This window comes from Streptococcus varani (assembly GCF_001375655.1).
GTDB classification, from domain to species: domain Bacteria; phylum Bacillota; class Bacilli; order Lactobacillales; family Streptococcaceae; genus Streptococcus; species Streptococcus varani.
This window is the reverse complement of record NZ_CTEN01000004.1, coordinates 1-230,686: the sequence shown is the minus strand read 5'-3', so window position 1 is coordinate 230,686 and position 230,686 is coordinate 1. Positions and strand designations below refer to the sequence as shown.

216 protein-coding genes, 1 tRNA gene, 1 other RNA gene, 5 pseudogenes and 2 riboswitches (1 of these 225 cut by a window edge) are annotated in these 230,686 nt (G+C 39.7%); of the genes and pseudogenes, 182 read left to right on the top strand and 41 right to left on the bottom strand.

Annotation, left to right across the window (positions count from 1 at the left end; translation table 11 throughout):
* A protein-coding gene (locus BN1356_RS09745) for a B3/B4 domain-containing protein (RefSeq protein WP_093651201.1) crosses the window boundary here: on the top strand, positions 1-587 show its 3' portion. 121 nt of this gene lie to the left of the window's left edge; the window shows 587 of its 708 coding nt (coding positions 122-708); its start codon lies off the left edge, out of view; the stop codon is at positions 585-587.
* A 244-nt stretch (positions 588-831) separates the two neighbouring features.
* A riboswitch (PreQ1 riboswitch) is annotated at positions 832-926 on the top strand.
* The gene (locus BN1356_RS09740; protein WP_093651200.1) at positions 924-1,439 is read left to right on the top strand and encodes a QueT transporter family protein; all 516 of its coding nucleotides are present in this window, start codon (positions 924-926) and stop codon (positions 1,437-1,439) included. Its footprint overlaps the riboswitch before it by 3 nt.
* A gap of 250 nt (positions 1,440-1,689) precedes the next feature.
* Here the strand turns inward: BN1356_RS09740 and BN1356_RS09735 are convergent, their stop codons facing one another.
* Both BN1356_RS09735 and BN1356_RS09730 read right to left on the bottom strand, forming a co-directional pair.
* Positions 1,690-4,404 (bottom strand): alpha-mannosidase, encoded by a 2,715-nt coding sequence (locus BN1356_RS09735; protein ID WP_093651199.1) that lies wholly within the window; start codon positions 4,402-4,404, stop codon positions 1,690-1,692.
* Between the two features lie 12 nt (positions 4,405-4,416).
* On the bottom strand, positions 4,417-5,703 hold the full coding sequence (locus tag BN1356_RS09730) for a glycoside hydrolase family 125 protein (RefSeq protein ID WP_093651198.1): 1,287 nt from the start codon (positions 5,701-5,703) through the stop codon (positions 4,417-4,419).
* A gap of 167 nt (positions 5,704-5,870) precedes the next feature.
* Here BN1356_RS09730 and BN1356_RS09725 point away from each other — a divergent pair, with 167 nt between their 5' ends.
* Both BN1356_RS09725 and BN1356_RS09720 read left to right on the top strand, forming a co-directional pair.
* Entirely contained in the window at positions 5,871-6,914 is a 1,044-nt protein-coding gene (locus BN1356_RS09725) for a GntR family transcriptional regulator (RefSeq protein ID WP_093651197.1), read from the top strand.
* Positions 6,915-6,941: 27 nt separating this feature from the next.
* Positions 6,942-8,636 (top strand): protein O-GlcNAcase, encoded by a 1,695-nt coding sequence (locus BN1356_RS09720; RefSeq protein ID WP_093651196.1) that lies wholly within the window; start codon positions 6,942-6,944, stop codon positions 8,634-8,636.
* A gap of 270 nt (positions 8,637-8,906) precedes the next feature.
* On the opposite strand, the gene BN1356_RS09715 is transcribed toward BN1356_RS09720, so the two are convergent.
* Together BN1356_RS09715 and BN1356_RS09710 are read right to left on the bottom strand one after the other, a co-directional pair.
* Entirely contained in the window at positions 8,907-11,081 is a 2,175-nt protein-coding gene (locus BN1356_RS09715) for a GH92 family glycosyl hydrolase (protein ID WP_093651195.1), read from the bottom strand.
* Positions 11,074-11,961, bottom strand: a complete 888-nt coding sequence (locus tag BN1356_RS09710) for an ROK family protein (RefSeq protein ID WP_093651194.1) — start codon at positions 11,959-11,961, stop codon at positions 11,074-11,076. Before BN1356_RS09710 ends, BN1356_RS09715 begins: the two co-directional genes overlap by 8 nt.
* A gap of 215 nt (positions 11,962-12,176) precedes the next feature.
* Between BN1356_RS09710 and BN1356_RS09700 the strand changes: the two genes are divergently transcribed.
* The 7 genes from BN1356_RS09700 (at position 12,177) to BN1356_RS09670 (ending at position 22,986) form a co-directional block, all read left to right on the top strand.
* A complete protein-coding gene (locus tag BN1356_RS09700; protein WP_093651192.1) occupies positions 12,177-13,127 on the top strand; it encodes an ABC transporter permease in 951 nt (316 codons plus the stop codon).
* Between the two features lie 9 nt (positions 13,128-13,136).
* Complete coding sequence (locus tag BN1356_RS09695; protein WP_093651191.1) at positions 13,137-14,060, top strand: carbohydrate ABC transporter permease; 924 nt, start codon at positions 13,137-13,139, stop codon at positions 14,058-14,060.
* 84 nt (positions 14,061-14,144) lie between these two features.
* Positions 14,145-15,590, top strand: coding sequence for an ABC transporter substrate-binding protein (locus tag BN1356_RS09690; protein WP_093651190.1), 1,446 nt, complete (start codon positions 14,145-14,147; stop codon positions 15,588-15,590).
* A 235-nt stretch (positions 15,591-15,825) separates the two neighbouring features.
* Positions 15,826-16,428 (top strand): YesL family protein, encoded by a 603-nt coding sequence (locus tag BN1356_RS09685; protein WP_093651189.1) that lies wholly within the window; start codon positions 15,826-15,828, stop codon positions 16,426-16,428.
* The gene (locus tag BN1356_RS09680) at positions 16,421-18,148 is read left to right on the top strand and encodes a sensor histidine kinase (protein ID WP_093651188.1); all 1,728 of its coding nucleotides are present in this window, start codon (positions 16,421-16,423) and stop codon (positions 18,146-18,148) included. The genes BN1356_RS09685 and BN1356_RS09680 overlap by 8 nt, the downstream gene beginning before the upstream one ends.
* Positions 18,148-19,635, top strand: coding sequence for a response regulator transcription factor (locus BN1356_RS09675; protein WP_093651187.1), 1,488 nt, complete (start codon positions 18,148-18,150; stop codon positions 19,633-19,635). The genes BN1356_RS09680 and BN1356_RS09675 overlap by 1 nt, the downstream gene beginning before the upstream one ends.
* 12 nt (positions 19,636-19,647) lie before the next feature.
* The gene (locus BN1356_RS09670; RefSeq protein ID WP_093651186.1) at positions 19,648-22,986 is read left to right on the top strand and encodes a glycoside hydrolase family 2 TIM barrel-domain containing protein; all 3,339 of its coding nucleotides are present in this window, start codon (positions 19,648-19,650) and stop codon (positions 22,984-22,986) included.
* 52 nt (positions 22,987-23,038) lie between these two features.
* On the opposite strand, the gene BN1356_RS09665 is transcribed toward BN1356_RS09670, so the two are convergent.
* The gene (locus BN1356_RS09665; protein WP_093651185.1) at positions 23,039-23,413 is read right to left on the bottom strand and encodes a hypothetical protein; all 375 of its coding nucleotides are present in this window, start codon (positions 23,411-23,413) and stop codon (positions 23,039-23,041) included.
* A gap of 85 nt (positions 23,414-23,498) precedes the next feature.
* Here BN1356_RS09665 and BN1356_RS09660 point away from each other — a divergent pair, with 85 nt between their 5' ends.
* The 8 genes from BN1356_RS09660 to BN1356_RS09625 all read left to right on the top strand — a co-directional run bounded on the left by BN1356_RS09660 (position 23,499) and on the right by BN1356_RS09625 (position 29,805).
* Positions 23,499-25,628 carry a Tex family protein gene (locus tag BN1356_RS09660; RefSeq protein ID WP_093651184.1) on the top strand — a complete coding sequence of 710 codons (2,130 nt, stop codon included), beginning with the start codon at positions 23,499-23,501 and terminating at the stop codon, positions 25,626-25,628.
* Positions 25,615-26,049: a SprT family protein gene (locus BN1356_RS09655; RefSeq protein ID WP_093651183.1), complete on the top strand. Its 435-nt coding sequence runs from the start codon at positions 25,615-25,617 to the stop codon at positions 26,047-26,049. The genes BN1356_RS09660 and BN1356_RS09655 overlap by 14 nt, the downstream gene beginning before the upstream one ends.
* Positions 26,050-26,119: 70 nt before the next feature.
* Positions 26,120-26,887: a hypothetical protein gene (locus BN1356_RS09650; RefSeq protein ID WP_093651182.1), complete on the top strand. Its 768-nt coding sequence runs from the start codon at positions 26,120-26,122 to the stop codon at positions 26,885-26,887.
* Positions 26,871-27,140: a PspC domain-containing protein gene (locus BN1356_RS09645; protein WP_093651181.1), complete on the top strand. Its 270-nt coding sequence runs from the start codon at positions 26,871-26,873 to the stop codon at positions 27,138-27,140. The genes BN1356_RS09650 and BN1356_RS09645 overlap by 17 nt, the downstream gene beginning before the upstream one ends.
* A gap of 114 nt (positions 27,141-27,254) precedes the next feature.
* Entirely contained in the window at positions 27,255-28,196 is a 942-nt protein-coding gene (gene hprK / locus BN1356_RS09640; protein ID WP_093651180.1) for an HPr(Ser) kinase/phosphatase, read from the top strand.
* A complete protein-coding gene (lgt, locus tag BN1356_RS09635; RefSeq protein WP_093651179.1) occupies positions 28,193-28,975 on the top strand; it encodes a prolipoprotein diacylglyceryl transferase in 783 nt (260 codons plus the stop codon). Before hprK ends, lgt begins: the two co-directional genes overlap by 4 nt.
* Positions 28,976-28,991: 16 nt before the next feature.
* Positions 28,992-29,393 carry a DUF948 domain-containing protein gene (locus BN1356_RS09630; protein ID WP_093651178.1) on the top strand — a complete coding sequence of 134 codons (402 nt, stop codon included), beginning with the start codon at positions 28,992-28,994 and terminating at the stop codon, positions 29,391-29,393.
* Position 29,394: 1 nt separating this feature from the next.
* Positions 29,395-29,805: a YtxH domain-containing protein gene (locus tag BN1356_RS09625; protein ID WP_093651177.1), complete on the top strand. Its 411-nt coding sequence runs from the start codon at positions 29,395-29,397 to the stop codon at positions 29,803-29,805.
* A 173-nt stretch (positions 29,806-29,978) separates the two neighbouring features.
* Here the strand turns inward: BN1356_RS09625 and BN1356_RS09620 are convergent, their stop codons facing one another.
* On the bottom strand, positions 29,979-30,293 hold the full coding sequence (locus BN1356_RS09620; RefSeq protein ID WP_093651176.1) for a DUF3270 family protein: 315 nt from the start codon (positions 30,291-30,293) through the stop codon (positions 29,979-29,981).
* A gap of 157 nt (positions 30,294-30,450) precedes the next feature.
* Here BN1356_RS09620 and BN1356_RS09615 point away from each other — a divergent pair, with 157 nt between their 5' ends.
* The 57 genes from BN1356_RS09615 (at position 30,451) to BN1356_RS09335 (ending at position 81,941) form a co-directional block, all read left to right on the top strand.
* Positions 30,451-31,380, top strand: coding sequence for a peptidase U32 family protein (locus BN1356_RS09615; protein ID WP_093651175.1), 930 nt, complete (start codon positions 30,451-30,453; stop codon positions 31,378-31,380).
* A gap of 325 nt (positions 31,381-31,705) precedes the next feature.
* Positions 31,706-32,992 (top strand): peptidase U32 family protein, encoded by a 1,287-nt coding sequence (locus BN1356_RS09610; protein ID WP_093651174.1) that lies wholly within the window; start codon positions 31,706-31,708, stop codon positions 32,990-32,992.
* Between the two features lie 273 nt (positions 32,993-33,265).
* On the top strand, positions 33,266-34,129 hold the full coding sequence (locus BN1356_RS09605) for an IS982 family transposase (RefSeq protein WP_093651173.1): 864 nt from the start codon (positions 33,266-33,268) through the stop codon (positions 34,127-34,129).
* 698 nt (positions 34,130-34,827) lie between these two features.
* The gene (locus tag BN1356_RS09600; RefSeq protein WP_093651172.1) at positions 34,828-35,295 is read left to right on the top strand and encodes a EutP/PduV family microcompartment system protein; all 468 of its coding nucleotides are present in this window, start codon (positions 34,828-34,830) and stop codon (positions 35,293-35,295) included.
* Complete coding sequence (gene cobD, locus BN1356_RS09595; RefSeq protein ID WP_093651171.1) at positions 35,285-36,361, top strand: threonine-phosphate decarboxylase CobD; 1,077 nt, start codon at positions 35,285-35,287, stop codon at positions 36,359-36,361. Before BN1356_RS09600 ends, cobD begins: the two co-directional genes overlap by 11 nt.
* Before the next feature lie 800 nt (positions 36,362-37,161).
* Complete coding sequence (locus BN1356_RS09590; protein WP_245620331.1) at positions 37,162-37,893, top strand: kinase; 732 nt, start codon at positions 37,162-37,164, stop codon at positions 37,891-37,893.
* Positions 37,886-38,947: a nicotinate-nucleotide--dimethylbenzimidazole phosphoribosyltransferase gene (gene cobT, locus BN1356_RS09585; RefSeq protein ID WP_093651170.1), complete on the top strand. Its 1,062-nt coding sequence runs from the start codon at positions 37,886-37,888 to the stop codon at positions 38,945-38,947. The genes BN1356_RS09590 and cobT overlap by 8 nt, the downstream gene beginning before the upstream one ends.
* Positions 38,948-38,968: 21 nt before the next feature.
* Positions 38,969-39,607, top strand: coding sequence for a cob(I)yrinic acid a,c-diamide adenosyltransferase (locus BN1356_RS09580; RefSeq protein WP_093651169.1), 639 nt, complete (start codon positions 38,969-38,971; stop codon positions 39,605-39,607).
* Between the two features lie 149 nt (positions 39,608-39,756).
* Positions 39,757-41,112: a cobyrinic acid a,c-diamide synthase CobB gene (locus tag BN1356_RS09575; protein WP_093651168.1), complete on the top strand. Its 1,356-nt coding sequence runs from the start codon at positions 39,757-39,759 to the stop codon at positions 41,110-41,112.
* A gap of 1 nt (position 41,113) precedes the next feature.
* Positions 41,114-42,061 carry an adenosylcobinamide-phosphate synthase CbiB gene (cbiB, locus tag BN1356_RS09570; RefSeq protein WP_093651167.1) on the top strand — a complete coding sequence of 316 codons (948 nt, stop codon included), beginning with the start codon at positions 41,114-41,116 and terminating at the stop codon, positions 42,059-42,061.
* Positions 42,062-42,070: 9 nt separating this feature from the next.
* Positions 42,071-42,766 (top strand): precorrin-8X methylmutase, encoded by a 696-nt coding sequence (locus BN1356_RS09565; protein WP_093651166.1) that lies wholly within the window; start codon positions 42,071-42,073, stop codon positions 42,764-42,766.
* Positions 42,763-43,431: a cobalt-precorrin-8 methylmutase gene (locus BN1356_RS09560; protein WP_093651165.1), complete on the top strand. Its 669-nt coding sequence runs from the start codon at positions 42,763-42,765 to the stop codon at positions 43,429-43,431. The genes BN1356_RS09565 and BN1356_RS09560 overlap by 4 nt, the downstream gene beginning before the upstream one ends.
* Positions 43,432-43,444: 13 nt before the next feature.
* Entirely contained in the window at positions 43,445-44,569 is a 1,125-nt protein-coding gene (cbiD, locus tag BN1356_RS09555) for a cobalt-precorrin-5B (C(1))-methyltransferase CbiD (RefSeq protein WP_093651164.1), read from the top strand.
* On the top strand, positions 44,560-45,174 hold the full coding sequence (locus BN1356_RS09550) for a cobalt-precorrin-7 (C(5))-methyltransferase (protein WP_093651163.1): 615 nt from the start codon (positions 44,560-44,562) through the stop codon (positions 45,172-45,174). Before cbiD ends, BN1356_RS09550 begins: the two co-directional genes overlap by 10 nt.
* Entirely contained in the window at positions 45,164-45,727 is a 564-nt protein-coding gene (locus BN1356_RS09545; RefSeq protein WP_093651162.1) for a decarboxylating cobalt-precorrin-6B (C(15))-methyltransferase, read from the top strand. The genes BN1356_RS09550 and BN1356_RS09545 overlap by 11 nt, the downstream gene beginning before the upstream one ends.
* A gap of 4 nt (positions 45,728-45,731) precedes the next feature.
* Positions 45,732-46,505 carry a cobalt-precorrin-4 methyltransferase gene (locus BN1356_RS09540; RefSeq protein ID WP_093651161.1) on the top strand — a complete coding sequence of 258 codons (774 nt, stop codon included), beginning with the start codon at positions 45,732-45,734 and terminating at the stop codon, positions 46,503-46,505.
* Positions 46,468-47,550: a cobalt-precorrin 5A hydrolase gene (locus tag BN1356_RS09535; protein ID WP_093651160.1), complete on the top strand. Its 1,083-nt coding sequence runs from the start codon at positions 46,468-46,470 to the stop codon at positions 47,548-47,550. Before BN1356_RS09540 ends, BN1356_RS09535 begins: the two co-directional genes overlap by 38 nt.
* Before the next feature lie 23 nt (positions 47,551-47,573).
* Positions 47,574-48,299 (top strand): precorrin-3B C(17)-methyltransferase, encoded by a 726-nt coding sequence (cobJ, locus tag BN1356_RS09530; RefSeq protein ID WP_093651159.1) that lies wholly within the window; start codon positions 47,574-47,576, stop codon positions 48,297-48,299.
* Complete coding sequence (cobK, locus tag BN1356_RS09525; RefSeq protein ID WP_093651158.1) at positions 48,296-49,045, top strand: precorrin-6A reductase; 750 nt, start codon at positions 48,296-48,298, stop codon at positions 49,043-49,045. The genes cobJ and cobK overlap by 4 nt, the downstream gene beginning before the upstream one ends.
* Before the next feature lie 11 nt (positions 49,046-49,056).
* Positions 49,057-50,499, top strand: a complete 1,443-nt coding sequence (gene cobA, locus BN1356_RS09520; RefSeq protein WP_093651401.1) for a uroporphyrinogen-III C-methyltransferase — start codon at positions 49,057-49,059, stop codon at positions 50,497-50,499.
* 3 nt (positions 50,500-50,502) lie between these two features.
* Positions 50,503-51,270 carry a sirohydrochlorin cobaltochelatase gene (locus BN1356_RS09515; RefSeq protein WP_093651157.1) on the top strand — a complete coding sequence of 256 codons (768 nt, stop codon included), beginning with the start codon at positions 50,503-50,505 and terminating at the stop codon, positions 51,268-51,270.
* 9 nt (positions 51,271-51,279) lie between these two features.
* Complete coding sequence (locus BN1356_RS09510; protein ID WP_093651156.1) at positions 51,280-51,972, top strand: cobalt-factor II C(20)-methyltransferase; 693 nt, start codon at positions 51,280-51,282, stop codon at positions 51,970-51,972.
* Positions 51,973-52,168: 196 nt separating this feature from the next.
* The gene (locus tag BN1356_RS09505; RefSeq protein WP_093651155.1) at positions 52,169-52,894 is read left to right on the top strand and encodes an energy-coupling factor ABC transporter permease; all 726 of its coding nucleotides are present in this window, start codon (positions 52,169-52,171) and stop codon (positions 52,892-52,894) included.
* Entirely contained in the window at positions 52,891-53,181 is a 291-nt protein-coding gene (locus tag BN1356_RS09500; RefSeq protein ID WP_093651154.1) for an energy-coupling factor ABC transporter substrate-binding protein, read from the top strand. Before BN1356_RS09505 ends, BN1356_RS09500 begins: the two co-directional genes overlap by 4 nt.
* Positions 53,168-53,833, top strand: coding sequence for a cobalt ECF transporter T component CbiQ (cbiQ, locus tag BN1356_RS09495; protein ID WP_093651153.1), 666 nt, complete (start codon positions 53,168-53,170; stop codon positions 53,831-53,833). Before BN1356_RS09500 ends, cbiQ begins: the two co-directional genes overlap by 14 nt.
* Before the next feature lie 122 nt (positions 53,834-53,955).
* Entirely contained in the window at positions 53,956-54,795 is an 840-nt protein-coding gene (locus BN1356_RS09490) for an energy-coupling factor ABC transporter ATP-binding protein (RefSeq protein WP_093651152.1), read from the top strand.
* On the top strand, positions 54,758-56,260 hold the full coding sequence (locus BN1356_RS09485) for a cobyric acid synthase (RefSeq protein ID WP_093651151.1): 1,503 nt from the start codon (positions 54,758-54,760) through the stop codon (positions 56,258-56,260). The genes BN1356_RS09490 and BN1356_RS09485 overlap by 38 nt, the downstream gene beginning before the upstream one ends.
* Positions 56,261-56,263: 3 nt before the next feature.
* The gene (locus BN1356_RS09480) at positions 56,264-56,839 is read left to right on the top strand and encodes a cob(I)yrinic acid a,c-diamide adenosyltransferase (RefSeq protein WP_093651150.1); all 576 of its coding nucleotides are present in this window, start codon (positions 56,264-56,266) and stop codon (positions 56,837-56,839) included.
* Between the two features lie 10 nt (positions 56,840-56,849).
* A complete protein-coding gene (locus BN1356_RS09475) occupies positions 56,850-57,281 on the top strand; it encodes a precorrin-2 dehydrogenase/sirohydrochlorin ferrochelatase family protein (protein WP_093651149.1) in 432 nt (143 codons plus the stop codon).
* Between the two features lie 12 nt (positions 57,282-57,293).
* Positions 57,294-58,541, top strand: coding sequence for a glutamyl-tRNA reductase (hemA, locus tag BN1356_RS09470; RefSeq protein WP_093651148.1), 1,248 nt, complete (start codon positions 57,294-57,296; stop codon positions 58,539-58,541).
* Between the two features lie 33 nt (positions 58,542-58,574).
* On the top strand, positions 58,575-59,483 hold the full coding sequence (gene hemC / locus BN1356_RS09465) for a hydroxymethylbilane synthase (RefSeq protein ID WP_093651147.1): 909 nt from the start codon (positions 58,575-58,577) through the stop codon (positions 59,481-59,483).
* Positions 59,480-60,205, top strand: coding sequence for a uroporphyrinogen-III synthase (locus BN1356_RS09460; protein ID WP_093651146.1), 726 nt, complete (start codon positions 59,480-59,482; stop codon positions 60,203-60,205). The genes hemC and BN1356_RS09460 overlap by 4 nt, the downstream gene beginning before the upstream one ends.
* Entirely contained in the window at positions 60,195-61,169 is a 975-nt protein-coding gene (hemB, locus tag BN1356_RS09455) for a porphobilinogen synthase (protein ID WP_093651145.1), read from the top strand. The genes BN1356_RS09460 and hemB overlap by 11 nt, the downstream gene beginning before the upstream one ends.
* Positions 61,170-61,176: 7 nt before the next feature.
* A complete protein-coding gene (gene hemL, locus BN1356_RS09450; protein ID WP_093651400.1) occupies positions 61,177-62,463 on the top strand; it encodes a glutamate-1-semialdehyde 2,1-aminomutase in 1,287 nt (428 codons plus the stop codon).
* Positions 62,456-63,040, top strand: a complete 585-nt coding sequence (gene cobU, locus BN1356_RS09445; protein WP_093651144.1) for a bifunctional adenosylcobinamide kinase/adenosylcobinamide-phosphate guanylyltransferase — start codon at positions 62,456-62,458, stop codon at positions 63,038-63,040. Before hemL ends, cobU begins: the two co-directional genes overlap by 8 nt.
* Positions 63,037-63,759, top strand: a complete 723-nt coding sequence (gene cobS, locus BN1356_RS09440) for an adenosylcobinamide-GDP ribazoletransferase (RefSeq protein ID WP_093651143.1) — start codon at positions 63,037-63,039, stop codon at positions 63,757-63,759. The genes cobU and cobS overlap by 4 nt, the downstream gene beginning before the upstream one ends.
* Positions 63,756-64,331, top strand: a complete 576-nt coding sequence (locus BN1356_RS09435; RefSeq protein WP_093651142.1) for a histidine phosphatase family protein — start codon at positions 63,756-63,758, stop codon at positions 64,329-64,331. The genes cobS and BN1356_RS09435 overlap by 4 nt, the downstream gene beginning before the upstream one ends.
* 42 nt (positions 64,332-64,373) lie before the next feature.
* Positions 64,374-65,477: an oxidoreductase gene (locus BN1356_RS09430; RefSeq protein ID WP_093651399.1), complete on the top strand. Its 1,104-nt coding sequence runs from the start codon at positions 64,374-64,376 to the stop codon at positions 65,475-65,477.
* Positions 65,478-65,533: 56 nt separating this feature from the next.
* Positions 65,534-66,103, top strand: a complete 570-nt coding sequence (locus tag BN1356_RS09425; RefSeq protein WP_093651141.1) for a flavin reductase family protein — start codon at positions 65,534-65,536, stop codon at positions 66,101-66,103.
* 464 nt (positions 66,104-66,567) lie between these two features.
* A riboswitch (adenosylcobalamin (AdoCbl) riboswitch) is annotated at positions 66,568-66,715 on the bottom strand.
* Positions 66,716-67,098: 383 nt separating this feature from the next.
* Positions 67,099-68,235 (top strand): 1-propanol dehydrogenase PduQ, encoded by a 1,137-nt coding sequence (locus tag BN1356_RS09420; RefSeq protein WP_093651140.1) that lies wholly within the window; start codon positions 67,099-67,101, stop codon positions 68,233-68,235.
* 66 nt (positions 68,236-68,301) lie between these two features.
* Positions 68,302-68,646, top strand: a complete 345-nt coding sequence (locus BN1356_RS09415) for a BMC domain-containing protein (RefSeq protein WP_176694264.1) — start codon at positions 68,302-68,304, stop codon at positions 68,644-68,646.
* 27 nt (positions 68,647-68,673) lie between these two features.
* Complete coding sequence (locus BN1356_RS09410) at positions 68,674-69,249, top strand: ANTAR domain-containing response regulator (RefSeq protein WP_093651139.1); 576 nt, start codon at positions 68,674-68,676, stop codon at positions 69,247-69,249.
* Entirely contained in the window at positions 69,236-70,675 is a 1,440-nt protein-coding gene (locus BN1356_RS09405; protein ID WP_245620330.1) for a sensor histidine kinase, read from the top strand. The genes BN1356_RS09410 and BN1356_RS09405 overlap by 14 nt, the downstream gene beginning before the upstream one ends.
* Before the next feature lie 113 nt (positions 70,676-70,788).
* On the top strand, positions 70,789-72,222 hold the full coding sequence (eutA, locus tag BN1356_RS09400) for an ethanolamine ammonia-lyase reactivating factor EutA (RefSeq protein ID WP_093651138.1): 1,434 nt from the start codon (positions 70,789-70,791) through the stop codon (positions 72,220-72,222).
* Positions 72,223-72,250: 28 nt separating this feature from the next.
* Positions 72,251-73,621: an ethanolamine ammonia-lyase subunit EutB gene (locus tag BN1356_RS09395; protein WP_093651137.1), complete on the top strand. Its 1,371-nt coding sequence runs from the start codon at positions 72,251-72,253 to the stop codon at positions 73,619-73,621.
* 18 nt (positions 73,622-73,639) lie between these two features.
* Entirely contained in the window at positions 73,640-74,584 is a 945-nt protein-coding gene (gene eutC, locus BN1356_RS09390; RefSeq protein ID WP_093651136.1) for an ethanolamine ammonia-lyase subunit EutC, read from the top strand.
* 18 nt (positions 74,585-74,602) lie between these two features.
* A complete protein-coding gene (gene eutL / locus BN1356_RS09385) occupies positions 74,603-75,256 on the top strand; it encodes an ethanolamine utilization microcompartment protein EutL (protein WP_218054299.1) in 654 nt (217 codons plus the stop codon).
* Positions 75,257-75,269: 13 nt separating this feature from the next.
* Positions 75,270-75,932 (top strand): BMC domain-containing protein, encoded by a 663-nt coding sequence (locus tag BN1356_RS12990; RefSeq protein ID WP_093651134.1) that lies wholly within the window; start codon positions 75,270-75,272, stop codon positions 75,930-75,932.
* A 3-nt stretch (positions 75,933-75,935) separates the two neighbouring features.
* Positions 75,936-77,417 (top strand): acetaldehyde dehydrogenase (acetylating), encoded by a 1,482-nt coding sequence (locus BN1356_RS09375; RefSeq protein WP_093651133.1) that lies wholly within the window; start codon positions 75,936-75,938, stop codon positions 77,415-77,417.
* Between the two features lie 32 nt (positions 77,418-77,449).
* Entirely contained in the window at positions 77,450-77,737 is a 288-nt protein-coding gene (locus BN1356_RS09370; protein ID WP_093651132.1) for a BMC domain-containing protein, read from the top strand.
* Between the two features lie 44 nt (positions 77,738-77,781).
* Positions 77,782-78,057, top strand: coding sequence for a BMC domain-containing protein (locus BN1356_RS09365; protein WP_093651131.1), 276 nt, complete (start codon positions 77,782-77,784; stop codon positions 78,055-78,057).
* A gap of 84 nt (positions 78,058-78,141) precedes the next feature.
* Entirely contained in the window at positions 78,142-78,789 is a 648-nt protein-coding gene (locus BN1356_RS09360) for a hypothetical protein (protein ID WP_093651130.1), read from the top strand.
* 9 nt (positions 78,790-78,798) lie between these two features.
* Positions 78,799-79,425, top strand: coding sequence for an ethanolamine utilization phosphate acetyltransferase EutD (gene eutD, locus BN1356_RS09355; RefSeq protein ID WP_093651129.1), 627 nt, complete (start codon positions 78,799-78,801; stop codon positions 79,423-79,425).
* Between the two features lie 23 nt (positions 79,426-79,448).
* Complete coding sequence (locus tag BN1356_RS09350; RefSeq protein WP_093651128.1) at positions 79,449-80,075, top strand: hypothetical protein; 627 nt, start codon at positions 79,449-79,451, stop codon at positions 80,073-80,075.
* Positions 80,076-80,086: 11 nt separating this feature from the next.
* Positions 80,087-80,359: a EutN/CcmL family microcompartment protein gene (locus tag BN1356_RS09345; RefSeq protein WP_093651127.1), complete on the top strand. Its 273-nt coding sequence runs from the start codon at positions 80,087-80,089 to the stop codon at positions 80,357-80,359.
* A 26-nt stretch (positions 80,360-80,385) separates the two neighbouring features.
* Positions 80,386-81,489, top strand: coding sequence for an ethanolamine utilization protein EutH (locus tag BN1356_RS09340; protein ID WP_093651126.1), 1,104 nt, complete (start codon positions 80,386-80,388; stop codon positions 81,487-81,489).
* Positions 81,489-81,941: a cupin domain-containing protein gene (locus tag BN1356_RS09335; RefSeq protein WP_093651125.1), complete on the top strand. Its 453-nt coding sequence runs from the start codon at positions 81,489-81,491 to the stop codon at positions 81,939-81,941. The genes BN1356_RS09340 and BN1356_RS09335 overlap by 1 nt, the downstream gene beginning before the upstream one ends.
* 697 nt (positions 81,942-82,638) lie before the next feature.
* On the opposite strand, the gene BN1356_RS09330 is transcribed toward BN1356_RS09335, so the two are convergent.
* Positions 82,639-82,983, bottom strand: coding sequence for a hypothetical protein (locus BN1356_RS09330; protein WP_093651124.1), 345 nt, complete (start codon positions 82,981-82,983; stop codon positions 82,639-82,641).
* An 88-nt stretch (positions 82,984-83,071) separates the two neighbouring features.
* Here BN1356_RS09330 and BN1356_RS09325 point away from each other — a divergent pair, with 88 nt between their 5' ends.
* On the top strand, positions 83,072-83,287 hold the full coding sequence (locus tag BN1356_RS09325) for a YdbC family protein (RefSeq protein WP_093651123.1): 216 nt from the start codon (positions 83,072-83,074) through the stop codon (positions 83,285-83,287).
* Positions 83,288-83,293: 6 nt separating this feature from the next.
* On the opposite strand, the gene BN1356_RS09320 is transcribed toward BN1356_RS09325, so the two are convergent.
* Complete coding sequence (locus tag BN1356_RS09320; RefSeq protein ID WP_093651122.1) at positions 83,294-83,833, bottom strand: biotin transporter BioY; 540 nt, start codon at positions 83,831-83,833, stop codon at positions 83,294-83,296.
* A 146-nt stretch (positions 83,834-83,979) separates the two neighbouring features.
* Here BN1356_RS09320 and BN1356_RS09315 point away from each other — a divergent pair, with 146 nt between their 5' ends.
* Positions 83,980-84,552, top strand: coding sequence for a GDSL-type esterase/lipase family protein (locus tag BN1356_RS09315; protein WP_093651121.1), 573 nt, complete (start codon positions 83,980-83,982; stop codon positions 84,550-84,552).
* A gap of 145 nt (positions 84,553-84,697) precedes the next feature.
* On the opposite strand, the gene gorA is transcribed toward BN1356_RS09315, so the two are convergent.
* Positions 84,698-86,047: a glutathione-disulfide reductase gene (gene gorA, locus BN1356_RS09310; protein ID WP_093651120.1), complete on the bottom strand. Its 1,350-nt coding sequence runs from the start codon at positions 86,045-86,047 to the stop codon at positions 84,698-84,700.
* A 244-nt stretch (positions 86,048-86,291) separates the two neighbouring features.
* On the opposite strand from gorA, the gene BN1356_RS09305 reads away from it, so the two are divergent.
* The 4 genes from BN1356_RS09305 (at position 86,292) to BN1356_RS09290 (ending at position 89,820) form a co-directional block, all read left to right on the top strand.
* Entirely contained in the window at positions 86,292-87,464 is a 1,173-nt protein-coding gene (locus BN1356_RS09305) for an efflux RND transporter periplasmic adaptor subunit (RefSeq protein ID WP_093651119.1), read from the top strand.
* Positions 87,436-88,131: an ABC transporter ATP-binding protein gene (locus BN1356_RS09300; RefSeq protein ID WP_093651118.1), complete on the top strand. Its 696-nt coding sequence runs from the start codon at positions 87,436-87,438 to the stop codon at positions 88,129-88,131. The genes BN1356_RS09305 and BN1356_RS09300 overlap by 29 nt, the downstream gene beginning before the upstream one ends.
* Positions 88,131-89,378 carry an ABC transporter permease gene (locus BN1356_RS09295; protein WP_093651117.1) on the top strand — a complete coding sequence of 416 codons (1,248 nt, stop codon included), beginning with the start codon at positions 88,131-88,133 and terminating at the stop codon, positions 89,376-89,378. The genes BN1356_RS09300 and BN1356_RS09295 overlap by 1 nt, the downstream gene beginning before the upstream one ends.
* Before the next feature lie 166 nt (positions 89,379-89,544).
* Complete coding sequence (locus BN1356_RS09290; RefSeq protein WP_093651116.1) at positions 89,545-89,820, top strand: hypothetical protein; 276 nt, start codon at positions 89,545-89,547, stop codon at positions 89,818-89,820.
* Between the two features lie 94 nt (positions 89,821-89,914).
* Here BN1356_RS09290 and BN1356_RS09285 read toward each other — a convergent pair whose 3' ends face one another.
* A complete protein-coding gene (locus BN1356_RS09285; protein ID WP_093651115.1) occupies positions 89,915-91,402 on the bottom strand; it encodes an ISL3 family transposase in 1,488 nt (495 codons plus the stop codon).
* Positions 91,403-91,525: 123 nt separating this feature from the next.
* The gene (locus tag BN1356_RS09280; RefSeq protein WP_093651114.1) at positions 91,526-91,981 is read right to left on the bottom strand and encodes a YueI family protein; all 456 of its coding nucleotides are present in this window, start codon (positions 91,979-91,981) and stop codon (positions 91,526-91,528) included.
* Between the two features lie 142 nt (positions 91,982-92,123).
* On the opposite strand from BN1356_RS09280, the gene eno reads away from it, so the two are divergent.
* Complete coding sequence (gene eno, locus BN1356_RS09275) at positions 92,124-93,431, top strand: surface-displayed alpha-enolase (protein WP_093651113.1); 1,308 nt, start codon at positions 92,124-92,126, stop codon at positions 93,429-93,431.
* Positions 93,432-93,596: 165 nt separating this feature from the next.
* Here the strand turns inward: eno and BN1356_RS09270 are convergent, their stop codons facing one another.
* The 3 genes from BN1356_RS09270 to BN1356_RS09260 are packed head-to-tail and all read right to left on the bottom strand — an operon-like array spanning position 93,597 to position 95,733.
* The gene (locus BN1356_RS09270) at positions 93,597-94,439 is read right to left on the bottom strand and encodes an amino acid ABC transporter substrate-binding protein (RefSeq protein WP_093651112.1); all 843 of its coding nucleotides are present in this window, start codon (positions 94,437-94,439) and stop codon (positions 93,597-93,599) included.
* 13 nt (positions 94,440-94,452) lie between these two features.
* Positions 94,453-95,082, bottom strand: coding sequence for an amino acid ABC transporter ATP-binding protein (locus BN1356_RS09265; RefSeq protein ID WP_093651111.1), 630 nt, complete (start codon positions 95,080-95,082; stop codon positions 94,453-94,455).
* A gap of 9 nt (positions 95,083-95,091) precedes the next feature.
* Positions 95,092-95,733 carry an amino acid ABC transporter permease gene (locus BN1356_RS09260; RefSeq protein ID WP_093651110.1) on the bottom strand — a complete coding sequence of 214 codons (642 nt, stop codon included), beginning with the start codon at positions 95,731-95,733 and terminating at the stop codon, positions 95,092-95,094.
* Positions 95,734-95,918: 185 nt separating this feature from the next.
* Here BN1356_RS09260 and mgtE point away from each other — a divergent pair, with 185 nt between their 5' ends.
* Positions 95,919-97,253 (top strand): magnesium transporter, encoded by a 1,335-nt coding sequence (gene mgtE / locus BN1356_RS09255; protein WP_093651109.1) that lies wholly within the window; start codon positions 95,919-95,921, stop codon positions 97,251-97,253.
* Positions 97,254-97,404: 151 nt separating this feature from the next.
* Here the strand turns inward: mgtE and BN1356_RS09250 are convergent, their stop codons facing one another.
* Complete coding sequence (locus tag BN1356_RS09250; protein WP_093651108.1) at positions 97,405-97,599, bottom strand: hypothetical protein; 195 nt, start codon at positions 97,597-97,599, stop codon at positions 97,405-97,407.
* A 70-nt stretch (positions 97,600-97,669) separates the two neighbouring features.
* The gene (locus tag BN1356_RS09245) at positions 97,670-98,671 is read right to left on the bottom strand and encodes a lactonase family protein (protein WP_093651107.1); all 1,002 of its coding nucleotides are present in this window, start codon (positions 98,669-98,671) and stop codon (positions 97,670-97,672) included.
* Positions 98,672-98,815: 144 nt separating this feature from the next.
* Here BN1356_RS09245 and BN1356_RS09240 point away from each other — a divergent pair, with 144 nt between their 5' ends.
* The 4 genes and pseudogenes from BN1356_RS09240 (at position 98,816) to BN1356_RS09225 (ending at position 102,275) form a co-directional block, all read left to right on the top strand.
* On the top strand, positions 98,816-99,997 hold the full coding sequence (locus tag BN1356_RS09240) for an AI-2E family transporter (protein ID WP_093651106.1): 1,182 nt from the start codon (positions 98,816-98,818) through the stop codon (positions 99,995-99,997).
* Positions 99,990-101,222 (top strand): tetratricopeptide repeat protein, encoded by a 1,233-nt coding sequence (locus BN1356_RS09235; protein ID WP_093651105.1) that lies wholly within the window; start codon positions 99,990-99,992, stop codon positions 101,220-101,222. Before BN1356_RS09240 ends, BN1356_RS09235 begins: the two co-directional genes overlap by 8 nt.
* Positions 101,223-101,226: 4 nt before the next feature.
* A pseudogene (budA, locus tag BN1356_RS09230) lies at positions 101,227-101,944 on the top strand (acetolactate decarboxylase).
* A 1-nt stretch (position 101,945) separates the two neighbouring features.
* A complete protein-coding gene (locus BN1356_RS09225) occupies positions 101,946-102,275 on the top strand; it encodes a hypothetical protein (RefSeq protein WP_093651104.1) in 330 nt (109 codons plus the stop codon).
* A 65-nt stretch (positions 102,276-102,340) separates the two neighbouring features.
* Here BN1356_RS09225 and BN1356_RS09220 read toward each other — a convergent pair whose 3' ends face one another.
* On the bottom strand, positions 102,341-103,990 hold the full coding sequence (locus tag BN1356_RS09220; RefSeq protein WP_093651103.1) for an Rqc2 family fibronectin-binding protein: 1,650 nt from the start codon (positions 103,988-103,990) through the stop codon (positions 102,341-102,343).
* 171 nt (positions 103,991-104,161) lie between these two features.
* Between BN1356_RS09220 and BN1356_RS09215 the strand changes: the two genes are divergently transcribed.
* The 9 genes from BN1356_RS09215 to BN1356_RS09175 all read left to right on the top strand — a co-directional run bounded on the left by BN1356_RS09215 (position 104,162) and on the right by BN1356_RS09175 (position 115,797).
* Positions 104,162-104,584, top strand: coding sequence for a cupin domain-containing protein (locus BN1356_RS09215; protein WP_093651102.1), 423 nt, complete (start codon positions 104,162-104,164; stop codon positions 104,582-104,584).
* A 483-nt stretch (positions 104,585-105,067) separates the two neighbouring features.
* Positions 105,068-106,891 carry a heavy metal translocating P-type ATPase gene (locus BN1356_RS09210; protein ID WP_093651101.1) on the top strand — a complete coding sequence of 608 codons (1,824 nt, stop codon included), beginning with the start codon at positions 105,068-105,070 and terminating at the stop codon, positions 106,889-106,891.
* Positions 106,892-107,263: 372 nt separating this feature from the next.
* Positions 107,264-108,268, top strand: a complete 1,005-nt coding sequence (gene trpX / locus BN1356_RS09205; protein WP_093651100.1) for a tryptophan ABC transporter substrate-binding protein — start codon at positions 107,264-107,266, stop codon at positions 108,266-108,268.
* Between the two features lie 14 nt (positions 108,269-108,282).
* Positions 108,283-109,152, top strand: a complete 870-nt coding sequence (locus tag BN1356_RS09200; RefSeq protein WP_093651099.1) for an ABC transporter permease — start codon at positions 108,283-108,285, stop codon at positions 109,150-109,152.
* Positions 109,149-109,907, top strand: a complete 759-nt coding sequence (locus BN1356_RS09195) for an ABC transporter ATP-binding protein (protein WP_093651098.1) — start codon at positions 109,149-109,151, stop codon at positions 109,905-109,907. Before BN1356_RS09200 ends, BN1356_RS09195 begins: the two co-directional genes overlap by 4 nt.
* A 578-nt stretch (positions 109,908-110,485) precedes the next feature.
* Positions 110,486-112,147, top strand: coding sequence for a ribonuclease J (locus BN1356_RS09190; RefSeq protein WP_093651097.1), 1,662 nt, complete (start codon positions 110,486-110,488; stop codon positions 112,145-112,147).
* Positions 112,148-112,209: 62 nt separating this feature from the next.
* Positions 112,210-113,001 (top strand): alpha/beta hydrolase, encoded by a 792-nt coding sequence (locus tag BN1356_RS09185; RefSeq protein ID WP_093651096.1) that lies wholly within the window; start codon positions 112,210-112,212, stop codon positions 112,999-113,001.
* A 57-nt stretch (positions 113,002-113,058) separates the two neighbouring features.
* Positions 113,059-114,972 (top strand): ABC transporter ATP-binding protein, encoded by a 1,914-nt coding sequence (locus BN1356_RS09180; RefSeq protein WP_093651095.1) that lies wholly within the window; start codon positions 113,059-113,061, stop codon positions 114,970-114,972.
* A 72-nt stretch (positions 114,973-115,044) separates the two neighbouring features.
* Positions 115,045-115,797, top strand: a complete 753-nt coding sequence (locus BN1356_RS09175; protein ID WP_093651094.1) for a PASTA domain-containing protein — start codon at positions 115,045-115,047, stop codon at positions 115,795-115,797.
* Positions 115,798-115,812: 15 nt separating this feature from the next.
* On the opposite strand, the gene gatD is transcribed toward BN1356_RS09175, so the two are convergent.
* Positions 115,813-116,601, bottom strand: coding sequence for a lipid II isoglutaminyl synthase subunit GatD (gatD, locus tag BN1356_RS09170; RefSeq protein ID WP_093651093.1), 789 nt, complete (start codon positions 116,599-116,601; stop codon positions 115,813-115,815).
* Positions 116,601-117,944, bottom strand: coding sequence for a lipid II isoglutaminyl synthase subunit MurT (gene murT, locus BN1356_RS09165; protein WP_093651092.1), 1,344 nt, complete (start codon positions 117,942-117,944; stop codon positions 116,601-116,603). The genes gatD and murT overlap by 1 nt, the downstream gene beginning before the upstream one ends.
* A 126-nt stretch (positions 117,945-118,070) precedes the next feature.
* Between murT and cdaA the strand changes: the two genes are divergently transcribed.
* From cdaA to BN1356_RS09135, 6 genes are all read left to right on the top strand, one after another.
* Positions 118,071-118,916 carry a diadenylate cyclase CdaA gene (gene cdaA, locus BN1356_RS09160; RefSeq protein WP_093651091.1) on the top strand — a complete coding sequence of 282 codons (846 nt, stop codon included), beginning with the start codon at positions 118,071-118,073 and terminating at the stop codon, positions 118,914-118,916.
* The gene (locus BN1356_RS09155; protein ID WP_093651090.1) at positions 118,916-119,623 is read left to right on the top strand and encodes a CdaR family protein; all 708 of its coding nucleotides are present in this window, start codon (positions 118,916-118,918) and stop codon (positions 119,621-119,623) included. The genes cdaA and BN1356_RS09155 overlap by 1 nt, the downstream gene beginning before the upstream one ends.
* A gap of 13 nt (positions 119,624-119,636) precedes the next feature.
* Positions 119,637-120,989 (top strand): phosphoglucosamine mutase, encoded by a 1,353-nt coding sequence (gene glmM / locus BN1356_RS09150; RefSeq protein WP_093651089.1) that lies wholly within the window; start codon positions 119,637-119,639, stop codon positions 120,987-120,989.
* Between the two features lie 199 nt (positions 120,990-121,188).
* Positions 121,189-122,730, top strand: coding sequence for an ABC-F family ATP-binding cassette domain-containing protein (locus BN1356_RS09145; RefSeq protein WP_093651088.1), 1,542 nt, complete (start codon positions 121,189-121,191; stop codon positions 122,728-122,730).
* Between the two features lie 327 nt (positions 122,731-123,057).
* A complete protein-coding gene (locus BN1356_RS09140) occupies positions 123,058-123,435 on the top strand; it encodes a DUF4825 domain-containing protein (RefSeq protein ID WP_093651087.1) in 378 nt (125 codons plus the stop codon).
* A gap of 218 nt (positions 123,436-123,653) precedes the next feature.
* A complete protein-coding gene (locus BN1356_RS09135; RefSeq protein ID WP_093651086.1) occupies positions 123,654-124,274 on the top strand; it encodes a hypothetical protein in 621 nt (206 codons plus the stop codon).
* A gap of 339 nt (positions 124,275-124,613) precedes the next feature.
* On the opposite strand, the gene BN1356_RS09130 is transcribed toward BN1356_RS09135, so the two are convergent.
* Positions 124,614-125,771, bottom strand: a complete 1,158-nt coding sequence (locus tag BN1356_RS09130; protein ID WP_093649626.1) for an IS110 family RNA-guided transposase — start codon at positions 125,769-125,771, stop codon at positions 124,614-124,616.
* Positions 125,772-126,036: 265 nt separating this feature from the next.
* Here BN1356_RS09130 and BN1356_RS09125 point away from each other — a divergent pair, with 265 nt between their 5' ends.
* The 4 genes from BN1356_RS09125 to BN1356_RS09110 all read left to right on the top strand — a co-directional run bounded on the left by BN1356_RS09125 (position 126,037) and on the right by BN1356_RS09110 (position 130,266).
* Positions 126,037-126,810: a class I SAM-dependent methyltransferase gene (locus BN1356_RS09125; protein ID WP_093651396.1), complete on the top strand. Its 774-nt coding sequence runs from the start codon at positions 126,037-126,039 to the stop codon at positions 126,808-126,810.
* Positions 126,811-126,912: 102 nt separating this feature from the next.
* Positions 126,913-128,319, top strand: a complete 1,407-nt coding sequence (gene pepV, locus BN1356_RS09120) for a dipeptidase PepV (RefSeq protein WP_093651085.1) — start codon at positions 126,913-126,915, stop codon at positions 128,317-128,319.
* 22 nt (positions 128,320-128,341) lie between these two features.
* Positions 128,342-128,830 carry a prolyl-tRNA synthetase associated domain-containing protein gene (locus tag BN1356_RS09115; protein WP_093651084.1) on the top strand — a complete coding sequence of 163 codons (489 nt, stop codon included), beginning with the start codon at positions 128,342-128,344 and terminating at the stop codon, positions 128,828-128,830.
* Positions 128,831-128,949: 119 nt separating this feature from the next.
* Complete coding sequence (locus BN1356_RS09110) at positions 128,950-130,266, top strand: FAD-containing oxidoreductase (RefSeq protein WP_093651083.1); 1,317 nt, start codon at positions 128,950-128,952, stop codon at positions 130,264-130,266.
* A 57-nt stretch (positions 130,267-130,323) separates the two neighbouring features.
* Here the strand turns inward: BN1356_RS09110 and mnmE are convergent, their stop codons facing one another.
* Positions 130,324-131,697: a tRNA uridine-5-carboxymethylaminomethyl(34) synthesis GTPase MnmE gene (gene mnmE / locus BN1356_RS09105; protein ID WP_093651082.1), complete on the bottom strand. Its 1,374-nt coding sequence runs from the start codon at positions 131,695-131,697 to the stop codon at positions 130,324-130,326.
* 193 nt (positions 131,698-131,890) lie between these two features.
* Here mnmE and rnc point away from each other — a divergent pair, with 193 nt between their 5' ends.
* From rnc to ftsY, 6 genes are all read left to right on the top strand, one after another.
* Positions 131,891-132,577: a ribonuclease III gene (rnc, locus tag BN1356_RS09100; protein ID WP_093651081.1), complete on the top strand. Its 687-nt coding sequence runs from the start codon at positions 131,891-131,893 to the stop codon at positions 132,575-132,577.
* A gap of 2 nt (positions 132,578-132,579) precedes the next feature.
* Positions 132,580-136,113, top strand: a complete 3,534-nt coding sequence (gene smc, locus BN1356_RS09095; RefSeq protein ID WP_093651080.1) for a chromosome segregation protein SMC — start codon at positions 132,580-132,582, stop codon at positions 136,111-136,113.
* A gap of 1 nt (position 136,114) precedes the next feature.
* Positions 136,115-136,924, top strand: a complete 810-nt coding sequence (locus BN1356_RS09090) for a Cof-type HAD-IIB family hydrolase (RefSeq protein WP_093651079.1) — start codon at positions 136,115-136,117, stop codon at positions 136,922-136,924.
* A 167-nt stretch (positions 136,925-137,091) separates the two neighbouring features.
* A complete protein-coding gene (locus BN1356_RS09085) occupies positions 137,092-137,901 on the top strand; it encodes an HAD family hydrolase (protein ID WP_093651078.1) in 810 nt (269 codons plus the stop codon).
* Complete coding sequence (locus BN1356_RS09080) at positions 137,886-138,698, top strand: Cof-type HAD-IIB family hydrolase (RefSeq protein WP_093651077.1); 813 nt, start codon at positions 137,886-137,888, stop codon at positions 138,696-138,698. Before BN1356_RS09085 ends, BN1356_RS09080 begins: the two co-directional genes overlap by 16 nt.
* 1 nt (position 138,699) lies before the next feature.
* A complete protein-coding gene (gene ftsY / locus BN1356_RS09075) occupies positions 138,700-139,983 on the top strand; it encodes a signal recognition particle-docking protein FtsY (RefSeq protein ID WP_093651076.1) in 1,284 nt (427 codons plus the stop codon).
* Positions 139,984-140,425: 442 nt separating this feature from the next.
* Here the strand turns inward: ftsY and zwf are convergent, their stop codons facing one another.
* From zwf to BN1356_RS12985, 4 genes are all read right to left on the bottom strand, one after another.
* Entirely contained in the window at positions 140,426-141,910 is a 1,485-nt protein-coding gene (gene zwf / locus BN1356_RS09070; RefSeq protein WP_093651075.1) for a glucose-6-phosphate dehydrogenase, read from the bottom strand.
* Positions 141,911-141,987: 77 nt separating this feature from the next.
* Entirely contained in the window at positions 141,988-142,803 is an 816-nt protein-coding gene (locus BN1356_RS09065; protein ID WP_093651074.1) for a TIGR03943 family putative permease subunit, read from the bottom strand.
* Positions 142,800-143,714, bottom strand: a complete 915-nt coding sequence (locus BN1356_RS09060) for a permease (protein ID WP_093651073.1) — start codon at positions 143,712-143,714, stop codon at positions 142,800-142,802. Before BN1356_RS09060 ends, BN1356_RS09065 begins: the two co-directional genes overlap by 4 nt.
* Before the next feature lie 2 nt (positions 143,715-143,716).
* Complete coding sequence (locus tag BN1356_RS12985) at positions 143,717-143,845, bottom strand: SPJ_0845 family protein (protein WP_281175841.1); 129 nt, start codon at positions 143,843-143,845, stop codon at positions 143,717-143,719.
* 132 nt (positions 143,846-143,977) lie between these two features.
* Between BN1356_RS12985 and ligA the strand changes: the two genes are divergently transcribed.
* The 15 genes from ligA (at position 143,978) to BN1356_RS08985 (ending at position 159,602) form a co-directional block, all read left to right on the top strand.
* Positions 143,978-145,936: an NAD-dependent DNA ligase LigA gene (gene ligA, locus BN1356_RS09055; RefSeq protein ID WP_093651072.1), complete on the top strand. Its 1,959-nt coding sequence runs from the start codon at positions 143,978-143,980 to the stop codon at positions 145,934-145,936.
* Between the two features lie 8 nt (positions 145,937-145,944).
* The gene (locus BN1356_RS09050; protein ID WP_093651071.1) at positions 145,945-146,988 is read left to right on the top strand and encodes a diacylglycerol kinase family lipid kinase; all 1,044 of its coding nucleotides are present in this window, start codon (positions 145,945-145,947) and stop codon (positions 146,986-146,988) included.
* A 140-nt stretch (positions 146,989-147,128) separates the two neighbouring features.
* A complete protein-coding gene (locus BN1356_RS09045; protein ID WP_093651070.1) occupies positions 147,129-147,332 on the top strand; it encodes a F0F1 ATP synthase subunit C in 204 nt (67 codons plus the stop codon).
* A 36-nt stretch (positions 147,333-147,368) separates the two neighbouring features.
* Positions 147,369-148,082 carry a F0F1 ATP synthase subunit A gene (gene atpB, locus BN1356_RS09040; RefSeq protein WP_093651069.1) on the top strand — a complete coding sequence of 238 codons (714 nt, stop codon included), beginning with the start codon at positions 147,369-147,371 and terminating at the stop codon, positions 148,080-148,082.
* 21 nt (positions 148,083-148,103) lie between these two features.
* Complete coding sequence (atpF, locus tag BN1356_RS09035) at positions 148,104-148,607, top strand: F0F1 ATP synthase subunit B (RefSeq protein ID WP_093651068.1); 504 nt, start codon at positions 148,104-148,106, stop codon at positions 148,605-148,607.
* A complete protein-coding gene (locus BN1356_RS09030; protein WP_245620329.1) occupies positions 148,604-149,140 on the top strand; it encodes a F0F1 ATP synthase subunit delta in 537 nt (178 codons plus the stop codon). Before atpF ends, BN1356_RS09030 begins: the two co-directional genes overlap by 4 nt.
* Positions 149,141-149,159: 19 nt before the next feature.
* Complete coding sequence (atpA, locus tag BN1356_RS09025) at positions 149,160-150,665, top strand: F0F1 ATP synthase subunit alpha (RefSeq protein WP_093651066.1); 1,506 nt, start codon at positions 149,160-149,162, stop codon at positions 150,663-150,665.
* Between the two features lie 15 nt (positions 150,666-150,680).
* Positions 150,681-151,559 carry a F0F1 ATP synthase subunit gamma gene (locus tag BN1356_RS09020; protein ID WP_093651065.1) on the top strand — a complete coding sequence of 293 codons (879 nt, stop codon included), beginning with the start codon at positions 150,681-150,683 and terminating at the stop codon, positions 151,557-151,559.
* Positions 151,560-151,632: 73 nt separating this feature from the next.
* Positions 151,633-153,039 (top strand): F0F1 ATP synthase subunit beta, encoded by a 1,407-nt coding sequence (gene atpD / locus BN1356_RS09015; RefSeq protein WP_093651064.1) that lies wholly within the window; start codon positions 151,633-151,635, stop codon positions 153,037-153,039.
* 9 nt (positions 153,040-153,048) lie between these two features.
* Positions 153,049-153,465, top strand: a complete 417-nt coding sequence (locus BN1356_RS09010) for a F0F1 ATP synthase subunit epsilon (RefSeq protein WP_093651063.1) — start codon at positions 153,049-153,051, stop codon at positions 153,463-153,465.
* Positions 153,466-153,605: 140 nt separating this feature from the next.
* On the top strand, positions 153,606-154,817 hold the full coding sequence (locus BN1356_RS09005; RefSeq protein WP_093651062.1) for a phosphopentomutase: 1,212 nt from the start codon (positions 153,606-153,608) through the stop codon (positions 154,815-154,817).
* Positions 154,818-154,820: 3 nt separating this feature from the next.
* Positions 154,821-155,177 (top strand): arsenate reductase family protein, encoded by a 357-nt coding sequence (locus BN1356_RS09000; protein WP_093651061.1) that lies wholly within the window; start codon positions 154,821-154,823, stop codon positions 155,175-155,177.
* A 12-nt stretch (positions 155,178-155,189) separates the two neighbouring features.
* Entirely contained in the window at positions 155,190-155,999 is an 810-nt protein-coding gene (locus tag BN1356_RS08995) for a purine-nucleoside phosphorylase (RefSeq protein ID WP_093651060.1), read from the top strand.
* 464 nt (positions 156,000-156,463) lie between these two features.
* Positions 156,464-157,177, top strand: a complete 714-nt coding sequence (gene deoD / locus BN1356_RS08990) for a purine-nucleoside phosphorylase (RefSeq protein ID WP_093651395.1) — start codon at positions 156,464-156,466, stop codon at positions 157,175-157,177.
* A 157-nt stretch (positions 157,178-157,334) separates the two neighbouring features.
* A complete protein-coding gene (locus BN1356_RS08985) occupies positions 157,335-159,602 on the top strand; it encodes a glycogen/starch/alpha-glucan phosphorylase (RefSeq protein WP_093651059.1) in 2,268 nt (755 codons plus the stop codon).
* A gap of 73 nt (positions 159,603-159,675) precedes the next feature.
* Here the strand turns inward: BN1356_RS08985 and BN1356_RS08980 are convergent, their stop codons facing one another.
* A complete protein-coding gene (locus BN1356_RS08980; RefSeq protein ID WP_176694213.1) occupies positions 159,676-160,932 on the bottom strand; it encodes an ISL3 family transposase in 1,257 nt (418 codons plus the stop codon).
* A 175-nt stretch (positions 160,933-161,107) separates the two neighbouring features.
* On the opposite strand from BN1356_RS08980, the gene hemW reads away from it, so the two are divergent.
* The 7 genes from hemW (at position 161,108) to galE (ending at position 166,436) form a co-directional block, all read left to right on the top strand.
* Positions 161,108-162,247 (top strand): radical SAM family heme chaperone HemW, encoded by a 1,140-nt coding sequence (gene hemW / locus BN1356_RS08975; RefSeq protein WP_093651058.1) that lies wholly within the window; start codon positions 161,108-161,110, stop codon positions 162,245-162,247.
* 1 nt (position 162,248) lies between these two features.
* Complete coding sequence (locus BN1356_RS08970) at positions 162,249-162,986, top strand: acyl-ACP thioesterase domain-containing protein (protein ID WP_093651057.1); 738 nt, start codon at positions 162,249-162,251, stop codon at positions 162,984-162,986.
* Entirely contained in the window at positions 162,976-163,596 is a 621-nt protein-coding gene (locus tag BN1356_RS08965; RefSeq protein WP_093651056.1) for an NUDIX hydrolase N-terminal domain-containing protein, read from the top strand. The genes BN1356_RS08970 and BN1356_RS08965 overlap by 11 nt, the downstream gene beginning before the upstream one ends.
* A gap of 101 nt (positions 163,597-163,697) precedes the next feature.
* Positions 163,698-164,468: a TIGR01457 family HAD-type hydrolase gene (locus tag BN1356_RS08960; protein WP_093651055.1), complete on the top strand. Its 771-nt coding sequence runs from the start codon at positions 163,698-163,700 to the stop codon at positions 164,466-164,468.
* Positions 164,458-165,102 (top strand): TIGR01906 family membrane protein, encoded by a 645-nt coding sequence (locus BN1356_RS08955; RefSeq protein WP_093651054.1) that lies wholly within the window; start codon positions 164,458-164,460, stop codon positions 165,100-165,102. Before BN1356_RS08960 ends, BN1356_RS08955 begins: the two co-directional genes overlap by 11 nt.
* A 70-nt stretch (positions 165,103-165,172) precedes the next feature.
* Positions 165,173-165,349: a 30S ribosomal protein S21 gene (gene rpsU, locus BN1356_RS08950; protein WP_000048054.1), complete on the top strand. Its 177-nt coding sequence runs from the start codon at positions 165,173-165,175 to the stop codon at positions 165,347-165,349.
* A 67-nt stretch (positions 165,350-165,416) separates the two neighbouring features.
* Positions 165,417-166,436, top strand: coding sequence for a UDP-glucose 4-epimerase GalE (gene galE, locus BN1356_RS08945; protein WP_093651053.1), 1,020 nt, complete (start codon positions 165,417-165,419; stop codon positions 166,434-166,436).
* Between the two features lie 489 nt (positions 166,437-166,925).
* Here the strand turns inward: galE and mscL are convergent, their stop codons facing one another.
* Positions 166,926-167,294, bottom strand: coding sequence for a large conductance mechanosensitive channel protein MscL (mscL, locus tag BN1356_RS08940; protein ID WP_093651052.1), 369 nt, complete (start codon positions 167,292-167,294; stop codon positions 166,926-166,928).
* A gap of 203 nt (positions 167,295-167,497) precedes the next feature.
* Between mscL and dnaG the strand changes: the two genes are divergently transcribed.
* The 4 genes from dnaG (at position 167,498) to BN1356_RS08920 (ending at position 171,735) form a co-directional block, all read left to right on the top strand.
* Positions 167,498-169,297 (top strand): DNA primase, encoded by a 1,800-nt coding sequence (gene dnaG, locus BN1356_RS08935; protein WP_093651051.1) that lies wholly within the window; start codon positions 167,498-167,500, stop codon positions 169,295-169,297.
* Between the two features lie 2 nt (positions 169,298-169,299).
* Complete coding sequence (gene rpoD, locus BN1356_RS08930) at positions 169,300-170,421, top strand: RNA polymerase sigma factor RpoD (RefSeq protein WP_093651050.1); 1,122 nt, start codon at positions 169,300-169,302, stop codon at positions 170,419-170,421.
* Between the two features lie 401 nt (positions 170,422-170,822).
* A complete protein-coding gene (locus tag BN1356_RS08925) occupies positions 170,823-171,143 on the top strand; it encodes a metal-sulfur cluster assembly factor (RefSeq protein WP_093651049.1) in 321 nt (106 codons plus the stop codon).
* Between the two features lie 82 nt (positions 171,144-171,225).
* A complete protein-coding gene (locus BN1356_RS08920) occupies positions 171,226-171,735 on the top strand; it encodes an NUDIX hydrolase (protein ID WP_093651048.1) in 510 nt (169 codons plus the stop codon).
* Positions 171,736-171,775: 40 nt separating this feature from the next.
* Here BN1356_RS08920 and BN1356_RS08915 read toward each other — a convergent pair whose 3' ends face one another.
* Positions 171,776-172,372 (bottom strand): TVP38/TMEM64 family protein, encoded by a 597-nt coding sequence (locus BN1356_RS08915; protein WP_093651047.1) that lies wholly within the window; start codon positions 172,370-172,372, stop codon positions 171,776-171,778.
* A 108-nt stretch (positions 172,373-172,480) separates the two neighbouring features.
* Here BN1356_RS08915 and ssrA point away from each other — a divergent pair.
* Positions 172,481-172,828: a transfer-messenger RNA gene (gene ssrA / locus BN1356_RS08910) on the top strand.
* 8 nt (positions 172,829-172,836) lie between these two features.
* Positions 172,837-172,924, top strand: a tRNA-Ser gene (locus tag BN1356_RS08905).
* Positions 172,925-172,998: 74 nt separating this feature from the next.
* On the opposite strand, the gene BN1356_RS08900 is transcribed toward BN1356_RS08905, so the two are convergent.
* Genes BN1356_RS08900 through BN1356_RS08890 form a run of 3 tightly spaced genes read right to left on the bottom strand, consistent with a single transcriptional unit; the run spans position 172,999 to position 174,909 of the window.
* The gene (locus BN1356_RS08900; RefSeq protein WP_093651046.1) at positions 172,999-173,814 is read right to left on the bottom strand and encodes a hypothetical protein; all 816 of its coding nucleotides are present in this window, start codon (positions 173,812-173,814) and stop codon (positions 172,999-173,001) included.
* Positions 173,815-173,834: 20 nt separating this feature from the next.
* Complete coding sequence (locus BN1356_RS08895; RefSeq protein WP_093651045.1) at positions 173,835-174,542, bottom strand: ABC transporter ATP-binding protein; 708 nt, start codon at positions 174,540-174,542, stop codon at positions 173,835-173,837.
* Entirely contained in the window at positions 174,526-174,909 is a 384-nt protein-coding gene (locus BN1356_RS08890) for a GntR family transcriptional regulator (protein ID WP_093651044.1), read from the bottom strand. The genes BN1356_RS08895 and BN1356_RS08890 overlap by 17 nt, the downstream gene beginning before the upstream one ends.
* A gap of 182 nt (positions 174,910-175,091) precedes the next feature.
* Between BN1356_RS08890 and BN1356_RS08885 the strand changes: the two genes are divergently transcribed.
* The 3 genes from BN1356_RS08885 to pyk all read left to right on the top strand — a co-directional run bounded on the left by BN1356_RS08885 (position 175,092) and on the right by pyk (position 180,829).
* Positions 175,092-178,196, top strand: a complete 3,105-nt coding sequence (locus BN1356_RS08885) for a DNA polymerase III subunit alpha (RefSeq protein ID WP_093651043.1) — start codon at positions 175,092-175,094, stop codon at positions 178,194-178,196.
* Positions 178,197-178,279: 83 nt separating this feature from the next.
* Positions 178,280-179,293: a 6-phosphofructokinase gene (gene pfkA, locus BN1356_RS08880; protein WP_093651042.1), complete on the top strand. Its 1,014-nt coding sequence runs from the start codon at positions 178,280-178,282 to the stop codon at positions 179,291-179,293.
* A gap of 30 nt (positions 179,294-179,323) precedes the next feature.
* The gene (pyk, locus tag BN1356_RS08875) at positions 179,324-180,829 is read left to right on the top strand and encodes a pyruvate kinase (protein WP_093651041.1); all 1,506 of its coding nucleotides are present in this window, start codon (positions 179,324-179,326) and stop codon (positions 180,827-180,829) included.
* A 16-nt stretch (positions 180,830-180,845) separates the two neighbouring features.
* Here pyk and BN1356_RS08870 read toward each other — a convergent pair whose 3' ends face one another.
* The gene (locus BN1356_RS08870; RefSeq protein WP_093651040.1) at positions 180,846-181,970 is read right to left on the bottom strand and encodes an NAD(P)/FAD-dependent oxidoreductase; all 1,125 of its coding nucleotides are present in this window, start codon (positions 181,968-181,970) and stop codon (positions 180,846-180,848) included.
* A gap of 85 nt (positions 181,971-182,055) precedes the next feature.
* Here BN1356_RS08870 and BN1356_RS08865 point away from each other — a divergent pair, with 85 nt between their 5' ends.
* From BN1356_RS08865 to BN1356_RS08820, 9 genes and pseudogenes are all read left to right on the top strand, one after another.
* Positions 182,056-182,673 carry a GDSL-type esterase/lipase family protein gene (locus tag BN1356_RS08865; RefSeq protein WP_093651039.1) on the top strand — a complete coding sequence of 206 codons (618 nt, stop codon included), beginning with the start codon at positions 182,056-182,058 and terminating at the stop codon, positions 182,671-182,673.
* A 58-nt stretch (positions 182,674-182,731) separates the two neighbouring features.
* Positions 182,732-183,274: a signal peptidase I gene (lepB, locus tag BN1356_RS08860; protein ID WP_093651038.1), complete on the top strand. Its 543-nt coding sequence runs from the start codon at positions 182,732-182,734 to the stop codon at positions 183,272-183,274.
* Between the two features lie 161 nt (positions 183,275-183,435).
* The gene (gene glmS / locus BN1356_RS08855; RefSeq protein ID WP_093651037.1) at positions 183,436-185,250 is read left to right on the top strand and encodes a glutamine--fructose-6-phosphate transaminase (isomerizing); all 1,815 of its coding nucleotides are present in this window, start codon (positions 183,436-183,438) and stop codon (positions 185,248-185,250) included.
* An 852-nt stretch (positions 185,251-186,102) separates the two neighbouring features.
* Positions 186,103-187,373 (top strand): annotated as a pseudogene (gene ltrA / locus BN1356_RS08845) (group II intron reverse transcriptase/maturase).
* A gap of 116 nt (positions 187,374-187,489) precedes the next feature.
* Positions 187,490-187,746: pseudogene (locus tag BN1356_RS08840) on the top strand (group II intron reverse transcriptase/maturase); the annotation flags it as partial.
* A gap of 465 nt (positions 187,747-188,211) precedes the next feature.
* A complete protein-coding gene (locus tag BN1356_RS08835; RefSeq protein WP_093651034.1) occupies positions 188,212-189,990 on the top strand; it encodes a PTS mannitol transporter subunit IIBC in 1,779 nt (592 codons plus the stop codon).
* A 23-nt stretch (positions 189,991-190,013) separates the two neighbouring features.
* Positions 190,014-191,966 carry a BglG family transcription antiterminator gene (locus BN1356_RS08830; protein ID WP_093651033.1) on the top strand — a complete coding sequence of 651 codons (1,953 nt, stop codon included), beginning with the start codon at positions 190,014-190,016 and terminating at the stop codon, positions 191,964-191,966.
* Position 191,967: 1 nt separating this feature from the next.
* Complete coding sequence (locus tag BN1356_RS08825; protein WP_093651032.1) at positions 191,968-192,405, top strand: PTS mannitol transporter subunit IIA; 438 nt, start codon at positions 191,968-191,970, stop codon at positions 192,403-192,405.
* A 20-nt stretch (positions 192,406-192,425) separates the two neighbouring features.
* Entirely contained in the window at positions 192,426-193,571 is a 1,146-nt protein-coding gene (locus BN1356_RS08820; RefSeq protein WP_093651031.1) for a mannitol-1-phosphate 5-dehydrogenase, read from the top strand.
* Between the two features lie 141 nt (positions 193,572-193,712).
* Here the strand turns inward: BN1356_RS08820 and BN1356_RS08815 are convergent, their stop codons facing one another.
* From BN1356_RS08815 to BN1356_RS08805, 3 genes are all read right to left on the bottom strand, one after another.
* A complete protein-coding gene (locus tag BN1356_RS08815) occupies positions 193,713-194,918 on the bottom strand; it encodes a cation diffusion facilitator family transporter (RefSeq protein WP_093651030.1) in 1,206 nt (401 codons plus the stop codon).
* A gap of 102 nt (positions 194,919-195,020) precedes the next feature.
* Entirely contained in the window at positions 195,021-196,196 is a 1,176-nt protein-coding gene (locus BN1356_RS08810; RefSeq protein WP_093651029.1) for a DUF4097 family beta strand repeat-containing protein, read from the bottom strand.
* On the bottom strand, positions 196,193-196,510 hold the full coding sequence (locus tag BN1356_RS08805) for a PadR family transcriptional regulator (protein WP_093651028.1): 318 nt from the start codon (positions 196,508-196,510) through the stop codon (positions 196,193-196,195). Before BN1356_RS08805 ends, BN1356_RS08810 begins: the two co-directional genes overlap by 4 nt.
* A 150-nt stretch (positions 196,511-196,660) precedes the next feature.
* Between BN1356_RS08805 and BN1356_RS08800 the strand changes: the two genes are divergently transcribed.
* Positions 196,661-197,578 carry an AEC family transporter gene (locus tag BN1356_RS08800; protein WP_245620328.1) on the top strand — a complete coding sequence of 306 codons (918 nt, stop codon included), beginning with the start codon at positions 196,661-196,663 and terminating at the stop codon, positions 197,576-197,578.
* Positions 197,579-197,623: 45 nt separating this feature from the next.
* Positions 197,624-200,188, top strand: a complete 2,565-nt coding sequence (locus BN1356_RS08795; protein WP_093651027.1) for a GBS Bsp-like repeat-containing protein — start codon at positions 197,624-197,626, stop codon at positions 200,186-200,188.
* Positions 200,189-200,444: 256 nt separating this feature from the next.
* On the opposite strand, the gene pepT is transcribed toward BN1356_RS08795, so the two are convergent.
* Both pepT and BN1356_RS08785 read right to left on the bottom strand, forming a co-directional pair.
* Positions 200,445-201,665 carry a peptidase T gene (gene pepT / locus BN1356_RS08790; RefSeq protein WP_093651026.1) on the bottom strand — a complete coding sequence of 407 codons (1,221 nt, stop codon included), beginning with the start codon at positions 201,663-201,665 and terminating at the stop codon, positions 200,445-200,447.
* 11 nt (positions 201,666-201,676) lie between these two features.
* Positions 201,677-202,495: a Cof-type HAD-IIB family hydrolase gene (locus BN1356_RS08785; protein WP_093651025.1), complete on the bottom strand. Its 819-nt coding sequence runs from the start codon at positions 202,493-202,495 to the stop codon at positions 201,677-201,679.
* Positions 202,496-202,630: 135 nt separating this feature from the next.
* On the opposite strand from BN1356_RS08785, the gene BN1356_RS08780 reads away from it, so the two are divergent.
* The 18 genes from BN1356_RS08780 to BN1356_RS08695 all read left to right on the top strand — a co-directional run bounded on the left by BN1356_RS08780 (position 202,631) and on the right by BN1356_RS08695 (position 218,208).
* Entirely contained in the window at positions 202,631-203,113 is a 483-nt protein-coding gene (locus tag BN1356_RS08780; protein ID WP_093651024.1) for a hypothetical protein, read from the top strand.
* A gap of 12 nt (positions 203,114-203,125) precedes the next feature.
* The gene (locus tag BN1356_RS08775) at positions 203,126-204,400 is read left to right on the top strand and encodes a DUF2130 domain-containing protein (protein ID WP_093651023.1); all 1,275 of its coding nucleotides are present in this window, start codon (positions 203,126-203,128) and stop codon (positions 204,398-204,400) included.
* 14 nt (positions 204,401-204,414) lie between these two features.
* Positions 204,415-204,864, top strand: a complete 450-nt coding sequence (locus BN1356_RS08770; protein WP_093651022.1) for a GNAT family N-acetyltransferase — start codon at positions 204,415-204,417, stop codon at positions 204,862-204,864.
* Between the two features lie 23 nt (positions 204,865-204,887).
* Positions 204,888-205,769: a tRNA pseudouridine(55) synthase TruB gene (gene truB, locus BN1356_RS08765; protein ID WP_093651021.1), complete on the top strand. Its 882-nt coding sequence runs from the start codon at positions 204,888-204,890 to the stop codon at positions 205,767-205,769.
* Positions 205,770-205,842: 73 nt separating this feature from the next.
* Entirely contained in the window at positions 205,843-206,763 is a 921-nt protein-coding gene (locus tag BN1356_RS08760; protein WP_093651020.1) for a bifunctional riboflavin kinase/FAD synthetase, read from the top strand.
* An 83-nt stretch (positions 206,764-206,846) separates the two neighbouring features.
* Positions 206,847-208,109: a bifunctional folylpolyglutamate synthase/dihydrofolate synthase gene (locus BN1356_RS08755; RefSeq protein ID WP_093651393.1), complete on the top strand. Its 1,263-nt coding sequence runs from the start codon at positions 206,847-206,849 to the stop codon at positions 208,107-208,109.
* Between the two features lie 90 nt (positions 208,110-208,199).
* Entirely contained in the window at positions 208,200-208,601 is a 402-nt protein-coding gene (locus tag BN1356_RS08750) for a Spx/MgsR family RNA polymerase-binding regulatory protein (protein WP_093651019.1), read from the top strand.
* Between the two features lie 7 nt (positions 208,602-208,608).
* On the top strand, positions 208,609-208,887 hold the full coding sequence (locus BN1356_RS08745; protein WP_093651018.1) for a UPF0223 family protein: 279 nt from the start codon (positions 208,609-208,611) through the stop codon (positions 208,885-208,887).
* Positions 208,877-209,635, top strand: coding sequence for an inositol monophosphatase family protein (locus BN1356_RS08740; RefSeq protein WP_093651392.1), 759 nt, complete (start codon positions 208,877-208,879; stop codon positions 209,633-209,635). Before BN1356_RS08745 ends, BN1356_RS08740 begins: the two co-directional genes overlap by 11 nt.
* Positions 209,632-210,939, top strand: coding sequence for an RsmF rRNA methyltransferase first C-terminal domain-containing protein (locus BN1356_RS08735; protein ID WP_093651017.1), 1,308 nt, complete (start codon positions 209,632-209,634; stop codon positions 210,937-210,939). Before BN1356_RS08740 ends, BN1356_RS08735 begins: the two co-directional genes overlap by 4 nt.
* Positions 210,940-211,075: 136 nt before the next feature.
* Positions 211,076-211,948: a phosphate ABC transporter substrate-binding protein PstS family protein gene (locus tag BN1356_RS08730; protein ID WP_093651016.1), complete on the top strand. Its 873-nt coding sequence runs from the start codon at positions 211,076-211,078 to the stop codon at positions 211,946-211,948.
* A gap of 2 nt (positions 211,949-211,950) precedes the next feature.
* Entirely contained in the window at positions 211,951-212,868 is a 918-nt protein-coding gene (pstC, locus tag BN1356_RS08725; RefSeq protein ID WP_093651015.1) for a phosphate ABC transporter permease subunit PstC, read from the top strand.
* On the top strand, positions 212,858-213,745 hold the full coding sequence (gene pstA / locus BN1356_RS08720; protein WP_093651014.1) for a phosphate ABC transporter permease PstA: 888 nt from the start codon (positions 212,858-212,860) through the stop codon (positions 213,743-213,745). Before pstC ends, pstA begins: the two co-directional genes overlap by 11 nt.
* A 57-nt stretch (positions 213,746-213,802) precedes the next feature.
* Complete coding sequence (gene pstB, locus BN1356_RS08715) at positions 213,803-214,606, top strand: phosphate ABC transporter ATP-binding protein PstB (RefSeq protein ID WP_093651013.1); 804 nt, start codon at positions 213,803-213,805, stop codon at positions 214,604-214,606.
* A gap of 11 nt (positions 214,607-214,617) precedes the next feature.
* Positions 214,618-215,376, top strand: a complete 759-nt coding sequence (pstB, locus tag BN1356_RS08710) for a phosphate ABC transporter ATP-binding protein PstB (protein WP_093651012.1) — start codon at positions 214,618-214,620, stop codon at positions 215,374-215,376.
* Between the two features lie 34 nt (positions 215,377-215,410).
* A complete protein-coding gene (gene phoU, locus BN1356_RS08705) occupies positions 215,411-216,067 on the top strand; it encodes a phosphate signaling complex protein PhoU (protein WP_093651011.1) in 657 nt (218 codons plus the stop codon).
* Positions 216,068-216,176: 109 nt separating this feature from the next.
* The gene (locus BN1356_RS08700) at positions 216,177-216,851 is read left to right on the top strand and encodes a response regulator transcription factor (RefSeq protein WP_093651010.1); all 675 of its coding nucleotides are present in this window, start codon (positions 216,177-216,179) and stop codon (positions 216,849-216,851) included.
* Positions 216,841-218,208 (top strand): sensor histidine kinase, encoded by a 1,368-nt coding sequence (locus BN1356_RS08695; protein WP_093651009.1) that lies wholly within the window; start codon positions 216,841-216,843, stop codon positions 218,206-218,208. The genes BN1356_RS08700 and BN1356_RS08695 overlap by 11 nt, the downstream gene beginning before the upstream one ends.
* A 283-nt stretch (positions 218,209-218,491) precedes the next feature.
* Here BN1356_RS08695 and BN1356_RS08690 read toward each other — a convergent pair whose 3' ends face one another.
* From BN1356_RS08690 to coaA, 3 genes are all read right to left on the bottom strand, one after another.
* Positions 218,492-219,037 (bottom strand): P-loop NTPase family protein, encoded by a 546-nt coding sequence (locus BN1356_RS08690; RefSeq protein ID WP_093651008.1) that lies wholly within the window; start codon positions 219,035-219,037, stop codon positions 218,492-218,494.
* A 68-nt stretch (positions 219,038-219,105) separates the two neighbouring features.
* Complete coding sequence (gene rpsT / locus BN1356_RS08685; RefSeq protein WP_176694269.1) at positions 219,106-219,354, bottom strand: 30S ribosomal protein S20; 249 nt, start codon at positions 219,352-219,354, stop codon at positions 219,106-219,108.
* A 57-nt stretch (positions 219,355-219,411) separates the two neighbouring features.
* Positions 219,412-220,332, bottom strand: a complete 921-nt coding sequence (gene coaA / locus BN1356_RS08680; protein WP_093651006.1) for a type I pantothenate kinase — start codon at positions 220,330-220,332, stop codon at positions 219,412-219,414.
* Between the two features lie 180 nt (positions 220,333-220,512).
* On the opposite strand from coaA, the gene BN1356_RS08675 reads away from it, so the two are divergent.
* The 8 genes from BN1356_RS08675 to BN1356_RS08640 all read left to right on the top strand — a co-directional run bounded on the left by BN1356_RS08675 (position 220,513) and on the right by BN1356_RS08640 (position 228,259).
* A complete protein-coding gene (locus BN1356_RS08675; protein ID WP_093651005.1) occupies positions 220,513-221,103 on the top strand; it encodes a class I SAM-dependent methyltransferase in 591 nt (196 codons plus the stop codon).
* Positions 221,100-222,377, top strand: a complete 1,278-nt coding sequence (locus BN1356_RS08670; protein ID WP_093651004.1) for a pyrimidine-nucleoside phosphorylase — start codon at positions 221,100-221,102, stop codon at positions 222,375-222,377. Before BN1356_RS08675 ends, BN1356_RS08670 begins: the two co-directional genes overlap by 4 nt.
* Positions 222,378-222,394: 17 nt before the next feature.
* The gene (gene deoC, locus BN1356_RS08665; RefSeq protein WP_093651003.1) at positions 222,395-223,057 is read left to right on the top strand and encodes a deoxyribose-phosphate aldolase; all 663 of its coding nucleotides are present in this window, start codon (positions 222,395-222,397) and stop codon (positions 223,055-223,057) included.
* Complete coding sequence (locus BN1356_RS08660) at positions 223,044-223,433, top strand: cytidine deaminase (RefSeq protein ID WP_176694263.1); 390 nt, start codon at positions 223,044-223,046, stop codon at positions 223,431-223,433. Before deoC ends, BN1356_RS08660 begins: the two co-directional genes overlap by 14 nt.
* 77 nt (positions 223,434-223,510) lie before the next feature.
* Entirely contained in the window at positions 223,511-224,572 is a 1,062-nt protein-coding gene (locus BN1356_RS08655) for a BMP family lipoprotein (protein ID WP_093651001.1), read from the top strand.
* Positions 224,573-224,707: 135 nt separating this feature from the next.
* Entirely contained in the window at positions 224,708-226,228 is a 1,521-nt protein-coding gene (locus tag BN1356_RS08650) for an ABC transporter ATP-binding protein (RefSeq protein ID WP_093651000.1), read from the top strand.
* Between the two features lie 14 nt (positions 226,229-226,242).
* Positions 226,243-227,304: an ABC transporter permease gene (locus BN1356_RS08645; RefSeq protein WP_093650999.1), complete on the top strand. Its 1,062-nt coding sequence runs from the start codon at positions 226,243-226,245 to the stop codon at positions 227,302-227,304.
* A gap of 1 nt (position 227,305) precedes the next feature.
* A complete protein-coding gene (locus BN1356_RS08640; protein WP_093650998.1) occupies positions 227,306-228,259 on the top strand; it encodes an ABC transporter permease in 954 nt (317 codons plus the stop codon).
* A 226-nt stretch (positions 228,260-228,485) separates the two neighbouring features.
* On the opposite strand, the pseudogene BN1356_RS08635 reads toward BN1356_RS08640, so the two are convergent.
* Positions 228,486-229,151, bottom strand: a pseudogene (locus BN1356_RS08635) (IS30 family transposase); the annotation flags it as partial.
* A gap of 211 nt (positions 229,152-229,362) precedes the next feature.
* Between BN1356_RS08635 and ltrA (BN1356_RS12645) the strand changes: the two are divergent.
* A pseudogene (ltrA, locus tag BN1356_RS12645) lies at positions 229,363-230,631 on the top strand (group II intron reverse transcriptase/maturase).
* Positions 230,632-230,686: the final 55 nt, after the last annotated feature.

Here is a 230,686-nt window from a genome sequence, read left to right as displayed (position 1 = left end):
TATTAAATCAGGCCAGCAAAAAAGCTTTAGATTATTTACCGGATGATTCTTTTACACAAAATGAGGTCATTCAGGAATGGCGTCAGGCTTTTACCAAATTTAAAACTAAAAAAGGAGCTCGTTCGTCTATTGAAGCTATGCTCAAGCGAGTTAGCCAAGGTCGTGAATTCAGACCAATTAATCCGCTAGTTGACCTCTACAACAGTATTTCTCTCTCCTATGCCTTACCTTGTGGTGGTGAAGATTTGAATACGATTCAGGGAGACTTGCATCTTGGTAAGGCCAAGGGTGGAGAAGCCTTTTTCCCACTGGGAGCAGAAGAGGACTCACCAGCTTTACCTGAGGAAATCATTTATTATGATCAAGCAGGAGTAGTTTACCGAAACCTGAACTGGAGAGAAGCGCAGCGGACCATGTTGACAGAAGAAACCAAAGATGCTATTTTGGTCATTGAAGCTATCAATTCCGCTCAGAAAGAACGAGCTCTTCAGGCGGCACAAGCCTTGCAAGAGCTTATTCAAGACTATTTTGGAGTGACAGGGCAGGTGACTCACTTATCTGTTAATCAGCCCACTCTTACAGTATAAAAAAGAGCCTGAGAACCAACTCAAATGGTTAGGTGAAATACCTAACTCTTGGAGAGCGCGTTCAAATCAGGCTTTTTTATTTTTTTTGAAAATGGAGTCAGAACTACCCATTTTCCTGACTTTATGCTATACTAGTCAACGTTGTGAAAACTTATACTCTTTGAAAATCAACATTAGATGAGTTAAACCTCCTTGCCTACCACTAGGTATATCTGCGTCGCCTTGCCTCATCTATTTTTAATCTTCTTTGAGTATTAAAAAGTAGGAACAACCCTTGGCGCTTCTTCCCTTTAGCCAAGCATATTACAAGCGGTTTATCCGCCAAAGGAGAATTATATGAATACAAAAAAATGGACAGTCTTGGATCTGGTCCAAATTGCTTTGGTTGCGGCCATTTATGTAGTCCTAACCATTACCCCACCTCTTAACGCTATTTCCTATGGAGCTTATCAATTCCGAATCGCTGAGATGATGAATTTTCTAGCTTTTTATAATCGTAAGTATATCATCGGTGTGACGATTGGTTGTATGATTGCTAATTTGATTGGATTTGGTTGGATTGATGTTTTTGTTGGTGGTAGCTCGACCTTAATTTTTGTTAGTTTAGGTGTTTATTTCTTTGATAAATACAAGGAAGAACGGATTTTAGGTGGTCTTTTCAATAAGGCATTTTTCTACTTTTCAGTTTTCTTTTCACTGAGTATGTTTACCATTGCCTTAGAATTGCATCTTCTCTACCAATTGCCATTTTTCTTGACATGGTTTACAACGGGTATAGGCGAATTCGCCTCACTTCTAGTTGGAGCCGTCTTAATCGAACGGATTGCTAAACAGATTGATTTTACCAAATAGTTTGATTGTAGTGTGCCATAGAAGATTAGTATATAACCATATTGCATCAATAATTTTATTGAATGAGAGAAAACTTGAGCCTTTGCTCAGGTTCTTTTTTGTTGTCGAGTATGAAATTGAGGCTGGTTAAAAAGTCCAGAAAGCAAAAAGAGATAGAATCACTTTGTCAAATATGTTGGTTCTATCTCTTTTTAGAGTATTCAATTGTAAAAGGGGGCTGGGATTTGAGTTTTTCTCAGCCTCATTTTTTTTATGATTCAGTCTTCCAAGCTACACTGAGAATCTGTGCTTTTCTTAGCTCTAGAGGTGTGATTTCTGGGGAATCTTCCTCTAGGAGGTTGATGACCTGAGCTTGGTGGTTTGGAATGGTGACTCTACAGTCACAAGCTTCTTCGTTAGAGAAGTTGTAAAAGCGTGTCACGAGGGCGTTATCTTTAGTCCGGCGTTTGCAGGCTGTCAAAGCTACTTGGTCAGCTAGTTTATTGAGGAAGATATGGCTAGGCTTGACTTGCCCAGAATGAACTGTGGTCTGCTGATAAAGAAGAGGAACTTGCCCTTCTTGTGCTTGCCAGTAGCTAGCAAAGCGTGTCTCTTTGCTCATGCTTTCAAAGCTGAAGTGGACGGTCTGTTGTCCAAGACACTGGGCCTCTGGTGTTGGGAAGTAACCCCAGTCTCCGAGTTCGCCGATACTGCGCAAGAGTGTAATAGCGATGGTGTTGGTCTCTGGAAGAATTTCGTACTCATTGAGGCCGTAATTACCAATAGTGACTCCGTCTTGACCATCAAAGAGACTGACAAAGCATTCCTGGTGTTGCGGATTGCTTGGATTTTTCCAGAACTGTTTATTGACCTGATTTGGTCGTTTGACCGTTTCAAAAATGCTATCGGCATAATGATGATCAGTGGTGAGTGGAGTTGGGAATAGGACACGGAGTCGGTGGTTTTTCATCTGGTTGTCAAAGCTGGTGGTGAATTGAAGACGTGGGTTATTCTTCTCCATTCGAATCCGGGTTTTGATGGTGAAGGGAGCTTTTTTATCAGAACGTCCAGCTTGTCGTTCGGTGATATCGATGACCGTTTCCATCTCGGTTTGAAGGAGGGCATCTGCAGATGTCGGAATCTCAAATGTATGAATGAGATCAATTTCTGCCAATTGAGCAGTATTGGTCACCACTTCTTGTTTGAACTGGCCGTGATGAGCAAAATATGGGATGTCCCCTTGCGGTTGGCGGAAGATATATTCATTGCCAATATCTCCGCAATCTTCGTATTGTAAGCAATTGAAGAAATCCTGATGGCTACTCTTATCATGAATGTTCAAGAGCCCCTCAGATGTGATACAAACCCTTATGAAATCATTTTCTAAGTAGTTATTATCTGGATTAAAAAGCAAATTTTCTTCGTTTGTGAGGCCTTCTATGCCTGTTCCTTCTTGGAGTGCCAAGATTTTCCAGGAGAGGCCTTCTAAGTCGATAGGGAGACGGACCTGAACCTTGATAGCGAAATAGGCTTCGCGGAAGGTTCTTTCTGGCAAGTCATAATCAAAGCTGATATCTGTGCCTAAGATTTGAATATCTGGAAGGATGTGACCAGCATCATCAATCACCTGAAAGTTCGGTTTATAGGTTTCTAGATAGTCTTTAGCCTCTTGATAAACTTCTTTTGGGAAACGTTGGCCAAAGGGGAATTTTTTCCAAATCAGTTCAATATCAGTGACAGTTTTTTTTTCGTGCCCACTGGTATTGAGTAGGAAGAAGGGGCAAGTGTTTTCTGGAAATCTAGAAGTGTCAAGGGAATCAGCGATTTGTTTGAGGGCGCGCTCGGCTACAAATTGTCCCACCTCGTAGGCCTTCTCGAAACGTGGCATCATTTCTTGGTGGACGCTGTCCACACTGCAACCACAGATGGAATCATGGGGATGATTTTGTAGCAAGGTTTTCCAAGCATAGCGGAGTTCTTCGTGAGGGTATTTCCCTGTCAGGTCATAGGCTATACTGGCGAGGGGTTCTGCAATATTTTCCAATTGGCGAGAAACTCGGGTGTTGGCTTGTTTGAGATAAATTCTTGAGGATGCGGTGTTGGCTAAGGTATACCAGCCATCTGTTTCTTGACTAGTGATTTCACCATGAACAGTTGATAATTCCTCTGGTAAGTCTAATTTTAGATCCTCTAGGTAGTCTTCGAAGCAAGAGTGAATAAATTCATAATCTGGATAGAGTTGATTGGCTAATGCAATAGCCTTTGCAACATCCAGTTGAACGGGCTGATGGTCTACTCCGTTCATTATTAGGAGGTGTCTCGTTGATGCAAAGCGTTCGGCATCCGCTAGTTTCTTGTCCCAGAAGGTACGCGCTTCGCTTTCTTCTGTTGGAATTTCATTGCCATTGCTGTACCAGTTGGCAAAGAGAAGGCCGAGGATTTGGCTATCATCTGGCCCTTTCCAGGCCATTTCAGAGAATTGCGAACTGTATTTTTCGCTGCTATCAACTTGGTTGTTAAAGCCAGTTGGACGAATGCCACGTCCAAAGGCGGCGGCTTCAAGTCCAGCACCTTTCATTAGTTGAGGGGTTTGCCCCATATTACCAAAGGTATCTGGGAAGTAGCCTAGGGGAACAGATGCTCCCCAACGATCACAGTCTTCTTTACCAATCAACATATTGCGGACATTGGATTCACTGCTGATGAGGAAATCATCCTGTAGGATATAGAAGGGACCGATTCGGAGCTTACCATCTTTGATGGCTTGGCGGACTTCAGGTTCGCGCTCAGGTTTGACTTGAAGGTAATCGTCAAGGATGATCGTCTGTCCATCTAGGTGAAAACTATGAAATTCTGGATCTTTTTTAAAGAGATCAAGGAGGTCATCCATGAGTTGGATGAGGCGCATGTGGAGTTGCTCATAGGCCATGTACCATTCTCGGTCCCAGTGACTATGGGAGATAATGTGGACTTTCTTTTTTGTCATGTTCTGTTCTTTCTATGCTTGAATCTGGTAGCCGAGGTAATCGAGAAGGAGTTCGCAAAACATCATGTTGGCCCAAGAGAACCATTCACGAGTATATTGGCTTGGATCATCTACATCAAAGCCTTCGTGCATGAGATGGGTACCAGCATCTGTTGCAACGAGTAGATTGAGCATATCTTCCTTGTCTTTCTTTTCAAGCGCGGTCAGTCCTTGAAGAGCCAGGGCTATATGCCAGATGTAATTTTCAGGAGTATGTGAAGAACCGATTCCAGAGGCAGCCTTTCCTTGGTAATAGTAAGGATTTTCAGAGCTTAAAATAGTCTGGCGGGTAGCGAGGTAGATAGGGTCATCTTTTTGGCAAAAACCAAGATAAGGAGCCGCTAAGAGACTAGGGATATTGGCATCATCCATGATGGATGAATTTCCAAAACCATCTACTTCATAGGCATAGATGGTTTTCCCTTTGCCATTTGTAACAAGAGCGTGGTTGGCAATCCCTCTTTTAATATCTGCTTTCAGGCGAGCAGCTTTATTGGCAGTAGTGCTATCTTTGAAGAGCTCTGTATAGAGGGTTTCCACGTAAGAAAGAGCGACTACGGCAAACATATTTGAAGGGATGAGATAACCATATTGGCAGGCATCATCACTTGGTCTGAACCCTGACCAAGTCATGCCTGTAACAGCAACAGGAGTCCCTTTTCCGTTGTGCGTTAGGGTATCTTCTTTGCGCCAGGTATCGCGTTCAAAGGTATAAGGAGACTGATTGTGGTCTTGCTCTGTGGTCCAGAGGTCCAAAATCAGTTGAACACCCTTGTGGAAGTCGTCATTGAAATGGTCAGTACTGCCTGTTTCTTGATAGAGGAGATAGGCCAGTTGTACCGGATAACAAAGTGAATCAATCTCATATTTTCTCTCCCAAATCCAAGGGTTCATTTGAGTGTGGTCTGTCTGGTGTCCCTTGCCGTTTTCTTCTTCATTGAAGGCATTGGCATAGGGATCAATGCAGATATAGCGAAATTGTCGCTTGATGAGACCGCTGATAATCTGGTTAATCTCTGGATCTTCTTTGGCTAAAAAGAGATAGGGTTTCATCTGAGCGGTGGAATCGCGTAACCACATGGCAGGGATATCTCCTGTCAGAAGAAAGCTAGTACCATCCTCATAGGTTTTGAGGGTAGTTTCTAGGGTATTAGCAAAACTAGTTCTAAAGTTCAAGGCCCAATCAGAGTGTTGGTCACCACAGGCTTTTTCAATCTTGTCCATAAATTGTAGAACGCTAGCTGGGATAGGTCTCTTCATAAAAATCCTCCAAATGATATATCTTTTTATTTCTTGAGTTCATTATAAGAGATTAAAAAGAATTTGTCTAGCACTTTTGTAAGGGTTTACAACTCTTTTTTAAGATGGTATACTGGAAACAGGAGAAACAGGAGAAACAGGAGAAACAGGAGAAACAGGAGAAACAGATGGGACCATTACTATATAAAAAGATATATCATTTTATCAAAGAACAAATTGATTCAGGTCAATTAAAGCTAGGAGACCGCTTGCCAACAGAAAAAGAGCTGTCAGAAGAATTTGGGGTTAGCCGCATTACCTCTAAGAGAGCTCTGGCAGAACTTGAGCAAGAGGGATTGGTAGTTAGAACTCGCGGCAAGGGAAGCTTTGTAGCAGAAAAATCTGTGACCGTGAGTAGCAACAAGCGAGATATCCTCTTGATTTTGCCCTTTGATTCGGACTACGAATTGGGGGATTATGCCAGGGGAATCATGACAGTTCTGGCAGAAAAGGGTTACCGCTTGATGGTGCAGTTAGCCAGTGCAGTTGTAGCTACGGACTTGTCCCAATATGCTGGTGTCATCTATTATCCAGAGGATGTCAACCACAGCATTGATTTTCTCTTCTACTGTGATTATCACCAGATTCCTTTGGTACTTCTAGACAAGCAAGTGGACCTCTTTTCTTTCCCTACTGTGGTCGCAGACAATAAGGGTGGAGCTTATGAACTAACCCAGCACTTGATGCAGCAAGCTTGTCAGGAGATTTTATTTATCGCGACAGAGAGTTTTGGAGAGGTTTCTTCTGTACGGGATCGTTACCTGGGTTATTTGGCAGCTATGGCAGAGATGCAGCGTTCAGGGAGCTATTTTTCAAAAGAAAACTCAGAAGATTCGATTGCTTACCTGGATAGATTAGTGGAGCACCTATTAGCCAATGGAGAGCAGAAAACAGGTCTGGTGGTTGAAAATGACTGGTTGGCCATTCAATTACTACAAAGGGTTCTTCAAGCAGGCTTATCAGTGCCAGACCAGGTCGCTATTGTGGGCTTTGATAATAGTCAGGCTTCGCGTTTGATTACTCCTAATCTGACAACAGCCGCCCAAGGATTTTATATGATGGGACAAGAAGCAGCAACATTATTAGTAGTTCAAATGGAAGAGCCTGATAAGCCGGTGCATTCGCAGCAAATACCTGTTCAAATCTTCATCAGAGAAAGTAGTCAATTATAGAAAGATCAATTAGAAATGGAGAATATCATGGATATTTACCAAGCATTGAGAGACTATCAAGAAGTTATCACTAGAGGAGACTATCTGGTCTTAAAAGCACCTGTAAGAACTCGTTTTGTAGGTCGATTCTTTCGCTTTGAGAATCAAGAGGCTATGAAAGCTAATTTGGCTAAAGCTCCCCAGTTCCAGTGGTCAGAAGAGGAAGACGTATCCTTAATCATCAAACATCACTTTAATAGAAAACTGGGGCAGGATGCCTTTACATTGGAGGTGACGAGTCAAGGAGAGATCATCATCGAGAGTCAGAATTTACGAGGTTTTGGCTATGCCCAAGAAGCTCTTGAAAAAATCATGACTGTCCAGAGAGATCGTCTGTATCTTCCGATTGTTTCTGTTAAACATTGCCCTTCTTTTGAGATGCGGGGAATTATCGAAGGTTTTTATGGAAAGCCATGGACCAGAGAAGAACGGATGGATTGTCTACATTTTATTGCTGACAAGGGAATGAATACCTACATGTATGCTCCTAAGGATGACGATTATCAGCGTAGGAATTGGCGGGAATTGTATCCAGAGGATTGGATGGACTATTTTAAGGAATTGGCCCAGGTTTCGCGAGAGCGTCACTTGGATTTTTGGTACATGATTAGTCCTGGTTTGGATTTTGATTATACCAAGGAAGAGGATTACGAGCTTCTTTACCGTAAGTTGCAGCAGTTGCTGGACTTGGGCATCTGTCATTTCGGCCTCCTCTTAGACGATATCGATTACCACATTATGGGGGCTGTGGAGAGACGCTTTGGAAAGACTGCCTATGCTCAAGCCCATTTGGCGACGGCTATTTATGATTTTCTTGGTCAGCAGCATGCCAATCCTGAACTGGTAGTTTGTCCAACGGAGTATGATAACCATCATGATTCCCTTTATTTGGCTGAATTATCTGAAGCTATTCCTAAGGAAGTGGCCTTCTTTTGGACAGGACCTAGCACCCTTGCTAGTCAAATTGCCCAGTCAGATATCGAGACCATGGCAGCTATTTACAAACGGCCGATGATTATTTGGGACAATATTCCGGTCAATGATTACCAGAAGGATCCAGAACGACTCTTTTTGACACCTTTTGCCAACCGTTCCCCTTTTCTTAGCCAGCCAGACTATCAGGTCAAAGGAATTGTTTCCAATCCGATGATTAGCTGGGAATTGTCCAAGTTGACCCTGACAGACATGAGTCGCTATCTCTGGGATGCCAAGCGCTATCAACCAAGCATGTCTTGGAAAGAAACCTTGAAGGATTATGCAGGCAGTGAAGAAATGGCCGAACTTCTCGGTCGTTTTGCCTGGTATAATGGCAACCGTCATCTGCACCGAGATATTCCTTTTGAGGTAGAAGAGGCCTTGGTCAATAAAGATACTGAAAAACTATCTACTTGGATGGCCGATTTGGCTGAGTTGATTGATTGTTTGCAAGGATTTGACAATCCACGCTTCCAAGAAGCTATGGCTCCTTGGTTTGAGCGGGCGAAAGCTGATCAGGCGCTCTGGCAAGCTATTCTAGACGGAAATCCAAAAGCGGTGGAACTCTATCAAAATCTTCAAGAGGGTCAGCCGAGAATTGGCACCAATATCCCTAGTCATTACTACCGTCTTCATTGCAGCCAAGAAGTGACGGATTTATCTGGTTTCGGTCAGGTATCGGAAGCTAGAGCTGAGGATTACGCTTGAAGGACTATCCAAATAAGAAATAAAGAGTGATTGGATACGTAGAGGTATTTCAGGGATTTTCTTTCGATCCCTGAAGTCTGAATTGAGAAACATATAGTCGAATGAATTAACTTTTGGATTAGGAATTAAGACGCAGGTTGTACTAGAGTAGGGCAAGTAGAAAATGACGACGTATCAAACATACATTCAAATGACTATAATTTTTATAAAAACATACCCCAGTTAGTTTTATGGCTAACTGGGGTTTTATAGGTAATAAGAGAAATAGCCTCAGCTGGTCAGAGAATAAGGCAGGTCTTTTTGAGAATAAGTTTTCAGAGGAGGGACTAGTCCTAGCTGAAAATCTAGTTGGCATCCTTTGATTAGATCTTCATGATGAAGGTATAGCTTACTGTAAGGCTTTTTATTGAAGTGAACTTCTTTGACAAACTGGTATTGGGGAAGATTTCCTTTACAGTTTATCTGTATAGACTTTCCTTCGGGAAGTTGAATCTGTGCCCGATCTAAATTTGGAATGCCAATCAGGTATTGGCCACTTCCTGGGGTAACGGGATAAATGCCTAGGCTGTTGAGAATGAACCAGGAGCTCATGCTACCATTATCCTCATCTCCTGGGTAAGCCTGATTGGTAAAGGCATGACTGATAAGGTTTTTGAGAATCAACTGGCTCCAATGTGGTTGTCCTATATAGTGATAGAGATAAGGTAAGTGGAAACTAGGTTGATTTGAGATGGCAATTTGGCCAAAGTCTAGAGCGGCCATTTCACTCATTTCATGGATCTCAAAACCGTAGCCTCCAACAGTGAAGCGAGGTTCTTGATTGCAAAGCTCTTCCAAGTGTTGGGCAAATACTTCCCTGCCACCAATCAAGCGGACGTAACCGAGAATATCGTGATAGAAGGCCAAGCTATTCTGGTAAGCGGAGCCTTCTGTATAGTCTTGCCCCCAGCTCATTGGATCAAAGTCAGCTCGAAACTGCCCCATTTCATCCTTGCTTCTCAAGAAAGCAGAATTGGTGTCAACGAGATTACGGTAGTTGAGGGAACGATGTTGATAGCATGATGCAGTGTCTTCTAGCCCAAGAGTTGTAGCTACCTGACTGATACAGAAATCGCTGTAGGCATAATCTTGGGTTTGGTTGACACTCTCGTGGAAATGGTTGGGAATGTAGCCTAATTTTTGGTAGACCTGACTGCCTTGACGGCCGTACTTGTTATCTGAACTTTCTGTATCAGCAGTTTTTATCATGGCCTCTAGAAAGGCAGGCATCAAATCAGGTCGGATTTTCTTGACAGCAGCGTCTGCAATGATGGCATCTACTAGTGTTCCGGGCATCATCCCTCTTTCATCAGGAGATAACCACTTGGGAAGAAATCCCGTATCCTGATAGGCCGACAAGAGTCCTTCTAGAATATCTCCATAAACTTCTGGAGCTATCAGGGAGAGAAGGGGATAGACTGATTTGTAGGTATCCCAGAAACCGTTGTTGGTATAGTATTTTCCTGAGACAACTTGACGACTCCTCGTATTGTAATGAATGGGCTCTTGATTCTCATCTAGTTCATACCATCTTTGTGGGAAAAGAAGGGCCCGATAAAAGTGTTGGTAGAAGTTTTTGCTCTTTTGAAAATCCTTGTCTTCAACTTGGATACGGTTGAGATAAGTATTCCAGGACTGACGACTCTTGGCTAAGCTTTCTTCAAAAGTTTTTGGAAATTCCCTTTGCCAGTTGAGCAAAGCCTGCTGGGAGCTTATAAAGGAAGTGGAAGCCATGATTTCTAAGTCCTTAACGTCATCGCCAAACTGAAAATAGGTAAAAGAAGTCTTGGTTTGATCATCTAGAGACTTGTTTTCTAAAGCTTCTCCCATCAATTTTTGCTGGACAGGTTGGCTAAATTCTAGATGGACAAAGAGCGTGAGATCTTTATCCTGACACTCTGAAACATTCTGAACTTGACCCACAGCAGTCTTGCCATCAGCTGAAAATTGCCAGACTGCCTGACCGGGATTATGAATAATGAGCCCAGCGCTACCATTTTCAAAGCATATATGACAGGAAAAAGTGTAGATGGAAGCCGTGACCTTGGTCAAAATTCGGTGTCGCTGGCTAAAGACTTCTATGAGGTGAGGTTGAAAGCGGGCCTCACTTGGTCGGTAAGAACTGGTGTTATGGAAAACATCCCCCTTGGTAACCGGTCCTGAGACTGGCAAAAGGCTAAAGGTGGAAAAATCTCCCACCCATGGGCTAGGTTGGTGGGTTAGGCGAATTCCTGCAAAGGTAGGGTCATCGGGATGAAACCACCAGGAACCTCTGCTCTGACTGGTCTCGACACTGAGATAGTTCATCCCAAAGGGGACCCCTGTTAGAGGGAGACAGTTGCCTTGAGAGAAGTGGTATTGGTTAGCTGTTCCAAATCGAGTATCGATAAAGTCCAATCTATCCATGATCTTCTCCTGATGACCCTTGTAAGAAGTCAATGTAAGCACCTAATAGATTGGCCTCGTTTTTAAATTGACAAATAGCTAATTTAGGTCTAAGATTAGAAATTTGAACCGCTTCATAAAGTTTATCCAACTCAGCTTCAACGGCTGTCAAGAGAAAATCGGCCTGGGAGACTCCTCCGCCAATCAAGATCATTTCAGGGTCAAAGGCATGCTGGATATTAAAGATCCCAATGGCCAGATTTTGGAGGAAGACTTGTTTTTCCTCCTGAGCTAGAGAGTCTCCTTGATCAGCTAAATCTAAGACTTCTTTGCCAGAATATTTTTTGCCAGTTGGCTGTTTATGGTTATAGCGACTGGCCATATTGACTACAGTGCCTAATTGACTAAAAATTTGATAATCACTATTCATAATCATAAAGCCAAATTCACCACCAAAAAGATGAGCGCCATGGTAAATTTTCCCGTCAATAACGAGGCTGCCACCGACTCCTGTTCCCAAGGCCAGAAGGACGAGACTGCTGGCTTTTTTTCCGGCTCCCAAAGCTGACTCGGCCAAAGCAGCACAGTTCGCATCGTTTTCTATAGAGATAGGATATCCCAGTTTTTTTTCGAGCTCGGCTTGAATGGGAAAGTTGTGGATATAAGGTAGGGCGCTAGCACCTTCAATGATGCCGGTTTGTTTATTAACAGCACCAGGTGAGCTGATGCCAATACCTTTGAAATGAGCAGGTTCATAGTAAGCAACTTGTTCTTCTAAAATTCTATAGAAGTCATCCAAGTTATCAGGGGTAGGCAGATTGGATTGTTGACTGAGTTGACCATCTTTACAAATGGCAAACTTGATGGAACTACCACCAATATCAATACATAAAAGTTTCATAGAAAAACTCCTTTGTCATTTATTTGTAAATTTCTTAACCATAGTATGCCAAAAAAACCAAGATATGAAAAGGCTTTCTTTCTCATTTCTATACTTTGTACAACGATACCTATAATTTGTTTTATTAGACCTATAATTTGTTGATTGTTCCCTATCCCTAAGACTGATATACTAAAACCATCAAACACTGATAAAACAAGAGGAGGTTTTGGGAAATGTCTTATAAGACCAAGAAAAAGAATTCCTTTTGGAGAAACCTAGTGAAATATAGGGCTTTGCTACTGATGGTATTGCCAGGGTTTGTCTGGTTTATCTTTTTCTTCTATATTCCAGTATTAGCCAATGTAGTTGCCTTCAAAGACTTTCATTATTCCGCCGGTGGATTTTTAGAAAGTTTGAAAGAGAGTGCCTGGGTTGGTCTCGATAACTTTAAATATCTCTTTGCCTCCAAGGATGCCTGGTTAATCACACGAAATACCATTGCTTATAATTTGATTTTCCTACTTTTTAATGTTTTCTTTGCTATTGCTTTTGCTATCATCATGAGTGAGCTTCGTAACAAGAAAACTGTTAAGGTCTACCATACCATGTCCCTCTTACCCTACTTCCTGTCATGGGTAGTAATTGAATACTTTTTGTCGGCCTTTTTAAATACTGATAAAGGTGTTATTAATCAGCTTTTGATTGGAAATGGTGCAGAGCCTATCAAATGGTATTCAAACCCTACTTGGTGGCCATTGATATTACTTTTTATGAGTATTTGGAAGGGATTAGGCTACAATAGTATTATTTACTATGCTTCTGTCAAAGGGATCTCAGATACTTACTATGAGGCAGCAATGGTGGATGGGGCTAGCAAGTGGCAGCAGATAAAAAATATTACCATTCCACAGCTCTTACCCATGATGTCTATTTTATTGATTATCAACATAGGAAATATCTTCAAATCAGACTTTGGACTCTTTTATGTCCTTCCTAAAAACTCTGGTTCTCTCTATGAGGTAACCAGTGTATTGGATACCTATGTCTATAATTCTTTGACAGCTACAGGCGATATTGGGATGGCATCAGCAGCCAGTCTTTATCAATCTGTGGTAGGAACCTGTATCCTCTTACTGACAAATGCAATTGTACGTCGGATGGATCCAGATGCAGCACTTTTTTAGGAGGGGAAGATGAAAAAGAAAAAAGTTGGAAAAATAAACGTCAGAACCTTTGACAAAAAGACCAATGCTATCTTTAATATTCTGATTGCTCTCTTTTCTATATCTTGTGTCATTCCTTTCATATTTGTTATTATCATTTCTCTTACAGACGAAAACTATCTCGTCAATCATGGATACAGTTTTTTCCCGAAATTATGGTCTAATCAAGCTTATGAGTATATATTTCAAGGTGTGATGGCTCAAAAGATTTTTCGTTCTTTTGGAGTATCTGTCTTTATCACTTTATTGGGAACCTTTATTAACACCACCATGACCTCGACATATGCTTATGCAATCTCTAGACCGTATTTTCCCTATAGACGTTTCTTTACGGTCTATGCTCTCATTACTATGTTGTTTGCACCAGGTATGGTAGCTAATTACCTAGTAGTCAGCAATTTACTGCAATTAAAGGACACGGTTTGGGCCTTGATTTTGCCCATGGCTTTGGGACCATTTGGGATTTTAGTAATGCGGACTTTCTTTAAGAAGACGGTTCCAGATAGTATTATTGAGTCAGCTCGAATGGATGGGGCAAGTGAGTTTATGATTTTTATGAAAATCGTGCTTCCCTTGGCTGTTCCAGGTATTGCAACAATCAGTCTCTTTTCAGCCCTTACCTATTGGAATGATTGGTTCAATGCTTTACTCTACGTACAGAGTGAGAATCTCTATCCTATGCAATACTTGCTGATGAAGATTCAGAGCAATATTCAGGCCTTAGCCCAAAATGCGGGTATGAGCGCTCAAATGTCAGATAGTTTGGCTTCTCTACCAAGAGAATCTGTTCGCATGGCCATTGTCGTTATTGCGACACTACCAATTGCCTTAACCTATCCATTTTTCCAAAAATATTTCGTTGGCGGATTAACGATTGGTGGGGTCAAGGAATAAATTTTCGTCTCGTATAAACTAAGTAGACGATGCTTCATTAATATGTCTTTAATTAAAAAGAAAAAAATATAGGAGGCTACACTTATGAAAAAGTGGCAAAAATACTTATGCTTCGCCGGAGCTAGCTTAGCGCTTGTTAGCTTGGCAGCATGTGGAAGCAAGTCATCTTCTGAAGGAGAAGATGTCAAGTTGTTGATGTACCAAGTTGGGGAAAAACCAGATAACTTTGATAAGTTGATGGAGATTGCCAATGCTCGCATCAAAGAAAAAACGGGAGCAACCCTTGATCTTCAATACATTGGTTGGGGAGATTGGGATGATAAGATGAGTACCATTATCGCATCTGGTGAAAATTATGATATTGCCTTTGCCAATAATTATGTTGTCAATTCACAAAAAGGTGCTTTTGCAGATTTAACAGAATTGATGCCGAAATATGCTAAAGAAACCTATGATAACTTGAACCCAGCCTACATCAAGGGGAATACCATCAATGGAAAACTTTATGCTTTCCCGGTAGATGCGAATGTTTATGCCCAACAGATGCTCTCCTTCAATATGGACTTGGTTAAAAAGTATGGATTGGATATTTCAGGGATTAGTTCTTATGCCGATGCTGAAAAAGTTTTGACAGAATTTCACGAGAAAGAACCAAATACAGCAGCCTTTGGCATTGGCCAAGTATTTAGCATGTCTGGTGATTACGATTATCCATTGACAAAGAATCAACCTTTTGCAGTGAAAATTGAGGAAGGAAAACCAACTATTATTAACCAGTACGAAGATGAAACCTTCAAAGAAAATCTTCGTCTGATGCACAAATGGTATCAAAAAGGGCTGATTCCATCAGATGCAGCAACCAATACTGAAGGCTACCCATTAGATGGGAATACTTGGTTCATGCGTGAAGAAACCCAAGGTCCTATGGACTACGGCGATACCATTTTGACAAATGCAGCTGGCAAAGAAATTGTTTCTCGTCCATTGACAAAACCTCTAAAAACAACTTCACAAGTGCAAATGGCAAACTTTGTAGTATCCAATAGCTCAAAAAACAAAGAAAAAGCTGTTGAAGTTCTTGCGCTCTTGAATACAGATCCAGAGCTTCTGAATGGTCTTGTTTATGGTGTTGAAGGCGAAGCATGGGAAAAAGTTGGCGATACCAAAATCAAATTTTTAGATGGTTACCAACCTAAGATGCATATGAGTGCTTGGAACACTGGGAATAATAAAATTCTTTACACCCAAGAATCCATCACAGATGAGATGATTGCAGCGCGTGATAAATCTATTGAAGAATCAAAAGAATCTCCAATCCTCGGTTTCACTGTAGAAACGAAAGAAATTAAAACAGAATTGTCAAACATTGCAAATGTCATGAACCGTTATAAAGCAAGTATTAATACAGGTACTGTAGATCCTGATGAAGCTCTTCCGAAATTAATTTCAGATTTGAAAGATGCTGGCTGGGATAAAGTTCAAAAAGAAGTTCAAATGCAATTGGATGAATTTGTTGCTAATAAAAAATAGCAAAATGCTATCTGTCTCAGATTTGGAGTCGCCAAAGATAAATCTGATTCTTAAAATCAATTGATAGATACAGGTAGAAAGTAGTCTGAGGCAGTTGGCTGCCTCAGACTTTTTTAATCTAAAATAGCGATTTCATAAATGATTTTAATTGTGGTATAGTAGTATTTTAAAGGGTAAAAATCAATCTATGGATGAAGTTAGAAGTCCAAAAATAAGATAAGAGGGAATAGTTTTAATGTCAGGAGTTGAAAAAACTTGTTTTGCCATGTGGAAGATGATTCAGTTGACCTTGATTTTTCATTTATTCACTATCTGTGGTGCACTACTATTAGGTTTTGGACCCGCCTGGCAAACCATTGTTGCACTTAGTTTGGAAACCAATCAAGAAGAAAAGCACTATTCTCTAGCGCGTGCTTTTGAACTTTGGAAAAGCAACTTCATGGACGCAAATATCCGTTTTCTTTCTTGTGCTCTGGTCTTTGGGGCCTTGGGAATCAATTTGCATTTGGCCTTGCAATTTCAGTCTATTTTATGGCTTGTTCTTTCCTTTGTCATTATGCTCGTCATGCTTTGGATTATTTTTCTTTGGTTTTACATGAGTTTTTATGCGGCGACTTATGACATTACTCTGATAGATAATGCTAAATTGGCTTTTATGAGTATTTTTTTAAGTTTCAAACAATTTTTATTAACGGTTAGCGTTTTATTAGGTGTCTTTTTTGTGACTTGGCAATATAAGGGCTTATATTTGTTCTTAAGTTTTGGAGCCTTGGTATTTTTATTGGATAGAGTAACCAAACCCAACCGAGACCTAGTAGATGGAGCAATCAATGACTAGAGATTTCCTAAAGCGTATGTTTGTTGAACAGTTTAAGCGAGGCTTTTTGATTAACCGACTGATGAAGATTTACAGTATCTTCATTATTGCCTTGTTTAGTCTGAGTGCAGCGGGATTGAGTGCCTATTCGATTTACAACACGCAACAAGCCATTGAGCAACAGACTCAGATGAGATTAGAAGATACTCTGGCCAAATTGCAATCTCAAAATTATATTGCCCTACGAATATCGGATCAACTGGTGGGGAGAAGAGAGGACTACACGAATCTATACCAGTATATGATGTCAACTCCCAATCAGTATTTTTCTAGTATTATAGATGATTGGAGTCAGGGGAAGGATACATTTCTCTTTTCAGAACAAGTTAGAAGACTATTTGATCTGTATCCAGGCTTAAGTGGGGTTACCATTGTCTTGAATGATAGTCCCTCCTATTTACATGCCGATGAAAACATCAAGACAGGTCGTTTTTTCACAGGGAAACCAGAGAATTTAAAGGGAAATTATTTAGTTAGATTAATTCGACATCCTGAGTCTGGAGATATTACAGGAATCTTGTATCTGCATTTTGGCTACTCTAGTCCATCGCAGGGTGAGAAAGAAAATCGCTTAAATGTTTTTGCTTTTGACTATTACGGACGAGAACTTTTCCACCAAAGTGATAGGGCCGATACTAATTTAGAGAAGACCTTGAAAGAATCAATCCGATCCGACAAGGCCTCCCTCTTAGAAGACCTCAAAAAAAACTATAAGATTCAGTCAAGTCAGACAGGTGATTTAATCGCCTATGTAGCAGTAAAAAAATCCTACTTGATGGAGCAAGCGATTTATACCATCTTAATTTACTGGCTCATTTCCTTGCTATTGTCTCTTTTATTGCTCAAGTCTCTCTTTCGGATTTTTCGCAATTACATCCAACAAGTTTCTGAGATTACGACTAGTATTGAGGCTGTATCAGATGGAGATTTATCTCTGACCATTGATAATCAGCATATGGAATTAGAACTATACAATATATCTGAAGCCATCAACCAGATGATTGGCAATATCAATGCCTATATTCATGAAATATATGTATTAGAAGTGGAACAAAGAGATGCCCAAATGAGAGCTTTGCAATCTCAGATTAATCCACATTTCTTATACAATACTCTGGAATATATCCGAATGTATGCTATCAGTTGTCAGCAGGAAGAATTGGCCGATGTGATTTATGCCTTTGCATCACTGCTTCGTAACAATATCAGTCAGGATAAGGTGACGACTCTTAAAGAAGAATTAGCTTTCTGTGAAAAATATATTTACCTCTACCAGATGCGTTATCCAGATAGTTTTGCTTATCATATTCATGTTGATCCGCAAGTAAATGATATTGAGATTCCCAAATTTATTATCCAACCTTTAGTGGAAAACTACTTCATACACGGTATTGATTACACACGCTATGACAATGCACTTAGTATCAAAGTATTGGATGAAAAAGAGAGTATTCTGCTCCAAATATTGGATAACGGGAAAGGGATTAGTCTAGAGCGTATCGCGACTGTTCAAGAAGGCTTCCAATCGTCTCCATCTACAGATGAAATGGGAAATTCAATTGGTTTGCGAAATGTCTATTTGCGTCTTTTTCATCAGTTTCAGGATAGGGTTTCTTGGACCCTGAGTCAGTCGCCAAATGGTGGCTTCATGATTCAGATTAGAATTAGGAAGGAGTCTTAATGTACAAGGTGTTATTAGTTGATGATGAGTACATGATATTGCAGGGCTTAAAAATGATCATCGATTGGGAAAATTTGGGATTTGAAGTAGCAGCAACTGCTAAAACAGGTCAAGAGGCTCTTGAGTGTCTGTCCAAGCAAAAAATTGATGTGATGATTTCAGATGTCAATATGCCTGGTATGACAGGATTAGAGTTGATTGAGACTGCTAAAAAAGACTATCCTAATTTGCAAACTTTAATTTTATCGGGCTTTCAAGAGTTTTCTTATGTTAAAAAAGCTATAGAGTTAGAAGCTAAAGCCTATCTTTTAAAGCCAGTGGATAAGACAGAATTACAGGCTAAAATGAGGAATCATAAACAATCCTTGGACGCACAAAAAGCAGAATCTGTACGACAATCTTCATACCGAGAAAGTTTGGTTAGCTTATGGCTAGCCGATGAACTAAATGAGAAGGACTATCTTCAGTTGGTGGATGAAGCGGCCAAGAAAGATATTTCGGACTATACTGTTCTCTATCTGGAATGTAAAAACTGGTGCCAAGATTTAGAAGATTTTTTTGTAGCTTCCCAGCAACCATTTTGTATCCGGAGAGATGCAGAAAAAAAGAGTTACATAGCCATCTTATTGGGAGAAAGAAATCATATAAAAACTTTTGTATCTCATTTGCAAGAAGAGTTTGCAGAAGAAGTCAAGCAGACTATCTTGGGTGAGACCGTTACTGAGTGGGAGAATGTCTATGAAAGTTATCACCAGGTTCGAAGGAGTCTCTTCTACAATAGTGAAATTTCCTCAGCCACTATCAAATCGAATTCTAAAATTGAAATGCCTGAATCCCGCCTACAGTTTTTCTCCTTTAATAAAGCCTTGATGATCGGAGATGAGCCTACTATTATTTCCAAACTGGAAGAAATTTTTGAGGAAATGAAAGCCTTGAAATTTTCACCAGAAGATGTGAAACATGTTTCCTTTTTGCTCTTTTCTGACATATACCGTCAATTTCCTATTTTAGACCAACTGACCTACCAGGCCATGTTACATGCTATCCATGAAAGTCAATTTATTGATGAAATTTTATCTGAATTAAAGAAGGTTCTTCAGTTAACAAGTCGTAATCAGCATCCGCAAAAACGGTATTCAGATTTAGTTAGTCAGACCGTTCAGTGCATTCAAAAGCAATACAAGGAAGAATTAACTTTGAAAGTTGTTGCGGACCGCTTACATGTGAATGGAGTCTACCTAGGTCAGTGTTTCAAGCATGAGACTGAGAGGAGTTTTGCTCAATACCTAAACCAGGTTAGGATTCAGAAAGCGCAACAGCTATTGTTGTACAGCAGTTTAACCATCAATGAAATTGCTTATGATACAGGCTACAATACTAATCATTACTTTATCAAGATGTTTAAGAAGCTAAATGGACTTTCTCCTAAAGAATTTAGAGACCAATATAAGGACAAGTATCAAGCTATTGAGGTTGGCCAAGAATAGAGAGGTTACATCATGTCTTCAGACAAACTTAAATCTGATTCCAAATCCTTGGCATATCAAGTGCAATGGATAGATCAGGCTAAGCGTCAGCAAGATTTTTCAAAGGGCTGGCGCTTCTTGCTAGCCAATTTGGAACTGGCTCAGAAGCCAAGTTTTGACGATTCTGATTGGGAACAAATTTCTCTCCCTCATGATTTCAGTATCACTCAACCCTATACCGTCAATGGAGAAGCAGAAAGTGCTTATAAGTTAGGCGGAGTCGCTTGGTATCGGAAGTATTTTGCTCTGGATCCATCACTGCTTGGTCATAGGATATGGATTCATTTCGACGGTGCCTACATGGAGGCAGAAGTTTATATCAACGGGCAACTATTGGGCAGGCATTGCAATGGCTATCAATCTTTTACTTATGATTTATCGCATATGATCAACTTTGGCCAGGAAAACCTTCTGGCAGTTCGTCTGGAAAACAAAGTACCCAGTTCACGATGGTATTCTGGAAGTGGTCTTTATCGCGATGTTTCCATTTCTGTTCTGCCCGAGATCCATGTGGAAAGAGATCAAGTTCGTCTAAACCTTTCTCAGATAAATCACAGACTGGATATAGACTTTGGTTTGAGTCAGATTGTCGAGGCTAGTGAATATCAAGTAGGGATTAGTCTCTTGGAGCTAGCTCCTGATTTTCAGCCAGCAGCATGCATCTATCAGATGGCTCCAAAAGATTTGCCATCTTTACAAGAGTCAGAAGCTTATAAAGTAAGGGTTGATGCTGGGACTTTTAAGTTATGGAGTCCAGATTCCCCTCACCTCTATCAGCTGGAAATAGACCTCTATCACAAGAGAAAACTCAGTGACAAACTCAGCTTGGAAACAGGATTTCGCTATTACCATTTCGATCACCAGCATGGCTTATCCTTAAATGGACTGCCCTTTAAACTACAGGGAGTTTGTCTCCACCATGATCAGGGGAGCTTGGGAGCCTCAGCCTTTGAGGATGCTATTATTAGACAGTTGAGCCTGCTTAAAGATATGGGCGCAAATACCATTCGAGTAGCCCACAATCCCAGTGCAAGGAAGCTGAAAAAGTGGGCCAATCGATTGGGCTTGTTCTTAATCGAGGAAGCCTTTGACACATGGACCTATCCTAAAAATGGCAACCAACATGATTTTTCTTCCTTTTTTCATCAACCACTTGGTGGACAAAATGCTCGATTTCTCAAGAGAGCACTATCTGCTAAAATTAGTTGGGCTCAATACAGTATAGAATCTATGATCCTCTCTGGGATTCATAATCCTTCGGTTCTAATGTGGTCCATTGGCAATGAATTGATGGAAGGATTCTCTGCGGATGTTAGTCATTATCCAATGCTAGGTCGCCAAATCTGCGATTGGATTCTTGCTCTTGATCGGACACGCCCTATTACCTTTGGGGATAATAAGCTAAAGGATTCAAGTTTCTTATGGTTCAAGGAAATAGCAGAAATAGCAGAATACGTTACTTGTTTATCAGAAGTAGAGGGGCTTGTTGGTCTCAATTATGCCAAGGGAAGTGACTATGATCAGCTTCACCAGGATTACCCGGAATGGATTCTCTATGGTTCTGAAACCAGTTCAGCTATTAACAGTAGAGGTTGCTACCAGACAAGCAATCAAAATTGTGAATTGACCTCTTATGACCAATCGACAGTAGACTGGGGATCTTTGTCTAGCGAGAGCTGGTATGATGTCATCACAAGAGACTTTGTGGCTGGTGAATGTGTTTGGACAGGTTTTGACTATTTGGGTGAGCCTACACCTTGGAATAAAATCGATTCAGGAACGGCGACCAAGTGGCCCTCTCCCAAACATTCATATTTCGGAATCATGGATACCGCTGGCTTTGCCAAAGATCGCTATTATTTCTATCAAAGTCAATGGTCAAAAAAGAAAAATACTCTCCATCTCCTCCCGACTTGGCAAAAAGGAGGCATAGAATTGGATGAGGATGGATTGGTAGAAGTTGTTGTCTACAGCAATGCAGCCAGTGTAGCTTTGGTTTTTGAAAGTCCGGAAGGCCAGAAAGTAAACTATGGTCTCAAAAGTTTCACTCAGTACCGTACGCCAACAGGGCATTCTTACCAGCTTTATGAGGGAGAGGATGCTTCTGAAATTCCACACGAAAACCTCTACCTAAAGTGGTGGATTCCCTATCGAAAAGGGACTTTAAGGGCTCTAGCCTATGACGAAACTGGTAAGGTGATAAGTCAGACTAGTGGCCGAAAGCAGGTTCAGAACTATGGAAAGGTAGCCAGCCTGCATTGGGAACTATTTGAAAGTCCATTAGGCAGTCCGCGTAACTTATTGTTCGTGGAGTTGTCTCTTGTGGATGCTAAGGGAGAACTGGTAGCTAATAGCCACTCTCTAGTTCACATTCAAGTCAAAGGACAAGGAAAATTACTTACTCTGGATAATGGGAATCCCTGTGATCATAGATCATATGACCAAGCTAGTCGAAAAGCTTATAGAGGGAAATTACTGCTCATCATTGCTTCTGCCGGTCAAGCTGGTTCATTGGAGATAACAGCTAAAGTGCTAGGTTTAGCTACCGCTACTTACAAGTTGGAACTGTCTGAGCGAGCTGAAAATGTCAGATTGTTGACTTATAAAATGAGGAAATACCAATTTAGTATCGCCGAGAAAAATCAATCAAGCAGCCAACTTCTGCAGATACCTGGTCTTCCAATGGCAGTCTTTTGCTACAAAACCTCCTTGTCTATTCCACTCTTAATGGATAGTCCTACTCAAAATTTAATGGAAGGACAAGACGTTTTTCTTCCAGGCTGGATTCAGGCTAGGACCGCCGATGGATCTTTGATCTCCAAAGCATTGCCTGTATCATGGAATGTAGCCAACCCAATTTTTTCAAAGGCTGAAATAATCAAAGGGAAGACCACTTTCTTAGATAAAATGCTGGAATGTCAAGCTTTTCTCCAACCAATCAAGAAGAGTTTAAGGATTCATCAAGATATCAGCCTTGTTGCTCAAAAGCACGTAATGGCTCCAAGTGATGATAAAGTAGTATTTACCTTTAAATATGATACCATCCAAGCAATTGGAGTTATTAGTGTAGAATATCTCAATTTACCGTTGAAAGAAGTGACAATCAGTCTTTCCTATCGTAGCCACGTAGTCGGTCCAGTAAAGAACCGAACAGTCTTTCTGAATCAAGTTAATTCCAAAGAACAAGTTCATTTTTTTGATGAGACATTAGATGTGCTTCAATTAGAAGTCAAATTGGAAGCAAAGACAAAACAAAAAATCTTGCCAAAAAACTTCAAGATTGGACTATGGAACTTGATAGAAGAAGGCTAGCCGCATACTTTTAAAATCAGAATGATACTTTGTTAAAGCTCCTTGTCTACCACTAAGTAGGTATGCGTCGCTTTGCCCCATCTATTTTTAATTTTATTTGACTATCAGGAGAAGCAATAGAGAAAGACACCCTCTTCTTTGAAGTAGCATTGCCTACTGCAAAAAGCAGGGTCACTTTTTTTAGTCTATATCTGTATCTTTTATCGAAAAGATAGTCCTTGATTTCTACCAAGGATTGAAGATTTTTAAGCCAATCGGAATGCTGGTTATAAACTGGACAAGACATACCATCCTCAAGAATGATTAAGCTATCCCCATCCTCCAAATAGAGATAAACATTCCAAACCTGATTAGTACTTGTTTGAAAAAGTTGGATGCTCCCAGTAAGTTGTTTGTCTTCCCATTTTTCGATTGCAGTTAATGGCATCTTTCTCTTCCAATCATGACTATTTTCTTCTATTCCAACCAATTCGGCCTACACCGTCAAACCTGTCTTGTGATATAATATCTTCATGGAAAAAAAATATGAAAAAATTGCCCACGATTTGGGTGTTACTTTAAAACAAATTGATACAGTCTTAGCCTTGACAGCTGAAGGCAATACCATTCCCTTTATCGCTCGTTACCGCAAAGAAGCAACAGGAAATCTAGATGAAGTTCTGATTAAATCCATCATTGACCTGGACAAGTCCTTGACTGCTCTTGCTGATCGGAAAGAAGCCGTTTTAGCCAAAATCGAAGAACTAGGCAAGCTGACTCCGGAACTCCAACAAGCCATCCAAGAAGCTGAAAAGTTGGCGGATGTGGAAGAACTCTATCTCCCTTATAAGGAAAAACGCCGTACCAAGGCGACCATCGCCCGTGAAGCGGGGCTCTTCCCCTTCGCACGTCTTATCTTGCAGAATGTTGCTGACTTGGAAAAAGAGGCCGAAGCCTTTGTCTGTGAAGGTTTTGATACTCCAGTTGACTGCCTAGCAGGGGCAGTGGATATCTTGACAGAGGCTATCTCTGAAGATACCAAACTTCGGGCTTGGACTTATCAAGAAATCCTGCAGCATTCCGCTATCCTATCTAGTCTCAAGGACCCAGAAGCAGATGAGAAACTGGTTTTCCAAATCTACTATGATTTCTCAGAAAAAGTCGCTAAGATGCAAGGGTATCGGACTTTAGCCCTCAATCGTGGCGAGAAAATTGGGGCACTCAAGGTTGGTTTCGACCACAATATAGACAAGATGCTCCGTTTCTTTACCCTACGTTTTCCACAGAAGAATCAATATGTCGAAGAAGCGATTTCTCAGGCAGTTAAGAAAAAAATCCTCCCTGCTATGGAACGCCGTGTGCGGACTGAATTGACAGAGGCGGCAGAAGAAGGTGCCATTTCCCTTTTCTCAGAAAACCTGCGCAATCTTCTTTTGGTCCCACCTCTCAAAGGCAAGACGGTTCTTGGCTTTGACCCGGCCTTTCGTACAGGAGCAAAATTAGCAGTAGTAGATGCAACTGGAAAATTCTTGACAACTCAGGTCATCTACCCAGTTAAACCAGCACACGCAGCGCAAATCGCTCAAGCTAAAAAAGACTTGGCAGACTTATTGGGTCAATTTGAGGTAGAAATCATCGCCATCGGAAATGGAACGGCCAGCCGTGAATCTGAAAGTTTTGTAGCGGAAATCTTGCAGGATTTCCCTGCTATCAGCTATGTGATTGTCAATGAAAGCGGAGCCTCTGTTTACTCTGCGTCTGAATTAGCCCGACATGAATTTCCTGAATTAACCGTTGAAAAACGGTCTGCTATTTCCATCGCTCGTCGCTTGCAAGATCCGCTGGCTGAATTGGTCAAAATCGATCCAAAATCCATCGGTGTTGGTCAATACCAGCATGATGTCAACCAGAAGAAACTCTCAGAAGGCTTGGACTTCGTTGTTGATACCGTAGTCAATCAGGTCGGCGTCAATGTCAACACGGCCAGCTCAGCTTTGCTGTCTCATATCGCAGGTCTCAATAAAACTATTTCTGAGAATATTGTTACATACCGGGAAGAAAATGGGGCTCTCAAAACTCGGGCGCAATTGAAGAAGGTGCCGCGTTTGGGAGACAAGGCCTTTGAACAGGCTGCTGGCTTCCTCCGCATTCCAAATGGGGAGAATTTCTTAGATAATACCGGTGTTCACCCAGAATCCTATGCCGCTGTGCAGGAACTCTTTAGCCTGCTTGAAATCACAGAATTAGATGCGTCTGCACAGGCCAGTCTAAAAGCAGTAAATATAACTCAAACTGCTGAAAGATTAGGGCTTGGTAAAGAAACCCTCAAGGATATCATTGCTGACTTACTCAAACCTGGTCGCGATCTTCGGGATGATTTTGCAGCACCTGTCCTTCGCCAAGATGTCTTGGACTTCAAGGACCTACAAATTGGGCAGAAATTAGAAGGCGTAGTCCGCAACGTGGTTGATTTTGGAGCCTTTGTGGATATCGGTATTCATGAAGATGGCCTTATTCATATTTCAAACATGAGCAAGAACTTCATCAAGCACCCAAGCCAAGTTGTTTCAGTAGGAGACTTGGTGACAGTCTGGGTCCATAAATTGGATACAGCGCGCGAGAAAGTCAATCTCAGTCTGGTGGCTCCTCGTGAATCTAACTGATTACGTCAAGCAAGTTTCGCTAGATGATTTTGGAAAAGCGTTCAGACATGAAGCCAAGTGGAATGCTCGGCTTCGCAGCACAGGTGGCCGCTTCTTTCCCAAGGATGGTCACTTGGATTTTAACCCCAAGATGTTGGAAGTTCATGGTTTAGAGGTATTTCGCAAGATTGTCCGACATGAACTTTGCCATTACCATCTCTTTTTTGAAAAAAAGGGTTACAAGCATGCTGATAGAGATTTTAAAATCTTATTGCACCAAGTGGACGGCTTACGCTTTGCGCCGAAATTAGCTGAAAGACCTGTTTCTCTCCATCAGTATCGTTGCCAAAATTGTGGACAAGACTACCAACGAAAACGCAAGGTAGATACGAAGAAATACCGCTGTGGTAAGTGTCACGGTTACCTCATTTATAGACAATAAGCAAATCAGTCCTTGGGCTGATTTCTTTTTGTAAAAAAATGGTATACTAGTGATAAATAGAGGTGAGACCATGCTAGCAGAACATCAAAAACGATTATTAGAATTATATGAAAAAGGTGTCCTGACCAAAGAAGAAGCCAGGTCATGTTTTATGGAGCTGGAAGATGAGGTGGATTTTCTTTTTGAGGAAGAAAAATCACGCTTGGCCTTTACATTGCCTAGTTTAAAAGTTTTTTCTTCATCAAAATTAAAACAGGACTTTCATTTCTCGGACATCGAGTCTATGAATATCAGTCTGACAGAAGGAAAAATTATTTTCCAAAAAAGCAAAGAAGACCAAATTCATTTTTGTCTCTCTTATCCCCAACAGGCTCAAGATACTCTTCTCCCGCAGATTTACCTTGAAAAGAAATCCTTGCACTTTCATTCTAAGATTCCTTGTCAAATGATTGTTTCCTTGCCGGATCAGTGGATGTCTGTTTTAGATTTGGGAATTGGTTGTGCGGATGCTCGACTAGATTTTCTACCATTTGAAGATATTTCTATCCATAGTCACTCGGATAAAAAACAGCAGGATATTCGAGTCAGACCTTGTCAAGCGATTTCTCAGCATCTTCACTTAGAACTAAGACAAGCTCCTATTTATATGATTGTTTCTAAGGAACAAGGCCTAAGAGGCCGTTTTGAAAGTAGTCAAGGTATGGTACAAATTAATAGGAAGAAGCAAACGAGTCCCTATATCTGCGAAAAGACGGGAGAAAAGATGGTTTATCTGCAAGTGCAAACAGAATCGAGTCCTCTCATTATGAAAGGAATAAAAAATGTACGGATTTTATAAATTAAGAAGAAATCGTCTCTTGACAGGCACACTAGCTGGTCTTGCGGACAAGTTCAAATGGGATGTTTGGCTGGTGAGAGCTATCTTTTTAGCCATTGTTCTGCTCACGAAAATTGCTTGGTTGGCCATGATACTCTATGGGGTGGCATCTATCTATCTCCCTATCAAGGAGGAAGTGGATGCGGAACGCTATGGCACTGGTCCTCGTAAACGAAAAGATGCTGAGAAAGCCAATGGTGGAGGCTTCTTTTGATAGAGGCAAACTGAATAACAGGAGAAAGCGAGTCATCGCTTTTTTAGTGTCTAAAAATGAAAATAACGCTTTCTTATGATATAATAATACTATTAGAAAGAATGAGGACAATCAATGACTGTTTATGTTAAAGATTTAATCAAACATGTCCGAGTGACCTGTGTCTATAGTACAAGTGAACTCTTGGATAAGGAAATTACCACATCGGATATTTCACGTCCTGGTTTGGAAATGACCGGTTATTTTGACTATTATTCACCAGAACGCATCCAGTTGATTGGGATGAAGGAATGGACCTATGTCAAGGCTATGACTCCCCACAATCGCTATCAGATTTTCCTACAAATGTTTCAACCAGAAACGCCCGTTATTATTGTGTCACGGGGCTTAGAAATACCTGAAGAAATGCTACAAGCTGCTAAGGAAAATGGAATTGCCATTTTTCAAAGCAAATCCCCAACAAGTCGTATTTCAGGAGAATTATCTTCCTACCTTGATTCTCGCTTGGCAAAACGAACAACCGTTCACGGTGTTCTCATGGATGTCTATGGTATGGGTGTGCTGATCCAAGGAGATTCCGGCATTGGTAAGAGCGAGACTGGATTGGAACTAGTTAAACGTGGCCACCGTATCGTTGCGGATGATCGAGTGGATGTTTATCCTAAGGATGATGTGACTCTTTGGGGAGAGCCCGCAGAAATTCTCCGTCATCTCTTAGAAATCCGAGGAGTTGGCATCATTGATATTATGAGCCTCTACGGTGCTAGTGCAGTTAAAGAATCATCTCAAGTGGAGTTGGCTATTTACCTAGAAAATTTTGAAAAAGGGAAGGCTTTTGATCGCTTGGGGAATGGTGGTGAAACCATTGAAATAGGTGGTATTGAATTGCCTCAAGTTCGTATTCCTGTTACAACAGGACGAAACATCTCCGTTGTTATTGAAGCTGCAGCTATGAACTACCGCGCCAAACAGATGGGGTATGATGCGACCAAGAGTTTTGAAGATCGATTGGCCAAGCTGATTGAGAGCAATAAAGAAATGGAGGAGACTGAATGATTGATCCAATAGCCCTCCAATTTGGGCCTATTGAAATCCGTTGGTATGCTTTGATGATTATTTCAGGTCTTCTCTTGGCGGTTTATCTATCCGCAAAAGAAGCACCACGCAAAAAGATTCGTTCAGATGATGTCTATGATTTCATTCTCTATGCCTTTCCTTTAGCTATCATCGGTGCCAGAATTTATTATGTTATTTTCTCTTGGTACCAGTATAAGAATGGCAGCTTTATGAACATGATTGCTATTTGGAACGGTGGTATTGCAATTTATGGAGGATTGATTGCGGGTTTTCTCTTCTTGATTTTCTTCACAAGACATCGTTTTATTGAAACATGGGACTTTTTAGATATTGCTGCACCGTCTGTTATGATTGCACAATCGATTGGGCGATGGGGAAATTTCTTTAACCAGGAAGCCTATGGTGGAAAAGTAGGTAATCTTGATTTTCTACCAGGATTTATCCGAGATCAAATGTATATTGATGGAGCTTATCGACAACCGACTTTTCTCTATGAATCAGTATGGAACTTGATTGGATTTGCTCTGATTCTTCTTCTACGTAGGAAGCCCAAACTTCTCAAACAAGGAGAAATTACTTTATTCTATATAGTCTGGTATGGTCTTGGACGCTTTTTCATCGAAGGAATGCGGACAGATAGCCTCTTCTTGGCAGGTCTTCGTGTTTCTCAATGGTTGTCCCTCGTCTTAGTAATTACCGGTTTTGTGCTCTTTCTTTTCCGTAGGAAAAAACAAGACCTTGCTTATTATCAATCTTAAATAAGGAGATTTTTATATGACACTTGAAACCTTTCTCGTCATCATGGCAATAGCGATTGTGTCCCTAGTAGCAGCTATTATCGCTGTTTTGGTGAAATTACTTCCGGTTGTTGATGAAGCGAAAAAAACGATTAATGTTTTGACTAGTGATGTCAATGTGACCCTCTATCAAGCTAATGAACTGTTGGCAAAGACAAATATTTTAGTGGAAGACGTAAATGGTAAGGTAACGACTTTAAACCCTCTCTTTACAGCTGTAGCAGATTTGTCAACTTCAGTATCTGACCTTAACCACTCCGCACGTGATTTAACCGTCAAGGCTAAGTCAGGCGTTAAACATACTGCCAAGGCTGGTGGTGTCTTGACAACCCTTAATTTGTTCTCATCCATTTTAGGCAAAGGAAAGAAAGGAGCATAAGATGGCAAAAAAAATTGGTGTAGTTACTAGTGTTATACTTGGTTTAGCAGGAGGTGCGGCAGCAGCAGCTTTCTTGGCAACTGAATCTGGTAAAAAAGTGAAGAAACAAGTGACAGACTTTGTAAAAGATTACCAAGAAAATCACGACGAAATCAATAATGATTTGGTCAACAAAGCACATGACTTGAAAGATCAGGCTGTCGATCGATTCGAAGATGTGAAAGGTCAATTCGAGTCAGGTGAGTTGACCATCGAAGATCTGATCCAATCAGGTAAGGAAAAGGTCCAAGATTTAACAGATCAAATCAAAGATAAGTTGGCGGAAGTTAAATCAGCTGAAGAAGAAACGACTATTATTGATATTCCCGAAGAGGATGTAGTTGTCCAAGAGGATATTGAAATCGATTTGTAATACTTGATAAAAACAGCAGATTTGATGACAAAGTTGCGGATAGCCAAAAGTCAATCAAGATAAGTCTAGGTCTGTTTTAGATTTTTGAAAAGAAAAATAAACCCTTGTCTATTGGAAAGACGGGGGCTTATTTTTTGTATGTATTTGCTTACACAAACAAAGAATAAAAACGCCTATTTAGAGCGTTTTTTAAGTTTCATTCTCATGTATTGCTTACGAAGAGCAATTTGAATCACTCTTAGGGCTAAAAAGCCAGTCGCAATACCCAAGACAAATGCTAGGAAAGCAGGGAAATTCACAGATAGGTAGACATAAGTCGCCATAACAGTGATAATACTGAAAATCGCTAGATTAATAAAAAATAGCAAGTCTCTTAGACGATTTTCATAGGGTTTTCGTGTTTGATATTCTTGATAACGGACCTGTTGCTCTTTCGGGAATTGTTCTTCATACAGGAATTGGTCAGGCCGTTCTTGTCTAAGTGCCATACGGTCTCCTTCTTCTACAAATCAGCATATCATATTTATAATGATAAAGTGTAACAGAAATGTTACAATAAGATTACAAACCACATTAGAAAAGTCAGAACATTAAAATTGACACAAGACCTTATCAAAGGTACTGGAATTTGTTATAATTATCTTTATGGAAAAAATAATCATTACAGCAACTGCTGAAAGTCTTGAACAGGTCAAGCAACTCTTGGATGCAGGTGTTGATCGTATCTATGTCGGTGAAGAGAATTATGGTTTGCGCTTGCCCAAGGCCTTTTCTTACGATGAATTGAGAGAAATAGCAAAACTTGTCCATGGTGCAGGTAAGGAATTAACTGTAGCTGCTAATGCCCTCATGCATCAGGACATGATGGATGCTATTAAGCCCTTTATGGACTTGATGCAGGAAATCATGGTGGACTATCTGGTTGTAGGTGATGCTGGTCTTTTTTATATTAACAAACGAGATGGCTACAACTTTAACTTGATTTACGATACATCTGTTTTTGTAACCTCCAGTCGCCAGATTAACTTCTGGAAGAATCATGGGGCGGTAGAGGCGGTTTTAGCCCGAGAAATTCCTTCTGAGGAACTTTTTGATATTTCTGAGAACTTAGAAATTCCAGGAGAAATCCTCGTTTATGGAGCTTCGGTTATCCATCATTCTAAACGAAGCCTTTTGCAAAATTATTTTAATTTTACACAGTCAAAAGAGAATGATAAGTCAAAAGAACGTGGCCTCTTCTTAGCTGAACCGAGCGATCCAGACAGTCATTACTCTATTTTTGAAGACAAGCATGGAACTCATATTTTCATCAACAATGACATTGATATGATGACTAAATTGATGGAACTGAATGAGCATGGTTACCATAACTGGAAACTAGATGGTGTTTTCTGCCCAGGTCAGAATTTTGTTGAAATTGTAAGGATATTTATCAAGGCTCGTGATTTACTTGAAAAAGGTCAATTTAGCTATGATCAGGCCTTCTTATTTGATGAAGAGATTCGTAAATTTCATCCACAGGAACGTGGCTTGGATACAGGTTTTTATGAATTTGATCGCAATAAAGTGAAATAATTTTCTATCCTATCAGAAACGAATAGTATAGACTACAATGTCTTGGTTGCCTTGAAATTTGAAATTAATGACTGTTCTTTATTTTGTAATTGAATTCCTATATGTGGAGCGAGAATATAAATAAATGTTCATTTTCGCCATCTTGGCAAGCCTATTGCAGTCAGACTGAAGTCTGATTCTGTCACGAAAAATCCTAAGGGACATTTTCTAGTTATTATACTAGATCTTAACGATTAAAATAGTCCTCTTATTATTAAGCAAATATTCCATCCTTTCCAAATGGAATAATTATCAAACTTTTATCTTGTAAATAGAAGGAAAAATCATGTCAAAAATATTAAAACGCCCTGAGGTTTTATCTCCTGCAGGGACTCTAGAAAAACTCAAGGTGGCCATCGACTACGGTGCAGATGCGGTCTTCGTTGGGGGTCAGGCCTACGGTTTACGTAGCCGAGCGGGCAATTTCTCCATGGAGCAGATGCGTGAGGGGATTGAGTATGCTCATGCGCGTGGCGCTAAGGTTTACGTGGCGGCCAACATGGTGACTCATGAGGGAAACGAAGAAGGAGCAGGTGCTTGGTTCCGAGAGTTACGGGATATGGGGTTGGATGCGGTTATCGTATCAGATCCGGCTCTTATTGTCATCTGTGCTAGTGAAGCACCAGGCTTAGAAATTCACCTATCAACTCAGGCTTCTTCAACGAACTATGAATCTTTTGAGTTCTGGAAAGAACTAGGCCTGACTCGCGTCGTCTTAGCTCGGGAAGTAAACATGGCAGAATTAGCTGAAATTCGGAAAAGAACCAGCGTTGAAATTGAGGCCTTTGTCCATGGAGCTATGTGTATTTCCTACTCAGGGCGTTGTGTGCTTTCTAACCACATGAGCAAACGAGATGCCAACAGGGGAGGTTGTTCACAGTCTTGTCGTTGGAAATACGATCTCTATGATTTGCCATTTGGACAAGAGCGTCGGAGCATCAAAGGTCAGATTCCAGAAGAATTCTCTATGTCAGCGGTGGATATGTGCATGATTGATCATATTCCAGAAATGATTGAAAATGGTGTAGATAGCTTAAAAATTGAAGGGCGTATGAAGTCAGTTCACTATGTTTCAACGGTGACCAACTGTTATAAGGCAGCAGTCGATGCTTACTTGGAAAGTCCTGAAAAATTTGAAGCCATTAAAGAGGATTTAATTGATGAGATGTGGAAAGTAGCCCAGCGCGAACTAGCTACTGGATTCTATTATCAAGCACCGAGTGAAAACGAGCAACTCTTTGGTGCTAGACGTAAGATTCCTCAATATAAGTTTATCGGTGAAGTAGTCGCCTTTGATGAGAGTAAAATGACGGCAACCATTCGTCAGCGCAATGTCATCAATGAGGGAGACGAGGTCGAGTTTTACGGACCCGGTTTCCGTCACTTTAAAACAAGGATTCAGGATTTAAAAGATTCAGATGGCTTGCCCATTGAGCGCGCCAATAAGCCGATGGAACTCTTAACAATCAAACTTCCTCAAGTCGTTTATCCTGGTGACATGATTCGCTCTTGCCAGTCTGGACTGATCAATCTTTATAAAGAGGATGGTGCTTCTGTCACTGTTCGAGCATAAAAAGATTTATTTCGAAATTAAATAATATTAAAAAAGAAAACTTTAATTATCGAATAAACAGATAACTATTACGAAAATAGATGAAGAAAGTAATATGTTGAGTCAGATAAAAATATAATGACAAAATCAATCAAAATAGTACTCTTTAGATAGGGATAACTACAATGATTGATTTTATTTTATCTTACCCGTGGTGCTAGTTAATTTTATAGTATGCAAAAAAGCTCATTTGGTCTAAACTGTAAGTGACGAAACATACAGGAGGTAATCCAAATGAGCCACTTAAAGTATACCGCTAAATCTCATCATTTGCAATGGAGTTTACACCAATTATCACAAATTTGCCATCACTTTTATCAAAACTATTGTCCAGACTCCTTTAAACATCGGCGCAATGTTGGATTGGCCAAGATTTCAGATGTATCGCTCTTAGTTTTGCTCTTACTGCAAGCTGAGCTAGGTATCACCTCGCAAAGACATTTTTACAAAATTTGTCGCCTCTTTCCTTGTGGTAGATTACTAGAAAGAAGTCGATTTAATAGACGGTCGAGACAGTTAGTTTGGTTAGTTCAACTTGTCCGAAAAGCCATGAATGATAGGATTAATCCCGATGACATTGCTATCATAGATAGCTTCCCATTGCCACTTTGCCAACCTGTCCGCAATCAGAGAGCAAGTATTTTTAAAGGTAAGGCAGATATCGGCTACAATGCCTCTAAACATCTATGGTTTTATGGCTTTAAGGTCCATATGTTAGTAACCTTATCCGGCTACATTCTAAACTATGTTGTGACAGCTGCCTCTGTTCATGATATCAGAGCTGTTCGTGACTTGATATCAGGGTGCCAACAGTCTGTTATTCTAGCTGACTTAGGCTACTTAAGCCATGAGCTTAAAGCCAATTTGGCGCAAGAAGGGTATGTCTTATGGACGCCTTTACGTCAAAACATGGTTGGAGCTAGGCGACATAATCATTGGAAATTGATGGCGATGAGACGAACCATTGAAACACGATTTTCTGAGCTGGCCAGACTATTCGATATAGAACACACATTGGCAAGAGGGCTAACTGGATTACAGTTAAGACTGGAACAAATCGTGCTTGCCTATAATTTAAGTTATTTTGAATTTAACTAGCACCACGGGTTTTATCTTATATTATCATACTTATTAACGCTCATAGATTATTGAGTTAGATGATAATTCATCTTATGAAATCTATTACTGCTTTTCCTCTTATTTGTTTATCAATTAGCTGTTGTTCAAATTTGGAAATAAACGAAGTTTTTTTGAGGTAAATTAATTTTTTGGAGGAATATACGTAAATTTTAGTCTTGTTTGCTTCTCAAATAATACACTAGAGTATATTTTTAGGGTAGAAAATCTCTAACTTTTAATCTTTGTTTAAAAATAGAACTCTGTTATCGCATGAGAGAAGTCCTTTTTATATCTTTTAGATAATTTATTTGCCTTAACTATTTCGAGATAAAGTATAGAAGATAGGTATGTGGACATTTTCTTTCAAAAATTTTGAAGTTATAAAATATCAAGAGAAAGAAATTTCATGTTTACAACGTAGATTTTCAAGAATTTTAGCACAAAGATTTTCATTTATGATATGATAATACAAAAAGGAAAACGTGTTCAAAACTTATTGAGAAACTCGTAGTTATTAATTTGTTAGGTTATTATAGGTTAATCTAGTTGTCATTTCATAAAAAATCGTATTATAGTTAGACTTATTTTAGTGGATTAAGAAAGTTTTCTGGGATTCTATTTGATTATAGATATTAATGATTACTATTGACATAAACTTTGCATAGGGAGTGAAGAGGATGAAAAAAATAATGTTTGTTGGATCTGTTGGGGTAGGTAAAACCACCCTGACACAACGTTTGAAGGGGATAGATGTTTCCTACTTTAAGACACAGGCAGTTGAGTTTTATGATTCTATTATTGATACGCCAGGAGAATTTCTTCAGCATAGACGCTTTTATAATGCCCTTACAGTTACAGCGGCTGAGGCTGATGTTATTGGTCTTTTAGTTGAGGCGACCAATCGGATGCAAACATTTCCTCAAGGATTTTCTACTCTATTTAACAAGCCTGTTATTGGAGTTATTACCAAGGTTGATTTGATTGATGATAGAGAGAGTCTTGAGAATGCCCGAAAACAACTTATATTAGCAGGTGCTAGTCAGATTTTCGAAGTGTCTTTAACTGAACAAACTGGAGTTGAGGAAATTAAGACCTTTCTTTCTATTGATTGTGATGTAGTTAAGGAGGAAGTAGATGGCAGTTGAACATGGTGGTAATATGCTCAGTCTAGCTCGAGAATTTGGTTTTCGGACAGAAGACTGTTTAGATTTTAGTGCCAATATTAATCCACTTGGCTTGTCTGAACGTGCTAGAGAATGTATTCTCCAAAATCTTGATGCTATTCTTCACTATCCGGATGTTAATTACAGGACGGCAAGATCGTACTTAGCTGCCTATCATGGAGTAAATGAAGAGCAGATTCTTTTATCAAATGGAGCGGTTGAACTCTTTTATGACTTGGCAAGACAAATAAAGCCACCTAAAGTTCTTCTTTTAAGTCCAACTTTTATGGAATATGAGAGAGCATTTTCCTTAGAGGGAACTACCTTTTTTTATCATGTTTTGAAAGGGCCGGAGTTCAGGTGGAGTTTAGAGTCTATAAAATCGGACTTGGCTCTGCTTTCTGCCGGAGATATGGTACTTATCTGCAATCCTAACAACCCAACCGGAAGTCTTGTAACAGGATTAGAACTCAAAAAGTTGGCCCAGTTATTGCAACAAAGAAATATTGGGCTAATTGTAGATGAAGCTTTCGTAGACTTTACTAAAAATGAAGCAACTTATACTCTAATTTCATACCTCAAGGATTTACCTAATGCCATAGTGGTGCGTTCTTTGACAAAATTTTATGCCTTACCAGGTTTGCGACTAGGCTATCTGGTGACTAAAAATGAACAACTTATTAGAGGTATAGAGGGTTTTAAACCACCGTGGACAGTAAATGCACTTTCTGATGCTTTAGTGCCAGTCATTTTAGAAGATAAGGCTTACAAGGATGCTACTTTTTCCTGGTTAAAAGCAGAGCAGAAATTCTTATATAGTGGTCTCAAAGAATTATCAGAGCTAGACGTAACTGTTCCTAGTGCTAATTATATTTTTTTTGAATATAAAGGAGAAATAGACCTTAGAGCTGCTTTAAGACAAAAAAAAATTTTTATACGCTCTTGCTCAAATTATCATCATTTAACAGACAAATACTATCGGATTGCTATCAGAAATCGTACTGAGAACCAAAGGTTACTAAAGGTTCTGAAGGAGCTGTTGGTTTAGGGCACTATATTTAGAATTCTAGAATAATAAATTCTTAATTGATAAAAGAGTACTGATAAAAATTTACCAGAAGAGGAAGCTTATTTTTTATGTTAGTAGAACTCTTCTTTATTTTCCATTTAGAAGCACTTGACGAAAGCGTTTACTTAAGATATACTATTTATATTAATATAAAACAAAGGCAATGGCGCCCAGTGTTCGCAAAGGAGCGAAAGTTCAGAACGTTGGTTTAACTATGCCTTTTTTGTTGTTTTGTTCAAATAAAAATATAAGTTCTCTATTAGTTATTTTGCTACACCATTATTTTCTTTTTGGACTTTCATACTTAGATAGTTAAAAGGTTTAGCTGATATGGAAATTTTTCTCATATTTAATTTTTGAGAATGCGAGATAAGTAGATTGGCTTCAGTCCTATAGACGCTCTAGATCTCTCTATTCAGAGTAAGTATGTATAGGTTCAGCCAACATTTATCTCTTTTAGAGATAGATGTGAATAAGGAAGTGCATATATAAGATAAGAAGCTCATTATGCTTGAAGAAGAATAGAAAAAGTTAATCGGAGTATAGGATGAAATATCTTTAAATGAAGTTAATCAAGTTACAGGCTATGCTTTTGGTTTTAATAGTGTGATAAAAATAAACTGTTTGGAGGTTAGAGCGTGGAGAGATGTATAAAGACCTCGTGTCCAGGTTCTTGTGGTGAATTATTTCAGGGTGTATTGAATGGGGAGGAGTTTATCTTATCTTATGGGATAGACTTGAGGAGTTGGGCGATTCTCAGTGAAGGAGGACAATTTCCTGTGGTACCTAGAGGCCAAAAGGTTCAGGAGGTTTTAAATCTCCTTCCCTTTAGTTTATTTGGTATACTGTGGCAAGGAAGTCAGTTGCCAATTGGGAAAGGATTTTCTAGCAGTACTACTGATATGCTTGTAAGTCTTGGTTTAGCTTATAGTTCGGCAGGAAAGAATTTACTTCTGGAAGACTTAACAGCCATGTGTACAAAAATTGAGGCGACTGATTCTGTAGCTTTTGGCCATTGGACAGTTATTAATCCCTTGACAGGTAGAGTTTTATTTACGACTCAGTGGAAACCTAATCTATATGTCTATGTTCTAGAACCTAATCACACACAGATGACTTCGCAACTGCCTAGAATGACAGAATCACCACATTATCCACAAAAAACTTCTGCTCTTCTCTTTGGGGACTTTGTTTTGGCTTGTGAAAAGGAGGATTTGGTGGCTATAGGGGAAATAGCCACTCGTAGTTCTCGCTTGAATAATAAGAGATTACCCAAGCCCTATCTGGAAGATATTATTCAATTAGCTGAAAAATATTCTTTTTTAGGAGTAAATATTGCTCATAGTGGAACAGTGGTAGGCATTTTATTGAAAGAAGAAGATTTATTGAGTTTGTCCGCTTTTGAGGATAACATGTTAAGTCATGATTTAAGCAACTACTATCAAAAACGTTATCTTCGAAAAATAATTTTTGAAGGAGTACAGATAGAAGTAGAGGAATGTAATGAATGAATTAGAAAATATACTTGCTAATATAAAAGCTCTAGACTTAAATCTTATCCATGAGGGAAAAGCCTACTGTGACAATTTAGCTAAGCCGCCTGGTGCTTTAGGAAAAATGGAAACTATTTATGCTAGGCTTTATGCTATGTTTAATGGGAGAATAAACCTTAGTAAAAAGGTAGTCATGGTTTACGTTGCAGATAATGGGGTAGTTGCTGAAGGTATTTCAGCTAATCCTCAAGAAACTACTGCGATCGTTGCACGAAATATGTTACAAGGTAAGACCGGTCTATGTGTTATTTCTAAGTATAAGGGATCGGTTGTAAAAGTTATTGATATTGGTTGTTTGCAAGACTTTAGCAATCGTTCATTTGAGAAAATTCGAAAGGGGACAGGAAATATTTTAGTTGAGCCAGCAGTTAGTAGAGAAGAAGCAATTGCTGCAATATTGTTAGGCTATAGAAGGACACTTGAACTTATTAAAGAAGGCTATACTTTATTTGGGACTGGAGAGATGGGGATTGGAAATACCACAACTTCTGCTGCAGTTATTTCAGCTGTTCTAAGTATTAGTCCTCAAGAAGCTACTGGCTATGGAGCAGGTCTTACAGATCGGATGAAGGCGCATAAAGTATCGGTAGTACAAAGGGCCATATCATATCATGCTCCCTTTGAGGATATCTTAGATTTAGTAGCAAAGCTAGGTGGACTAGATATTTTGGGTATGGTAGGTACTCATCTAGCTTGCGCTTTGCATCAGCTTCCCTGTACGGTTGATGGAGTCATCTCTATTACAGGGTTATTGGTGGCTAGTCAACTTTGTCCGAATGTACTAGACTATGCCTTTGCATCACACATGTCTATGGAACCCGGTTATAAAAAGGTTTGTCAATTTTTAAATCTTAGTCCAATGCTCTTAATGGACATGCGATTGGGAGAGGGGTCAGGTTGTCCATTAGCCTTCTCTCTTATGGAAACTGCAGTATATACATTGGAACACATGCCTACTTATTCTCAGGGTAAATTGAACCGTGAGGATTACGTTGACATCCGTAAAAATTAAACAAAAAGAAAGGAAAAAACGATGCAACTCTATACAAGAACAGGAGATAAAGGATTAACAAAATTAGTTGGTGGTCAAAGTATTGCGAAAGATTCGGAACGTGTCAATGCATATGGAACCTTGGATGAATTAAATTCTTGGATTGGATATACTGTCAGCAAGATGGCTGATGGTGATGGATTTAAAGCGGAACTTTTGCAGCTACAACATTACCTCTTTGATTGTGGGTCAGATTTATCTACACCTCGAGGTATTTACCCTTATAAAGTTGATAAGAAATTAGTTGAGTGGATTGAGGAAAGAATTGATACTTATGCTGATATTCCACCAGCTTTAGAAACCTTTATCCTTCCTGGGGGGGATGAAATTGCATCTATGATTCATGTTGCTAGAACTATTGCTCGTAGGGCAGAGAGACATATTGTTGGAACAATGTGGACAACAGAAATTAATGACCAAGTCTTGATTTTTGTGAATCGTCTATCTGACTATTTTTTTGCTTTGGCTAGAGTATTGAACCACAAGAATCAAGGTTTTGATATTGCTTATGAGAGAAGTGCTAAAGTATTTCATAATATTACCAAGGCAGATATAGAACATTGGGCTAATAAAAAAATTAGAGCACAAATTGAAACCACTTTCAAAAAAACATTGACATGATTTCGAATCTTTAATATAATAACAAGTGTGATAAGAATCATATTCAGTACAATGGCGTGCTTAAAACAATTGAATAAGAGAGCAACGGTGCTACAAAAAATACTTTATTTTTTGTAGCACTTTTTTCTTTATCAAAAATAGGGGAAAAAATGAAACAATTCATGATAGCTGGTGTTTCCAGTGGGGTTGGTAAGACAAGTATTACTTTGGGAATTATACAAGCTCTAACCCGGATGGGCTATAGGGTTCAACCTTATAAGGTAGGACCAGACTATATTGATACTGCATATCATGGAAGGATTGCCAATCGTAAGTCTCGTAACTTGGATAGTTTTATGATTCCAAATGAAGATGCTCTAGCTTGGTCTTTTTGCAAGTGGCATCAAAATGTTGACATTGCCGTTGTTGAGGGTGTTATGGGGCTTTTTGATGGTTTAGGAACAGATAAGGATTGTGCTTCATCTGCTGATATTGCTAAAAAATTAGGAATTCCTGTTATCTTGGTCGTTGATGGGCGAGCAACATCGACCTCTGCTGCAGCAATTGTTCATGGCTTTTCCAGTTTCGATCCGAATTTAGAATTGGTTGGGGTACTTATTAATCGTGTTGCTTCGGAGAATCATTTTCAATTAATCAAAGGTTCGATTGAACGGTATACAGATATTCCTGTTTTGGGTTATCTAACTAAGGACACAAGAGTGGAACTTCCATCTCGTCATTTGGGTTTGATTCCAGATGTTGAAATGGAACAATTGGATAAGCAGTTATTGCGATTGGGCGAAATGGTTCAGAAGACCATTGATTTTGACCGACTTTTAGAACTTGTTGAAAAGACAGAGCAGGAGTTGAGAAATCCGTTTTCGAAACAAAATTTCTCTCAACTTACCTTGGCGTATGCTCTGGACGATGCCTTCCACTTTTATTACGAAGACAATTTAGATTTATTAAAGGATTGGGGAGTAACTCTTGTCCCTTTTAGTCCTTTAAATGATCAGGAGCTTCCAGAAGCAGATGCTTATTATTTTGGTGGAGGGTTTCCAGAGGTATTTGCTCGTGATTTAGCTGCTAATAAAAGTTTCAGAGCATCGGTGCTCTGGGCTCATCAATATGATAAGCCCATTTATGCTGAGTGTGGAGGACTCATGTATCTTGGTCAGGAGTTGGAAACGGATGAAGGAGTTTTCGAGATGGCTGGTGTTTTTAAGGGGAGAAGTCGAATGACAGACCGCTTAAAACATTTCGGCTACTGTCAGGCAACTAGTCAAGAGCCAAGCATATTTGGACCATCAGGAACTTCAATTCGGGGACATGAATTTCATCATTCAGTTTTTGAAACAAATGAGAGACCGATTTTTATTATGAAAAAAATCCGTGACGGAGAAGTAGTTTCAAGCTGGGAAGGCGGCTATCAAAAAGGAAAAACCTTGGCTTCTTATCTTCATGTTCATTTTTATCAAAACCAAGAGCTCTTGAAGCATTGGTTGGAGGAAATTAGGGGATACTAGAATGATTTTATTAGCGATAATGTTAGCCTTACTTTTGGACTGGTTATTGGGAGATCCTTATGAGTGGCCTCATCCTGTGAAATGGATTGGGAATCTGATTGGTTTCCAAATGAAATTTCAGGAAAAGATTAAGTTGCCTGCCTTTTTATTTGGTGGTTTATTATGGTTAGTAACTGTTGGATTGACTACTTTAACATCTTTTGGCATTTTATGGCTAAGCAATCTCGTATCCCCCTTACTCTATTGGGGACTTTGGATCTATCTGGCTTATGCTAGTTTGGCCACAAGAAGTTTAGCCTATGAGGCTATAAAAGTCTATAAAACTCTAAAAAATGGTGACTTAGAAGAGGCTCGTTATCAGGTCAGCATGATTGTGGGGCGAGATACTAGTCAATTGACTAGAGAGGAAATCAGCAAGGCTACTATTGAAACCGTAGCTGAGAATACTAGTGATGGTGTCATCGGGCCCTTACTCTTTCTTTTTCTTGGTGGACCAGTTCTAGCTTGGACCTATAAGGCCATAAATACTTTGGATTCTATGGTGGGTTATAAAACTGAAAAGTATCGTAAGATTGGCTTTGTTTCAGCCAAGATGGATGACCTTGTAAATATCCTCCCTGCCCGCGTCACCTGGATTTGTTTAGTCTTAGCAAGTCGTGTTTTGCAACTCGATAGTCAGAAAGCCTTGAAGGTTGGGTTTAGAGATCGTTATCAGCATACCAGTCCAAATAGTGCATTTTCAGAAGCGGTTGTAGCAGGTGCTCTGGGGATCCAACTAGGAGGGCCACATGTTTACCATGGGGAATGGATTGAAAAACAGACTATTGGTGACTTGAAACGGCAGGTTGAAATAGATGATATTTTAAAGACGATTGACCTCCTCTATATCGGAACTAGTTTAGCTTTTTTAATCTTAGCAATAGGATATCTATCAATATCACTTTTTTAGGAGTAAACGATGTCATATATTCAGAATCCTTCCTCGATTGAGGAAACAAGTTTTAAATTAATTCAAGCCATTATTGATGAGGAGTTTGGAGGCAGAACCTTTGGGTCTGAAATAGAAGAGTCTATTATAAAAAGAGCTATCCATACCTCGGGAGATTTTGACTATCTTGATAATATGGTTTTTACTCATGGAGTAACAAACAAAATTCAAGGGGTTTTGAAAAACCAAGGGACTCTAATTTTAGATTCAAACATTTCCCTACAAGGAATTAACAAAAGGGTCCTAGATCAGATGAACGTAAGTTACAAATGTCTTATTGACAATGATGAAGTCAGGAATCTAGCTAAGGAAAAAGGAATTACTAGAGCTATGGCAGCAGTTGAAGTAGCAGCTAGAATTTCAGGGCCTAAGCTCTTTGCTTTTGGAGGAGCACCGACTGCTCTATCCTACCTGTTAGAACTTTTTAAGAGTGGTCTCATAAAAGCTGATGCGGTAATTGGACTTCCGGTAGGTTTTATCAATGTAGAAGAATCCAAGGAAGAACTTCTTAGCTCTTCACTTCCTGCTCTAGTAAGTCGAGGAAGAAAAGGGGGGAGTACCATTGTTGTCTCAACTATCAATGCGATTATCTACCAGATGAAACATGTTGTAACAGAGGATTATATTCGTTATGCTACACCTGATAATAAGAAGGAGAGAAGATGACTTATATTACCCAATCTCACAAGATTGAATTGGCATCTTATGAGAAAATAAGAAAAATTATTGAGGCAGAGCATAGCCAGTTTATCTTTCAAAATTCAATGGAAGAGGCCGTCTTAAAACGAGTTATTTTTACCAGTGCCGATTTTGATTATCTTTACAATATTAAATTTTCTAATCAGGTAATCAAAAGTATTATCGATGTTATCAAACAGAAGGGGACTATATTTACAGATACAAATATGGTTTTGGCGGGATTTAATAAAAAAATCCTCGACGAGTTTGGTGTTTCTTACCGTTGTCTTGTCAATGAACCAGAAATTTTCCAAGTTGCTAAGGAAAGAGGGATCACTCGTTCGATGGCTGCTGTTGAATATGCTGCTAAGTTAGCTGGTCCCAAACTCTTCGTTTTTGGCAATGCACCTACTTCTATTTTCAAGGTGATGGAAATGGTTGAGGCTGATCAGCTTAAAGCGGACGCTGTCATTGGTGTTCCAGTTGGCTTTGTCGGTGCCGCCGAAGCCAAGCTTCAACTCCATGAAAGTAATATTCCTTCAATAGCTTCTCTAGGCCGTAAGGGTGGTAGCACCATAGCTGCAGCTATAGTCAATGCAATTCTCTATCAACTGCATGAGAATACCCCTGATTACCAGCGTTGTCTGATTTAATGGAGGGATATCTATGGAAGATTTTGCTTATGTCAATGGGAAGAAATTAAAAAAGGGTTACACGACAGGTACATGTGCTCAGGCAGCTACTATTGCAGCAATAACTATGCTTCTTAACCAAGAGGTGGAGGAGCGAGTAACTGTTCAGACAGCATCAGGAGTTCATCTCAACCTCGAGGTCATTGATCCGTCTTTTTCTGAGAAAAAAGCTAGCGCTGCTATTCGAAAGGATGGTGGCGATGATGCAGATGCCACTCATGGTCTTTTGATTTATTCAACGGTGACGCTTTTAGAAAATCAGTCAGAGATTGAGATTGATGGTGGTCAAGGAGTTGGAAGAGTAACTGAAAAGGGATTAGCCAATGCTGTCGGTATGGCTGCTATCAATCCGACTCCTAGAAGAATGATAGAAGAATCTGTTCGTACTTTAATAGGTCCTGATTGCGGAGCTAAAGTCATTATTTCGGTTCCTAAAGGAGAAGAAATTGCTAAAGCTACCTACAATTCACGCCTAGGTATTTTGGGAGGGATATCTATTCTAGGAACCACAGGGATTGTTAATCCTATGTCTGAAGATAGTTGGAAAGCGGCTATTACAGTTGAGCTTAACATGCTTTATCAACAAGGACGAAGGTCTGTTATATTGGCACCTGGAAATTATGGGGAAGCCTTTGCTATTGAAAAATTAGGGATCGCAAAGGCACACATTGTCAATATGAGTAATTTTGTCGGACATGTGCTTAAAGAAGTCCAGAGAATAGGTTTTAACAGAATCTTAATTGTGGGGCACATTGGAAAACTAGTCAAAGTGGCAGCAGGAACCATGTCTACTCACAGCAAGGATTCTGACGGTCGTATCGAAACACTTGTTGCTAATTTAGCATTAATGGGGGCACCGCTTGAATTGCTTAGAGAGGTAGCAACTTGTGTCACAACTGAAGGAGCAGCAGTTCCTATTAAAGAATATGGTTATGAAGGAGTATATCATATTTTAGCAAATAAAATTAAGATTAGAACAGAACGTATTCTGAAATTTCGAAAACCAGAAGTGACAATTGAAGTAGTATTATTTGGTTCACAAGATGGCTTTTTGGCCTCTACTAAGTCTTTGGAGGAGATTGAGGAGGAATGGTCATGATTACAGTCATCGGCATTGGGCCAGGGAATCCTCAGTTTTGCTTAGTTGGTCAGGAGAAATTCTATAAAGAAGCAGATGTCATTTTGGGTAGTTCTAGGCACTTAGAAGTTATAGCTGATAAGTTACAAGGAAAAGGAGTTGTAGCTCCTAAGAAATTAAAAGACTTGGAAGAGTTATTGCTCACTTATCCTGAGACGACAAATCTAGTTTACCTGGTTTCTGGAGATCCTCTCATTTATGGTTTGGGCAAATGGTTGACAGAAAGGTTTCCAGGACGGATTAAGTTAGTTCCTGGAATATCCTCTATGCAGTATTTAGCAAGTAAGGTATGTCTACCAATGAACGATGCCTACCTAACTAGTAGTCATGCTAAGGAACCAAATTTCGAGTTGATTATGAGTCTGTCCAAGGTTTTTTGTGTGACAGACAATAAGGTAGGACCATATCAAATTGCTCAAGAAGTAGTGAAAAGAGGTCTTAAGAAAACTTTGATTATTGGTGAAAATTTAAGTTACGACAATGAAAAAATAAGCATCATGGCAGCGGACCAAGTCCTTGACCGTGATTATGATATGAATGTGGTGGTTATTGTAGATGAGAGATGATCTTTTTAATAGGACCAAGGTTCCCATGACCAAGGAAGAGGTCAGAGCAATTAGCTTGGACAAACTAGATTTGCAGCAAGCTAAACGTTTTTTGGATGTGGGTGCAGGTACAGGTAGTGTGAGTATTCAGGCTGCCTTGACTCATCCGAATTTAGAAGTGGTCGCTATTGAACAAAAATTAGAAGCAATAGCTTTATCTCAAGAAAATATAAATCACTTTGGCTGTAAGAACATTACTCTTCATGAAGGAGTGGCCCCAATCCATTTAGAAGGTAAATTTGATGCTGTTTTCGTTGGAGGTACAGGAGGTAATATGAGGGAAATTTTTGACTGGTGTCAGGGTTTATTAAATCCAGCTGGTCGTCTGGTTTTGAATTTTATCCTTTTAGAAAATGCTCTTGAGGCTTCTCAAATCTGTGAAGAAATGGGATGGAAAAACATTGAAATAGTAACTATTCAGGCCAGTCGTTGGACTGCTTTAGGTAAGGGACACTATTTCAAACCACAGAACGCAACTATTATCATATCGTGTCAAAAAAGAAGTGAGGGATAAATATATGGCAAAGGTACATTTTGTCGGAGCAGGTCCAGGTGATGTTGATTTAATTACTCTAAAGGGTTATAAGCTGCTCTCAGAAGCAGATGTGGTTATCTATGCAGGTTCCCTGGTTAATCCAGCACTGCTGAAGTACTGTAAGGAGGGAGCTGAAATTCATGATAGTGCTAAGATGCACTTGACAGAAATTGTGGACGTTATGGAGATCAGTGTCAAGTCAGGTAAGGAAGTTATTCGTTTGCAGACGGGAGATTTCTCCATCTATGGATCAATTCGAGAACAGATTGAAGAAATGAAGAAACGGGAGATTGACTTCGATTGCATCCCGGGTGTCAGTTCTTTCCTAGGTGCTGCATCAAGCATTGGTGCTGAATACACTGTTCCGGAAGTTTCTCAAAGTGTAATTATTACTCGCATGGCTGGTCGGACCCCAGTTCCTGACCGCGAATCCTTGAGAAGTTATGCACAACATCAGACGTCAATGGCAATTTTCCTTTCTGTTCAAGGGATTGATAAGGTAGTGGAAGAGTTAGTGGCTGGTGGTTATCCAGTGAAAACTCCAGCAGCCGTTATTTATAAGGCAACCTGGCCTGAAGAGAAAAAAGTTTTTGGTACCTTGGAGACTATTGCCTCTAAGGTTGTTGAGGCTGGAATCAGAAAGACCGCTCTTATCTTAGTAGGTGATTTCCTTGGTCAAGAGTTCTATTACTCTAAACTCTACCATGAGGACTTTACCCATGAGTTTAGAGCTGGAAAAAGTAGCCATGCAGACTAGGATAACTTGTGCTATTGTAGCACTGACACCGACTGGACTAGAGACAGCTCTGCGAGTAAAGGAGGCTTTTGATAGGCCTAGTCAGATATACACCTTGCCCAAGTTAGCAAAGGAGCCTGTATGTCCTCTAATAGGTTCACCTAAGAAGGCCATAGCAGAAATTTTTCAGCAAGTTGAGGTTTTAATTTGTATCATGGCAACAGGTATAGTGGTCAGATCTTTAGCATCCGTTATTGCAGATAAGGCAACAGACCCAGCAGTATTGGTCATGGATGAAAAAGCTAGAAATATTATCAGCCTCCTGAGTGGTCATTTAGGAGGTGCTAATCAGTTAACCCAGCAATTGGCTATCAGTTTAAAGTCTAATCCTGTAATTACAACGGCTACGGATGTTCAAGATGTTGTGGCTTTAGATAACCTTGCTAAATCCGTCAATGGCTGGACAGATGACTTGAGACCTAGTATTAAAATTTTCAATTCCTATTTGGCACAGAAAAAGCCGGTCTATTTCTTTCAGGAAAAGGAATGGGTAACAGATACTCGAGGTCTAATTATCCTCAATAAGGAGGAATTGGAAGATATATTAAAGGGAGATCTACCTCTAATTATCCTTCAAACAAAAGATTTAGAACGAGCAAGACCACATCAAGTCCTCATCAAACCTAAACCATACATCCTTGGTGTAGGTGCTAGAAAAAACGTTTCAGCTCAGGTTTTTAGAGAAGGTTTTGAACTTTTCTGTCAGAGAGTAAGCATCCTTCCTGAAGAAATTGCAAAAGTGGTTAGTATCGATGTTAAGAAGGAGGAGCAAGCAATTTTGTCCCTAGTTGAAGAGTTATCTTGTTCTTTTGAAACCTTCAGTAAAGAGGAGTTATCAACTGTGGCAGATAAATATCCGCAGTCAGAATTTGTGAAAAAGATGGTTGGAGTCGGTAGTGTGGCTCTGGCTTCAGCTGATCTAGCCAGTGAAGGTCAGGTTATTAGTGACCGCTTCGCTAGAGATGGTTGTACATATGCTCTAGCGAAAGTGAAGATAGGTAGATAAAGAATTCAAATAAGGAGAAATCTATGTTATATGTTATCGGTTTAGGTCCAGGCGGAGAGGCGCTCATGTCTCAAGAAGCATTAGCTGCCATTGAGGATTGTGATATTGTGGTTGGTTACTCAACCTATATGCGTTTGATTAAGGACTTAGTAAAGGATAAAGAACATTTTGCAACAGGGATGCGTCAGGAGATTGATCGTTGCCAGAAGGCTATTGATGTGGCTATCGAGACAGGGAAAAATGTTGGTGTAATTTCTAGTGGGGATGCGGGTGTGTATGGTATGGCTGGTCTTATTTTGGAGTTGCTAGGAGACCGTGCTGATTTAGAAGTTAAAGTTATTCCTGGCATTACTGCTAGTTTGGGAGCAGCAGCTATAATGGGTGCTCCATTGATGAATGACTTTTGTCATATCAGTCTTAGTGACTTGATGACACCAATGCCAATTATTGAAAAAAGACTGCTGGCTGCAGCTGAAGGAGATTTTGTGATTTGTCTCTACAATCCTCGTAGTAAGGGTCGTCCAAATCATTTATCTAAGGCTCTTTCAATCATCTCTCAGTACAAGTCAGGAGATACTATTGTGGGTATCGGTAAGGATATCGGTCGTAAGAAAGAGAAGTATATCTTGACAACGATTAAAGATTTAGATGAGACCCTGGTAGATATGACGACTATTGTTATCATCGGTAACAAAGAAACATATGTTAAGAATAACCGTATGATTACACCCCGAGGCTATAGTCTATGATGAAGCTATTGTTAGGAGGTACATCAGATAGCACTGCTATTCTGAAACTCTTAAAAGAGTTGAATATTCCAGTGACAAGTTCAGTTGTGACTGACTATGGTCGCCATCTGGCTAGTCAGTTTGGGCAAGCCGTCATTCAAGGACGGATGTCTGCTGAGGATATGGCAAACTTTATCAAGTGTAATCATGTCGATGAAATCATTGATGCGACACATCCTTTTGCGAATTTAGTTTCTTTGGAGGCTATAAAAGCGGCTGAAATGGAAAATATTTCCTATATGCGTTACGAGCGTCCTTCGACTACTGATTTGACTGACGCTCTTGTAGTTCATTCGACTGAGGAGGCTATTAAACTCATTTTGAGAAAAGAGTATAAGAGTATCTATTTGGGAACAGGTAGTAAGACACTTCCACTTTTTGTAGAGAGCCTTCCAGGTGTCAGAATTGTGGCTAGGGTCTTGCCTACCTCGGATGTGGTTCTGGCCTGTGAAAAAATAGGCTTGGTGGCTGATCAGATCGATGCTATAAAAGCACCTTTTTCTAAGAAATGCAATAAGGAACTGATTCTAAGGTCTAAGGCACAAGTTTTTGTAACTAAAGAAAGTGGAAGTGTAGGGGGCATCAGAGAGAAGATAGAGGCCTGTCAGGAACTAGAAATAGACTGTATTGTCATTTCTAGACCAGAAATTAACTATCCTCAAATGGTTTCATCCATAAAGGATTTGAAGAAATACTTGTGCAATTGAAAGGGATTGATATGGTAGGTTTTGTAAGTCTTCTAGGGGCTGGCCCTGGAGACAGTGAACTCATTACTGTCAAAGGAGTTCGTCGTCTGAAAGAGGCTGAAGTTTTGGTTTATGACAGACTTGTTAACTATGAACTTTTTAAATATGTTTCACCAACTTGTGAAATGATTGATGTTGGTAAAAAGCCTGGTCAAGACTCTATTAGCCAGGAGGAGATTGAGGATATTTTAATTGATAAAGCCCAATCAGGTTGTAAAGTTGTTAGATTAAAAAGTGGAGACCCTTACGTTTTTGGACGAGGCGGAGAGGAGGCTCAGAGTCTTTTAGCTACTGGCATTCCATTTGAGGTGGTCCCTGGACTAAGCTCAGCTTTGGCAGGTCCAAGTTACGCAGGTGTTCCTCTAACCTTTAGAGATGTAGCAACAAGCTTCCATGTTTTTACTGGTCATTTGATGGATGAAAAAGAGAGTCTAAATTGGGAGGCGATTAGCCAGATAAAAGGTACTCTGGTATTTCTAATGGGCATGAAAAACTTATCAGCTATCTGTAGAGAATTGATGGATAGAGGCTACTCAGAAAAGACTCCGGTTGCCATTATTGAATGGGCGACCCACCCTCAACAACGCTCTATTGATGGTAAGTTAGAGAATATTTGTGACTTGGTTGCAGAAAATGGTTTCAAAGCGCCATCCATTATTGTCATTGGCGATGTGGTCTCCTTCAGGAAAGAGCTAAATTTTCATGAGAGGTTACCACTTAGAGGCAAAAAGATTCTGGTTCAAGAGACAGAAACAGGACGTCTACCACATCTATTGAGAGATACCGGAGCCGATATTCTAACTTTCCCAGCTAGGACCAAACTGTTACCAAATGAAATGATATTACCAGACTTATCTAAATTGACAGGTCTCATCTTTGCAGATAGTAATAGCTGGTCTAGTTTCTTGAATGAACTAAAAAGACGTGGTCAAGATATTAGAGAATTGAGCCATCTTAAGCTAGTTGCACTAGGACATCATGCGGTTAAAAAATTAGAAAAAACAGGTATGATTATTTTCGACCAAGAATTATCTAGTGATTATACTGAACTGGTCACTCGCTTAGCAGCTGATGAGGGGACTTGGTTGGTATTAGGTCCTGATTATCGTAAAGAAGAACTAGAAACAGCCTTCCCGTATCCATTACAAGTTACTCACAGTATGGACTTTGACCAGAGATTTGAGTTGGGCTGGAAGGGATGCGATGTGGTTTGTCTGCCGAATTCTTTATCAGCAAGTCATTTTGTGGCTTGGTCAGATAAGATTGATGACAACTTGACTGAACTTCCGATTATTGTGATGGGAGCAAGTACTCGTAAAGTTTTGGAGACGTCAGCTTTTACTAATATCATCGAAACAGATGATTTGACTCTTTTATCTATGAGAGATAAAGCTTGTCAGATTTTTGGGAGATAGGAAATGACAAAAGCTATATTAGTAGTATCTTTTGGGACAACTTACCCGAAAACAAGAGAAAAAACAATTGAAGCTTGTGAGAAAGCAATTCAGGCAGAATATCCTGAATTACCAGTTTACCGTGCCTTTACCTCAAATGTGGTAATTCGACGCATTCGGGAAAATGAAGGATTGGAAGTACCAACTGTCTTTGAAGTCTTAGACCAGATGAAATCTGAAGGGATCCGTCAGGTTTATATCCAACCTTTACATATTATTCAAGGAAGTGAGTACGATAAAATACTTACACAACTGGAGACATATCGTTCTTATTTTGAATCAATCAAAATTGGAAAACCTCTCCTTCATCGAATGGAGGATTATGAGTCTGTCATAGAGACTCTGATTAAGTATTATGGTTCTTATGGAGAAAACACTGCTACTGTTTTGATGGGACATGGGACCCAGCATCAGTCTTTTATTGCTTATGCTGCATTAGATCACATGTTACAAGAATCAAGAGTCTTTCTAGGTTGTGTAGAATCCTATCCACCTGTGGAAAAAATTGAGAGACGCCTTAACCATAGAGGAATTAAGGAGATACATCTGGCTCCCTTTATGTTAGTAGCAGGTGATCATGCCACTAATGATCTTATTTCTGAAGAGGAAGATTCGTGGTCTACCTTCTTTAGAAATAAAGGATACAAGGTGCATTATCATTTGATAGGATTAGGGGAATTTAAGGAAATCAGAGAATTATATATTCAGCATTTGAGAGAAATCATGGATTAGGAGGAACTTATGGCAATTTTTTATGGTATTGGCATCGGTCCGGGTGATAGTGAATTAGTAACAGTTAAAGGAAGCAGACTCTTGCAAGAGTTGGATATCCTTTACACACCAGAGGCAAAAAAACATGCTAAAAGTCTAGCTTTAGCTATATCAGAACCTTACTTGTCCAAAGATTTACAAATCAAACAAAGACATTTTCCGATGGTTGTAGACAGAGAAAGCAAGGAAGAAAAGTGGAAGGATATTGCTAATGAAATCATTTCTGATGTTCAACATGGATACAACGTTGGCTTTATTACGTTGGGTGATCCAATGGTTTACAGCACTTACAGTTACCTCATTGAATTAATTGGTAGCCAGATCGATACTCAGACAATTCCAGGTATTACCTCTTACAATAGCATGGCAGCAAGTCTCGGAATACCTCTGGTTATGGACGAAGAATCCTTTGCGGTTCTGCCGGCGACAGCGGAGCAGGACAAGTTAGAAGCAGCTCTCCAGATTCATGAAACCCTGGTTATTATGAAGGTTGCTAATCACCTAGATGTCATTCTACCTCTACTTGCAAAATATGACTTATTAGATAAAACATATCTGGTTAGTAAGGCTTCCACCCAAGAGCAGACTATTTGCCATGGCTTGACTGGCTTATCAAGTAATGAGAAGCTCTCTTATTTCACGACGATGCTTGTTAAAAAATAAAAGATATCACATCACAATTTATTTTTTTAAAAGCTCACTAAGTTTAATATACTAACTTTGGATTTAATAATTTCATGTGTTTAATAGTAGTAGTTTATTTTTTGCTAGTCTGTGACGATACTCTATTATCTCATTATTTAGTTTTTACTAATATTTTGTAGAGATATTAATCATTTTTTAAAAAGGAGACAAACTTATGAAAAAAGTTTCTTTGGTCATTTTGACCCTTTTATTTCTTGTTCTTTTTACAGTAAAACCTGTACACGCAATGCATATTATGGAAGGATATTTACCTCCTGAAAGCGCCCTGCTTTGGTTTGTTCTCTTTGTTCCATTCTTTATTTATGGTTTATATCAACTAAAGAAGACTATTGCAGAAGATCCTAGCAGCAAGGTTTGGTTGGCTTTATCAGGTGCCTTTGTATTTATTCTATCTGCATTAAAGATTCCTTCTGTAACAGGGTCAACTTCTCATCCAACTGGAGTAGGCTTTGGTACTGCCATGTTTGGTCCAAGTGTAATGGTTGTTTTGGGAACTATTTGCTTACTATTCCAAGCTTTATTCTTAGCTCATGGTGGATTGACAACGCTAGGAGCTAATGGATTCTCAATGGCTGTGGTAGGTCCATTTGTTGGTTATTTTGTTTATAAGATAGCTTTAGGATTAAAAATTAATAAGAAGGTAGCAATTTTCTTGTGTGCTTTTATTGCTGATTTAGCAACTTATTTAACAACATCATTGCAGTTGGCTCTAGCCTTCCCAGATGCTGAAAGTGGAGTTCTAGGAGCAACTATAAAATTCATGGGTGTGTTTATGACAACACAAATTCCAATTGCCATTATTGAAGGTTTATTGTCTGTTGTAATTTATAATCTTGTTGTTTCGAGTAACAAAGAAAAAGTGGGAGTATTTGAAGCATGAAAAACGTAACAAAACAAAATATTATTTTAATGTTTGCTTGTGTATTAATAGCAGTTGCTGCACTATTTCTAGCACCAAGTAATTCAGAATTTGGTGGCTCTGATGGTGGAGCTGAAGCTACAATTACTGAGGTGCGTCCAGATTATCAACCATGGTTTTCGCCTCTATATGAACCAGCTAGTGGCGAAATTGAGAGTTTATTGTTCACCTTGCAAGGAAGTATTGGTGTAGGAATTATCACCTACATCATTGGCTACCACAGAGGTAAGAAAAATGTTAGTAATTGATAAGTATGCCTATAATAATCGCATACTTAATATCCCTCCTTTAAAAAAATTTTTGTTCTATCTAGTCTTGATGTCTCTGTCATTTTCTAGCGGAATAAGGATTCAAATTATGTTTATCTTATTGCTGAGCCCATTAATTTGTTATGTGGCCCATTTGAAGTGGAAGACCTATCTTAAATGGCTTTTACTTCCATTGCCATTTATTATTATTAGTTTAATTACTATGATGGTAAGTTATACGGAATTTAACTCGACAAATGTCTTGCTTCACGTTCCGTTCTTTAACGGATACCTAGTGATTACTCAGCAGGGATTAGAAGCAACAGAACGGGTATTCTTCAGAAGTTATTCTTGTTTAACTGCGACCTATTTCTTTGTTTTAACGGTTCCTTTTAAGCAAATGCTAACGCTCTTTAAGCGACTCCATCTTCCCAAAGAACTGTTAGAAATCATGGTGCTCATGTATCGTTTTATCTTTATCTTCTTGCAAGAATTTATTGTGATGAGAGATACCTTGGATTTGAAATTTTCCTTTGGTTCTTTTAGGCAAAGTTACAAATCTATGGGGCTTTTAGCAAGTCAATTGTTCACTAAACTATTGATTGCTAATCGTCATATGACGGAGATGTTAGAGCTTCGTTTTGATGAATGAAAAAAGCATTGTCTTCGCTACTCAGTCAAAGGTTAATCGGTAAAAAAATTGAATCCGAGACGGAATATGGTGAACGTTTATTAAGTTAGTAGTTTACTCGGAAAATGTGAAATGGAGATGCAATGTTAAAGATAGAAAATATTTCTTATAGTTATGACTCCTCATTTGGTCAGGTTCTTGATGATGTTACCATGGATTTTGAAAAGGGGCAGGTCATTGGTGTTTTGGGAGCTAATGGTTCTGGAAAATCAACACTGATGAAGGTAATTATGGGGTTATACCGTCCCCAATCAGGACAAGTGATTTATAATGGATCTCCGATTCGGTTAACTAAAAAGGATTTGTATACTTACCGTCAAGAGGTGGGAATTGTTTTTCAAGATCCTGAGCAACAACTCTTTTACTCTGTGGTAGAAGATGATATTGCTCTTGCTTTAAAGAATCTTAATTACTCCGCTGAAAAAATCACAGAAAGGGTTGACGATGCTCTTCGGGATATGCATATTGAACACCTGAGGTGTAAGCCAATTCATTATCTCAGTTTTGGCCAGAAAAAAAAGGTTGCTATTGCAGGGGTTTTGGCGTTGAGGCCTAAATATCTATTGCTGGATGAACCTACTGCAGGATTAGACCCTCGTGGGCGTGATCACATGCTCTATCTAATGAAAAAGTTGGCTGCCTCAGGTACAAAAATAATTTTGACTAGCCATGACATGGATTTGATGTATGAGTGTTGTGACTATGCTTATGTTCTAAACAAGGGAATAGTAGAGTTAGAAGGGGAACCAGGAGAAGTTTTTTTGAATAAAGATATTCTCCTAGCTGCTCGTCTCAGTCTTCCATGGCTAGTCAAGCATTATTTGGTTACAGGAGAACCTTTAGCTAAAACTGAAAGAGAATTTTTTGAAAGGGTAAGTGAGGATTATGGCGAAATCATTAATGGTCCAAGGGACTGCCTCTGATGCAGGTAAAAGCATAATAGTTGCTGGTCTTTGCAGAATTTTTAAACAAGATGGTTTAAGAGTTGTTCCCTTTAAATCGCAAAATATGGCTCTTAATTCTTTTATCACAAAAAAAGGGTATGAAATGGGGAGAGCTCAAGTCTTTCAAGCGGAGGCTGCCCAGGTTGAGCCAGATGTTCGCATGAATCCAGTCCTTCTAAAACCTACGTCAGATAAGAAGTCTCAGGTAATTTTCATGGGTGAGGTCCTGACTGACATGGATGCAATAGACTATCATGAGTTTAAGCAGGAACTTTTGCCTAAAATAAAGGATGTATATCAAGAACTGTATAATGAAAATGATATCGTTGTTCTTGAGGGGGCAGGAAGTCCAGCGGAAATAAATCTTAATGACCGTGATATCGTCAATATGGGAATGGCTAGACTCGTAGATGCTCCAGTCGTTCTGGTCGCGGATATTGATAAGGGTGGTGTTTTTGCTTCCATTTATGGTACTATTAAATTAATCCCAGAAGAGGATAGAGTACGTATAAAGGGAGTCATTATCAATAAATTTAGAGGTGATGTCGCTCTACTTCAATCAGGCATTGACATGATTGAGGACTTAACACAGGTACCAGTTTTAGGTGTTGTTCCCTATGCTCAGTTGGATATTGATAGTGAAGATAGCGTGAGCCTCGTTCAGAAAAGTCGTCGTTTTAATCGAGAAAAAGATTTGGATGTGGCTGTAGTTAGTCTTAAGCGCATGTCGAATTTCACGGATTTTCATAGTTTAGAAATTCAACCAGATGTCTCCCTTCGCTATGTGATGAAGGGCGATGCTATTGGTAACCCCGATCTTCTTATCCTACCAGGTAGCAAAAATACTATCGAGGATATGCTCTATATTAGAGAATCTGGATTAGAAGAACAACTTCAGCAGTGCTTGGAACAGGGAACACGAATTTTTGGTATTTGTGGAGGTTATCAGATTTTGGGTAAGTACTTGGAAGATCCGTTTGGTGTGGAATCCTCTCTCAAAGAGTTAGATGGACTTGGTTTTCTAGATATACGAACCACGTTTCAGTCCACTAAACGTACTACTCAGGTAAAAGCAGAGCGCGAAGGTCAAATGCTTGAGGGATACGAGATTCATATGGGAGAAACCATTCTTGGTTCGGAAATGACTCCGTTTTCGAAGATTCTTTTGGAAAATGGAAGAGTTACTGAACGAGCTGATGGAGCAATTGGCTACGGAGGTCAGGTTCAGGGAACCTACCTTCATGGTATCTTTGATAATATGGCATGGACCAGAATGTATCTTAATGAGATTCGTCTAGATAAAGGGCTTGAGCCGATTCAAGAAGAATTAGAGAGTCTAGAAACCTTTAAGAATAAAGAGTATGATAAGTTGGCAGATATCTTAAGGAAAAGTATTGATATTGATGCAATTTATCAAATCATGACCGGTAAATCAGGAGGCTAATTGATGCGCATATACACAAAATATGGAGATTCGGGCTATACAAGACTCTATGGGGGCGACCGAGTCTCAAAGACTCATAAAAGGGTTGAAGCTTATGGAACAATGGACGAACTTTGCTCACTCCTAGGTAGAATTATTGCTGAGATGAGGGATTATCCTGAATTGTCAGATTTTCTAAGTGAATGTGAAGAAATTCAGCAACATCTTTTTGATTGTGGAAGTGACTTGGCAACACCGAGAGAATTAAGACCCTACAAGCAAGAGCAATCTAATATTGATTGGTTGGAGGTGCTATTGGATTCTTATATGGATCAACCTCCTAAAATAGAAAACTTTATCATTCCAGGAGGACATTTGATTGCCAGTTCTCTTCACCAGGCAAGGACTGTTACTCGTCGTTTAGAACGCCGCATGGTAGCCTTGATAGAAGATGATGAGGCAGTTAATCCTCTAGGATTAGTTTACATCAACCGTTTATCAGACTATTTTTTTGTTCTGGCTCGTTTGGTAAATTTTAAATTAGGCGTATCTGATACAATTTACAAACGTAGTCGTAAAATTTTTCGTGAGAAGAAATAGGAGAAGTATCATGTATCCAGTCATGATAAATATTAAAGATAAGAGGGTTGTTATGATTGGTGGAGGAAGGGTAGCCTTGAGGAAACTTAAAACTCTCTTAAAAGAGGGGGCAAGAGTTACTGTGATTAGCCCAGAGATTCATCCAGGTATTCCAATTGAAGAGATTGAATGGCTTTCTAGACCCTATCAAAAAGGTGACTTGGAGGGAGCTAAGCTAGTTCTTACCTGTACAGATGACCAAGATGTCAACAATCAAGTCATGGCAGATGCTGTTCCCAGTCAGCTAGTTAATAATACTGGTGATAAGTATTATTCAGATTTTTATAATGTTGCCATAGCTCAGGCTAGTGATTTTTCTGTAATGATTTCAACCAATGGTCTTTCGGCAGTTAGAGCCAAAGAGGTTCGTAGTAAATTAGAAAAATTTTTAGAACTTTTATAAAGAGGCAAAAATATGTATCTATTGTATGTCGGATTAACCTATAAAACTAGCCCTTTTTCATTGATTGAGAAGATTCATTTTTCAGACCAGGAGATGCCTAGCGCTCTAAAAACATTGAAGGCGGAGAAGAGCGTTTTGGAGAGCGTTATTATTTCGACCTGCAATCGCACAGAGCTCTATCTGGTTGTGGATCAGCTCCACACAGGTCGATATTATGCGAGACATTTTCTAGCCAATTGGTTCTCGATTGAAGTGAGTGCTTTAGATCCTTATCTTATTATGAAAGAGGAGGACGAGGTTTTAGAACACCTACTCCGCCTCTCCTTAGGATTAGAATCAAAAATTTTAGGAGAAACCCAGGTGCTAGGACAGCTTAAGAGAGGGTTTCAGAAGGCACAAGAGTTGGGAACTACTGGAGCTATCCTAAATGAAGTATCGAGGCAGGTTATTACATTTGCCAAGCGCATGCATGGTCAGTATCAAATCAATGCTCGTCCTATTTCAATTGGTTTGACTGCAATTCAAATTTTGGAGAGCAAAGGTTTTTCATATGAAGGTAAAACTATTGCTGTTATCGGACTCGGAGAAATTGGCCAACTTGTCGCTAAGTATGGACTCCAAAGACCGTTTGAAAAGATTCTACTACTCAATAGAACTATGGAAAAAGGCAGATTCTTTCTAGGTGATAATCGAGTTTCTATCCATGGTTGGGATGCTTTAGACGAAGTTATAGCACAGGCAGATGTGGTATTTTCAGCTGTTAAGGTGGAGGAATATATTATTTTCCCTCACATGTTAAAAGAAGATGCTATTGTGTTTGATCTCTGCTTGCCAAGAACAGTTCATCCTAAAAAGGGACTATGTCTTTACACCATTGAAAATTTGACCAATCAATTGGATCAATTTCATGCTGAAAGAAACGCCATTGCTGAGAAATTAATCGTCGAAATTAAAGAGGAATTGGTTCGATTTTATGAATGGCGTCAGCAGCTGGGCATTGTTCATCTGATAAAAGAAATTCGAGAAAAAGCCTTAGAAATGCAAGTTAACTCTTTATCAAGCCTCAAACGAAAATTGCCTGATTTGACATTAAGGGAAGAGAAATTGATTGCCAAGCATATGAAAGGTATTATTAACCAGCTAATAAAAGAGCCTATTTTACAGGTTAAGGAGCTATCAATCGGTGATAATGCATCCTATGATATTGCTCTTTTTAGCAAGATTTTTAACCTTGGACAGGAAGAAAACAAGGATGACTAAACATTTCCGATAATACTGATAAGGAGATAAACAATGACAGTTATTAAGGTGGGAACAAGGCAGAGTAAACTTGCCATGACGCAGACTAGGCAAGTAATCAGCCGACTGAGAGAGCTCAATCCAGATGTAATATTCGAATTAGTCACCTATAAGACGACTGGAGATCACTTAGTCAATGTCAGTCTAGATAAAATTGGAGGAAAGGGGGTCTTTGTTAAAGATATAGAGAGAGCTCTTTTATCTGAAGAAATAGATATGGCTGTCCATAGTTTAAAAGATGTACCTGCTATATTAGCCGAAGGCTGTACGATTGGAGCTATTCCTAAACGTCAAGATGTTCGGGATTGCCTCATTTTACGGGAATCGGGTTTCAGCTTTGAAACCCTGAAGCCTGGATCAGTGATTGGGACCAGTAGTCAACGTCGAAAAGCTCAACTTCAGGAAAAAAGGCCCGATTTGATCTTTAAACCTATTCGAGGGAATATTGATACCCGAATTGGAAAACTAGAAAAGGGTGAATTCGACGCTATTGTTCTAGCAATGGCTGGGCTCAATCGTATGGGGTGGACAAATAAGGATAACTTGAACCTTGAAGTACTTTCTTTAGAAACCTGTTTACCAGCCATTTCTCAGGGAGCTCTTTGTCTTGAGTGTCGTAAAAATGATAGAGAAGTTTTAGAGCGTATCTCAAAAATCAATGATGTTGAGACATCCTCGGCAGTAGCTGTGGAACGGAAGGTTCTTTCTCTGATGAATGCTGACTGTACCTTTCCTATTGCAGCTCTTGCCCAGCTTTCACCAGAGGGTTACCAGCTAGAAGTGATGTTGGCAGATTCTTATAATAAGTGTCACCGTGTCAGCTCATCTGGTTCTGATGGAGCACTCTTGGCTCAGGAAACTGTTAGTAAATTGATGGCAGAAGGTGTGGTGGGAATTAGATGACCGTAAAGGTAATTAATACCCGAGAGATTCCTCTTACTGAGAATCTTGCTGATAAGTTGATTAGTGCTGGTTTTGAAAGCGTTCATCTGCCGTTGATTAAGCATGAAGCAAAAAAAATACCTGAAGGAGCTATAGATTTTTTGAATGAGGCTGATTGGATATTTTTAACCAGTGCAGTCGCAGTTAATTTTTTTAAGCCCTTTCTACCAAGTAGGCCGATTAAATTAGCAACTATAGGTCCTCAGACCAGCTATTCTTTACGTGAGCATGGTTTTGATATAAATTTAGAGGCAAGTAGTTATTATGGTTCAGATTTAGTCAAGGAATGGTTGGATTTGGGTTTCGAGAAGCAGAAGATTCTTTTGCCACAGAGCAGTCTAGCTAATCCAAAATTAGCCCAAACCTTGCTTCAAACTGGTCATGAGGTTTTTGAATGGTTTCTCTATGATACAGTTCCAAATATGGAAGTAGCAGAAGAATTTTTAGTCTATCTATCTGAAGAGAGGGTAGTTTGGACTTTCGCAAGTCCTTCTGCTTGGAAAAGTTTTGAAGAGCGAGTTAAGGCTCTTCCTAAAGACCATTTGATTGTTGCCATCGGTCAAACTACGGCTAGGTCTATTAGACGGTCAGGTTATCAGGTTGATCTAGTACCAGAAAAGCCATCATTTAGCGAAATGGTGACTATGATTATTGAGAAAGTTGGAAAGAAAAATGATATTTAAACGGCATCGACGATTGAGAGGATCAGATGCTCTCAGAGATCTTGTGAGAGAAACCTACTTGCAAACTAGCGATTTGATTTATCCACTTTTTATTAAGGAAGATATTGAGGAGAAACAAGAAGTGACGTCCATGCCGGGTGTCTATCAGTTTCCTCTAAATCTACTTTTAATAGAAGTGGAAGAAATTGTTAACCTTGGTATTAAAAGCGTGATTCTCTTCGGTATTCCTAAGGAAAAGGATGAGATTGGAAGTCAGGCTTCTGATGTTCAAGGGATTGTTCAAAGGGCTATTCGTTTGATAAAAGAAGCCTATCCCCAATTGCTTGTTATTGCTGATACTTGCCTTTGTGAATTTACCAGTCATGGTCACTGCGGTCTATTGAAGAGCGACCAGGTGGATAACGACAGTTCCCTTGCTCGCTTGGCAGAGGTGGCAGTTAGTCAGGCAAGAGCAGGCGCAGATATTATAGCTCCTTCTAACGCTATGGATGGTTTTGTTTATGTTATTCGCCAGGCGCTTGATGAGGCTGGATTTCAAAATATTCCTATCATGTCTTACGCCATTAAGTTTGCCTCTAGTTTCTATGGTCCCTTTAGAGATGCGGGTGAAAGTGCACCAGCTTTTGGCAACCGAAAAACCTACCAAATGGATCCAGCCAATCGTTTAGAGGCTTTGAGAGAGGCTCGGAGCGATGAAGAAGAAGGCGCCGACTTTCTTATGGTTAAGCCAGCATTAGCTTTCTTAGATATTATCCGTGACTTACGTGGGCAAACCCAGTTACCAATAGTGGCCTATAACGTCAGTGGTGAGTATGCCATGATTAAGGCGGCTAGTCAACAAGGTTGGATTGATGAAAAATCAGTTGTTCTGGAAACCCTTCTCGGGATAAAGCGAGCAGGTGCAGACCTTATCATCACTTATTTTGCCAAGGACTTGGTCCGTTATTTGAAAGAAGAGGAGTAAAGTAGTGATCAGAAGAGAACAATCAGAATTAGCTTTTACTCAAGCTCAGCAGGTCTTTCCTGGTGGTGTTAATAGTCCAGTTCGTGCCTTTAAAGCAGTTGGAGGTACCCCTGTCTTTATTGACTCTGCTAAGGGAGCTTATCTCTACGATGTAGATGGGAATGCCTATATCGATTATGTTCTTTCTTGGGGGCCTATGATTTTAGGACATGCCAATGATCAGGTGGTTTCTGCAGTACAAAAATCGCTGTATAAGGGAACCAGTTATGGTGCCCCAAGTCCCCTGGAAACAAAATTAGGTAAACTGCTTCAGGAGCGAATTCCCCAACTGGAAAAGATACGTATGGTTAATTCAGGAACAGAAGCAACGATGAGTGCCATTCGATTGGCTCGTGGAGTGACCGGCCGTGATAAGATTATAAAATTCATTGGCTGCTATCATGGTCATAGCGATTCATTTTTGGTCCAAGCAGGGTCTGGTGTGGCAACCTTTGGCCTCCCCAACTCACCTGGTGTTACTCAGGGAACTGCCCAAGACACGCTAACTCTTCCCTATAATGATATCGACAGTCTTAGAGCTTGTTTTGACAAAGAAGGATCAAACATCGCTGGGGTTATTATTGAGGCAGTTGCTGGAAATATGGGACTCATCAAGGCAGAACAGGGTTTTATTGATGAGATTCGTCATCTGACTAAGATGTATGGTTCTCTTTTTATTGTTGATGAGGTTATGACTGGCTTTCGTGTTAATTATACTGGAGCAGTTGGGCTCTATAATCTTGATGCCGACTTGATTTGTTTTGGTAAAGTTGTTGGCGGAGGATTTCCGATGGCATTATTTGGAGGAAAGAAAAAGTACATGGATATAGTTACTCCTTCGGGTACGGTGTATCAAGCAGGGACACTGTCTGGTAATCCGATTGCTATGGTGGCGGGCTATGAAACGGTTAAAAATTTGACACCGTCTGTCTTCGATAAGATGACCAGATTGACTGATCGGCTTTGTGAAGGTTTAAAAAAGGTAGCCCTTGAACACAATGTTCCATTACAAGTCGTGCATGTAGGTACTATGTTTAGTTTCTTTTTCAATAACAAAAGCGTTCGTAACTTTGAGGATTCCAAGGCTAGTGATCAGGAAAGATTTGCTCAGGTTTATCGTACCTTGCTAGAAAAAGGGATTTATCTTGCACCTTCTCAATATGAGTCGAATTTCATGTCTGCAGCCCATACTGAGACTGAAATTGATAAAACTATTACCGCTTTTGATCAAGTATTGGGAGAAATCTATGGCTAATATAATCTTAGTCACTGGTGGAGCTAGAAGTGGAAAGTCCCAGTTTGCTGAAGATTTAATGAAGAATCATAAAAAGGTTTGCTATATTGCGACTGGTCTTAGTCGTGAAGAAGACTCTGACTGGCAAGAAAGGGTTAGACTACACAAAAAACGTAGACCTGCAACTTGGGATACTCGTGAGCAGTACCTAGGTATTGGAGACTGGTTGCAGGACCAATCATATGGCGCCTACTTGCTAGACTGTGCTAGCATGCTGACGACGAATGTCCTTTTTCAAAGGGTAGCTGAAGTCTATCCCAGCAAACTATCCCTGTCAGATGATAATTTTTTGACAAAGACAGAGCAGTCTATGATTAGCCAGAAGGTTATGGCTGAGTGGGAAGATATTTTGACCACTCTGGCCCTAAAAGACACTACCTTTTACATCGTTACTAATGAGGTGGGTCTAGGAATCGTTCCAGAAACTCGATTAGGATCATATTTCCGAGACCTCTTAGGTAATGTTAATCAAAGACTAGCAAAGGAGGCAAGTGAGGTCTATCTTGTTATTTGTGGCCTCGCGCAGAGATTAAAATGATAAAAGCTCTGATTATTTACACCCAATTTTTTAGTCGTATTTCAATAAATAAGGAAGTTGATATCTCCTATGTTCGCAAAGGAATTCCATTGCTTAGTTTATTTGGTCTTCTTTTAGGTAGCATTACTGGCCTTTTCTATTATTTGGTTCAGTTAGTTTTACCGGGTATTCTAGCTTGGGTTCTTAGCTTTCTTTTTGATGTCCTCCTAACGGGGGGCTTTCACCTAGATGGCTTAGCTGACATGGCTGACGGTCTTTTTTCTTCTCGGAGGAAGGAGCGTATGTTAGAGATTATGAAGGATAGCAGGATTGGTAGTAATGGTGTCCTAGCATTAATCTTCTATTACAGTGTCATGTTAGCAGCTTACCCCTATCTTCCAGAGCCACGCTGGTTCCTTGTTATTGCGCTCTCTATGATTGGTAAAGCAGGTCTTGCCTTACAACTTTATCAGATGCGCTATGCCAGAGCTGGCGGAGGATCCGGTCAGTTTTTTACAGGGGCTAGATTCATTGATATCGTCCTTGCACAGCTCTTGCCGATTGGTCTCCTCTGGTATTTTTTTGGGAATGTAGGACTATTAGCCTATCTTTTAGTATTTTTAGGGGCTTTAGGTTATCGCCACTTTGTTTACCAAAAAATAGATGGTCATACAGGTGATACATTGGGAGCATTTGTGGAAATTGCTCAAATGTTAATGGTGTTGGGGTTATTACTATGAAAATTTACTTAATACGCCATGGGGAAACAGATCTTAATAAGGCAAGATGTTTTTATGGTAGCCTGAATGTTCCTATTAATGAAACAGGGCACAGACAGGCTTACCATGTTGCTAGGTTAATGAAAAAGCATAAACTGAATACAGTATATACCAGTTGCCATCTGCGGACTCATATGACAGCAGAACTTATTTTTGGCGCTGATCAAGTTCTTAATAAATTATCTGATTTTGATGAAAGAGGATTTGGAGATTGGGAAGGTTTAGATGCTGATAAAATTCAAGAACAGTTTACAGAAATGTGGGAAGCTTGGCTAGCAGCTCCCTTTGAGGTTACTCCACCAGGTGCAGAGCCTTTTGTAGCCTTTCAGAAGCGGGTTTGGAAGCAAACCGATAATCTCATTAAGGCTGGTAAAGACTTTGCTCTAGTTGCCCATTTAGGTGTTCTAAGACTAATTTATCAGCGATTAGTTGATGTTGGTGCCCTTTTTTGGGATATTGATTTCCCTCAAGGGACAGTTACTATATTTGAAGGAAATCTCCTTGAAGGCTTTACTGTAAGTCTTCTTAGATGATTATAATGACATTTGAAATCTTGCAAGATAGGAGTACAAATGATGACCAAATATATAAATGACGTAGTCAGTTTAACAGACCGTTTAATGCTTAAAAATCGCGTTGTGTTAGCACCCATCACACTGAGTGTATGCCAGCCTGGTGGCTATGTTTCTGAAGATGATATATCTTTTTATAAGAGGAGGGCTTGTTCTGTCGGCCTTGTTATTACTGGATCTGCCTATATTCATCCACAGGGGCAAGCTTTTGCGAATAGCTACAGCGTTGCAGAAGATGACAAAATCCAGGGGCTCTCTAGTTTGGCTAAGACTATTCAAGAGCAAGGAGCGAAAGCAATATTGCAACTTTATCACGGAGGCCGTATGGTTCCTCCTCATTTGATTGAAGGGCTCCCCGTAGCTCCCAGTGCTGTTAAAGGGAATCATGGATCGGTTATTGTTCCCCGTCCTTTGAAATCCTTAGAAGTTGATGATCTACTTAAACAATTCTTGGATGCTATTCGTAGGGCGGAGGCGGCGGGTTTTGATGGAGTTGAACTTCATGGAGCTAATACGTATCTTATTCAGCAATTTTTTTCTCCCCATTCCAATATTCGTCAAGATAAGTGGGGTGGAAGTTTTAATAATAGACTGCGCTTCCCTAAAACTCTACTCAAAAGGGCTAAACAGTTGGTTAAGCTAGAGTTTAACCGTCCTTTTGTTATTGGTTACCGTTTTTCTCCAGAAGAAATTGAAGAGACCGGTATTACCTTATGGGATAGTTTGCAACTGATTGAACAGCTCATTCAACAAGGAGTTGACTACCTTCATATCTCATCCAGCGATGTCTGGAGGAGTTCTCTTCGAGACCAAGAAGCGAAAAGTCCAATCATTAAGCAAATTATCAGTAAAATAAAAGGTCGAGTCCCCTTGATAGCTAGCGGAAACATCCATACCATTCAGGATGTGGAAAAAATTCTATCTGCTGATATTCCTCTATTTTCTGTTGGAAAAGCTTTGCTTCTAGATCCGGATTGGACACAGAAGATAGCAGAAGATCATGAAGAAACAATCATCAGGAAGTATCAGGATAGGCTACAAGAACAAATTGAATTGCCAATAGACTTTGTTAATTCTTTGAGATCTTATCTTGAAGAAGATGCTTAAAGGAAACAATAAAAAAGAGCTCTAGCGAGAACTCAATAGAAGTTTGGGGAAAATCTGTGAAAAAATGCTTTGAAACTAGGAAACTCTATTTTGGATTTCCTGTATTTTTATTGGGCTATAAAGATGATGTCCATGGCTACAATATTTCTACTTCAAGTTCGGTCTATTCACTAGGTAGTATGCTGGTTATGGCTATGAGAACAAAAAGTAATGCCATTACTGAAATCAGCAAATACAGGCAGTTTACAGTCAATGTTCCTGAACAAGAATTGACTAAAGAAGTTGAATTAGCAGGATTTAATAGCAGAAAAGATAAATTTGCCATTACTGGTTTAACTTATAGCCCTGCTTTGACGATAGATGCACCTATGGTTAATGAGTGTCCAGTTGTCATTGAATGTGAAGTTGTTGATATGGTTCCATGTGGAGCTTTGACCAATGTAATAGCAAAAATAACTAGTCGTTCGGTCGAAGAGGAACTCCTTGATGAGAAGGGTGTTTTCAATACTATGAGATTTTCTCCCATCAGCTATATGGGAGATGGCTCAAAGCGTTCTTATCGATATTTTAATCAAGAAGAAGTTAAAATGGGATCAATCATATATGATTTAAGAAAAAATGAATAAAAGGTACTTAGCAAAATATAGCATCAAACCAAAAAAAGCTATATCTTCAGTCTCATAGAAAAAAATAAGAAGAAGTGTATGTAGCGTGACTTTAAATATTTTTTTAATGATATCCTCTTTGTTAGATTAAAATGAAGTAAAAATTCTACATTTCATATGTTTTGCTTACATCACTATTTCAGTTAATTGTAATTATAGCTATAGAATAAGAAAACGAACATTTCCAAATGCGGAAATGCTCGTTTTTTGTATCGAAGCTAGGTTCTAATCAGCTTCATTCATCTTTAATAAAAGAAAGCTCTTATATACATCATTGTATGGTAGAGGTTAAGCATCTTTGGTTAACAGTAGCTTTCCAAATTATCGGCTCTGCTTCGTTGCAGAAAGATAAGCGTAGCTCATCTTTAGAAAATGGAACGTACTTAAACGTAGAGCCAATAATGGAAAAGCTAAAGCAAATTCCAATATGACATCATCGCCTTACATCGAGACGTGAAATCTACTAAAATTCAAGAATAAAGACCTGACTTAAAGGTAAGACCTAATTACAGTGGCGGGACCGCGTTGGATTTGCACCAAACTTCCATATTCTTAAAAGTACTAAAATCTATTTCCTAGCAAGAACATTGTAGCATTTTAGTTTTTCTTTGACAACAAAAATGAATTACTTTCTGATTCAAGTTTATAAATTGATTGATAATTTTTATGGATGAGATAGAAATAGGTTTTTAATTATTTAATTTGTAAAATTAAATAAGACAACATGCGGAAATTAAATAAGACATAAAAAACCAAAATAAAAACCAAAAAATATGTTACTATTTAAATGTTTTATATTGCCATAAGAACGCTTTCATGATATAATTCAAAAGTAAGTACAAAGGCGTACAAACCAAAATAGCACTGTAGCTGTATGAAAAACTAATTCCTGCCGTTTTAGTCTTTTTTCATGCAGTTTTTCTGTGCTTCTAAATCTCAATAAGAAAGGAGAAATAATGTACAAAATTTTTTATAAGACGGAATTGTTTATTGGCGAAGGTGCCTTGGAACAGTTGCGAATTTTTAAGGATGAACGGATTTTAGTTGTAGCTGATCCCTTTTTGAAGACGTCCGGTCAGTTAGCAGATATCACTAGCTTTTTGGATGCTAGCAATGAATTGGTTATCTTTACAGATATTGCACCAGATCCACCTATTGAAACAGTCGTTGCCGGCATAAGTAGTGCAGAAGCTAAACCTGTTAGTATTGTATTGTCAATTGGTGGAGGCTCTGCGATTGATGCTGCTAAGGCAATTTATTATTTTGGAAAGAAAGAGGGGGTCTTTTCAGAGGCTGTTCTTGTAGCTATTCCAACAACGAGTGGTACTGGATCAGAAGTAACGGATTTTGCTGTTATTACGGATAATGAGCTTGGGACTAAATATCCTTTGGTATCTAAGGAGATTCTTCCGGATATTGCTATTTTAGATGCAAATCTAGTTTTATCTTTGCCAGCTAATATCACAGCTGATACAGGAATGGATGTATTAACTCATGCTATTGAAGCTTATGTTTCAACCGAAGCTACAGATTTTTCGGATGCATTGGCTGAAAAAGCTATCAGATTAGTTTTTGAGTATTTACCAAAAACTTATCGTGATGGCAAAGATATTCAAGCACGTGAAAAGATGCACGTGGCTTCTACACTAGCAGGAATGGCTTTTAATACAGCCTACTTGGGATTAAATCATGGTATGGCTCACGCGGCAGGCGCGAAATTCCATATTCCACATGGACGCTTAAATAGCATTCTTATGCCTCATATTATACAGTATAATGCCAATCATACTGATAAGGGTCGTCAACGCTTAAACTTAGAGATAGCAGGTCGTTATCAAGCAATTGCTAAGCATCTAGGTTGTTCGGCTACCAACCCTGCTATAGGGGTTAAGCAGTTGATTAATGAAATCAAGAAACTTCAAAGACAATTAAACCTTCCAACAAGTCTTAGGGAATATGGTATAAAATCATCTGATTTCCAAGAGCATAAAGAAGAAGTAGCAATGGCTGCTCTTAATGATAAATGTACTGCGACTAATCCAAGAACCCCTACAGTACAAGAAATTTTAAAAGTTTTAGAAAAAACTTATTAGGTTTATGGTATAATATAATAAACATGATTGTACCAAAGCTTCTAAAGTAATTTGAAGGAATCAATTATGGAAGAAAAACAACGAATGATACAGGAATATGTGCCCGGGAAACAAGTAACCCTAGCACACCTAATCGCAAATCCAGATTCAGTTATCTATGAAAAATTGGGATTAATGGTTGAGCAAACAGGAGCAATTGGTATTTTAACTATTACTCCAAGTGAGGCTGCTATTATAGCTGTTGATATTGCAACAAAATCAGCAGGAGTACAGATTGGTTTCATAGATCGTTTTAGTGGATCGGTAGTGATGACAGGGGATGTGTCATCTGTAGATACTGCTTTGACTGCGGTTTTACAGGGTTTAGAGAACATTTTAGGCTTCTCTAGTACTGTTGTGACACGAACCTAAATAAATTGGACCGGTAGGGGAGAGAGAATGAAGGGGAGAATACTGATTGCAGATGATGATCCTATTGTAAGATTGGATATTGCAACTATTCTGGAAGCTGCAAATTACGAAGTCGTTGCAGAAACTTCGGATGGATTTGAAGCTATTGAATATTGTCAAAAACATCACCCAGATCTTGTTGTTATGGATATCAAGATGCCCTTGCTAGATGGCTTGGCAGCTAGTAAAAAAATTCTTGATGATAATTTAGCTTATGGAGTTATTCTTTTGTCAGCTTACAGTGACGAAACTAGGGTACAAAAAGCTAAGATATACGGAGCTAGCGCTTATCTCGTTAAACCGTTAGATGCCAAGTCTCTAATACCCATGGTCGAAGTTTGTCTTGAAAAAAGTCGTCAACTGCAGCAACTTACTAATGAAATTAACAAACTTTCAAAGAAGATTGATGATCGTATTATTATTGAAAAAGCTAAAGGTCTCTTAATGCTTCGAGATTGTATGTCCGAATCTGAAGCATTTAAGCGAATTCGTACAATCAGCATGCAGAAACGTGTTTCCATGGTCGAAATTGCAAAGTTACTTGTTTTAAATGATGACTACTAAGAAATATATTAGGGACCTATGTCTCTTACATACAGATTTAAGTCTTGAAGACATTGACTTTATAGAACTCAAAGCTGAAGAGCTGGAACTAAGTTGCCAATACAGTGAAGAGGATGTTTTTATTGATATATTGAATACTTATTCCGACCAAGCAACTGTTATCTATCATAAGAAACCAGACTCAATAGATAGCCTCTACGAGAAGGATGTTGTTGGAGATACGGCTTATCTTCGAAATGAGCCTGGGGTCTTAAGGACTTTACAGACAGGTGTTCCGACGGTAGGACTCTCAGCTATTTCGCAAGAGGGAGTTTTGATTCAGCAAAAGGTTTTTCCTATCTTTAGAGAAAATAGGGTCATTGCTTGTCTTATTATTGAAAATAAATCTTCTCATTCAAATCTTCTTTATTTTTCTCTAAAAAAAGCTGAGGATGGAGAGTATGAGTTGGCAGATATATTCAAGGAATCGTATCTGCAACAGTTCTCATATTTAAAGTATTTATCCGACGGGATACTTGTCTTTGATCAGAAAGGATATCTTCTCTACTGTAATCAGGAAGCTGAATCTATTTACAGGGAAAAATTAGCCTATATGGATCCGCTTATTGGGATGCATTATGACAATCTTGTTTTAGGAAATATCAGCCTGGATGATATTATTAAAGAGAGTGACAATTTTACAAAACCATGCTCACAGTCTCGAGAAGTTAGATATTGTAATTATCATTTTCAGATTACAAGATATGTTGTCCCAGAAGCACAGGTAATGGTTTCCCACTATAAGGATGTTACGAGCCCAAAAGAAATTGAGAAGAAGCTCTTTTTGATGGAAACAACTTTGCGTGAGATGAATCATCGAGTGAAAAATAATTTACAGACCTTAGTATCTCTTTTGAGGATACAAGGGCAGCGTAGTCAATCTCTAGAAGCCAAGAAAATCTGTCAAGAAAGTGTAGATAGGGTTTTGTCCATTTCTATGGTTCATGAGCTACTGTCAACAGAAAATAGAGATAACATTTCTTTAAAAGAATTGCTACAGGGTGTGGTCTATACGGTCCAAGAATGTTTCTCAGAACGTGAAGATATTTGTTTGACAACAGATATTAATTTAGATATTAGCTTAGATAGTAGTAGAGCAACGGCTCTAGCATTTGTGCTCAATGAACTTCTACATAATAGCTACGAGCATGCTTTTCAAAAAAAATTGCCTAAAAAGCCTGAAATCTATTTACAACTTCTTATATTAAATGGTATAATAACATTACACGTTTCAGATAATGGAAACGGTTACAGATGGAATGATGATCATTCGAATCATTTAGGTTTGGTAATTGTAGAAAGGTTTGTTAAAAGTAGCTTGAAGGGAAAGATTAGAGTTGACTCTTTAAGTTCCGGGACACGTACAACAATTACTTTTAAATATTAACTTAATATTAGCAGGCAAACAATGATGTAGGCCTAGAAGCAACGACGCTTAGAGTATACGGATAAGAATTTTATTCGTATTACTTTGAGCGTCTTTTTTTGGAGGTTTTTGGAGTGACAGATAAGATTCTTAGCGTAGGTATCGATATTGGAACAGCTACAACTCAACTTGTCCTGTCGGAGTTGACTATCGAAAATACAGCCTCTATTTTTTCAATTCCTCGTGTTTCAATTACATATAAACGAGTTCTTTATAAGAGTGAGATTATTTTCACTCCCATTTCAGATCAATTATTGATTGAAGTTGAAAAAATAAAAGAGTTCGTTGTTAGGGAGTATAGGCGAGCTGGAATTGAGAAAAATGATATCCAGATGGGGGCTGTTATTATAACTGGTGAAACTGCTCGTAAAGAGAATGCAAGTCAGGTCTTACAAGCTCTTAGTGGTTTTGCAGGAGACTTCGTAGTAGCAACAGCAGGGCCTGATTTGGAGAGTATTATTGCAGGAAAGGGAGCAAATAGCCACCTATATTCACAAGATAATCACACATCGGTTGCAAATATAGATATTGGTGGAGGGACTTCAAATATTGCTGTCTTTAGAGAGGGTGATTTGATAGATACGGCTTGCTTTGATATAGGTGGGCGATTGATAAAGTTGGATTCACAGAATCTTAGAGTGACTTATATTGCACCAAAATTAAAAGAGATCATCTCTGATTTAGGCCTTTCCTTAAGAGTTGGAGAAATTGCAAATCGCTCAGAACTTGATCGGATCATAAAAGAGTTGGTCGGAGTTTTAGAGGAAGCAGTTGGGATTGATGGAAGTAGCTCTTATTATAAACTACTTCAAACCAATCATGGTTTGAAAGCAATAGAGGGTATCCGATGTGTATCCTTTTCAGGAGGTGTTGCAGATGCCGTTGGAGAAGAACTTCAGACGGCTAATGAATTCCAATTTGGAGATATTGGAATATTACTAGGTAGAGCCTTGCGACAGTCACGAATTTTTGAACAGAAAAAGGTAATTGAATCAGCTGAAACGATTCGTGCAACTGTTGTAGGAGCGGGAAGTCACACGACAGACGTTAGTGGTAGTACGATTACTTATATTTCAAAAATCTTACCTATAAAAAATGTGCCAGTACTTAAACTAGCTCAATCAGATGAAAGAGAAGATAAAGAAACTTTAGAAACAATTATTAGAGATAAGATTTCTTGGTTTACTCTGGAAAATGAGATACAGCAAGTTGCTTTAGCAATAAATGGAGACAAAAATCCTACTTTTGCAAGACTCACTTCTATTGCAGAGGCTATTGTGGTTGGCATGAAAGATAGCATAGATAAGAATATCCCACTAGTTGTAGTTGTTAGGGAAGATATGGCTAAGGCCCTGGGGCAATGCCTATATACTTTATTACCTAGGGAGTATCCCTTTGTTTGTATCGATTCTGTAGATGTCCAAAATGGAGACTATATCGATATTGGTAAACCGGTTGTTGCTGGATCAGTGTTGCCGGTAGTTGTTAAGACTTTGGTCTTTAATTAAAGTAAAAAATGTCAGGAGGACATATTAAATGATTTTGAAAACAAAATTGTTTGGTAGAGTGTATGCATTTGGCTCAGTCAAAGAAGTTTTGGCCAAAGCGAATGAATATAAGTCTGGAGATCAATTGGCAGGCGTCGCTGCCGAGTCAGCTGAAGAGCGAGTAGCTGCTAAGGTTGTTTTGGCTCAATTGAAGTTATCAGACTTGTTTAATAATCCAGTCGTGCCTTATGAAGAAGATGAGGTTACGCGCATTATTATTGATGATGTTAATTTAAGAACCTATGAAAAAATCAAAAATTGGACAGTTCAAGAACTCAGAGAGTGGATTTTGGATAATAAGACAACAAACATTGATATTCAATGGATTTCTAGAGGATTAACGTCTGAAATGGTTGCAGCTGTTGCTAAGTTAATGACGAACTTGGATCTTATTGTAGGGGCTCAAAAGATTACCATTACAAAAACAGCTAATACTACAATTGGTGTTCCAGGAACTTTTTCATCTCGTTTGCAACCTAACCATACGACAGATGATCCAGATGGTATTATGGCTTCAACTATGGAAGGTTTTGCTTATGGATGTGGGGATGCTCTTCTTGGTTTAAACCCCGTTGATGATTCTGTTGAAAGTACAAAACGAATTCTTCATAAATTTAATGATTTTATCGAAGAATACAAAATTCCAACTCAGCACTGTGTTTTAGCTCACGTAACTACTCAGATTGAAGCTATGAATCAAGGCGCACCAACTGGTTTGGTATTTCAATCTATTGCTGGTTCTCAAAAAGGGAATGAAGCCTTTGGTTTTGATGCAAAAATTCTTCAAGAAGCTTGGGATACAGCATTGAAAGTAGGTACAGCAGCAGGGCCTAACGTTATGTATTTTGAAACAGGTCAAGGTTCTGAATTATCGTCAGAAGCGCATCATGGTGCCGACCAAGTGACAATGGAAGCTCGTTGCTACGGATTTGCTAAGCGTTTTGATCCCTTCTTGGTTAATACAGTAGTTGGCTTTATTGGACCAGAATATCTTTATGATTCTAAACAAGTTATCAGAGCTGGTCTTGAAGACCATTTCATGGGTAAGCTCACAGGTATATCTATGGGATGTGATATCTGCTATACAAACCATATGAAAGCAGATCAAAATGATGCTGAGAATCTTCTTGTCTTGCTCGGGACAGCTAATGTTAACTATATCATGGCAATCCCACATGGAGATGATATCATGCTTAATTATCAGACAACTGGCTATCATGAAACAGCTACAATGCGTGACCTACTTGGAAAACGTCCAATCAAAGAGTTTGAGGAGTGGATGGAAAAAATGGGTCTTATGGAGAACGGCCATCTAACAGCAATTGGTGGTGATGGCTCTGTCTTTATGAAAACCAATTAATTTAGGAGGTTCATTGACGTGGATGAAATGCAATTAAAAGAATTAATTCGCTCATACTTGAGTGAAATGGAAAAACCAGTTCAATCTGACGTAGTGGTGACAGCAGATTCTAGTACAGAATCTGTATCATCAGAGGTTAATGAGTCAAAAAGTACAATTGGTTCGAAGTTAATACCTAATCCGGCATCAACAATTATTGAAGACGGGATTATTCCAGATATTACAGAAGTGAATATTCAGGAACAATTTTTGATTCCCAATGCTATTAACGAAGAAGCATATCGGAAAATTAAAAAATTTACCCCTGCTCGTTTGGGTCTTTGGAGAGCTGGTAACCGTTATTTGACACAAACTGTTTTACGATTCCGAGCAGACCATGCTACTGCCCAAGATGCGGTATTCTCTTATGTCTCTGAAGATTTTATCAAGGAAATGGAATTCATTCCTGTTCAAACTTGTGCTTCTACAAAAGATGAATATTTGACTAGACCTGACTTGGGGAGAATTTTTTCTACTGAAACTCAGAAGTTTATTAAAGAAAACTGCAAGCCAAATCAAAAAGTACAAATTGTTGTTGGTGATGGATTGAGTTCTTCAGCTATTGAAGCTAATACTAAGGATTTCTTACCTGCACTTAAACAAGGATTGAAGATGTTTGGATTAGACTATTCTGAGATACTATTTATCAAACATGCTCGCGTTGCAGCGATGGACCAAATTGCAGAATTAACAGGTGCCGAAGTTATCTGTATGATTGTTGGGGAGCGTCCTGGTTTAGTAACAGCAGAATCAATGAGTGCTTATTTGGCTTATCGACCAACAGTTGGGATGCCTGAGTCGAAGAGAACTGTGGTATCCAACATTCAAAAAGGTGGAACTCCTGCCGTGGAGGCTGGCGCTTATGTGGCAGAAATTATCAAGAAAATTCTTGATCACAAAAAATCCGGAGTAGAACTCAAATAAATGTAGGAGGAAATTATTTTGAAAAATGAACGCTTAGGTGCAAGTGTACTCAGTGCTCTTGTTATTTCAAATATTGATGCTGGATTAGCAGCTTCGCTTGAATTGAAGCCTCATCACAAAAGTTTAGGAATTGTTACATCAGATTGTGATGATGTAACTTATGTCGCTTTAGATGAAGCAACCAAAAAAGTAGATGTTGATGTCGTTTATGCTCGAAGTATGTATGCTGGAGCAGGCAATGCTTCTACTAAACTTGCTGGTGAAGTTATAGGAATTATCGCAGGTCCGACACCAGAAGAGGTTAGAAGTGGCTTAGATGTCGTAGTCTATGAAATTGAAAATGGAGCAAGTTTTTTCAGTGCGAATGAAGACAACACAGTTCCTTACTTTGCTCATTGTATTTCACGTGCAGGTAGTTACTTATCTGCAGGAGCAAATGCAGAAGAAGGAACTGCGATTGCATACTTAATTGCTCCTCCAGCAGAGGCAATGGTAGGCTTAGATGCAGCTTTGAAAGCTGCTGATGTTAGTATTGGTGCCTTTTATGGACCACCAAGTGAAACAAACTTTGCTGGCGGTCTACTTGTAGGTTCACAATCAGCCTGTCGAGCAGCTTGTGATGCTTTTGCACGAACGATTGAATCAATTGCCAGCAATCCAATTAGCTATTGATAGGAGTTAATTTATGGCAATTAAAGCACTAGGGTTAATTGAAGTAAAAGGCTATCTAGGCGCGATAGTTGCAGCAGATGTGGCACTCAAATCAGCTAATGTCTCACTTGTCAATATTGAAACAGTAAAAGCAGGACTAAATACAGTTCAATTAACAGGAGATGTTGGTGCAGTTAAATCCGCAGTTGATGCGGCTATTATTGCGATAGGAGACAAATCTTATTATCGTGCTAGTCACGTAATACCACGTTTGGATGGCCAAGTCAATGCTTTGCTTGCTTCTAAAAAGGCCGAGCCAGGAATATCGAAACTCTTGACACAAATTGAGGAAGAAACTGAAGAGAATAATGAGATTCATCAAGATGACATTTCATTATTAAGTGGCATACATGAAGTTATTCCATTTAAAGAAGGGCAATTCCCTGTTTCATCAGAATTGATTGGTCCAAATAAAGATCAAGAGAACGTTAATCAGCTGGTTGATAATTCCGTATTAGACTCTGTCAAGGAACCGAGACCTAAATATATTAGGAAAGATTTGGAAGTATTGAAAGTTGTAGAATTACGAAAAATCGCTTATAAGGAAGATGGAATAATATTGTCTAAAAAAGAAATAAAATTTGCTAATAAGGAAAAGTTATTAAATGCATTAACTAAGTTAGCAGGGAAGGAGTAAAGCATGTTTTTAGAAGACAAGGATCTAGTTTCAATACAAGAGGTCCGCAATCTTGTCAGACGGGCAAGCATTGCACAAAAACAATTGGCAGATATGAGTCAGGAACAAATTGACACCATTGTAAAAGTTGTTGCAAAAGCCTGTTATGATGAGAGAGAACGTTTGGCTAAAATGGCTGTTGAGGAAACAGGATTTGGTCGTTGGGAGGACAAGGTTCTTAAGAATGCAATCGCTTCTAAAGGAATTTTAGAAGAAATTAAGGATATGAGAACCGTTGGTATTCTCAGCGAAGATCCTATTAAAAAAATTACCGAGATTGCTGTTCCTGTAGGGGTAGTGGCTGGACTTATTCCTTCAACAAATCCGACATCAACAGTTATGTATAAGGCTTTGATTGCTTTGAAAGCAGGGAATAGTATTGTATTTTCTCCACATCCGAACGCTCTCAAATGTATAATTGCTACGGTTGAGGTTATTAAAAAGGCTGCAGAGAAAGCTGGTTGTCCAGAAGATTCTGTCAGCGTTATCACAAGACCTTCTATTCCTGCAACGAATGAGTTGATGAGGCATCCTTCAACGAATTTAATTCTGGCAACTGGTGGCACTGCTATGGTAAAAGCAGCCTATTCGTCAGGAACACCTGCAATTGGTGTTGGACCTGGAAATGGTCCAGCTTTTATCGAACGCACCGCAGATATTGCGAAGGCTGTTAGATACATTTTAGAATCTAAGACCTTTGATAACGGTGTTATTTGTGCTTCTGAACAATCTATTATTGTTGAAGAAGAGATGAAGGAAAAAGTAGTAGCAGAATTTAAAAAGCAAGGTGCTTACTTCGTACCTGATGAAGACGCTACAAAGCTTGGTAAATTTATTATTCAACCAAATGGAGCCATGAATCCCAAAATGGTCGGAAAAACTGCTGAAGTTATTGCAGAATTGGCAGGGATTTCAGTTCCAAAAGGAACGCGTGTTCTGATTGCCAAAGAGACAGGAGTTGGTAAAGACCATCCTTACTCAATGGAAAAATTGGCACCTGTATTAGGTTTTTATACTGTGAAAGGTTGGGAAGAAGCTTGTAAATTGAGTATGAAGATCCTTCATCATGAGGGAGCTGGTCATACAATGGTTATTCATACACAAGATGAGGCTGTTATTAGAGAGTTTGCTCTTAAAAAGCCAGTATCTAGGCTTTTAATTAATACACCAGCTGCGCAAGGTGGTGTTGGGGCGACAACTGGTCTATTCCCAGCCTATACTCTAGGATGTGGTGCTGTCGGAGGTAGTGCAACTTCTGATAACGTTAGTCCTATGAACCTTTTGAATGTTCGAAGAGTAGCCTATGGGACAACAGAGTTTTGTGACTTAAAAAAAGTAGAAGGTCAAGGCTGTGTGAAACCAGAAGAAGAACTTGGGTTGTCAGGTTTAGATGAAGAACAATTGCTCAACCTTCTAGTCCAACGTGTACTAGACAAAATTAAATAAGATACAAATTATAAATAAATGGAGGAAAACACATGATAGGCGGAAATGCATTAGGAATGGTTGAAACCAAAGGTTTAGTGGCAGCAATTGAAGCAGCAGATGCAATGGTTAAAGCTGCAAATGTTAACCTTGTTGGTAAAGAACAAGTTGGTGGAGGATTAGTGACAATTCTAGTTCGTGGTGATGTTGGTGCTGTTAAAGCAGCAGTTGATGCTGGAGCAGCAGCAGCAGAGAATGTTGGAGAACTTATTTCAGTTCACGTAATCCCGCGTCCTCATTCTGAGGTTGAGGTAGTCTTACCTAAAACTGAAAAAGAATAATTTAGTATTGTAAATTAATTTTTAAAAATTTGGAGGAAAAACAAATGGCAAATGCAAATGCATTAGGAATGATTGAAACTCGTGGTCTTGTTGGTGCAATTGAAGCAGCAGATGCAATGGTTAAAGCTGCAAATGTGACATTGATTGGCAAGGAACAAGTTGGTGGAGGATTGGTAACTGTTCTGGTTCGTGGAGATGTCGGTGCTGTTAAAGCAGCGACAGATGCAGGAGCAGCAGCAGCAGAAAATGTTGGAGAATTAGTTTCTGTCCATGTTATTCCACGCCCACATACTGAAGTTGAAGTTATTTTACCTAAGTAAACTTAAGAATGAAATATTTCAATCACACGCGGGAGGATTTTCCTCTCGCGTGTAATTGAAACTTCAGTAGAAGGATGTGATGATATGACAGTTCTTACAGAAGCAAAGATTAGAAAGTTGTTTAAAGAGGCTGTCATTGCTGAAAATGGCACCCTTGAATTATCAAATGGAGATCGATTGACTCCTTCAGCGAGAAGCTTTCTAAACGATCACCATATTAAGGTTATATCTAACTCATCTAACTTTCCTAGTACAGATATTTTGTTTGCGAAAAAGGAGTTTGTAGTAATAGATAAGCTAGAGAATTCAGCTGTATATCCTTTGCTGTCTCAACTAACTAAGCTATACCCTTATTTCTTGAAATCACAAAGAATTCTGCATGTTAGCTTTCAATCAGATAAGTGTCGACAGTTAGAGAGTTATCTTAGAGTTTTGGAACAAGTAGTTGGCCATCGCCTTTTAGATGATATATCAAAATATGATGCCACCCTACCAACTAGCCAGGAGCTTCATGTTATACGTATCAGTGAGCAATTAGATCAAGAGTCAGTTATGATAGCTTATGATGCAGCTGATTGGAAGTTGTCTTGTTATGAGCTCTATATTGAACTTAGTATTTTAAGAAAAGAATTGGAATATAAGTCTGATTTAGGGCGTGATAGTTTTAGTTTACAGGTTAGTCACTTGCTAAAAGCACTTGAAGTTTTAATCTGGCTTCTTGTTAGTGAGTAGGAGGATGAAATGTCATTAGAAGATTTAGTTGATAAAATTATTGAAAAAGTTCAGGCTGAATTGGATCAAAGTTTTGAAGTTGAAGCAAGTGGTCGTCATATTCACTTATGTCAAAAAGATTTAGAACTATTATTTGGCCCAGATTATCAGCTGACAAAGGCTAAAGATTTATCTCAGCCATTTCAGTTTGCTTGCAAGGAGCGTTTAACTATTGTTGGTCCTAAGGGCAGTTTTCAAGGAGTTATCATACTTGGACCCGTAAGATCTGAAACTCAAGTAGAAATCTCTCTTACGGATTGTCTCCAATTAGGTATAAATGCCCCGATCAGAGAAAGTGGAGATACGCAAGGTTCCCCCGGGATTGTCTTAGTTAATGGTAATAAATCCGTTGCTTTAGACAAAGGAGTTATTGTTGCTAAGCGTCATGTTCATATGACACCGGAAGATGCTCAAAGATCAAATGTAGTTAATCATGAGATTGTGCAAGTCAAGGTTGAAGGCGAAAGACCATTAATTTTTGATGATGTAGTAATTCGTGTCAATCCTCACTTTGCTACCTATATGCATATTGATTATGATGAGGCTAACGCTTGTGGCTTTAGAAAAGGCATGCGCGGACATATCATTAAGAAATAGGCATTTAGAAAGGTTGGATAGAGATGGAAAATATTGATGTACTTGTTCAACTGCTTACTGATAGGGTGCTTGATAGTCTTGAATTAAGGACAACTGGTGAGGAGATATATTTTCTCGGTTGTGACAGCACTAAAACGTTTCTTCAAGATCAGGGATATCAGTTGACAATTATACCTTCACAAGCTAAGACTTTTGTTTTAGAAGAAATTTCTTTGAATTCGATTTTGAGAATAGCAAACTTATCTCCTATAGGGAGTTTGGAAGAGGCGATTTTTAAGGGACTATTTGAAGGAAAGACGGTTTTAGTTGCAGATAGGATATTTGACATAGCCAAGTATAATGATGCTGCCAAGAGTGCTTTTCTTCGCAAGATTTCTCAACAAAAAGATGTTTTAGAAAGTTATGGTTTTACTTTCTATAAAGAGGGACAGCTCGCAAGATGTCTTGGTCCATCACCAAGTCGAGTTGGAAACTCACTTATAGAGAATCAGACAAATTTAACTCGAAAGATGGGAAAGATACTAATCACAGAAGCTAAATTGCAAGAAAAAGGACTTAGTGAAGGCGATAGCTTCAAGATAGAAGCAAATATGATTGTGACTGCTTTGGCAAAGGATTACCTAAAGCGTCACAAGATTAATATTTTGTAGAGGAGGAAACTATGTTTGTTGGAATAGTGAGAGGAAGTTTATGGGCTACTAGAAAAGATGAAAAACTTAATGGTTTGAAATTTTTAGTGGTGGAGAAACAACTGAATGAACATCAAACAGCTCCTTCTGTTGTAATTGCTGCAGATTGCATCGGTGCTGGCGAAGGCGACCAAGTCCTTGTTACGACAGGAAGCTCAGCTCGTGTTAGTCTCAAGAAGAATGATATTCCGGTTGATATGGTAGTTGTTGCAATAATTGATAAAGTTGATTATTCGCTTGATTAAACCATTTCAAACAGAAAGGAAAAATGATGAGTATTAATGAGATTATTATTTATATTATGGTTATATTTATGGTCATTGGTGCTGTAGATAAATGTATTGGTGGCAAATTAGGCTTAAGTGAAAAATTCGAAGAAGGAATTATGGCTATGGGGGCCCTTGCTTTATCTATGGCAGGTATTATGGTAGTAGCTCCAATTTTGGCAGATGTTCTTAAGCCTATAGTTGTTCCTCTTTATGGTATGGTAGGTGCAGATCCTTCTATTTTTGCTACAACATTTATCGCTAATGATATGGGTGGTGCTCCTTTAGCATTAAGTTTGGCCCAAGATCCTATCGTTGGTAATTTTGCAGCCTATGTTTTAGGATCTATGATGGGTCCAACAATTGTTTTTACGATTCCTGTTGCTTTAGGGATTATTGAAAAAGAAGATAGACCTTTGTTGGCTAAAGGAATACTTTATGGTCTAGTAACAGTACCAATTGGTTGTCTGGTTGGAGGTATTTTAGTACCAGGCTTACCATTTGTAACTCTCCTGGTTAATCTTATTCCTATAGTTATTGTAGCAGGCTTAATTTTCTTAGGTTTGGTTTTGATACCAGACGGTATGATTAAAGGATTTGAAATCTTTGGACAAATTATTGTTTTTCTTGCTACTATGGGGCTAGCTTTCGGAGCAGCTCAGTTATTGACACAAAATGAGTGGCTGCTAAGCCTATATCCTAATGGTGCGGACCTTCTTATGGAAGCTTTCGGTGTTGTAGGTTCTATCGCAGTAACGCTTGCAGGAGCTTTTGGTTTAGTTGCAGTCTTTACAAAATTGGCTAATAAACCACTTTCTGCAGTTGGTAAATCATTGGGAATGAATGAGGTTGGTGCGGCAGGGCTAGTAGCTTCTTTGGCAAATAATATTGCCATGTTCCAGATGTTAAAAGATATGGATCAACGGGGTAAAATTATCAATGTCGCTTTTGCGGTATCTGCTTCTTTTGTTATCGGTGACCATCTTGGTTTTACAGCTGGTCAAAATCCAAACATGATTGCTCCTATGATGGTTGGTAAGATTGTTGGAGGAATTACTGCGGTGATTCTTGCCTTTGTTTTAACTAAAAAGGAAGGAAGTAAGAATTAATGTCTGATATTAATCGTTCAGAATTAGAGTCGTTAATTAAGAAATTACTTTTAGAGGAGTTAATGACTAAGGACTCATGCAAATCAGTTAGTCGTTCAGGGGTAATCTCTTTAGCTTTGCCTAAATTTGATGTTAGACCTGAGGATCGTCTTGATACAGGCAATCCATCTGATAAAGTGTATACACGTGATTTGCTAACTTTGGAAGAAAGTCCTCGTTTAGGTTTAGGGCTCATGACAATGGAAAATACAACATTCTCATGGCATTTAGATTATGATGAGATTGATTATGTTATTGAAGGTCGTCTGGATATTTTAGTCGGAGATGATGTCATGTCTGCTGGTCCTGGAGAGATTCTCTTTATTCCAAAAGGAAGTGACATTAAGTTCTCAGTTAAAGATAATGCACGATTTATCTATGTAACTTATCCTGCGGACTGGCAAAATCAATAGTTATCCGAATTTAGAATTTACTAAATATAGTAAGAATAAAAAATATTTTTTTATCTATAATAAACTAGTGTCAGTGCAGAAAAAAATGTATTTCTGCATTCTGATATGGTTATCTCTAGATCTTTGTTAACTAGCTGGGTTTATAAAAGTTAGACCTTAGAGAGGACCAAACTGGTTCTCTTTTTATAGTTTAGTAGAATAAGTATGCGGGTTTTCAAAATTTTCAAAGTTTCTAAGTCTGAATGCTTCTCACGTAATTTTTTATACTACCTTAAGTTTGTCAAAGGAATATACTATATAAAAACAATAGATTTTTAGTAAGTATCAACACTAAAACTAGTTTCTATCTAAAAGCCCCCTATTCTATATTTGAACAATACAATAGGGGGCTTTTAATAATTTTATTTAACATTCAAGGCGTATCCAAGTTATCTCATAACTGTTCTTTATCTGTCACTCTATAAAAGGTAGGTAAGGTCTTGTCTCAAATATTGATTTATAATGTTCACTTGTATTATAAGCTAAATAATCTTTTGGTATAATTAATTAGCAAGCTGATTTGCTTAGATATGTTTATATATTTATTAATTATAGTAGGTAAATATAATTGTCATCAATTTAGTTTTTGATAATCGTTTAGAAGGTTTTCGATAAAAAATTATAAGCAGAGTTTTGTATGATACTGCATATATTCGTTTTAGCTTATTAGATTATTTTTCTTATATTTTTTTTGCGTTACCCGAATTCCTTCTGGAACTAAGGAGATTTTTTGAATCGTTCGGAATCGAATGATAGCCGTTATATTCTTGCGAAAATTCTTGACGATCAGTTGTTTGTGTCGGTCATCCCATTTGACAATTTCACCTGTGATACTTTTTTGTTTAGAGTAGATGACATGGACGGCAGCTTTTTTATGGAGAGCTAAATGGATACTATTCAAAATCTCTGCCTGTTCTAGCTCCTCATCTGAGGATGGCTTAACAAGGGTATTTCCTAAAAAGACATTTAATCGATCAACTAACAGTTGGGTGAACTTTTTCATGGAAATTTCCTCTCATACTTGATACAATTATAGTAACTAATTTTTGACAAAAAAACAAGCACTTGCGAATAAATAAGTAGGAGGAATTATGGCAGAATTTACTTTTGAAATCGAAGAACAACTTTTGGTCCTATCAGAGAATGAAAAAGGCTGGACCAAGGAACTCAACCGTGTCTCCTTTAATGGGGCACCGGCAAAATATGATATCCGTACTTGGAGCCCAGATCACACTAAGATGGGCAAGGGAATTACTCTTTCTAATGAAGAATTTCAAGTTCTTTTAGATGCGTTTACCAACAAATAAGAGGCTTTATTGAAAGAAAGTCTCTTTTTTGAGTACTGGTCGCAAGCTCTTGACCACTAGAATGATGAAGAGTATTTGAAGCAGACTAGTCATGATGAAAGGTGTAATGGTCCAGGCCAAAGTGTCTGACCACGAAGCTTGTGTGAAGAATTTAAAATAGATTGCCCCACTTAGTAAAAGCAATGTGATACCAAGACTATTGGCAACAAAGAGTCTTAAAAAAGAAGACCGTGAATTTGTTAATCTACCGGTTACAAATCCGTAGAGGATAAATCCCCAAAGAAATCCGCCTGTCGCTCCGAAAAGAGCTTGGAAACCACTGCTACCACCAGCAAATACCGGAAGACCGATTGCCCCTAGTAAGAGATAGAAAATGACACTCAAACTGGCCTCTTTTAATTTGTAAAGACTAGCAATCAAACCGACTGCTGTAGTCTGTAAGGTAAAAGGAACAGGACCTGCTGGAATAATGATTTGCGAAAGAACAGCAATCAAGGCAGCACCGATAGCTATGTAGCTTAGAGATCGTGTTGAAGTTTGTGTCATGTTTTGTTACCCTCTTTTTAAAAATAAGTTAACTATACTATAATACCCCCTGACTCATAAGTCAAGAAATCTCTATCCGTTGTAACAATTCGGGTTCTTACTTTAAAAAATTTTATCGGATAAAGGGAAATAAAAAAGGAAAAATTATGAAGATTCTACTATTAGGTGATAGCCTCTTTGCTAGATATGAAGGTCTAGAAGAACCTCATATCAATTTTTCTCTCAAAAAAATTTTATCTGGTGTAAAGATTCAAAATTTAGCTCAATCTGGTGATAATAGTTTTGACTTATTAGAAAAGCTGCAGAAGAAGCAGATTTCTGGAGCGAATTTGGTCTTTGTTTGGATTGGAGCCAACGACTTAGCCACTCATAAGCAGGTTTTTCTTGGTGAATTTCAAGACAATTTAAGAAATATTGCTAAGCTATTATTAAAACAGTATAATTCAAGTCAAATTATCTTTCTTGGCCCGGCTCCAGTAGATGAAAGCAAACAGGTAACGAGAACAAATCGTCTAGTAAACTATTACAGTGAAATTATTGAAAAAGTTGCCAAAGAATTTAGTTTCGATTTCATCTCCATGCAAGAAGTTTTTAGACAAAGCTCCTATCCGGTCGAGCAGATCTTAAAAGGACTCCAAGATGATGGCTTGCATTTTGGTAGCTTGGGTTATGAAGTGCTAGCAAAAGCTCTTACAAAAAAGATAAAAACCAAGTTTTAGCTTGGCTTTTTCTGTTTAATTTAATGCTTGTATATCCAGAATATTTGACGGTTGTCTAAGGAGCGATGAAAGCAGGAACTGTTTGTTGAAAAATTGTCTGTGATAACTCTCTCCAATAAAGAATCAGCTACTATTTTAAAATTCTTTATCTCATGGTTACAAACTCTTCAGATCCAGTTGGGTGGATAGCTACGGTAGCGTCAAAGTCTTCTTTAGTTGCTCCCATTTTCATAGCGACTGCGAAGCCTTGAATCATTTCATCCACTCCATAACCAATACCATGTAGTCCAACGATATGCTCTTTTGAACCTGCGGTAATGAGTTTGAACTTAGCCATTTGGCGGTGATTATCCATAGCAGTATACATAGAGGTGAAAGCAGAGGTGTAGATTTTAATGTTTTCTTGTCCGTATTCTTTGATAGCTTCAGCTTCAGTTAAACCAACTGTTCCAATAGCTGGATGTGAAAAGATAACAGTCGGAACCATCTGAAAGTCCATTTTAGCATTTGTTTTACCATTGAAAAGTCGTTCTGATAAGAGTCGCCCAGTCTTAATAGCAACTGGAGTTAACTCGATTTTACCAGTTACGTCACCAAGGGCGTAGATACTTGGAACATTAGTTTCTTGGTACTCGGTGACAGCGATATAGCCATCCTCAGTAAGTTTGATACCAGCAGCTTCGAGATTGAGTTGATCAATATTTGGTCGGCGTCCAATAGCCCAAAGAACCTTTTCTGCTCTATGTGTGCTTCCATCCTCAAAGGTCACTTCTAGCAGGCCATCGTCTAACTTTTCTAACTTAAGAGGAATTTTATAGGTGTGAAGTTGCAGCCCTGTCTTTTCCATTTCCTCTACTAAAGACTGAACGATATAGGGATCAAAACTACGAAGTGGAGCTTCTTTGCGAACAAAGAGATCCGTTTTGACTCCTAGATGGTGCATGAGACCAGCTATTTCCACGGAGATGTAGCCGGCTCCAATAACGGCTAGAGAATTAGGGAGCTCATCCCATTCAAAAATATCATCGGAGACAACTCCATATTCTTTACCTGGTATGTTTGGTATATCGGGACGTGCCCCGCTTGCGATAAGAATCCGATCAGCGGAAATCAATTCACCATTGACTTCGACAGTGTGGGCATCAACAAACTTAGCATAACCTTCAATCAATTGGACATGATTGCGCTTGAAAGAAGTGTCATAGGATGAACGAGAACGTTCAATATAGGCATCTCTATTTTTTTTGAGAATAGAGAAGTCGAAGTGGACATTTTGGGCATTGAAACCGTATTCTGGTCCGTACGTGTGAATAGCTTCAGCGATATTGGCTCCATACCACATAATCTTTTTGGGAACGCAACCTATATTTACACAAGTTCCACCTAAAAGATTGCCTTCAATGACAGCGACCTTTGCCCCATGTTCACCAGCTCGGTTCATTGTTGCAATGCCTCCGGAACCACCGCCAATTGAGATCATATCAAATTTTTTCATCTAATTTCCTCCTATAATTTGTTCCTTATTGATTCTGCTTTCTTTCATTCTAGCTTTTTTTATTTCTTCCTGCAAAAATTTGCTACGATAGCTCTTTCTTACAAAACTGTAAGGGCAGTATTTCGATATTTTTTGTAAAATAGTATCATAAAACACTTGATTTTTTAAATGTGTTTGTGTATTATATAAATAATACAAGTAATTGTTTTTAAAAACATAAAACTTGCTAAAGGAGAATCATATCATGTTTAAAACAAAAAAAGCAAAGATTGCTTTATTTTCAGGCTTGGGTCTAGTTGCAGTGGCTGTGATTGCCGGTGCCATGCTCTTAGTAAATGGTGGGGGCGGAAAATCAGCGACCGATTCAGCTGAAGGAAAACTCTACTATACTACAGTCAATGAAGGGTCCATCGCCTCTACTACTCTTCTAGCTGGAACGGTAGAAGCAGCTGATGAACAATATATTTATTATGATGCGACCAAAGGTAATATCTCTGAAATCAAAGTAAAGGTGGGGGATCAGGTAGCAGCTGGTCAAGCCTTGGTTCAATACGATACAGGTGAATTGCAAGCCAATTTAGATATGGCAGTCCGTTCACGAGATAAAATCGGTCGTCAAATTTATGACTTACGAACCAATGGTCAGACTGTTGAATTGTCAGGGGATGATTCTGTCGATAACAAAACAGTTTCTTCAGCACAGCGATCTGTAGATTTGCAACTTCAAGATTTGAACGATGCTTATGCAGATGCGCAAACCAATATTGACAAAGCTCAAGCTGCTCTCAACGAAACGACCGTACTCAGCAATGTTGCTGGTACAGTTGTGGAAATAAATAAATCAGTTTCAAAATCGAATGCTAGCAGTCAAACAGTTGTTCATATTGTCAATCAAGGTAGCTTGCAAGTTGTCGGAACGCTGTCAGAATATGACCTAGCCAATATGGCTGTTGATCAAGAAGTTAAATTGACTTCAAAAGTTTATCCAGATCAATCTTGGGCTGGTAAGATTACCTACATCTCTAACTATCCAGAAGCAAATGGAGCAGCTAGCCCAAGTGCAGCTGGATCTAGCTCGTCTTCCAATGCAAAATATCCATTCAAAATTGCGCTTACCAGTGAAGTTGGACCACTTAAGCAAGGTTTTTCAGTCAATATTGAAGTCATCAACAACAAAAAATCTATTCTAGTTCCAGTAACTGCTGTAGTAACTAAAGACGATAAGCAGTATGTTTGGACCATGGTTGATGGAAAAGCTAAGCGTGTAGAAGTGACCTTAGGAGGTGCAGATGCAGTTCATCAGGAAGTTACTTCAGGTTTAGTGGCTGGCGACCAAGTTATTTCAAATCCAAGTGCTGATTTGGAGGATGGAAAAGAGGTGAAAGCTGTTGAAGAAACAACTGATCAAGCTAAGTAACATTAATAAGAGCTATAAAAATGGAGATCAGGAACTACGCGTTCTCAAGGATATTCATTTAGAAGTTGAAGAAGGGGAGTTTGTGGCTATCATGGGGCCATCAGGGTCTGGGAAGTCTACGCTCATGAATATTATCGGTTTACTTGACCGCTCTAGTTCTGGAGAATATATTCTAGAAGACACGGAAGTAAGCCATCTTTCTGAGAAGAAGCTAGCTAAAGTTCGGAACCATCAAATTGGTTTTGTCTTCCAACAATTCTTTCTTCTTTCAAAACTAAATGCCCTACAAAATGTTGAATTACCTCTCATATATGCTGGCGTAGCATCCAGCAAACGTCAAGAATTATCCAAGCAATTTTTGGAAAAAGTTGAATTGACTGAGCGGATGCACCACCTTCCATCAGAATTATCCGGCGGTCAGAAACAACGTGTAGCCATTGCTCGAGCCTTGGTCAATGACCCTTCAATTATCCTTGCCGATGAACCAACTGGTGCCTTGGATACTAAGACAGGGAATCAAATCATGGAACTCTTGACAGCCTTACATCGCGAAGGAAGAACCATTATCATGGTTACCCATGAGCCAGAGATTGCAGAATATGCCAACCGGAAAATTGTTTTACGTGATGGTGTTATCACTGAAGATCATCGCAAGGAGGTCTATTAATGGAAAATTGGAAATTTGCCCTTAAATCCATCCTTGCCCATAAGATGCGTTCGCTGTTAACCATGCTAGGTATCATTATTGGGGTATCAGCTGTTGTAGTAATCGTTGCTCTAGGAAGTGGGATGAAACAAAGTGTTGAAAACTCATTGGGTGGCGATAAAAAAGATGTAGAAGTTTATTTCTCCACAACACAAAGTGAGCAAGTCGGAGATGGCATGATGTCGGGGATGGTCTACGAAGAAATTTCCCAAGAAGCTGAACCGACCCTGACAGATAATATTCTTAATGGCCTCTTAAGCATTGATGGTGTTGATAACTTTTACACGACCAATCAATCCATCGCTGAGATTAATTTTGGTAAGCATAAAGCTGAAAATGTCAATATTACGGGTGCCAGCAGAACTTTTTTTGATGTTAAAAAATTTGAAATAATTGCCGGTCGTAAGTTCTCCCTTAATGACTATAGTAAATTTGCCCGCATTATCATGTTAGACAAAAAGTTAGCAGAAAAACTTTTTGGTGATGCTAAAACGGCACTTAACCAGACAGTTAGTGTGAAAAATAAATCTTATCTAGTTGTTGGTGTTTATGAAGATCCTAATGCCGGGACTGCAATGTATGGGATGAAATCCGGTGGGAATGCCATCATGACCAATACTCAAATCTCTGCTGAAGAAGGCGTCAAAGAAAATGGCATGGTTTATGTTCATGTGAAAGATGTTTCTCGTTCTAGCGAGGTAGGTCAGGCCGCCGCAGATTATTTGACAAAAGCAACTGGTTTAAAGACAGCTAGCTATCAAATTTTTGATATGTCTAAAATATTAGAGGAAATCAATCAAACGATGGGCGGCGTGACCATGTTCATCGGTGCTGTTGCAGGGATTTCGCTTCTAGTTGGTGGTATTGGTGTCATGAATATTATGCTGGTATCGGTTACTGAGCGTACTCGTGAAATTGGTTTGCGTAAGGCCCTTGGAGCCACTCGGAGTAATATTCTCAATCAATTCTTGATTGAAGCTATAGTATTAACAACCCTAGGAGGTCTGATTGGTTTAGGCCTAGCCCAACTTCTAGTCTTTGTAGTCAATATTTTGAAACCACTCGGTTCGGATATAACAGCCGTTATTTCTGCTCCGGTTGTGCTTGGTAGCCTAGCCTTTTCAGCGGCAGTCGGTATCGTCTTTGGTGTCTTACCGGCCAATAAGGCGTCTAAACTGGACCCAATTGAAGCTCTCCGTTACGAATAATTAGCTATTTCTTTTAAGGAGCTCTCTTATGAAACGATTCTTATTAATTGTCAGCATCTTATCTACTTGCTTCTTGCTGACTGCTTGCAAACTGCAATCGGTTGATGAGTTAAACTCTCCATCCACTCAGTCCATAGTGGTATATGATGCTGCCGACAAGTAAGTCATGACTCTTCATGATCAAGCTATAGTTGAAAAATTTTCTGAATATGCTAGTCAAGATTCCGTAGATGTAGATAGTGTAGAACTCTTTGATCAAGTCCCTGAAGATGCCCAATTAGCCTATCGTTTTGTTCTCAAAGAGAAATCAAATCAAGAAATTAACATGAAAATTTTTGCCAATTATGACTATTTATTGATTGAAGCCTTACCTATTTTAGGTGATCTTCGACTCAAATTGACAAAGGAAGAAGCAGATTGGTTTAGGAATCCTGAAGATTAGTAATTCCTTAAAAAGACTCGGTTTAACCGAGTCTCAGATTGTAGACAAACTTCATTTTTGGGCTCTTTGTCAACTGTAGTGGGTTGCTGAAAAGTCATAACCTGGAGAGGACCAACTTGGTTCTCTTCTTTTTGATGTTCAAAGCGATGAGAATTCTTAATTTAAAGTTGTCAAAGTTCCGGAAACCAAAGGCATTACGCTTAATGACTTTGATGAGGTTGTTAGTAGCGTCTAGTTTGGCGTTTGAATAGGGGAGTTCTAATGCGTTAATGATCTTGTCCTTATCCTTCAAAAAGGTTTTAAAAATAGTTTGAAAGATGGGATTTACGCTGGGAAGCAGCTCCTCAATGAGGTCAAAGAAATGTTCAGCTTGCTTCTTTTGAAAATGAAAAAGCAATAGTTGGTAAAGTTCATAGTGTTCTCGAAGTTCCTGCGAGTAAGAAAGTAGTTTTTTAAGAATCTCTTTGTTGGTTAAATGCATCCGAAAAGTAGGGCGATAAAAGCGTTTATCGCTGAGTTTACGGCTATCCTGTTGAATGAGTTTCCAGTAGCTTTTTAGCGCCTTGTATTCATGAGATTTTCTGTCAAAAAAATGTTCAGCTTGCTTCTTTTGAAAATGAAAAAGCAATAGTTGGTAAAGTTCATAGTGTTCTCGAAGTTCCTGCGAGTAAGAAAGTAGTTTTTTAAGAATCTCTTTGTTGGTTAAATGCATCCGAAAAGTAGGGCGATAAAAGCGTTTATCGCTGAGTTTACGGCTATCCTGTTGAATGAGTTTCCAGTAGCTTTTTAGCGCCTTGTATTCATGAGATTTTCTGTCAAACTGCTTCATGATTTGGATGCGCAGATGGTTCATGGCCCGACTCATATGTTGGACGATATGAAAGCGATCGAGGACAATTTTAGCGTTTGGAAATAATTTTTTAGCGATATCGTAGTAAGGACTAAACATGTCCATAGTGATGACTTTGACTCGGTTTCTCACCTGTCTGGAATAGCGGAGGAAGTGATTGCGAATGGTCGTTTGTGTTCGTCCATCTAGAATAGCTAAGATAGTAAGCGAGTCAAAATCTTGTGCGATGAAGCTCATTTTGCCCTTCTTGAAACTATATTCATCCCAGCTCATGTGAGCTGGGAGCCAAGTTAGGTCAGTCTTGAATTGGAACTCCTTGAGTTTGCGAATGACTGTTGAAGTGGATACGGCCAAGCATTCAGCGATGTCTGTCATAGAAGCTTTCTCAATCAGCTTTTGAGCAATCTTATGGTTAACAATAGCTGGTATTTGATGATTCTTCTTGACCAGAGAAGTTTCTGCGACAGCTATTTTTCCGCAATCCTGACAACGAAAACGACGTTTCCTTAAACGAATTAAGGTCTTATATCCAGCACATTCCAGATAGGGGATTTTAGATTCTTTTTGGAGGTCATATTTAGCCATCTGACCATGACAGTTGTGGCATTTAGGAGCCGGATAGTCAAGTTTAGCGATGACTTCTTTATGAGTTCCAGCGTCCACATAATCTGAAATGGTGATATTAGGGTCTTTTATTCCAAGTAAGTTTGTGATAAAATCAAATTGTTCCATATGAGTCTTTCTAAAATGATGGTTTTGTCGCTTTTCATTATAGGTCATATGGGACTTTTTGTATACACTCAAAAAGGCTTAAGAACATGCTTGAAAAATGCTCTTAAGCCTTTTATTTATCTTTCACTTGCCAAATACTTTCTGCCAAAATCCTTTTTTGGGTTCCTTGCTTTCTTCCTTATTTTCTGTGATTCTTTGAGGAAATTGTTCTTCCAATGTGATGTTCATAAGATCTACCGCGTGGTCTGTATGAAAGACAAGAGCAAAGGGGCTATCTGCCGATTTCTCATCTACAATCGTAGTTATTAAGTGTAAATCTTGAGCTTCCTTCATGAGAGATATTTGAAGAGAATCGGATAAGTTTGGAGAAATTTTTAGAAAGACTTGTGCATATTTTTTACTTAATTCCTGGCAAATAGGAGAAAAATTATTTTGAAATTCCTTTGAAAGAGCTTGGGAGGAGGAGATGGTTAGCAGAACACGTTCTCGAAAGGTCCCCATATAAAGTCTTTGTTGGTCTGGGTCTAGACGGCTTTCACCACTGGCTTTTTGTAAAATAGTTTTTTGTAAATCAGTCATACTTGCATTGTACCATAATTATTTGGAAAGCTACTAGTGGCAAACGTTTTCATGGACCTCTAGTGTATTTTTCCTTGAAAAAAAGGCATTTTTACAGTATGATAGTAATGTAATAAATAAAAACTCAAAGGAGAGTAATAACATGTCAATTATTACTGACGTTTACGCTCGCGAAGTCCTTGACTCACGCGGTAACCCAACACTTGAAGTAGAAGTTTACACTGAATCTGGTGCTTTCGGCCGTGGTATGGTTCCATCAGGAGCATCTACAGGTGAGCACGAAGCAGTAGAACTTCGCGATGGTGACAAATCTCGTTACCTTGGTCTTGGTACACAAAAAGCTGTTGACAATGTAAATAACATTATCGCTGAAGCAATCATCGGTTTTGATGTAACTCAACAACAAGCTATCGACCGTGCTATGATCGAATTGGACGGAACTCCTAATAAAGGTAAATTAGGTGCAAACGCAATTCTTGGTGTATCGATCGCTGTTGCTCGTGCAGCTGCTGATTTCCTTGAAGTGCCACTTTACACTTACCTTGGCGGATTCAACACTAAACTTCTTCCAACTCCAATGATGAACATCATCAACGGTGGTTCTCACTCAGACGCACCAATCGCTTTCCAAGAATTCATGATCTTGCCAGTTGGCGCGCCAACTTTCAAAGAAGGTCTTCGTTGGGGTGCTGAAGTCTTCCACGCTTTGAAGAAAATTCTTAAATCACGTGGTTTGGTAACAGCTGTTGGTGACGAAGGTGGTTTCGCTCCTAAGTTCGAAGGAACTGAAGATGGTGTTGAAACAATCATCGCTGCTATCGAAGCTGCTGGTTACGAAGCTGGCGAAAACGGCATCATGATTGGTTTTGACTGTGCTTCATCAGAATTCTACGACAAAGAACGTAAAGTATACGACTACACTAAATTTGAAGGTGAAGGTGCTGCTGTACGTACTTCTGCAGAGCAAATTGACTACCTTGAAGAGTTGGTTAACAAATACCCAATCGTTACTATCGAAGATGGTATGGATGAAAATGACTGGGATGGTTGGAAAGCTCTTACTGAACGTCTTGGTAAAAAAGTTCAGTTGGTTGGTGACGACTTCTTCGTTACAAACACTGACTACCTTGCACGTGGTATCAAAGAAAACGCTGCTAACTCAATCTTGATCAAAGTAAACCAAATCGGTACTCTTACTGAAACTTTTGAAGCTATTGAAATGGCTAAAGAAGCTGGCTACACTGCAGTTGTATCACACCGTTCAGGTGAAACAGAAGATTCAACAATCGCGGACATTGCAGTTGCAACAAACGCTGGTCAAATCAAGACAGGTTCATTGTCACGTACTGACCGTATCGCTAAATATAACCAATTGCTTCGTATTGAAGATCAACTTGGTGAAGTTGCAGTCTACAAAGGCTTGCAAGCATTCTACAACTTGAAAAAATAATCTAATTCTAGATTAAAGGTGTAAAAACCTTGATTCATAGCACTTTAGGAGTCTATCCTAGAGTGCTTTTTATTGTTGTTTTAATTTGGGTAATAAAAATGGTTGAAGAAATTGTCTAAAATAGACTTTTTCTTCAACCTGAAAGAGTTCGAGTAGATTCGTATCTTATTCTCCCTTAACAGCTGGAGAAGCGGTATCTTCTTCAAACCATTTTTCTGAGATTTCTTGGAATTTACCATCTTTGTAAAGTTTTTTGAACCCTTGATTGATATTCTTCACTAGGGTTACATCTGATTTTCTGGCACCAACTGCGAAGTCACCACTTTCTAAATCAGCTAAAATGACGTGGTAATTTTCAGTTTCATCTTTCTGAGCCAAGTAGTAGTTAGCATAGACCTTATCCACCAAAAGGGCATCGATACGGTTGTTTTCCAAGTCGATAAAGGCTTGGGTAAAGGTAGGGTATTGTGCAGCATCTTTGTCTTTTACGATATCCTTGAGTACTTTGGGATTACTAATAAATGCTTCATAACCAGATGAAGCTGCTTGTGCCCCGATAATTTTACCAGTCATGTCCGAAAGTTTAGTAATACCAGAATCCTTCTTGACGATTAAAACTTCTTCGGTTTCCATATAGACATCTGAGAAGAGCACTTTTTGTTTGCGTTCTTCTGTTACGGAGTAGCCGTTCCAGATTAAATCGATTGTTCCGTTATCTAATTCGGCTTCTTTCATTGACCAGGTAATCGGTTTCCAGTCCACCTCAATCCCATATTCTGCAAAGACTGCATTAGCTAGATCAATATCAAAACCAATATTTTCTCCTTGCTCATTTTTGAAGCCCATTGGAACAAAAGTGTTGTCAAAACCGATAGTAATTTTCTTATTTTTCTCATAGTTTTCCCATTGATCTGAATTGGCTTCCTTATTCGTCTTAGCACAAGCTGCAAGAAGAAAAGTAACAAAGACGAGGGAAAGAGTTAGAAAAATCTTTTTCATTAATTTCATTTAGAATCTCCTTTTATTTTGGATTGATCTTGATAATTTGATCGGATATATTTTCTGCAAAGTTCAAATCATGGGTAACGATAATCTGTGTGATACCAGCTTCCTTGTTTTGGAGGATTAATTTCTCAACTTCTTGTCGGAGGGCTACATCAAGAGCAGAAGTGGGTTCATCATAACCAATAATTTGTGGGTCAATCATCATAGCACGAGCTAAGGCTACACGTTGCTTTTGCCCACCTGAAAGAGAGTAGGGATAGGCATCTGCAAAACCAGCTAGTCCCAGACGTTCCAAGAGATTTAAGGCCTTTTCTTGAGCTTGTGTTTTACTCATGTTGAGAGTCTTGGTTGGGGAGAGGATGAGATTATCCATAACAGATAAGTGAGGAAAGAGTTGGAAATCTTGGAAAACAAAACCGAGAAGGTTTGCATCCTCCAAGTGGTTTATGGAAACAGATTCACCATTATAAATGATCTCACCGCTATCTAATTTTTCAAGTCCAGCCAACATCCGTAGGAGGGTCGTTTTTCCTCCTCCGGAAGGTCCAACAAGAGAAAGTGTTTTTCCTGCCTCAACTGCTAGGTTGAAATTGTCGAAAATCTGCTTATTTCCAAAGCGTTTTGAAATATTTATTAATTCTAACATGGGCACCTCTTACTTGTAGTAGTTAAATTTCTTTTCAACTTGTTTCGATAGAACTGTTACTACACCAATCAAAAGCAAGTAAATGGCTCCAGCGAAGAACATTGGGATCAGACTAGCATCACGGTTTGAGGCAATCTGGCTCTCTTGCAGCAAGTCAGCGATTCCCAACACATAAACCAGAGATGAATCCTTAACGAGGTTAATCACTTCATTAAAAACGCTTGGGAGGACAATCTTAAAGACTTGAGGCAAAATGATGTAGCGAATGGTCTGTAATTGCGTCATCTTCAGTACTTTTGCTGCTTCATATTGGCCAGTCGGGATTGCTTCGATACCTCCCCGGAAAATCTCTGCGAAATAAGCTGCATAATTCAGTGTGAAAGCAATGATTGCTGCCGGCATTCGTTCTAAGGAAATTCCAACTCTAGGTAATACATAGTAGAGGAAAATCAATTGAAGAAGGAGAGGCGTCCCCCTCATAATCAAAACATAAAGATTTATCAGCCATTGAAGAGGTTTGAATTTGACTTGCATCAAAAAGGCTAAAATAGCTCCGAAAGGAATAGAAAGTAACAAAACAATAAAGAAAACCTGAAGAGTTACGAGGCTTCCGTTTAGTAAACTAGGCAAAACCTGTGAAATATAATCCATACTATCTCCTAAAATTCGATAATCATTAAAAATTATACCAAATTTTTAAAATAAATGGGAGTAATTAGGAGGAAATATTCAAAACATTCGCATTTTTATAGAGAATTTTATGGAGATTGAGGATTATGGTATAATAGTTAGGTATTTGAAAAGATAAATAAAATTTAATAGAAAAGGATGAGACAATGGAAGAAATTTTAATTCAAATTATTAATAATAAAGATTACGAGATGTTAAATCATATTCTGGAGGAACATTTCCCTGTGGATATTGCTTTGGGACTGGAAACATTGAATGATGAAACGGTGCTTAATCAGTTTTTAGAGATGGCCAAAAATGATCTTCTGAGTGAAGTGTTAAGAGAATCAGAGCCGACATTGCAACGGACCATGATCCAAAATCTCTCTTTTCAGAGAGCGACCGAACTCTTTAATCTCATGCCAAATGATGATGTAGTTGATATTCTTGGTTCGCTTCAAGTTGATTTGCGCAAGCAATACCTCAGCTTGATGAAGAATGATAATCGTGAAGACCTACAGATGATGCTGGCCTACGACGCTCATAGCGCCGGTGGTTTGATGACCACTGAGTTTATTACTATTCCTCAAGATTTGACAGTTTCACAAACCCTTGAGAAACTGAGAGAAATTTCTCCTAATACAGAAGTCATTGATACACTCTTTATCACAGATAAAACGTCTTCACTAGTTGGCTGGATTGATATACGAGATCTTTTTATTCATGATTCTCAAGCATTTTTAAATGATTTTATGAGTCATCAGGTAGTCGCTGTTCAGCCAGAAACAGATCAGGAAGAAGTAGCACAGCTTTTTGCCAAATATGATTTATCCATGGTTCCTGTTGTTAACCATCGTCAGGTTATTTTGGGAATCATCACAGTAGATGATATTATTGATGTTTTGCAAGAAGAATATCAAGAAGACATGTTGCGGATGGGGGGCGTCCAAGAAACAGAGGCTATCGGAGCACCCTTTGTAGATTCTCTACGTAAACGACTACCTGGGCTATTGGTCAACCTTGCGACAGCTTTTATCGTTTCAGCTACGGTAGCAGCCTTTGATCACGTCATCGTACAAGTTGTTGCCTTAGCAGCAATCAGTCCTTTTATCACCGGAATCAGTGGTAATTCTGCTGAGCAGACACTGGCCTTAGTTATTCAAGGTATTGCCCTTGGTAAATTAAATTTAAAAGATGATAAGAAATTGGTGTTAGGTGAAGTTAAGGTCGCCGCTGTCAACGGCTTGTTAACAGGACTGGTGGCAGCAACAGCCATGTTCCTGTTCTATCAAAATTTCTATCTCTCTCTAGTTGTCGTTCTCTCTATGATGATTAACTTGTGTATTGGCGCCTTGTTTGGTTTCTTTGTTCCACTCATCCTCAAAGCCTTAAAGCAAGATCCTGCTCTGGCTTCGTCGATTTTCATCCACACAGCAACAGACACCTTTGGTTATTTTGCCTTTCTTGGTTTAGCTCAAGTTTTCTTGCCGCTTATTCTGTAAGGAGCTAGGTAGAGAAATAGTAGATTGTAAATATGAAAAGACAGTTGAGAATGAGTACTCTTTGAGTATCCATCTCAACTGTCTTTTATTGGCTATTCTCTTTGAAAATCAATAGAGGTATTATCTTATCTATTTTACTTTTCTTTGAGTGTTATTTTCCATCAAATAATCCTTTTACTTTTTGGAGGACACCGTCAAGACCGCCAGCTCCATCAAGAAGTCCTTTAGCCTTATCAAAATAATCACCAAGATTATCTTTGTTTTCTTCAAGGAATTTTTGAGCAGCAGAGAAATCTTGTTTTTCGATCATTTTTTTAATTTGGTCGAAGAGTTCATTTGGGTTCATTAGCTGATACCCCTTTCTATTTGATCATTTAAATTAAACCATAAGATTAGAAAAAATAAAAGTTTCTAGCTTAAAAGAGGACGCATACTGCTTCTGGTACTTGGAAGTCCTGATTCACTGCTCTTAACTTGCCACTTTCACTTTCACGGGCAAAAACAGAAATATTATCAGAATCCTGGTGAGCAACTATGAGGAATTCGTTATCCGGTGAAAGGATGAAGTCACGTGGTGTATTTCCCAGACTGGATACAATTTCAACTAATTCAAGACTGGCATCACCTAAGATTTTAAAGACTGCAATGGAATCATGTCCACGATTAGAAGTGTAAAGGAATTTACCATCACTTGAGACACGGATAGCAGCAGTACCATTAAAGCCAGTATGGTCATTTGGCAAGGTAGAGATAGTTTGCATAAGCTCAAATTGTCCCAAACCATCATAGATTAAAACTTCGACAGTAGAGTTTAGTTCGCACATGAGGTAGGCGATTTTAGCTGTTGGATGAAAAGCCAAGTGACGAGGGCCGGCACCTGCTGCGGATTGGTATACAGAAAGTGGCTCCAATTGACCATCAACATCTACCTTGTAAGAAAATACCTTATCACAGCCTAAATCACAAGATACCAGATACTTATCCGGTGTTAGATCTGCATAGTGAGCGTGGGCAGAAGTTTGATTTTCATGAGGACCAGTACCAACATGACTTACTTTGTCAGCTAAAGCAAGACTTCCATCTGCTTGCCGTTTATATACAAGTACTTGTCCCTTATGGTAGTTTGCCCCGTAGACGAGTCCGCGCTCTTCATCAACCGACACATAACAAAGTGGAGCACCTTCTTCCACAACATGGTTGAGGAGTTTCCCCTTAGCACTATAGGCTGCAATACCACCACCTGCTTCAGTTGCCCCAACAGCATAGAGTGAACCATCCTGAGCAAAAGCCAAATAAGTAGGATTGTTTTCTTTTACAAGAACTTCTAAATTGCTGAGTTTGCCTGTTTGATCATCAAAGTCTGCGGAATAGATTCCTTCTGATTTGCGTTTCGTATAAGTACCAAAGTAAATTTTCATGGAGTTTACCTCTTTTTTATATTTTGTCCATTATACCATAAAATGTGTAAAAGTTATCATTTTTAGTAAGGGCTTTCCTGTAAAAAATCACGCAAATAGACAAGAAAATGATACAATAGAAGAAAATGTTGAGTGAGGTTTCCTATGCAAGAGAGAAGGCACAAGTTTTTCAATTCTTGGTTCTATAATTGGTTTATAAATAATCAGGCTGTTGCTTTTTTATTGGTGATTCTATTGGTTTTGGTCAACCTATTCTTATTTACCAAGGTGGGGTATGTGGTTAAACCGATTGTTAGTTTTCTAGGGGTTGTTCTACTGCCTATGATATTGACAGGTCTGCTCTATTATTTGTTAAATCCAATCGTCAATTGGTTAGAAAGACTCAAAGTATCTCGAACAATTGCTATTTCTATCGTTTTTGTTTTTATCGTCTTTCTCTTGGTATGGGGACTAGCAGTTGCTATTCCTAACATACAAGAGCAGATTGTTTCCTTTGCCAGAAATGTTCCAAATTATATTCAAAATATTGAAGAGCAAGTAACGACTTTATTGGAGGACGATCGTTTTGCTCAATTTCGTCCAGCAGTCATCGATGTGATGGAACGCTTAAATGAGCAAGCTATTTCCTTTGCTCAGAATCTCTCTTCTAGCGCGGTTGGTTGGGCAAGTGGTTTTATTTCAACAGCTTCTCAAATTTTAGTTGCGGTACTGATTATGCCCTTTATCCTCTTTTATTTGTTGAGAGATGGGAAAGATTTGAAAGGTCATATTACCAAGAACCTGCCAACAAGCTGGCGCCAACCCGTCGGAACAGTTTTGACGGATATGAATAATCAACTATCCAATTATGTACGAGGTCAAGTGACAGTAGCCATTATAGTTGCCCTTATGTTCTCCATTTTCTTCTCTATTATTGGGCTTTCTTATCCGGTTACTCTTGGAATTTTAGCAGGATTTTTAAACTTGATCCCTTATTTAGGTTCGTTCTTAGCTATGATTCCTGCTGTAATCTTGGGTTTAGTGGCTGGTCCCCTTATGTTGGTTAAGGTATTGATTGTCTTTATGGTTGAACAAACCATTGAAGGACGATTTGTTACTCCACTCATCATCGGCAGTTCGCTCAATATCCATCCTATCACTATACTTTTTATACTCCTAACATCTGGCCAAATGTATGGAGTTCTAGGCGTGCTTTTGGGAATTCCGATTTATGCCTCTATCAAGGTGGTTGTAAAGGCGATTTTTGAGTGGTATAAGCAGTATAGTGGTCTTTATGAAGAAAGTAATTTGACAAATAATGATAAAACTGAGGTAGTAAGTGAATAAGAGTGAAAAAATGCTCTATACTCTAGAGCAACAAGATTTGGAAGCCGCTCAGGCTTATTTTGAGGAGGCCTTGCTTGAGGATGATGAGGAAACTCTCTATGATTTAGGCACTTATCTAGAATCGATTGGTTTTTACCCGCAGGCAAAAGAAATCTATCTTCAACTGGTAGAAGATTTTCCAGAACTTTATCTGAATTTGGCTCAGATTGCTAACGAGGATGGAGCCATTGAAGAAGCCTTTGCTTATCTGGAGAATATTTCTAAGAGCAGTCCCTATTATGTTGAAGCCTTGTTAGTAAAGGCAGATCTTTATCAGTCAGAAGGTTTAGCAGATGTGGCTCGTGAAAAACTGCTGGAAGCGACCAGTTTGGCTGAGGACCCTATTTTAACCTTTGGTTTGGCTGAGTTAGATATGGAATTAGGCAATTTCAAGGAAGCTATTCAGGGATATGTACAGTTGGACAATCGTGAAATCTATGATATGGTTGGTGTATCAACTTATCAGCGTATTGGACTTGCCTATGCTAGTCTAGGAAAATTTGAAGTTGCTATTGAGTTCTTGGAAAAAGCGGTGGAGCTGGAGTATGATGACCAGACTGTTTATGAATTGGCAACGCTCTTGTATGATCAAGAAGAATGTCAAAAGGCCAATCTTTACTTCAAACAGTTGGATACCATCAATCCTGATTTTGAAGGCTATGAATATGCCTATGCCCAATCGCTTCATGCTGAGCATAAACTAGATGAGGCCCTCGCTATGGTTGAGAAAGGCCTTGTTAAGAATGAATTTGATTCCGTTCTCTTGCTCTTAGCTTCCCAGTATGCCTATGAAAATCACGACAATCAAGCTGCCGAAGACTATCTCCTCAAGGCCAAAGAAGATGCAGATGATATGGATGAAATCATTCTGCGCTTGACCAATCTATATCTGGAACAAGAACGTTTTGATGCTGTTGTGGCTCTTGCATCGGACGACCTAGATAATGTCTTAGCCCGCTGGAATATTGCTAAGGCCTATCAAGCTCTGGAGGAGGATGAGAAGGCCCTGGACTTGTTTGATGAGTTGAAAGTTGAACTAGCTGATAATCCAGAGTTTCTGGCTGATTATGTCCAGGCATTGAAGCAGGAAGGATCCATTTCTGAGGCTAGAGAATGGGCTCATCGCTATCTACATTTGGTACCAGATGATATTGCTATGCAAGAATTTTACAATCAAGAAGATTAGGAATATGGAAGCAAATAAATTATTTCAATACAATACTCTGGGAGCTCTGATGGCCGGTCTATATGAGGGTTCTCTGACCATTGGCGAATTACTGCAGCATGGTGATTTGGGAATTGGAACCCTAGACGCCATCGATGGTGAATTGATCATTCTGGATGGAAAAGCTTACCAAGCTAAGGGATCTGGCAAAGAACCAGAAGTGATCGAAGTCAGTTCAGATGTCAAGGTTCCCTATGCAGCTGTCATCTTTCATCAGGCTGAAGTCATCTTTAAACAACGCTTTGAGATGACCCATAAGGAATTGCAGGCTAGAATTGAATCGTATTATGACGGAGAAAATCTTTTTCGTTCCATTAAGATTCATGGGCACTTTGCTCAAATGCATGTCCGTATGATACCAAAATCAAGCTCGGATCGAAAGTTTGCGGATGTCGCTAGCCATCAACCGGAGTTTACGAGAGAAAATATTACTGGGACCATCCTTGGTTTTTGGACACCTGAAATTTTCCACGGTGTCAGTGTAGCCGGCTACCATCTCCACTTTATTTCAGATGATCATCGTTTCGGTGGCCATGTCCTAGACTATGTCATCACACAAGGAACGGTAGAAGTGGGAGCGGTCGATCAATTAGATCAACGCTTTCCAGTTCAATATCTTCTCTTACCTCTTTGCCAAATTCAATGCCAAAGAAGTAAGAGAAGATATTGATAAGGCAGAATAGCATGAAAATGAATATACTTGATATTCAACTTAGTCAATTGTTTTTGTCTGAAAAGAAAATAAAATTGCTGAAGGAGTGGATGGAAATGGCAAATGTAGAAATATTTCCTCCAGTTCCGATAAAGAAAATAGGGAACCGAATATTTTTTACGGATGGACATACGAGAGCTTATTTAGCATATGTATTAGGTTGGCAAGAACTCCCAGTTATATGGGATGAAGATGAGTTAGATTGGGAGGCATATCTATTTTGTGTCAAGACAGCGGAAGAAAGAGATATTTGGACCGTAGTTGACTTAGCAGAGCGTATCTTATCGGGAAAAGACTACTAGGAAAAATGGCTTGATTGGTGTCAAGAAGTCTTTAAATACTAACAAGTAATAAAAAAATCCATGAATTAGATTTTCATGGATTTTATTTTTTCTTCGCTCGGTGTGACCCGTAGTGTTTTTTGTCCCCTATAGGTAACAAAGCCTGGTTTCCCACCTGTCGGTTTGTGGAGTTTCTTGGCTTCAATCATGTCGACTGGAACCAGATTTGAGTGGCGAGATTTGGAGAAGTAGGCAGCTAGTTCAGCGGCGTCCGTTTTGACTTCGTCGGATGGATCCAAATTATCCGTAATGATCACATGGCTGCCCGGAATGTCCTTGGCATGGAACCATAGTTCACCTTTTTTAGCTATCTTAAAGGACAGTTGATCATTTTGCAGATTATTTTTTCCAACTAAAATGATTGTTTTACCATCTCTAGCCTGGTAAGCTTCTGGTTTTTGACGCTTGGCTATCTTTTCACGATGGCGGCGTTTCAAATATCCTGTCTCAATCAGCTCCTCACGAATCTCATCAATTTCCGCTAGACTTGCTTGGTTAAGCAGAGTTTCAACGCTTTCCAAATAATGAATAGTCGCTTTTGTTTCTTCTAGCAAATTCGTCAAATGTTTGACAGCTTCCTTTAGTTTCTGGTACTTCTTAAAATAACGTTGCGCATTTTGGCTAGGAGTGACCGTCACATCTAAGCTGATATCGATCGTTTGGCCAGTATAGTAATTGTCCAAGGTGACACTTGGGAGATTATTGGGCACTTGATGGAGATAGGTCGTCAGCAACTCTCCTTTTTGACGAAAGTCTTCCGCATTCTCAGTAGCTACTCGTTCCTCTTCTTGTTTGACCAATTTTTTCCGATTTTTCTCCAATTCGCCGGAAACACGTTTGATCAATTCATTGGCTTGTTGCGCAACGCGGTCCCGTTCAGCCTTATCTTGATAGTAATAGTCCAAAAGTTCAGAAAGACTATCAAAACTTCTAGAACTATCAGAAAACGCCACGGCAGAAAAAGATTTTTCTGTCAAAGATGCTTGACAGGCTTGTTTAAAAAATCTTTGAAAATGCTTGAGTTTGTCCGAACCCAATTGTGAAGAAAGTTCGGTTGCTGTGTCTCTCCCCAATCCTTGAAAGAGGATCTGCAAATTTTTAGGACTTAACTCTTCAGTGTTCAATAGTTCGAAGAGTTTTTCTTCCTTTATGCTAAAGGGATTTCTAGCCTCTGACTGAGGTGGATAGATGTAGGTTGAACCGGGCAAGATTGTCCGATAAGAATTTTGTGAAAAACCGACATGTTTGATGGCTTCAATAATCCTATTTTCACTTTTATCAACCAAAATAATATTGCTATGTTTTCCCATGATTTCAACGACGAGAGTAGCTTGGATCTGATCCCCAATCTCATCTTTGTTGGATACGGCAATTTCCAAAATCCGGTCATTCTCTATTTGTTTCAGTGATTCAATTTTGGCACCTTGCAAATATTTTCGGAGAATCATGGTAAAGGTATTGGGCGTTTTTGGATTGGTAAATTCTGTCTGGGTAAGCTGAATGCGTCCAAATACCGAATGAGCAGAAATCAAGAGTTTTTGGCTCTGACCTTGGCTTCGGATGTTCAGAACTAATTCCTGTTCAAAGGGTTGGTTGATTTTTTGGATCCGGCCTCCCAGAAATTTTTCCTGTAATTCAGCCGTTATATGGTGTAAAAAAAATCCATCGAAGGACATGTTTTTTCCTCAGTTTCTATTAGTTTTTCTATTATACCATAAGTAGTGGCAAGCTAAAGTATTTGGAGTAAGGGATTTTGTTAGGACCAGCTTGTTGCTAATAGAAAATTCTTGACGCATTTTATTAGAATGATTATAATTAAGATAAGAAATTTAAAGGAGGATAAGACAATGACTTTTGATACTAGTGATAAAGGTAAAGAACCTTTGGTAATCGATATGGAGGGTGTGACCCTTGAAAATAGTAATTATCGGACAACACTATGGACTGGAGATAAAATTCAATTGACAGTGATGTCTATCGAGCCTGGTGATGATATCGGCTTGGAAACGCACCATGGCATTGAGCAGTTCTTACGTATTGAATCAGGAAAAGGCCTTTGCCAAATGGGACCAAGTGAAGATAATTTAAACTTTGAAGTGGAAGTTTCTGCTGATCATGCTATCTTTGTTCCTGCTGATACTTGGCATAATGTTACCAATACTGGTGATGAACCATTGAAACTTTATACCATCTATGGGGGACCAGACCATGTTTTTGGAACTCTTCATCCCACTCATGATGACGCCCGCAATGATCCAAACGAACACTAATACTCTTTGAAAAACAAAAGGATATTTTGGTAAAGCTCTTTGTTGCTCATTAGGCCTGCCTACGTTGCTTTGTCTCATCTATTTTTGACTTTCTTTCAGTATCAGGCCTTTCGTGTGCTAAGAAAAAGTTTTAAAAAAAACGCTTGCACAACTTCAGTAAAAGTGCTAAAATGAAGTTAGAAAATAAGTTTAATTGAATAAGAACAAGCGGTAAATCGTGAGATTTATGCAGCCGGGTCTCCAAGCGTGGAGACAGCAGACCACAATGTCTAGATGTTAGAGTGCGTGCCTGTGAGACAGTACAATTACTGTCCATAGGTATACACTTTTTTATATATCAACATAAAGTGATGTCGCTGATCTATTTCTCCTACAAACCTTTTTCAATTGACTATAGTTGGTTTTGCCAATAACTCAACCAGCTATCAATTTTCGTTTTTCAGATAAAAATAGTTCAGAATTATAATTATGGAGGATATCTTTATGTTTCATTATATTAAAACCCAACGGACGGCACAATTTGTTATTTTAGGAACTATTTCCCTCCTGATAGGGATGGTTACGCAATCTCAATCACCACTCGTGGGAAGAATATTCCTTTATTTGGCTATTTTCTTCTTAGGCTACTATGCTACCAAAAAAGCGATTCGTGAAACGCTTGAAAACAAATCCCCCAATGTGGACTTGCTGATGATATTGGCTGCTCTTGGTGCCATGGTCATTCAGGAGGAAAGTGAAGGAGCTATTCTGCTCTTTATCTTTGCGACCGCTGAGGTTTTGGAAGCCTATGCGACAGAAAAATCGACCAAGGCTATTTCTAGTCTTATGTCACAAGTTCCAGATACCGCTCAACTCCTAAAAGCTGATGGGCAAACAGTAGAAGTAGCAACCAGCCAACTCAAGGTGGGAGATACTATTTTAGTAGCAAAAGGAAACCAGATTCCAATTGATAGTCAAGCACTGAATCCGACAACCGTCAATGAAATGGCTTTGACGGGAGAAGCTGTCCCAGTTGAGAAGAAAATGGGAGCTGAGGTTTTTGCAGGTACCCTCAATGAAGGTGGAGCCGTTACTCTCAAAGTAAGCAAGACCAGTGATGAGACAGTTTTTTCAAATATCATCCGCATGGTGGAACAAGCTCAAACTCAACCATCAAAAATTGGAGCTGCTATCGACCGTTTTGAACGCTTCTATGTCATCGGAGTTTTCTTGGCGGTCCCTCTATTTATTGCTGCTCTCTATTATCTGCAAGGTTTAGGATTTCATCAAGCCTTTTATCGTGGAATGGTTTTGCTGACAGTTGCTAGCCCTTGTGCTTTGGTTGCTTCTGTGACACCTGCTACCCTTAGTGCTATCAGTAAAGGTGCTCGAATTGGCGTTCTGATCAAAGGTGGTACGGCTTTGGAAAACTTGGCCTCTATTAATTTAATTTACTCCGATAAAACTGGAACCTTGACCTATGGTAACTTTGAAGTTCTAGATTTCTACTTACCTGACCGTCTCTTACCAATAGTCATTGCTATGGAACAAGGATCTCATCATCCCATTGCCCAAGCCATTGTCAAACATTTCTCGACTGTGGATTTATCACAAGTACCAGCTAATTTGGTCGTTGAAGAAGAATCTGGTATGGGTTTAATTTGTGACAATATTCGAGTTGGTAAGCCAGCTGCTTTTGCTGATTATAAGGATCCATATGCCTATGCTCATGGTTTGACCAAAGGACAAACGACAGTGATTGTAGCTGAGGATGATACCGTAATTGGTTATCTGACCTTAGCCGACCAAGTTCGTCCAGAATCTGCACAAGCTGTCCATGATTTCCAAAAAGCGGGTGTTGAGGTAGTGATGTTGACTGGGGATAATGAAGCAGTAGCAGAAAGGATTGCAAAAGAAGTAGGAGTGACGGATTACCGTGCCAATTGCCTACCGCAAGACAAAATTCAGGATGTCCAAATGAGCCAGACTGCCGGCAAGCAAGTTGCCATGATTGGAGATGGGATCAATGATGCTCCAGCCCTTGCCAATGCTCATGTTGGTATCGCTATGGGATCAGGTTCAGCCATTGCTATGGAGTCAGCTGATTTGGTCATGGTACAAAATAACTTTGCCAAACTTTTTCAGGTTTACATGCATAGCCAAAAACTCAATCGAATTATCTGGCAAAATCTTTTCTTCTCGATTGCCGTCATTATTGTTTTGATTACGTTGAATATGTTTGGCTTTCTGGATTTGACAAAGGGGGTTATCTTCCATGAAACCTCCACTATCTTAGTCATTCTTAACGGTCTACGATTGCTTAAATAGTGAAGTTTTAGCAATGAAAAAACCTTCATTAATAAAAAATCAGTAATGGAAAAAAGATAAATTGTGAGAAAATTTTAAAAATTTCTTGCAATTTCTGAAAAATCATGTATAATAAAGAAAATAAAACAAGGAGGAAATGAAGATGGCATACACTCAACCACTTACAAATTGGCAAAACTGGCGTAGGTAAAGTTGTGTTTATGTTTGTGCATAGATACGACTTTTGGAGTACTTCTAAAAAGTATCTATGCGCTAGTCTTCATCTATCTAATAGGGGCGCGTAGTAGGATATCTTACCTTACTGGGCGCTTTTTCTTTTTAGTTGGCTCTTGATTCTATTCTTTAAACAAAGTAAATATTAGGAGAAATGTTATGAAAAATAAAAGTTTAATCGGAACACTTATCGCTCTTGCTCTTTTGGTTATTGGAGTCCTCTTCGTTACTAACCGCGAAGAGAAGACAAGTACTGGTGAAAAAGAAGTTGTGAAAATTGGTATCCTACAATTTGTCACCCATGATGCCTTGGATGAAATAGAAAAAGGGATTGAAGATGGTTTGGCAGATGCAGGTTACGAAGGGAGCAATGTAGAGTTAACAGTTCTCAATGCAGAGGCGGATCAGAGTAAGATTCAAACCATGAGTAAAAAATTGGTCAATGATGGTAACGATATTCTTATTGGGATTGCGACACCAGCAGCTCAAGGATTGGCATCCGCGACAAGCGATATCCCAGTCGTAATGGGTGCTATTTCAGACCCAGTCGGTGCAAAATTGGTGAAAAACTTAGAACAACCGGAAGGAAATGTGACAGGTGTCTCTAACCATATCCCGCTTGCTCAAACGGTTGACTTGATTAGAACCATTACACCAACTGCAAAAACAATCGGTGTCCTCTATGCCAGCAGCGAAGACAATTCTGTATCACAAGTCAAGGAATTTACTGATTTTGCTGAAAAAGCTGGTTTGACAGTTTTTGAGTACGCGGTTCCATCGACAAATGAAATCACAACGACCATGTCTGTCATGACAGGAAAAGTGGATGCAGTTTTTGTACCACAGGATAATACAATCGCATCAGCTTTCCCAACAGTAGTATCAGCAACCAATACTGCAAAACTTCCTGTTTATTCAAGTGTTGATACTATGGTCAAACAAGGATCGATTGCTTCCGTTGCCCAAAGCCAATATGGGTTAGGTCTCGAAACAGCAAAAGTCGCTCTTAAAATCCTAGCAGGTAAAAAAGTGTCGGAAGTTCCAGTTAATATTGTCGATACAGGCAAACCAACACTTAATTTGAAAGCGGCCAAAGAACTAGGGATTACGATTCCTGACAGCCTATTAGAAGAAGCAGATGTAGCTGTCAAGGCTGATGAATAGAAAGATAGAAAAATATGATTATCTCATCCATATCACAAGGGCTCTTGTGGGGGATTCTCGGTTTGGGAATCTACCTAACCTTCCGAATTCTTAATTTTCCAGATATGACAACAGAAGGCTCCTTTCCTCTAGGAGGAGCAGTTGCTGTTACCATGATGAATATGGGAGTTCATCCCCTATTGGCCACATTATGCGGCGCTTTGTCTGGTTGTTTGGCAGGACTGATTACTGGACTCCTCTATACCAAGGGGAAAATCCCAACTATTTTAGCCGGTATTTTGGTGATGACATCTTCTAACTCCCTCATGCTCATGATTATGGGACGTGCCAACTTAGGTTTATTAGATACACAAAGACTTCAAGATTTACTGCCTTTCTCAACCGTTACGAATTTACTCCTCGTTGGTCTTCTGGCAGTTGTCAGTGTCATTGGGGCTCTGATTTATTTTCTTTACACCAAGTTGGGGCAAGCCTATATCGCAACAGGGGATAACCGAGATATGGCCAAGAGTTTTGGGATCAATACGGACCGAATGGAAGTGATGGGTCTAGTGGTTTCCAATGGCCTCATCGCACTAGCGGGAGCTCTTGTCAGCCAACAAGATGGTTATGCGGATGTATCAAAAGGGATTGGGGTCATTGTCATCGGACTAGCCTCCATCATTATCGGTGAGGTACTCTACTCAACTGGCTTAACGCTTTTGGAGCGTTTGATTGCTATCGTAGTCGGATCTATTTTCTATCAGTTCCTCATTACGGCGGTCATTGCCCTTGGTTTTAATACCAACTACCTCAAACTCTTCTCAGCTATTGTATTGGCTACTTGCCTTATGGTGCCAGTTTTGAAAAAGAAATTCTTCAAGGGGGTGACACTTTCACGATGAAAAAAATTGTTGAATTAAAAAATGCCTCCGTCCAAGTCAATAATGGCTTTGATGAAATAAAAACAATCTTAGATGAGGTTAATTTGGAGATTTACGAGCATGATTTTTTGACCATTCTCGGTGGAAATGGTGCTGGTAAATCAACCCTCTTCAATGTGATTGCAGGAACACTCATGTTGACTTCAGGTTCGATTTCAATCCTTGGTGAGGATGTGACCAATCTACCAGCAGAAAAACGTGCGAAATACCTGTCCCGCGTCTTCCAAGATCCGAAAATGGGAACGGCGCCTCGCATGACTGTAGCAGAAAATCTTCTTATTGCGAAATATCGTGGTGAGAAAAGACGGTTTTCTCCAAGAAAAATTCTTGCCCATAAAGAGGAATTTTCTCAACTATTGACCAAGATAGGAAATGGGTTGGAGAGGCATTTAGATACGCCTACGGGTCTATTATCGGGTGGCCAGCGTCAGGCACTTAGCTTGCTCATGGCAACGCTCAAACGGCCAGAGCTCTTGCTCTTGGATGAGCATACGGCTGCATTGGATCCTAAGACTAGCCTGTCGCTGATGAGATTGACGGATGAATTTGTCACAGGAGATTCTTTAACAGCCCTTATGATTACCCATCATATGGAAGATGCCCTAAAACATGGTAATCGCCTCATTGTTATGAAGGACGGAAAAATTGTCAAGGACGTCAACCATGATGAAAAATCTAAAATGGAAATCGCTGATTACTATCAGTTTTTCGAATAAGCTTAAGCCTAGGTAACAACTTAATTTAAAACTTCCTATCAAAATAAAAACAACTAAAATGGCATAGAGTAAACGTTTCTGATGACGTAATTCTAGGCCATTTTCTATTTTAAGACTTTTTACCCAGCCCCTTCATTTTCGCATTCTTTTGGAAAAAATGATATAATATCTCTGATATACAGGGCAACCTGTAATACTCAGAGAAAATCAACAATAGATGAAACAAAGTGACGCAGACCTATCTAGTAGTAGGTAAGGAACTTTAGCCATCTATTGTTGATTGTCAAAGAGTATAAAACAGTAATTCGACTTGCCAACCCACATCGATGGATGTAATGGAATGGATCGGTAAACTGGTATACAATTTAATTTTTTAGCTTAATCTAGTGATGTTCTTGGAGAGATAGTCTTAAAGGAAGTTTCCTCGTGTCATTTCTAGGAGGCTGTCTCTTACATCAACAAAGAAGACCGCTGAAACATTTTTGAGATTACCATGTCGACCCTTCTTTTCACTTAAATCATCTTTTGGGACGCAAGGACCGTTTGTATGAAAATAAATAATAAAGAGGATTTATATCATGAGTGATATTAAAATCATGGCCTTAGGCGGTGTCAGAGAGAATGGTAAAAATCTCTATATCGCTGAGGTTAATGACAGTATTTTTGTTCTGGATGTTGGCTTAAAATATCCAGAAAATGAACAGTTGGGTGTGGACGTGATCGTTCCAAATTTTGATTATTTAGTGGAAAATAAAGACCGGGTTGCAGGTGTCTTCTTGACACATGGACATGCGGATGCTATTGGAGCCCTTCCTTATCTGTTGGAGAAGGTAAAAGTACCGGTATTTGGTTCACATTTAACCATTGAATTGGCCAAGTTGGTGGTCAAAAATTATGGAGCTACTAAGAAGTTTAAGGACTTTCATATTATCAATGCCAGAACAGAAATTGATTTTGGGGATGCAGTTATTTCTTTCTTTAAGACAACCCACTCGATTCCTGAAAGTTTGGGAATTGTTGTCAAAACAGACGAGGGCAATATCGTCTACACAGGCGATTTCAAGTTTGATCAAGCGGCAGCCCCTTATTACAAATCTGATTTTAGCCGTTTGGCAGAATTGGGCCAAGAAGGTGTCTTGGCACTCTTATCTGATTCTGCAAATGCGGATAGCCAGATTCAGGTGGCAAGCATGCACCAAGAATCAGAAGAGATCCTCAATACCATTGCGGATTGGGATGGTCGTGTGATTGTGGCAGCTGTAGCCAGCAATATCATTCGTATCCAACAAATTTTTGATGCTGCTGATGCGACCGGTCGTCGGGTTGTTCTAACAGGTCATGATGTGGAAAATATTGTTCGCACAGCGATTTCTTTGAAGAAATTACGTTTGGCAAGCGAGCACATTCTCATCAAGCCTAAGGAAATGAACAAGTACCAAGATAATGAGTTAATTATTCTGGAGACTGGCCGCATGGGTGAGCCTCTCAATGGTTTGCGTAAGATGTCTATCGGCCGTCATCGTTATGTTGAAATCAAGGATGGTGATTTGGTCTACATCGTGACAACACCAACGGTTTCTAAGGAAGCGGTCGTTGCTAAGGTAGAAAACATGATCTACCAAGCGGGCGGAGTTGTCAAAACCATTGCTAAGGATTTGAGAGTTTCTGGACATGCCAATGCGCGTGATTTGCAACTCATGCTTAATATTCTTAAACCAAAATATCTCTTCCCGATCCAAGGAGAATACCGTCAACTTGATGCTCATGCTAAAGCAGCCCTAGAAATCGGATTTTTCCCAGAAAACATTCTTATTGTGAAACGTGGGGATGTCATGGCGTATGAAGATGGCGAATTTGTCCATAATGGTGCCGTCTCAGCTGGGGATGTCATGATTGATGGAAATGCCATCGGTGATGTGGGTAATATTGTCCTACGCGACCGTAAGATTCTATCTGAAGATGGTATCTTTATCGTTGCTATTACGGTTAGTCGCAAGGAAAAGAAAATTATCTCCAAGGCTAAGGTCAATACGCGTGGCTTTATCTATGTTAAAAAGAGCAAGGATATCTTAAGAGAATCGGCTGATTTGGTCAATGCCAGTGTGGAGAAATACTTTACCAAGGATAGCTTTGATTGGGGAGAACTCAAGAGTGCAGTTCGCGATGATTTGTCCAAGTACCTCTTTGAACAAACCAAACGTCGCCCAGCCATCCTTCCTGTTATCATGGAAGTAAGATAGAGATCAGTTAGTGAGCTAGGAAACTAGCTCTTTTCTAAAATAGAAGAGGAGAAAGGCATCATATGGCAACCTTTGAAATAGAATATTTTTCTGAAAGTTTAGATATGGCTCGTCATGTCAGCGTGATTTACCCAGATGCAGCGGACGTAGCGCCTGACTTAGTAGATTGTACAGATATTCCGGTTCTTTACCTCCTACATGGGATGAATGGCAATGAAAATTCTTGGCGGAAACGAACAGCTATTGAGCGCTTAATCCGTCATACCAACCTCATTGTTATCATGCCCAATACGGATTTAGCTTGGTATACCAATACGACTTATGGCCTTAATTACTACGACGCTATTGCCAAAGAATTACCTAAGGTTATGCAGCGTTTTTTCCCAAATATGAGTCGAAAAAGAGAGAAGACTTTCATAGCAGGGCTTTCTATGGGAGGTTATGGAGCCTTTAAAATCGGCCTCTCTACAAATGAGTATGCCTATGTTGGAGCCTTTTCAGGGGCTCTGGGGATTGGTATGGACTTGGATGAATTGGAGAAGAATGTTGATAAGAAACCAGCTTATTGGCAAGGTATTTTTGGTGACTTGACAAGAGAGAACCTGAAGAAACATATCATGACGACGTTTGCCAAAGAACACGATAAAAAATCCCAGTTCTATACTTGGTGTGGGAAGGAAGATTTCCTCTTTGGTAGCAATCAAAAAGCAGTCAAGGCACTAGAAGATATGGGCTTGAACCTAGAAAGCACGGTCAGCCATGGCACACACGATTGGTATTATTGGGAACAACAATTGCAAGTTTTCTTGAAGAAATTACCGATTGACTATGAGGAAGAAGAACGTTTGACTTAAGTCATTATTTTATGCGGAAGTAGGGAATTTTCTCTGCTTTTTTGTTACAATAGAAACATGATTATACTTAGTGGAAATAAGATTGAGCGCTCTTTTTCAGGGGATGTGCTCTTTGATAATATTACTATTCAGGTGGATGAAAGGGATCGCATTGCTCTAGTAGGGCGAAATGGTGCCGGTAAATCCACTCTTTTAAAAATTTTAGTCGGCGAAGAAGCACCTACATCAGGTCAAGTCAATACCAAACGCGACTTGACCTTGTCCTATCTGGCTCAGGATTCTCGCTTTCAATCAGAAAGAACCATTTTTGATGAGATGCTGCATGTCTTCGATGATTTACGGACCACAGAAAAAAATCTGCGGACGATGGAGTTGCAGATGGCAGATTTGACTGGGGATGATTTTGACAAACTGATGGCGGATTACGACCGTCAATCGGAAGATTTTCGTGCGCGTGGCGGTTTCACCTACGAGTCGGATATCAAGGCTATCCTCAATGGTTTTCAGTTTGATCAGTCCATGTGGGACATGAAGATTGCTGAATTGTCAGGTGGGCAAAATACGCGCTTAGCCTTAGCCAAAATGCTCTTGGAAAAACCCGAATTACTAGTCTTAGACGAACCAACTAACCACCTAGATATTGAAACCATCGCCTGGTTAGAAAATTACTTGGTCAACTACCAAGGGGCACTCATTATCGTCAGCCATGACCGCTATTTCTTGGACAAGGTGGCGACGGTCACCCTTGATTTGACCACGCATTCTTTGGATCGCTATGTAGGCAATTACTCTAAGTTCATGGACCTCAAGGTTGAGAAGTTAGCTACTGAAGAAAAGAACTTCGAAAAGCAGCAGAAGGAAATTGCCAAGTTAGAAGACTTTGTTCAACGCAATATTGTCAGGGCATCGACTACCAAGCGGGCTCAAGCCCGGCGTAAGCAGTTGGAAAAAATGGAGCGACTAGATAAACCTCAAGCTGGAAATAAATCAGCTAACATGACTTTTCAAGCAGAGAAAGTTTCGGGCAATGTGGTTTTGACGGTATCAGATGCGGCTATTGGTTACGATGGGGAAGTCTTATCTGAGCCGATTTCTTTAGATGTGAAAAAATTTGATGCGATTGCCATTGTCGGACCCAATGGAATAGGGAAGACAACCTTCCTCAAATCAGTTGTTGGCCTACTTCCTTTCATCAAGGGTTCTTCCATTTACGGTGCTAATGTGGAGCCGGGTTACTACGATCAAACTCAGTCCAATCTGACTCGGACAAATAGTGTTCTAGATGAACTTTGGAATGCCTTTCCGACTACGCCTGAAGTTGAAATCCGCAATCGACTGGGAGCCTTCCTCTTCTCAGGAGATGATGTCAAAAAGTCTGTTGCTATGCTTTCCGGTGGTGAAAAAGCACGTTTACTTCTAGCAAAACTGTCCATGCAACACGATAATTTTCTGATACTGGATGAGCCGACCAACCACTTGGATATCGATAGCAAGGAAGTTCTGGAAAATGCCCTTATCGACTTTGATGGAACCTTGCTCTTTGTCAGTCATGACCGCTATTTTATCAACCGAGTGGCAACAAAGGTTTTAGAAATTTCAGAAACAGGTTCTACCCTATACCTAGGTGATTATGATTATTACTTAGAGAAAAAGGCCGAGCTGGAAGAGTTGCAAGAAGCAAAACAAGATCAAGCAATCTTGTCAGATACCTCCGCTTCTGAATGGGACGCTAGTGATTACCAAAAGCAGAAAGAAAATCAGAAAGAAATCCGCAAAATCACTCGCCGCATCCAACAAATCGAGGACAGGCTTGACATTATTGAAGCTAGAGAAGCTGAAATTGCTGAGGCCATGGAAGAGACCAACGATGCTGTAGAGTTGCTTGAATTGCAAGCTGAACTGGATAAGATCACTCAGGAGCAAGACCAACTCATGCAAGAATGGGAAGAGCTGAGTCAAGAACTGGAGTAAAAGGAAGCTGAGGAGCTTCTTTTTATTGTTTACTGAAAAGTTTTGGTATATAATGAAGAAAAGGAGGTTCTTATGCCTAAAAAATCAAGTAAAAATGCCATCAAAAAATCCTCTGGGAAAATGGGGAAACTCTTTGGTGCAGCGAATCTTTTTTTAGGAGTTATTCCTGATACGGTGGAGATTGTTGGAAAAATAACAGACAAGGCGGCCCCTATTGTTGATAAACATTTGGAAAGGCAGCATAGTTATAAAAAAAGTTTGGTTGCGATTCCTAACTTAATGGATGTGGAGGCATCACAAGCCAAGCAACATTTAGAAAAATTAGGTTTACAGGTTATCTTGCTCTTAGCCAAACCGCATAAAAAATATGTCAAAGCCAATGCTGGAGAAGTGGTTGCCATGATGCCTCGCTCTGGCAAAGTTCCACCAGGAACTCTTGTCAAAGTCTACTATGTGGATGACTGGGTCATTGCAGAAAGCAAGAAAGAAATGGCTTTGCCAGATGTGACAGGTTTACCGCTTTTGCAAGCTCGTCAAGTCCTTGAGGAACTTGGCTACTTGGTCACCACATTTCCAGTCAAACCTCGTTCCCAATATGCTAATAGAACTGTTGATCAAGTTATTTCCATGTCTCCCAATCCACACTTGCCCTTGAATGCTGTCAAAAAAGGGGCCGTTGTTAAATTGGTTTATCTGGATGCAGCCACTAAAGAAGCTAGTGGCATCTTGCAAAAAGCAGAAGAAGAAAAAAAAGCGGCTAACAGCCAACGCTTCAAAGATGGTCTACAAAAAATCCAAACGATTTTGCCAATCAAAAAGAACTAGTTGCCCTAGTTCTTTTTATTCTTCTTCTAAAATAGCTTTGCTCTTAACATCCGCATATTCTTCAGGTTTTTCTTTACTGAGAATGGCGTCATAGGTTGGCATGGCAATGTCCTGTCCATATTTTTTACGTAAGGCAGTTGTCACTAAACGGTAGGCTAAATTGGTATTGCGTGATAGGATCGGACCGTGGAAGTAGCTAGCAAAGGTATTTTTATAATGCATGCCTTCAACGCCATCTTCTTTATTGTTTCCATTTCCGTAGACCACTTGACCAAGTGGTTTTTGGTTTTCCGCTAGGAAAGTGCGACCTTGATGATTTTCAAAACCATAGTAAGTTTCACCAAATTCCTGGTTGTGAATTTTGATATCGCCAATGTAGCGGTTATTGGACTGATTGAGGGTATAGTGTCCTAAAATACCTAGGCCGTCAATCTTTCGGCCACCTGCTTCGATGTAGTATTGACCCAAGAGTTGAAAGCCACCACAGATAGCTAGAAAAACACCATCATTTTCAATGAAATCAGCTAGACTTTCCTTTTTAGAGGGAAGATCTTTTGATAAAATAGCTTGTTCAAAATCTTGACCACCACCAAAGAAGGCAATATCATAAAAATCTGGATCAAAGTTATCTTCCATGGAAACAATGTCGACTTGAACCTTGGCACCGCATTTCTCAGCCACATACTTAAGCATGAGAATATTGCCATTGTCACCATAAGTGTTCATCAAATCTCCATAGAGATGAGCGATGTTGAGATCGTAGGAGTAGTCTTTCTCAGGACTTTTTAGAGATGTATAAACCATTATTTCATCTCCTTTCCGACAGCATTTCTTTGGGCAAGGAGGTCACGCAACTCTAGCATAGCAGTATAGGTTGCGAGGATGTAAGCCTGTTGACTCTCTTGTTTTTCAATAGCTTGCATGAGACTATCTAGGCTATCGACTTGCTCTATATTTTCTTCGTCAAAGCCAGTTACACGCAGACGGCGTGCTATTTCAGAGGCACGCACACCACCAGCAAAGATTTGAGTGATATCCATGTGATGAATCTGCTCGAAATCCGCATCCCAAATCCAGCTGGTATCAATCCCATCTGCATAGTTGGCATTGAGGAGGACGGAGAGGGAGAAGTCAAACGGAGCTAATTTCATCATTTCGATAGCTTGAGTGGCACCGACTGGATTTTTAATCAAGACCAAAGTACAGTCTTTATCCCCAATTTTAAAGGTTTCCTGACGACCAAAGACTGCCTTGCTCTTGTCAAAACCTGCTTTTATAATCTGAGGGTCAATACCAAAAAATTCTGCTACACTAACCGCAGCTAAGGCGTTGTAAATATTGTAGAGTCCCCCGATATTGATTTTATAATCTTGACCATCGATAACAAAGCTAGAATCTTTGTGACTGATACTGGTCAATTGCGTCAAAGCATAATCCAGTTGAGGACGATTGAAATCACAATTGAGACAGACATAAGAGCCTAGGTTTGCATAGGTGTTCATCTTGTAACGCAAGATGTGATGGCAGTCGGGGCAGAGAATACCTTCCGTGTTGTAGTGGGCTAACTGGGGCTGACCTTCTTCAGTTGCAAAACCGTAATATTTGATGGGATTGATAGTCTTTGTTGAATTGAAGAGTGGACTATCGCCATTGGCTAAGATAGTAGCTTCAGGAGCCTTTGCAGCACCATCCAGGATCATTTGATAAGTAGTATAAATTTCTCCATAGCGGTCCATCTGATCTCGGAAGATATTGGTAAAAACAATGAGACTTGGTTTAACATATTCTGTTACACGAGTCAAACTAGCTTCATCGATTTCCAAAACAGCAAATTTTCTTCCTTTTTTATTTTTCTTGGAAGAAAGGAAAGTAGTTGTAATACCGGTAATCATGTTAGCACCGCTGGTGTTGGTAGTAACTTGGCCAAAAGCTTCTTGAAGAATACCAACAATCAGGGCAGTAGTCAAGGTTTTCCCGTTGGTTCCTGTTACCACGATAATCTCATAATTTCTTGCTAACTGATCTAAAATCTTTTTATCAAATTGAAGGGCAATTTTTCCGGGCAGCGTGCTTCCGCGTCCCATTTTACTAAGAAAAAAGTGGGCAGATTTACCTGCAAGAATACCCAATGCTGTGTTTATTTTCATAGAAGTATTGTATCACAAAGGAAAGGCTTTTTCTATTATAGAAGTTGCCTAGGAGAAGAAAAAAATATAGGAAGTATGGTATAATAGGTTGATACTGTGTAAGAACAATAATTGTATGAGGAATCTATGTTAAATTTAAATCAACTACTTGATCCGCAATATTGGTCTAGCTTGCTTGCAAGTCCATGGACAGCTATTGTCCATCTGATTGATATTACCTTAGTCATTTATATTACCTATAACTTGAGTAAGTCCCTAGCGGGAACAAAGATTATGACCTTAATTAAGGGAGTCTTTCTCTTCGTTCTGGCTCAAATTGCTGCCAGCTTACTGGGACTCCAAACCATTTCTTGGTTGATCAACCAAATCATGTCCTATGCTGTAATTGCAGGAGTTGTGATTTTTGCTCCTGAATTTCGTGCTATGTTAGAAAAGATGGGGAGAACCACTCAAATTTTCTCTGGGCCAGCTTTGAGTTCCGAAGAAGCGCTTATTCAATCTTTAATTAAATCTGTCAAGTATATGGGTCCACGTAAAATTGGTGCCCTAGTGGCCATCGAACGGGCCAGAACTTTACATGAATACCGAGCAACTGGTATTTCCTTGAACGCCGATGTATCTGGGGAATTGTTGATCAATATCTTCATTCCCAATACTCCTCTTCATGACGGCGCAGTTATAATTAAAGAAAACAAAGTTGCAGTAGCATCTGCTTACTTACCACTATCTGATAGCGCTGGTATTTCTAAAGAATTTGGGACACGGCATCGGGCTGCAATAGGATTGTCAGAGGTTTCGGATGCTCTGGTTTTCGTTGTTTCGGAAGAAACTGGAAGCATCTCGATTGCAGTAAATGGTAATTTTCGTCATGATTTAAGTCTTGAAGAATTTGAAGTCAGTCTTCGTTCTCATTTGATTTCTGAACACACAAGACCAGCTTCTTGGTGGAAACGGTTAGGAGGTCAAAGATAATGAATGATAAATTTAAGATGATTGGCCAACTGGCAGCTTCGATTTTAATTGCTTTTACTCTTTTCTTTTATGCAACAACAACCAACTATAAAAATTCTATAAATACAGGCCAATCTCAGCCGAGAGAAACCTACACGCATACCATTAATAATGTTCCAATCACTATAGAATATGATAGTGAAAAATATTTCATCTCAGGCTTTGCTTCAACCGTAACGGTAGATTTGATTGGTTCCAACCGTCTGATTTTACAAAGAGAGACCGATAAAGAAACTCGAAGTTTTCAAATCAAGGCTGATTTGAGAGATTTCGAAGTGGGGACTCACATGGTTAAGTTGCAAGTTTTAGATCTTCCAACAGGTGTGAATGCTAACTTGACGCCAGTCAATTTGTCTGTTAAAATTGGCAAGCGTGCTAGTAAGAACTTTACTGTCGAAGGACATATTTATGACAACCAATTGGCCCTTGGGTACTCAGTTTCTAAAGTTACGGTCGGTACGACAAACGTTAAAGTAACAAGTGATGAGGAAACTCTTTCTCGGGTTGATCGAGTTGAAGCGGTCGTTACAGATGTAGCTGATTTATCTCAAAATTACACGGGTACAGCAACTCTGCAAGCGGTAGATGCTCAGGGCCAAATTTTGCCAGTCGTTTTCTCACAGGAAGTGACAAGCATTCAAGCAACAATTACTAAGAATAAGGAATAAAAGGATTAGAAAAATGGGAAAATACTTTGGTACAGATGGTGTTCGTGGTGAGGCCAATCTAGAATTGACACCGGAATTGGCCTTTAAGTTAGGTCGCTTTGGTGGCTATGTCTTAAGCCAACACGAGACGGAAACTCCTAGCGTTTTCGTAGCTCGCGACACACGTATCTCTGGACAAATGTTAGAATCAGCCTTAGTCGCGGGTCTCTTGTCAGTAGGTATCCATGTTTATAAACTGGGTGTACTTGCAACACCTGGAGTGGCTCATTTGGTTCGTACGGAAAAGGCTAGTGCTGGTGTCATGATTTCGGCTAGCCATAATCCAGCTCAGGACAATGGGATTAAGTTTTTCGGAAATGATGGCTTCAAATTGGATGATGCTGTCGAAGCCGAAATTGAAGCACTTCTAGATGCAAGTGAGGACACACTTCCTCGTCCATCTGCCCAAGGTCTTGGTGATGTTATGGATTATCCTGAAGGCATTCGGAAATACCAAGAGTATCTAGTGTCAACAGGACATTCCTTAGATGGTATGAAAGTTGCTCTTGATACAGCAAATGGGGCTGCTGCAGCATCAGCTCGTCAAATTTTTGCTGATTTAGATGCCCAATTGGCTGTCATGGCAGAAAGTCCAGATGGTCTGAATATCAATGATGGTGTTGGTTCAACCCATCCAGAAGGTCTGCAAGAATTAGTGAAAGAAACTGGTAGTCAAATTGGGTTAGCTTTTGATGGAGATAGTGACCGCTTGATTGCAGTTGATGAAAATGGTGAGTTGGTCGATGGAGACCGTATTATGTACATCATCGGTAAATACTTGTCCGATAGAGGTCTGTTGGCTCAAAATACTATTGTTACAACTGTTATGTCCAACTTAGGATTCCATAAGGCTTTGGATCGTGAAGGCATCAATAAGGCTGTCACTGCAGTTGGAGACCGCTATGTGGTAGAAGAAATGCGCAAGTCAGGGTTCAACCTAGGTGGTGAGCAATCAGGTCATCTCATTCTCATGGATTACAATACAACAGGTGATGGTCAGTTGACTGCTGTACAGTTAACTAAGATCATGAAAGAAACGGGCAAGAACTTGTCAGAATTGGCTGCCGAGGTAACTATCTATCCTCAAAAATTGGTCAATATCCGTGTTGAAAATGCCATGAAAGATAAGGCCATGGAAGTACCTGCAATCGCAGCTATCATCGAGAAGATGGAAGCTGAAATGGCTGGGAATGGACGGATTCTTGTCAGAGCATCTGGTACGGAACCACTCTTGCGTGTAATGGCAGAAGCTCCAACTGACCAAGAAGTGGATTATTATGTAGATACCATTGCTGATGTCGTTCGTGCTGAGATTGGCTTGGACTAATTAAATACAAAGCAAAGTAGTCTGAGGTGTTCTGTCTCAGGCTCTTGTTTGGTATTTATAGTCTTTTGAATTAACTTTAATACGATGTCACTATCGGCTTGCCGTACTCCACAGTACAGCCTGCACCTCAGTTCCTAGTCCTAAAGCTAATTCATTTGACTATACAACAAAGATAGATGGCTAAAACTAGGAGAAAAGTGTGAGTATTTTAGAAGTTAAAAATTTAACCCATGGCTTTGGGGAACGAGCAATTTTTGAAGATGTCTCTTTCCGCCTGCTCAAGGGCGAACATATTGGCTTGGTCGGAGCTAATGGTGAAGGAAAATCAACCTTCATGTCGATTGTTACCGGAAAGCTTCTTCCTGATGAAGGGAAGGTGGAGTGGTCTCGTTATGTGACAGCTGGCTACTTAGACCAGCATGCTGTCCTAGAGAAAGGATCGTCTGTTCGAGATGTCTTACGAACGGCTTTTGATGAACTCTTCAAGACAGAAGAGCGGATTAATGAGATTTACATGCATATGGCGGATGAAGGGGCTGATATAGATGCTCTCATGGAAGAGGTCGGTGAACTCCAGGACCGCTTGGAGTCTCGTGATTTCTATATCTTAGATGCTAAGATTGATGAAGTAGCCCGTGCCTTGGGTGTTATGGACTATGGTATGGATACAGATGTGACCGATTTATCTGGTGGCCAGCGGACCAAGATTCTTTTGGCCAAGCTCTTACTGGAAAAACCAGACATTCTCTTGCTGGATGAGCCGACCAACTATCTGGATGCGGAGCACATTGATTGGCTCAAGCGTTACCTGCAAAATTATGAAAATGCCTTTGTTCTGATTTCTCATGATATTCCTTTCTTAAATGATGTTATCAATATCGTCTATCATGTGGAAAATCAAAATCTAACTCGTTATTCAGGCAACTACTACCAGTTCCAAGAAGTGCATGCCATGAAGAAATCTCAATTGGAGGCGGCTTATGAGCGCCAACAGAAGGAAATTGCTGATTTGCAGGATTTTGTAAACCGCAACAAGGCCCGTGTTGCTACGCGAAATATGGCCATGTCCCGACAGAAGAAGCTAGACAAGATGGATATCATCGAACTTCAATCCGAAAAACCAAAACCTTCCTTTGATTTTAAGATGGCTCGGACACCTAGTCGTTTTATCTTCCAAGCCAAGGACTTGGAAATCGGTTATGATCGTGTCTTGACTAGAACTCCCTTGAACTTGACCTTTGAGCGCAATAAAAAAGTTGCTATCGTTGGTGCTAATGGTATCGGGAAATCCACTTTGCTCAAGAGTCTCTTGGGTCTTATCCCAGCCCTTGGTGGTCAAGTGGAACGGGGTGAATATTTGGAACTTGGCTACTTTGAACAAGAGGTACCTGGAGGAAATCGTCAATCCCCTCTTGAAGCTGTTTGGGATGCCTTTCCAGCCCTTAACCAAGCTGAAGTTCGTGCAGCTCTTGCCCGTTGTGGTTTGACTTCTAAGCATATTGAAAGTCAAATTCAGGTTCTTTCTGGTGGTGAACAAGCCAAGGTTCGTTTCTGTTTGCTGATGAACCGTGAAAATAACGTGCTGATCCTAGATGAGCCGACCAACCATTTGGATGTAGATGCCAAGGATGAGCTCAAACGGTCCCTCCAAGCCTACAAAGGATCTATTCTCATGGTCTGCCACGAACCAGATTTCTATGAAGGATGGGTGGATGATGTCTGGGATTTTAATGATTTTTAAAAATATAGTCATTTGAATTAGCTTTGATACCTTGTCACTATCGGTTTGCCGTACTCCAGTTGAGAGAAACTTAGTTTCTTTTATTTTCAACCTCAAACAGTCTATTCTCAGACTGTAGGGTAAACTGACTTTCATCAGTTCTTATTTCCCGCCTCCAACAGTCACTCCCCTGACTATTTGAGCTAACTGCACCTCAGTTCCTAGTCTTAAAGCTAATTCGTTCGAATATAGTGGATAAAAGTTGCTCTCGGGCAGCTTTTTTATGTTTGAAAGAGCTTACATCGTGTGTTACAATATTCTTAAAAGAAGATAAGAAGGAGCTAACTCATGAGAAATAGTAATATTTATAGAATACTTATTTTAATTGCATCATTTATTTTTTTGACAGCTTGTCAAATAAGCAAGGTTGATACAGACAAGGCTGAAAATTATAAAACTGACTATGTTGGTGATAACAATAAGGTAGCAAAAATTGCTAGTTTACAGGAATATCCTAAGGGTTACAGTTATGATCATATTGAAATACAATCAGATCAAGAAACTTATTCATTGACTGTTTATTTAAATGTAGAGAAAGAGTCAGATTCCATTAAGATTGATTTAGAACCTATTGGAAAATCCATTTTTAATTTAATTGGCAATCTAAAAACTCTTAATTTTGTTAATGCAAAAACTGGTTATGAGATTGCTAGCTTTAATCGTTAAAGGATTTTTTTGAAATTAAAAAGTTTTGTACACTTTGCTATTATTAAAGTCTTAACCAGTAATGTCTGTCAAGAGGATGACTGGACTGAAGGTGCAGAGTCTTTGACAATCAACAGAATACACTGGTAAAGTTTCTGGCCAACCACTCAGTAAGTCTGTGTCGCTTTGCCTCATCTGTTTTTGATTTTATTTGGTTAAAGAGAAGGAGGATTTTTAAATTGAATCACGTGATAGAAGCTTTAAAAAATGAACTAAGAGATAGTCAAGAAGTCAAGGGAGATTGGCAGATTCCATACCGGAATCTAATGAGGGAGTTGTTTCGACAAGATTGCTTATTTATTGCCTTATCTAAGGAAGACTACAAGCCTGATAGCAAAAGCAGTACACCTCTTATCTCAACGAAAGATTTTAATGGTCTGCCTGCACTCTATATTTTTAGTGATAGGAGTCTTGCCTCAAATTGGATGGCTCACTATAAGCACTTTACTGAAGACGAGTCTTATGGCTTGATTGGTACAATAAGGAAAGAAAATCAGTTTTCCTCTCTGTTTCAACTAGCTCAATTGATGGGAGCTGAGAAAATCATGCTAGATGAAGGAGCTTCTTTTGTTGGTATGGATTTAAAATATTTCATCGAAGTCAATGCTATTGATAAGGATTCTATAGGAATGCCTGTTGATCAGAAGCAAGTTCAAGATATTCTCAATCAAAATGACCAAATAAATATAACTCTGCCTTTGATTTCTGCCCTACCGATAGCTGCCAATCAAGACCAATTACCTCTTGAGGGCCAATCAAAGAAAGAAAAAAGTTTCTTTAAAAAGCTATTTGGCAAGTAAATCAGTTATTGTCTGACTCTTTTTACCAATAATATTAGAAAGCCAAAATCAAGGGGATCTCTAAAGGAGATTTAGCTGATTGCCTATCTTGAAAATACTTCTTAGCTATGGTAAAATCGCTTTAGCGTAAGAAAGGAGGCATTCTATATAAAAAGTCAATAGGAAATTCTAAAAAATAAAAAAACACCCTCACTGCGATAAACTTGATAACCAAGTTAGACAATCGTCTGGAGGATGCACCTATCATTTTACTACTTTTAGTCTAAAAGCTCAATTTTAGACACGCAAAAAATCTTGCCCTTGAGCAAGTTTTAAAAATAATTCTTGATTTTATAGTTTTTACCTTAGTTTAGCCTCGTCAAAGGTTTGCTTGGTTTTGAGCAGATGGTAAATAATACGAGTCAATTTTTTGGCGACATGTGTTACAGCTACGTTGTAGTGCTTACCTTGGCTTATTTTCAATCTTAAATAGGCTTTAAAATGCGGAGAATAAATCGAGATGAGTTTAGCAGCTTGTATTAGAGCATATCTCAGATAAGACGAGCCTCGCTTTACCATATGGCCAGTATTATCCATTTGTCCTGATTGGTAAATAGCAGGATCTAATCCTGCGAAAGCTTGAAGTTGATTTGGATTTTTGAAGTTATTAATAGTCTTAATTTCAGCTAGAATCATAGCACCAAGGCGGCTTCCGATTCCAGGAATAGAGGTGATGGGAGACTCTAATTCAGCCATCAAGAGATTCATTTCTTCTTGAACTTGGTTAATCTGTTTATCGTAGTGTTTAATGGTTTCAATTAATTGTACTAGTTCTAAGGATAAAGCAGGTGAAGCATTACCAATAGTCTGTTTGGCTGCTTCTTGTATTTGATGAGCCTTATCAGCGGTTAGACGTTTAATTTTAAGTAATGATGAGAAGTGAGCACGAGCTAACTTTTGTGGAGAAGGATAATTGGTTAGTAAGTTATAGATAAACTGATTATGAAGATTACTAACAATTCCGTGGAGTTCAGGGAAAATAATATCAAGCAATCTGATGTATAAGTTCTTGCATTTGGATCGTGACTGGATTAAACGATTTTGATAGCGTGTGAGCTCTTTTAACTCATCCATTAATTTGTCTGTTTGATAATATTCAGGCGTGATATCAGACCGTAGTTTACGAGCAATTAAAAGAGCATCTTTCCTATCAGTCTTAGTTTTTCTGAGAGACTGTGATTTGGCAAATTCCTTGATAATAAGAGGATTATAAGCGAAAACAGTATATCCCAACTCTCTTAAGAAAGCAATGATGTTATAGCTATAATGTCCTGTACTTTCAAGTGCTATCTGGACATCTTTTGTGATAGGAGAGAGCTGTTTTAGTTTGAGTTTAAGCTGATGAAAGCCTTGATAAGAATTGGCAAATCTGTAGTTAATTATTATTGTTTCTCCAGTTTCATCAATGCAAGCTAAATCGTGTTTATTTTTGGCAATATCGATACCAACATAAAGCATAAGTTTCTTATTCCTTTCAAAGTGAATAGTAGCTGTTGTTCGTTCCACGCACTCTTTGTCTTGTATCCTTACATAAGATAAAACGTCAAAGCGATTGGAAATGATTACTAATCCACAGCGCTGAACTAAGTATAAAACAAATCTAAAAAATAATTAAGAAAGGGTTTATACTGGCGGGAGCTACCCGCTAATATAAATATAAGGATAGAATATGAAAAATAAGAAAAGAAGAGGTTATTCTCGCTCTTAACCTCGCTGAGGAATGATGACTGATTATGTTCGAGAAAATCAAAAACGGTGGAACAGAGTGGCAAAAAATGGCATCCTCTATACTGTTCCCATTAGCCATGAAGAATTACTGGATTGTAAAAAGAGGGAATTAACGGTCTTTTTGACGCATGGAAAGCCTGTGCCATCGACTTGGTTTGATAAGGCACCGGGTAAGAAAATACTAGGTTTGGCGTGCGGCGGCGGACAGCAAGGTCCCCAGTTTGCGCTCAAAGGTTTCGATACAACCATTATGGATTTTTCCGAGGAGCAACTAGCCTCTGATCGCTTAGTAGCTGAACGGGAGGATTTGACTATTGAGACTGTCTTGGCCGATATGACCCAGCCCTTTCCTTTTGAAGATGAGACTTTTGACATCGTTTTTTGTCCGGTATCCAATGTCTATATAGAAAATCTGAAAAATATGTGGCAGGAATCCTATCGTATCTTGAAAAAAGGCGGCCTCCTCATGGTAGGTTACATGAATCCGTGGATTTACATGTATGATGGCGACGCTGTTTGGGACAGGCCAGATCAAGCTTTGGAATTGAAGTACGCTCTTCCGTACAACTCGCGTCAGTTAGAAGCAGATGGATTGATTCAGATTGATCCAGAATACGGCTATGAATTTAGTCATACTTTAGAGGAACAGATTGCGGGTCAATTAAAGGCAGGTTTTGCTATGATTGATTTTTATGAAGCCAAGGATGAAGGAAATCGTCTGTCTCAATATGGCAGCGACTATTTGGCAAATCTATCCATTAAACTATAAGTGAGGAAGGTCCCAAATGGGGCTTTTCTTTTCCTCATTTTACTGAAAAATCACGTTCTTTATGGTAGAATGATGGTAGATTATTGTGAAATGAGGAAGAGTATGACAATTAATTTTAAAGCAGAAGTTGAAAAACGCAAAGATGCTATGATGGCTGATTTGTTTAGCCTTTTGGAGATAAACTCTGAACGTTATGACAGTTTAGCGGATAAGGAACATCCCTTTGGACCTGGTCCTGTTAAGGCTCTGGAAAAGTTCTTGGAAATTGCAGAGCGGGACGGCTATGAAACAACCAATGTTGATAACTATGCAGGTCATTTCACCTTTGGACAAGGGGAAGAAGAACTGGGCATTTTTGCCCACTTGGATGTCGTTCCTGCTGGATCAGGTTGGCATACAGATCCTTACAAGCCTGAAATCATTGACGGCAAACTCTATGCGCGTGGTGCCTCAGATGATAAGGGACCAACTGTTGCCTGCTATTATGGTTTAAAAATTATCAAGGAATTGGGACTCCCAGTTTCCAAGCGTGTTCGTTTTGTGGCGGGGACCGATGAAGAGTCTGGTTGGGCGGATATGGACTATTATTTTGCCCACGTTGGTTTACCAAAACCAGATTTCGGATTCTCACCAGATGCAGAATTCCCTATTATTAATGGGGAAAAAGGCAATATTACGGAGTACTTGCACTTTGATGGCGAAAATGATGGCGACTTTGTTCTTCATAGTTTGTCAGGTGGACTGCGTGTCAATATGGTGCCGGAATCTGGCAAAGCTGTCTTTTCTGGGAATCTTAGCCTAGCTGACTTGCAGGAAAGATTAGAAGCTTTTACAGCTGAAAATCCTGTCACTGCACATTTGACAGAAGAAAATGGCCATTTTCATTTGCAAGTTATTGGCAAATCTGCCCACGGTGCTAGCCCGGCATCGGGCATCAACGGCGTGACATATTTGGCTAATTTCCTGTCTCAATTTGACTTTGCTGGCAATGCCAAAAACTACCTTCATATTGCAGGTAAAGTCATCCATAAAGACCATTTGGCAGCAGCAACAGGCGCAGCTTATGTAGATGAAAAAATGGGTGAATTGACCATGAATGCAGGTGTCTTCAGTTTTGATAAAGCCTCATCGGACAATACTATTGCCCTTAATTTCCGCTTCCCTCAAGGAACAGATGAGCACAAAATTAAGGCAGTCTTGGAAACATTGCCAGGTGTACGCGAAGTCAGTCTCAGTGCCCACATGCATATACCACACTATACACCGATGGAAGATGAGCTGGTCTCAAAACTCTTAGCAGTTTACGAAAAACAAACCGGTCTCAAAGGGTATGAACAAATCATCGGTGGTGGGACATTTGGTCGCCTGCTCAAACGTGGCGTAGCCTTTGGGGCTATGTTCCCAGGTTATACAGACACCATGCACCAGGCCAATGAATTTGCGGATGTGGAAGACCTCTTCCGTGCAGCAGCCATTTATGCAGAAGGTATTTATGAGTTGATTAAATAAGCTTTCAAGTGAGGACAGACTCATGGAATTATTTGACAAGGTAGCAGAAACCTTAGCCCAACTAGAGATTGAGTATGAACTGGTAGAGCATGAACCAGCCCTGACCACAGAGCAGGCGGATAGCTTTATCGAAGGCGTTGAGGGCGTGCGGACCAAGACCATGTTCTTGACCAATAAGAAGAAAACCCAGTACTATCTTCTCATCATGGACGATCAAAAAATGCTGGATATGGAGCGCTTTAAGGATTTGGTAGTAGCCAATCGCATCCGCATGGCCTCATCTGATAGTCTCTTTGAGAAAATGCAACTGCCACCAGGAGTCGTGTCTCCATTTGGTCTTCTCAACAATCCTGAAAAGGATATCTTGGTTTATTTTGACAAGGAAATTATGGAAGAGGATCGAATGAGCTTCCATCCCAATACCAATGAAAAAACTGTTTTCCTTAAAACAGCTGATTTGCTTCGCTTCTTAGACGGAATTGGCTTCACCTATGAAATCTTAGATTTATAAATTGAAAAGGTTGGAATTTTCCAGCCTTTTTTAGTAAAAGAGCAGGCGTAGCAGATTTCTGACAAATACTTTGAAACGTGATACCATATAGTCACGATTTTAAGGGAGGTAAATTTCTTATGGGAAAATATGATGTGATTGTCCTTGGATTTGGAAAGGCAGGCAAAACCTTAGCTGCCAAGCTATCCATGATGGGCAAGAAAGTGGCGATTGTTGAGGAAAGTAAAGCCATGTATGGTGGTACCTGTATCAATATCGGCTGTATCCCAACGAAGACGCTCCTAGTGGCTGTTGAGAAAGGCATGGATTTTGCGGCTGCCATGGCCCAAAAAGAGACGGTTGTTGGTCGACTCCGTGGGAAAAACCAGATGCTCATGGAAAATGCGGGTGTCACCCTCATTAATGGGTCTGGTCGCTTTGTTGCAGACAAAGAGATTCAAGTAACTGCGGGAGAGGATGTGTTAGACCTCACGGCAGACCTTATCGTAATCAATACAGGTGCGGTTTCAAACGTTTTGCAGATTCCTGGTTTGTTAGAAACGAAGAATGTTTTTGATAGCACAGGGATTCAACAGCTCACTGAAAAACCAGCCCGCCTGGGTATTATTGGTGGAGGAAACATCGGTCTGGAATTTGCAGGAATTTACAATCAAATGGGCAGTCAAGTGACAGTCTTTGAAGCTGCAGATAAGATTTTAGGTCGCTATGAGCTAGAAGTTTCAGAGATGGCACAGAGATATATGGAAGAAGATGGTATAGCCTTTCTTCTATCAAGCAAGATTGAACAAGTCAGCAACCAAGACGAGCAAGTAGTGGTGCGTGCTTCAGGAACTGACTATATCTTTGATGCAGTCCTTTATGCGACGGGTCGCAAGCCAAACACAGCGACTCTTGGTTTGGAAGATACAGGGATTAAGGTAACAGAACGTGGGGCTATCCAAGTCGATGACTACTGTGAAACAAGTGTTGCAGGTGTCTATGCAGTCGGTGATGTGAACGGAGGTCCACAGTTTACCTATGCCTCTCTAGATGATTTCCGTATTGTCTTTGGGAAGTTGACGGGTAATGACGATTACAATCTTCAAAAACGTACGAGTTTGGCAACGACAACCTTCCTCGAACCTGCCCTTTCACAGGTTGGATTAACAGAAGAAGAAGCCAAGACCGCAGGTTACAACTACAAGGCAGCCAGCCTTCCTGTTGCCAATATGCCACGCGCTCATGTTAATAATGATCTTCGTGGTCTTTATAAGGTCATCGTAGATCTGGATAGTCAGCTAATCCTCGGAGCCACCCTCTATGGAGCAGGTTCTCAAGAAAATATCAACCTCATCAAGATGGCTATGGACAACAAAATTCCATATACTTACATCAAAAACCAAATTTTCACCCATCCAACCATGGCTGAGAATTTGAATGATGTCTTTAATTTTTAACTCAAAAAGGATTGCCTCCACATCTCTGGAAGGTCAATCCTTTTTTTATATCCGTATTTATTTCCCCAAACAAAATTGGCTGAAGAGTTGGGTGATAAGTTCATCTGGTGCAGCATCCCCAGTGATTTCGCCTAAAATGTGCCAAGCACGTGTCATGTCAACTTGAAGTAAGTCAACTGGCATTCCCATTTCCAGACCCTCATTAACAGCTTGCAAAGCTTGAACAGCCTGTTCAATCAGTGAGATATGACGAGCATTGGAGAGGTAGGTAGCATCCTGTTCAACAATGCCAGCATTGTCAAAGAAGAGTTGGTTGATGCGTTCTTCAATCTGGTTAATATTTTGGCCCTCTAAGACCGATATACGAATGGCATCTTCTGGCAGTTGGTCGGCCTCTATTTTTTCAGGGAGGTCTGTCTTATTAAGTAGGATAATCCGATTGCTGGATTCAGATAATTCCAATAGGATGCGGTCTTGTTTGGTCAGATTTTCAGAAGCATTGAGAACGAGGAGGATCAAATCAGCTTCTTCTAAGGCTTTGCGACTACGTTCCACGCCGATTCTTTCGACAATATCCTCTGTTTCTCGGATACCCGCCGTATCGATTAATTTAAGAGGAACCCCCTTGATATTGACATATTCTTCGATAACATCGCGCGTAGTGCCTGCAATATCGGTTACGATTGCTTTTTCTTCGCGAAGAAGTTTGTTAAGGAGGCTAGACTTTCCAACATTTGGTCGGCCAATAATGGCAGTGGACAAGCCTTCGCGTAGGATTTTGCCACGACGGGCTGTCGCCAGTAGATTTTCAAAAAGTTTTTGGAATTCTAGTGTTTTTTCGCGCATGAGAGAAGTGGTCATTTCTTCCACATCATCGTATTCAGGATAGTCGATGTTCACTTCCACCTGAGCCAGTGTGTTGAGGATTTCCTGCCGTGTATTATCAATTAAGTTTTTCAGCGATCCATCTAACTGTTTGACAGCGATGTTCATAGCTTTATCGGTTTTGGCACGGATAACATCCATAACAGCTTCAGCCTGAGTCAAGTCCACACGACCATTGAGAAAGGCCCTCTTGGTAAATTCACCGGGCTCAGCCATTCGAGCTCCTTGACGGATAATCAGTTGCAATATTTCGTTGGTAACTGCGATACCGCCGTGAGTATTGATCTCGATGACATCTTCACGGGTAAAGGTCCGTGGTGCCCGCATGACCCCAATCATGACTTCATCTAAAATCTCATTTTTTTCTGGATCAAAAATATGACCATAGTTGAGCGTATGCGAACCGACTGTCTCCAATTTTTTTCCTTTAAAGATGCCTTGAGCGATAGCGACAGCATCTGTACCTGAGATACGAACGATGCCGATAGCCCCCTCACCCAGTGGAGTAGCAATGGCAGTGATAGTATCAAATTCCTTTGTAATCATTTGTGTCCTCATTTATTGTTTAAAATGTCTCTAATTTCTTGTAAATATTATTATACCATTTTTAAGTCAGATAGGCTTTTGATGAATACGCAAGCTCCCTGCTAAGAAAGGGGAAAAATCAAACACTAGAGCTAAAATATGGTACAATGGTAAGGTCAGACTGAGTAGTCGTTGAAGCCCTATGGAGGATCAAATGGAAAATTTACAGAAAAAACTGTTGTCGGATTTTGGTATCGATTTTACAGATTTAGAATTATTAAAAACGGCCTTTACCCACACTTCTTTTGCCAATGAGCACCGCCTTCTAAAAATTTCACACAATGAACGCCTGGAATTCTTAGGAGACGCTGTTCTTCAATTAGTCATCTCAAAATATCTTTATCAGAAATACCCTCATTTTCCAGAGGGAGAAATGTCCAAATTGCGCTCCAGCTTTGTTCGTGAAGAATCTTTAGCTGGTTTTGCTAGGAGATGTGGTTTTGATGCCTATATGCTTTTAGGTAAAGGGGAAGAAAAATCTGGTGGTCGCAATCGGGATACCATCCTTGGCGACGCCTTTGAAGCCTTTTTGGGAGCACTTCTCTTGGATAAAGGAGAAAAGGCTGTTGAAACATTTCTCTATCAGGTTATGATTCCCTTGTTGGAAGTGGGGAAATTTGAACGTGTAACGGATTATAAGACTAGTCTGCAAGAAATATTGCAGGTGAATGGTGAAATCGAAATCCTTTATCAGGTTGTGGATGAAACAGGTCCAGCTCATGATAAGACCTTTACCGTTCAAGTAAAAGCCAACCAAAAAATAATTGGACTAGGGACAGGGCGTTCCAAAAAATTAGCAGAGCAGGCTGCAGCCAAGAATGCCTTGGAGGCCGAAGGATAAGCATGTATTTAAAATCGATTGAAATGCAAGGGTTTAAGTCCTTTGCGGATAAAACAAAAGTAGTCTTTGATCAGGGAGTGACCGCAGTTGTGGGTCCAAATGGTTCGGGCAAATCGAATATCACAGAAAGCCTGCGTTGGGCCTTGGGAGAATCATCTGCCAAAAGTTTACGTGGTGGTAAGATGCCAGATGTTATCTTCGCTGGAACTGAAAAACGCAAACCCCTCAATTTTGCTTCGGTTGTTGTAACCTTAGACAATAGCCATGGTTTTATTGCTGATCGAGCCAAAGAAATCACCGTTGCCCGCCATATTTATCGCTCTGGTGATAGCGAATACCTGATTGATGGGAAGAAGGTCCGTCTTCGTGATGTCCATGATCTTTTTATGGATACTGGTCTAGGTAGGGATTCTTTTTCGATTATTTCCCAAGGTCGAGTTGAAGAAATCTTTAATTCAAAACCTGAAGAACGCCGGTCTATTTTTGAAGAAGCGGCAGGAGTGCTCAAGTACAAGACCCGTAAAAAGGAAACCGAAAGCAAGCTCGCTCAAACCCAAGATAACTTAGACCGTCTGGAAGATATCATCTATGAGTTGGACAACCAAATCAAGCCCTTGGAAAAGCAGGCTCAAGTTGCCCAGCAATTCCTCGAATTGGACGAAAACCGTCAGCAACTCTACCTCAGTGTCTTAGTGGCACAGATTGAGCAGGGGCGTCAGATTCTAAATGATAAGGAAGAGGACCTGAATCAAGTTAAGGCGGATTTAACCTCTTATTATGAGCAACGCGATCGGTTAGAATTGGAACATCAAGGGCTTAAACAAGAACGGCACAAATTAAGTGAGACTCTTGAAAAAGAACAGGCTCTTCTCCTAGATGTGACCCGTCTAATCAGTGAATTAGAACGCAAGCAAGCCCTTCATGAGTTGGAATCTAGCCAGAACCAATCCAGCAAGCAAGAAGCTCAGGATAGACTTTTGAAACAAGAGGTTAGCTTAAGCGAAAATAGTGCTAATTTGGTCTTGAGTCAAGAGAAATTAGCAGCATTGCTAGCCCGCTTAGCAGAATTAAGCCCTGCTATTGCTGAAACCAAAGAAGGAATTGCTCGTTTTTCTGAAGATCCGGATCAAGTCATTGAAAGTCTTCGTGAATCTTATGTCCGTCTTATGCAAACGGAGGCGGAAAAATCAAACCAATTGACCAAATTGGAGCAGGAATGGGACCATCATATCCGCCAATCAGAAAGTAAGGCCAAAGAAATTGAAAAATTGGAGTCTGATAAGCTTGAAACAGAAAAAGATTTAGCCGCTAGCCAGGCAAAATTGTCAGAAGCAGAAGGTCAGCTTAGGGGGCTCTTAGATGACTACAAGACTTCCCAATCCGATCTTAATCAGGCTCAAGAGGCCTATCAACTGCAACAAAATAAGATGTTCGATCTCTTGGATGCCATTAAGGAGAAAAAGGCTCGCCAAAATAGCTTGGAATCCATCATGAAAAACCATTCCAATTTTTATGCGGGTGTCAAGGCTGTGTTGCAAAATGCCAGTCAGATTGGTGGGGTAGTTGGTGCAGTCAGTGAGCATGTCACTTTTGATGCTCAATACCAAACAGCCATGGAAATTTCTCTGGGAGCTGCCAGTCAACATGTGATCGTTGAAGATGAAAGCCAGGCTAAAGCGGCCATTGCCTACCTCAAGAAAAACCGTCAAGGTCGGGCTACCTTCCTGCCTTTAACCACCATCAAACCCCGTCAGTTAGCGGGACACCATCAGTCTCAATTAGAAGCAAGTACCGGTTTTCTTGGAAGAGCCGACCAACTGGTTTCCTATGATAGCCATCTGTCTGCTATTTTCCAAAATCTGCTTGGTGCAACGGCTATCTTTGATAACTTAGACCATGCCAACCAAGCAGCCCGTGCCACACGTTTTCAGGTACGCATAGTTACACTGGATGGTTCGGAGATTCGTCCTGGAGGGTCCTTTGCCGGTGGTGCCAACCGCAATAACAATTCTCTTTTCATTAAACCTGAATTGGATGTCCTTGTGGCTGAAATCAAGGACTTATCAGTTGCTTTACAAGAAGAGGAAACCAAGGTAGCCAAGGCCAAGGAAGCCCTCGAAACAAGCCGTTCTCAATTGGAGAAAATCAAGACAGATGGAGAAAATGCCCGTCTGACTGAGCAGAAAATCCGCCTACAAACAGAACAATTGGAAGAACGTCTGGCAGACTTGACTCAGCTTTATGACCTACAAATTGGTCTGATACATCAAGACAAATTATCTGAACTAGAAGAGACCATCTCAGGTCTCAAAAGTGACATAGCTGCTTTTGAGGACAAAAAAGTAGAAATCAATCAACAGATTGAAGAGGTCAAAACCAATCGAAATGCAATTCAGGAGCAACTTCAAACCTTACAAGGTAAATTATCCGATTTGACGCTGGAACAGACTCAAGTAACTAGTGAGATTCGATTTGAAGAATCAACCATTGAGCGATTGGAAGAAGATGCAAATCGTATCTCAAAAGAAATACAATTGCTTCAAGAAATCATTGATGAAAAGAATATTGCTTTGGATGATGCCAGTCTGGATGTCTTGGTGGAGCAAGTAGAGGCTGCGAATCTTAGAAAAACGCAGACAGATCAAGCGATAATTCGTCTTAAGTTTGCCTTGGAAGATGTAGAAGGTCAGTTTGAAGACTTGGAAGGTCGTCTGGAGACGGCCCGCATCAAAAACGAAGATTTGATTCGACGTCAAGCCAAGTTAGAGGCAGACGTGGAACAAGCAGGCTCCAAACTTCGAAACCTACTACTCAGTTTGACAGAGAATTACAAAATTAGTTTTGAAGAGGCCCAAAAACAAGCCCGAGTCTTAGAAGATTTGGCCCAGGCTGAGAAGATGCTCAAAAACTTGGAGGGGGCCATCCGTGCCCTTGGGCCTGTCAATTTAGATGCGATTGAGCAGTATAAGGAAGTACATGAACGCTTACTTTTCCTCAATAGCCAACGGGATGATGTCCTTTCTGCTCGTGATTTGCTTTTGGCAACCATTCATGAAATGGACGATGAAGTGAAAGAGCGCTTTAAGGTAACTTTTGAAGCTATTAGAGAATCTTTCCAGATGACTTTCAAGCAGATGTTTGGTGGTGGTTCGGCAGATTTAATTTTGACTGGTCCAGATTTATTGACAGCGGGTGTAGAGATTTCTGTTCAGCCTCCGGGTAAGAAGATTCAATCTCTCAACCTCATGTCAGGTGGGGAGAAAGCTCTTTCTGCCCTCGCTCTTCTCTTCTCCATTATTCGTGTGAAGACGATTCCATTTGTCATCTTAGACGAGGTTGAAGCGGCACTGGATGAGGCCAATGTCAAACGTTTTGGGGATTACCTCAATCGCTTTGATAAATCCAGCCAGTTTATCGTTGTTACCCACCGTAAGGGAACCATGTCAGCTGCCGATGCGATTTATGGAGTTACCATGCAGGAATCAGGTGTTTCGAAAATCGTCTCAGTCAAATTGAAAGATATAGAAAGGATGTAAGATGGCCATTAGAAAATTATTTGTAACGGATTTAGACGGAACCTTTCTCCGTTATGATCATCATTATGATCGAGTTGCTTTGCAAGAAATTTTGAAGCAGTTCAAAGAAAAAGGTTATCTCTTTGTAGCAGCAAGTGGTCGTTCACTTCTTAGTCTAAAAAAACTTTTTCAAGGATTGGAAGAGGATATGGCTTTCTTAGCTGAAAATGGGAGCCTCTTATCCTACCAAGGCCAGATGATTTTTGAAGACAAGCCCATTACTTCACATGTCTACCTGCCATTGATTGAAGCCATCAAAATGGGGCCATTTTCATCTACAAATCAAATCCTCTTATCTGCTAAATCAGGTGCCTATGTTTTGAATGAAGTTGAAGAAAACTATTTCAAGCATATTGAAGGTTATTATCCTAATTTAAGTAGGGTCGAAGATTTTTCGAATATCACTGAAGAAATCATAAAATTGGTAGTAACTTTTCCTGAAGAAGACCTGGATGCAGCTAACAGATGGCTCAATGAGCACTTTGAGGGAATCAGTTCAGTCACCACTGGTTTTGATTCCGTAGACATCATCATGTCGGACATTCATAAAGCAGTTGCCCTCTCCAAACTCTGTGATCATTTTGGTCTGAGTCATCAAGATGTCATCGCTTTTGGTGACAATCAGAACGATAAGGAAATGTTAGAATTTGCTGGGACCGCAGTGGCTACGGAAAATGCACGTGATTCTATCAAAGCAATAGCTGATCAAGTTATTGGACCATGTCAGGATGATGCCGTTATAAAATATATTCAAGACTATTTAAAAAAATAAAAAAAAATAAAAAGGAAATCCCTATGAACGGAATCTCATGGGGATTTTTTGAATGTTTTCAAGTGTCCCCTAAAGAATAGAGTAGAATGTCATTCTATGGTATAATAGTCAATAGTTATGTTAGAGACTAGATGGTCTAATTTAGCCTTTACAAAGGAGTATGGATAATGGCAATTAAATTGATCGCAACAGATATGGATGGCACTTTTTTGGACAAAAATAGCCAATTCGATGCAGAGCGCCTAAAGAATCTATTAGAGATGGCAGCAGAAAAAGGGATTTATTTTGTAGTGGCTAGTGGCCGTGCAGTTCAATCTTTAAAGAGCTTGTTTGCAGAGTTTAAAGACCAAGTGATTTTTCTTGGTGAAAATGGTTCTGAGGTGGAGTATCGTGGCAAAACTCTTTATGAAGAACTGATGCCCAAGGAACTCTACCTTGAAATTCTTGAAAAAATAAAGAAGAGTCATTTCAAAAATGCTGATACTGTTCACCTATCGGGTAAAAACGCAGCATATATGCTTTCATCTATTGATGATGAATACCGAGCATTTTTAGAGCATTATTATCCAACCATTGTCGAAGTAGAAAATTTTGAGTCTATTGAAGATGAAATTTTCAAGCTCGGTGCAAATTTCGCTGCAGATCAAGTCTTTGAAGCTAGTCAATGGTTGACCCAAGAAATCGAGGATGTGGTTTCGATGACTAGCGGTTACGAATGTCTAGATGTTATGTTGGACCATGTCAATAAGGGGACTGGTCTCAGTCATCTCTGCGAAGTCCTAGGAATTTCTGCATCCGAAGTAATTGCTTTTGGTGATAACTATAATGATGAGCACATGCTTCATTTCGCGGGGACTGCCGTTGCTCCTGAAAATGCAGTTCCAGAAATTAAAGAACTTGCTAACCTTATTATTGCTGACCACGATACGGGTTCAGTGATGGCCTATATGGAGGAAATTGTATGTCAATCAAATTAATCGCCCTCGACTTAGATGGTACACTTCTAAATGGGAAAAAAGAGATTTCTGAAGTCAATAAAAAAGCCTTGCAAGAGGCACGTCAACAAGGTGTAAAAGTTGTCATTACTACAGGTCGACCCTTACCTGCTGTTGAAGCATTCTTAAGAGAACTGGACCTCATGCATCCAGATGAATATTCCATTACCTTCAATGGGGGTTTAGTTCAAACTAATGATGGAGGCATTCTGGATCACATTGGTTTTGGCATGGATGAAGTGGAAAAACTTTATAAAATAACGAGAGAACTTAATTTGCCCTTAGATATTGTGCATGGTGGAGATGTCTATGTTATTCCATCAGCCCTTGAATCACTTTATCCAAAACTGAATGTTGTTCTTAACTACATTCCAACCAAGTATGAAGATTTACCCAAAGATATAGAGTACAATAAGGCTGTCACTGCATGTGATGTAGAGTACTTAGATGAGCAAATTGCAAAAATTCCAGCGGAATTGCAAGAGCAATTTGAAATTTTTAAGTCCCGGGATGTTTTGTTGGAGTGGTCTCCAAAAGGTGTTCACAAGTCAGAAGGTCTTGCTAAATTGATCAAGCATTTAGATATCCAACAGACAGAGGTTATGGCATGTGGTGATGAAGAGAATGATCTCTCCATGATTGAATGGGCTGGCCTGGGAGTCTGCATGGCCAATGGTTCAGACCCAGTCAAGGCAGTTGCCAATGTTGTGACACCAATGACAAATGAAGAAGATGCGGTTGCTTGGGCAATCCGTAAATACGTATTAAGTGAGGACTAAGATGGCATTATTTGATCGATTATTTGGAACAAAGCCTGATGAAGCAGTTGACCAAAGTGTTCTTTTTGAACAAGGAGAAGAGGATGCAGCGATTGATCCTGAATGGGATCGATTATCACAAGATGCAATATTGGAAGAGGATGAAAAGGAAGCAGGTAAAGTAGTCAGCTCCATGCTAGAGAAGCCAGAGCAGGAGGCACAAAAACAGCGGACCATGGATATTATGGAACGTTATTATGCTGAGAAAGCAGCTCTGGCGGCTCGTGTTAAAGAGGCGCAAGAAAGTGGACAGGATATCTCAATTCAGACTAAAGAAGTAGTTGAGTCTGTCTCTACAGAAGAACCAGTTCTTCCTCAAGAAAGTGAGCAAGAAAAATATGAGCGTAGTCTGGAGAAAACCCGCAAAGGTTTTGGAGAACGACTCAATGAATTTTTTGCCAATTTCCGCTCAGTGGATGAAGATTTTTTCGAAGAATTAGAAGAACTACTCATTCTTTCGGATGTAGGTGTTCAGGTGGCGTCTACTTTGACAGAAGATTTGCGCTATGAAGCTAAACTGCAAAAAGCCAAGAAAGCTTCTGATTTGCAGCGAGTTATTTTAGAAAAATTGGTCAATATTTACGAGAAGGATGGCCGATTTAACGAAGAAATCAATATGCAAGCAGGCTTGACTGTTATGCTCTTTGTGGGTGTCAATGGTGTTGGGAAAACGACTTCTATCGGTAAGTTAGCCTACAAGTATAGACAGGCCGGTAAGAAAGTGATGTTGGTAGCAGCAGATACTTTCCGTGCGGGTGCCGTTGCTCAATTGGCTGAGTGGGGTCGTCGTGTTGAAGTGCCTGTTGTCATGGGGCCTGAAAAGTCGGATCCGGCTAGTGTGGTCTTTGACGGTATGGAAAAAGCCCTAGCTGAAAATGTTGATATCCTCATGATTGATACTGCTGGCCGACTTCAAAACAAGGACAACCTCATGGCCGAATTAGAGAAAATTGGCCGCATCGTTAAGCGCGTGTTACCTGATGCACCACACGAAACCCTCTTAGCAGTTGATGCTTCAACGGGGCAAAATGCTTTGGTGCAAGCCAAGGAATTCTCAAAAATTACGCCACTAACTGGTCTTGTCTTGACAAAAATTGACGGAACAGCCCGAGGTGGCGTAGTTCTAGCCATTCGTCAGGAATTAGATATTCCCGTTAAATTCATCGGCTTCGGTGAGAAAATTGATGATATTGGTGAATTCTCTTCTGAGGAGTTTATGCGTGGACTTTTAGAAGGATTGATATAAGAGAAAGAAGCAGATGCTTCTTTTTTATTGTCATTTGAATGAACTCTGATACGTCGTCATTTTCTACTTGCCGTACTCTAGTTGAGAGGAACATCGTTCCTTCTATTTCCAACCTCAAACAGTCTATTCTCAGACTGTTTGAGCAATCTGCGTCTCAATTCCTAGTCCAAAAGTTATTTCATTCGCCTATATATTCTATGAAGATCAGAACCATACTTTCTTATCTCACATTCATAAGCTTCAAGTAGATGAGACATAGCTGTGTAGACATCCAAGTGGTAGGCAAGGGGCTTTTGCAAAGTATAGTTTTGATTTTTAAAGAGTGGTTGTTTTATTTAGTTTTTTATGGCCTGATCTTGATAAATTTTCTTTGATTACTTTATGGGTTTGAAATCAAAAAAACACCGATAAACTTAATCGATGCTTCTTGGTTACTATTACCTTAAAGTAATCCACGTTCACGGTACCAGATATCTGGTTTCCAATGCCACTCAGTATCATAGCTTTCAAGTAAGTCAAAAATAGCTTGAGGTCCCATGCTACCAGCTGGATAGCTATGAAGAGGGGACTCATTGTTGGCCCATACACGGACAATCTGGTCAATCAGGCTCCAGCTAGCTTTTACTTCATCCCAGTGACTAAAGTTGGTCGAATCACCATTCAAGACATCAAAGAAGAGTTTCTCATAAGCTTCTGGTGAATTTCCAAGAGCAGCTGCACTATGGCGCCAACTCAATTTAGCTGGTGTTAGAGAGAAGGTTGAACCAACTTCTTTACCATTGATAAAAAGGGAGAAGCCCTCTGTTGGTTGGATATAGATGGTTAAGACATTTTGTTCAGAATGTTGACCAAAGATATCTTCTGCTTTCTTGAAGGTGATGGTCACACGAGTTCCTTTTTCTGTTAGGCGTTTTCCAGTACGGAAGAAGAAAGGAACATCGCGGAAACGATCCGTTTCAACAAAGAAGACACCGCCAGCAAACGTTTCTGTTTGAGAATTTTCTGCGATATTTGGCTCGTCCAGATAGGCAGGATAACTTTGCCCATCAATATTTCCAGATCCATATTGGCCACGAACGAAGTTACGCTTAATTTCCTCATCATTTTGTTGTTTGAGGTTTTGGAAAACCTTAATTTTCTCAGCACGGACATCACATTCATTGAAACTAGCTGGCTTGTCCATGGCTAAAATAGATAAGACCTGAAGCGCATGGTTTTGAATCATATCTTTGAGGGCACCTGAATGGTCGTAGTAACCACCACGATCCTCGACACCAATTGATTCAGCGAAGCTAATTTGAACGTTATCGATGAAATCGCGGTTCCAAATGTTCTCAAAGATAATATTGGCAAAACGAACTGCAAAAATATTTTGGACCATTTCTTTCCCTAAGTAATGGTCAATACGATAGATTTGGTCTTCCTTAAAGGTCTGAGCCAATTCTTCGTTGAGTTTTTCGGCTGTTTCCAGACTAGTTCCAAAAGGTTTTTCAATAATGAGACGCTCAAAACCAGTACCATCTACAATTTCTTCAGATTTGAGATGCTTAGCAATGGTGCCGAAAAATTCAGGAGCCATAGATAAGAAGAAAACCTTATTGTTTTCCGTCTGATATTTTTTGCCCAATTCCTCTTGAAGATTGCGAAGAGCAAGATAATGGTCTGTATCGTTGACGTCGTGACTCTGATAGTAAAAATGACTGGCAAATTCGTGAGCTTGACGAGCATTGTCTGGAAGTTTGCCTAATGATTCGATGACCGTTGATTCAAAAAATTCTTTTGTCCAAGGACGACGTGCTGTTCCAATAACGGCAAAGTTTTCAGCCAGATGACCAGCCTTATAAAGTCTGAAAAGTGAGGGATAGAGTTTGCGCTTGGCGAGGTCGCCACTTGCACCAAAAATAGTAAATAAGACAGGTGATGACATAGTTTTTTCCATTCTTTTCTAATATTCTTGTATTATAGCATAAATTTTCAGAAAATTCACGTTTTCTTATTTAAAAGCTAGAAAACGCGGTAAACATAAGGATTTGTAGGCATTTTAATTTTCTGAAATTCTTCTAATTGTAGGTTAGGCAAGGATTGCTTTAATGAATTGTGATAGCTCATTTGAATTGTCCCCCTAGCTTTGACCCAAGTATCATTAGGAAAATGATCTGTTTGACCACTTGAAAGTAAACCATAGACTCCAGAGTCTGCAATACAATGGATAATGCCGAAGCGAAAAATAAATTGCTGGTTGGGATTATCTGGATCATTGTAGACAAAACCAGTTAATTCTACAGTTTTTCCTGAAAAATCATCAGGATAGTCATAAATAGCTTCCATAACAGCCATGAAATTTTCAGTTGTAATGGTAATGGTATCTTCTTTAAGATATTTTTCAGCCACATCCCGCATTTCTTGTTGGTATGCTGCTTTTGTAAAGAAAGAAGAAGTGTCTGGCTTTAAATACTGGACAGTTGTTCCTTCTTGTTCTTGAACACTTGTATCAACACCAGCCGCAAGTGGGAAATGATAGCCTTTGGCAGCAACTGTTGTAGCATCTAAAGTAACAGTTGGAAAGAACCAAGCTACTATCAGAGGGATAATAAGAAAAATAAAACTCGCTGCTTTTGCAGACCTGGACCTCAAGTGACTATGTACTTGCATCTCCTTCATCCAAACAATTAACTGTGTAAGAGCCAAAATAAAGGTCAGAATCATTGATAAAAAGGCTAAATAAGAATAGTGGAGGTTGATATATTGGTCTAATTTACCAGATACATAGAGATACATTGTCATTTCAAAGTAGCCGAGCAAAATTAAAAATCGAATCAAGATAGCCCTCCTAACGTGAGACAATAAGCCAGTATGACAAGTGTAATCAGACTGATGAATTGAAGAATAAATTTATTCGTAAAATGATGTTTCATCATGAGTAGATTCTTCATATCAATCATGGGACCGATAACTAAGAAAGCCATTACGGGAGCAAAACCAAAACTGGAAAGAAGGGAGGAGCCGATGAAAGCATCGGCTTCTGAACACAAGGAGAGTAAGAAAGCCAACAGCATCATCAACAAAATAGCAGTGAAAGAATTGTGACTAATTCGCGTCAAAATATAAGTTGGAACATATACTTGCACCAAACTAGCAATGAAACAGCCAAATACGAGATAACGTCCAGTATCAAAAAATTCATCAACAGATTGAACGAGAGCCGCTCCTACTTTTTTCCAGCCATCTTGATTGTTAAGTTCATGATGGTGGTGGTGTTCGTTTCCATGAGGTTGACTTTTTAAAATCGGTCCACTGCTTATAAATCCCCAAAAAATTCCTAATACAAGGGCTACCAATACGGAACCCAAGGCGCGAAAAAGAGCAAAACGGATGGAGTTTCCAAAAGCTGTATAGGTTGCGAAAAGGACGATGGGGTTAATGACAGGAGCCGTCGCCATAAAGGGAATGGCTGTATAACTTGGAACTTGTTTTTCTAGAAAACGATGGACAATCGGCACAATCCCGCATTCGCAAGAAGGGAAAAGAAAACCGATGAATGTTCCAAATAAAATACGTAATATCTTATTTTTCGGCAAGAAGACATGAACCCTGTCAGGAGAAATATAGACCTCAATAAAACCAGAAATGATGGATCCAATGAGAACGAAAGGAAGTGCCTCAATCATAATTGACAAAAAGATGGCTCCCATCTGTAAGATGGAAGTCGGTAAATGTTGAAAGACAGCCATTTTTACTTCACATCACTCGGTGTTGCGTCTTCCTCATCAGGTGGAAATTCAACAGAATCCAAATTATCAAAGGATGCAAATTCTTCAAACATCTTTTCTAAATCATCTTGTTTTTTAAACGTAATTGCCATAAGGACCTCCCAAAAATTCTTTCTTTTATTATACTCTTTCTAATCAAAAAATTCTTCTTTTTACCTTGATGTCCTCTGGAAAATAAGAGAGTAACCTTTCATTTTGCCAGTGAATAATGATATAATAGAGGCATGAAAAATAGAATGAATGAACTGGTTGAATTACTAAATCGCTACGCAGAAGAATACTACCAATTAGATAAACCCAGCATATCAGATGCACAATACGATACTCTTTATCGAGAATTAGTGATGCTAGAGTCTGAACATCCAGAGCTTACTTTGCCAAATAGTCCGAGTCACCGTGTGGGTGGCAAAATCTTAGATGGTTTTGAAAAATATCGTCACACTTATCCTCTCTATAGTTTGCAGGATGGCTTTTCCTTGGAAGAATTGCAAGCCTTTGATGAGCGGATTCGCAAAGAATTCCCTCAGGTTACCTATATTTGTGAATTAAAGATTGATGGTTTATCGGTTTCCTTAACCTACGAAGCAGGGCAGCTAGTTGTAGGTGCCACTCGTGGAGATGGTAGTATCGGGGAAAATATCACAGAAAATCTGAAGAGAGTTCAAGACATTCCCCTAACTCTGACGCAAGCACGAGATGTGACGGTTCGTGGGGAGTGTTACATGCCAAAAACGTCCTTTCATCGTGTCAATATAGATCGCCAGGAAAAGGGTGAGGCTGAATTTGCCAATCCTAGAAATGCAGCTGCGGGAACTCTTCGCCAATTAGATACAGCCATTGTTGCTTCACGTGGTTTAGCAACCTTTCTCTATCAGGAAGCGAGTCCAACTGACATGACCAGCCAGTCGCAAGTCTTGTTGGAATTGGATAAAATGGGTTTTAGCACCAATCGTGACTATTATTTAGCTTCCTCTATTTCAGAAGTTTGGGATTTTATTGAAAAGATTGCAGAGAAACGCAGTCACTTACCTTATGAAATTGATGGTATAGTGGTCAAAGTGAATGATTTAGCCATTCAAGAGGAGCTAGGCTTCACGGTTAAGGCTCCACGATGGGCCATTGCCTACAAGTTTCCAGCCGAGGAAAAAGAAGCTGAAATCTTATCTGTTGATTGGACGGTTGGACGGACAGGAGTAGTGACACCAACTGCTAATTTGACACCAGTTCGCTTAGCTGGCACAACTGTCAGCCGTGCTACTCTGCATAATGTGGATTACATAGCGGATAAAGATATCCGGATTGGAGACACCGTCATTGTTTATAAAGCTGGGGATATTATACCAGCTGTTCTACGTGTGGTGGAAAGTAAGCGGGCTAGTCAGGAAGTGATGGCGATTCCGACCCTATGTCCAAGTTGCCAAAGTCCATTGATGCACTACGAGGATGAGGTGGCGTTGCGCTGTATCAATCCTCACTGCCCCTCACAAATTATGAACCGCTTAGAACATTTTGCCAGTCGAGACGCGATGAATATCGCAGGGTTAGGTAGTTCTATCGTTATTAAGCTTTTCAAGACAGGTTTGGTCAAGGATGTGGCCGATATCTACCGATTGACGACTGAGAACCTTTTGCAACTGGAAGGCTTCAAGGAAAAATCGGCTCAAAAACTTTATCAAGCCATTCAATCATCCAAAAATAATTCAGCTGAGAAGTTATTATTTGGTCTTGGGATCCGCCATGTAGGTAGCAAGGCCAGTAAAATCCTCGTCACAAAATTTGGTCATTTAGAAGCTTTGGCACAAGCGCAAGTTGAGGATATTGCCGAAATTGAAGGATTGGGTCAAGTTATTGCTCAATCACTGGTATCTTATTTTACTAGCCAAGGGGCCAAAGAGTTGCTTGTCGAATTAAAAGAAGCAGGCGTCAATTTGGCTTATAAAGGACAAGTCGCCATCACAGATGGTTTACTATCGGGTATGACAGTTGTATTGACAGGGAAATTAGAACGCTTAAAACGCAGTGAGGCCAAAGCTAAATTAGAAAGTTTAGGAGCTAATGTTGTTGGATCCGTCTCTAAAAAAACAGATCTAGTGGTAGCAGGAGTCGATGCCGGTAGTAAGTTAACGAAGGCACAGGAGCTAGACATTGAAGTGAAAGATGAGGCCTGGCTAGAAAGTTTATAGGGGGTAATATGGAAAAAAGAAAACGTGCCAGATTGATCTATAATCCGACATCTGGACAAGAAATCATGAAAAGAAATGTAGCAGAAGTTTTAAATATCTTAGAAAGTTATGGCTATGAGACTTCAGCTTTTCAGACCACTCCAGCAAAAGACTCTGCCAAAGATGAGGCGACTCGTGCAGCTAAGGCAGGTTTTAACCTAATTATCGCTGCAGGTGGCGATGGCACCATCAATGAAGTGGTTAATGGGATTGCACCCTTGAAAAAGCGGCCCAAAATGGCCATTATTCCAACTGGTACGACCAATGATTATGCTCGTGCTCTCAAGGTACCACGTGGTAATCCCGTCGAAGCCGCAAAGTTGATTGGGAAAAATCAGACTATTCTCATGGATATTGGCATGGCCAAAACAAAGAAGGATGGCCAGGATTTCCAGACTTATTTCATTAATATTGCAGCAGCTGGAACACTGACTGAGTTGACATACAGTGTTCCCAGTCAACTCAAGACTACCTTTGGTTATTTGGCCTATGTCGTCAAAGGGGCCGAACTCTTACCTCAAGTAAAATTCAGACCAGTTCGTGTCAAACATGATAAGGGAGTCTTTGAAGGCAAGGTATCCATGATCTTCGTAGCTCTCACCAATTCTATTGGAGGTTTTGAGCAGATTGTACCAGATGCTAAGCTGGATGACGGTAGGTTTACCCTCATTATGGTCAAGACAGGAAATCTTTTTGAAATCCTTCATCTCCTTCGACTTGTTTTGGATGGCGGCAAGCATATAGAGCACAAGCATGTTGAATACATAAAGACTAAAAAGATAAAGATCGAGGCTGGTGAAGGCAGCTCTGAACGACTGCTGCTCAATCTAGATGGAGAGTATGGAGGAGATGCACCCGTTAAATTGAGCAACCTAGCCAATCATATCGAATTCTTTGCGGATACGGATAAGATTTCAAGTCATGCCATTACCATTGATACAGACGCTCTTCGTTTGGAAGAAATGGCCAAATTATTTGCAGAAGAAGTGACTCACTTAGAGGATAGTATATAAATAGGAAGAAAGGTTGAAAATGACCTTTTTTCTTTGTTCGGCTTAGTCTTTTAAAACGTTTCCATTTCTGAAAATTTCTTGACAAAAGCATATTTTAGGAGTATGCTTACAAAGTATAAAAACATTAAAGGAGAATCATTATGGATTTGTCAGCATTGGCACTAGGACTTGCGACTTTGGGTGTCAGTATCGGTGAAGGAATTCTTGTTGCTGCTTACCTTAACGGAACAGCCCGTCAACCTGAATTGCAGAGCAAATTGATGTCTGGTGTATTTTTGGGCGTAGCTTTTATTGAAGGTACTTTCTTCGTAACTTTGGCTATGACTTTCTTGTTCCGCGGCTAAAATCACAGGTAAAATATAGAAAAGGGGGAACCTTCCTTGGAAGAAAGTATAAATCCAACCCTAACCCTTGGTCCGGTTACCTTTGATTTGACCATGGTATTGGTCTCTGTCATCACTATTTCAGTCATTTTTATTTTGGTTTTTTGGGCTAGTCGCAAAATGCAACTCAAGCCTACTGGCAAACAAAATGTCTTGGAATATGTCTACGAAATGACCGTGAATTTTACCAAAGGGAATTTAGGAAATGAAGAATCCAAACGGTATAATTTATTTTTCTTTATAGCCTTTACCTTCTTGGTGGTTGCTAATAACTTAGGTTTAATGACAAAAATTGAGACATCGGATGGTTTAAATCTTTGGACTTCTCCAACAGCTAATATGGCTTATGACCTTGGTTTAGCAACGGTTGCTACAGTATTTGTTCATATTGAAGGCATTCGACGTCGTGGCTTTGGAGCATACCTCAAAGCTTTTGTGACGCCACTCGCCATGACACCTATGAATATTTTAGAAGAAGTGACAAATTTGGCTTCCTTAGGCTTACGTCTATACGGAAATATTTTTGCAGGTGAGGTTTTGGTAGGCTTGTTGCTAAAATTAGCCCATTCCAGTGCCTTTGCACTTCCGATAGCCTTTGGACTAAATGTTTTATGGACTGGTTTCTCAGTTTTTATCTCATGTTTACAAGGTTATGTATTTGTCATGTTGGTGTCCATGTATTTAAATAAAAAAATAAGTGGCGGACACTAAGAGGAAAGGAAAAGAATATTCATGATTACAGTATTGAATACAAGTTCAACTATTATAGGTAACTTTATTCTTGTTACGGCATCCTTTTTGACCTTGATTATCCTCATCCGCGTTTTTGCCTGGAAGAATCTGACAGGAATTTTTGAGCAGCGTGCTGAGAAAATTGCAGGGGAAATTGATGAAGCTGAAGAAAAAAATCAAACAGCGGCAGCCCTAGTCAAACAACGACAACTCGAATTGGACCAAGGTCGTATTGAAGGCAAAAAGATTGTCCAAGATGCTGTTGCTAGAGCTAAAGTTGAAAAAAAACATATTATTGATCAAGCAGCTGTTGAAGCACAAGGCATGAAAGATAAAGCTAAGTTGGAAATACAAGCTGAAAGACGTGAAGCACAAGAAAACCTGAAAATTCAAGTTGCGAGTCTTGCGGTTGATATAGCTGGAAAAATTATTTTAGAGGATTTGGATCAAGCGGCTCACAGTGCCTTAATCGATCGTTATATTGATAGATTAGGAGAGAAATGATGGGTGTAAGGGAAGCAAACATTGTTCATAAATATGCCTATAATTTTGTAGAAAGTATCTCTTATCGAGATGATATTTGGCGTGTTTATGATGAAGTGAGTCGTATTGTGTCTATTATTCACAATACGAAACTCAATCGTATCCTTCAGTCTCCTACAACCTCTAAACAAGATAAGGAATCATTTCTTCGTAATTTACGTCAATCAGAATATCGTTTTGTAAACGACCTAATCGAAAGATTAATTCAAGACGAAAATTACGATTTGGTTTTGCCGACTTTGGAAGATGTTCTTTTAAAAATCAGCAAAAGCCAAAATGAGTATGACATGGTCGTGACTTCTTTCCAAGCTTTGACAGAGCAACAGAAAGAACGCATAACCGCTATTGCTCAGGAACGATTTTCGGTAAAAATACACAATGTTATCGAAGAGATTGATAAAGAAATACTTGGTGGATTTATTGTTAACGTCAACCATCGAGTGATTGATACTAGTGTTCGTACTCAACTAGGAGACATTAGAAAAAAGCTATAAATTAGAAAGTGGTGTTCTTTTGGTCATCAATACACAAGAAATTAGTGATTTACTAAAACAACAAATTGACGACTACCAACCAGACTTTGACTATACGGAGACAGGAGTTGTGACCTATATCGGTGATGGTATTGCCCGTGCACAAGGTTTGGACAATGCCATGAGTGGGGAACTCCTCATTTTTGAAAATGGTACCATTGGTATGGCTCAAAACTTGGAGACCACTGATGTTGGTATTATTATTCTGGGTCAATTCTCGGATATCCGCGAGGGTTCTGTTGTTCGTAGAACTGGTAAAATCATGGAAGTTCCTGTTGGACCTGCCTTGATTGGTCGTGTTATCAATCCCCTTGGGCAAGCGGTTGATGGTTTGGGTGAAATTCAAACCTATAAAACTCGTCCAATCGAGTATCCGGCTCCAGGTGTTATGCAGCGGAAATCAGTTAATCAACCGTTACAAACAGGACTGAAAGCCATTGATGCTTTGGTACCGATTGGTCGTGGGCAACGCGAACTAATTATTGGAGATCGTCAGACTGGTAAGACTTCAGTGGCTATCGATACTATTCTGAATCAAAAAGGTCAAGATATGATTTGTATCTATGTAGCTATTGGGCAAAAAGAATCAACTGTTCGGTCACAAGTTGAAACCTTGCGTCAATATGGTGCTCTAGATTATACTATCGTTGTAACGGCTTCCGCATCCCAACCTTCCCCATTGCTCTTCCTAGCACCTTACGCTGGAGTAGCTATGGCAGAAGAGTTCATGTATGAGGGCAAACATGTCCTTATCGTTTATGATGATTTATCAAAACAAGCAGTAGCTTACCGCGAGCTTTCCTTGCTCCTTCGTCGACCACCAGGTCGGGAAGCTTATCCGGGGGATGTTTTCTATTTGCACTCTCGTCTTTTGGAGCGTTCTGCAAAGGTTTCTGATGAATTAGGTGGTGGCTCTATTACAGCCCTTCCATTTATCGAAACACAGGCTGGAGATATTTCAGCTTATATTGCAACCAACGTAATTTCTATTACAGATGGACAGATTTTCCTCAAGGATGATCTCTTCAACTCTGGTATTCGACCTGCTATTGATGCCGGTTCTTCCGTATCGCGGGTTGGTGGTTCTGCTCAAATTAAGGCTATGAAGAAAGTAGCGGGTACACTTCGTATCGACTTAGCTTCTTATCGAGAGTTGGAAGCCTTCACTCAGTTTGGTTCTGATTTGGACGCAGCCACTCAAGCAAAACTCAATCGAGGTCGTCGGACAGTTGAGGTCCTTAAACAGCCTCTGCATAAGCCACTACCAGTTGAAAAACAAGTTCTGATTCTTTATGCTCTCACTAATGGTTATTTGGATACAGTTCCAATTGAAGACATTTTGGCATTTGAAGAAGACTTGTATGCTTATTTTGATATCAACCATGATTCTCTTCTCGATGTTATTCGAACAACAAAAGATTTACCTGATACTGACCTCTTGAATGATGCCATTCAAGAATTCAAAAATCAGTCTGTTTACAAATAGATAGAGGAGTAGGATATGGCAGGTTCTCTAAACGAAATCAAAAATAAAATTGCATCGACCAAGAAAACCAGTCAAATCACAAGTGCCATGCACATGGTTTCTGCGGCAAAACTAGCCAAGTCAGAACAGGCTGCCAAATCATTCGATCTTTATGCTGCAAAGGTACGTCAGATTACGACAGATCTTTTGCGGGCAGAGCTGATGAATGATGGAGCGACAAATCCCATGTTGATTCGCCGCGAGGTTAAAAAGACAGGCTATATCGTTATCACTTCTGACAGTGGTCTTAAAGGTGCCTATAATTCAACAATTCTAAAAGCTGTCATGGGTATGATTGAACAAGATCACGATGGTAAGGATGAATATGAAATCATTGCCATAGGTGGCATGGGAGCTGATTTCTTTCGCGTCCGTGGCATGGCTCCTATTTTTGAATTGCGTGGGATTGCCGTTCATCCAAGTTTTGACGAGGTTCAGAAAATTATTTCAAAATCAGTTGAAATGTACAAGAATGAGATATTTGATGAACTCTATGTTTGTTACAACCATCATATCAATTCTTTGACCAGTCAGGTTCGTGTACAACAGATGTTGCCAATCGAGGACTTGGACCACAATGAAGTTGATGGTTATACAGCTAGTTTTGAAATGGAACCTAGTCGCGATGCGATCCTTGCTCAATTGATTCCGCAGTATGCCGAGTCTATGATTTATGGGGCCATTCTTGATGCAAAAACTGCTGAAAGCGCGGCGGGTATGACAGCCATGCAGACAGCAACTGACAATGCGAAAAATGTTATTACAGATTTAACAATCCAATACAACAGAGCCCGTCAGGCTGCTATTACTCAGGAAATTACTGAGATTGTAGCTGGTGCCTCTGCCTTGGAATAATATTAAGATAGACAAATCTAATCAATCATTCTATGAAGAAGTTGGATTTGCATTCTTAAAGAGAGGAAAAGAGATGAGTTCAGGTAAAATCACTCAGGTTGTAGGACCAGTTGTTGACGTAGCATTTGCTATCGATGAAAAACTTCCTGAGATTAACAATGCACTTGTCGTTTATAAAAACGACCAATCAAAACAGAAGGTCGTGCTAGAAGTTGCTCTAGAATTAGGAAATGGTGTGGTTCGCACGATTGCTATGGAGTCTACTGATGGCTTGACTCGTGGATTGGAGGTGTTGGATACCGGAAAACCAATTTCTGTTCCAGTTGGGAAAGAAACACTGGGTCGGGTCTTCAATGTCTTAGGTGAGACCATTGACTTGGAGGAACCCTTTGCAGATGATGCAGAGCGTGAACCAATCCATAAAAAAGCTCCAACTTTTGATGAATTATCCACTTCCACTGAAATTTTGGAAACAGGAATTAAGGTTATCGATTTGTTAGCCCCTTATCTGAAAGGTGGTAAGGTTGGTCTCTTTGGTGGTGCCGGTGTCGGTAAAACCGTTTTGATTCAAGAGCTAATTCACAATATTGCCCAAGAACATGGTGGGATTTCCGTATTTACTGGTGTTGGAGAGCGAACGCGTGAGGGGAACGATCTTTATTGGGAAATGAAAGACTCAGGCGTTATTGAGAAAACTGCCATGGTCTTTGGTCAAATGAACGAGCCACCAGGTGCTCGGATACGGGTTGCTTTAACTGGCTTGACATTAGCCGAATACTTCCGTGATGTAGAAGGTCAGGATGTATTGCTCTTTATCGACAATATTTTCCGTTTCACTCAAGCAGGTTCTGAAGTTTCAGCTCTTTTAGGTCGCATGCCATCTGCCGTTGGCTATCAGCCAACCTTGGCAACTGAAATGGGACAATTGCAAGAGCGGATAACATCTACCAAGAAAGGTTCTGTTACCTCAATCCAAGCTATTTACGTGCCTGCAGATGACTATACTGACCCTGCACCAGCAACAGCTTTCGCTCACTTAGATTCGACAACCAACTTGGAACGTAAGTTGACTCAGCTAGGTATTTATCCTGCGGTAGATCCTTTGGCTTCTAGCTCGCGGGCCTTAGCTCCTGAAATTGTTGGTGAAGACCATTATGCAGTAGCAATGGAAGTAAAACGGGTACTTCAACGCTACCAAGAGTTGCAAGATATTATTGCTATCTTGGGAATGGATGAACTTTCTGATGAAGAAAAAACATTGGTTGGACGGGCGCGCCGTATCCAATTCTTCCTTTCGCAAAACTTCAACGTAGCAGAGCAATTTACTGGTTTACCAGGTTCTTATGTGCCAGTTGCTGATACAGTGAAAGGTTTCAAGGAAATACTGGATGGCAAACATGATAGAATACCAGAAGATGCTTTCCGAAATGTTGGTTCTATTGAAGATGTATTGGCTAAATCTGCTAAAATGGGATTCTAGAGGTATAGTATGGACTTTATGACAGTACAAATCGTGACACCAGACGGTATCCGTTATGACCACCATGCTGCCTTTATTCTTGTCAAAACAACTGAAGGTGAACTGGGAGTTTACCCTGGACATATTGACCTGATTGCGGTGCTTGAAATTGGTGAAATCAAGGTGCGTCGTGTCGATGATGAAAACCACGTTGACTGGATTGCCGTCAATGGTGGCATTATCGAAATTTCTAAAAATAAGATAAATATCATTTCGGACTCAGCAGAACGCGAGCGGGATATTGATGTCAGTCGAGCGGAGAGGGCTAAACTTCGTGCCGAACGCGAAATGGAAGAAGCCCAACATGCGCGTAATGCTGATTTGGAAAGACGAGCAAGTATTGCACTTCAACGGGCCATCAACCGTATCCGTGTTGGTAATCATTAAAGATAAACTACTCAAATCTACTTTGGGTGGTTTTTTTCGTTGCTGACAATCAATGAAATCGAATACAAAAACCGAACATTCGGAAAGAAAAATATGGTATAATAGTTTTAGATTAATCTCAAGGAATAAAGGAGAAAACTATGTCAACATTTAATCGTGTTCACTTGGTAGTATTAGATTCAGTAGGAATCGGTGCAGCACCTGATGCCAATTATTTTGTGAATGCTAGCGTGCCAGACGGGGCTTCAGATACCCTAGGTCATATTTCTAAAACAGTTGGACTAGATGTGCCTAATATGGCCAAATTGGGTCTAGGTAACATTCCCCGTGAGTCAGCTTTGAAGACGGTCCCCGCAGAATCAAATCCAATTGGCTATGCAACCAAGTTAGAGGAAGTATCCCTTGGTAAAGATACTATGACTGGTCATTGGGAAATCATGGGTCTCAATATCACAGAACCGTTTGATACTTTCTGGGAAGGATTTCCTGAAGAGATTTTGACAAAGATTGAAGAGTTTTCTGGTCGTAAAATTATCCGGGAGGCCAATAAACCTTATTCGGGTACAGCGGTCATTGATGATTTTGGTCCTCGTCAAATGGAAACAGGTGAGTTGATTGTCTACACATCAGCCGACCCTGTACTACAAATCGCAGCTCACGAAGAGATTATTCCGCTAGAGGAACTTTACCGTATTTGTGAGTTTGCTCGTTCGATTACCTTAGAACGCCCAGCTCTCCTTGGCCGGATTATCGCACGTCCATATGTTGGTGAAGCAGGGAACTTCTCACGGACAGCTAACCGTCATGACTATGCTTTATCCCCTTTCCAAGATACCGTTCTCAATAAATTGGTGGATGCAGGTGTTCCAACCTATTCTGTTGGTAAAATTAGTGATATTTTCAACGGTTCAGGTATTAGCAATGATATGGGACATACTAAGGACAATAGTCATGGGGTCGACAAGCTCCTTGAGACATTGGCGCTTCCTGAATTTACAAAAGGCTTCTCCTTTACCAATTTGGTAGATTTTGATGCGGTCTATGGTCATCGTCGCAACCCAGCTGGTTATCGTGATTGTCTCCATGAATTTGATGCTCGTTTGCCAGAAATCATGAATGCCATGAAAGAAGCTGATCTGCTCTTGATTACAGCTGATCATGGAAACGACCCAACCTATGCTGGAACAGATCATACTCGTGAGTATGTGCCTCTCTTGGCTTACTCAGCATCCTTCAAAGGCAATGGCCTGCTTCCAGTAGGTCACTTTGCAGATATTTCAGCGACAATTGCGGAAAACTTCGGTGTGGAGAAATCTATGATTGGGGAATCCTTCTTAGCTGATTTGGTATAAGAGATGGAAAACTTTAGGGTTTACTACCATCCTGCTTGCAGCAAGTGTAAAAAACTGAGGGTTCTCTTGGCCAGTCAAGATATATATGTTGATTGGATTAACTATTTGGAAACTCCCTTAAGAGCTGAAGAATTATTAAAACTCATAGAAAAGATGCAAGTAAAACCATCTCAAGTCATTCGGATGTCAGAAGAAGAACGACTCAGTTTGTCAGAGGAAGAAGTCTTTGATTTATTAGTTGCTCAACCAGAATTGCTGAACAGACCAATTGTGGAGCAAGATGATAGTGCTTTTCTCTGTCGTCCTTTAGAAGTGATAAAAGAAAAAATGCCAGCATATGACTGGTCAGAATATTTGTAAAAAGGAGACAATATGTCATTACTAGAAAAAATTAATGAAACAAAAGTTTTTTTAGAAGAAAAAGGAATGCTCAAACCAGAATTTGGTCTCATTTTAGGATCAGGTCTTGGTGAGTTGGCAGATGAGATTGACAATGCTATTGTCTTAGATTATGCAGCTATTCCAAACTGGGGTCAATCAACTGTTGTTGGTCATGCTGGCAAGTTAGTCTATGGCGATTTGGCTGGGCGCAAAGTATTGGCTTTGCAAGGTCGTTTTCATTTCTACGAGGGAAATCCAATGAATACGGTAACCTTCCCTGCACGTGTCATGAAGGCCTTGGGATGCCAAGGGGTTATCGTGACCAATGCAGCAGGTGGTATTGGCTACGGTCCAGGAACCCTCATGGCTATTTCTGATCACATCAATATGACAGGTCAAAATCCACTCATTGGTGAAAACTTGGAAGAATTTGGTCCGCGTTTCCCTGACATGTCAGATGCATACACTGCAGCTTACCGTGAGAAAGCTCATGCAGTAGCAGATAAGATGGGCATCAAATTGGAAGAGGGTGTCTACCTTGGTGTGACAGGTCCGACTTACGAAACACCAGCAGAAATCCGTGCTTTCAAAACAATGGGGGCTCATGCAGTTGGTATGTCAACAGTTCCTGAAGTGATCGTAGCAGCTCATTCAGGGATGAAAGTCTTGGGGATTTCAGCCATTACAAACTTCGCAGCTGGATTCCAATCAGAGCTCAACCACGAAGAAGTGGTGGAAGTCACTCAACAAATCAAAGGGAACTTTAAAGAGTTTATCAAACAAACTTTAGAAGTTTTGTAAGATGAGTATGAAGGCAAAAAAACTCTATATTTGTGTGATTCTACTCAGTTTTCTACTGGCAGTTTTGCTCTATGCAAACAAGCAAGTTTTTTGGGCAGTTTTCACTATGACATCTGGCCTTAGTTTTGCACGTTTTGCGATTCAAGAACACAAAAAATCAAAAGGATAAGAAGAAAAGGTCGTCTGTCTATCAGAAAACTGAATACGGTCGGAAAACCTTCCATTCTATTCTAAAAAATCTAAAACTAAAGAAAGGACAGAGTCGAGTTCACACACTTGAACTCAGGCTAGAGACTTCTGACTTTCACAAAATTAATTCAAGGAAAGGTAAGGTTGAGATTGTATTCATGTAAGTGAATACGGTCGGAAAGTTCGGAAAAAAGATGCTCTGTCTTGCAAATCAGGATTTGCAGTCAGATCCCTATTTTTCTATCACTTTCTGTTCGACCTTTATATCATCATTTATGTCTATCCATATTTCTGCTAAACCAGGCGAAATCGCCGATAAAATCTTGCTTCCAGGAGATCCTCTCCGTGCTAAATTCATCGCGGAGAATTTTCTAGAAGATGCTGTTTGTTTCAATGAAGTTCGTAATATGTTTGGTTATACTGGTACTTACAAGGGTCACCGTGTATCTGTTATGGGAACAGGGATGGGAATGCCCTCTATTTCAATCTATGCACATGAGCTGATTAATGAATATGGTGTCAAAAAACTAATTCGTGTCGGTACAGCTGGTGCGCTTGATGAAAATGTTCATGTCCGTGATTTGGTCTTGGCACAAGGTGCTGCAACGAACTCTAAGATGATCAATATTGATTGGCCAGAATACGATTTTCCTCAAATTGCAAACTTCGAACTCTTGGATAAGGCTTATCATATTGCTAAAGAAATGGACATTCCGACTCATGTAGGCAATGTTTTGTCATCAGATGTTTTCTATTCTCAAAAACTCTTTAGCCGGAACTTAGAGCTTGGTAAACACGGAGTGAAAGCTGTGGAAATGGAAGCAGCAGCTCTGTATTATCTAGGTGCTAAATTCGGTGTTCAAACCTTAGCAATTATGACAATTTCGGATCATCTCCTTCGTCCAGAAGAAGATACAAGCTCAGAAGAACGTCAAACATCTTTTACAGATATGATGAAAGTTGGCCTTGAAACGCTTATCGCAGAGTGATTTTCTAAAAAAATCGTAAAAAACGAATGTTATCTTAGGTAGAACGTTTTCATGGTCTAAAGCATTTCTAAAAACCAAAAAGTAGGGTATAATGGAAAAGTTAGTGTTCGTAGAACGCAGAAATATCCCTTTTTAAAAGGACTTAGGAGACCATCAAATGATTAATTTGCAAAACTTTGTTCAAACTATGTATGCCAAATGTATCGAAGATTGTTCAGATCAAGAACTTTACTATGCTTTGCTGGCATTTACGAAACAAAGGAGTGAAGCACAGTGTACCAACGATCAAAAGAAAAAAGTTTACTACATTTCAGCTGAGTTTTTAATTGGTAAACTCTTATCCAATAACTTGATCAACCTTGGACTCTATGACGAAGTGAAGGAACAGTTGGTAGCTGCAGGCAAAGATTTGATTGCCATTGAAGAGATGGAAATGGAACCCTCTCTTGGTAATGGTGGTTTGGGCCGTCTAGCAGCTTGTTTCTTAGATTCTATTGCTAGTCTGGGTCTGAATGGTGATGGGGTAGGTTTAAATTATCATTTTGGACTTTTCCGTCAAATTTTTGAATACCACCAACAGCGTGCGGTGCCCAATAACTGGATTACTCCACGATCATGGTTATCTGAATCTCCTATTTCTTATCAGGTTCAATTTGCAGGTTTCTCATTGACATCAAAACTCTATGATATCGATGTGCCTGGTTACAAGACGGAGCGTAAAAATCGTTTGCGTCTCTTTGATGTGGCCAGTGTCGATGAAAATATTGTTTATGATGGAATTGATTTTGACCAAGAGGATATTTTCCGTAATTTGACTCTCTTCCTTTACCCGGATGATTCAAAAGACCAAGGAAAGATTTTGCGTATCTTCCAACAATATTTCATGGTTTCCAATGCAGCTCAACTCTTAATCGATGAAGCCATTGCTAAAGGATCCAATCTTCATGATTTGGCAGACTATGCAGTAGTACAAATCAATGATACTCACCCATCCTTGGTGATTCCTGAATTGATTCGCCTTTTGGAATTGCGTGGTATTGCCTTTGATGAAGCTGTTGCTATTGTCAAAAGTATGACGGCCTATACCAACCATACCATCTTGTCAGAAGCCCTTGAAAAATGGCCTCTTGATTTCTTAAACATGGTTGTGCCACACTTGGTTCCCTTTATTGAGGAGTTGGACCGCCGGGCTAAGGCCATAAAAGATGATGAATCGGTCAATATTATTGATAACCATGGTCGTGTTCACATGGCTCATATGGACATTCATTATGGTTATTCTATCAATGGTGTTGCGGCACTCCATACTGAAATCCTCAAATCATCCGAACTGAAGCCTTTTTATGACCTCTATCCTGAGAAATTCAACAATAAGACAAATGGGATAACTTTCCGCCGCTGGCTTATGCACGCTAATCCAAGTTTAGCAAGCTATTTGGATGATTTACTAGGACATGGTTACCATCATGATGCTGCTGAATTAGAAAAATTCTTGGACTTCAAAGAGGATAAGAACATCAAAGCTAAGTTGGAGGATATCAAGCAGCACAACAAGCGGAAATTGCAACGCCATCTTGCGAAAAGTCAAGGTGTCGCCGTCAACCCAGACGCTATCTTCGATGTCCAAATCAAACGGATCCACGAATACAAACGCCAACAAATGAATGTGCTTTATGTCATTCACAAATATCTGGATATTAAGGCTGGAAACATTCCGGCCCGTCCATTGACTGTTTTCTTTGGCGGAAAAGCAGCGCCTGCTTATACCATCGCCCAAGATATCATTCATTTGATCTTGGTACTTTCCCAAGTCATTCAAAATGATCCTGAAGTTGCTCCGCATTTGCAAGTGGTTATGATTGAAAACTACAATGTGACCGAAGCAAGTTTCATTATTCCGGCAGCAGATATTTCAGAGCAAATCTCTCTGGCTTCCAAAGAGGCATCTGGTACTGGTAATATGAAATTTATGCTAAATGGAGCGCTGACTCTTGGAACAGATGATGGTGCCAATGTGGAAATTCATGAATTGGTTGGTAATGAAAATATCTACATTTTTGGGGAAGATAGCCAAACGGTGATTGACCATTATGCCAATGGAACCTATCGTCCCTCTAGCTTCTATGAGCGCGACGGCATTCGTCCCTTGATTGACTTTATCACTAGTGATGTCGTGCGTCAGTTTGGCGGAATTGATGAGCGCCTCTGGCGTTTGCAGGAGAATCTCAAATACAATGACCATTTTATGACCCTTCTTGATCTAGAAGCATACATTCAAACCAAGGAACAAATGTTGACTGATTACGAAGATCGCGATAGCTGGTTAGAAAAAGTCATTGTAAACATTGCCAAGGCAGGTTTCTTCTCAAGTGACCGAACCATTTCTCAATACAACGAGGATATTTGGCACCTTTCTACAAAATAAGTCAGAAAAGCGTGGAGGAATCCAGGCTTTTCCTTTTATGGCTCTTTGTCAACTGTAGTGGGTTGCTGAAAAGTCATAACCTGGAGAGGACCAACTTGGTTCTCTTCTTTTTGATGTTCAAAGCGATGAGAATTCTTAATTTAAAGTTGTCAAAGTTCCGGAAACCAAAGGCATTACGCTTAATGACTTTGATGAGGTTGTTAGTAGCGTCTAGTTTGGCGTTTGAATAGGGGAGTTCTAATGCGTTAATGATCTTGTCCTTATCCTTCAAAAAGGTTTTAAAAATAGTTTGAAAGATGGGATTTACGCTGGGAAGCAGCTCCTCAATGAGGTCAAAGAAATGTTCAGCTTGCTTCTTTTGAAAATGAAAAAGCAATAGTTGGTAAAGTTCATAGTGTTCTCGAAGTTCCTGCGAGTAAGAAAGTAGTTTTTTAAGAATCTCTTTGTTGGTTAAATGCATCCGAAAAGTAGGGCGATAAAAGCGTTTATCGCTGAGTTTACGGCTATCCTGTTGAATGAGTTTCCAGTAGCTTTTTAGCGCCTTGTATTCATGAGATTTTCTGTCAAACTGCTTCATGATTTGGATGCGCAGATGGTTCATGGCCCGACTCATATGTTGGACGATATGAAAGCGATCGAGGACAATTTTAGCGTTTGGAAATAATTTTTTAGCGATATCGTAGTAAGGACTAAACATGTCCATAGTGATGACTTTGACTCGGTTTCTCACCTGTCTGGAATAGCGGAGGAAGTGATTGCGAATGGTCGTTTGTGTTCGTCCATCTAGAATAGCTAAGATAGTAAGCGAGTCAAAATCTTGTGCGATGAAGCTCATTTTGCCCTTCTTGAAACTATATTCATCCCAGCTCATGTGAGCTGGGAGCCAAGTTAGGTCAGTCTTGAATTGGAACTCCTTGAGTTTGCGAATGACTGTTGAAGTGGATACGGCCAAGCATTCAGCGATGTCTGTCATAGAAGCTTTCTCAATCAGCTTTTGAGCAATCTTATGGTTAACAATAGCTGGTATTTGATGATTCTTCTTGACCAGAGAAGTTTCTGCGACAGCTATTTTTCCGCAATCCTGACAACGAAAACGACGTTTCCTTAAACGAATTAAGGTCTTATATCCAGCACATTCCAGATAGGGGATTTTAGATTCTTTTTGGAGGTCATATTTAGCCATCTGACCATGACAGTTGTGGCATTTAGGAGCCGGATAGTCAAGTTTAGCGATGACTTCTTTATGAGTTCCAGCGTCCACATAATCTGAAATGGTGATATTAGGGTCTTTTATTCCAAGTAAGTTTGTGATAAAATCAAATTGTTCCATATGAGTCTTTCTAAAATGATGGTTTTGTCGCTTTTCATTATAGGTCATATGGGACTTTTTGTATACACTCAAAAAGGCTCCATAACCTCCATAGTGGTCTTACCCACTACAGAAATTATAGAGCCCCTTTTATCAGAATCTCTCTGAAAATAGGAGAGTATGCTATAATAGTTTTATGAAAAACAGACCGACTTCAGCGTATATTCACATTCCATTTTGTACCCAGATTTGTTACTATTGTGACTTTTCCAAGGTCTTTATAAAAAATCAACCAGTTGATGAGTACCTAGAGGCGCTAATGGCAGAGGTAAGGCATTATGACCTACCTGCCCTCAAAACCCTCTATATTGGTGGGGGAACGCCCTCTGCCTTATCGGCCCAACAACTGGACTATTTGTTGACACATTTGGAAAAGGAATTGGATTTATCTCAACTAGAAGAATTTACCATTGAAGCCAATCCAGGAGATTTGACTCCAGATAAGATTCAAGTTTTGAAACAATCAAAGTGCAACCGGGTTTCTCTGGGCGTGCAGACCTTTGACAATAAAATGCTCAAACGCATTGGTCGTAGCCACAATGAAGGTCAGATTTATGAGACGATTGATAGTCTTAAGGCAGCTGATTTTCATAATATCTCCATCGATTTGATCTATGCTTTGCCAGGTCAGACCATGGAGCAGGTAGTGGATAATGTTGCCAAGGCCTTGGCTTTGGAGATTCCTCATATGAGTTTGTATAGTCTGATTTTGGAGAATCACACCGTCTTTATGAACCGTCAGAAACGGGGCCGACTCCATCTTCCAAACGAAGATGTCGAATCGGATATGTTTGACTATATCCTATCAGAATTGGAAGAGAACGGTTTTGAGCATTATGAGATTTCTAACTTTACCAAGCCTGGTTTTGAAAGCCGCCACAATCTCATGTACTGGGACAATGCAGAATACTATGGCTTGGGGGCAGGGGCCTCTGGATATCTCAACGGCATGCGTTACCGCAACCGTGGTCCCATTCAGCACTATCTCAAATCCATTCGAGAAAAAGGCCATTCTCGCCTTCATGAAGAAATCTTGAGCAAGAAAGAACAGATGGAAGAGGAAATGTTTCTTGGCTTGAGAAAGAAATCAGGCATTTCCATTCATAGATTTCAAGAAAAATTTGACCTATCCTTTCAAGATTACTATGGCCCTGCTGTAGAACAATTAGTGGCTGAAGGACTTCTACAAGTTCAAGGCGATCAAGTCCGTATGACCAAGCAAGGTCTCTTCTTAGGGGATACCGTTGCCGAACGCTTTATTTTAGAGGAGGAGTAATATGGGGTTACAATACGAAGAGCAGTTTACGATTCCATTTGCTTTGACAGATGTTAAGCAAGAAATCATCATTTCGCAGTTTCTTTCTTATTGCCTAGGATTGTCAGGGAGACAATCTGAAAGTCTAGGGAGAGGCGACTTGGACGTCTTTGAACACTATGGCTTGGTCTGGGTTGTGACAGATTATGAACTCAACATTTTCCGTCTGCCAACCTACAATGAGACAGTCCGTATCGTGACAGAAGCTGTCTCTTATAATAAATTCTTTTGCTACCGCATGTTTTATGTGTATGATCAGGTAGGAAATCTCCTCATGGATATCCTCAGCTATTTTGTTCTGATTGATTTCAAGGATCGCAAAGTAGTGCCAGTTCCCGATGACTTGATTGCTCCCTATCAGTCTGAAAAGGTCAAAAAAATTCAGCGAGCACCCCGCTATCATGTGCTGGAAAATCCTGATAGCAAGGATTACCGCATTCGCTACTTTGATATTGATATGAATGGTCATGTCAACAATAGCAAGTATTTGGAATGGATGTATGATGCTCTTGACTATGAGTTTCTTTTGAATCATCGTCCAAACCATATTCAGCTAAAGTATGTCAAGGAAGTATCACCAGGTGGTATGATTTCTTCAAAAGTGGAATTACATGATGGAAACAGTCAGCATGAAATCTGGTCAGATGGCTCGGTCCATGCCCAGGCTATTATCAAATGGGAGAAGCGAGATGGACAATGAGGATAAGTGGTTGGAATGGGCAGTTCGCCTGCAAGCAATCGCCCAAACGGGCCTAGCTTACACGAAGGATGTCTTTGACAAAGAACGTTTTGAAGAAATCCGCCAAATCGCAGCAGAAATGCTTGTAATTCCCTCGGGGCTTCCCTTGGAAAAAGTCGAGGATTTGTTCTGCAACGAATCAGGGTATCAGACTCCTAAAATCGACACCAGAGCCGCTATTTTTAAGGAAGAGAAGATTCTACTCGTTCAAGAAAGCGATGGCCGCTGGGCTCTGCCAGGCGGCTGGTGCGATGTCGACCAATCTGTTATGGACAATACGATTAAGGAAGTTAAGGAAGAGGCAGGCTTGGATGCGCGTGCGGAGAGGGTTATCGCCATTTTAGACAAGGCTAAAAATAATCCCGCACAATCTGCTCATCATGTGACCAAGATTTTTATCTTGTGTACTAGTTTGGGCGGGAAGTTTGCAGCAAACTCAGAAACCATTGCCTGTGATTACTTTGGATTGGATGAATTACCAGTCCTATCAGAAGGAAAAACGACTGCCAAGCAGATAGCCATGTGTTTTGAAGCAGCAACAGATCCGCACTGGCAAACCAGATTTGATTAATTCTCTGCGAAACTGACAAGCACCCCTCATTGATTTGTTAGTTTAATCTGTCAGACATGGCCTGGTCTGGTATTGATATTGATTGAAGAAAAGGAGAAAAAGTGACGTATTCAGGATATTTAATTGATTTAGATGGTACGATTTATAAAGGAAAAGAGCGGATTCCGGCTGGAGAGCGTTTTGTAGCTCAACTTCAGGAACGCAAGATTCCTCATCTCTTTGTGACCAACAATACCACGCGGACACCTAAGGAAGTTCAGAATATGCTGGTAGAGAATTTTGATATTCAAACGCCTCTGGACACTATTTATACAGCTTCTTTAGCAACTGTAGATTATATGAATGATATCGGTCGCGAAAAGACTGTTTATGTCATCGGTGAGCATGGTCTTAAATCAGCCATCGCAGCAGCTGGTTATGTGGAAGATTCGGAAAATCCAGCATACGTGGTTGTCGGCCTTGATTGGAATGTGGATTATGAAAAATTGTCGACTGCTACCCTAGCGATTGAAAAGGGGGCTGTCTTCATTGGAACCAATCCAGACCTGAATATCCCAACCGAACGCGGCCTTTTGCCTGGAGCAGGCTCTTTACTGGCCCTTCTTGAAGCAGCAACGCGTGTCCAACCACATATTGTCGGAAAGCCACAGGCCTATATTATGAATAAGGCTTTGTCGCATTTAGGGACCAAATTAGAAGAAACCATCATGGTGGGGGATAATTATCTGACCGATATCCGAGCTGGAATTGACAATGGATTTCCGACCCTTTTAGTTCTGACTGGCTTTACCAAAGAAGAAGTGGCCACCCTTCCCATTGCTCCCACTCATATCTTAAAGAGCCTTGATGAATGGAGTTTCGATGAAAACTAAGTTTCAACATTTTTCAAGTGTTCTGACAATTTTGTCGGCGGCCATTTTGCTAACGATTTATCTGGCCTGGATTTTCTATCCATTGGAAATCAAGTTTCTGGACTTGGAAAAGGTCGTCTATATGAAAGCTGAGGAGATTCTCTATAATTACAATATTCTGCTGAATTATTTAACCAATCCATTTCAGCAGGTCCTGGATATGCCAAGCTTTTCTTCGTCTCCAGATGGACTCCATCACTTTCAGCAAGTTAAGTGGATTTTTCACCTGGTACAAGCTCTCTTTCTGTTCAGTCTACCAGGCAGTATTGCATTCTTTAAAGGAGTGTTGCAAAAAGGTTATGGTGATCTGTATCGAAAAACCTATATTTGGATGGCAATTATCCCTCTATTACTCGGTGCGATTGGACTTTTAATCGGTTTTAATGCTTTCTTTACCCTCTTTCATCAGATTCTCTTTGTTGGAGACTCTACCTGGCTCTTTAATCCCAATACAGATCCTGTTATTTATATTCTGCCAGAAATCTTTTTCTTACATTGCTTTGTCTTATTCTTTCTACTCTATGAAGCATTCACTAATTTGGTCTTGCTTTACATCCGTAAGAAGAGGAAGAAAAGAAATTTTGTAAATCAATGAAAATGATTGACAGAGTTTGAGAATAATAGTATAATATTCTAGACTTTGAAATTGAGGGGAGTGAAAAAAAATGTCAAAAACAGTAGTACGCAAGAATGAATCACTTGATGATGCTCTTCGCCGTTTCAAACGTGCGGTTACCAAAGCTGGTACACTTCAAGAAACACGTAAACGTGAATTCTATGAAAAACCATCTGTAAAACGTAAACGCAAATCAGAAGCAGCTCGTAAGCGTAAAAAATTCTAATAGAATATAAAAAACAGCTGCAAAGCTGTTTTTTGTTATCTAATCTATGCTTGATAAGGAGAATAACATGAGTATCTTAGTAACAGGTGGATGTGGCTATATCGGTAGCCATACGGTTGTTGAATTGTTAAACTTAGGCAAGGAAGTTGTTATTGTGGACGATCTGTCTAATGCTAGTGCAAAAGTAGTGGATCGCATCGAAGAGATTACAGGAAAACGACCTAGCTTCTACCAACAAGATGTGGTAGACAAAGATGGACTTCGTAGTATTTTCAAAAAAGAACAGATTGAAGCATCCATCCATTTTGCAGCCTTTAAAGCCGTTGGTGAATCTGTCCAAAAACCAGGGGCCTATTATGAGAACAATATCATGTCCATTCTTTCTTTGGTCGAAGTGATGGCTGAGTTTGATGTCAAGAAAATTGTTTTTTCTTCTAGCGCAACAGTCTATGGTAGTCTCAATCCTTCACCTTATAAAGAAGACATGCCTGTCGGAGTGCCAACCAGTCCTTATGGACAAACGAAGGTCATGTGCGAGCAAATTTTAAGAGATATTTATATTTCTGATAATAATTGGTCCATCTCTCTTCTTCGCTATTTCAATCCGATTGGAGCTCATGAGTCTGGTTTGATTGGAGAAGATCCATCCGGAATCCCAAACAATCTGATGCCTTTTATTGCACAAGTCGCAGTGGGCAAACGAGAATTTCTCAACATCTTTGGTGATGATTATGAAACTCAAGATGGTACCTGTGTGAGAGACTATATCCACGTAGTTGATTTGGCGAAGGGCCATGTCAAAGCCTTGGATAAACTAAATCAAGCTCCTGATGTTTATACTTATAATCTCGGTTCTGGACAAGGAACAAGCGTTCTTGAATTGGTTCATACATTTGTGGCAGTGACTGGAGTTGACATCCCTTATAAAATGGCACCACGACGTGCAGGTGATCTAGCCTCCTTCTATGCTAATGCAGATAAGGCCTTGGCTGACTTGAACTGGAAAACGGAAAAATCGATTGAAGATATGTGCCGGGACACATGGAACTGGCAATCAAAAAATCCAAATGGTTATGAAAACCAATAAAAGTAATAGTGAAATAAAAAATTTCGGGAACGAATTGTTTCCGAAATTCTTTTCTTTTAGGCTCTTTGAAAATCAACATTAGATTTTGTTAAAGCTCCTTGCCTACCGCTGGTTATGTCTAATTCGTTTTGCCTCATCTATAGTCATTTGAATTAGTATGTTTGATACGTCGTCATTTTCTACATGCCGTAGTCTAATACAATCTGGGTCTCAATTCCTAGTCCAAAAGTTCTTCATTTGACTATATTTTTGATTTTCTTTGCGTATGAGCTAATCAAAAAATAAAATCTATTCGAAAGATAGACAAACCTCATCGTTACACTCAAACCTAAAATAATCAGCTTTGGATTTGCAAGCATACTTAGCTCTTAGAAATATTGGTATGATAGTATAGTCTTTTCTTTTGAAGCAAAGAAAAAAAGATTGAAGAAATTATCCAAAACGGACTTTTTCTTCAATCTGAACAGACAAAGTCTGTTTTATCCATGATTACTTATTTTTCAACAAGTCGCGGATTTCTACTAGCAATTCTTCGGAAGTTGGTCCTACAAGAGCTTCTTCTTCAACTGGTTTTTTCATTGCTTTTTCAGCAGCTTTCACTACGAAGAAGAGAGAAGTACCAACAATCAAGAAGTTGATAATAGCGCTTAGGAAACTTCCATAAGCAACGCCATTCCAAGTAAGTTCGGAAATACGCTCAACACCGGCTGCTTTTAAAGCTGGGTTCAAAATGAGAGGAGTGATGATATCATCAACCAATGATTTGATGATGGCCCCAAAAGCTCCACCGAGAATAACTGCGACAGCGAGGTCGAGTACATTACCTTTAAACAAAAATGCTTTTAAATCTTTCAACATATCCTAAATATGTCCTTTCATAATTTATTACTCTAATATTATATATTAATGCATAGAAATTTCAAGTAAAAGCTCTTGAAAATTTACATTTGTCTCTTTTTATTATAAAATAGAGAATGGTATTATGTGCTTATAGTCAGCATTCTAGATAGAAGATAGTATTGTTTTACCTTTGAAATGTTTGGTGAAAGGAGAGAGAATAGATGATTTCAAAAGAGAAAATTGATGAGATTAAAGCATCTGTTAATATTGTTGATATTATCGGTGAATCGGTTGCTCTAACGAAGGCTGGACGAAATTACCTAGGCCTCTGCCCTTTTCATGGTGAGAAGACACCATCCTTCAATGTTGTCGAAGATAAACAATTTTATCATTGTTTTGGTTGTGGAAAATCAGGCGATGTTTTTAAGTTTGTTGAAGAAACGCGAGGTGTTCCCTTTGCTGAAAGTGTGCAGATTGTAGCAGAGAAAGCTGGCTTTCAACTGGATATTCCTCTTTCGAATAGACAGGTAGAAAAGACCAATCATCCTCACCAAGTTCTCTATGATATTCATACAGAAGCTAATAAATTTTACCATGCGCTCCTTATGACAACCAAGATGGGGGAAGCAGCAAGGAACTATCTCTATCAGCGTGGTCTCGATGATCAGGTCATCAAATATTTTCAAATTGGCCTAGCCCCTCAGGAAGCAAATTATCTTTATCAGCATTTATCTAAGAAATTTTCTGAAGCAGACTTGCTTAATTCAGGTCTCTTTAATACCGGAAATGCAAATACTATCTACGATGCTTTTCAGGGAAGGATTATTTTCCCTTTGACAGATGAGTATGGTCGTGTTGTAGCTTTTTCAGGCCGGATTTGGACCGAGTCTGATTTGGCAAATAAACAAGTAGCCAAATATAAAAATAGTCGTGGGACAGCAATCTTTAACAAGAGTTATGAACTCTATCATTTGGATAAGGCCAAACCAGTTATTAAGAAGCAGCGGGAAGTTTATCTAATGGAGGGCTTCATGGATGTCATCGCTGCTTACCGGGCCGGTATTGAAAATGCAGTCGCCTCTATGGGAACAGCTTTGACCGGTGAGCATGTTCGACACCTAGCTAAGTATTGTAAAAAACTTGTCTTGACCTATGATGGCGATAAGGCTGGGCAAGCCGCGACAGCCAAGGCCTTGGAAGAATTGAAAGATTTCAATGTTGAAATAGTTTTTCTCCCGGACAACATGGATCCTGATGACTATATTGCTCAGCATTCGGAAGAAGCCCTTGTCAATATATTGACTAAATCAAGATTGACTGGTGTTGAATTCCTCATTCAATACTTGAAACCTGAGAATCCAGACAACTTGCAGATGCAGATTGATTTTCTAGAAAAAATTGCTCCCATTATCTCTCAAACATCATCCATCACTGCCCAAAATTCTTATATTTACAAGGTGGCAGATATGTTGGCTGATTTTGATTACCAGCAGGTTGAAGAGGTTGTTAATCGAGCCCGCATCTCCAGTCGTCAACAGAGACAAGAATCGAATCAGATTCCACAGGAGCAACATTTTGAACCACCTAGGCAAGAGGTCATCCCTCAGCAAGCTAGGATTACCAACCTGATTCGGACTGAGAATCATCTCCTTGCTCGAATGTTAGAACATGCTTATATATTAAACGACTATCGATTGCGAGAGGATTTTTATTTTATCACACCCGAACTACAGGTCCTCTTTGACATTCTCAAAACCAATGGAGAAATAACTTCCTATGATTTAGCCGGATTAGATGAATTTGTTCAGCGAGCCTGGTATCGTGTTTTGGAGGAAAAATTACCCCAAGAAATTGGTACAAATGAAATTGAAGAGTTGGAAAGCAATCGTTATCGCGAACAAATAAAAAGAGACAATCGAATGAAGTTGAAAACTGTTCGTGAACAATCTCATGTTGGAAATGATGACCAAGCCCTTGATGAGTTAACAAAACTCATTGCACAAAAAAGAAATATGGAGTAACTATGGCAGTGAAAAAAGCAGAAAAAAAGACTGAAGTAACTACGTTTGATGTCCAAGTGGCAGATTTTATCCGTAACCACAAGAAGGAAGGCGTTGCTACTGATGATGAAATCAATGATCAATTAGCTATTCCATTTACCTTAGATGCAGATGGAATGGATGATTTGCTGCAACGGATTCAAGATGCGGGTATTTCTATCGTAGACAAGGATGGTAATCCATCCTCAAAAGTCATGCAAGTCGAAGAGGACAAAGAATTGACGGATGAAGAGTTACTTGGAAGCAATTCTGCCAAGGTTAACGATCCTGTCCGCATGTATCTGAAAGAAATTGGTGTGGTGCCACTCTTGACCAATGAGGAAGAGCAAGAATTGGCACTAGCAGTCGAAGCTGGTGATGTAGAAGCTAAGCAATGCTTGGCAGAAGCCAACTTGCGTTTGGTAGTCTCTATTGCCAAACGTTATGTAGGTCGCGGCATGCAGTTCTTGGACTTGATCCAAGAAGGAAACATGGGACTTATGAAGGCTGTTGATAAATTTGACTACTCAAAAGGTTTCAAATTTTCAACTTACGCGACTTGGTGGATTCGTCAGGCCATCACTCGTGCCATCGCCGACCAAGCCCGTACCATCCGTATTCCAGTTCACATGGTTGAAACCATCAATAAATTGGTTCGTGAACAACGTAATCTCTTGCAAGAGTTGGGACAAGATCCGACTCCAGAGCAAATTGCAGAACGGATGGATATGACACCGGATAAAGTTCGTGAAATCCTCAAGATTGCACAAGAGCCAGTTTCATTGGAAACTCCTATCGGTGAAGAAGATGATAGCCATTTAGGTGATTTTATCGAAGATGAAGTCATTGAAAATCCGGTCGATTACACAACACGCGTAGTCCTTCGTGAACAATTGGATGAAGTCTTGGATACGCTGACTGACCGTGAAGAAAATGTTCTTCGCCTACGTTTTGGCTTGGATGACGGTAAGATGCGTACGCTAGAAGATGTGGGTAAAGTCTTTAATGTGACCCGCGAACGTATCCGCCAAATCGAGGCTAAAGCCCTCCGCAAACTCCGCCACCCATCCCGCAGCAAACCGTTGAAAGATTTTATGGAGGATTGAGATACCACTGACGTGGTATCTCAACGCCTGCCTTGAAATAAAAGAGCAGGCAAAGGAACTCGAGAGCGAGGATACAACTGTCGTGGTATCTCAACGACCGCCCGAAAATGAAGAATTGGCCTTATTTTAACCCGAGCCTAGAAACTCGAGAGCGAGGTTGTTCTGGGAGACAAAATCAACTGCTCGCTAAAAATTCAAAACGAGCGAAAACCTAGGGATAGGCTTTATCAGCCGGTGGCTTAAAATAGAGACTCACCGAAAGTCTTAGCGAACGTTTTTAACACCTGCCCGGAAATGAGAGCACGGCCTTATTTTAACTCAAAGACTTGCAGATTAATTCCAAAATCTTAATTTTTTAAAGAACTATGTTAGCATAGAAATACTAGAAGAGGGGAGTAGAAATGTACACAGAAGAAGAAGTGAAGGGAGTTCAAGAGCGAATCTTCAGTGCTCTTGAAGAAGTAATTGACCCCGAATTGGGTATTGATATTATCAACCTTGGTCTCATTTATGAAATTCGTTTTATCGAAGGAAAAGCTGAGATTGACATGACATTAACAACGATGGGCTGTCCTCTAGCTGATTTGATTACTGATCAAATTCATGATGTTTTGAACAGTATTCCAGAAGTTAAAGAAGTAGATGTTAAATTAGTTTGGTCGCCAGCTTGGACGGTTCAAAAAATGAGTCGCTATGCACGGATTGCATTGGGGATAAAATAAAAATTACTTTGAGTTTTGTTTTATTCTTTCAGGATAAGAAAATTAAATAATAATCTCAATTACGAGAAGGATAGATATTAAAATGCCAGAAATTTGGGATGCCTACGATAGAGATAGAAATCTTCTTGTCGGAAAGACGATCTGTCGTGACACTTTTTCAACCGATGATGATTATCATTTGGTTGTTCATATCCTGGTCTTACATGAGGAAGACCAAAGTGTCCTCTTTATGAGACGGAGTCCCAATAAAGAATCTTTCCCCCAATATTTTGAGGCTACAGCTGGTGGGTCTGCCTTGCAAGGAGAAAACTCTGACCAGGCTATTTTGCGTGAATTAAGAGAAGAGACTGGCTTGACACTGAGCAAAATCAAGCTTTACTACCAGACGACAGAAGATGAGCATCAGATGCATCTGGATAAATTCATTGGTTGGACCAGACAAGATAAGGAACGGGTCTCTTATCAAGAGGGTGAAACAGTTGACCATGTTTGGGTAAAACCTGAGAATTTACAAAATTTTTTAGAAAAAGAAAAAATAGTTCCATCTCAAGTCACGGAACTAAAAATTCTCTTTCATCTGGATGATAAATGAGAAAAAGTGATTAGGTTTTAATACTTCCTAATCACTTTTTTTATTTTTGAAAGATTTGTTGAATCAAATGCCCACCATAAATCCAGAAGTAACTGTAGGCAATGATGGAGATTGGTCTACAGATAAGAATGATAGCGATGAATCTTCTGTAAGATATGCTAGTTAGGCCAGTAATCATAACCATGACATCGGCTGGTGAAATGGGTGACAGCATACACAGGATAAAGAAAATCTCATAACCACGCTTATCGTCAATCTTACTTTCATACTTATCGAAGGTATCTTCCTTCATAAAAAGAAGACAAAACTTCTTGCCATAGGTCCTGGATAACCAAAAGAGGATGATTGATCCGATAATAATACCAACATAATTGACGATAAACCCCCAAAGACTCCCAAAAACGAGAAAGCCAACAACTGTTGTTACCCCTCCAGGAATGACAGGGAAAACAACTTGGATAATTTGGATGAGGATATAGTAAAGACTACCAAGGGAGCCTTGCTTTTCTAAAAACTCTTTCAAGACATTTTGATCATTAAGAATACCAATCTTATAGAGCCAAATCAGCAAAAAGAAGGTAGCAATAATAATCAAAACACTCAGAATTTGAATTGTTTTTTGCCAAAATTTATACATAAGTTAATTGTACCATATAAAGAGAATTTTTCTGATTTTAATGTCGATTGAAAAATTATTTTGCCTTTTCTAAAATATTTTGATATAATATGCTTCGTAACGAAATTAGGGGTCGTTACGGATTCGACAGGCATTATGAGGCTTGTTCTGCAACTCGAATGGCGGCGTAACCGCTCAGTTTAAATATAACTGCAAAAAATACAAACTCTTACGCTTTAGCTGCCTAAAAAACAGCGGGTGTGACCAATCTCAAATTGCTTGTGTTTGTGCATTGGTCTTAAAATAGCAAGCTACGGCAAGAGTCTGTCAGGAACTTTTGCAAGAGATCAACTGACTCGTAAGATTTGGGCCTGAGTTATGTGTCAAAGTCTTGTTAAATCAATACATAACCTATAGTTGTAGACGAATAAGTTAGCAGATGTTTGGACGTGGGTTCGACTCCCACCGGCTCCATAATTTTATTTGGAAGATTACTCAAGTGGCTTAAGAGGCCGTGTTGGAAACGCGGTAGGCGTGTAACAGCGTGCGTGGGTTCGAATCCCATGTCTTCCGTAAAGTCAAAGCATTGGAAACGATGCTTTTTTCTTTTTTAAAAAGGTGGCCCTTCGGCCACCGAATTATAGAGATTATTGAAGGTTTAATTTTTTAGTCATAATAAAATGTGTTCCAAAATAGAAGCCAATGGCTAAGAGGATATTGACACCGATAAAGAATGGGTTTGGTGCAATGGAAATATTTGTTTCTGAGTAAGTATAAACGGTTGCTAAACCAGAGAGATACTGGATAATTCCAACTACGAATTGCAGGCCAATAAAGAAAGCGATGGCTAAGAGGATACGATGATCTCTGAAAAGTTGTCCTAAAGAAATAGCGAAATACCCAACCAAAATACTCATGGTAGTGGAAACAAAATTTGAGAAAAGGTAAGTAATCATTTCAAAGATAGGGAAGTTGTTCATATTAGGAAGAGAAACTAAAAATGATCTCATGAACTCATTTAAAGCTTGAGTATCTGATGATAAACTTAGTAAACCAATGAGGATAAGACCAAGCAAAACTGTCAAAGTAGCCAAAAAATACCAGATAAGAGCAGCAACCAATTTACTAAGTATTAACTGATGGCTAGAAATAGGAAGTGTCATAGTCAAATAGCCCTGCCTACCATAAACATTACTATAAAAGCGACTGACTACTAGGAAAAATGTTGCAAACATGAGGCTGACAATGAGCACTACAAAAGCAATAATCATGAAAACAAAAAATACAGTTTCAGGACCAGATCCTGTCATTACAGAATCGCTACTCGTTTGTGCCAAATCTCTTTGAATCATCGCTCTGACCCAGAAACCAAGGATCACGGATAGAAGTCCTGCAATAGCATAAAGACTAAGATACCACTTACCGGGTGCTTTAAACTCGTATTTTAATAATTTTCCAAACATATTATTATCTCCTTCCTCAACTAGGCCTTGAATTCATCTCGGAAGAGCTGATCAATTGAAAGGCCACTTTCGATACGTAAATCATCCACATTTCCTTGACGAACAACACTGCCATTTTTTAGGAAAATGACCTCATCAAGAATTTGTTCTACATCTGAAATCAAATGGGTTGATAGAAGGACAGAAGCAGTTGGAGAATAGTTGTTCACGATCGTTCTGAGAATATAGTCACGAGCCGCAGGGTCGACACCGCCGATTGGTTCATCCAAGATGTAGAGTTGAGCCTGACGACTCATTACCAAGATCAATTGTACTTTTTCTTTATTTCCTTTTGAAAGATGGCGCATACGACTAGTCGGGTCGATTTTTAAATCTTCTAAGAGATGTTGAGCACGTTGGCTATCAAAGTCAGCATAAAAATCTTTAAAGAAAGCAAGGGCATCCAAAACTTTCATATTCTCATCCAAATAAGTTGTATCCGGCAAGTAAGAAACAACTTGTTTGGTTTCAGGAGAAGGCATGCGCCCATTGATAAGGATTTGTCCGTATTCTGGCTGTAAAAGCCCATTCAAGAGTTTGATAAGGGTTGTTTTACCGGAACCGTTTGGTCCAAGTAAACCATAAATTTTCCCAGCTTCTAAGGTCAAATTAATATTATTGAGGGCAACTAAACCGCTATAGGATTTTGAAAGCTGCTGGATTTCTACAAGATTAAATTGTTTGTTCATGTTTTTCTCCATTCAGATATCTATCCAACTGATTAACCAAATCTACTTTTTCAAAACCAAGATCCAGCATATTGGACACGAAATTACTTAATTCCTTTTGTGCTAGTTCGACACGAGTTTGATTGATGAGATTTGAATTGTCTGTCACGAAACGTCCAGTTGTCCGAACAGAGTAAACAAATCCTTCCGTTTCCAAATCCGATAGAGCACGCTGTACTGTGTTGGGGTTGACGCCAGCTGTTTCAGCTAAATCCCGAACAGTAGGTAGTTTATCACCAGATTTCAGTTGTTTGGTTACAATCTGTAACTTAATAGCACTGCTTATCTGAATATAGATAGGAATGTTATTGTCAAATTTCCAAGCCATATTTTCACCTTTCTTATACTTTAATACAGAAGGATTAAAAATCACTACAATAAAACTGTATATTTGTATTAACTACATAATACACTATATTTGGGGAAAATGCAAGTATTTTAGCTGATTTTTTTGTATAATAGAAAAAGAAAGAAAAAGGATCAAAAATTCTTAATGAAAAGGAGCTTATCATGCTGGCACAATTAGATACTAAGACTGTCTATACCTTTATGGACAGCATTCTGACTATTGATAAATACGTGGCACGTGGTAAGGAGTTGGGTTATACTTACCTAGGTATTATGGACCAGAATAATCTTTACGCAGCTTACTCTTTTATGGAAGCCTGTCATAAAGCTGGTATCCGTCCTTTAATCGGATGTGAATTAGACCTTGAATACAAACAAATTCCAATAAGAATTCAGCTTTTAGCTCTCAATAGTAAGGGTTATCAGCATTTGATGAAGATTTCGACAGCGCGGATGATGGGGCAAAAAGATTTTGATTCCATTCGGCAGTATTTGACTGATGTTGCTCTTATTCTTCCAGCTGAAGAAGAAAGTGCAGACCTAGATTTAGGTATCAAATATTATATTGGAGTTAGTCCAAAGACCAGTCCTCAAGATTTTGCACAACCCATACTTCCAATCTATACAGTTCGTTATTTTCAAGAAGAGGATGTAGAGACGATTCAAGTCTTGCACGCTATTCGGGACAATCTCGCTCTGAATCAAGTTGGAGATATTCCTTCTCATCAAGAACTGATTTCACCAAATCATCAAGAAGCCCTCTTTGCAGATAAATTTCCCCAAGCTATTGATAACCTCGAGAAACTGGTTTCGGATATCCATTATGACTTGGATAGGGAACTGAAATTGCCTCGCTTTAATCGAGAAAGAGTGGCGTGCGAGGAATTAAGAGAAAGAGCTCAAGAAGGCTTACGCATCAAAGGTTTAGGGAGTTCAGTCTATCAGGAGAGATTAGACAAAGAATTATCCATCATTCACCAGATGGGCTTTGATGATTATTTCCTTATCGTTTGGGATTTGCTGCGCTTTGGTCGCAGTCAGGGTTACTACATGGGGATGGGACGCGGCTCAGCAGTTGGAAGTTTAGTTGCTTATGCGCTTCAAATTACAGGTATTGATCCAGTCAAGCATGATCTTCTCTTTGAACGCTTCCTTAATGAAGAACGCTTCAGCATGCCGGATATTGATATCGACATTCCAGATATTTACCGGCCAGAATTTCTTCGCTACGTGCAAAAGCGCTATGGCAGTATGCACACAGCCCAAATTGTTACCTACTCAACATTTGGTGCCAGACAGGCTATTCGGGATGTTTTCAAACGATTTGGAACACCAGAGTACGAGTTAAGTAATATCACAAAAAAGATTTCCTTCCGCGATAGTTTGACCTCAGCTTATGAGCGAAGTGCTTCCTTTCGCCAACTCATGAATTCGAAGCTAGAGTATCAAAAGGCCTACGCTCTGGCTAAAGCCATCGAGGGCCAACCGAGACAGACGTCTATCCATGCAGCTGGTGTGGTGATGAGCGACAATGATTTGACCGATGTCATTCCTCTCAAACAAGGGGAAGATATGCTGATTACCCAGTATGATGCTCACGCTGTTGAAGCCAATGGTTTGCTAAAAATGGACTTTTTGGGTTTACGAAATCTGACGTTTGCCCAAAAGATGAAAGAAGCAGTAGCTGAAAAATATGGTATCCAAATAGATATTGAAAAGATTGACTTAGAGGATAAGGAGACGCTTGAACTTTTTGCAGCTGGTCAAACAAAAGGAATCTTTCAGTTTGAACAACCTGGAGCGATTAGTCTGCTGAAACGAGTGAAGCCGACTCGCTTTGAAGATTTAGTAGCGACGACTAGTCTCAATCGACCTGGTGCTAGTGATTATGCTGATAACTTCGTCAAGCGTAAACATGGACAAGAAGCAATTGATTTGTTGGATGCATCCATTGCGTCGATTTTGCAACCGACCTATGGTATCATGCTCTACCAAGAGCAAGTCATGCAGATTGCTCAGGTCTATGCAGGTTTTACTCTTGGTAAAGCCGACTTGCTAAGGCGAGCCATGTCCAAGAAGGATGCAGGGCAAATGCAACAGATGGAGGCTGCTTTCCTTACGGGTGCATCACAATTGGGACACGTAGAGGAGAAAGCAAGACGTATCTTTGCGATGATGGCTAAATTCGCTGGTTATGGGTTTAACCGTAGTCATGCCTATGCTTATTCAGCTCTGGCTTTCCAATTGGCTTTCTTTAAGACGCACTATCCAGACGTCTTCTTTGATATCATGCTTAATTATTCAAGCAGTGATTACATCACAGATGCTCTGCAATTTGACTTTGAGGTTGCCAAACTTAGCATCAATAATATTCCTTATCATGATCGTTTTGATAAAAAACAGATTTTTATGGGATTAAAGAATATCAAAGGTTTTCCGAGAGATTTTTCCTTTTGGATCCTCGAAAATAGACCCTTTAAGAGTGTAGAAGATTTTATTCTAAAGTTGCCTAGTCAGTATAAAAAAGCGGAAACTTTAACTCCGCTCATACAGTTGGGACTTTTTGATTCTTTTGATAAAAATCGTCAAAAAATTATCCAAAATCTGGACAATCTCTTTGTCTTCGCAGATGCCTTCGGCTCTTTCTTCGCAGAAGAAGAGTATAGTTGGATGGAAGCAGAAGACTATTCAGATAGTGAAAAATATGAGTTGGAACAATCTATTATCGGTGTTGGAATTAGTCCACATCCTCTGATAAAAATTAGTAAGGACTCTAATCAAGACTTTACGGCAGTAGCTGATCTGTTGGATGGGCAAAAAGCAAGAGTCTTGGTACAAATACAGTCCATTCGCACGATTCGAACCAAGAAAACAGGGCAACAAATGGCTTTTCTTCAGGTGACAGACACTAAAAACAAATTGGATGTAACCCTTTTTCCGGATACTTATCGTCATTTTTCAGCACAACTCAAAGAGGGTTTGATTGTTTATATGACAGGTAAAATTCAAGAGCGGGATGGGCATTTGCAATTGCTCATGGACTCTATGGATAGCCCAAATTTAGAGAAGTTTTGGTTACTCTTAGAAAATAAGCAACATGATGATGAGATAGCTGCTATTTTACAGGCCTACCCGGGAAATATTCCAGTTGTTCTTCATTATCAAGATTCCAATAAAACGATTCAGGTACAAGGCTTATTTGTTGACAAATCTAGTCAATTACAAGTTGATTTACAGGAACTATCACTGAAAACGGTTTTTCGCTAAAAATGGTGAAAAACTCAAGCAACTTATGGGCTTATATGGTATAATAGTTAAGTTAAAATGAAAATAAAAGGAGTAGTATACGAATGAAACGTATTGCTGTTTTGACTAGTGGTGGTGACGCCCCTGGTATGAACGCTGCTGTTCGTGCAGTTGTCCGTAAAGCAATTTATGAAGGTATGGAAGTATACGGTATCAACCGTGGTTATGCGGGCATGGTTGATGGAGATATTTTCAAATTTGAAACCAAAGATGTAACCAATATCATGTCAAAAGGTGGTACATTCTTGCGTTCAGCTCGTTTCCCAGAATTTGCACAATTGGAAGGCCAATTAAAAGGGATTGAGCAGTTGAAAAAAAATGGTATCGAAGGTGTAGTAGTTATTGGTGGTGATGGATCCTACCACGGTGCTATGCGTTTGACCGAGCACGGCTTCCCAGCAGTGGGTGTTCCAGGAACAATTGACAACGATATCGTTGGAACGGACTTTACTATTGGTTTTGATACTGCGGTAAACACAGCAGTTGATGCCATCGATAAAATTTGTGATACATCTTATAGCCACAAACGTACATTTGTAGTTGAGGTTATGGGTCGTAATGCAGGTGATATCGCAGTTTGGTCTGGTCTTGCTACTGGTGCTGATCAAATTATTATTCCTGAGGAAGAGTTTGATATCAATCAAGTGGTTCAACGCAACATGGATGGTTATGAAAAACGTGGCAAGAGCCATGCCATTATCGTTCTTGCCGAAGGCGTTACAACCGCTGACAAGTTTGTTCAAATGATGAAAGAGGCTGGAGATACGAGTGATCTTCGTGCTACAAATCTTGGTCACATCCTTCGTGGAGGTAGCCCATCACCACGTGACCGCGTTCTTGCATCATGGATGGGTGCTCATGCGGTTGCTCTTCTTAAAGAAGGAAGAGGTGGTTTGGCCGTAGGTATTCAAAACGAAACCTTGGTTGAACATCCAATCCTTGGAACAGCTGAAGAAAATGCCTTGTTCAGTATTGCTGAAGATGGCAAAATCATCGTTAATAACCCACACAAAGCTCAACTTGAGCTTGCTAAACTTAGTCGCGAATTACGTCGCTAATTAGAAATAGATTTTAGGAGTAATTTTAAAATGTTTAAACGTGTTAAAATCGTTGCAACCCTCGGACCTGCGGTAGAATTCCGTGGTGGTAAGAAGTTCGGTGAAGATGGCTATTGGGGTGAGAGCCTCGATGTTGAAGCGTCTGCTGAAAAAATCGCTCAATTGATTACTGAAGGGGCTAATGTCTTTCGTTTCAACTTCTCACATGGTGACCATGCTGAGCAAGGTGCTCGTATGGCAACAGTCCGTCGTGCAGAAGAGATTGCAAATCAAAAAGTTGGTTTCCTTTTGGACACGAAAGGTCCAGAAATCCGTACGGAATTGTTTGCAGACGATGCAAAGGAATACTCATACAAAACTGGTGAAGTTATCCGTGTTGCTACTAAACAAGGGATTCAATCAACTCGTGAAGTGATTGCCTTGAACGTAGCGGGTGGATTGGATGTCTTTGATGATGTTGAAGTTGGTAAACAAGTTCTTATCGACGATGGTAAACTTGGTCTTCGTGTCCTCGAAAAAGACTATGACACACATGAATTCGTAGTTGTTGTTGAAAACGATGGTATCATTGCTAAACAAAAGGGTGTAAACATTCCTTACACTAAGATTCCTTTCCCAGCGCTTGCTGATCGTGATGATGCGGATATTCGATTTGGTTTGGAGCAAGGTCTTAATTTCATCGCCATTTCATTCGTACGTACAGCTAATGATGTTGAATCAGTGCGTAATATTTTACGTGAGACTGGTAATGAGCACGTACAACTTTTCTCTAAAATCGAAAACCAACAAGGTATCGACAATATTGATGAGATCATTGAAGCTTCAGACGGTATCATGATTGCCCGTGGTGACATGGGTATTGAAGTACCATTTGAGATGGTTCCAGTTTACCAAAAAATGATCATCACCAAAGTAAACGCAGTCGGTAAGGCAGTTATTACAGCAACAAATATGTTGGAAACTATGACTGATAAGCCACGTGCAACTCGTTCAGAAGTATCTGACGTTTTTAACGCTGTTATCGATGGTACTGATGCAACAATGCTTTCTGGTGAATCAGCTAACGGTAAATATCCAGTTGAATCTGTTCGTACAATGGCTACCATTGATAAAAACGCTCAATCACTCTTGAAAGAATATGGTCGTTTAGATGCTTCAACATTTGACCGTACTTCTAAGACAGAAGTTATCGCATCAGCAGTTAAAGATGCGACGAATTCAATGGACATTAAATTGGTTGTAACAGTTACGGAAACAGGCTTCTCAGCTCGCCAAATTTCTAAATACCGTCCAGACACTGATATCTTGGCCATTACTTTCACTGAGAAAGTTCAAAAGTCGCTTATGATCAATTGGGGTGTCATTCCAGTTGTGACTGAAAAACCAAAATCAACAGATGATATGTTTGAGTTGGCTGAAAAAGTTGCTCTTGAGCAAGGTCTTGTTCAACCAGGTGACAACATCGTTATCGTAGCGGGTGTTCCAGTTGGTGTATCTGGTTCGACTAACACAATGCGTGTTCGTACTGTAATGTAAAAATAAAAAAAATCGATTAGTCTGAGGACTCTTCGATTTTTTTTATGTATTGTTCTGGCGAATAGGGACTTGGATCAAAATTAAGATTTTGACCTAGCATTTCTTTTGTCAATTGCCAGCCGATGAAGGGACCAGATGTTAGTCCGGAAGAACCCAGGCCACTAGCCACCCAAATCTTAGGATTATCCTTCAAATTCCCATAAAAGGGCAGGAAATCTGAAGTGTAAGCTCTGGTTCCAACACGGACTTTTGAAATGGAGTAATTAGCTAAACTAGGTATAAGGGACGTAGCCGTTTCTTTCATCTTGGTAATGATAGCCTCATCTATACTCAAATCGAAGCCCTTTTTATTTTCATGACTGGCACCAATAACCAATTTTCCTTTCTCAAAGGGAAGAATATCGATTTCTCCGTGAAGCATACATCCCGGCCAATTATCTGTTTGAAAATCCGTTTGAACTTCGAAGAGTTGCCCCTTTTGTGGGCTAATATCAACCTGATATCCGAGAGGCCCAAGTAATTGAGGAAGCCAAGCGCCGGATGCTAGAATGATTTGATCATAATCGAGTTCCTGCTGATTCACTTGGACAGTTTCTTTTTTGGTTAGAGAGGCCTGCCCTTTAATAATAGTTCCACCATTTTTGACAAATTGATCTTGTAAAGCATCAAGAAGAGCTGCGCCATCCAGACGGCCTCCACCAGTAGCCAAAACAGCACCTTGATCGCCTTCGAGCTGGGGTATCAAATCATGAATTTCTTGGGATGGATAGAGGGATAAATCCCCCATCATCTCAGCATTTTTCTGTCTTTCTTTAGCAATATGATAGAGTTTTTCTACTAAACGAACTTTATTTTTGAAGACTAAGGTTCCTTTTTGTTGGTAAGGTAGATCTGATAGATTGGCTTTCTTTAAATCGTTCATTAATGTTTGATAGAAGCTGGCTCCCTGAGAGGTTAATCTGTACCAATCCATATTGCGTCTTTGAGAGAGCCAAGGACAGATAATGCCTGCTGCAGCACGCGTTGCTGTACCGTTGCCTGAATCGATCAAGGTAATATGGTCTTTGGATTCTCTGGAGAGGTAAAAGGCAGCAGTAGAACCGACAATGCCTCCACCAATAATGATAATTTCTTTTTTCATAGAGCTAGTATATCACAAATTAGATGGTTTCCATATCCTGGCTAAGATGGTAAAATAGGTATATGAATGATTTAGGAAGTGGAAAATGGAAGATGTAATGAATCCTTCTGTCCTAACCTTAGGACAAGGAGCTATAAAAATTTCAGCGGTAGGAGACAGTTTGACCTATGGCTATGGTTTGGAAAATCGTCAAGAACAAGCCTATCCCAGTATCCTTTTGGACTTGCTTGGCACACATTATCAGCTATCGAATTATGGCATGAGCGGTAGATCTTTGTTATCCACCTCTGATTATCCATATTTAAATGAAAAAAACGCTCAAGAGTCACTTAAAGCTGAAGCAGATATTGTTATTATCATGATTGGTAGTAACGATAGTCGAGCGGCATACTGGAACAAAGAACAGTTTATCAGAGAATACCGCAATTTGGTCAAAGCCTATCTCAAATTGGATAGTCAACCAGATGTTTTTTTGGTCTCTCCACCTTATGTTCCGACCAGTCGTTTCGGACTCAATAACGAGATTGTTAAAAATGATTTACCGGAGATTATTGCCTCTATTGCTACAGAATTGAATGTTCACTTCGTTAATCTTTATCCGATTACAGAAGGTCATATGGAATATTATAGTGATGGTCTGCACTTAACACCGCTAGGCAATCGTGTGATAGCCCAGGAAATATTGTCAGCCATCAAAGCGTAAGTGCTATTCTTTTTTTCATAAAATATGATATACTAATAATAGGGAGAATGAAGAATTTATGGTAAAAAGAGATTTATATAACTATCTTGGCTTAGCACTTTTAGTGATTCTAAGTGTGATTGCTTTACGAGTTTGGGTTTATGAACCCGTATCAATCAATGAACAGATGGCCAACCAATACCTAACTAAAAATGACTTGATTATTGCAGATAGAAATAAGCAGATTGAGTACGGGGATTTCGTCCTCTATAAGGTTGATGGTAAAAAGTATGTCGGTAGGGTTATTGCTATGGAAGGAGATAGTGTTACTTATCTCTATGACCTTCTTTATCGCAATGATGAGATTATCCATGAGACTTATCTAAACATTAAGGGACAACCTGAATATTACACAGAGGATATGACCATCGAAACATTAACACATGATAGGCATTCGGTAGTTCCTAAAAATTCTTACTTGATTTTAAATGATAAACGAACGGATAAGCGGGATAGTCGTCAATTTGGTTTAATTAGTCAAAAACAAATTATCGGATCTCTGACTTTCCGCATAACCCCTCTTGGTCAATTTGGATTTATTGAAAAAGGACTAGCTCAATAGAGTTAGTTTTTTTGATTTCACAAATAGACTATACCAATTTTTTTGTTGACTTTCTAAAATTGTTGAGATATACTGATTTTGTTAGTTTTTTTAAAATAAAATTAGACTATACCAATTTTATAAATAAAGGAACTCTACCAATTCGTAGAGGGTAACTGAAAATGTGTGGAATCGTTGGTGTCGTTGGGAATCGTAACGCAACAGATATCTTAATGCAAGGACTGGAAAAATTAGAGTACCGTGGTTATGATTCAGCCGGTATTTTTGTGACAACAGGGCAAAAAAATAGTTTGGTCAAATCAGTTGGACGGATTGCGGATCTTCACAGCAAATTAGCTTTGGATATTGCGGGCTCAACAGGTATTGGACATACACGTTGGGCAACTCATGGTAAACCAACTGTTGATAATGCTCATCCCCATCGCTCTCAAACAGAACGTTTTGTACTGGTCCACAATGGTGTCATCGAAAACTACCTACAGATGAAAGAAGACTATCTATCTGGTCATGATTTTAAAGGTCAAACGGATACAGAGATTGCTGTTCATTTGATTGGGAAATTTGTAGAAGAAGAGGGCATGGAAGTTTTTGATGCTTTCAAGAAAGCTCTGGATATCATCGAAGGATCCTATGCCTTTGCATTAATCGATGCGGAAGATGCGGATGTCATTTATGTTGCTAAAAACAAATCTCCGCTTTTGATTGGCTTAGGCGATGGTTACAATATGGTTTGTTCTGATGCCATGGCTATGATTCGAGAGACCAACCAATTCATGGAAATTCATGATAAAGAATTGGTTATTGTCAAGAAAGATTCTGTCCAAGTTCAAGATTACGATGGAAATATTTTAGAGCGTGGGGCTTACACAGCTGAATTAGATCTTTCTGATATTGGCAAAGGAACTTATCCGTTTTACATGCTCAAGGAAATTGATGAGCAACCAACGGTTATGCGTAAACTGATTTCAACTTATGCCGACCAAGATGGCAGCATGAAAGTTGATGGAGATATCATTAAAGCTGTTCAAGAAGCTGACCGTATCTATATCTTGGCTGCCGGAACTTCTTACAATGCCGGATTTGCTTCTAAGAACATGCTGGAAGCGTTGACGGATACACCCGTTGAGCTAGGTGTCGCTTCTGAGTGGGGCTACCACATGCCACTCCTTAGCAAGAAACCTCTCTTTATCCTATTGACTCAATCAGGTGAAACGGCAGATAGCCGTCAGGTCTTGGTAAAAGCCAACGAGATGGGTATTCCTAGCTTGACAATCACAAACGTACCTGGCTCGACCCTTTCGCGTGAAGCTACCTATACTATGTTGCTTCATGCAGGTCCTGAGATTGCGGTTGCATCAACCAAAGCCTATACGGCTCAGGTAGCTGCACTTGCTTTCCTCGCTAAAGCAGTTGGGGAAGCCAATGGTAAGAAAGAAGCAATTGACTTCGACTTGGTCCATGAGTTGTCAATCGTGGCTCAGTCCATTGAAGCAACTCTTTCTGAAAAAGATGCCATTGCTGAGAAAGTACAAAATCTCTTGTCTACAACGCGCAATGCTTTCTACATCGGTCGTGGAAATGATTACTATGTCACGATTGAGGCTGCTCTTAAATTGAAAGAAATTTCTTATATCCAATGTGAAGGTTTCGCAGCAGGGGAACTCAAGCACGGTACTATTTCTTTGATTGAAGATGGAACACCCGTTATCGCCCTCATTTCAGCTAATGAAGTGACTGCCGCTCACACACGTGGCAATATCGCAGAGGTTGTTTCTCGTGGAGCGCATATCTTGACGATTGTTGAGGAAGATTTGGCTCGTGATGGTGACGATATCATTGTCAATCAAGTTCACCCTTACCTATCAAGCATCTCCATGGTTATTCCGACGCAATTGATTGCTTACTATGCATCCCTTCAACGTGATTTGGATGTCGATAAACCGCGTAACTTGGCAAAAGCTGTTACAGTTGAATAAGCGAAAAGTCCCTGATGGGGCTTTTTAAGTTTGAGTTTGAGAAAAAGCAGAGATCGAATCGAGTAGATTTTTAATCTATTAACGAAAAATGAGTCTAGGTAAAAAGCCCAGATCTCTTTAATAATGTTTGTTATATGACCAAGACGCAGTAGCCAAGTGGAGATTCCTTCGCTTTTTTAGAGCTTGAACATTGACGCTGACCTTGTCAGCTCCATTTTCAGTACGACGGGCATGTCGTACATCTGAGGTGCAAGTCCTCCGTGGGCACCCGCTACCGGTGAACCCAATAGCGACTCCCAAGCCTGACTATCGCGAGGTAGCGGGGAGAGGAAGGGATAGCGAAATCGTGGCTCTACGAACAGAAACGTGATATTAAGGCGTATATAGCGGATGAGGGGGCTGAAAACTCTAAAGTCCAAATAGGTAGTCGTAACCTATATGCGTAAATCACGAGAGTAATTGAATACGGGCTAAGGTCGTTGTGAAAAAGAGAAAGTCTTCCTAGTTGCTTCTGCAACTTCGTCAGCTTTCCTATTTTCACTTCGACCTTTTAACGCCCTTAATATCTTACTGTAAACGAGGAAAGATGTACGACTTATCCCGTGAGGTCTCATGAGCGTCCTAGACGTAGTAACAACGAATCATGAGAAGTCAGCCGAAGCCATAGTAGTCACGAAGCTTCTGTAATGGAAGTGGAGCGAAGGGCTTAACAATTAACCGAAGTAATCCTACTTCACTTGTGTCTGTAAAACTAGCGGTCTGATAGAACTGGATGCGGTCATGTATTGACTAGAGGAAGGTTCACCAATATAAGATGTCCCTCAGACACCGAAACAAGAAAGGAATACGCACATGTCACAGTTACTAGATACTATTCTATCTCGCTCCAACATGGTGGAAGCCTACAATCAAGTGAAAGTCAACAAGGGTTCAGCTGGAATTGATGGCATTACCATTGACCAAATGGATGAATATCTCCGCCAATATTGGCGACCAACCAAAGAGTTGATAAAACAGAGAAAATACAAACCTCAACCAGTCCTACGCGTTGAAATCCCAAAGCCCAATGGAGGAGTCCGCCAGCTTGGCATCCCAACAGTAATGGACAGAATGATTCAACAGGCCATCGTCCAAGTTATCAGCCCTCTGTGTGAACCTCATTTCTCCGAAACGAGCTATGGGTTTAGACCGAAACGGTCATGCGAAAAAGCCATCATCAAGTTACTAGAATACCTTAATGATGGCTATGAGTGGATTGTGGACATTGACCTTGAGAAATTCTTCGACACAGTTCCCCAAGATAGATTGATGTCTCTTGTCCATAACATTATCCAAGATGGAGATACAGAGTCTCTGATTCGTAGGTATCTTCATTCGGGTGTAGTTATCAATGGACAGCGCCATAAAACGCTGGTGGGAACACCACAAGGTGGGAATCTATCTCCCCTCCTGTCCAATATCACGCTCAATGAGCTGGACAAGGAATTGGAAAATCGAGGGCTTCGTTTCGTCCGGTACGCAGATGACTGTGTCATCACAGTTGGGAGCGAAGCATCTGCCAAACGTATCATGTATTAAGTTAGCCGATTCATTAAGAAGCGACTGGGATTGAAAGTCAATATGACCAAGACTAAGATTACCAGACCGAGTCAACTGAAGTACCTTGGATTCGGATTCTGGAAATCAGCTGAAGGGTGGAAAAGTCGTCCACATCAAGAGAGTATCCAGAGTTTCAAGAGGAAACTTAGGAAGCTCACAACACGCAAATGGAGCACTGACTTGGGTAGCCGTATTGAGAAACTCAACTGGCTTATTCGCGGATGGATAAACTACTTCGCATTGACTAACATGAAGTCAGTCATGGGAGAAATTGATAAACGATTGAGGACACGAATTAGAGTTATTATTTGGAAACAATGGAAGAAGAAGTCAAGGCGACTTTGGGGACTACTTAAACTAGGGACTCCCAAATGGATAGCTGATAAGGTATCTGGCTGGGGTGACCACTATCAATTAGTGGCACAAAAGTCAATTCAGCTATATCAAAACCAGTCCTCGCTAAACGTGGACTGGTTTCATGCCTAGATTATTATCTTGAACGACATGCGTTAAAAGTTAGTTGAACCGCCGTGTGCCGAACGGCACGCACGGTGGTGTGAGAGGGGCTAGGAATTAGTCTCTACTCGATCACTCTAACAGTCTCCCAGACTATTAGAGCTCTAGGCTTGCGGGGGTGGGAGAAATTGATAAACGATTGAGGACACGAATTAGAGTTATTATTTGGAAACAATGGAAGAAGAAGTCAAGGCGACTTTGGGGACTACTTAAACTAGGGACTCCCAAATGGATAGCTGATAAGGTATCTGGCTGGGGTGACCACTATCAATTAGTGGCACAAAAGTCAATTCAGCTATATCAAAACCAGTCCTCGCTAAACGTGGACTGGTTTCATGCCTAGATTATTATCTTGAACGACATGCGTTAAAAGTTAGTTGAACCGCCGTGTGCCGAACGGCACGCACGGTGGTGTGAGAGGGGCTAGGAATTAGTCTCTACTCGATCACTCTAACAGTCTCCCAGACTATTAGAGCTCTAGGCTTGCGGGGGTGGGAGTGAAAGAGCCTGGGAAGAGGCATTTTCAGCCCGAACCTAGAAATTGGGACGTGAGAGGGACTATTTTTTCACTTGTCGTGTTCTGTCTCACTCCCATTCTTTAAGAAAAAATTTAGATTCTGGCACTACTATAGTTTTTTATTATTTGAGCATCCGTAAGTTTACTTTTAATCTTTCCGATTAAGTCACTTTCAAATAGTGTTCTAGAGAGTTAATTTAGATTTTTAAACTGTAATCTTTTGTCTTTTTTGTCATTTTCTTGTCACAAAAATTGTGACAAGGTTTTAGTTTTATTGACAGAGAGCTCATAGTACAATAGGCTTATCAAAAAAGAAGGAGAAGAAGAAAATGGATACACAATCTTCTTTGAAAGTAAGAGTACAAAAACTCGGTACTTCACTATCTAATATGGTTATGCCTAATATCGGGGCATTTATCGCTTGGGGTGTTTTGACCTCGCTTTTTATTCCAACTGGTTGGTTGCCAAATGCTACTCTTTCCCAGATTGTTGGTCCAGCAATCACTTACCTCTTGCCACTCTTGATTGGTTACACGGGTGGACATATGGTTCACGGCCAACGCGGAGCGGTTGTTGGTGCCATCGCTACATTTGGTGCTGTAGCTAGTTCATCAGTACCAACATTCGTCGAAGCAAATAATGGTGCAAGTGTACCTATGTTTATTGGTGCCATGATTATGGGTCCTCTTGGTGGATGGGTTATCAAGAAATTTGATCAAGCCTTCCAAGAAAAAATTCGTCCTGGTTTTGAAATGTTGGTCAACAATTTTTCAGCAGGTTTGATTGGCTTTGCTTTAGTTCTACTTGCGTTTTATGGAATTGGTCCTGTTGTGGCAAGTTTGACGGGTATTATCGGTAATGGTGTTCAGATAATTGTGGATGCTAAACTTTTGCCACTCGCTAATATCTTGGTTGAGCCTGCAAAGATTCTCTTCTTAAACAATGCCATCAACCACGGTATCTTCACGCCGCTTGGAGCAGAACAAGTAGCTGAAACTGGTAAATCAATTCTCTTCTTAATTGAAGCAAACCCTGGACCAGGTCTTGGTATCTTGGTAGCTTACGCTATGTTTGGTAAAGGTTCTGCTAAATCTTCATCTTGGGGGGCAATGGTGATCCATTTCCTTGGTGGTATTCATGAGATTTACTTCCCGTACGTAATGATGAAACCTATGCTCTTCCTTGCAGTTATCGCAGGTGGTGTATCAGGTACATTTGTAAATCAACTACTTGGATCAGGGTTGACTGGTGCAGCATCCCCGGGTTCAATCATTGCCATTCTAGGTATGACGGCTAAAGGCTCACATCTTTCCGTTATCCTTGGGGTATTAGCAGGTGCAACCGTTTCCTTCCTTGTTGCTTCCTTGATTCTTAAAGCAGATAAATCTGAAGGCGAGTCACTCGAGGATGCTCAAGCAGCTACAAAAGCGGCTAAAGCAACAGCTAAAGGTCAAACAGCTCCAGTATCTGCAACAATCTCTGCTGATTCTGTAAAACAAATTATCTTTGCTTGTGATGCAGGTATGGGTAGTTCAGCAATGGGTGCTTCACTCCTTCGTGATAAGGTGAAAAAAGCTGGTTTGAACATTCCTGTTACAAACAAAGCTATTTCCAACTTGACAGATGAGCCAAATACACTGATTGTGACTCAAGAAGAGCTAGCTGCTCGTGCAGCACAACGTACACCAAGTGCAGCTCATGTATCTGTTGATAATTTCTTGACATCACCAAAATATGATGAAATTATTGCTCAATTGGCAGGTGAAGCTTCCCCAAAGTCTGAACCAACTTCAGTTCAAACTCTAGCTGAAGTTGACATCAAGGAAGTGGAAGAAGTTGTCTTTGCCTATGGCAAAGCACAAGGTTCCGCTACAATGGGGCAAGAAACACTTCGTGCAATCTTCAAGAGTAAAAATATTGCAATTCCAGTTGCGACAGTAGCTTACGCTGATTTGAGCAAACACAATAACGAAACAAGTTTGCTTGTAACAACGATTGCTGAGAAGGCAGAAGTTGAGGCCGCTGCTCCTAATGCACAAGTCTTGATTGTGGATAGTCTAGTAACGACACCAGAATATGACAAGTTAGTTGCAAGACTGCACAAATAAGGTATAAAGTAGTATAATAAGATATGCTATTAACAAAACGTGAAGAACAATTAGTGAGAGCTTTCCTACAAGTAGGGAAGCTTTCCTTGAAAGAAATGGCAGATATTCTGCAGGTTTCATCACGAACGGTTTACCGAACACTTTCAGATTTGATGCTGACTTTGGAAAAAGATGGTATTGAACTTATCAAAGATGGTCGAAAATACTTTTTAAGTGGTGATTTGTCCATTTTGGAAGAATCTCAGTCAACGGATGAAGTATCAGCTAGCCATCGTCTGATTTTAACAGCCTATCAGCTTCTGACAAGTTCAACAACTATCATCAATGAAGAGTTACAGGAACAATTCTGGGTATCTAACGTAACCGTTATACAGGATGTTGCAGATATCGAAAGCCGGCTAAAAGAGTTTGATTTGACTATCCAACGCAAGCGTGGCTATCAAGTCACCGGTACACCTGCTCAAAAGCGACGTTTTCTTGCCATTCTTCTCAGCAATGCCATTTCTATTCAGGATTTTTGGAATGACCACTATCCTGAATTTCCTATATTAGAGAAAAAGCAGATTAGTTCAGCTCGTAGGATTTTTGAGGAACACCAACATCTCTTAGGAGAAGTGGATTCAAAACTCAGAGAATTTTTGATTATTTTGCTTGGATTGGCTGACAATCAAGATGAACTACTTCCTGTTGTCAATGTTTCCAAAGAAGCACTGGATTTTTCAAAGCATGTCTTTGCGGATTTGGCTAAGGTATCTAAAAAGTTTTACAATTTACAAGAGATTATTTACTTTGCCAATATTTTGGATCAAGTCATCATCAAGCGACAAGAGATTCCTCTTTTTAGAGAAAAGTTTGATAGTGAGTTTTACTACTCTATCTCCCAAATGATTGATGCTGTTTCTCGTTTTACTAAAATTAACTTCTTTAAAGATAAGTTACTCTTTAAATTGCTTTTTAATCATGTGCGACTTAGCTTGGCTGTACCGATTCTCTTTCCAGAAAAGGCAAGCTCAAATGTGGCCTATTTAGCTGCTCAGCAAAATAAATTTTTGCACAGTATCGTCAGTCTTGTCATGCGAGATATTTTTCCTGCCTTTATTCAAAATGAGTTTGAATATGAGCTGGTGACGTTACACTTTGCATCTAGTTTGCGACGAAGTCCAGATATTTATCCCATTCGTTTATTACTAGTGACAGATGAACGACCGCTTACAACTAGTGTCCTCATCTCTAAAATTAAGAATATCGCCCCTTTTGTGGAGCTGATTGATGTCCAAAGTACAACTAACTTGTCCTTAGTAGATAGCAGTCAGTATGATTATTGTTTAACAACGAAACCAATCCCTAAAAAAGAAATTGATCTGATTTCTACCTTTCCCAACACCCAAGAAATTCTGGATTTGCAGGAAAAACTTCAGTTGATTCAGGAAAATCGTACGGTTGCGGAACGGCATGAATTGCAGACTAAAGCTACCTATGATTTACAAAAGTATCTAGAGGCTAGTAGCCAGATTTTACGGAATTTTGAGCTAATATCTGTGGATAATCCACTTTCCTTTGATCAAACGGTAGGGCAAATCGTAGGGATTCTAAATTTTGTGACAGATGCGCCATACCTAACAGCCAAGTTACTATCTCGTTTTGAACTCAGTCCTTTGGCTATTCCAAATACTAATTTAGCCTTACTTCATACCCAATCTCACACAGTAAATGACAGCCATTTCTTGCTAGTAGAGTTGAAAAATACTGTATCGGCTCTTTCTATGAACCATCAAAATGAAGAAGTCAAACGCGTTTTGGTCATGTTAACGAAGCTCAATGAGCAAGATGAAATCCGAGATATGATGACAGCCATCAGTCAATCCATTATCGAGAATAATCTCTACACGGAGATTTATCGTACAGGTAATCAAGAAATTATCTACCAACTACTCAATACCATTTTTACTGAAAAAATTAAGAAATTGGAGAATTAAAATGGAATTTCAAAAAGAACTTATCAAATTAACTCAGGCCTTTGCTACCAAAGAAGAAGCCATCCGCTATTGTGGTCAACAGCTCTTCCAAGCAGGACACGTTAACGAAGCCTATATCGAGGCAATGGTCCAACGTAATGACGAACTATCTGTTTACATGGGGAACTTCATTGCCATTCCTCATGGTACAGACGCTGCTAAAAAAGAGGTGCTTTCGTCAGCTATTACCATTGTTCAAGTGCCAGCAGGTGTCAATTTTGGTACTGAGGACGATCCAAAGGTGGCTACTGTACTCTTCGGTATTGCTGGACTAGGAGATGATCATTTGGAAATTATCCAAAAAATTTCTATCTTCTGTGCAGATGTTGATAATGTGGTCAAATTAGCGGATGCAAGCTCAGCTGATGAAGTTGTCGCACTTTTAAACAGTGTAGACTAAAAAGCAAGAAAGGAAAGATCATGAAAAAAGCAGTTCACTTTGGTGCTGGCAATATCGGTCGCGGTTTTATCGGCGAAATTCTTTTTGAAAATGGCTTTGAAATTGCCTTTGTTGATGTCAATGAAACCATCATTGATGCCTTAAATGCATGTGGTTCTTATGAAATTGAAATCGCAGAAGATGGGCAACGTCGTATTCCAGTGTCAGGTGTACGTGGTATCAACAATGCCAAAAATCCGGAAGCAGTAGTAGCAGCTATTGCTGAAACGGATTTAGTAACGACGGCTATTGGTCCCAATATTTTGCCCTTTATCGCTCCCCTGATTGCTCAGGGTATTGAAGCTCGTCAAGCTGCTGAAAATAAAAATCCTCTTGATGTTCTGGCCTGCGAAAACATGATTGGTGGTTCTGAGTTCCTCTATGAAGAGGTTAAGAAACACTTGTCTGAAGCTGGTTTGGCTTTTGCTGAAGAATACATCGGTTTCCCAAATGCCGCAGTTGATCGTATCGTGCCAGCCCAAAGTCACGAAGATCCACTTTTTGTGGTCGTTGAACCCTTCAACGAGTGGGTTGTGGAAACACGTGGTATGAAAAATCCTGAACTTGTTTTGGACAAGGTTCACTATGAAGTAGAATTAGAGCCTTTCATTGAGCGTAAACTTTTTTCAGTAAACTCTGGTCATGCGACTTCAGCCTATACTGGTGCCTACTATGGGGCTAAAACTATTTTAGAAGCTCTACAGAATACCACAGTGAAAAATAACGTTGAAGCAGTTTTGGCAGAAATTCGTAGCCTCCTCATTGCTAAATGGGGCTTTGATGAGCAGGCTTTGGTAGATTACCATAAGGTTATCATCAGTCGCTTCGAGAATCCATTTATCGTGGATGATATTGCGCGTGTTGCTCGAACTCCTATTCGCAAACTTGGTTTTGATGAACGCTTCATTCGACCAATCCGTGAGTTGAAAGAGCGTGGCTTGTCCTACCAATACCTCCTGCAAACAGTTGCCTATGTCTTTACCTACAAGGATGAGACAGATGAGGAGTCTATGCAACTGCAAGCTCTTCTAGTAGAGAAATCACTAGAGGAAGTCGTTAAAGAAGTGACTGGTTTGAGGGATCAAGAATTGATTGCTGAAATTGTTGCTGCGGTTGAAGCGAACTAATACTCAAAGAAAATCAAAAATAGATGAGGCAAAGCGACGTTGACATACCTAGTGGTAGGCAAGGAGTTTTAACAAAATCTATTTTTGATTTTCAAAGAGTATAACGTCTTTAAAAACAAAGAAAAAACAGTTTGAGTGGATTCAAACTGTTTTTTCTTTGTTTTTTTCGGTAATTTGGTGGAAAACGACTTGCCAGTGTTCATGGCGTCGCCAGAGAGAAGTATGGACATAGTTGTCCATTTCAAAAGTAACCATCTTAGATTTTTGACTGATGGGAATCATCTGAAATTTTTTGAGATAAGAAGATTGTTCTTGGTGCGTGGCAAGTGTTTCTTCCCTATCTAGATAGTGTCCCTCGGCATCAATGAGTAAATAATTTTCTTCAAATAAGTCTTGGTAACCGATCTCATGCGATTGAATTTGCGATTCATAGCGGTAGAGCTTATCAAAGACATGTTCATAAATTTCGTCATGAGGAATATCGGATGGTTCTACATGGATATCTACATCAAAGACATTGTATTTGAGTTTAAGCAAGTTTTCGACATGTTCTGTGATCTCATGGCTTTCATAAACAGATAAATCTGGATTCATTTCAAGGACAATATCCAGATAGATATTGGACCCATAAGTTCGTCCGCGTTGTGATTTAACAGAGACAATTTTTGGTAATTTGAGGATATCCTCTTCGTATTGATGCAACAAGTCTTCATCAAAGCCATCTGACAGTGTAAAAAAGCTTTCCATAAAGATGTCATAGGCTGTTTTTAAAATCATAAAAGTGATGATAATAGCCGCAATTTTATCGATAATAGGAAATCTGAAAGCAGCTGCAAAGATGGCGATAGAAGTTCCGACAGAGGTCAGTGCATCAGACAAATTATCCTTGGCAGCAGCATACAAGGCACGAGAACGTACTTTTTTAGCAAGAAGACGATTATACTGATAGACAGCCAACATGATGATAGCTGAAACGATTCCTACCCAAGCACCGGTGATATCTACCTCAACCATCTCATTTGACATGAGCTTTTGAATAGTGCCATTGAGGACTTGAAGTCCGACAGCAAACATGATAAAGGATGTAATCAGGCTAGCTAAATCTTCAAATTTCCAGTGACCGAACTTGTGATCTTTATCAGCAGGCCTTTGAGCTAGCCGCAAGCCAATCAAGACAGTGACGTTTCCTGCGATATCTGAAATATTATTGAAGGCGTCTGCAGTCAACGCATCGGAATGAAAGATATTTCCTGCAGCCAATTTAAAACCGGATAAGAGGATATAAGCAGAAATGGAGAGGATAGCTCCGCGTTCTGCAATCTTCAAATTTTGTATCTGTCTTTCCATAAAGTCTCCTTGTAATTCTTTTCATTTTAACAAAAATGAGCAAGAATTTCAATGTAAGAAGAAAAACTATCTTGAACAGGTAAGCTCAAGACAGTTAATAATTTATAAAATAGTTAATGTTGAATCTTGGCAGGTAAAACGGATGACTGTGTTGCTTCTTTCCTGAACTGTATTGAAGTAGAAAGTATTGCTTGTTTTCTGACTTTGTCCAACCAAATCAGTCGCTAGGTTGACAGTTGAATCTTCAGCGGAAATCTGATAGTTGCTGACTTCTTGACGGTCCATCTCATGTGTCAGGTTAGAATCCTCAGCTTGGACATGCAGAGAGCTGATAATCTGGTTTCTATGAGAGGTTAATTTACAATCTTCTGCCTCAAGTTCCATTTTATCCAACTGGCAGGATAGAATAGATAGGTTACAATCCTCAGCGTTCATTGTTACTTGGCCTAGTTTACTGGAATCTAGTGAGAGGTTACAATTGTCCATCTGAAGCATAACATTTTTTATCTGCAAAGCAGTAAAAGAGAGATTGCAATCTTCTGAAGATAGACTCAAGTCATCTACTGTCAGTTTTTCAATATTCAAGTTGACGTCTTCTAGGTTTCCACATATTTCTAACAAAAAAGGATCTTGTGGAAGTTCTAAGTCTATTTTACGGATATAAAGCTTTTCATTAGAATAAAGACTTAGTTTTCCATCCTTAAACAGATAAGGCAAAGATTGGTTTTTGTCCGCTATATCAATCGTATACGTCAACCGAGCATGATTCAAAGGTGAGAGCTTGATGCTGAGATTATCATTTTCCAAATCTAAATGAATACGCGATAAATCTTCTAATGGTAGTGAAGTAACTTTGACAAATTGATCTGACTCTTGAACATTCACTGAAAAATTGAAGTTTTTGATAAAATTCTTTAAAAAATTTTTTTGAAAAGTCTCCTTAAAATGATTCTGAAAGTTTTGATGGAAATCCTTTTTAAACGCTTCTTTAAAGGTTTCTTTGTCAAACTCTTTCCTAAACTCTTCTTTAAATGTTTCCTGACCAAAATCAGAAGAGTAGGAGGTTTTGGTATCTGCTTGAGAAGTTTCTTCTTTCTCCATATTTTTTAGAATTTCTTGAGCGGCTTCCCATGGATCGCCTAACTCTGCAATGACTTTAGCATCATCGTCTTGTTCTTCAAAATATTCGGTGAAGTAATCAACGATATCGTTCAGTTCTTGCGGATTTAGTGAACTTAAATTTTCTTTTAAATCATTGAGATATTGGTCTCGTATCATTTGCGTAAGCTCCCTTCTATAATGCCATCGATCGTTTTTTTATAGGTCATCCATTCAGATTCTAGATACCTGATTTGCCCTTTACCTTGAGGAGTGATGGCGTAGTATTTGCGTTTTCTTCCCTGGTATTCCCGTGAATAGGTTGAGACAAAACCGGCAACCTGCAACTTTTTTAAAATGGGGTAGAGGGTTGATTCCTTGATATCAGCCGCTATTTTGATGGTCTGACTAATCTCATATCCGTAAGAATCTTCCTTTTCTAGGATGGACAAAATCAAAAACTCAATCAAAATAGAGGAAACAGGATAGTACATGATATTCCTCCTATGTATAATTTATTTATATATAAATTTTATACCTATGAAAGAAGATTGTCAAGCAAATATATAAAAAAATAATACATGTTAGAAATCGCTTACCGATATAGCTGATTTATGGTATAATGTAGGGGATTTCAGGAGGTTATGATGGGAAACATTATGGTTCGTGCGATTGGTTTTATTTCCATCATCGCTTTAGGTTATTTTTTGAAAATAAAAGGTGCCCTTAAAAAAGAGGATGCCAAAGTTTTGTCCACTATTGTAATGAATGTTACTCTCCCTTGTGCCCTTTTAAGTTCAGTATCGGCTATCAAGTTGGGGTCAAGTATTTTTATTCCTTTGGCTTTAGGACTTTTTATGAACCTCGTTATGGACTCTATTGGATATTGGGAGTCCAGAAATAAAGGTATGATTGCTAAAACTGTTGGTTTGGTTCAAATTTCTGGTTATAATATTGGAACCTTTACCCTCCCTTTTGTTCAAGCTTTTTTTCCAGCATCCTATTTAGTGCCGGTTATTCTCTTTGATACAAGTAATGCTCTCATGGTTCTTGGTGGGAATTTTACCATTGCGGCCAATCTCAATCGGAATAAAGAAGCCATGACAATTGGAGATATTATTCGCAATCTCTTTGGATCGGTTCCTTTCGCGGTTTATATTTTGGCTTTTACATTGGCTGCCATCGGGATTCAAATTCCTTCCTCAGTTTTATCGATTACATCTATTGCAGGAAATGCTAATCCTTTCATGGCTATGTTCATGTTGGGGATTATGATTGATTTCAAATTAGAAAGACAAGATATTTTTGATCTCTTTCGTTTGCTCGCTTTGCGTATCTTTGTAAGTGGGTTTGCAGCTCTTGTTTTTTATTTTGTCTTACCAGCTCCACTTATTGTTCGCCAAATGCTAGTCATTTGTGTATTTTCTCCTATTTCAGTAGTAGCACCGGTTTATGCTATGCGACTGGGGAGTAAAAGCTCACAACCAGCCAATCTCAATTCACTCAGTATTTTAACCAACCTTATTATCATGACCATTTTGGTCCTCATCTTTGCAAGCTAAATTTCTTATGAATGAACAGAGCTTGCCTCATTTTAGGAGTTATTTATGAAAATCAGAAAATATCTAATTTTAGGTGCCATTTCATCCATTCTACTTGCTCAAGTAAATGGAGCAAGACTTGTGCTTGCAGAGAATTTTCCTGAGCAACATGTTATTGTGGCAAAAAATCATCAAGAAATTTCAGGTCGTTATACTATTGGATTTGAAAATGAAGAAATGATTATTCGCTTTTTACCTCAAGTTCAGCAATTCGCTAATCAAAGTATTCAAGAAATTAATTTGAAAGTAGGAGTAGCATTTGATCAAAAAAAGGTATCCTTTAAGGAAGTTGAAGAAGGCTGGTTTGAAGCCAGGTTGGCTCAGAATTTTGTTCAAGATCAGGAACAATTAGCAATCGAAGTAAAAACAGACAAGCAAGAGAATTATATTTTTGAAAAGTTAGCCTATGAATGGCCAGCCCAAGAAGTGACAAGTACGGAGCTTTCACAAACAACTTTGGCTCCAATCACTTCAAGTGAAACAAGTGTGGCTACAAGCAGTTCAGAAATCACTAGTGGAAGTAACAGTGAGGTAAGAAGTCAAGAAACTCCTACGCCTAAGGAAGTAAGAGAAGCAGCTAGTCCCAGTGTCTCCTTGACGGCTCAAGAGGCCAATGGAAAGTTCGATGTTTTGGCCAGTAACCTGAGTCGTCCATCGGAAATTACAGCTGTTCGAGTCGCGATTTGGTCTGAAAAGAATGGTCAGGATGACTTAAAATGGTATCCGATGCCCCTTAGCAATAACTCTGGAAAACTGACAGTGGATATTAAAGACCACAGCAATCAGTCGGATAACTATATTGTTCATGTCTATGTATACTATAAAACAGGTGATAGTGTTGGTATTGATGCGGGAAATATTGCTATCGTAAAGCCTGCTGCTAAGAATCAGTTGACTGCTCGCTTCAGCTTAAAGGGGTTGGAAGTAAATCTTGTGTCGAATCAGGTTTCCGATTACCGTAAGGTCAGGTTTGCCATTTGGGGTGAAAAAAATGGTCAGGATGATTTGAAATGGTATTCTGCTTCAGCAAATGGCTCAATCAATTTGCCTTATACTAGTCTGGCTGGCCTTGATAACTATCAAGTTCATGCTTACATGGACGAAAATGGTAAGATGCTTGGTTTGACGACAACAAGTGTGAGAATGGAAATGCCAGCGGTAACCTCGAATGTTACTAAGATCTCTGAAGCTCAGTACAAGATTGAAGTGAAAAATGTTCCTGATTATGTGACCAGTCTTCAAATTCCGGTTTGGTCTGAAAATAAGGGTCAAGATGATATACGCTGGTATACTGCCAACAAACTATCCACTGGCAACTATGAACTAAAGATTCAACTTAGTAATCATAACTTTGATACAGGTAAGTATCAGGCCCATCTCTATGCCATGACCAATTTTGGCAAGAATATGATGGGTTTAGCAACAGTTAATAATTTTCAAGTGGATCCGCTCAGTTCACCGTCTGGCACCATTGCTATTACAAATGTCAATACCCAGCTTATGCGTTTTGATGTCATTGTATCAAATGTTGTTGCGCCAGGAGGACTTCAATCTGTTCAAGTGCCAGTTTGGTCAGAAGTCAATGGTCAAGATGATATCAGATGGTATAGAGCGGACAAACAAGCTGATGGTAATTTCAAAGTGATGGTCTCTATTTCCGATCATAACTATAGTTTTGGGCGTTACCATGCTCATGCATATTTACTTCTTGGCAATAGTCAAATGGTTGGGGTAGGAGCAAGTAGCCTTCAGATCGATCAACCGGTAAATGTTACTAAGATACAAGCTACTTATCAGGGAATGGGAAATTACAGTTTAATCATGAGTCCGGTTCTAACTACAGGGCGTCTCAAATTTGCGATTTGGTCAGAAGTCGGTGGTCAAGATGATATTCGTTGGTACGATGCTTACCGTCAACAAGGTGTTGTCTTTGCGGGAGGTTTTAATGCTCAAAATCATTCTGGAACAGGTCTTTACCATATTCACGCCTACGAGGAAGTCAATGGGCAGATGAGAGGACTGGGAACAACAACCATAAACGTTGCCAAATCTTACTATAATGCACCTTATTATTCACAGTTGGATCCAAGATGGAGTGGTATTCGTTATGGTGCATGGAACTTTGGACCGTCCGGCTGTGTTCCAACATCTATGGCCATGATTATTTCAGGTATAAGTGGCAGTACCGTATCGCCTGTTCAGGTTGCTAACTATCTGCACTACAATACTCTGGAATACAACCGAAATTTCTTTGGTACTAGTTCTCGTGGGATTGTCATGGCAGCAAGAAACTGGGGATATAGTGCTTCAGGTCTTAATTCCTATGGAGAATTGGAAACAGCTTTAAAACAGGGCTACTATGTCGCTGCAGGTGTTGGTCCGAGTCGATATGTCCTTTCAGGTGGCCATGAAATTGTCCTAAAAGGCTATCAGAATGGAATGACTTATGTGTTAGATCCATATAATCCAAACAATAATGGTTGGACAAGTTTAGCCTATATTTGGAGTATACCAAGTACTGACCCAATTGATAGAACTGAAGGGATGCCCTTTATTCGTATATCAGATTAATACTCAAAGAAAATTAAAAGTAAATCAGGCAAAACAAGTCAGGCAAAACAAGTCAGGCATATCTGGTTCTGGGCAAGAACTTTTAACAAAGTTTAATTTTAAGTATAAAAGAAAAGAGGCTAGGGAAAATATGAATCCCAGCCTCTCTTTTGAAAATTAAATACTTTAAAAGGTACCGGAAATACCTTATTAATTGCGTTGGTTCTTTATTTTTTTGTGAGTTTTGGTCTTTTTATCTAAACTCTTTTTACTTGATTTATCTTGCAGCCACTATTCCTAAAATAACATCAACAGCTTTTTCCATTGTTTGAAGACTGACAAATTCAAATCGGCCATGCATATTTTCTCCACCAGCAAAGAGGTTTGGAGTAGGAATGCCCATGAAAGATATTTTTGATCCATCTGTTCCACCGCGGATTGGCTCGATAATCGGCTGGATGTCCAAGTCTTCCATAACTTTTTTAGCAATTTCAATCGGAGTCATATCTTTCTCAATGATTTTTTTCATATTGTAGTACTGGTCATGGAGATGAACAATGACGCGTGCTGTATCAAAAGCAGCATTCATCGTATCTGCAATATTCAGAATCAATTGCTTGCGGGCTTGGAAGTCCTCATCTTCAAAATCACGCACGATATAACTAGCTTGAGCCTGGTCGACACTTCCTGAGAGATCCATCAAGTGGAAGAAACCTTGGTAAGCATCTGTTTTTTCAGGACGATCTGTTTCTGGAAGGGCATTGTGGAAATCAATTGCCAATTGAAAGGCGTTAATCATCTGATCCTTAGCTGAACCGGGATGGACATTACGGCCAAGGAAATCAATTTTGACACCAGCAGCACTGAAGGTTTCGTACTGGAGTTCACCAAGCGGGCCTCCATCAACGGTATAGGCAAAATCAACATCAAAGTCTTCTACATCAAACTTATCAGCCCCGACACCGATTTCTTCATCAGGACCAAAACCAACACGGATTTCACAGTGTTTGATTTCTGGATGAGAAACTAGATATTCCATGGCTGTCATGATTTCTGCAATCCCTGACTTGTCATCGGCACCCAAAAGGGTTGTTCCATCAGTTGTGATTAAGGTTTGCCCATGGTAGTTATCCAGTTGTGAGAAATCTTTTGGATCAAGGCTATAGCCAGAAGTCCCAAGAGAGATTGGAGAACCATCATAGTTTTCAATGATTTGAGGAGCTACGTCTTCAGCGTTAAAATCAGCTGTATCCATATGTGCAATAAAACCAATTTTACGCGTCAAACTGAGATCATTGGCAGGCAGAGTTCCAACAGCAAAACCGTTTGGTAAATAATGGACATCCTGTAAGCCAATTCGTTTCATCTCTGGTAAAAGGATATTTTCAGCAAATTCAACCTGATTTTGAGTGCTGGGTGTTGTAGTCGACTCTTCATCTGAACGCGTATTTTCTTTAACATAGACCAAGAAACGGTCCAAGAGTGTAGGGTATTTCATAATTCCTCCAATTAAATTTTATTTAAAATCCATTTGTCGATAGTAGCGGCAACGCCATCATCATTGTTGCTGAGAGTGATGTCCGATGCAAGAGCTTTTATATGATTAGGAGCATTATCCATGGCAATGGCTAATCCTGCGTATTCCAACATTTCGGAATCGTTATTCGCATCTCCAATAGCCATGACTTGATCAGCAGTTAATCCTAGTTTTTTGGTTAAGGACTCAAGAGCAGTAGCTTTGCTGACTCCTTTAGGCAGCATTTCATAAATGCTAGGTTGAGAAAGGACGGCATTAAAGCGTTGACTGAGTTCTTTGTCATTCTTCTCTAAAAATTCCGTAACCAATCTTGGATGACCAACAAACTTCGCCAGAAAAAATGGTTGAGGGTGAGTTTTTGTTGCTTCAAGATTGATTGTCCGAGGAATCAGAAAAATTTGACGGGTATCTTCAATAATATCTGGGTTGGCCTCTTGCTCAACCACATAGTAATGATCAATATCACAGAGAGTCAAGGGTAAGTCATATCCTAGAGAAAAGTTATTCAGATAATCAATATCATCTCTTGTCAGAGCCTTGTAATCAAGCAGAGACCAATCGCTAGTTTGATGGATAGCACAGCCATTATTAAGGATGACAAACTCATTTTCGGCATCCAGTCCCAATTCTTCAAAATAGGGCTTGACCCCACTCAAGATACGGCCCGTACAAAGAACTAACTTTATGCCCGCATCAACTGCCCGGTGAATCGCAGCAATATTGGCAGCACTTATTTTTTTCTGGTCATCAAGGAGGGTACCATCCATGTCCAGAGCTAGTAGTTTTATCATAAAAACCTCCTATTCGCACTATTTATAGTATAACATACTCATGACAATGCTTACAGAATGAGATGAACTTTTTACGCCAGTCTAATTTTTTGATATAATAATAAAGAAGAAATTGTTGGTAAGCAGGAGAGAAGTATGAATATTGACTTAGAAGATCTGGGAAAAAATTATAAACTCCGAATAGACTATGCAATTGGTGCATCTTTGTTAGATTCTTGGAATTTGCTTGCTAGTAATCAGGGTTTTGCCAAGTGCTTTCCCCAGTTGACATTAGAAGCTAAGAAGAATCCTCAACAACTCCTTTTTCAAGAAGGGGATTTTCGAGAAGAGATGGCCATCCTAGCCTACAAGAAGCAGGAAAAAATAGCTTATCAGTGGGATTCTGCAGTCGTCACCTTTACTTTCAAAGAAGTAGGCGAAACTGGTCATATTTTTTTTGAAGAAGTGATTCCAAAAGATTTCGGAAATGATTGGACCAATGCTCAGAAAGATATGACGGGCTGGCTGGTTCAAAACGAGACGCTGCTCGCTATCCTAAACGGAGATACCGAAATAGATGTCAACCTAGCCAGAGAAAAATGGCGGACCTTTGTGGCAGAGCAAGTAGAAGTAAAGTAAAAGAGGATCAAGATGAATCAAATAAAGTGCCCACATTGTGGGACCGCCTTTCAAGTCAATGAAACAGAATATAGCGAACTATTGAGCCAGGTCCGCACGGCGGAATTTGAAAATGAAATCCATGCTCGATTGAGCCAGGAGCTAGCCTTAGTGGAAGAAAAGGCTAAGAATGAACAACAAAAAGCTCTTGAGCAAAAAAACCTAGAAGTCCAGGCTCTCAAGAACCAGATCGAGCAGTTTGAAACTCAAAAAGAATTGGTTAAAAAGACCGCTGAGCAGGATATGTCTGCCCTTTTGACAGAAAGAGACAAGGAAGTCCAAACCCTTCAAAATCAACTGCAACAACTTCATCTAGAACACCAAAATGAGCTACAAGTGACTCTATCCCAACTTGAGAAAGAACGAGATGCTGTCAAAAATCAACTCTTGCTTCAAGAAAAGGAAAGCGAGTTAGCCTTATCGTCTGCCAGAAGTGATTTTGAAGTTCAGCTTAAAGCTGCCAATGAACAGGTAGAGTTCTATAAAAACTTCAAGGCCCAACAATCGACCAAGGCGATTGGAGAGAGTTTGGAAAATTATGCTGAAACCGAGTTTAATAAGGTTCGTTCTTATGCCTTTCCACGCGCTTCCTTTGCTAAGGATAACCAAGTTTCAGGATCTGGTTCTAAGGGAGATTTTATTTTTCGTGAAGCGGATGAATCGGGTGTCGAATTTATCTCCATTATGTTTGAAATGAAAAATGAAGCAGACACTACAAAAACGAAACACAAGAATTCAGACTTCTTCAAGGAGTTGGACAAGGACCGTCGTGAGAAAAAGTGTGAGTATGCCGTCCTAGTATCCATGCTGGAAGCAGACAACGAGTATTACAATACAGGGATTGTGGATGTGAGTCACGAATACGACAAGATGTATGTCATCCGTCCACAGTTTTTTATTCAATTAATTGGACTTCTTCGTAATGCTGCCCTTAACAGTCTCCACTACAAGCAGGAATTGGCTCTGATTCGTGAGCAGAACATTGACATCACGCATTTTGAAGAAGATTTGGAAATTTTCAAAAATGCTTTTGCCAAGAACTATAGCTCCGCTTCGAGCAACTTTAAGAAAGCCATCGATGAAATCGACAAGTCTATCAAACGCATGGAAGAAGTCAAACGCTTCCTCACTACAAGTGAAAACCAACTTCGTCTAGCCAACAACAAATTAGATGATGTTTCCGTTAAGAAACTAACTCGTAATAATTCTACTATGAAGGCTAAGTTTGACGAGTTGAAAAAACAGTAGGAATGTGATTGCATATGAAAACTAATCTTATCATCAGACCGTATCAAATAGAAGACTGCAAACACTTATGTCCATTGTATGCTCAATTAGGTTATCCAGTTTCAGTAAAGGGATTAGAACAACGCTTATCAAAGCTATTGACCCACGATGATTACCATTTTTGGATTGCTGCCATTGATGAATATCCAGTCGGGTTCATTGGTTTCGCAAGAATGTACATGTTTGAGGCAGACGAAGACTATATCCGCATTTTGGCTTTAGTGGTTGATAAGGATTACCGTAGAGAAGGGATTGCCGCAGTCTTGGTTGAAAAGATTAAACAATTTGCTAAAGAAAGTGGTGTCCAGTCACTTGCTCTTAATTCTGGCATCACAAATGAACGTGAATCTGCTCATCTTTTCTATCAAAATCAGGGATTTGAAAAAAGTAGTTTTGGCTTTAAATGCCGTCTATCCTCTCCTTAAAAAGTTTATGGTATAATAGCAGAATGTTAACAGGAATTATCAATTTGAAAAAAGAGGCTGGCATGACCAGTCATGATGCGGTTTTTAAACTGCGTAAGATTTTAAGAGAAAAAAAGATTGGTCACGGAGGGACGCTTGATCCAGATGTGACTGGTGTCTTGCCCATTGCAGTTGGAAAAGCTACTCGTATGATCGAATACATGCAGGAGGAAGGTAAAATCTACGAAGGGGAAATAACCCTCGGTTTCTCAACAACAACAGAAGATGCTAGTGGGGACCTTGTCGAAAAGACACCTGTCTCTACTGTTTTAACAGAAGAAATGGTAGATCAGGCTATGGCGACTTTCCTTGGCCAAATCGTACAAATTCCACCTATGTACTCAGCTGTAAAAGTTGATGGACGAAAACTGTATGAGTATGCGCGTGCGGGTCAGGAAGTGGACCGACCAAAACGGACCATTCAGATTGACTCTTTCGAGCGGACGAGTCCTCTATCCAGAAATGGTGAATTGGTTACCTTTACATTCCGTGTTCGTTGTGGTAAAGGAACCTATGTCCGTACTTTGTCAGTTGATTTAGGTGCCAAATTAGGCTATGCCAGTCATATGTCAAGACTAGAGCGCACAGGTTCTGCTGGTATGGAACTAAAAGATGCCTTGACTCTTTCTGAAATTGCTGACTTAGTAGAGAAAGAAGATTTCTCCTTTCTCCGTCCTATTGAGCAGGGAATTGGCGATTTACCAGTTGTTGAATTGAGTGCAGAGCAAGTGACAGAAGTAGGGTTTGGTAGACGCATCTCCTTAGATAGCGAAAAAGATTTAGTGGCTGGTTTTCAGGCCGACAAACTGATAGCTATTTTAGAAAAGAGAGATGCTCTTTACAAACCTCGAAAAGTAATGATTTAGGCTGACCTTTGGTCTGCCTTTTTAAAATCTAGCATCTTGCTATAATAGCTTGAAAAAGATATAATGAATTGTTATGGAAATTGTAAGAATTGAAGATAAGAAAAAGATAGAGTCAGATCAGGAAACTGTACTGGTTCTGGGCTATTTTGATGGAATCCACTTAGGGCATAAGGCACTTTTTGACAGGGCCAGAGCTATTGCGGATAAAAAAGGCTTGACCGTATCTGTTTTAACCTTCCCTGAAACACCTAAGTTGGCTTTTGTTCGTTTTCATTCAGATTTGCTTTTGCAACTGACCTGTCCTGAGAAACGCTTTTCCCTTATGGAAAAATACGGCGTTGATTATCTCTACATGACTGATTTTACTAGTTCTTTTGCCAAACAGACACCACAAGAATTTTTAACAAATTATGTTGAAACTTTGAATGCTCGTGTGCTTGTGACAGGTTTTGATTATCATTTTGGCAATAGTCGTGCAGATGTGACCGTTCTCGGAACTCTCTTTGATGGCCAAGTTGAGGTCATTGATGAAGTTCAGCTAGAGGGGGAAAAAATTTCATCCAGCCGCATTCGTGAGGCCATTCAAAAGGGTCAAGTAGCAGAAGCCAATCGCCTTTTGGGCTATGAATTTACAACAGAAGGTATCGTTGTTCATGGCGACGCTAGAGGTCGCACCATTGGTTATCCAACTGCAAATCTGGCACCGTTTGAACGGGTTCATCTACCAGGTGAAGGCGTCTATGTTGCGGATGTCCTCATTGCTGGTCAGCGCTATCGCTCAATGGCCAGCGTGGGTCGTAATGTCACTTTTGATGGAACAGAAATGCGGATTGAAGCTCATGTTTTTGATTTCAAAGAGGATATTTACGGGGAAAAAATAACAATTATTTGGCTGGATAAGATTCGGGATATGGTCAAATTTGATGGGATTGAAGCGCTCATGAAACAAATGCAGAGCGATGAGGAAATTTCTCTGAACTGGAAAAAAGAATAGGCACATAGACCGGCTTCAGGCTGGTCTTTTTTCCTTGAAAAAATTGTGCTATACTAAGAAAAATAGTGTGAGGAGATGAGATGATGGACTATCAGGAAAGTTTAGAGTGGATTCATAGTAAGTTGAAATTTGGCATCAAACCGGGAATAGAACGGGTCAAGTGGCTCTTACAAGAATTAGGCAATCCCCAAGATAAGGTAAAAGGTGTCCACATCGTTGGGACCAATGGCAAGGGATCAACGGTCAATTATTTACAAAATATATTCACAGCGGCTGGCTATGAGGTTGGTACTTTTACCTCCCCTTTTATCATGGATTTCCGGGAGCGTATCAGTCTAAACGGTCAGATGATTTCAAAGGAAGACCTGACAACTATGGTCAATCTGATTAAGCCAATTGTTGAGCGTTTACCGCTGGAGACTCCTTGGGAAGCAGCAACCGAGTTTGAAATTATAACGGTACTCATGTTCCTCTATTTTGGAGAGATTCATCCGGTTGATATTGCATTTGTCGAAGCGGGTATGGGTGGATTATATGATTCTACCAATGTTTTTCAACCTTTGGCAGTTATCTGCACCTCTATTGGTCTAGATCATCAAGCTTATTTGGGAGATACTCATGCGGCCATAGCAGAAAATAAAGCAGGGGTCCTAAAAAAGAGAACACCTCTTATTTATGCCAGCAATCGTGGAGATGTTTCACATGTTTTTGAGGAAAAGGTTCGTCAACTATCTGGCAAAAGCTATTTATTGGGTCGTGATTTCTTTTATAAAAATGTAGGAGATGATTTTAATTTTTATCTTGAACAGAAAGTACTAAAGTCGGTTTCACTTGCCATGCCAGGACAACACCAGAAGGACAATGCTAGCCTTGCTATCATGACAAGTCTCTTCTTAAAAAAAGATTTTCCAAACCTTACCGATAGTATCATACTTTCAGCACTTTCAAATAGTCGCTGGTTGGGGCGGACAGAGTTTATCAGACCAAATCTTATGATTGACGGAGCTCATAATAAGGAAAGTATCCAGGTTTTGGTGGATTTGCTGAAAAGTAAGTATGCAGATAAAAAGATTCAGATTCTTTTTGCAGCCATTTCAGGTAAACCGATTGATGCCATGTTGGAAATGCTAAATTCTTTTGCTGGTTTGACAGTAACGAGCTTTGATTACCCAACAGCCTTGGAGTTGAAAGACTATCCAGGTCGCTATAACCGAGTTCACTCTTGGCAAGATTGGCTGGAAACGGTAGACCAAGATAGCAGGAATTTGTATCTCGTAACTGGCTCTCTATACTTTATCTCTGATGTTCGACAGAGTTTGGTTGGGTCAACTGAAAAAAACAAGTAAAAATTATCGGCGCTGACCTTCGATTTTCCCTTGTAAACATCTTTAGACTGGTGTATAATATAGGAGAGAAAATTGTAGAAAGGTGAGCTTATGATTACATTATTTTTATCACCGAGCTGTACTAGCTGTCGAAAAGCCCGTGCTTGGTTGTCCAATCATCAAGTACCTTTTACAGAACATAATATTATGACAAGTCCTTTGACAGCTGACGAGTTGAAAAATATTTTAGCCCTGACAGAAAACGGAACAGATGATCTGATTTCGACACGTTCAAAGATTTTTCAAAAATTAAATGTTGATGTAGATGAATTGTCCATTTCTCAGCTAATCGATCTTATTGAGACCTATCCAAGTTTACTTCGTCGCCCTATTATTTTGGATAAGAAACGGATGCAAATTGGTTTCAACGAAGATGAAATTCGTGCTTTTTTGCCACGAAATTATCGCAAACAAGAGCTGAAGAATGCAACCTTGAGAGCAGAGATAGGATAGATTAGATATGAAAGAAAATTATTCATATCCACTTGATTTTACGTGGAGCACTGAGGAGATTTCCTCTGTGCTTTCTTTTTTAAATCTGGTGGAAAAAGCATATGAAGGTGGAGTGGAGGCCAGTATGTTATTGGACCGCTATGCAAAATTTAAAAAAGTTATCAGGAGTAAAGGTGAGGAACGACAAATCGATCGAGATTTTCAATCCGCTTCCGGTTACTCAACTTATCAAGCGGTAAAAGCTGCCCAGGAGAAACAGAAGGGAGTTGTTCGACTTGGAAGCTAAGTATACTTTTGCAAAGAAAATTGTGGCTGAGGCTGGGGAGTTCTTAAGGCAACATCTTCATGACAATCTTAAGATTCAAATCAAGTCCCACTTTACTGACTTGGTTACCCACTTGGATCAACAGGTAGAAGCAGATCTTAGCCAAAAGATAGTGGAAGTCTATCCTCAAGATAAGATTTTGGGTGAGGAGGGAACATCAGATGTTTCTATGACAGACGGAAACGTTTGGATTATTGATCCCATTGATGGAACGACAAATTTTATTGTACAGCAGGAAGATTTTGCGATTTTAATAGCATATTATGAAGAGGGATTGGGTCAGTTTGCCATCATTTATGATGTCATCAAAGATGAGATGATTCATGGCGGAGTTGATTTTCCTGTCTGTCTAAATGATGAAGTATTGCCTGCTTTCAAAGATAAAGAACTGGAGCAAGGACTAATCGGGCTTAATACGGGACTCTATGCTAAAAATGTTGATGGTTTAGCTAATTTAGCTAACCATACCCTAGGAACTCGCTCCTTTGGCAGTGCGGGAATTGGGTTTGCTAGAGTCCTTAAAGGACAGTTGCTTGCTCATGCATCCTATTTGTTTCCATGGGATTATGCAGCTGCTTGTATTCTCGGTCCATCTCTGGGTTACCAATTGATGACAACGGAAGGAAAAGAAGTATCCTTCCAAGGTCGTGAAATGGTGATTTTACTACCCAAAATGAAAGAAAAGGAAATCAGAAGTTTATTACGATGACACACTTATCGAGTGATTTTATTGAAAAATACACCAAATTGCTGGCTGCGGAGGCACCGGCATTTTTTGAGACTTTTAATGAAGAAGCTGTTTCTGCTTTTCGAGTCAATCCTCTTAAAGAATCCCAACAAATATTTCCAGATAAGATTCCAAATATGGACTGGTCCTATTATGGAAAAGTTTCTGGAAAATCGCCTGAACATGTGACTGGACTGGTCTATTCGCAGGAACCCGCTGCCCAGCTTGTCGGACAAGTTGCTAAGCCACAAAAAGGAATGAAAGTCTTAGATTTAGCTGCTGCACCTGGTGGCAAATCAACTCATTTGCTATCTTATCTTGAAAATACCGGGATTTTGGTCTCAAATGAAATTTCTAGCAAGCGATCGAAGATTTTAGTTGAGAATATTGAGCGTTTTGGAGCAAGGAATGTATTGGTTACTAATGAAACGGCTAATCGCTTAGCACAAGTCTTTCCAGCCTATTTTGACATGATTGTCTTGGATGCACCTTGTTCCGGAGAAGGAATGTTTCGCAAAGATCCTTCTGCCATGGACTACTGGGATAGTGACTATCCTACAAAATGTGCTACCTTGCAAAGAGAGATTCTTGAGTCTGCTATGCATATGTTAGCAGCAGGTGGTTACTTAGTTTATTCTACTTGTACGTGGTCCCCAGAAGAAAATGAAGAAATTGTTTCATGGCTTTTGGAAAACTATGATGTAGAACTTGTATCCATTGAGAAAATCAATGGCATGGTAGAAGGACTGACCTATCCTCAAACAGCTCGGATGTATCCACATCGTTTTAAAGGAGAAGGTCAGTTTGTTGCCAAGTTTCGATTCAATGGTGATCCTATAAGTAAGAGAGTAAAAAGTGGAAGATCTAATCTCACGAAAGAACAATCTCAACTCTGGCAGGCTTTTGCAAAAGAAAACCTAAAGGTTAACTTTACTGGCTTGCTCCAAGTTTTCGGCGACCAACTTTATCTGCTATCTGATGGTTTGCCTGACCTGTCTAAAGTAAGGATTGCTCGCAATGGTCTTCATCTGGGAGTTTTTAAAAAGAAACGATTTGAACCAAGTTATGCCCTTGGCCTAACTTTAACCAGTAAAGAAGTCCTTAGAAGAATCGACATTTCTGAGAAAGATTTTGTGGACTATGCTACTGGAAATACCCTTTCAGTTTCAAAAGAATTGCCCAAGGGTTGGTATCAAGTTGCCATAAAAGGAAATGGTTTAGGTTTTGCAAAAGTAGTGTCTGGAACCTTGAAAAATAACTTCCCAAAAGGGCTTCGTTTTCACTGATTTCTATAGAAGAAATAGTTTGCAAGATGATTTTATATATGTTATATTTGAAAGAGGTGGTTTTGGAGAAAATCATAGAATTGTAGGAAGATTTTCACTAGAAATTACCATTCATAAATTGAAAAGGAATATAATTATGAAGAAAAAGCATAAGCTTGGATTAGCTGCTCTGCTTTTAACAGCAGGTCTCACCTTATCCGCTTGTTCCTCTTGGATTATCCGTGGGGAGTCCATTACTGCAGTTGGCTCAACGGCTCTTCAACCTCTAGTTGAGGCTGCAGCTGATGAATTTGGTTCGACCAATATCGGTAAAACAATCAATGTTCAAGGTGGTGGTTCAGGTACTGGTCTGTCGCAAGTGCAATCTGGTGCTGTCCAAATCGGAAATAGTGATGTTTTTGCCGAGGAGAAAGAGGGGATTGATGCCTCACTGCTGGTTGATCATCAAGTTGCCGTTGCGGGGATGGCTGTCATTGTCAATAAGAAAGTCGATGTTGATAATCTGACAACAGATGAACTTCGGAAAATTTTTACTGGCGAAATCAAAAACTGGAAAGAGGTCGGAGGAAAAGATATAGAGATTTCTCTGATCAACCGGGCTGCTAGTTCAGGATCGCGCGCTACCTTTGATGGCATCATTATGAAAGGCGAGAAGGCTGCACAAAGCCCAGAACAGGACTCGAACGGTATGGTAAAGTCTATCGTTGCGCAGACACCTGGTGCTATTTCATACCTTGCTTTTGCTTACGTAGATGATTCCATCAAAACCATGAAACTGAATGGTTTTGAAGCAAGCCCAGAAAATGTGGCTACCAATGCTTGGCCAATTTGGGCTTATGAACATATGTATACAAAGGGTGAACCGACTGATTTAACCAAAGAATTTTTGGACTATATGTATTCAGATGAAGTTCAAAAAGGAATCGTTGTGACCATGGGTTACATCTCGATTCATGATATGAAAGTGGTTAAGAGTCCAGAAGGTGTTGTCACACCGATAGAGGAGTAATTATGAAAAAAGAAGAACTAGCTAAAAAATTATTATCTCCTTCTAAAAACTCTAAGTTGGAGAAATTTGGTAGAGTTTTAACCTTTCTTTGCCTAGCTTTAATCGTCTTTATTGTTGCCATGATATTGATTTTCGTTGCCCAACGTGGCCTCTCTACTTTCTTTGTAGATGGGATTAGTATCAAAGATTTTTTGTTCAATTCAAAATGGGAACCGTCTTCTAAGTCATTTGGAGCTCTTCCAATGATTGCCGGGTCTTTCATTGTAACGATTTTATCTGCCTTGATTGCCACTCCGGTGGCTATCGGAGCAGCAGTATTCATGACAGAAGTTTCACCGCGTTATGGTGCCAAGATTTTGCAGCCTGTTATCGAGCTTTTGACAGGGATTCCGTCCGTTGTGTATGGATTTATCGGTCTCCAAGTGATTGTGCCTCTGGTACGCTCAATTTTTGGTGGAACTGGATTTGGGATCTTATCTGGTGTTGCGGTTCTCTTTGTCATGATTTTACCGACTGTAACCTTCATGACAGTAGATAGTTTGAAAGCTGTGCCGCGTCATTACCGTGAAGCATCATTGGCTATGGGAGCGACTCGCTGGCAGACCATTTGGCGAGTAGTGCTCAACGCTGCTAAACCAGGTATTTTTACCGCAGTAATCTTCGGTATGGCTCGTGCCTTTGGTGAGGCCTTGGCGATTCAAATGGTCGTTGGTAACTCAGCAGTTATTCCGAATTCATTGACAACACCTGCCGCAACCTTGACATCGGTTTTGACCATGGGTATTGGTAATACGGTTATGGGAACAGTTCAAAATAACGTTCTCTGGTCATTGGCCCTAGTCTTATTGATTATGAGTTTAGGATTCAATATGTTGGTGAAATTCATTACGAGAGAGAGAAAGAGAAACTATGCACGCTAAAAAATTTGATAAGCTAGCAACCGGTATCCTTTATTCGATTGCAGGGGTTATCGTTACCATCCTGGCTTCTTTAATCCTCTATATCCTGTTACGCGGTTTGCCACATATTTCTTGGGACTTCCTGACTGGGAAATCCTCATCCTACAAAGCGGGTGGTGGTATCGGAATTCAACTCTATAATTCCTTTTTCCTATTGGTTGTGACACTGATTATTTCCATCCCTTTGTCGACTGGTGCTGGAATCTATTTGGCCGAATACGCTAAGAAGGGTCGTGTGACAAACTTCATCCGTACCTGTATTGAGATTCTGTCATCATTGCCATCGGTTGTCGTCGGTCTCTTTGGTTATTTGATTTTCGTTGTACAGTTCGAATATGGTTTCTCTATTCTTTCTGGTGCATTGGCTTTGACCGTTTTCAACTTACCACAGATGACTCGAAATGTGGAAGACAGTTTGAAACACGTCCATCATACGCAACGTGAGGCAGGTTTAGCACTGGGAATTTCACGTTGGGAAACGGTTCTTCACGTCGTTATTCCAGAAGCTCTTCCTGGTATTGTTACGGGTATCGTGCTTGCTTCAGGTCGTATCTTTGGTGAAGCGGCTGCTCTTATCTATACAGCAGGACAGTCTGCACCAGCACTCGATTGGTCCAACTGGAATCCACTCAGTGTTACTAGTCCAATCTCCATCTTCCGTCAGTCTGAAACCTTGGCTGTTCACATCTGGAAGGTCAACTCAGAGGGGACAATCCCTGATGGAACCCTAGTTTCTGCAGGTAGTGCAGCTGTACTTCTGATCTTTATCTTAATTTTCAACCTTGCAGCTCGTCGTATCGGTAAAGTACTGCATAAGAAATTGACATCTGCTCAATAAGCAGACTGCCAGTTTTTTTAAACAAAGAAATTGTAACTGAATAATATAGGAGAACACATGGCTGATTATAACTGGAATGAACGCCATATCATCACTTTCCCAAAAGAAGTTGTAGCCCTTGAAACCAAAGACCTACACGTTTACTATAGTCAAAAAGAGGCTATCAATGGGATTGATATGCAGTTCGAAAAGAACAAAATTACAGCCCTCATTGGTCCATCAGGTTGCGGAAAATCAACTTTTTTACGTAGCTTGAACCGAATGAATGATACCATTGATATCGCAAAAGTAACAGGAGAAATTCTTTACGAGGGAATTGATGTCAATGCACCTGAAATCAACGTTTATGAAATGCGAAAGCATATTGGCATGGTTTTCCAACGTCCCAATCCTTTCGCCAAATCGATTTATAACAATATTTCCTTTGCTTACGAGCGTGCGGGTGTAAAAGATAAAAAAGTGCTAGATGAGATTGTTGAGACCTCATTGAAACAAGCAGCTCTCTGGGATCAAGTGAAAGACGATCTTCATAAATCTGCTTTTACTCTCTCAGGTGGTCAGCAGCAACGTCTTTGTATTGCCCGTGCCATCTCTGTCAAACCAGATATCTTACTCATGGATGAGCCAGCTTCGGCCTTGGATCCAATTGCGACGATGCAACTGGAAGAAACCATGTTTGAACTCAAGAAAAACTACACCATTATCATTGTGACACACAATATGCAACAAGCAGCTCGTACTAGTGATTATACCGGCTTTTTCTACTTGGGTGACTTGATTGAGTACGATAAAACATCGGAAGTTTTCCAAAATGCAAAATGCCAGTCTACTAGTGATTACGTATCTGGAAGATTTGGATAGAAAGGAAGAACATGACACAACCTATTGTAGAAGTAAAAGATCTATCTGTTTATTACAACAAGAAAAAAGCACTCAAAAATGTGTCGCTTGATCTCTATCCAAAAGAAATTACAGCCTTGATTGGACCTTCTGGTTCTGGTAAATCAACTCTCTTGCGTTCGATTAACCGAATGGGAGACTTGAACCCTGAAGTAACCCTGACAGGTGCTATCACTTATAACGGTCATAATATCTATAGTCCACGGACAGATACAGTTGATTTGCGTAAGGAAATCGGTATGGTTTTTCAACAGCCTAACCCATTTCCGATGTCCATCTATGAAAATGTCGTCTATGGACTTCGTATTAACGGAATCAAGGACAAGCAAATTTTGGATGAAGCTGTGGAATCATCCTTAATTGGAGCTTCCATTTGGGACGAAGTCAAAGATCGATTGCATGATTCAGCTCTTGGACTGTCAGGTGGTCAGCAGCAGCGTGTCTGTGTGGCGCGCGTACTTGCAACTAAGCCAAAAATCATCCTTTTGGATGAACCAACATCAGCCTTGGATCCTATTTCTGCTGGTAAAATTGAGGACACACTCTATAATCTCAAGGATCAATATACTATGGTAGTCGTTACACGCTCGATGCAGCAAGCATCTCGTATTTCTGACAGAACTGGTTTCTTCCTTGATGGAGATTTGATTGAATACAATTATACTAAGGAAATGTTTATGAATCCAGTTCATAAAGAGACAGAAGATTATATTACAGGTAAATTTGGATAGGCTCAGGCTTTTTCAAAAAAGAAAAGAGGATATTATGTTACGCTCTCAATTTGAGGAAGAATTAGATAAATTGCATAACCAGTTTTACGCAATGGGAAATGAGGTTCTTGGACAAATCAATAAGACTGTCCGTGCATTCATCACTCACGATCGTGAATTGGCCAAAGAAATCATCGAAGCAGATACTAAAATCAATGAATTTGAATTAAAATTGGAAGAGAAATCACTCGAAATCATCGCTTTGCAGCAGCCAGTTTCATCAGACTTACGCCAAGTGATCACTGTTTTAAAAGCAACCAGTGATTTGGAGCGCATGGGGGATCATGCCGTATCCATCGCCGAGGCAACTATTCGTATGAAAGGTGAAGTACGCATTCCAGCAGTTGAAGCTGAAATCAATAAAATGGGGCGTCAAGTTCGTCATCTGGTTGAAGATGTTCTGGACCTTTACCTGCATGAAGGAAATAGCGATCAGGCCTATGATATTGCAGCTAAAGATGAATTAATCAACCAATTTTTTGATCAAATTCGTGAATTGACCACGGAAGAGGTTAAGAAACAACCTGATTCAATCGTGACAGCCCGTGATTATTTCCAAGTCATCTCATACTTGGAACGTATCGGTGATTATGCTAAAAATATCTGTGAGTGGGTAGTTTACCTCAACACAGGAAAAATTACAGAACTCTAATAAAATGGTCGTAAGGCCATTTTTTAGTTTGCCTTAAGCTAAGGGTGTTAAGATATTTTTATTAAATTCTGTGTATATTTCGTGGTATAATAACATAAAGAGGTGGAGTATGATAAAAATTTTATTGGTTGAAGATGATGTTAGTCTATCCAATTCAGTTTTTGACTTTTTGGATGATTTTGCGGATGTGATGCAAGTCTTTGATGGAGATGAAGGACTCTATGAAGCTGAATCTGGAGTTTATGATTTAATTCTGCTTGATCTCATGTTGCCTGAAAAAGATGGTTTCCAAGTTTTGAAGGAATTGAGAGAAAAGGGAATCACCACACCTGTTCTCATCATGACTGCCAAGGAAAGTTTACATGATAAAGGGCATGGTTTTGAATTAGGAGCAGATGATTATTTAACAAAACCATTTTACTTAGAAGAATTAAAAATGCGAATCCAAGCTTTGTTGAAACGTTCTGGTAAATTTAATGAGAACTTTCTCTCCTATGGCGAACTGACTGTTAATCTATCTACCAATCTTGTTACAGATGCTGGACAGGAATTGGAATTGTTTGGAAAAGAGTTCGATTTACTGGTCTATTTCTTGCAAAACCAAAATGTCATCCTTCCTAAAACCCAGATTTTTGATAGAATTTGGGGCTTTGATAGTGATACAACTATATCAGTTGTGGAAGTATATGTTTCAAAAATTCGTAAAAAATTGAAAGGAAGAGCATTTGCTGACAATCTTCAAACGATTCGTAGTGTCGGCTATATCCTAAAAAATGATCAGTAATATTAATCGAATTTATAAATCGGATAATTTCTCTTTTTTTATCCGCTATTTCGCTGTGTTTACTTTGATATTTGGTCTTATGACTATGATTATTTTCCAATTAATGCGGTCAACCATGTATCGGGCTTCAGATGAAAATTTTGAAGGTTTCTTGCATGAACCAAGTCTAATTGTCAGTTTTGCCATGGCGAGAGGGATTGCTTCAGATGCCGAAATTGTTTTGGAGCCAAGTTCACCAAATACTTCATCTGATAGCAATCAGTCATCTAATCAAACCTTCAAACCCTCAAAGCTACGGCTGAACACCAACTACCACGTTATTCTTTATGATAGCAAAGGAAACATTGTTAATAGTTTGGACCGTCTCTCTGGTATTGCTAGTATCCCACTTAAGACGGATAAATTGGAGCAAATTCTAGATAAAACTGTTACAACAGCTTTTGGACAGGATGAAAGTTATCGGATGATGACAGTAGATATCTCCGACGAAGTTAGTGTGAAAAATGCCAATGTGGATATTCAATATGCAAGTATTCTCTTCAATACGACTCAAATTCGAGATTCCTTATCTCAATATGAATCTACTGTTATTCTTGTCATGATTAGTTTCTGGTTGATTTCCATCTTAGCTAGTCTCTATTTGGCTCAAATTAGTTCACGACCACTCTTAATTAGTTATCAAAAGCAAAAAGATTTTGTTGAGAATGCTAGTCATGAATTACGAACCCCTTTGGCGGTCTTGCAAAATCGCTTAGAAAGTCTTTTCCGCAAACCTGAAGCAACTATTATGGAGTCTAGTGAAAATATCGCCTCATCTTTGGAAGAGGTAAGAAATATGCGAATGCTTACCTCAAATCTTATGGATCTTGCTAGACGAGATGATGGGATTAAAGTTGAAAATGTTGCTACTGAGCCTTGCTTTTTTGATTCTATTCTTGAAAACTTTACCATCATTGCAGAAGAAAATAATCGCAGTTTAATTGCAAAGAGTAACATCCAACAAACCATCTACACTGATAAAATATTGCTCAAACAAGTCATGACCATTCTCTTTGACAATGCAATCAAGTACACAGATCAAGAAGGAAAAATTCAGATGAATTTGGATATTCGTGATCGACATCTTATTTTTACTGTTGCGGACGATGGTCTGGGAATTAGTAGCGAAGACAAGAAAAAAATATTTGATCGTTTTTATCGTGTTGATAAAGCTAGAACGCGTCAAAAAGGTGGTTTTGGGTTAGGACTTTCCTTAGCAAAACAGATTTTAGATAGCATAAAGGGAAGTATAGTTGTTAAGAATAATCACCCTAAAGGAACGGTCTTTGAGGTTCGCTTACCCATTAAAAATAAATAATAAATGAGTTAATACTTTTTGAAAATCAAAAATAGATGAGTTAAAACACCTTGCCGATTACTTGGTCTGTCTGCGTCACTTTACTGCATCTATTTTTAATTTTCGTTGAGTATAAGTAAAAATTAGATTTCATAAAGAAAAAAACCAGCAAGTTCAGTTTTCTGTTATTCAGAACTCAATCTTGTTGGCTTTTTTTATTTAGTTTTGTATAGAATCTATTGAGCAATAGTCATTTCATTTAAAAATCTGATTTATCAACCCTTTTGAATCCTACTCTTGGAAGCTAGACAGTCTCGTTATAAATCTTTTCTTGCTGATAAATCTCTATGTGGTGAAGGTAAACATTAATCTCTTTTTGAGATTTTAAGAGAATAGTTTTGTCTTGGTATTTTTGGCAGATTTCTTTGAACATTTTTTGTCTTTTGGGCTGGCGAGAAGTAAAGAGAGTAAATTTGATAAAGGCCCAGTCCAGTTTTTCATGACAGCCTTCAGGAGCAGAAGGTCTGATTTTTCCTCGAAAACGTAGATATCGTTTGAGAATCCTCCCAAAAGAAGCCCATCTGGGGAAGTTGAGAAAGATAATCTGATCTGCCAATTCCAACCTTTTTTCAAATAAATAGCGACTATAGACTCCATCCATGATCCATTCCTGATTCGATAGGAGAAAGTCCTCCAATGTTTTTACAAACTCTTTCTCAGGTCTTGGTTGCCAATTTGGTTCAAAAAAGATTTGGTCTAAATGAAGTTTTGGAATCTTATAGTAGTCGGATAAGTATTGCGTTAAGGTTGATTTTCCACTGCCAGAATAGCCGATAACCAAGATTTTCATGATGTTCCCCATATCTTTCAGAGAAAGTAAAAACGACCAGATAGGTCGTTTTACTTAGCATATTTTCATTAAGCAAGTTTAGCTGAAAGACGAGCTTTGTCGCGGCTTGCTTTATTTTTATGAATCAAACCTTTTGTTTCTGCTTTATCGATAGCTGAGCTTGCAGCACGGTAAAGTTCTTCAGTAGGATTAGCTTCGAAAGCTTTGATTGCTGTACGCATAGCTGATTTTTGAGCTGAATTTTTCTCGTTTTGTTTAACGTTCAATTCAGCACGCTTGATAGCTGATTTAATATTTGCCAATGGTTTCACCTCCACCCTTTCTATACTAACCATACCATTATATCTGAAAATAGTATGTTTGACAAGAGAAATCTATTTTTTTAAGTAAATTTCATCGATTTCATGATTTTGACTCTTGTGTAAAATAATGTCAGCACGACTTCGAGTTGGTTCGATGTATTTTTCGAGATTAGCTAAGTTAATATTCTTCCAAGTATCTTGAGCCATTGCTAATACCTCGTTGAAGGGCATTTTTGTAAAACGGTGGTAATAGTTGTTTGGATCTTTTTCAGCCAGCTTGAGTAAGGTTTGAAATCTTTCCAAATACCAAGTTTCAATGTTTGCTACATCAGCATCCACATAGATAGATAAATCAAAATAATCACTGACATAGAGGCGCTGGTTCTGCGGGTTTTGAAAAACATTGATACCCTCGACAATGAGAAAGTCGGTTGGCTGAATGATAACTTTTTTATTAGAGATGATATCATAGATTTCATGCGAATATACTGGAATTTCAAATTCTTCACTGTTTTTGATGGAGTCGAGGAAGTTTAGTAGCAATTCCATATCATAGGATTCTGGAAATCCTTTGCGGTCTAAAATTTTCTTTTCTTCCAATATTTTGTTGGGATAAAGAAAACCATCTGTTGTTACCATTTCCACTGTCGACCATTTGAAGCGACGAGAAAGAAGTGTTTGTAATAAGCGACTAGTTGTTGATTTGCCAACGGCGACACTCCCTGAAATGCCGATGATAAATGGCCTTGATCGAATCTTTTTCTGAAGAAAAATACTCTTAAAAAAAGATAAGTCGTCACTAGCTTTTTTATAGATAGAAATCAGATTAATTAAAGGAAGATAGATATCCAATACCTCCTTTAGATTAATCTTATCGTTCAAACTCTTGATAGAATTAAGTTCCTCTTGAGTCAAAGGAACAGTGGTATCCCGATGTAATTTTTGCCAGGTTTGTCGGTTAATTTTTTCAAAATTTATAAATTCATGTTTCATAGCTATATTCTAGCATGTTTTTTCTTATTTGAGTAGGAAAAGAATAGTCTAATGAGGTTAATTTCCGTAAGTATAAGATATGAGATGGGGAACTTGTTTTCATATTCATTCACTTAAGTGAGATTGAAACGCATAATTAAAACTATTGAAAACGTTTTTTCATAATGGTATAATAAGAATATGACAAATATGTACTATGAGAAAAATCCCACTGCAAGTCATGACATTCATGAAGTCAAAGTCAACTTGTTGGGGATGTCCATGACTTTCCTGACAGATGCCGGTGTCTTTAGTAAAAAGATGGTTGATTATGGTAGTCAAGTTTTATTGAACACTCTGGACTTAGAATCAGGGAAAACACTCTTAGATGTGGGCTGTGGATATGGCCCTCTTGGTTTGACATTAGGAAAAGTTTTTGGAGTAGACTCAACCCTGATTGATATTAACAGTCGAGCGATTGATTTGGCAAAGAAAAATGCAGAGAAAAATCAAGTTCAAGCTCGCATTTACCAATCTAATATCTACGAAAATGTGGATGGGAAATTCGATTATATCATTTCTAATCCTCCGATTCGGGCGGGAAAAACGGTAGTACATGAAATAATTCAAGGAGCCTTTCATCATTTGGAGGATCAAGGGAGCTTGACCATTGTGATTCAGAAAAAACAAGGGGCACCAAGTGCTAAAGCGAAGATGGAAGCAGTCTTTGGAAATTGTCAAATTCTCAAGAAGGACAAGGGTTACTATATCCTTGAAAGCGTGAAAGAATGAGAGCAGTTGACCTTATTCAAAAAAAACGAGATGGTCTCGAATTGACCAAAACTGAAATTGAATGGCTAATCAAGGGCTACGTTGCAGGGACCGTTCCGGATTACCAAATGTCTGCTTTCGCCATGGCTATCTATTTTAAGGGCATGACAACCAGAGAAATTTCTGACTTAACCATGTCTATGGTAGCAACCGGTGAACAGATTGATTTGTCTGCCATTTCTGGTATTAAAGTTGACAAACATTCAACCGGCGGTGTGGGAGACAAGGTAACCTTGATCTTAGCGCCATTAGTGGCTAGCTTTGATGTACCAGTAGCAAAGATGAGTGGTCGTGGTTTGGGCCATACTGGTGGTACCTTGGACAAGCTAGAATCTATTAAGGGTTACCAAATCGAAATCGAGCAAGAGCAATTTATCCAGCAGGTTCAGGATATTGGTGTATCGGTTATTGGTCAGTCTGATAAATTAGTTATGGCGGACAAACTTCTTTATGCTCTGCGCGATGTGACAGCTACTGTTGACACGATTCCCCTCATTGCTAGTTCAGTTATGTCCAAGAAGATTGCTGCGGGAGCAGATGCTATCTTGCTTGATGTGACAGTTGGCGAGGGTGCCTTTATGAAAAACATAGAGGATGCTCGACAATTGGCTCAAACCATGGTGGACTTGGGCAAAGCCGTTGGTCGTAAGACTGTTGCTGTTTTGACAGACATGTCCCAACCGGTAGGAACCAGCATCGGTAATCGCTTAGAGATCTTAGAAGCTTTGGATATTTTACAAGGTAAAGGAAGCGGAGACGTCAGTCTCTTTATCTGTGAATTAGCACAGATTATGCTCTCTTTAGCCAATGTTGAAAAGTCTATTGAAGAGGTTCGAGCTCATTTAGAAAATGGATTAGCTCTCAAGAAATTTGAAGAAATGGTTGTTGCTCAGGGTGGTGACGTAGAAGATTTACATCGCTCCGTCAAGGTGGCCTATGAAGTTGATGTTTTTGCTGAAAAGACAGGCTATATTTCTGGTCTACCTGCTTTGGAATTTGGACTTTTTGCTATGAAATTAGGAGCTGGCCGAGCTGTTAAATCTGATGATTTAGATTATGAGTCCGGTATAGCGTTTGCTAAAAAAGTTGGACAATCAGTCGAAAAAGATGAAAAGATTGCGACAATCTACAGTAATATAGCCATTACAAATGATATGATCTCAGAGTTTCAGAGTCATATTATGATAGGCGATAGTGCAGTAGAGCCTAAAGAAATTTTAGAAATAATCTCATAACAAAAGGAGTGTAAAAAATGAAATTAAATAAGTATATTGACCATACTCTCTTGAAACAAGATGCTACAGAAGATCAAATTTTAAACTTGATTGAAGAAGCCAAGAAGTATGATTTTGCCAGCGTTTGTGTCAATCCAACCTGGGTATCCCTAGCGGCACGAGAACTTCATGGAACAGATGTCAAAGTTTGTACAGTAATTGGATTCCCTCTTGGAGCCAATACATCTGCTGTAAAAGCCTTTGAAACAAAAAACGCCATCGAAAACGGTGCCGATGAGATTGATATGGTCATTAATATCGGACGTTTGAAAGCTGGAGATAGTGACTTTGTAGAAGCTGACATTCATGCTGTTGTTAAAGCAAGTGGCGACAAACTAGTGAAAGTTATTATCGAAACCTGCCTTTTGACGGATGAGGAAAAGGTACACGCTTGTCAATTGGCTCAAAGAGCTGGAGCTGACTTTGTCAAAACATCTACTGGTTTTTCAACAGGTGGAGCCATTGTTTCTGATGTGGCACTTATGCGTCAAACCGTTGGTCCAGACATGGGTGTGAAAGCATCTGGAGGTGCTCGTTCAATTGAAGATGCCCTTGCATTCGTAGAAGCAGGAGCAACTCGTATCGGAGCTTCCTCAGGCGTTGCCATTATGGAAGGACAAAAAGCGGATGGCGGATACTAAATTAATTGAACAAGCAATTAAGGCTAGTCAATTTGCCTATGTTCCCTATTCCCATTTCCCAGTTGGAGCTGCATTAGTCACTGGTGACGGTCAAGTTTTCTCAGGTTGTAATATCGAGAATGCGGCCTACCCATTGACTAATTGTGCTGAACGTACAGCGATCTTCAAAGCTATTTCTGAAGGAGTTACAGACTTTAAAGAACTAGTCGTTTATGGAAAAACGGATAAGCCAATTTCTCCGTGTGGTGCTTGTCGCCAAGTTATGGCAGAATTTTTTGAGCAGGATTTACCAGTAACATTAGTTGCTAAAGATCAATCGACAGTCGTGATGACAGTCAAGGAATTGCTTCCATATTCTTTCACAGATTTAAATTAATTTGTGAATGCAGTCATCAGACTGGTTATTTCATACCGCAACACTTGTTGCAAGAATATTTTTAGGGAGGTTCAGAAATGAACAAGAAACTTGTTGGACTAGGTTTGGCCACAATCGCTGCATTATCACTTGCTGCTTGTGGAAGTCGCACGGCTAAGAAAGATGCAGGAGCAGCTGAAGGTGCTTCAGATATTAAAGCCGCAATCGTAACAGACATCGGTGGTGTTGACGATCGTTCTTTCAACCAATCTGCTTGGGAAGGCCTTCAAGAATGGGGTAAAGCAGCTGGTCATTCAAAAGGAAATGGCTTTGATTACTTCCAATCAGCATCAGAATCAGATTACATTACTAACCTTGATTCAGCAGTAGCTGGTGGCTATAATCTTGTATTTGGTATCGGTTTTGCTTTGGAATCTTCCATTGCTGAAGTTGCTCCAAACAACCCTGATACACACTACGTTATCATTGATAGTGTTGTTCCTGATCAAAAGAATGTAGTCAGCGTTGGTTTTGCTGACCATGAAGCTTCATATCTTGCAGGTGTTGCAGCTGCAAAAACTACTAAGACTAAACAAGTTGGTTTTGTAGGTGGTATGAAAGGTGAAGTTATTGACCGTTTCGAAGCTGGTTTCGTAGCAGGTGTTAAATCTGTTGACCCATCAATCAAAATTGATATTCAATATGCAGGATCATTCGGTGATGCAGCTAAAGGTCAAACTATTGCAGCAGCTCAATATGCAGCTGGTGCTGATGTAATCTTCCACGCATCAGGTGGTACTGGTAACGGTGTATTTGCAGCGGCTAAAGCTGAAAATGAAACTAAGAATGAAGCAGATAAAGTTTGGGTAATTGGTGTTGACCGTGACCAATCAGCAGAAGGTAAATATACTTCTAAAGATGGTAAAGAATCAAACTTCGTATTGGCTTCAACTTTGAAAGAAGTTGGTTCAGCGGTTAAAGACATCACAGCTAAGGCTACAGATGGAGACTTCCCTGGTGGTGAAATCGTTCGCTACTCATTGAAGGATAAAGGTGTCGAATTGGCTGAAACTAATCTTTCTGATGATGCTTCAAAAGCTGTTGCAGATGCTAAACAAGCTATTCTTGACGGTAAAGTTGAAGTTCCAGAAAAACCTTAATGGTTCAACTAAAGAGAATCATATTCAGCATTCAAGAATAATTGCTGAAAAACTGAGAGATTTTCTCTCAGTAAAGCCTATCAAATCTTGATAGGTTTTACTGACAAAAAATGACAGTTTTGAAAGGAATAGATTATGACTATGGATTATGTCATCGAAATGCGAGACATAACAAAGAGATTTGGGGAGTTTGTTGCAAATGACCAGATCAATTTAAATGTCAAAAAAGGTGAAATTCATGCCTTGCTTGGAGAAAACGGTGCTGGTAAATCGACCCTTATGAACATGTTAGCTGGTCTTTTGGAACCTACAAGTGGTGAGATTTATATTAACGGTCAACCAGTTACTATTGAATCACCATCCAAAGCAGCACAACTTGGAATTGGGATGGTTCACCAGCACTTCATGTTGGTCGATGCCTTCACTGTTACAGAAAATATCATTCTGGGTAGTGAAACAACCAATGCGGCTGGTGTTATTGATTTGAAAAAAGCCACTGCAGAGATTACCGAACTATCTAAAAAGTATGGTTTAGATGTAAAACCTTCTGCTAAGGTTGCAGATATTTCTGTTGGCGCTCAACAACGGGCAGAAATTTTAAAGACCCTTTATCGTGGAGCAGATATTCTTATTTTTGATGAACCAACGGCTGTATTGACACCTGATGAAATTACTGAGCTTCTAAAAATTATGAAAGTACTGGTTTCTGAAGGGAAATCAATCATTCTTATCACCCATAAATTGGATGAAATTCGTGCGGTTGCAGATCGTGTAACGGTTATCCGTCGCGGTAAATCAATTGAGACAGTCGATGTAGCAGGTGCCACCAATGATGACTTGGCCGAGTGGATGGTTGGCCGCTCTGTTTCTTTCAAGACGGAAAAAATTGCAGCAAATCCAAAAGAAGTCGTCTTATCTATTGAAAACCTTGTCGTTAATGAAAACCGTGGAATTCCAGCGGTTAAGAACCTCTCATTAGAAGTTCGTGCTGGTGAGATTGTCGGTATTGCTGGTATTGATGGCAATGGCCAAAGTGAGTTGATTCAAGCGATTACTGGTTTACGAAAGGTTAAATCTGGTAAAATCACCATTAAGGGTGAAGATGTATCTCATTATTCGCCACGTAAAATTACTGAACTCAGTGTCGGACATGTTCCTGAAGATCGCCACCGTGATGGTATGATTTTGCAAATGACAGTTGCTGAAAACTTTGCTTTGCAGACTTACTATAAGGAACCTATTTCTAAAAATGGTATCCTGAACTATGCAAAGATTAATGAAAGAGCTCGTCAATTGATGGAAGAGTTTGACGTTCGTGGTGCGGGAGAGCTAATTCCTGGTAAATCACTTTCAGGAGGTAACCAGCAAAAAGCTGTTATTGCTCGTGAAATTGATCGAAATCCAGATTTATTAATTGTTAGTCAACCGACTCGTGGACTGGATGTTGGGGCCATCGAATATATCCGTAAACGTTTGATTGCAGAACGTGATAAAGGAAAAGCAGTGTTAGTAGTCAGCTTTGAATTGGATGAAATTCTGGATGTTTCTGACCGTATTGCTGTTATTCATGATGGATCTATCCACGGAATCGTTTTGCCAGCTGAGACAAGTAAGCAAGAACTTGGGAAACTCATGGCTGGTGGTCACCTCAAGTAAGAAAGGAAATCAACATGCTAAAAAAATATGAAAGTGTCATGATTCCCTTGATGGCAGTCTTAGCTGGCTTGCTGCTTGGGGCTATCATCATGCTCATCTTTGGTTATGATCCAATTTGGGGATATGAAGAACTCTTCTATACTGCCTTTGGTTCTATCAAAAATATTGGAGAAATTTTCCGTGCGGTTGCACCCCTAGTCTTTACGGCACTTGGTTTCGCAGTAGCTAGTCGTGCTGGATTTTTCAATATTGGTCTATCTGGTCAGGCACTTGTCGGCTGGGTATTTGCTGCTTGGTTTGCTCTTGCAAATCCTGATATGCCAAGACCTCTCTTGATTTTAGCGACCATCCTTGTTGCTATGTTGGCTGGTGGGATTGCTGGTGCTATTCCAGGATTCTTACGAGCTTTTCTTGGAACAAGTGAAGTCATCGTTACCATCATGATGAACTATATTCTCCTCTACTTTTCTAACTATATCATTCGAGATGTTTTTGCTCCTGAGCTGATGAAAAATACGGACTCAAGTATCAACGTTTCAGCAAATGCTTCTTATCAGACGGAGTGGTTGCGTGCATTGACAGACAACTCGCGTATGAATATTGGTATTTTCTTTGCCATTATTGCGGTTGCAGTCATCTGGTTCTTATTTGCAAAAACAACACTTGGGTTTGAAATTCGTGCAGCGGGTCTTAATCCCAATGCGGCGGATTATGCAGGTATGAGCACAAAGCGTACCATTGTTTTATCAATGGTCATATCTGGTGCTTTGGCTGGACTTGGTGGAGCAGTACAAGGTTTGGGGACTTTCCAAAATGTCTACATCCAGTCTGCAAATCTGGATATTGGTTTTAACGGCTTATCCGTTGCCCTCCTAGCTTCTAATTCACCTCTGGGTATTCCATTTGCAGCCTTCCTGTTTGGATCGCTGTCTGTGGGTTCTTCTGGTATGGCTCGTGCCCAAATTCCACCTGAATTAGTCAACGTTGTAACTGCCTCCATCATCTTCTTTATTGGTGTTAAATTTATTTTTGAACAAGTATTAAGATCAAAACGTTTTGCGAAAGGAGGTAAGTAATATGAGCTTAAACTTATTAACTTTATTAATTTCGCAAATGCTTATTTACTCAGCACCTTTGATTTTTACTAGTCTTGGAGGGGTCTTCTCTGAGCGGGCTGGTATTGTTAACGTTGGTCTAGAAGGTACAATGGTTATTGGTGCTTTTGCTGGTGTTGTCTTCAATATCGAATTTGCAGAGCAGTTTGGTAGAATGACACCACTGATGGCTGTATTGGTTGGTGGACTGACAGGTGTTTTGTTCCAACTTATTCATGCGACAGCAACTATTATTTTCCGAGCAGATCATGTTGTATCTGGTACAGTACTTAACTTACTTGCACCTGCATTCTCAGTATTCTTGATCAAAGTTATTTATGGGAAAGGACAAACAGATCCTATCCGTCAATCCTTTGGAAAATTCTCATTCCCTGGCTTAGAAAGAATTCCAGTTCTTGGAGAACTCTTTTTCAAGAATACAAGTTTAATGGGTTATGTAGCCATTTTAACAGCTTTTATTGCTTGGTTTGTTCTTTACAAAACTCGCTTTGGGCTTCGGTTGCGTTCAGTGGGTGAACATCCACAAGCTGCTGATACACTTGGTATCAATGTTTATAAGATGCGTTTTGCTGGTGTTATGCTGGCTGGTTTCCTTGGAGGAGTCGGAGGAGCAGTTAGTGCACAATCTGTAAATATTAACTTCTCGGCTACCACTATTGTAGGTTCTGGTTTCATCTCCCTTGCTGCGGTCATCTTTGGTAAGTGGAATCCCCTTGGGGCAATGTTGGCCAGCCTATTCTTTGGTCTTTCTCAGAGTTTGGCAGTCATTGGTAGTCAGCTTCCAGGACTTCATAATGTCCCAACAGTTTATTTGCAAATGGCTCCATACCTAATTACAGTCATTGCCTTGGCAGCTTTCTTTGGTAAAGCAGTGGCGCCAAAAGCTGATGGTATCAATTATATTAAATCAAAATAAAAAGAATCGTCAGCGATTCTCACCTGGATTGAAGAAAATGTCTTTTATTATGGACAAAATCTTCAATCTTTTTTTGATAAAAAATGAACTCTTGGAAATATTTCTATAGTCGATTCGAGTATCTGCATTACTTGTGGTTAAAATCTACTCTTGATAGTCTTTTAAAATCAAACGCATGTTGTCAAGTCAAGTGCAACAAGTTGATTGATAACTAGAGATCCAGAGGTTAAGCTATTTGGGCTATCCCAAATAGGAATTTTGAAGATTGGTATTGAAGAAGTCGTCTCGGGCGCTCATTGATGGCTGTGATATAGTTGTCAAGTTCTTCAGAGGTTAGTGAATTAAAAGAGTTTCCTTTAGGGATATATTCTCTGAGGAGACCATTGAAGTTCTCATTTGTACCTCTCTCATGTGAAGAATATGGATGTGCAAAGTAAACATCAACAGCTTCCAAGTCTGAGAGTAAACTAAATTCAGAACCATTATCAGCTGTAATGGATGCAATAGGATACTGACTTGTAAGTTGTTTGACAGCACAATTAATGGTATGGGACTGTTTGTCTTCTAGCTTAACTCCTAGTGCATAGCGTGTCTGGCGCTCTACCAAAGTCAAAACAACAGCTTCACCTTTGGTTTTCTTTCCAAGAACCAAGTCAATCTCCCAATGACCAAATTCAGAACGGTCATTGATACACTCAGGACGTTCTTCGATAGACTGACCTAAAGTTTTCTTATTCGTCTTAATGACTGGCTTAGAACGTTTCCTGATACTGACCATCTTAGGTAAATCGATTGGTTTTATAACTAACAGCCCCTCTTTGATATAGCGATAAATGGTTTTGGTAGAGGGAACAACCTCCTCAGGATGATTTGCTTTATAAGTCTGAACGAATCATGAGAAGTCAGCCGAAGCCATAGTAGTCACGAAGCTTCTGTAATGGAAGTGGAGCGAAGGGCTTAACAATTAACCGAAGTAATCCTACTTCACTTGTGTCTGTAAAACTAGCGGTCTGATAGAACTGGATGCGGTCATGTATTGACTAGAGGAAGGTTCACCAATATAAGATGTCCCTCAGACACCGAAACAAGAAAGGAATACGCACATGTCACAGTTACTAGATACTATTCTATCTCGCTCCAACATGGTGGAAGCCTACAATCAAGTGAAAGCCAACAAAGGTTCAGCTGGAATTGATGGCATTACCATTGACCAAATGGATGAATATCTCCGCCAATATTGGGACCAACCAAAGAGTTGATAAAACAGAGAAAATACAAACCTCAACCAGTCCTACGCGTTGAAATCCCAAAGCCCAATGGAGGAGTCCGCCAGCTTGGCATCCCAACCGTAATGGACAGAATGATTCAATAGGCCATCGTCCAAGTTATCAGCCCTCTGTGTGAACCTCATTTCTCCGAAACGAGCTATGGGTTTAGACCGAAACGGTCATGCGAAAAAAGCCATCATCAAGTTATTAGAATACCTTAATGATGGCTATGAGTGGATTGTGGACATTGACCTTGAGAAATTCTTCGACACAGTTCCCCAAGATAGATTGATGTCTCTTGTCCATAACATTATCCAAGATGGAGATACAGAGTCTCTGATTCGTAGGTATCTTCATTCGGGTGTAGTTATCAATGGACAGCGCCATAAAACGCTGGTGGGAACACCACAAGGTGGGAATCTATCTCCCCTCCTGTCCAATATCACGCTCAATGAGCTGGACAAGGAATTGGAAAATCGAGGGCTTCGTTTCGTCCGGTACGCAGATGACTGTGTCATCACAGTTGGGAGCGAAGCATCTGCCAAACGTATCATGTATTAAGTTAGCCGATTCATTAAGAAGCGACTGGGATTGAAAGTCAATATGACCAAGACTAAGATTACCAGACCGAGTCAACTGAAGTACCTTGGATTCGGATTCTGGAAATCAGCTGAAGGGTGGAAAAGTCGTCCACATCAAGAGATTATCCAAGTTCAAGAAGAAACTTAGGAAGCTCACAACACGCAAATGGAGCACTGACTTGGGTAGCCGTATTGAGAAACTCAACTGGCTTATTCGCGGATGGATAAACTACTTCGCATTGACTAACATGAAGTCAGTCATGGGAGAAATTGATAAACGATTGAGGACACGAATTAGAGTTATTATTTGGAAACAATGGAAGAAGAAGTCAAGGCGACTTTGGGGACTACTTAAACTAGGGACTCCCAAATGGATAGCTGATAAGGTATCTGGCTGGGGTGACCACTATCAATTAGTGGCACAAAAGTCAATTCAGCTATATCAAAACCAGTCCTCGCTAAACGTGGACTGGTTTCATGCCTAGATTATTATCTTGAACGACATGCGTTAAAAGTTAGTTGAACCGCCGTGTGCCGAACGGCACGCACGGTGGTGTGAGAGGGGCTAGGAATTGCGG

Bases quoted from the DNA above. Each gene is read 5' to 3' on its own strand.
- BN1356_RS09740 (WP_093651200.1), top strand. From the start codon at position 924: ATGAATACAAAAAAATGGACAGTCTTGGATCTGGTCCAAATTGCTTTG.
- BN1356_RS09735 (WP_093651199.1), bottom strand. From the start codon at position 4,404: ATGACAAAAAAGAAAGTCCACATTATCTCCCATAGTCACTGGGACCGA.
- BN1356_RS09730 (WP_093651198.1), bottom strand. From the start codon at position 5,703: ATGAAGAGACCTATCCCAGCTAGCGTTCTACAATTTATGGACAAGATT.
- BN1356_RS09725 (WP_093651197.1), top strand. From the start codon at position 5,871: ATGGGACCATTACTATATAAAAAGATATATCATTTTATCAAAGAACAA.
- BN1356_RS09720 (WP_093651196.1), top strand. From the start codon at position 6,942: ATGGATATTTACCAAGCATTGAGAGACTATCAAGAAGTTATCACTAGA.
- BN1356_RS09715 (WP_093651195.1), bottom strand. From the start codon at position 11,081: ATGGATAGATTGGACTTTATCGATACTCGATTTGGAACAGCTAACCAA.
- BN1356_RS09710 (WP_093651194.1), bottom strand. From the start codon at position 11,961: ATGAAACTTTTATGTATTGATATTGGTGGTAGTTCCATCAAGTTTGCC.
- BN1356_RS09700 (WP_093651192.1), top strand. From the start codon at position 12,177: ATGTCTTATAAGACCAAGAAAAAGAATTCCTTTTGGAGAAACCTAGTG.
- BN1356_RS09695 (WP_093651191.1), top strand. From the start codon at position 13,137: ATGAAAAAGAAAAAAGTTGGAAAAATAAACGTCAGAACCTTTGACAAA.
- BN1356_RS09690 (WP_093651190.1), top strand. From the start codon at position 14,145: ATGAAAAAGTGGCAAAAATACTTATGCTTCGCCGGAGCTAGCTTAGCG.
- BN1356_RS09685 (WP_093651189.1), top strand. From the start codon at position 15,826: ATGTCAGGAGTTGAAAAAACTTGTTTTGCCATGTGGAAGATGATTCAG.
- BN1356_RS09680 (WP_093651188.1), top strand. From the start codon at position 16,421: ATGACTAGAGATTTCCTAAAGCGTATGTTTGTTGAACAGTTTAAGCGA.
- BN1356_RS09675 (WP_093651187.1), top strand. From the start codon at position 18,148: ATGTACAAGGTGTTATTAGTTGATGATGAGTACATGATATTGCAGGGC.
- BN1356_RS09670 (WP_093651186.1), top strand. From the start codon at position 19,648: ATGTCTTCAGACAAACTTAAATCTGATTCCAAATCCTTGGCATATCAA.
- BN1356_RS09665 (WP_093651185.1), bottom strand. From the start codon at position 23,413: ATGCCATTAACTGCAATCGAAAAATGGGAAGACAAACAACTTACTGGG.
- BN1356_RS09660 (WP_093651184.1), top strand. From the start codon at position 23,499: ATGGAAAAAAAATATGAAAAAATTGCCCACGATTTGGGTGTTACTTTA.
- BN1356_RS09650 (WP_093651182.1), top strand. From the start codon at position 26,120: ATGCTAGCAGAACATCAAAAACGATTATTAGAATTATATGAAAAAGGT.
- BN1356_RS09645 (WP_093651181.1), top strand. From the start codon at position 26,871: ATGTACGGATTTTATAAATTAAGAAGAAATCGTCTCTTGACAGGCACA.
- hprK (WP_093651180.1), top strand. From the start codon at position 27,255: ATGACTGTTTATGTTAAAGATTTAATCAAACATGTCCGAGTGACCTGT.
- lgt (WP_093651179.1), top strand. From the start codon at position 28,193: ATGATTGATCCAATAGCCCTCCAATTTGGGCCTATTGAAATCCGTTGG.
- BN1356_RS09630 (WP_093651178.1), top strand. From the start codon at position 28,992: ATGACACTTGAAACCTTTCTCGTCATCATGGCAATAGCGATTGTGTCC.
- BN1356_RS09625 (WP_093651177.1), top strand. From the start codon at position 29,395: ATGGCAAAAAAAATTGGTGTAGTTACTAGTGTTATACTTGGTTTAGCA.
- BN1356_RS09620 (WP_093651176.1), bottom strand. From the start codon at position 30,293: ATGGCACTTAGACAAGAACGGCCTGACCAATTCCTGTATGAAGAACAA.
- BN1356_RS09615 (WP_093651175.1), top strand. From the start codon at position 30,451: ATGGAAAAAATAATCATTACAGCAACTGCTGAAAGTCTTGAACAGGTC.
- BN1356_RS09610 (WP_093651174.1), top strand. From the start codon at position 31,706: ATGTCAAAAATATTAAAACGCCCTGAGGTTTTATCTCCTGCAGGGACT.
- BN1356_RS09605 (WP_093651173.1), top strand. From the start codon at position 33,266: ATGAGCCACTTAAAGTATACCGCTAAATCTCATCATTTGCAATGGAGT.
- BN1356_RS09600 (WP_093651172.1), top strand. From the start codon at position 34,828: ATGAAAAAAATAATGTTTGTTGGATCTGTTGGGGTAGGTAAAACCACC.
- cobD (WP_093651171.1), top strand. From the start codon at position 35,285: ATGGCAGTTGAACATGGTGGTAATATGCTCAGTCTAGCTCGAGAATTT.
- cobT (WP_093651170.1), top strand. From the start codon at position 37,886: ATGAATGAATTAGAAAATATACTTGCTAATATAAAAGCTCTAGACTTA.
- BN1356_RS09580 (WP_093651169.1), top strand. From the start codon at position 38,969: ATGCAACTCTATACAAGAACAGGAGATAAAGGATTAACAAAATTAGTT.
- BN1356_RS09575 (WP_093651168.1), top strand. From the start codon at position 39,757: ATGAAACAATTCATGATAGCTGGTGTTTCCAGTGGGGTTGGTAAGACA.
- cbiB (WP_093651167.1), top strand. From the start codon at position 41,114: ATGATTTTATTAGCGATAATGTTAGCCTTACTTTTGGACTGGTTATTG.
- BN1356_RS09565 (WP_093651166.1), top strand. From the start codon at position 42,071: ATGTCATATATTCAGAATCCTTCCTCGATTGAGGAAACAAGTTTTAAA.
- BN1356_RS09560 (WP_093651165.1), top strand. From the start codon at position 42,763: ATGACTTATATTACCCAATCTCACAAGATTGAATTGGCATCTTATGAG.
- cbiD (WP_093651164.1), top strand. From the start codon at position 43,445: ATGGAAGATTTTGCTTATGTCAATGGGAAGAAATTAAAAAAGGGTTAC.
- BN1356_RS09550 (WP_093651163.1), top strand. From the start codon at position 44,560: ATGGTCATGATTACAGTCATCGGCATTGGGCCAGGGAATCCTCAGTTT.
- BN1356_RS09545 (WP_093651162.1), top strand. From the start codon at position 45,164: ATGAGAGATGATCTTTTTAATAGGACCAAGGTTCCCATGACCAAGGAA.
- BN1356_RS09540 (WP_093651161.1), top strand. From the start codon at position 45,732: ATGGCAAAGGTACATTTTGTCGGAGCAGGTCCAGGTGATGTTGATTTA.
- BN1356_RS09535 (WP_093651160.1), top strand. From the start codon at position 46,468: ATGAGTTTAGAGCTGGAAAAAGTAGCCATGCAGACTAGGATAACTTGT.
- cobJ (WP_093651159.1), top strand. From the start codon at position 47,574: ATGTTATATGTTATCGGTTTAGGTCCAGGCGGAGAGGCGCTCATGTCT.
- cobK (WP_093651158.1), top strand. From the start codon at position 48,296: ATGATGAAGCTATTGTTAGGAGGTACATCAGATAGCACTGCTATTCTG.
- cobA (WP_093651401.1), top strand. From the start codon at position 49,057: ATGGTAGGTTTTGTAAGTCTTCTAGGGGCTGGCCCTGGAGACAGTGAA.
- BN1356_RS09515 (WP_093651157.1), top strand. From the start codon at position 50,503: ATGACAAAAGCTATATTAGTAGTATCTTTTGGGACAACTTACCCGAAA.
- BN1356_RS09510 (WP_093651156.1), top strand. From the start codon at position 51,280: ATGGCAATTTTTTATGGTATTGGCATCGGTCCGGGTGATAGTGAATTA.
- BN1356_RS09505 (WP_093651155.1), top strand. From the start codon at position 52,169: ATGAAAAAAGTTTCTTTGGTCATTTTGACCCTTTTATTTCTTGTTCTT.
- BN1356_RS09500 (WP_093651154.1), top strand. From the start codon at position 52,891: ATGAAAAACGTAACAAAACAAAATATTATTTTAATGTTTGCTTGTGTA.
- cbiQ (WP_093651153.1), top strand. From the start codon at position 53,168: ATGTTAGTAATTGATAAGTATGCCTATAATAATCGCATACTTAATATC.
- BN1356_RS09490 (WP_093651152.1), top strand. From the start codon at position 53,956: ATGTTAAAGATAGAAAATATTTCTTATAGTTATGACTCCTCATTTGGT.
- BN1356_RS09485 (WP_093651151.1), top strand. From the start codon at position 54,758: ATGGCGAAATCATTAATGGTCCAAGGGACTGCCTCTGATGCAGGTAAA.
- BN1356_RS09480 (WP_093651150.1), top strand. From the start codon at position 56,264: ATGCGCATATACACAAAATATGGAGATTCGGGCTATACAAGACTCTAT.
- BN1356_RS09475 (WP_093651149.1), top strand. From the start codon at position 56,850: ATGTATCCAGTCATGATAAATATTAAAGATAAGAGGGTTGTTATGATT.
- hemA (WP_093651148.1), top strand. From the start codon at position 57,294: ATGTATCTATTGTATGTCGGATTAACCTATAAAACTAGCCCTTTTTCA.
- hemC (WP_093651147.1), top strand. From the start codon at position 58,575: ATGACAGTTATTAAGGTGGGAACAAGGCAGAGTAAACTTGCCATGACG.
- BN1356_RS09460 (WP_093651146.1), top strand. From the start codon at position 59,480: ATGACCGTAAAGGTAATTAATACCCGAGAGATTCCTCTTACTGAGAAT.
- hemB (WP_093651145.1), top strand. From the start codon at position 60,195: ATGATATTTAAACGGCATCGACGATTGAGAGGATCAGATGCTCTCAGA.
- cobU (WP_093651144.1), top strand. From the start codon at position 62,456: ATGGCTAATATAATCTTAGTCACTGGTGGAGCTAGAAGTGGAAAGTCC.
- cobS (WP_093651143.1), top strand. From the start codon at position 63,037: ATGATAAAAGCTCTGATTATTTACACCCAATTTTTTAGTCGTATTTCA.
- BN1356_RS09435 (WP_093651142.1), top strand. From the start codon at position 63,756: ATGAAAATTTACTTAATACGCCATGGGGAAACAGATCTTAATAAGGCA.
- BN1356_RS09430 (WP_093651399.1), top strand. From the start codon at position 64,374: ATGACCAAATATATAAATGACGTAGTCAGTTTAACAGACCGTTTAATG.
- BN1356_RS09420 (WP_093651140.1), top strand. From the start codon at position 67,099: ATGTACAAAATTTTTTATAAGACGGAATTGTTTATTGGCGAAGGTGCC.
- BN1356_RS09415 (WP_176694264.1), top strand. From the start codon at position 68,302: ATGGAAGAAAAACAACGAATGATACAGGAATATGTGCCCGGGAAACAA.
- BN1356_RS09410 (WP_093651139.1), top strand. From the start codon at position 68,674: ATGAAGGGGAGAATACTGATTGCAGATGATGATCCTATTGTAAGATTG.
- BN1356_RS09405 (WP_245620330.1), top strand. From the start codon at position 69,236: ATGATGACTACTAAGAAATATATTAGGGACCTATGTCTCTTACATACA.
- BN1356_RS09395 (WP_093651137.1), top strand. From the start codon at position 72,251: ATGATTTTGAAAACAAAATTGTTTGGTAGAGTGTATGCATTTGGCTCA.
- BN1356_RS12990 (WP_093651134.1), top strand. From the start codon at position 75,270: ATGGCAATTAAAGCACTAGGGTTAATTGAAGTAAAAGGCTATCTAGGC.
- BN1356_RS09375 (WP_093651133.1), top strand. From the start codon at position 75,936: ATGTTTTTAGAAGACAAGGATCTAGTTTCAATACAAGAGGTCCGCAAT.
- BN1356_RS09370 (WP_093651132.1), top strand. From the start codon at position 77,450: ATGATAGGCGGAAATGCATTAGGAATGGTTGAAACCAAAGGTTTAGTG.
- BN1356_RS09365 (WP_093651131.1), top strand. From the start codon at position 77,782: ATGGCAAATGCAAATGCATTAGGAATGATTGAAACTCGTGGTCTTGTT.
- BN1356_RS09360 (WP_093651130.1), top strand. From the start codon at position 78,142: ATGACAGTTCTTACAGAAGCAAAGATTAGAAAGTTGTTTAAAGAGGCT.
- eutD (WP_093651129.1), top strand. From the start codon at position 78,799: ATGTCATTAGAAGATTTAGTTGATAAAATTATTGAAAAAGTTCAGGCT.
- BN1356_RS09350 (WP_093651128.1), top strand. From the start codon at position 79,449: ATGGAAAATATTGATGTACTTGTTCAACTGCTTACTGATAGGGTGCTT.
- BN1356_RS09345 (WP_093651127.1), top strand. From the start codon at position 80,087: ATGTTTGTTGGAATAGTGAGAGGAAGTTTATGGGCTACTAGAAAAGAT.
- BN1356_RS09340 (WP_093651126.1), top strand. From the start codon at position 80,386: ATGAGTATTAATGAGATTATTATTTATATTATGGTTATATTTATGGTC.
- BN1356_RS09335 (WP_093651125.1), top strand. From the start codon at position 81,489: ATGTCTGATATTAATCGTTCAGAATTAGAGTCGTTAATTAAGAAATTA.
- BN1356_RS09330 (WP_093651124.1), bottom strand. From the start codon at position 82,983: ATGAAAAAGTTCACCCAACTGTTAGTTGATCGATTAAATGTCTTTTTA.
- BN1356_RS09325 (WP_093651123.1), top strand. From the start codon at position 83,072: ATGGCAGAATTTACTTTTGAAATCGAAGAACAACTTTTGGTCCTATCA.
- BN1356_RS09320 (WP_093651122.1), bottom strand. From the start codon at position 83,833: ATGACACAAACTTCAACACGATCTCTAAGCTACATAGCTATCGGTGCT.
- BN1356_RS09315 (WP_093651121.1), top strand. From the start codon at position 83,980: ATGAAGATTCTACTATTAGGTGATAGCCTCTTTGCTAGATATGAAGGT.
- gorA (WP_093651120.1), bottom strand. From the start codon at position 86,047: ATGAAAAAATTTGATATGATCTCAATTGGCGGTGGTTCCGGAGGCATT.
- BN1356_RS09305 (WP_093651119.1), top strand. From the start codon at position 86,292: ATGTTTAAAACAAAAAAAGCAAAGATTGCTTTATTTTCAGGCTTGGGT.
- BN1356_RS09295 (WP_093651117.1), top strand. From the start codon at position 88,131: ATGGAAAATTGGAAATTTGCCCTTAAATCCATCCTTGCCCATAAGATG.
- BN1356_RS09290 (WP_093651116.1), top strand. From the start codon at position 89,545: ATGACTCTTCATGATCAAGCTATAGTTGAAAAATTTTCTGAATATGCT.
- BN1356_RS09285 (WP_093651115.1), bottom strand. From the start codon at position 91,402: ATGGAACAATTTGATTTTATCACAAACTTACTTGGAATAAAAGACCCT.
- BN1356_RS09280 (WP_093651114.1), bottom strand. From the start codon at position 91,981: ATGACTGATTTACAAAAAACTATTTTACAAAAAGCCAGTGGTGAAAGC.
- eno (WP_093651113.1), top strand. From the start codon at position 92,124: ATGTCAATTATTACTGACGTTTACGCTCGCGAAGTCCTTGACTCACGC.
- BN1356_RS09270 (WP_093651112.1), bottom strand. From the start codon at position 94,439: ATGAAATTAATGAAAAAGATTTTTCTAACTCTTTCCCTCGTCTTTGTT.
- BN1356_RS09265 (WP_093651111.1), bottom strand. From the start codon at position 95,082: ATGTTAGAATTAATAAATATTTCAAAACGCTTTGGAAATAAGCAGATT.
- BN1356_RS09260 (WP_093651110.1), bottom strand. From the start codon at position 95,733: ATGGATTATATTTCACAGGTTTTGCCTAGTTTACTAAACGGAAGCCTC.
- mgtE (WP_093651109.1), top strand. From the start codon at position 95,919: ATGGAAGAAATTTTAATTCAAATTATTAATAATAAAGATTACGAGATG.
- BN1356_RS09250 (WP_093651108.1), bottom strand. From the start codon at position 97,599: ATGAACCCAAATGAACTCTTCGACCAAATTAAAAAAATGATCGAAAAA.
- BN1356_RS09245 (WP_093651107.1), bottom strand. From the start codon at position 98,671: ATGAAAATTTACTTTGGTACTTATACGAAACGCAAATCAGAAGGAATC.
- BN1356_RS09240 (WP_093651106.1), top strand. From the start codon at position 98,816: ATGCAAGAGAGAAGGCACAAGTTTTTCAATTCTTGGTTCTATAATTGG.
- BN1356_RS09225 (WP_093651104.1), top strand. From the start codon at position 101,946: ATGAAAATGAATATACTTGATATTCAACTTAGTCAATTGTTTTTGTCT.
- BN1356_RS09220 (WP_093651103.1), bottom strand. From the start codon at position 103,990: ATGTCCTTCGATGGATTTTTTTTACACCATATAACGGCTGAATTACAG.
- BN1356_RS09215 (WP_093651102.1), top strand. From the start codon at position 104,162: ATGACTTTTGATACTAGTGATAAAGGTAAAGAACCTTTGGTAATCGAT.
- BN1356_RS09210 (WP_093651101.1), top strand. From the start codon at position 105,068: ATGTTTCATTATATTAAAACCCAACGGACGGCACAATTTGTTATTTTA.
- trpX (WP_093651100.1), top strand. From the start codon at position 107,264: ATGAAAAATAAAAGTTTAATCGGAACACTTATCGCTCTTGCTCTTTTG.
- BN1356_RS09200 (WP_093651099.1), top strand. From the start codon at position 108,283: ATGATTATCTCATCCATATCACAAGGGCTCTTGTGGGGGATTCTCGGT.
- BN1356_RS09195 (WP_093651098.1), top strand. From the start codon at position 109,149: ATGAAAAAAATTGTTGAATTAAAAAATGCCTCCGTCCAAGTCAATAAT.
- BN1356_RS09190 (WP_093651097.1), top strand. From the start codon at position 110,486: ATGAGTGATATTAAAATCATGGCCTTAGGCGGTGTCAGAGAGAATGGT.
- BN1356_RS09185 (WP_093651096.1), top strand. From the start codon at position 112,210: ATGGCAACCTTTGAAATAGAATATTTTTCTGAAAGTTTAGATATGGCT.
- BN1356_RS09180 (WP_093651095.1), top strand. From the start codon at position 113,059: ATGATTATACTTAGTGGAAATAAGATTGAGCGCTCTTTTTCAGGGGAT.
- BN1356_RS09175 (WP_093651094.1), top strand. From the start codon at position 115,045: ATGCCTAAAAAATCAAGTAAAAATGCCATCAAAAAATCCTCTGGGAAA.
- gatD (WP_093651093.1), bottom strand. From the start codon at position 116,601: ATGGTTTATACATCTCTAAAAAGTCCTGAGAAAGACTACTCCTACGAT.
- murT (WP_093651092.1), bottom strand. From the start codon at position 117,944: ATGAAAATAAACACAGCATTGGGTATTCTTGCAGGTAAATCTGCCCAC.
- cdaA (WP_093651091.1), top strand. From the start codon at position 118,071: ATGTTAAATTTAAATCAACTACTTGATCCGCAATATTGGTCTAGCTTG.
- BN1356_RS09155 (WP_093651090.1), top strand. From the start codon at position 118,916: ATGAATGATAAATTTAAGATGATTGGCCAACTGGCAGCTTCGATTTTA.
- glmM (WP_093651089.1), top strand. From the start codon at position 119,637: ATGGGAAAATACTTTGGTACAGATGGTGTTCGTGGTGAGGCCAATCTA.
- BN1356_RS09140 (WP_093651087.1), top strand. From the start codon at position 123,058: ATGAGAAATAGTAATATTTATAGAATACTTATTTTAATTGCATCATTT.
- BN1356_RS09130 (WP_093649626.1), bottom strand. From the start codon at position 125,771: ATGCTTTATGTTGGTATCGATATTGCCAAAAATAAACACGATTTAGCT.
- BN1356_RS09125 (WP_093651396.1), top strand. From the start codon at position 126,037: ATGACTGATTATGTTCGAGAAAATCAAAAACGGTGGAACAGAGTGGCA.
- pepV (WP_093651085.1), top strand. From the start codon at position 126,913: ATGACAATTAATTTTAAAGCAGAAGTTGAAAAACGCAAAGATGCTATG.
- BN1356_RS09115 (WP_093651084.1), top strand. From the start codon at position 128,342: ATGGAATTATTTGACAAGGTAGCAGAAACCTTAGCCCAACTAGAGATT.
- BN1356_RS09110 (WP_093651083.1), top strand. From the start codon at position 128,950: ATGGGAAAATATGATGTGATTGTCCTTGGATTTGGAAAGGCAGGCAAA.
- mnmE (WP_093651082.1), bottom strand. From the start codon at position 131,697: ATGATTACAAAGGAATTTGATACTATCACTGCCATTGCTACTCCACTG.
- rnc (WP_093651081.1), top strand. From the start codon at position 131,891: ATGGAAAATTTACAGAAAAAACTGTTGTCGGATTTTGGTATCGATTTT.
- smc (WP_093651080.1), top strand. From the start codon at position 132,580: ATGTATTTAAAATCGATTGAAATGCAAGGGTTTAAGTCCTTTGCGGAT.
- BN1356_RS09090 (WP_093651079.1), top strand. From the start codon at position 136,115: ATGGCCATTAGAAAATTATTTGTAACGGATTTAGACGGAACCTTTCTC.
- BN1356_RS09085 (WP_093651078.1), top strand. From the start codon at position 137,092: ATGGCAATTAAATTGATCGCAACAGATATGGATGGCACTTTTTTGGAC.
- BN1356_RS09080 (WP_093651077.1), top strand. From the start codon at position 137,886: ATGTCAATCAAATTAATCGCCCTCGACTTAGATGGTACACTTCTAAAT.
- ftsY (WP_093651076.1), top strand. From the start codon at position 138,700: ATGGCATTATTTGATCGATTATTTGGAACAAAGCCTGATGAAGCAGTT.
- zwf (WP_093651075.1), bottom strand. From the start codon at position 141,910: ATGTCATCACCTGTCTTATTTACTATTTTTGGTGCAAGTGGCGACCTC.
- BN1356_RS09060 (WP_093651073.1), bottom strand. From the start codon at position 143,714: ATGGCTGTCTTTCAACATTTACCGACTTCCATCTTACAGATGGGAGCC.
- BN1356_RS12985 (WP_281175841.1), bottom strand. From the start codon at position 143,845: ATGGCAATTACGTTTAAAAAACAAGATGATTTAGAAAAGATGTTTGAA.
- ligA (WP_093651072.1), top strand. From the start codon at position 143,978: ATGAAAAATAGAATGAATGAACTGGTTGAATTACTAAATCGCTACGCA.
- BN1356_RS09050 (WP_093651071.1), top strand. From the start codon at position 145,945: ATGGAAAAAAGAAAACGTGCCAGATTGATCTATAATCCGACATCTGGA.
- BN1356_RS09045 (WP_093651070.1), top strand. From the start codon at position 147,129: ATGGATTTGTCAGCATTGGCACTAGGACTTGCGACTTTGGGTGTCAGT.
- atpF (WP_093651068.1), top strand. From the start codon at position 148,104: ATGATTACAGTATTGAATACAAGTTCAACTATTATAGGTAACTTTATT.
- BN1356_RS09030 (WP_245620329.1), top strand. From the start codon at position 148,604: ATGATGGGTGTAAGGGAAGCAAACATTGTTCATAAATATGCCTATAAT.
- BN1356_RS09020 (WP_093651065.1), top strand. From the start codon at position 150,681: ATGGCAGGTTCTCTAAACGAAATCAAAAATAAAATTGCATCGACCAAG.
- atpD (WP_093651064.1), top strand. From the start codon at position 151,633: ATGAGTTCAGGTAAAATCACTCAGGTTGTAGGACCAGTTGTTGACGTA.
- BN1356_RS09010 (WP_093651063.1), top strand. From the start codon at position 153,049: ATGGACTTTATGACAGTACAAATCGTGACACCAGACGGTATCCGTTAT.
- BN1356_RS09005 (WP_093651062.1), top strand. From the start codon at position 153,606: ATGTCAACATTTAATCGTGTTCACTTGGTAGTATTAGATTCAGTAGGA.
- BN1356_RS09000 (WP_093651061.1), top strand. From the start codon at position 154,821: ATGGAAAACTTTAGGGTTTACTACCATCCTGCTTGCAGCAAGTGTAAA.
- BN1356_RS08995 (WP_093651060.1), top strand. From the start codon at position 155,190: ATGTCATTACTAGAAAAAATTAATGAAACAAAAGTTTTTTTAGAAGAA.
- deoD (WP_093651395.1), top strand. From the start codon at position 156,464: ATGTCTATCCATATTTCTGCTAAACCAGGCGAAATCGCCGATAAAATC.
- BN1356_RS08985 (WP_093651059.1), top strand. From the start codon at position 157,335: ATGATTAATTTGCAAAACTTTGTTCAAACTATGTATGCCAAATGTATC.
- BN1356_RS08980 (WP_176694213.1), bottom strand. From the start codon at position 160,932: ATGGAACAATTTGATTTTATCACAAACTTACTTGGAATAAAAGACCCT.
- hemW (WP_093651058.1), top strand. From the start codon at position 161,108: ATGAAAAACAGACCGACTTCAGCGTATATTCACATTCCATTTTGTACC.
- BN1356_RS08970 (WP_093651057.1), top strand. From the start codon at position 162,249: ATGGGGTTACAATACGAAGAGCAGTTTACGATTCCATTTGCTTTGACA.
- BN1356_RS08965 (WP_093651056.1), top strand. From the start codon at position 162,976: ATGGACAATGAGGATAAGTGGTTGGAATGGGCAGTTCGCCTGCAAGCA.
- BN1356_RS08955 (WP_093651054.1), top strand. From the start codon at position 164,458: ATGAAAACTAAGTTTCAACATTTTTCAAGTGTTCTGACAATTTTGTCG.
- rpsU (WP_000048054.1), top strand. From the start codon at position 165,173: ATGTCAAAAACAGTAGTACGCAAGAATGAATCACTTGATGATGCTCTT.
- galE (WP_093651053.1), top strand. From the start codon at position 165,417: ATGAGTATCTTAGTAACAGGTGGATGTGGCTATATCGGTAGCCATACG.
- mscL (WP_093651052.1), bottom strand. From the start codon at position 167,294: ATGTTGAAAGATTTAAAAGCATTTTTGTTTAAAGGTAATGTACTCGAC.
- dnaG (WP_093651051.1), top strand. From the start codon at position 167,498: ATGATTTCAAAAGAGAAAATTGATGAGATTAAAGCATCTGTTAATATT.
- rpoD (WP_093651050.1), top strand. From the start codon at position 169,300: ATGGCAGTGAAAAAAGCAGAAAAAAAGACTGAAGTAACTACGTTTGAT.
- BN1356_RS08925 (WP_093651049.1), top strand. From the start codon at position 170,823: ATGTACACAGAAGAAGAAGTGAAGGGAGTTCAAGAGCGAATCTTCAGT.
- BN1356_RS08920 (WP_093651048.1), top strand. From the start codon at position 171,226: ATGCCAGAAATTTGGGATGCCTACGATAGAGATAGAAATCTTCTTGTC.
- BN1356_RS08915 (WP_093651047.1), bottom strand. From the start codon at position 172,372: ATGTATAAATTTTGGCAAAAAACAATTCAAATTCTGAGTGTTTTGATT.
- BN1356_RS08900 (WP_093651046.1), bottom strand. From the start codon at position 173,814: ATGTTTGGAAAATTATTAAAATACGAGTTTAAAGCACCCGGTAAGTGG.
- BN1356_RS08895 (WP_093651045.1), bottom strand. From the start codon at position 174,542: ATGAACAAACAATTTAATCTTGTAGAAATCCAGCAGCTTTCAAAATCC.
- BN1356_RS08890 (WP_093651044.1), bottom strand. From the start codon at position 174,909: ATGGCTTGGAAATTTGACAATAACATTCCTATCTATATTCAGATAAGC.
- BN1356_RS08885 (WP_093651043.1), top strand. From the start codon at position 175,092: ATGCTGGCACAATTAGATACTAAGACTGTCTATACCTTTATGGACAGC.
- pfkA (WP_093651042.1), top strand. From the start codon at position 178,280: ATGAAACGTATTGCTGTTTTGACTAGTGGTGGTGACGCCCCTGGTATG.
- pyk (WP_093651041.1), top strand. From the start codon at position 179,324: ATGTTTAAACGTGTTAAAATCGTTGCAACCCTCGGACCTGCGGTAGAA.
- BN1356_RS08870 (WP_093651040.1), bottom strand. From the start codon at position 181,970: ATGAAAAAAGAAATTATCATTATTGGTGGAGGCATTGTCGGTTCTACT.
- BN1356_RS08865 (WP_093651039.1), top strand. From the start codon at position 182,056: ATGGAAGATGTAATGAATCCTTCTGTCCTAACCTTAGGACAAGGAGCT.
- lepB (WP_093651038.1), top strand. From the start codon at position 182,732: ATGGTAAAAAGAGATTTATATAACTATCTTGGCTTAGCACTTTTAGTG.
- glmS (WP_093651037.1), top strand. From the start codon at position 183,436: ATGTGTGGAATCGTTGGTGTCGTTGGGAATCGTAACGCAACAGATATC.
- BN1356_RS08835 (WP_093651034.1), top strand. From the start codon at position 188,212: ATGGATACACAATCTTCTTTGAAAGTAAGAGTACAAAAACTCGGTACT.
- BN1356_RS08830 (WP_093651033.1), top strand. From the start codon at position 190,014: ATGCTATTAACAAAACGTGAAGAACAATTAGTGAGAGCTTTCCTACAA.
- BN1356_RS08825 (WP_093651032.1), top strand. From the start codon at position 191,968: ATGGAATTTCAAAAAGAACTTATCAAATTAACTCAGGCCTTTGCTACC.
- BN1356_RS08820 (WP_093651031.1), top strand. From the start codon at position 192,426: ATGAAAAAAGCAGTTCACTTTGGTGCTGGCAATATCGGTCGCGGTTTT.
- BN1356_RS08815 (WP_093651030.1), bottom strand. From the start codon at position 194,918: ATGGAAAGACAGATACAAAATTTGAAGATTGCAGAACGCGGAGCTATC.
- BN1356_RS08810 (WP_093651029.1), bottom strand. From the start codon at position 196,196: ATGATACGAGACCAATATCTCAATGATTTAAAAGAAAATTTAAGTTCA.
- BN1356_RS08805 (WP_093651028.1), bottom strand. From the start codon at position 196,510: ATGTACTATCCTGTTTCCTCTATTTTGATTGAGTTTTTGATTTTGTCC.
- BN1356_RS08800 (WP_245620328.1), top strand. From the start codon at position 196,661: ATGATGGGAAACATTATGGTTCGTGCGATTGGTTTTATTTCCATCATC.
- BN1356_RS08795 (WP_093651027.1), top strand. From the start codon at position 197,624: ATGAAAATCAGAAAATATCTAATTTTAGGTGCCATTTCATCCATTCTA.
- pepT (WP_093651026.1), bottom strand. From the start codon at position 201,665: ATGAAATACCCTACACTCTTGGACCGTTTCTTGGTCTATGTTAAAGAA.
- BN1356_RS08785 (WP_093651025.1), bottom strand. From the start codon at position 202,495: ATGATAAAACTACTAGCTCTGGACATGGATGGTACCCTCCTTGATGAC.
- BN1356_RS08780 (WP_093651024.1), top strand. From the start codon at position 202,631: ATGAATATTGACTTAGAAGATCTGGGAAAAAATTATAAACTCCGAATA.
- BN1356_RS08775 (WP_093651023.1), top strand. From the start codon at position 203,126: ATGAATCAAATAAAGTGCCCACATTGTGGGACCGCCTTTCAAGTCAAT.
- BN1356_RS08770 (WP_093651022.1), top strand. From the start codon at position 204,415: ATGAAAACTAATCTTATCATCAGACCGTATCAAATAGAAGACTGCAAA.
- truB (WP_093651021.1), top strand. From the start codon at position 204,888: ATGTTAACAGGAATTATCAATTTGAAAAAAGAGGCTGGCATGACCAGT.
- BN1356_RS08760 (WP_093651020.1), top strand. From the start codon at position 205,843: ATGGAAATTGTAAGAATTGAAGATAAGAAAAAGATAGAGTCAGATCAG.
- BN1356_RS08755 (WP_093651393.1), top strand. From the start codon at position 206,847: ATGGACTATCAGGAAAGTTTAGAGTGGATTCATAGTAAGTTGAAATTT.
- BN1356_RS08750 (WP_093651019.1), top strand. From the start codon at position 208,200: ATGATTACATTATTTTTATCACCGAGCTGTACTAGCTGTCGAAAAGCC.
- BN1356_RS08745 (WP_093651018.1), top strand. From the start codon at position 208,609: ATGAAAGAAAATTATTCATATCCACTTGATTTTACGTGGAGCACTGAG.
- BN1356_RS08735 (WP_093651017.1), top strand. From the start codon at position 209,632: ATGACACACTTATCGAGTGATTTTATTGAAAAATACACCAAATTGCTG.
- BN1356_RS08730 (WP_093651016.1), top strand. From the start codon at position 211,076: ATGAAGAAAAAGCATAAGCTTGGATTAGCTGCTCTGCTTTTAACAGCA.
- pstC (WP_093651015.1), top strand. From the start codon at position 211,951: ATGAAAAAAGAAGAACTAGCTAAAAAATTATTATCTCCTTCTAAAAAC.
- pstA (WP_093651014.1), top strand. From the start codon at position 212,858: ATGCACGCTAAAAAATTTGATAAGCTAGCAACCGGTATCCTTTATTCG.
- pstB (WP_093651013.1), top strand. From the start codon at position 213,803: ATGGCTGATTATAACTGGAATGAACGCCATATCATCACTTTCCCAAAA.
- pstB (WP_093651012.1), top strand. From the start codon at position 214,618: ATGACACAACCTATTGTAGAAGTAAAAGATCTATCTGTTTATTACAAC.
- phoU (WP_093651011.1), top strand. From the start codon at position 215,411: ATGTTACGCTCTCAATTTGAGGAAGAATTAGATAAATTGCATAACCAG.
- BN1356_RS08700 (WP_093651010.1), top strand. From the start codon at position 216,177: ATGATAAAAATTTTATTGGTTGAAGATGATGTTAGTCTATCCAATTCA.
- BN1356_RS08695 (WP_093651009.1), top strand. From the start codon at position 216,841: ATGATCAGTAATATTAATCGAATTTATAAATCGGATAATTTCTCTTTT.
- BN1356_RS08690 (WP_093651008.1), bottom strand. From the start codon at position 219,037: ATGAAAATCTTGGTTATCGGCTATTCTGGCAGTGGAAAATCAACCTTA.
- coaA (WP_093651006.1), bottom strand. From the start codon at position 220,332: ATGAAACATGAATTTATAAATTTTGAAAAAATTAACCGACAAACCTGG.
- BN1356_RS08675 (WP_093651005.1), top strand. From the start codon at position 220,513: ATGACAAATATGTACTATGAGAAAAATCCCACTGCAAGTCATGACATT.
- BN1356_RS08670 (WP_093651004.1), top strand. From the start codon at position 221,100: ATGAGAGCAGTTGACCTTATTCAAAAAAAACGAGATGGTCTCGAATTG.
- deoC (WP_093651003.1), top strand. From the start codon at position 222,395: ATGAAATTAAATAAGTATATTGACCATACTCTCTTGAAACAAGATGCT.
- BN1356_RS08660 (WP_176694263.1), top strand. From the start codon at position 223,044: ATGGCGGATACTAAATTAATTGAACAAGCAATTAAGGCTAGTCAATTT.
- BN1356_RS08655 (WP_093651001.1), top strand. From the start codon at position 223,511: ATGAACAAGAAACTTGTTGGACTAGGTTTGGCCACAATCGCTGCATTA.
- BN1356_RS08650 (WP_093651000.1), top strand. From the start codon at position 224,708: ATGACTATGGATTATGTCATCGAAATGCGAGACATAACAAAGAGATTT.
- BN1356_RS08645 (WP_093650999.1), top strand. From the start codon at position 226,243: ATGCTAAAAAAATATGAAAGTGTCATGATTCCCTTGATGGCAGTCTTA.
- BN1356_RS08640 (WP_093650998.1), top strand. From the start codon at position 227,306: ATGAGCTTAAACTTATTAACTTTATTAATTTCGCAAATGCTTATTTAC.